140 protein-coding genes, 1 pseudogene, 2 riboswitches and 1 other annotated feature are annotated in these 165,790 nt (G+C 46.5%); of the genes and pseudogenes, 23 read left to right on the forward strand and 118 right to left on the reverse strand.

Going from position 1 to position 165,790, the window contains the following annotated elements; genetic code table 11:
• Positions 1 to 140 precede the first annotated feature (140 nt).
• From glnA to ACESLK_RS09165, 12 genes are all read right to left on the reverse strand, one after another.
• Positions 141 to 1,565, reverse strand: coding sequence for a type I glutamate--ammonia ligase (glnA, locus tag ACESLK_RS09110; protein ID WP_373229015.1), 1,425 nt, complete (start codon positions 1,563 to 1,565; stop codon positions 141 to 143).
• A 266-nt stretch (positions 1,566 to 1,831) separates the two neighbouring features.
• Positions 1,832 to 2,893, reverse strand: a complete 1,062-nt coding sequence (gene aroF, locus ACESLK_RS09115) for a 3-deoxy-7-phosphoheptulonate synthase (protein WP_373229017.1) — start codon at positions 2,891 to 2,893, stop codon at positions 1,832 to 1,834.
• A 121-nt stretch (positions 2,894 to 3,014) separates the two neighbouring features.
• Complete coding sequence (locus ACESLK_RS09120; protein WP_373229019.1) at positions 3,015 to 3,515, reverse strand: DUF2062 domain-containing protein; 501 nt, start codon at positions 3,513 to 3,515, stop codon at positions 3,015 to 3,017.
• 32 nt (positions 3,516 to 3,547) lie between these two features.
• A complete protein-coding gene (locus tag ACESLK_RS09125) occupies positions 3,548 to 4,507 on the reverse strand; it encodes a 4-hydroxy-3-methylbut-2-enyl diphosphate reductase (RefSeq protein WP_373229020.1) in 960 nt (319 codons plus the stop codon).
• 189 nt (positions 4,508 to 4,696) lie between these two features.
• Complete coding sequence (locus tag ACESLK_RS09130) at positions 4,697 to 6,178, reverse strand: sensor histidine kinase (protein ID WP_373229022.1); 1,482 nt, start codon at positions 6,176 to 6,178, stop codon at positions 4,697 to 4,699.
• A 4-nt stretch (positions 6,179 to 6,182) separates the two neighbouring features.
• Positions 6,183 to 6,869 carry a response regulator transcription factor gene (locus tag ACESLK_RS09135; protein ID WP_373229024.1) on the reverse strand — a complete coding sequence of 229 codons (687 nt, stop codon included), beginning with the start codon at positions 6,867 to 6,869 and terminating at the stop codon, positions 6,183 to 6,185.
• A 79-nt stretch (positions 6,870 to 6,948) separates the two neighbouring features.
• Positions 6,949 to 8,448, reverse strand: a complete 1,500-nt coding sequence (locus ACESLK_RS09140; RefSeq protein ID WP_373229025.1) for a S1C family serine protease — start codon at positions 8,446 to 8,448, stop codon at positions 6,949 to 6,951.
• A 171-nt stretch (positions 8,449 to 8,619) separates the two neighbouring features.
• The gene (locus ACESLK_RS09145) at positions 8,620 to 9,033 is read right to left on the reverse strand and encodes a YugN family protein (RefSeq protein WP_373229027.1); all 414 of its coding nucleotides are present in this window, start codon (positions 9,031 to 9,033) and stop codon (positions 8,620 to 8,622) included.
• A 49-nt stretch (positions 9,034 to 9,082) separates the two neighbouring features.
• Entirely contained in the window at positions 9,083 to 9,757 is a 675-nt protein-coding gene (locus ACESLK_RS09150; protein ID WP_373229029.1) for a response regulator, read from the reverse strand.
• A gap of 45 nt (positions 9,758 to 9,802) precedes the next feature.
• Entirely contained in the window at positions 9,803 to 10,831 is a 1,029-nt protein-coding gene (locus ACESLK_RS09155) for a sensor histidine kinase (protein ID WP_373229031.1), read from the reverse strand.
• A 1-nt stretch (position 10,832) separates the two neighbouring features.
• Positions 10,833 to 11,834: a cell wall-active antibiotics response protein LiaF gene (gene liaF, locus ACESLK_RS09160; RefSeq protein ID WP_373229033.1), complete on the reverse strand. Its 1,002-nt coding sequence runs from the start codon at positions 11,832 to 11,834 to the stop codon at positions 10,833 to 10,835.
• A 227-nt stretch (positions 11,835 to 12,061) separates the two neighbouring features.
• Complete coding sequence (locus ACESLK_RS09165; protein ID WP_373229035.1) at positions 12,062 to 13,081, reverse strand: ABC transporter substrate-binding protein; 1,020 nt, start codon at positions 13,079 to 13,081, stop codon at positions 12,062 to 12,064.
• Between the two features lie 261 nt (positions 13,082 to 13,342).
• Between ACESLK_RS09165 and ACESLK_RS09170 the strand changes: the two genes are divergently transcribed.
• On the forward strand, positions 13,343 to 14,626 hold the full coding sequence (locus tag ACESLK_RS09170; protein WP_373229036.1) for an ammonium transporter: 1,284 nt from the start codon (positions 13,343 to 13,345) through the stop codon (positions 14,624 to 14,626).
• Positions 14,627 to 14,682: 56 nt separating this feature from the next.
• Here ACESLK_RS09170 and ACESLK_RS09175 read toward each other — a convergent pair whose 3' ends face one another.
• The 6 genes from ACESLK_RS09175 to ytxC all read right to left on the reverse strand — a co-directional run bounded on the left by ACESLK_RS09175 (position 14,683) and on the right by ytxC (position 20,751).
• Positions 14,683 to 15,027, reverse strand: a complete 345-nt coding sequence (locus ACESLK_RS09175) for a hypothetical protein (protein ID WP_373229037.1) — start codon at positions 15,025 to 15,027, stop codon at positions 14,683 to 14,685.
• Between the two features lie 95 nt (positions 15,028 to 15,122).
• Positions 15,123 to 16,568 (reverse strand): methyl-accepting chemotaxis protein, encoded by a 1,446-nt coding sequence (locus ACESLK_RS09180; RefSeq protein ID WP_373229039.1) that lies wholly within the window; start codon positions 16,566 to 16,568, stop codon positions 15,123 to 15,125.
• A 108-nt stretch (positions 16,569 to 16,676) separates the two neighbouring features.
• The gene (locus tag ACESLK_RS09185) at positions 16,677 to 16,817 is read right to left on the reverse strand and encodes a hypothetical protein (protein ID WP_373229040.1); all 141 of its coding nucleotides are present in this window, start codon (positions 16,815 to 16,817) and stop codon (positions 16,677 to 16,679) included.
• A 46-nt stretch (positions 16,818 to 16,863) separates the two neighbouring features.
• Complete coding sequence (locus ACESLK_RS09190) at positions 16,864 to 17,385, reverse strand: RNA polymerase sigma factor (RefSeq protein ID WP_373229041.1); 522 nt, start codon at positions 17,383 to 17,385, stop codon at positions 16,864 to 16,866.
• Between the two features lie 175 nt (positions 17,386 to 17,560).
• Entirely contained in the window at positions 17,561 to 19,501 is a 1,941-nt protein-coding gene (gene thrS / locus ACESLK_RS09195) for a threonine--tRNA ligase (RefSeq protein ID WP_373229043.1), read from the reverse strand.
• 374 nt (positions 19,502 to 19,875) lie between these two features.
• The gene (gene ytxC, locus ACESLK_RS09200; protein WP_373229219.1) at positions 19,876 to 20,751 is read right to left on the reverse strand and encodes a sporulation protein YtxC; all 876 of its coding nucleotides are present in this window, start codon (positions 20,749 to 20,751) and stop codon (positions 19,876 to 19,878) included.
• Between the two features lie 225 nt (positions 20,752 to 20,976).
• On the opposite strand from ytxC, the gene ACESLK_RS09205 reads away from it, so the two are divergent.
• A complete protein-coding gene (locus tag ACESLK_RS09205; RefSeq protein WP_373229044.1) occupies positions 20,977 to 21,969 on the forward strand; it encodes a GGDEF domain-containing protein in 993 nt (330 codons plus the stop codon).
• A 76-nt stretch (positions 21,970 to 22,045) separates the two neighbouring features.
• On the opposite strand, the gene mqnC is transcribed toward ACESLK_RS09205, so the two are convergent.
• The 5 genes from mqnC to metA all read right to left on the reverse strand — a co-directional run bounded on the left by mqnC (position 22,046) and on the right by metA (position 27,986).
• The gene (gene mqnC, locus ACESLK_RS09210; RefSeq protein ID WP_373229046.1) at positions 22,046 to 23,182 is read right to left on the reverse strand and encodes a cyclic dehypoxanthinyl futalosine synthase; all 1,137 of its coding nucleotides are present in this window, start codon (positions 23,180 to 23,182) and stop codon (positions 22,046 to 22,048) included.
• An 81-nt stretch (positions 23,183 to 23,263) separates the two neighbouring features.
• Complete coding sequence (locus ACESLK_RS09215) at positions 23,264 to 24,637, reverse strand: EAL domain-containing protein (protein ID WP_373229047.1); 1,374 nt, start codon at positions 24,635 to 24,637, stop codon at positions 23,264 to 23,266.
• Positions 24,638 to 24,661: 24 nt separating this feature from the next.
• Positions 24,662 to 25,861: a MalY/PatB family protein gene (locus ACESLK_RS09220; RefSeq protein WP_373229049.1), complete on the reverse strand. Its 1,200-nt coding sequence runs from the start codon at positions 25,859 to 25,861 to the stop codon at positions 24,662 to 24,664.
• 18 nt (positions 25,862 to 25,879) lie between these two features.
• On the reverse strand, positions 25,880 to 27,037 hold the full coding sequence (locus ACESLK_RS09225; RefSeq protein WP_373229050.1) for a PLP-dependent transferase: 1,158 nt from the start codon (positions 27,035 to 27,037) through the stop codon (positions 25,880 to 25,882).
• Positions 27,038 to 27,053: 16 nt separating this feature from the next.
• Positions 27,054 to 27,986, reverse strand: coding sequence for a homoserine O-acetyltransferase MetA (metA, locus tag ACESLK_RS09230; RefSeq protein ID WP_373229052.1), 933 nt, complete (start codon positions 27,984 to 27,986; stop codon positions 27,054 to 27,056).
• Between the two features lie 87 nt (positions 27,987 to 28,073).
• Positions 28,074 to 28,188: riboswitch (SAM riboswitch) on the reverse strand.
• Positions 28,189 to 28,540: 352 nt separating this feature from the next.
• On the opposite strand from metA, the gene corA reads away from it, so the two are divergent.
• Positions 28,541 to 29,476, forward strand: a complete 936-nt coding sequence (gene corA, locus ACESLK_RS09235) for a magnesium/cobalt transporter CorA (protein ID WP_373229054.1) — start codon at positions 28,541 to 28,543, stop codon at positions 29,474 to 29,476.
• Between the two features lie 64 nt (positions 29,477 to 29,540).
• On the opposite strand, the gene ACESLK_RS09240 is transcribed toward corA, so the two are convergent.
• On the reverse strand, positions 29,541 to 30,926 hold the full coding sequence (locus tag ACESLK_RS09240) for an MATE family efflux transporter (RefSeq protein ID WP_373229056.1): 1,386 nt from the start codon (positions 30,924 to 30,926) through the stop codon (positions 29,541 to 29,543).
• A gap of 113 nt (positions 30,927 to 31,039) precedes the next feature.
• Positions 31,040 to 32,230 (reverse strand): HRDC domain-containing protein, encoded by a 1,191-nt coding sequence (locus tag ACESLK_RS09245; RefSeq protein WP_373229058.1) that lies wholly within the window; start codon positions 32,228 to 32,230, stop codon positions 31,040 to 31,042.
• 48 nt (positions 32,231 to 32,278) lie between these two features.
• Between ACESLK_RS09245 and ACESLK_RS09250 the strand changes: the two genes are divergently transcribed.
• Positions 32,279 to 32,569, forward strand: coding sequence for a DUF3055 domain-containing protein (locus ACESLK_RS09250; protein WP_373229220.1), 291 nt, complete (start codon positions 32,279 to 32,281; stop codon positions 32,567 to 32,569).
• A gap of 396 nt (positions 32,570 to 32,965) precedes the next feature.
• On the opposite strand, the gene uxaC is transcribed toward ACESLK_RS09250, so the two are convergent.
• Positions 32,966 to 34,372: a glucuronate isomerase gene (uxaC, locus tag ACESLK_RS09255; protein ID WP_373229060.1), complete on the reverse strand. Its 1,407-nt coding sequence runs from the start codon at positions 34,370 to 34,372 to the stop codon at positions 32,966 to 32,968.
• Positions 34,373 to 34,389: 17 nt separating this feature from the next.
• A complete protein-coding gene (locus tag ACESLK_RS09260) occupies positions 34,390 to 35,682 on the reverse strand; it encodes a Gfo/Idh/MocA family protein (protein WP_373229062.1) in 1,293 nt (430 codons plus the stop codon).
• 141 nt (positions 35,683 to 35,823) lie between these two features.
• Here ACESLK_RS09260 and ACESLK_RS09265 point away from each other — a divergent pair, with 141 nt between their 5' ends.
• The gene (locus ACESLK_RS09265) at positions 35,824 to 36,693 is read left to right on the forward strand and encodes a helix-turn-helix domain-containing protein (protein ID WP_373229063.1); all 870 of its coding nucleotides are present in this window, start codon (positions 35,824 to 35,826) and stop codon (positions 36,691 to 36,693) included.
• On the opposite strand, the gene ACESLK_RS09270 is transcribed toward ACESLK_RS09265, so the two are convergent.
• The 13 genes from ACESLK_RS09270 to ACESLK_RS09330 all read right to left on the reverse strand — a co-directional run bounded on the left by ACESLK_RS09270 (position 36,690) and on the right by ACESLK_RS09330 (position 47,998).
• A complete protein-coding gene (locus ACESLK_RS09270) occupies positions 36,690 to 37,571 on the reverse strand; it encodes a 5'-3' exonuclease (RefSeq protein ID WP_373229065.1) in 882 nt (293 codons plus the stop codon). The genes ACESLK_RS09265 and ACESLK_RS09270 overlap by 4 nt on opposite strands.
• Complete coding sequence (locus tag ACESLK_RS09275) at positions 37,564 to 38,778, reverse strand: aminotransferase class I/II-fold pyridoxal phosphate-dependent enzyme (protein WP_373229066.1); 1,215 nt, start codon at positions 38,776 to 38,778, stop codon at positions 37,564 to 37,566. Before ACESLK_RS09275 ends, ACESLK_RS09270 begins: the two co-directional genes overlap by 8 nt.
• Positions 38,775 to 39,143: an arsenate reductase family protein gene (locus ACESLK_RS09280; protein WP_373229067.1), complete on the reverse strand. Its 369-nt coding sequence runs from the start codon at positions 39,141 to 39,143 to the stop codon at positions 38,775 to 38,777. The genes ACESLK_RS09275 and ACESLK_RS09280 overlap by 4 nt, the downstream gene beginning before the upstream one ends.
• A gap of 4 nt (positions 39,144 to 39,147) precedes the next feature.
• A complete protein-coding gene (locus tag ACESLK_RS09285; protein ID WP_373229068.1) occupies positions 39,148 to 40,158 on the reverse strand; it encodes an RluA family pseudouridine synthase in 1,011 nt (336 codons plus the stop codon).
• A 3-nt stretch (positions 40,159 to 40,161) separates the two neighbouring features.
• Positions 40,162 to 40,740, reverse strand: coding sequence for a cob(I)yrinic acid a,c-diamide adenosyltransferase (locus ACESLK_RS09290; RefSeq protein ID WP_373229070.1), 579 nt, complete (start codon positions 40,738 to 40,740; stop codon positions 40,162 to 40,164).
• Positions 40,737 to 41,315, reverse strand: a complete 579-nt coding sequence (locus ACESLK_RS09295; RefSeq protein ID WP_373229072.1) for a bifunctional adenosylcobinamide kinase/adenosylcobinamide-phosphate guanylyltransferase — start codon at positions 41,313 to 41,315, stop codon at positions 40,737 to 40,739. Before ACESLK_RS09295 ends, ACESLK_RS09290 begins: the two co-directional genes overlap by 4 nt.
• Before the next feature lie 108 nt (positions 41,316 to 41,423).
• Positions 41,424 to 41,669, reverse strand: coding sequence for a Spo0E family sporulation regulatory protein-aspartic acid phosphatase (locus ACESLK_RS09300; RefSeq protein ID WP_373229074.1), 246 nt, complete (start codon positions 41,667 to 41,669; stop codon positions 41,424 to 41,426).
• A gap of 113 nt (positions 41,670 to 41,782) precedes the next feature.
• Positions 41,783 to 43,012, reverse strand: a complete 1,230-nt coding sequence (locus tag ACESLK_RS09305; RefSeq protein WP_373229076.1) for an aminotransferase class I/II-fold pyridoxal phosphate-dependent enzyme — start codon at positions 43,010 to 43,012, stop codon at positions 41,783 to 41,785.
• A gap of 31 nt (positions 43,013 to 43,043) precedes the next feature.
• Positions 43,044 to 43,535, reverse strand: coding sequence for an Lrp/AsnC family transcriptional regulator (locus ACESLK_RS09310; RefSeq protein ID WP_373229222.1), 492 nt, complete (start codon positions 43,533 to 43,535; stop codon positions 43,044 to 43,046).
• Between the two features lie 81 nt (positions 43,536 to 43,616).
• On the reverse strand, positions 43,617 to 44,534 hold the full coding sequence (gene cysK, locus ACESLK_RS09315) for a cysteine synthase A (protein WP_373229077.1): 918 nt from the start codon (positions 44,532 to 44,534) through the stop codon (positions 43,617 to 43,619).
• The gene (locus ACESLK_RS09320) at positions 44,531 to 45,097 is read right to left on the reverse strand and encodes a hypothetical protein (RefSeq protein ID WP_373229078.1); all 567 of its coding nucleotides are present in this window, start codon (positions 45,095 to 45,097) and stop codon (positions 44,531 to 44,533) included. The genes cysK and ACESLK_RS09320 overlap by 4 nt, the downstream gene beginning before the upstream one ends.
• Before the next feature lie 106 nt (positions 45,098 to 45,203).
• On the reverse strand, positions 45,204 to 45,599 hold the full coding sequence (locus ACESLK_RS09325; protein ID WP_373229223.1) for a DUF350 domain-containing protein: 396 nt from the start codon (positions 45,597 to 45,599) through the stop codon (positions 45,204 to 45,206).
• A gap of 41 nt (positions 45,600 to 45,640) precedes the next feature.
• On the reverse strand, positions 45,641 to 47,998 hold the full coding sequence (locus ACESLK_RS09330; protein WP_373229224.1) for an endonuclease MutS2: 2,358 nt from the start codon (positions 47,996 to 47,998) through the stop codon (positions 45,641 to 45,643).
• Between the two features lie 113 nt (positions 47,999 to 48,111).
• On the opposite strand from ACESLK_RS09330, the gene ACESLK_RS09335 reads away from it, so the two are divergent.
• Together ACESLK_RS09335 and ACESLK_RS09340 are read left to right on the forward strand one after the other, a co-directional pair.
• Positions 48,112 to 48,474 (forward strand): phage holin family protein, encoded by a 363-nt coding sequence (locus ACESLK_RS09335; RefSeq protein ID WP_373229080.1) that lies wholly within the window; start codon positions 48,112 to 48,114, stop codon positions 48,472 to 48,474.
• Between the two features lie 203 nt (positions 48,475 to 48,677).
• Positions 48,678 to 49,055, forward strand: a complete 378-nt coding sequence (locus ACESLK_RS09340) for a cupredoxin domain-containing protein (RefSeq protein ID WP_373229081.1) — start codon at positions 48,678 to 48,680, stop codon at positions 49,053 to 49,055.
• 583 nt (positions 49,056 to 49,638) lie between these two features.
• Here the strand turns inward: ACESLK_RS09340 and zapA are convergent.
• The 13 genes and pseudogenes from zapA to ACESLK_RS09405 all read right to left on the reverse strand — a co-directional run bounded on the left by zapA (position 49,639) and on the right by ACESLK_RS09405 (position 65,639).
• Positions 49,639 to 51,486 (reverse strand): cell division protein ZapA, encoded by a 1,848-nt coding sequence (gene zapA / locus ACESLK_RS09345; protein ID WP_373229082.1) that lies wholly within the window; start codon positions 51,484 to 51,486, stop codon positions 49,639 to 49,641.
• Between the two features lie 123 nt (positions 51,487 to 51,609).
• Positions 51,610 to 54,057 (reverse strand): phenylalanine--tRNA ligase subunit beta, encoded by a 2,448-nt coding sequence (pheT, locus tag ACESLK_RS09350; RefSeq protein ID WP_373229084.1) that lies wholly within the window; start codon positions 54,055 to 54,057, stop codon positions 51,610 to 51,612.
• A gap of 59 nt (positions 54,058 to 54,116) precedes the next feature.
• A complete protein-coding gene (pheS, locus tag ACESLK_RS09355) occupies positions 54,117 to 55,151 on the reverse strand; it encodes a phenylalanine--tRNA ligase subunit alpha (protein ID WP_373229085.1) in 1,035 nt (344 codons plus the stop codon).
• Between the two features lie 48 nt (positions 55,152 to 55,199).
• Positions 55,200 to 55,476 (reverse strand) — a binding site (T-box leader).
• Positions 55,477 to 55,769: 293 nt separating this feature from the next.
• Positions 55,770 to 55,979: a hypothetical protein gene (locus ACESLK_RS09360; protein WP_373229087.1), complete on the reverse strand. Its 210-nt coding sequence runs from the start codon at positions 55,977 to 55,979 to the stop codon at positions 55,770 to 55,772.
• Complete coding sequence (locus ACESLK_RS09365; protein WP_373229089.1) at positions 55,976 to 56,977, reverse strand: hypothetical protein; 1,002 nt, start codon at positions 56,975 to 56,977, stop codon at positions 55,976 to 55,978. Before ACESLK_RS09365 ends, ACESLK_RS09360 begins: the two co-directional genes overlap by 4 nt.
• 120 nt (positions 56,978 to 57,097) lie before the next feature.
• A complete protein-coding gene (locus ACESLK_RS09370) occupies positions 57,098 to 58,339 on the reverse strand; it encodes a peptidoglycan-binding protein (protein WP_373229090.1) in 1,242 nt (413 codons plus the stop codon).
• Positions 58,340 to 58,407: 68 nt separating this feature from the next.
• Positions 58,408 to 58,677, reverse strand: a pseudogene (locus tag ACESLK_RS09375) (prolyl hydroxylase family protein); the annotation flags it as partial.
• A 52-nt stretch (positions 58,678 to 58,729) separates the two neighbouring features.
• The gene (locus ACESLK_RS09380) at positions 58,730 to 59,248 is read right to left on the reverse strand and encodes a prolyl 4-hydroxylase family protein (RefSeq protein WP_373229091.1); all 519 of its coding nucleotides are present in this window, start codon (positions 59,246 to 59,248) and stop codon (positions 58,730 to 58,732) included.
• Between the two features lie 328 nt (positions 59,249 to 59,576).
• Complete coding sequence (thiC, locus tag ACESLK_RS09385) at positions 59,577 to 61,340, reverse strand: phosphomethylpyrimidine synthase ThiC (protein ID WP_373229092.1); 1,764 nt, start codon at positions 61,338 to 61,340, stop codon at positions 59,577 to 59,579.
• Positions 61,341 to 61,528: 188 nt separating this feature from the next.
• Positions 61,529 to 61,635: riboswitch (TPP riboswitch) on the reverse strand.
• Between the two features lie 33 nt (positions 61,636 to 61,668).
• The gene (locus ACESLK_RS09390) at positions 61,669 to 62,292 is read right to left on the reverse strand and encodes a YcnI family copper-binding membrane protein (protein ID WP_373229093.1); all 624 of its coding nucleotides are present in this window, start codon (positions 62,290 to 62,292) and stop codon (positions 61,669 to 61,671) included.
• A 125-nt stretch (positions 62,293 to 62,417) separates the two neighbouring features.
• Entirely contained in the window at positions 62,418 to 63,095 is a 678-nt protein-coding gene (locus ACESLK_RS09395; protein ID WP_373229095.1) for a response regulator, read from the reverse strand.
• Positions 63,092 to 63,946 (reverse strand): sensor histidine kinase, encoded by an 855-nt coding sequence (locus tag ACESLK_RS09400; RefSeq protein WP_373229096.1) that lies wholly within the window; start codon positions 63,944 to 63,946, stop codon positions 63,092 to 63,094. Before ACESLK_RS09400 ends, ACESLK_RS09395 begins: the two co-directional genes overlap by 4 nt.
• A gap of 16 nt (positions 63,947 to 63,962) precedes the next feature.
• Positions 63,963 to 65,639 carry a copper resistance CopC/CopD family protein gene (locus ACESLK_RS09405; RefSeq protein ID WP_373229098.1) on the reverse strand — a complete coding sequence of 559 codons (1,677 nt, stop codon included), beginning with the start codon at positions 65,637 to 65,639 and terminating at the stop codon, positions 63,963 to 63,965.
• 156 nt (positions 65,640 to 65,795) lie between these two features.
• Between ACESLK_RS09405 and ACESLK_RS09410 the strand changes: the two genes are divergently transcribed.
• The 4 genes from ACESLK_RS09410 to ACESLK_RS09425 all read left to right on the forward strand — a co-directional run bounded on the left by ACESLK_RS09410 (position 65,796) and on the right by ACESLK_RS09425 (position 70,581).
• Positions 65,796 to 68,021 (forward strand): ribonucleoside-diphosphate reductase subunit alpha, encoded by a 2,226-nt coding sequence (locus ACESLK_RS09410; protein ID WP_373229100.1) that lies wholly within the window; start codon positions 65,796 to 65,798, stop codon positions 68,019 to 68,021.
• A gap of 325 nt (positions 68,022 to 68,346) precedes the next feature.
• Complete coding sequence (locus ACESLK_RS09415; protein WP_373229102.1) at positions 68,347 to 69,390, forward strand: ribonucleotide-diphosphate reductase subunit beta; 1,044 nt, start codon at positions 68,347 to 68,349, stop codon at positions 69,388 to 69,390.
• A 185-nt stretch (positions 69,391 to 69,575) separates the two neighbouring features.
• Positions 69,576 to 70,058, forward strand: coding sequence for a hypothetical protein (locus tag ACESLK_RS09420; RefSeq protein WP_373229103.1), 483 nt, complete (start codon positions 69,576 to 69,578; stop codon positions 70,056 to 70,058).
• A gap of 73 nt (positions 70,059 to 70,131) precedes the next feature.
• On the forward strand, positions 70,132 to 70,581 hold the full coding sequence (locus ACESLK_RS09425) for a hypothetical protein (RefSeq protein ID WP_373229104.1): 450 nt from the start codon (positions 70,132 to 70,134) through the stop codon (positions 70,579 to 70,581).
• A gap of 54 nt (positions 70,582 to 70,635) precedes the next feature.
• Here ACESLK_RS09425 and ACESLK_RS09430 read toward each other — a convergent pair whose 3' ends face one another.
• The 3 genes from ACESLK_RS09430 to pxpB form a co-directional block, all read right to left on the reverse strand.
• Entirely contained in the window at positions 70,636 to 72,759 is a 2,124-nt protein-coding gene (locus tag ACESLK_RS09430; RefSeq protein ID WP_373229105.1) for a putative bifunctional diguanylate cyclase/phosphodiesterase, read from the reverse strand.
• 133 nt (positions 72,760 to 72,892) lie between these two features.
• The gene (locus tag ACESLK_RS09435) at positions 72,893 to 73,615 is read right to left on the reverse strand and encodes a LamB/YcsF family protein (protein WP_373229107.1); all 723 of its coding nucleotides are present in this window, start codon (positions 73,613 to 73,615) and stop codon (positions 72,893 to 72,895) included.
• A complete protein-coding gene (pxpB, locus tag ACESLK_RS09440) occupies positions 73,612 to 75,369 on the reverse strand; it encodes a 5-oxoprolinase subunit PxpB (RefSeq protein ID WP_373229108.1) in 1,758 nt (585 codons plus the stop codon). The genes ACESLK_RS09435 and pxpB overlap by 4 nt, the downstream gene beginning before the upstream one ends.
• A gap of 89 nt (positions 75,370 to 75,458) precedes the next feature.
• Here pxpB and ACESLK_RS09445 point away from each other — a divergent pair, with 89 nt between their 5' ends.
• Both ACESLK_RS09445 and ACESLK_RS09450 read left to right on the forward strand, forming a co-directional pair.
• On the forward strand, positions 75,459 to 75,776 hold the full coding sequence (locus ACESLK_RS09445) for a hypothetical protein (RefSeq protein WP_373229109.1): 318 nt from the start codon (positions 75,459 to 75,461) through the stop codon (positions 75,774 to 75,776).
• 39 nt (positions 75,777 to 75,815) lie between these two features.
• Positions 75,816 to 78,272, forward strand: a complete 2,457-nt coding sequence (locus ACESLK_RS09450; protein ID WP_373229111.1) for an MMPL family transporter — start codon at positions 75,816 to 75,818, stop codon at positions 78,270 to 78,272.
• 16 nt (positions 78,273 to 78,288) lie between these two features.
• Here the strand turns inward: ACESLK_RS09450 and ACESLK_RS09455 are convergent, their stop codons facing one another.
• From ACESLK_RS09455 to ACESLK_RS09515, 13 genes are all read right to left on the reverse strand, one after another.
• Complete coding sequence (locus ACESLK_RS09455) at positions 78,289 to 78,660, reverse strand: hypothetical protein (RefSeq protein ID WP_373229113.1); 372 nt, start codon at positions 78,658 to 78,660, stop codon at positions 78,289 to 78,291.
• Positions 78,602 to 78,880 carry a hypothetical protein gene (locus ACESLK_RS09460; RefSeq protein WP_373229114.1) on the reverse strand — a complete coding sequence of 93 codons (279 nt, stop codon included), beginning with the start codon at positions 78,878 to 78,880 and terminating at the stop codon, positions 78,602 to 78,604. The genes ACESLK_RS09455 and ACESLK_RS09460 overlap by 59 nt, the downstream gene beginning before the upstream one ends.
• 117 nt (positions 78,881 to 78,997) lie before the next feature.
• A complete protein-coding gene (locus ACESLK_RS09465; protein ID WP_373229115.1) occupies positions 78,998 to 79,972 on the reverse strand; it encodes an aldolase catalytic domain-containing protein in 975 nt (324 codons plus the stop codon).
• A gap of 102 nt (positions 79,973 to 80,074) precedes the next feature.
• A complete protein-coding gene (locus tag ACESLK_RS09470; protein ID WP_373229116.1) occupies positions 80,075 to 80,371 on the reverse strand; it encodes a HesB/YadR/YfhF family protein in 297 nt (98 codons plus the stop codon).
• Between the two features lie 28 nt (positions 80,372 to 80,399).
• Positions 80,400 to 81,377, reverse strand: coding sequence for an aldo/keto reductase (locus ACESLK_RS09475; protein WP_373229118.1), 978 nt, complete (start codon positions 81,375 to 81,377; stop codon positions 80,400 to 80,402).
• Between the two features lie 196 nt (positions 81,378 to 81,573).
• Complete coding sequence (locus tag ACESLK_RS09480; RefSeq protein WP_373229120.1) at positions 81,574 to 81,942, reverse strand: hypothetical protein; 369 nt, start codon at positions 81,940 to 81,942, stop codon at positions 81,574 to 81,576.
• A 162-nt stretch (positions 81,943 to 82,104) separates the two neighbouring features.
• The gene (gene glpK / locus ACESLK_RS09485) at positions 82,105 to 83,604 is read right to left on the reverse strand and encodes a glycerol kinase GlpK (RefSeq protein ID WP_373229122.1); all 1,500 of its coding nucleotides are present in this window, start codon (positions 83,602 to 83,604) and stop codon (positions 82,105 to 82,107) included.
• Between the two features lie 158 nt (positions 83,605 to 83,762).
• Entirely contained in the window at positions 83,763 to 84,008 is a 246-nt protein-coding gene (locus ACESLK_RS09490; RefSeq protein WP_373229124.1) for an HPr family phosphocarrier protein, read from the reverse strand.
• A gap of 42 nt (positions 84,009 to 84,050) precedes the next feature.
• The gene (locus ACESLK_RS09495; RefSeq protein WP_373229126.1) at positions 84,051 to 84,974 is read right to left on the reverse strand and encodes an AEC family transporter; all 924 of its coding nucleotides are present in this window, start codon (positions 84,972 to 84,974) and stop codon (positions 84,051 to 84,053) included.
• Positions 84,974 to 86,380 (reverse strand): NAD-dependent malic enzyme, encoded by a 1,407-nt coding sequence (locus ACESLK_RS09500; protein WP_373229128.1) that lies wholly within the window; start codon positions 86,378 to 86,380, stop codon positions 84,974 to 84,976. Before ACESLK_RS09500 ends, ACESLK_RS09495 begins: the two co-directional genes overlap by 1 nt.
• A gap of 39 nt (positions 86,381 to 86,419) precedes the next feature.
• Positions 86,420 to 87,946, reverse strand: coding sequence for a tripartite tricarboxylate transporter permease (locus ACESLK_RS09505; RefSeq protein WP_373229130.1), 1,527 nt, complete (start codon positions 87,944 to 87,946; stop codon positions 86,420 to 86,422).
• Between the two features lie 14 nt (positions 87,947 to 87,960).
• Positions 87,961 to 88,425: a tripartite tricarboxylate transporter TctB family protein gene (locus ACESLK_RS09510; RefSeq protein WP_373229132.1), complete on the reverse strand. Its 465-nt coding sequence runs from the start codon at positions 88,423 to 88,425 to the stop codon at positions 87,961 to 87,963.
• A 97-nt stretch (positions 88,426 to 88,522) separates the two neighbouring features.
• Positions 88,523 to 89,548, reverse strand: coding sequence for a Bug family tripartite tricarboxylate transporter substrate binding protein (locus ACESLK_RS09515; protein WP_373229225.1), 1,026 nt, complete (start codon positions 89,546 to 89,548; stop codon positions 88,523 to 88,525).
• Positions 89,549 to 89,771: 223 nt separating this feature from the next.
• Here ACESLK_RS09515 and ACESLK_RS09520 point away from each other — a divergent pair, with 223 nt between their 5' ends.
• Both ACESLK_RS09520 and ACESLK_RS09525 read left to right on the forward strand, forming a co-directional pair.
• The gene (locus ACESLK_RS09520; protein ID WP_373229226.1) at positions 89,772 to 91,361 is read left to right on the forward strand and encodes an ATP-binding protein; all 1,590 of its coding nucleotides are present in this window, start codon (positions 89,772 to 89,774) and stop codon (positions 91,359 to 91,361) included.
• A gap of 5 nt (positions 91,362 to 91,366) precedes the next feature.
• Complete coding sequence (locus ACESLK_RS09525) at positions 91,367 to 92,053, forward strand: response regulator (protein ID WP_373229227.1); 687 nt, start codon at positions 91,367 to 91,369, stop codon at positions 92,051 to 92,053.
• Positions 92,054 to 92,444: 391 nt separating this feature from the next.
• On the opposite strand, the gene ACESLK_RS09530 is transcribed toward ACESLK_RS09525, so the two are convergent.
• The 10 genes from ACESLK_RS09530 to ACESLK_RS09575 all read right to left on the reverse strand — a co-directional run bounded on the left by ACESLK_RS09530 (position 92,445) and on the right by ACESLK_RS09575 (position 103,589).
• Positions 92,445 to 93,029: a sulfite oxidase-like oxidoreductase gene (locus ACESLK_RS09530; RefSeq protein WP_373229133.1), complete on the reverse strand. Its 585-nt coding sequence runs from the start codon at positions 93,027 to 93,029 to the stop codon at positions 92,445 to 92,447.
• 18 nt (positions 93,030 to 93,047) lie between these two features.
• Complete coding sequence (locus ACESLK_RS09535; RefSeq protein ID WP_373229135.1) at positions 93,048 to 94,352, reverse strand: MFS transporter; 1,305 nt, start codon at positions 94,350 to 94,352, stop codon at positions 93,048 to 93,050.
• 33 nt (positions 94,353 to 94,385) lie between these two features.
• Positions 94,386 to 95,918 carry a leucyl aminopeptidase gene (locus ACESLK_RS09540; RefSeq protein ID WP_373229137.1) on the reverse strand — a complete coding sequence of 511 codons (1,533 nt, stop codon included), beginning with the start codon at positions 95,916 to 95,918 and terminating at the stop codon, positions 94,386 to 94,388.
• 51 nt (positions 95,919 to 95,969) lie between these two features.
• Entirely contained in the window at positions 95,970 to 97,343 is a 1,374-nt protein-coding gene (locus ACESLK_RS09545) for an ATP-binding protein (RefSeq protein ID WP_373229139.1), read from the reverse strand.
• A gap of 96 nt (positions 97,344 to 97,439) precedes the next feature.
• Positions 97,440 to 98,720, reverse strand: coding sequence for an anti-sigma factor domain-containing protein (locus ACESLK_RS09550; RefSeq protein WP_373229140.1), 1,281 nt, complete (start codon positions 98,718 to 98,720; stop codon positions 97,440 to 97,442).
• The gene (sigI, locus tag ACESLK_RS09555; RefSeq protein WP_373229142.1) at positions 98,717 to 99,535 is read right to left on the reverse strand and encodes an RNA polymerase sigma-I factor; all 819 of its coding nucleotides are present in this window, start codon (positions 99,533 to 99,535) and stop codon (positions 98,717 to 98,719) included. Before sigI ends, ACESLK_RS09550 begins: the two co-directional genes overlap by 4 nt.
• A 143-nt stretch (positions 99,536 to 99,678) precedes the next feature.
• Entirely contained in the window at positions 99,679 to 100,104 is a 426-nt protein-coding gene (locus ACESLK_RS09560; protein ID WP_373229143.1) for a hypothetical protein, read from the reverse strand.
• 165 nt (positions 100,105 to 100,269) lie between these two features.
• A complete protein-coding gene (locus tag ACESLK_RS09565; protein ID WP_373229145.1) occupies positions 100,270 to 100,818 on the reverse strand; it encodes a peroxiredoxin in 549 nt (182 codons plus the stop codon).
• 128 nt (positions 100,819 to 100,946) lie between these two features.
• Positions 100,947 to 102,026, reverse strand: a complete 1,080-nt coding sequence (gene leuB / locus ACESLK_RS09570) for a 3-isopropylmalate dehydrogenase (RefSeq protein WP_373229147.1) — start codon at positions 102,024 to 102,026, stop codon at positions 100,947 to 100,949.
• A 201-nt stretch (positions 102,027 to 102,227) separates the two neighbouring features.
• Positions 102,228 to 103,589 (reverse strand): ABC transporter substrate-binding protein, encoded by a 1,362-nt coding sequence (locus ACESLK_RS09575; RefSeq protein ID WP_373229148.1) that lies wholly within the window; start codon positions 103,587 to 103,589, stop codon positions 102,228 to 102,230.
• 255 nt (positions 103,590 to 103,844) lie between these two features.
• Between ACESLK_RS09575 and ACESLK_RS09580 the strand changes: the two genes are divergently transcribed.
• Positions 103,845 to 105,539: a histidine kinase gene (locus ACESLK_RS09580; protein WP_373229150.1), complete on the forward strand. Its 1,695-nt coding sequence runs from the start codon at positions 103,845 to 103,847 to the stop codon at positions 105,537 to 105,539.
• 114 nt (positions 105,540 to 105,653) lie between these two features.
• On the opposite strand, the gene ACESLK_RS09585 is transcribed toward ACESLK_RS09580, so the two are convergent.
• The 33 genes from ACESLK_RS09585 to ACESLK_RS09745 form a co-directional block, all read right to left on the reverse strand.
• Positions 105,654 to 106,013, reverse strand: coding sequence for a response regulator (locus ACESLK_RS09585; RefSeq protein WP_373229152.1), 360 nt, complete (start codon positions 106,011 to 106,013; stop codon positions 105,654 to 105,656).
• Positions 106,014 to 106,016: 3 nt separating this feature from the next.
• Positions 106,017 to 106,487, reverse strand: a complete 471-nt coding sequence (locus tag ACESLK_RS09590; protein WP_373229154.1) for a chemotaxis protein CheX — start codon at positions 106,485 to 106,487, stop codon at positions 106,017 to 106,019.
• Positions 106,488 to 106,537: 50 nt separating this feature from the next.
• Positions 106,538 to 108,565, reverse strand: a complete 2,028-nt coding sequence (locus ACESLK_RS09595) for a methyl-accepting chemotaxis protein (protein WP_373229156.1) — start codon at positions 108,563 to 108,565, stop codon at positions 106,538 to 106,540.
• Positions 108,566 to 108,656: 91 nt separating this feature from the next.
• The gene (locus ACESLK_RS09600) at positions 108,657 to 109,109 is read right to left on the reverse strand and encodes a chemotaxis protein CheW (RefSeq protein ID WP_373229158.1); all 453 of its coding nucleotides are present in this window, start codon (positions 109,107 to 109,109) and stop codon (positions 108,657 to 108,659) included.
• Positions 109,110 to 109,156: 47 nt separating this feature from the next.
• The gene (locus tag ACESLK_RS09605) at positions 109,157 to 111,202 is read right to left on the reverse strand and encodes a chemotaxis protein CheW (protein WP_373229159.1); all 2,046 of its coding nucleotides are present in this window, start codon (positions 111,200 to 111,202) and stop codon (positions 109,157 to 109,159) included.
• A 367-nt stretch (positions 111,203 to 111,569) separates the two neighbouring features.
• On the reverse strand, positions 111,570 to 113,567 hold the full coding sequence (locus ACESLK_RS09610; protein ID WP_373229160.1) for a methyl-accepting chemotaxis protein: 1,998 nt from the start codon (positions 113,565 to 113,567) through the stop codon (positions 111,570 to 111,572).
• A gap of 46 nt (positions 113,568 to 113,613) precedes the next feature.
• A complete protein-coding gene (locus tag ACESLK_RS09615; RefSeq protein ID WP_373229162.1) occupies positions 113,614 to 115,335 on the reverse strand; it encodes a methyl-accepting chemotaxis protein in 1,722 nt (573 codons plus the stop codon).
• 35 nt (positions 115,336 to 115,370) lie between these two features.
• Positions 115,371 to 117,353 carry a methyl-accepting chemotaxis protein gene (locus tag ACESLK_RS09620; RefSeq protein WP_373229164.1) on the reverse strand — a complete coding sequence of 661 codons (1,983 nt, stop codon included), beginning with the start codon at positions 117,351 to 117,353 and terminating at the stop codon, positions 115,371 to 115,373.
• Positions 117,354 to 117,368: 15 nt separating this feature from the next.
• Positions 117,369 to 118,976, reverse strand: coding sequence for a methyl-accepting chemotaxis protein (locus tag ACESLK_RS09625; RefSeq protein ID WP_373229166.1), 1,608 nt, complete (start codon positions 118,974 to 118,976; stop codon positions 117,369 to 117,371).
• 29 nt (positions 118,977 to 119,005) lie between these two features.
• Complete coding sequence (locus ACESLK_RS09630; RefSeq protein ID WP_373229168.1) at positions 119,006 to 120,010, reverse strand: GGDEF domain-containing protein; 1,005 nt, start codon at positions 120,008 to 120,010, stop codon at positions 119,006 to 119,008.
• Between the two features lie 120 nt (positions 120,011 to 120,130).
• On the reverse strand, positions 120,131 to 122,266 hold the full coding sequence (locus tag ACESLK_RS09635; RefSeq protein WP_373229169.1) for a putative bifunctional diguanylate cyclase/phosphodiesterase: 2,136 nt from the start codon (positions 122,264 to 122,266) through the stop codon (positions 120,131 to 120,133).
• A gap of 50 nt (positions 122,267 to 122,316) precedes the next feature.
• Complete coding sequence (locus tag ACESLK_RS09640) at positions 122,317 to 124,917, reverse strand: bifunctional diguanylate cyclase/phosphodiesterase (RefSeq protein ID WP_373229171.1); 2,601 nt, start codon at positions 124,915 to 124,917, stop codon at positions 122,317 to 122,319.
• Positions 124,918 to 124,950: 33 nt separating this feature from the next.
• Complete coding sequence (locus tag ACESLK_RS09645) at positions 124,951 to 125,922, reverse strand: HD-GYP domain-containing protein (protein ID WP_373229173.1); 972 nt, start codon at positions 125,920 to 125,922, stop codon at positions 124,951 to 124,953.
• Entirely contained in the window at positions 125,903 to 126,274 is a 372-nt protein-coding gene (locus ACESLK_RS09650; protein WP_373229175.1) for a response regulator transcription factor, read from the reverse strand. Before ACESLK_RS09650 ends, ACESLK_RS09645 begins: the two co-directional genes overlap by 20 nt.
• Before the next feature lie 86 nt (positions 126,275 to 126,360).
• Positions 126,361 to 126,720, reverse strand: a complete 360-nt coding sequence (locus tag ACESLK_RS09655; RefSeq protein ID WP_373229176.1) for a response regulator — start codon at positions 126,718 to 126,720, stop codon at positions 126,361 to 126,363.
• A gap of 49 nt (positions 126,721 to 126,769) precedes the next feature.
• Positions 126,770 to 128,893 (reverse strand): methyl-accepting chemotaxis protein, encoded by a 2,124-nt coding sequence (locus tag ACESLK_RS09660; RefSeq protein ID WP_373229178.1) that lies wholly within the window; start codon positions 128,891 to 128,893, stop codon positions 126,770 to 126,772.
• A 46-nt stretch (positions 128,894 to 128,939) separates the two neighbouring features.
• On the reverse strand, positions 128,940 to 131,324 hold the full coding sequence (locus ACESLK_RS09665) for an EAL domain-containing protein (protein ID WP_373229180.1): 2,385 nt from the start codon (positions 131,322 to 131,324) through the stop codon (positions 128,940 to 128,942).
• 49 nt (positions 131,325 to 131,373) lie between these two features.
• Positions 131,374 to 132,420 carry a protein-glutamate methylesterase/protein-glutamine glutaminase gene (locus ACESLK_RS09670; RefSeq protein ID WP_373229182.1) on the reverse strand — a complete coding sequence of 349 codons (1,047 nt, stop codon included), beginning with the start codon at positions 132,418 to 132,420 and terminating at the stop codon, positions 131,374 to 131,376.
• A 21-nt stretch (positions 132,421 to 132,441) separates the two neighbouring features.
• Positions 132,442 to 133,323: a CheR family methyltransferase gene (locus ACESLK_RS09675; RefSeq protein ID WP_373229183.1), complete on the reverse strand. Its 882-nt coding sequence runs from the start codon at positions 133,321 to 133,323 to the stop codon at positions 132,442 to 132,444.
• On the reverse strand, positions 133,324 to 135,105 hold the full coding sequence (locus ACESLK_RS09680) for a methyl-accepting chemotaxis protein (RefSeq protein ID WP_373229184.1): 1,782 nt from the start codon (positions 135,103 to 135,105) through the stop codon (positions 133,324 to 133,326).
• 40 nt (positions 135,106 to 135,145) lie between these two features.
• Positions 135,146 to 135,637 (reverse strand): chemotaxis protein CheW, encoded by a 492-nt coding sequence (locus tag ACESLK_RS09685; protein WP_373229186.1) that lies wholly within the window; start codon positions 135,635 to 135,637, stop codon positions 135,146 to 135,148.
• A gap of 55 nt (positions 135,638 to 135,692) precedes the next feature.
• Positions 135,693 to 137,753, reverse strand: coding sequence for a methyl-accepting chemotaxis protein (locus ACESLK_RS09690; protein ID WP_373229188.1), 2,061 nt, complete (start codon positions 137,751 to 137,753; stop codon positions 135,693 to 135,695).
• Positions 137,754 to 137,794: 41 nt separating this feature from the next.
• Positions 137,795 to 139,879, reverse strand: coding sequence for a chemotaxis protein CheW (locus tag ACESLK_RS09695; RefSeq protein WP_373229190.1), 2,085 nt, complete (start codon positions 139,877 to 139,879; stop codon positions 137,795 to 137,797).
• Positions 139,880 to 140,019: 140 nt separating this feature from the next.
• Entirely contained in the window at positions 140,020 to 140,376 is a 357-nt protein-coding gene (locus tag ACESLK_RS09700; RefSeq protein WP_373229192.1) for a response regulator, read from the reverse strand.
• A 35-nt stretch (positions 140,377 to 140,411) separates the two neighbouring features.
• Positions 140,412 to 140,909 (reverse strand): chemotaxis protein CheX, encoded by a 498-nt coding sequence (locus tag ACESLK_RS09705; RefSeq protein ID WP_373229194.1) that lies wholly within the window; start codon positions 140,907 to 140,909, stop codon positions 140,412 to 140,414.
• Between the two features lie 38 nt (positions 140,910 to 140,947).
• On the reverse strand, positions 140,948 to 142,519 hold the full coding sequence (locus ACESLK_RS09710; RefSeq protein ID WP_373229195.1) for a methyl-accepting chemotaxis protein: 1,572 nt from the start codon (positions 142,517 to 142,519) through the stop codon (positions 140,948 to 140,950).
• 24 nt (positions 142,520 to 142,543) lie between these two features.
• On the reverse strand, positions 142,544 to 144,133 hold the full coding sequence (locus ACESLK_RS09715) for a methyl-accepting chemotaxis protein (protein WP_373229196.1): 1,590 nt from the start codon (positions 144,131 to 144,133) through the stop codon (positions 142,544 to 142,546).
• Positions 144,134 to 144,199: 66 nt separating this feature from the next.
• Positions 144,200 to 146,224, reverse strand: coding sequence for a chemotaxis protein CheW (locus tag ACESLK_RS09720; RefSeq protein ID WP_373229197.1), 2,025 nt, complete (start codon positions 146,222 to 146,224; stop codon positions 144,200 to 144,202).
• A gap of 13 nt (positions 146,225 to 146,237) precedes the next feature.
• Complete coding sequence (locus tag ACESLK_RS09725) at positions 146,238 to 146,666, reverse strand: chemotaxis protein CheW (protein WP_373229198.1); 429 nt, start codon at positions 146,664 to 146,666, stop codon at positions 146,238 to 146,240.
• Positions 146,667 to 146,918: 252 nt separating this feature from the next.
• On the reverse strand, positions 146,919 to 147,137 hold the full coding sequence (locus tag ACESLK_RS09730; protein ID WP_373229228.1) for a YolD-like family protein: 219 nt from the start codon (positions 147,135 to 147,137) through the stop codon (positions 146,919 to 146,921).
• 40 nt (positions 147,138 to 147,177) lie between these two features.
• The gene (locus tag ACESLK_RS09735; protein WP_373229199.1) at positions 147,178 to 148,482 is read right to left on the reverse strand and encodes an ABC transporter substrate-binding protein; all 1,305 of its coding nucleotides are present in this window, start codon (positions 148,480 to 148,482) and stop codon (positions 147,178 to 147,180) included.
• 182 nt (positions 148,483 to 148,664) lie between these two features.
• Positions 148,665 to 149,264, reverse strand: coding sequence for an HD-GYP domain-containing protein (locus ACESLK_RS09740; protein ID WP_373229200.1), 600 nt, complete (start codon positions 149,262 to 149,264; stop codon positions 148,665 to 148,667).
• A gap of 106 nt (positions 149,265 to 149,370) precedes the next feature.
• Positions 149,371 to 149,955, reverse strand: a complete 585-nt coding sequence (locus tag ACESLK_RS09745) for a sensor histidine kinase (RefSeq protein WP_373229229.1) — start codon at positions 149,953 to 149,955, stop codon at positions 149,371 to 149,373.
• A gap of 32 nt (positions 149,956 to 149,987) precedes the next feature.
• Here ACESLK_RS09745 and ACESLK_RS09750 point away from each other — a divergent pair, with 32 nt between their 5' ends.
• Positions 149,988 to 150,569, forward strand: coding sequence for an extracellular solute-binding protein (locus ACESLK_RS09750; protein ID WP_373229202.1), 582 nt, complete (start codon positions 149,988 to 149,990; stop codon positions 150,567 to 150,569).
• A gap of 9 nt (positions 150,570 to 150,578) precedes the next feature.
• On the opposite strand, the gene ACESLK_RS09755 is transcribed toward ACESLK_RS09750, so the two are convergent.
• The 5 genes from ACESLK_RS09755 to ACESLK_RS09775 form a co-directional block, all read right to left on the reverse strand.
• Positions 150,579 to 151,901: an ABC transporter substrate-binding protein gene (locus ACESLK_RS09755; protein WP_373229204.1), complete on the reverse strand. Its 1,323-nt coding sequence runs from the start codon at positions 151,899 to 151,901 to the stop codon at positions 150,579 to 150,581.
• Positions 151,902 to 151,999: 98 nt separating this feature from the next.
• Positions 152,000 to 153,577, reverse strand: coding sequence for a response regulator transcription factor (locus tag ACESLK_RS09760; RefSeq protein ID WP_373229205.1), 1,578 nt, complete (start codon positions 153,575 to 153,577; stop codon positions 152,000 to 152,002).
• A complete protein-coding gene (locus tag ACESLK_RS09765) occupies positions 153,574 to 155,394 on the reverse strand; it encodes a sensor histidine kinase (RefSeq protein ID WP_373229206.1) in 1,821 nt (606 codons plus the stop codon). Before ACESLK_RS09765 ends, ACESLK_RS09760 begins: the two co-directional genes overlap by 4 nt.
• Before the next feature lie 278 nt (positions 155,395 to 155,672).
• Positions 155,673 to 156,656: a tyrosine-type recombinase/integrase gene (locus tag ACESLK_RS09770; RefSeq protein ID WP_373229208.1), complete on the reverse strand. Its 984-nt coding sequence runs from the start codon at positions 156,654 to 156,656 to the stop codon at positions 155,673 to 155,675.
• 189 nt (positions 156,657 to 156,845) lie between these two features.
• Complete coding sequence (locus tag ACESLK_RS09775) at positions 156,846 to 157,901, reverse strand: HD-GYP domain-containing protein (protein WP_373229209.1); 1,056 nt, start codon at positions 157,899 to 157,901, stop codon at positions 156,846 to 156,848.
• Positions 157,902 to 158,204: 303 nt separating this feature from the next.
• On the opposite strand from ACESLK_RS09775, the gene ACESLK_RS09780 reads away from it, so the two are divergent.
• Positions 158,205 to 158,597: a hypothetical protein gene (locus ACESLK_RS09780; RefSeq protein WP_373229210.1), complete on the forward strand. Its 393-nt coding sequence runs from the start codon at positions 158,205 to 158,207 to the stop codon at positions 158,595 to 158,597.
• A gap of 239 nt (positions 158,598 to 158,836) precedes the next feature.
• Here ACESLK_RS09780 and ACESLK_RS09785 read toward each other — a convergent pair whose 3' ends face one another.
• Positions 158,837 to 159,037, reverse strand: a complete 201-nt coding sequence (locus ACESLK_RS09785; RefSeq protein ID WP_373229212.1) for a hypothetical protein — start codon at positions 159,035 to 159,037, stop codon at positions 158,837 to 158,839.
• Between the two features lie 144 nt (positions 159,038 to 159,181).
• On the opposite strand from ACESLK_RS09785, the gene ACESLK_RS09790 reads away from it, so the two are divergent.
• From ACESLK_RS09790 to ACESLK_RS09810, 5 genes are all read left to right on the forward strand, one after another.
• The gene (locus tag ACESLK_RS09790) at positions 159,182 to 160,480 is read left to right on the forward strand and encodes an ABC transporter substrate-binding protein (protein WP_373229213.1); all 1,299 of its coding nucleotides are present in this window, start codon (positions 159,182 to 159,184) and stop codon (positions 160,478 to 160,480) included.
• A 77-nt stretch (positions 160,481 to 160,557) separates the two neighbouring features.
• The gene (locus ACESLK_RS09795; protein WP_373229215.1) at positions 160,558 to 160,851 is read left to right on the forward strand and encodes a carbohydrate ABC transporter permease; all 294 of its coding nucleotides are present in this window, start codon (positions 160,558 to 160,560) and stop codon (positions 160,849 to 160,851) included.
• Positions 160,851 to 161,507, forward strand: coding sequence for a carbohydrate ABC transporter permease (locus ACESLK_RS09800; protein ID WP_373229231.1), 657 nt, complete (start codon positions 160,851 to 160,853; stop codon positions 161,505 to 161,507). The genes ACESLK_RS09795 and ACESLK_RS09800 overlap by 1 nt, the downstream gene beginning before the upstream one ends.
• A gap of 16 nt (positions 161,508 to 161,523) precedes the next feature.
• A complete protein-coding gene (locus ACESLK_RS09805) occupies positions 161,524 to 162,345 on the forward strand; it encodes a carbohydrate ABC transporter permease (RefSeq protein WP_373229216.1) in 822 nt (273 codons plus the stop codon).
• Between the two features lie 19 nt (positions 162,346 to 162,364).
• Positions 162,365 to 165,388, forward strand: coding sequence for an EAL domain-containing protein (locus ACESLK_RS09810; protein WP_373229217.1), 3,024 nt, complete (start codon positions 162,365 to 162,367; stop codon positions 165,386 to 165,388).
• The last annotated feature ends 402 nt before the right edge of the window (positions 165,389 to 165,790 follow it).

Here is a 165,790-nt window from a genome sequence, read left to right on the forward strand (position 1 = left end):
TTCGGTATAAGTTTAGTTATATTATACCATATTAACGCGGTGTCGCATTAAATTAATTGGACATAATAAAAGCTGTCGAGACTTTCTCGACAGCCTGAAAGCTCCCATAAAGGGAGCTTTGGCTTTTTACGATTTTGAGATTAGCAATCGAAGTAGAGGCCATACTCATGCGGATGAATACGGATTGCTACAGCTTTCGCTTCGGAGCGTTTCACATTAACATAGTTCTCGATGAACTCTTTCGTGAACACGCCGCCTTCAGTCAAGAACTCGGAATCAGCCTCAAGAGCATCAAGCGCTTCGTCCAATGTTCCTGGAACGCTGCGGATTTCTTTCTTCTGATCATCGGAAAGCTCGTAGATGTTAGTGTCGAAAGGTCCATAACCCAATGCGGACGGATCGATTTTGCGTTTAATTCCATCCAAGCCTGCCATCAGCATTGCTGCGAAAGCAAGGTAAGGGTTAGCCGTGGAATCCGGTGTGCGGAACTCGATGCGGCAGCCTTTAGGAGTAACTGCAGCAACTGGAATACGTACAGCTGCAGAGCGGTTACCTTTGGAGTAAACCAAGTTAACTGGTGCTTCATAACCCGGAACAAGACGTTTGAACGAGTTTGTCGATGGGTTAGTGATTGCAATCAGCGCTGGAGCATGGTGGAGGATACCACCGATGTAGTGCAACGCCATTTGGCTAAGGTTAGCATATGCGCCCTTTTCGTAGAACAAAGGCTCTCCGCCGTTAAAGATGGATGAATGTACGTGCATTCCGCTGCCGTTGTCACCGAAAAGCGGCTTCGGCATGAATGTTGCGACTTTGCCATATTGGCGAGCCACGTTATGAACGATATATTTATATTTCATAAGGTTATCGGCAGTAGTCGTTAGCGTATCGAAACGGAAGTTGATTTCCGCTTGGCCTGCAGTCGCCACCTCGTGGTGATGACGCTCAACGCGTAAGCCTGTTTCTTGCATCAAGCGAACCATTTCACTGCGAATGTCCTGTTGGGAATCAACTGGAGCAACCGGCACATATCCGCCTTTAACTCCAACTTTGAAGCCTAGGTTTCCGCCTTCTTCTTTGCGGTTCGTGTTCCAAGCCGCTTCTTCTGAATCTACGAAGAAGGAAGAAGAATTCATTGTCGATTCATAACGAACGTCATCGAAGATGAAGAATTCGGATTCTGGCGCGAAGTAAGCAGTCGTGCCTACACCGGACTTCTGAAGGAACTCTTCAGCTTTGTGAGCGATCGAACGAGGATCACGCTCGTAACGCGCACCGTCTGGCGTGTGGATATTACAGATTACGATTAGAGTTGAATGGGCTGTGAAAGGATCCACATATACGGAAGCCGTATCTGGCATCATGACCATATCGGATTCTTCAATACCACGGAAACCCGTGATGGATGAACCGTCGAATGCTACTCCGTTAACGAATGTATCAGAGTCAACTTCGGTAGCTGGCAAAGTAATGTGATGAGCGCGACCCGCTAGGTCGATAAAACGGAAATCAACGAACTCAATGTTTTTTTCCTTGATCAAATCCAGAACTTGTTGTGCAGACATTAGAATTTCCTCCCCATTTCCGAACATTAAGTGTGTGAAACCGATCTATTGTTCAAGTTTTCACCGAACTTATGAAATTATTATAAAACTCACCCACAATAGCGTCAATACTTATGTAAGGTATTTTTTGCGCAGGTGTCAGCATTGCTCACACCCTGGGCAAAAAGTTCATAAAATGTTCAAAAGAACTATTAATTCTCTTAAATCCAGCAAAAAGCGACCTGCATCACATAGGCCGCTGGCGAACGATTCAATTTCGTTATCATTTATTTAATCCAAGTTGAGAAAGCTTCTGCCGGCGCTTTCTCCGTGTTAAATTTCTTGCCAAGTAATGGAGCGAGCTGCTCTAGCTCTTTCAGTAAATTCGCAAATTGATCAGGGAAGAGCGATTGTACACCATCACCGGTAGCCGAGTTGTCCGGATCCGTGTGCATCTCAATAATCAATCCGTTAGCCCCGGCAGCGACGGATGCTTTCGTCATCGCCTCTACGAGCTCACGACGTCCTGTAGCATGGCTGGGATCTGCGATTACCGGGAGATGGGAAAGCTGTTGAATAACTGGAATCGCAGCCAAGTCGAACGTATTACGCGTATACGTTTCAAAGGTGCGGATACCGCGCTCACATAACATGACATTCGGATTTCCGCCTGCGAGGATATACTCTGCGGCATTCAACCATTCATCATAAGTGGAGCTGAATCCGCGTTTAAGCAATACTGGATTCTGTATTGTTCCTAGCTTGCGAAGCAGATCGAAGTTCTGCATGTTACGCGTACCCACCTGCATGATATCCGCGTATTCGGCGCAAACATCAACGAACTCAGGGGCCATAACCTCGGTAATCGTCAGCAAGCCATATTTCTCGCCTGCATCCTTCATCCACTTTAACCCTTCCACGCCAATACCTTGGAAGCTATAAGGACCTGTACGCGGCTTGAACGCACCTCCACGAAGAACCTGTCCTCCTGCTGCCTTGACCAAGCGGGCAATCTCATCGATTTGCTCTGGAGTTTCCACCGCGCAAGGTCCGCCCATAACAACCAGATTGTCCCCGCCAATCTTGACGCCTTTTACTTCAATAATGGTATCATCCGGGTGAAAATCACGGCTCGCTAGCTTATAAGATTTCGAAATCTTAATTACATTCTCAACGCCTTGCATAGAACGAATATGTTCCGCCAACGTTGGCTCCGCTTTGCCGATTATTCCGATGACGGTGCGGTCTGTGCCGCGGGAAACGTGCGCTTGCACGCCGGTTTGTTCAATATGACGGACAATTTCCGTAATGCGTTGTTCCGCGATATGCGGGGAAGTAATAACGATCATGACCTTCACGCTCCTGATTGGTTTAACGCGTATACGCTTCAACGCTTATACGCTTTTAAGCACTAAAGTAAATATAAATGAAAAAATCGTCCCTGTCAACAGCAATAGGACGATTCCTCACTTAATCCAGTACCGTTCTCGACTCTACCCGCGCACGATTGATTTTCTTCTTATCCTTACGCTTCGCTTTATAGGCATTAATACTATATTTAATTGGAAAATAGAGCAGAAAGCCCAGAATCGCCCCATCAACCATTCCCCCTACAATCAGCTTTAGGTTGGTGAGCAGCAGATGATTGAACCATTCTGGAACGACCGGCAGATGAAAGCTCAGGTCATTCGGCAGTATCCATCCCCCTACTTTGGAATTCGGATACATCATGGGAATGTATATCACTTTACCCACAACAAAACCAATTAGAGCAGCGGGGATATTACCTCTAAGCAGATAACATAATGGAAAGATTAGGACAAAGGCAAAACCCAAGGTTGGCAACGTAAACATCTCTATTGCAAGTCCAATCGCAAATCCCATTGCAACTATAGAGGCTCCGCCTTTAGCCCGGATGAGCATCATCTGTTTATACTTCAGCCAGCGGCGTATCAAAAGAAGTCGATGCATGGGTTGCTCCCTTCATTGGATGAATCAAACAATTACATCATCGCATCTGCGGATTTTATTTTTACGTTTGGGAGCAGCTTGTTCGGATTTACAGTACGTACAATCGGCCATGTCTCAGGAATATCCGAATCATATTGCTCCAAATAAGCGATAACTTCCTTCGTGAGGGCTGTAGGCGTTGATGCACCAGAGGTAATAGCCACGCGTTGCAAGCCTTGCAGCCACTCTTGTTTGATCTCAGAAACATCCGCTACGCGATAGGCTGGAACACCAGCTATTTCCTGCGACACCTGAGCCAACCGATTCGAATTGTTGCTGCGCGGATCTCCTACGACGATACATAGCTGTGCTTCACCTGCTTGATCGGCAACCGCTTCTTGACGGACTTGAGTCGCCAAACAAATCTCGTTGTGAATCTCAGCGGTAGGAAAGGCCGTCAACAACAAAGACATCAAATGCTTAATGTCCCATTGGGACATTGTGGTTTGATTCGTAATAATGATACGGTCAGTCATTAGCTGAAGCTTCGCTATATCTTCTTCCCGTTCAACGAGATGAACATGACCGGTAGCGATACCGATGGCACCTTCCGGCTCGGGGTGGTTCTTCTTGCCGATATAGATAACCTCGTAGCCTTCGTTAACCTTCTCCCGAATAAGATCGTGGGTCTTAGTCACGTCTGGGCAAGTCGCATCGACTAAAGTCAAGCCTTTCTCCTTCGCTCTTCTCCGAACTTCCGGCGAGACGCCGTGCGCGGTAAAAATAACCGTTCCATTTTCAATCTGCTCCAGAATCTCCAAACGGTCGTTGCCGTCCAAGGTTATGATTCCTTCTTCCTTGAAAGCTTCCGTTACATGGCTATTATGAACAATCATGCCCAATATATAAATGGGACGCGGTAAATCCAGGTTACGCGCCGTTTGCAGAGCAAGCACCATTGCATCCACCACGCCGTAGCAATAACCGCGTGGAGATATTTTGACGACTTCCATTTTAAAAGCCTTCTTTCCCGCCTGAGCTAATTTCCATTCTCCATGCTGGAGAGGAAATGGGCGTATCGATACTATCTATTATAACTGATTACGGATAGCGGATAAAGTCGATAAAAACAAAGGATGGCGATCGATTCGGCTTTTACGCCGGTGCTCGATCGCCATTTTCTCCGTTCCCCCCAAGGGACGCTAATTTGTCACGATTGGAAACCACACGGTAAGTTTTGTACCCTCGCCTTGATGGGTTCTAACTTCAAACCTAGCATGATGTATATCGGCTATCCATTTCGCAATAGAGAGACCTAGTCCGGTTCCCGCAGTTTCGCCTCGCGAGACATCCGCACGGTAGAATCTTTCGAAGATATGAGGTACTTCCTCCGGGCTCATGCCGATACCTGTATCGGATACCGTCAACCCGACGTACTTATCCGACTGTACACCATACAGCCTTACGACTCCGCTCGGAGTGTACTTAAATCCATTCTCAATGAGAATAAACAATAATTGCAGCAGGTAGTCGCGATTCCCTTTTACCTGGACCCCTTCAAGGGCATCTAGCGGACCTACCACCCATTCCGCACTTCGGGGCAGGAACGAGGCACGACGAGCCGCCTCCTCCGTCAATGCTCGGAGCGACATATTTTCCATCTCGATGGAATAACCCGCATCTGCTCTCGCCAGGGATAACAAATCGTTGACCAATCGACTCATCCGACGCGCTTCATCAGCGATATCCCGAATCGACTCCAATGACATTTGTTTCCTTTCCATTACAGACCTCTCTGCCGCACCTTCTTCCTCAACCTCCGCACGGTTGCTCCTTTTCTCGTCCTCAAGCCATATTTTCTCCAGCAGATCCACGTTTCCCCGAATAGTTGTCAACGGCGTCCGAAGCTCATGCGAAGCATCCGATACGAATCTTCTCTGGGCTATATTAGTGTCCTCCAAGTTCTTATACGCATGCTCTAATCCGGAGAGCATACCGTTCAAGGTGTCAGTCAACCGCCCAATTTCATCGTTAGGCTTCTCTCGAGGAATTCTTAATCCCAGCCCAGAGCCGCTCTGAATCCTCTCTGCCGCTTCTGTTACGCGATTGATAGGCATTAACGCTTTGCGAGAAAAGAACATGCCTAGAAAGAAAGCAGCAACGATTCCGGCAATACCAGAAATCCAAAGAATCGTACGCAGCTGTGAGAAGAGATGCTCTTCGCGTCCGGTGTAAGTCCCCACTTGAAGGAGTCCTACTACGTTACCTTTGTATGGAACAGGCGCTTCAAGGATTAGAAACGGGGCCCCGTTTACTTGCTTAGAGGCAAACCTGAATTCCATAGGAACCGTGTCTTGCTTAGGAATCTCTAACGTAATTTCCTCTGTACGAGGACCGGCCAACATATTTTCCGTTTTATATTGCACCATGCCTGTAATGGATTGCCTATAACTCACGAGCTGAAGAAACATATTGTTCCCATCGAATCCTTGGGGCAATCTTCCACGCAAATCAACATCGTGATTGAGGATAACTTCTGTATCTACTGCAATACGAGATAGTTGACTTCTCAGCTCTGACATCGTGTTATTGTATACGAAGCTATATACGAGAATGCTAAAAACGGCCAGCGCCACTGTAAGCAATCCAGAGTACCACAAAGTCAGCCTTAGCCGGATGGACATTTTCTTAGCTGTCCCCTTTCAGAACGTAACCGGCTCCTCTTACAGTCTGGATCACCCGCTTCTCTCCGCCGTCCTCCAGCTTCTGCCGGAGCATGGCGATATAAACCTCAAGCACATTGGATTCACCACTGTAATCATAACCCCAAATACGCTCCATGATGAGATCCCTTGACAGCACCCGCTTCGGATTCTGCATGAAAAGATGAAGAAGGTCGAACTCTTTGGCCGTAAGATCTATGCGCCGGTCTGCACGCATTGTCTCACGCCCATCCACATCGAGAAGCAAATCGTCATAGCGGAAGTGACCTTCGTCGTCAGATTTATCAGGCCGTCTTCTGAGCAGCGCTCTGACGCGAGCCATCAGCTCTTCGAGCGCGAAGGGTTTAACCAAATAATCATCAGCGCCTAGATCCAACCCTTTTACCCGATCCGTCACCTCATCCTTAGCGGTAAGGAGAAGAACGGGAGAGGAAATCCCCGCTTCCCTTAGGCGTCTGCACACTTCCCAGCCATCCATCTTAGGCATCATAACATCCAGTATGACCAAATCAGCCTGTCGCTTGCTCAGCAGGTTCAATCCTTCCGCTCCATCTGAAGCGGTCGAAATCTCATACCCTTCGAACGCCAAGCTGCGACGCAGCAACGAAGTTATTTTTTCATCATCATCAATGACCGCGATATGGGGTCTCACAGTGAACGCCCTCCTCTGTCGACAAAGAGCGGGAGAACCTCTATTACCGGTTTCCCGCTCTATCTTTTACAAATTACTATTACTGCGTTTCGAACTCATTACGATCACCGATCTCGACGGTTATTTCAATCTTCTTATCCCCGCGTATAACGCTTAAGTTGACTTTATCGCCAACCGCCATCGTCTGAATCGCGGCTATGAGATCCTCTATCGTTTTATAATCCTTACCGTCCATACCTGTAATGACGTCATATTGACGCAGGTCAGCTTTATAAGCCGGGGTATTGAACAACACTTCTCTTACGAAAGCTCCTTTAACTGACTCATCGATACCCAAGCGCTGTGAGATATCCTCAGTCACATTCATTAAATTTGCACCAATGAAGGGAACCGGCTTTTGGGGAATCTTGGTATTGCTCTTCAAGTTCTCAAGCACCTCTGTAATCGTACTGGTCGGAATGGCAAACCCAATTCCTTGTGCTTGAGAGCTGACCGCGGTATTGATCCCAATGACTTCACCCTGCAGGTTCAAGAGCGGTCCACCCGAGTTGCCTGGGTTAATGGAAGCGTCAGTTTGCAGCAGATGCTTATAATTACGCGTTCCGTTCGCATCTGGAATGCTGATCTCGCGTTCATTGGAGCTCAGTACGCCTACTGTTATGGTATGGTCAAAGCCATAAGGGTTACCGATCGCAACAACCCAATCCCCCATGTTCAAATGGCTTGAATCCCCAAGCTTCAACGTCGGGAAGTTGCTGCCTTCGATTTTGAGTACAGCCAAATCCAACTCATAGCTTGAACCGAGCAGCTTAGCAGTTAGAGGTTTTTCGTAGCCGTCAACCATAACTTTAATTTCGCTTGCGCCGCCAACCACATGCTGATTGGTCAGAATATATCCCGTTGAGTCGAAGATAAACCCGGAGCCCATACCGCTTGGCTGCAGCTCTCCCCCGGCATTACCGTCATTACCATTGCCGCCGTTTCCATAATCATCACCAAAAAACTGACGAAAAAAGTCATCATCCATAATACCGCCGCCGTTGTTTTGCTGAGCGCTCGCATAGGTTTCAATCTTAACGACGGCAGGAGATGATTGCTCGAAAATCTTGGCGATATTATTAGGACGAATAACATCGCCGGTATTGACAACGGGATCACTTGCAGCCTTCACTGCAGTATCTTGAACCTGTGTGGTTCCGCCGAGCAGCTCCGATGAGAACCAGTCTCCCCGATCAGCAGCGAACATCAACCCGCCAACTGCAACTACGCCCACCAGGAAAGCTGCGAATACCGCACGCAATGAGCTGCGACGAGGCGGTTTAGCTCCCCAGTCACTGCGAACCGCACCGCCGGATACAGTGAAAGGACGATACTCACGAGAAGCAGATGACGGCAACAACTCCGTATGGGTTTGCTCCGAAAGAGTTTGCTCCTGGGGACCGTAAGCTTGATTCGGTCCAAAAGGTCCAAAGGTATAGGGTTCTGATTCCCTTCGAACATTAGCGTAGGGATCATCGCTCTTCTCCGAATCATATGTGAATCCTTGCAGCTCTTCTGGTTTTTTGTTCTTATCTTCCATAGTAGAAGCCTCCTCGCGTCGCTTTGAGCTGACGCCGTTCTGTATTTCTTATTTATATATTAAACCCGAAACCTTAAAACTATCTTAAATGGAAATGAATACGAAGTAAAAGCTTAAAAAAAATCCTCTCTTAACAAAGAGAGACGGCACTCTCGTGCCGCTCGCCTTAACTTAAGCCGGATATAACGATTCCACTATTTTCAGCTTCCTGCTGGCAAGATTTATCCAGTGACTCTCAATTTCGTCATCGGGATCAATCGGATCGGAGAATTGGTCTACCATCGCACCGAATGCTCGGGGCTGTGCCTCTCGATCTGATCCTTCATTGTATACGTGCTTTAATACAAATGGCTGTCCGAAGCGGATAGCAGTGTGATTTTCTTGCGATTCACTGTCCAAACTTCCGACGGTTACGTCAAAGGGCAAACGAAGCCAAACCTTGTTCGCGTCGTCTAATGCACAATCGAATGAGCCGTGATCATAGTCCCAGTTGCCGCCAAGTCCGAATCCATGTGTCGAAAGGGTGCTCCTTACATGATCATAATCCTGTACCTGTAAAGTTAAAGAGGAGGGAATGGCATACACTTTGGGGAAGCCCCCTTTTTTCTTACTAGCGTATCCAGTGTCCGATAAATTATTCCGCTTTTACCCATCCTTTGCGGTGAGCATAGATGGCTAGCTGCGTACGGTCCTCCAGATCACATTTCATTAGAAGGTTGCTTACGTGCGTTTTTACCGTTTTGATGCTGATGTGCAGCTCGTTCCCAATGTCCTTGTTAGATCTGCCCTCCGCTATTAACAAGAGAACTTCACGCTCCCGCTCGGTCAAGCCTTCGACCTCATAGCTCACGGATCGCTTGCGCAGGCCCCGGGTCAATGCTTGTGAAACATCACCGCTCATGACGGGCATGTGCTTGATCGCCCCTTGCATCGCATAGATAAGCTCATCCGCCGAAACAGTCTTAAGAACATAACTAACAGCTCCCGCTTCTATTGCTTCTACTACCTTTTCATCTTCTAAAAAACTAGTGAGAATAATAATCTTTAACTCCGGGTGTTTGGCGAGAAGCGCCTGTGTCGTCTCAACTCCGTTCATTTCCGGCATTATGAGGTCCATAAGAACAAGCTGCGGTATTGTCCCTTGATAGCCCCCCTTAGAGAGTGACTCAATCGCCTCTTTCCCGCTTGCCGCTTCTCCAATGACTTCAAACCTTGAATCTAGCATTAAATAAGTGCGCAAACCCATGCGGACCATTTCATGGTCATCTACGATTAATACTTTCCACGGGGAAACTGCAGGCTCTATCATCTTCATCTGCTCCTAGAATCTATTAATCTTTCTACAATCCGAATTTCATTCTGCATCGGAATCGAAGTTTGGGAACCATACCCGCACACGAGTGCCCGATCCCGGTTTTGTCACAATTTCCGCTTCGCCGCCCAGCTTCTGAGCTCGCTCGCGCATCGTAGATAAGCCATATGCACCCGTTCTTACCTGATCACCGCTGAACCCGGAGCCATTGTCTTCAATAAACAAGGAAATTTGACGATCGGTTTCTCCTAGAAAGAGACGCACGCTCTTAGCTTCGGCATGCTTGACTACGTTAGCCATCGCCTCTTGAATAATGAGGAATAACTGATGTTCCTTCGCCTCGGATAGAATACCTCTAATTTGAATCTCAAGCGTTCCCTGCAGGCCATTCTGCCGGCAATAATCCGGAAACCAGCGCTCCAGCGCCTCCTCGAGCGTTCTTCCCTGCAATTCCATCGGGCGCAGCTGAACGATCAATCCACGCATCTGACGCTGGGCAGTGGAAGACATAGCAATCAACTGCTCCATCACCTTCTGTGCATGCTCAGCATCACGTTCTAATAACTTAGGCAACGAGGACGCAGACATATGCAGGGCGAATAACTGCTGACTAACGGTATCGTGCAGATCGCGAGCTAGCCGTCTTCTTTCCTCTAATACTGCTGCCTCCTGCGAAGAGGCTTCCTCCATTACATCTCGTTCACCCAATTGTTGAAGCAGCTTTAGCCTGGCTTCCAATTGTCCGAGCATGACATTAAACTCCCGGTGAACCCCTGAGAAGGCATCTCTCTCCACCTCGGATAATCTTGAATTCCAATTTCCTGCGGAAGCTTGCTTCATGACGACCTGTAATTGATCAAGCTTACGTTGCATGCGTTGACCAAACCTGTAAGAAATGACCATCTGTCCGAGCACCACAATACTTGTCCAGCTTAACCACGACTCCAGCGTCGGATGACTTTCCGACATTACAACCCAGCCGAAGTACAGCAATATCATTAAGGCAAGGGTTGATAATCCAGCAACAACCGAAGATTCCCACTTACTCATACGCACAAATCTTATCATCATATTAGCCTACCTTCGTTACTCGAACATCACCGATAAAGCTGCTGACGACAAGTACAACACGTTTATCTGTATCCGCATAGCTGGGCGTTTCCACTGACATCTGGTTAAACACGCCGCCGCGTTTTTGATCGAGTACCTTCACATCGCCAATTAAACAGCTAGATACCACCTGAATTCCCACTCCGAAATCATTGGGTACAAACACCTTTACATCGCCGATAAAAGAAGAAACATAAACTCTTGTCTCACCGATCGGGATTTGCGCTTTCGTTAAATCCAATGTTGTATCCCCTATAAAATGTGAGATACTCATCGGACGTAATTCCCAATAATCGTTGCCTAAATGTACGTCTCCAATGAATCGGCTGTGATTAATCCGATTAGGATTACTCCAATTATGCTCTTTCCACCTGTCCGCATGCTCATGCCTTTGCTTCCAACTATTATTATGCTGGGAATTCGATTTTGGAGGCTGATCATTGTCCTTGAATGGCAATTTAGATAAGTTCGGACCTATAGGCGGTACGTTTGCATTACTGTTCGGTACAGGCCGCTCGAATTCATCCAACTCTGGCGGTGCAGGCGGCGGCCCCGGGGGCATAGGTGGAATCGGCGGATTAATAGGGTTCCACTGTTCGCTTTTCCCTAGCTTATCCGCCTTACGAGGACGCTTACCTTGGAAAATCATGCCTATTCCAAATAGGATAAGCGCGATCGGCCAAATGAAGTGTATTAATTCCCCTATACCCCAGTTAATCCAATTTAGATTCCGGCCAAGAAAGAAAAAACCAAGCAGGATAACCAGCGGGTTCCACCAGAAACCGCCAGCACGTTGCATAAGTAAGCCCTGCAAACCAAATATGATCATGATTATTGGCCAAAAAGTCGAGAAGAGTTCACCTATATCCATCGTGATAACACCCATTTGATTTAACAAAAATATGACTCCAACTGCCACAATTGTCATTCCCCAACACAATCGATGCACGATCGATGATTGCATAGCGCTGTCCTCCGTTTATCGCGATCAAGTCCTTCTGTTTACAGTATAGCGAACCTATGGCTTTGAACAACAGCGGCGCGGGTAGTATGTTTTCCTCAGTCTACAGACCGAGTAGATACTGGATACCATGCAAAAATCCCTTTTCTATGGTTATTATAAAGAAAAAAGCTGTGCTAGAAGGCCGAAGCGGCCGATTAGCACAGCTCTTATTATTTTATGGCTTCAAATTACTTAACAACACTCTCAAGAACGTCATCAATAATTTGGCTGTTGGCGATTGTACCTGTATACAACCAGCTGGTTGTATTGCTGTATTCGTATAAGTTCCCATTCTTCACAGCAGGAATCCCTTGCCAAACCGGATCCTTAAGCGATTCCGATCCCGTTGATACATCACTGTTGATCAGGAATAGATGATCCGCATCTAATAGCGCTAATTGCTCCAGTGATATGGGATTCCAGTTACTTTCGCTTGTTTTTGATATTTCCTCCACAATTTTGGGTATTGCCATCCCCAAATCCTTGTACAACACTGCACCGCTGGAAAGCTTTTCACTAACGATAAAGAAATTTTTCTGCACAAGCCAGACCGCTGCAGCGGATTGCGTACCGACAGCATTAGTCAATTTTTCTTTTGCGGCAGCGGCTTTCACTTCATAATCATTTAATACCTTCTGCGCTTCCTCGCTCTTGTTAAGCACTTCACCGATCTTCAGCAGCGCTTGCCGCCAATCATTATTAATTTGGTCCCCGATCGTATAAGTTGGAGCAATCTGCGAATACTGCTTGTACTTATCACCCTCAACATTAGCTCCCGATCCCATAATGATCAGATCCGGTTCAAAGCTGGTAACCGCTTCGAAAGGCAGATCATAAGGAATGTTTGGTACGCCATTTAGACCCTCTATCAAATAATCCTGCACACCATTGGCTACGGACCACTGCGCAACCGGCTTTATGCCCAAAGCAATTAAATGATCTTCTAAGTATGCAGCGATAATCCGCTGAGGATTCGCTGGAATTTTCACTTCATTACCGACGCCATCCGTTAACGTTTTTTCAACCGCAGCCTCTGAAGAGGCTGAAGCACTTGCAGATGGACTTACGGTTTCTTCTGCCGGTTTTGCTGCAGACGTTGCTGCCGGAGTAATATTCGCTTCGTTATTGCCGCAAGCCCCTAACCATAAAGACATGACCACTAAACCAACGAGAATAAGGACAGATTTTCTAGCACTACCTAAAAACACAGTGGTTCCCCCTTAATTATCTCTATTGTTTCCATTGGAAACAGCAGTTCACTTTATGCTCCACTATTCCAAAGATGTTACAATGATAACAATTATCATTCTCACTGTCAAAAGATTTTTAAGAAACCAGAATTCCTCTATCTGTTGCCTTTAGTGTTACTTTTCATTACATTATTCGTTGACTATAGTCATTCTCCACTATATAATGAGGTCGGATTTCTACTTTTTTTGTAGAGAATACCTAACACAAGGGGAATTAGAATGGATATTTCTACGCTTTCTAGAGGATTAGACACCATCTGGGTCGTATTAACTGCCGCAATGATTTTATTAATGGAAGGCGGCTTCGCTCTGCTAGAGGCTGGATTCGTTCGCCAGAAGAACGCTGTCAGCATTATTATGAAAGTGTTCGTCGACATAGCATTCGGGGCACTCGTATTCTATGCAATTGGCTTCGCATTGATGTACGGTAAAGATACAGGGGGATGGATCGGCTTATCGGGCTTTTTTATGGGGGGCGATCTTTCACACCTTGTGCTGAACATCTCTCACGATACCTACTGGTTGTTTCAATGTGCATTCGTAATTGCGGTAATCTCAATTGTATCCGGTGCCGTCGCCGAGCGAATACACTTTCGCGCTTATATCATCTATACAATCTTTATGACTGGACTTATTTATCCAATATCGGGACACTGGATCTGGTCACCCAACGGTTGGTTGGCCCAATTAGGTATGATTGATTTTGCCGGATCTGCAGCCATTCATGCTCTGGGTGGATTCGCAGCACTCGCCGCGGCGATCTTTATCGGACCTCGTATTGGCCGATTTGGACCTGCTGGCAAGATTAACGTAGTATCTCCCTCTAACCTGCCGCTTGCATCTGTCGGAGCTTTCATTCTATGGTTCGGGTGGTTTGGCTTTAACTCTGGAAGCACCTTGAGCGCAACAAATGACAGCATCGGGCATATTGCAGTAACCACCATGCTAGCATCGGCTGCCGGCTGTGCAGCATGTATCTTGTTCACTATGCTGCGTTACCAGAAAGCGGACCCCCCAATGGTTATTAACGGTGCATTAGCGGGACTTGTTGGAATTACCGCAGGCTGCGCCTTTGTATCTGATGCCGCTGCCATTCTTATTGGAGCGGTATCCGGAATTACGATGGTGCTAGCAAGCGAATGGCTCGAAAAACGCAAAGTAGATGACCCTGTCGGCGCTTTCGCTGTGCATGGTATCAGCGGCAGCATAGGAACGCTGGCAGTCGGGCTATTCGCTATGCCAGACACATCATCGCATAGCGGCTTATTTTATGGCGGTGGATGGTACCTTCTTGGCATTCAGGCACTTGGACTAATTGTGGTAGCGATATGGGGCTTCTCTCTGACTTGGCTTGTATTAAAGCTCATTCAACAATTCAAACCGGTACGCGTATCTCGCGATGAAGAGCTCATCGGCCTTGATGTGGGAATCCACGGCGTTCCCGCCTACAGTCAAGATCACGACTTCCTCGATGTCGATCGGCTGCGCTCCGAATCAGAATAATAAAAGTACCGGAAATAAAAATGAGGCTGCCCACTAGGGACAGCCTCATTTAACTATTACACCAGCTCTGCAGGTATAGAACCACTGAGCATATCTTGATAATTCGAAACCTCGAGACGAAGCAATCGCGCTTTCTCCATAGGCTTCTTAACATAATGGATGTATTCAACGGCTAAATGATGATCAGGCTTCTTGCCCGTTAACATGCGACGAAACGTTGACATCGACCGATAAGCTTGCTCTTCTAATCTTAACCGTCGTTCATATCGCTCTACCAATTGTTCGATTTCCAATATTTCCTGCTCCCGTTTAACAATTAACGCTTGAAGCAAGGAATGTACCTCTGCAGTTTTCCGGCGCGGAACGGATTGTGCCGTAATGGATATAACCGGCTCAGTCATCTTAGATCACCACCTGAACTTGTTAACTTTGTTCACATTAAATATATCATAACGGATTATCATTGATTTGGGAACTATTTGTGGCAAATAATATGTCACGAGACAACAATATCAATGCCAACTACACCAAAAGCTGTGCCATCGATTCGCCGAATAGGCATTGAAACGGTTAAACAAGGTCGTTTCGTAATTGCAGAAATATATATTTCAGACACAAAAGTTTGTCCGTTCATTGCATTCTTCCACCACTCACGGCCTCTGGCATTTAACAACCCCGCCTCAGGCTCGGAGTATACGAAAGAACCGTCACTCCGATTGGACCATATCGCTTCCATCCCATTCGTTCGATTTAACCAACCGCTTAAAACTTCTCTGTGAGTTTCTTCCGCCATCCCTGCAAGCGCGGGATCGGATACAAGTGTGCGCAATAAATCTGTCCACCGTGCCGTATCTGAAGCGATTGAACCTTCCCAAACACGACCCCCGGCTTGCTGAACCGCAGCAACCAATTCATCTGCTGATTCCTTCAACTCTACAGATACTCGGCCTAAATTATTAATTTCCGTTCGCTGACGCTTGTTCTGAGCTAACGTGTCATCTACACTGCTAATGGTTTGCCCAACAGAATCCACGACGTCCTGAAGCATATGATTGGTTTCTATCGTTCTATCGGCTTGCTCTACAGCATAATCCAACGTTTTACTGACATGTCGCTCAACCTTCAAAAACGAGTTAAAGATAATGTCCATCTTTTCTCTTGTTATGCTCATTTCTTCTAAACCAAGGGATACGGATTGTTTCTCGCGTTCCACTGAGCTCACAACTTGGCGAATACCAGTCTCAATGTTCTGAACGATGCTTGTCGAGCGTTTGATGGCCTGTCCACTTTGCTCGGCAAGCTTCCTTATTTCTTGTGCTACAATAGAAAACCCTCGCCCATGTTCACCTGCGTGAGCTGCCTCGATGGCCGCATTCAAAGCCAGAAGGGAAGTTTGAGCAACGATTTCTTGGATCAGCTCATTTATTTCACTAATCTTGGATGCTTGTGCGATTAATCCATTCACACGTTCTTCCATAGTGCCGTGATTATTGGATAGTTCGCTCATTACTTCATCCGTATGATTCAGCGAACGACATACATCAACAACAACCTCTTTCGTCTCTTGGCTGTGCGCGGTTAATTCCTCTGCAACACTGCGAATTTCCTGTGATGCTGCTGCTACCTCCTGCAACGAAGAAAATGCTTCCTCTAAACGACTCATGGCTGTTTGGCTATGCTGGCGCAGCTTATCTTCTTGTTCCGCAGCTCTGTCTGCAATAGAATCCAGTTGGCTCATACTCGAGTCTACTTCAGATACCGCTGCTTGGAGACGATCCGAAATAACGACAGCTTCTTCTACCATATGACGAAGAGCTTCTGGATTTGCATCTGCGGGCGAGAATTCATCTAGTATTTGTGCACTATTATTACCTGTTCCAGAAAGTTGAGTTTTCTTAAACCTTATGCCAATACTCTGCTGCCAACGTTGCCATCTCGTCATCTCTAATCACTCCAACAAACATCGATTGTCGATACATGTTACTTTTTCTAACATTATATATGGTAAAATGACAAAAGAAAAGAGGATCACTGGGATCCTCTAATATAACTAGCGATTCGATTGGTTTGAATTTTTCTGTGCGATTTTGTTGGCAGCAGAATTATTCACATTGGATTCCGATGCAAACTCTGTTTGGAAGGCATTGTTTTGATTCTGGTTACCAAGCTTTTGTTTCTTGTTTTTAGCCACTGTGTACCTCACCTCCATTATATAGCATGGACAGCGAGGTTTTGGATTATGTATGCCGATCTCCGCTGTTAACTTGCGTTTTTAATCTCGCTTTTCCACGATGAATTCGTGCCTTTACGGTACCCACGGGCAGTTGTAGAGCTGCAGCGATCTCCGCATCCTTTAAGCCATAATAAAATTTATACAACAGCAGAGTTCTTGTAACCGGGTCCAGTTGCCCTAATAGATCAGACAGCTCCATCATTGATTCAGGTTCTATTACAGATCCAATTCCAACAAGCTCGAGTTCTTGGTGGTCATCAATTCGCTCATGTCTCCTTACACGATTTGCGTTAGATGCTAGATTGGCTGCAATAGCCTTCGCCCACGGAATAAGCTTCTCTTTGTGTCTTAATGTGGACTGCTTCTCCAGTATACGTACCCATGCTTCTTGTACAACATCACCTGCATCGTTCTTATGCCAAAGCTTATGGCGAACAACTTTAAGCATTTGAGTATAAAGCTCACAAAGTACTTCATCTTCAGCCCGGAAAACTTCCGGGAAACCAGATTCGCGGTGGATATCCATGGATCCGATCTCTCCTAAAAATGCTTATTTGAAGTAATCTCATTCTAGCATAACCGCGAGGAAAAGAGAATAATTTCCATTAAATAGGAAAATTACGACAATACTTTAAAAGGGAAGGGCTGCCCCTCAAGTTTACACTAGTGGACAGCCCCTATAGCAAATCGATGATTCCGCCTTAATCAATTCGCTTATTCACGATCTCTCCTGTAATCCGAGCAATAAACTCCTCAACAGGCTCGGCGCCTAGATCCCCTTCGCCACGCCGTCTAACGGACACCGTACCGTTCAATGACTCATTCTCGCCCATGACAAGCATATATGGAATTTTCTCAAGCTGCGCTTCACGGATTTTGTAGCCGAGCTTTTCATTCCGCATATCTGATTCCACACGAACACCTGCACGTTGGAGCTTCTCTGCAACTTCATTTACATAAGCTTCAAAAGCAGGATTTACCGGTATAAGCTTAGCTTGAACAGGAGACAACCAGATCGGCAGAGCACCTGCGAAGTTCTCGAGCAAGAAAGCCGTCATGCGCTCCATTGTGCTGATGATCCCGCGGTGGATTACGACAGGCCGATGCTTCTTGCCATCATCCCCAACATATTCGAGCTGAAACCTTTCTGGCAGCAGAACATCGATTTGGGCTGTGGATAATGTCTCTTCTTTTCCCAAAGCGGTTTTGATCTGAACGTCAAGTTTTGGACCATAGAATGCGGCCTCTCCCTCTGCCTCGAAGTACTCTAGCTTGAGCTCCTCAGCTACTTCGCGCAGCATCCTTTGGGAGGTTTCCCACATTTCATCGTCAGGCCAGTATTTCTCTGTATCGTTAGGGTCCCGATAAGAAAGTCGGAAACGGTATTCTTTGATGCCGAAGTCTTCATAAACCTGGCGAATCAAGTTAACGACTCTTGTGAATTCTTCCTTGATCTGATCCATTCTGCAGAAAATATGAGCATCGTTTAGGGTCATGGCCCGTACGCGGTGAAGTCCTGTTAGAGCACCTGACATTTCATAACGATGCATCGTACCGAGTTCAGCAATACGAACTGGCAGATCTCGATAGCTGCGCATTTCGCTTTTGTATACCATCATATGATGCGGACAATTCATTGGGCGCAGAACCAGCTCTTCATTATCCAATGCCATCTTAGGGAACATGTCTTCTTGGTAATGTTCCCAGTGACCGGAGGTTTTATATAATTCAACATTGGCCAGCACTGGAGTGTATACATGGGAATAACCAAGTCTTTCCTCCAGATCAACGATATAGCGCTCTAAGGTTTGGCGAACCTTAGCACCATACGGCAGCCATAGCGGCAACCCTTGACCAACCTCTTTGGAGAAAGTGAACATTTTCAGCTCACGGCCAAGCTTTCTGTGATCCCGCTTTTTCGCTTCCTCTAGGAAGTGAAGGTGCTCATCTAATTGAGCTTTCTTCGCGAATGCTGTTCCATAAATTCGTTGCAGCATCTTGTTCTTGCTATCACCACGCCAATAAGCACCAGCCACGCTCAGCAGCTTAAACGATTTAATTTTTCCTGTAGATGGAAGGTGGGGGCCGCGGCAAAGATCAAAGAACTCACCCTGATCATATATCGTAATGGCTACGCCGTCCGGCAAATCCCGAATAAGCTCCAGCTTCAGAGGATCTCCCGCCTCTTCAAAAATACGCAGCGCTTCTTCCCGGCTAACTTCCCTTCTAACGATTGAAAGATCTTCTTTAACGATCTTCTCCATTTCTTTCTCGATAATAACTAAATCTTCAGGTGTTATAGACTGCTCCATGTCGATGTCATAATAGAAGCCATCTTCGATGACAGGACCGATGCCAAGCTTCACCCCGTCTCCGCCATATATACGTTTAATGGCTTGTGCCATAAGATGAGCTGTACTGTGGCGCATCACTTCCAACCCGTCAGCATTGTCCAAAGTAATAATTTCCAATGAAACATCCGATACGATAGCCGTATTTATATCCACTACTTTACCGTCAACCTTGCCGGCAACAGCGACTTTCTTAAGTCCTGGACTGATTGAGAAAGCTATGTCTTCGATAGTAACATTCGCATCGTACGTTCTAACTGCACCATCCGGCAATTTCACATGAACAGACATTCCAACAACCTCCTTAAGTTTTTTTTGACACAAAAAAACACCTCGTCCCGAAAGGGACGGGTGCTCTGAATGCGGCCCGTGGTTCCACCCTCCTTCAACCGGTCATTAAAGCACCAGTTCTCAGGCATGAATAACGGTCATGACCCGGCAAAGCATACTAACGCAGTCGTCTCGGCAATAGATAACGAAAAACGTATTCAGCTCGGCAGCTCAAAAGGGGTAAATGCTAATCGGTATCGGAAGGAACTTACAGCCTTGGTTCCTCTCTCTGTGCCGTCCAGCTTTAGCATCGCTGTCTTTCTCATCGCTTTAAAATGTGGATTGATATCGCACATTATACCTGTCTTTCGCTCATTCAGTCAAGAGACACATTATCATTGACTGGGTAAATCGGGATATAGAGCAGCACGCTCCCCAAAAATACCGATAATTGTACGGATTACTTGAGATTCCGGTTCCGGAGTGTGAATGAATAGCTGACGAGGACAGGCCGCAAGCAATCGACTGACTACCCGGCTTTCCTCCTGTTCCTCTATTTTAGCCTGAGTAGACCCTTGCTCAGCACCATCTAATTCCACTATCTCCTGCTCGAGAGGACGCATCTCTTCATCCAATAAACGAAACGAATGGCCTCCGGAATGTAAAACATGAACGGCAGACGTTCTTATCTCCTGCCACTCCACCATTGATTTAAGCAAGGTCATGAACTCTTGATATTGACGCTCCATTAACCTCTCCTCAATTGCTGTTTCCGCAGCTTCCTGAACCTCGATTCGGTATTCGCTTAACCGGAAACGAAAAAACCCATCCAAATGTAAACGTTCATGATCCTCCAGATATAAGGAGAAACGCGATGTCAGTTTTTGCAACCGTCGCTCTCTGCCACGCCCCATCCAGCTTTCGCCAATGTCTGGCTCACCATCCAGCAAGGATACCGCTTCTGCGATAAGCGAATCCGTCTCCATTGTGTCCTTAAGCCCGTAACGAATTTGGAATAAATGCCGGAGCAATGAAGGCTCCTGGTCTGATAGTGTATATTCAGCAAGAACTCGACCCACTCTGTCACAATAGATTTTTTTGTCCTGAGGCCCAGGTCCAAGAGGAAATTGACAGCGGATAAACCCATCCTCTCTCGATAATTCCCACTGAACGCTATCTACTGGGTTCTCAGTTCCCAACAGCGTACGATTCAACATACCGGCCAATCGCTCCAGCGAAGGATCCTGCTTGGATTCTACAACGAATTCCACCTTCTTCAAATCCTCACCTCCATACTCCAAGCTTGATACTTACTATATGGTAGCCCAAAAAGGGATATACGATAGCTTATTGAATATGGTATATTTTATAAAGTTTGATTGAGAAAGGAAGTCACTATGTCTTTACCTTCATTGGAATTTAACCAACAACGTTGGAATCGCCTGCTCCTTCAGAGTTTTTGGCTTATATTGGTCTTATCCATTATTATAGAATGCATGTTCTTAACCATTACTGAGTTACCGATGAACGATTTCGTTATTTCCTATATATTAAGGCCAACCATCATTATGGCATTTGTTATTTTATTAGCCGAAAGCGGCGTGCGTTGGTTGCCTAAGCAACATGATTATGTACTCATTTCCTCTTCAACTTTGATTGTCATAACGATAGTTGCCATTCACTCCTCATTGGAGTATCTCCTATTCTTTCTGTTTTTCCCCATTATGATCAGCATCTTTTATTTCCAATATAAAAAGCTTTTGTATTCTTTCCTAAATACAGGAATCGCATTGTTTGCCCTTTATACATATGACTCAGACCTTTATGACAACGTATCTATTATTAGCCTGCTTACATTGATTAGTGTTCTGCTGATTTATAGCTGCATTGCATTCGGCATATTGGCACGCGGCAGAGAGATCCTTATACATTTGCGCACATCATATGAATCGAATCAGGAGCTCCTGGTTCGTACCATTCTGATGGACAAGTTAGCTAAGACAGACGCATTAACGGATACTTATAATCACATGGCGTATCATGAATTCAAGGATAATTTAGTGGAGCAAGCTGAGAACGGCCGAATGGCACTTCACTTAGCCGTGTTGGACATCGATAATTTCAAATCGGTTAACGATACTTACGGCCATCGTGCTGGAGATGCGGTTCTGCGAAAGGTTGCGGAACTTACTCGTTCAAAGACGGGGAGCAACGATATTGTCGCACGATACGGCGGGGAAGAATTCGCTCTGTTGTTTACTGAAAAAAGCTATCAGGAAGTTTACGATCTTGTAGAGGATATCCGCAAGACGATCGCCTCCACAACGCATGAAGCCTTACAAGGGCTGAACGTAACGGTAAGTATCGGACTTAATCAATACATCCCGGGTATGGGCAAAGAGGCCTTCTTCCAAGGCGCTGATGCCGCATTGTACGAAGCTAAACATTCCGGTAAAAATCGTACGGCTCTGGCCAAATCTATAAACTAAAAGCACACCGATTAATCGCTCGCATCAATAAAAGCTACCCCTTAGACATCATTGGGGTAGCTTTTATAAGTTTCGCTTAATTCTGCATCACGTAATCCTTCGTTACCGTATCGTTCTCATGGTATACCCTTATCGTCTGATACTTCGTATTGCGCTGTGCAGGGATTTTACCCGCTTCTCGAATCAATTTAAGGATAAGTTCAATATTTACTTTATGTGTTGTTCCCGCAGCCGATACTACGTTCTCTTCAATCATCGTACTGCCGAAGTCATTACATCCGTAAGACAGAGAAAGCTTGCCGACCTCTGGCCCCATTGTAACCCATGAAGATTGGAAATTCGGTATGTTGTCTAGCGTAATACGTCCGATCGCTAAGGTTTTCAGGTACTCTTCAGGTGTCGCTTTAACACGCTTCATGTTCGTATTGTCCGGCTGGAACGTCCACGGAATAAACGCCAGGAATCCAGGAGAAGGATACGCGTTGTTTATACATTCATCCTGCGCATCTCGGACCCGAAGCATATGCAGGGCTCTTTCCTCCATCGATTCACCAAATCCAATAACCATCGTAGCCGTCGTATTCATACCCGCTTTATGCGCTGTTGTCATAACGTCCATCCAATCGCGCCAAGTGCCCTTTAGCTTGCTAATTTTCTTTCGCGTCCGATCATCCAATATTTCTGCTCCGCCGCCAGGCAATGAATCAAGTCCAGCTTCATAAAGCTGACGAACGACATCCTCCAGAGGGATATTCCCTGCAACAACCTGCATTTTACGAATTTCTGCGGGAGAGAAGGAATGCATTGTGATTTCAGGAAATCTTTGTTTAATTCCCCGCAGCAAGTCTAAATAATAGCTGAAAGGTAAATCTGGGTTTGTTCCACCTTGCATAAGAATCTCAGTTCCGCCAACATCTATCGTTTCCTTGATCTTCTGGAAAATGACTTCGTCTGGGAGAACATAACCTTCACTTGAGCCTGGTGCGCGGTAAAAGGCACAAAACCGGCAATAAACATCACACACATTCGTATAATTAACGTTACGTCCTACTACGAACGTTGTAATCGGATCGGGATGTTTCCTAAGCATGATTTGATTAGCTGTATCGCCCATTTTCTCGATTTCATCGCTCTCGAATAAGGTAACGATATCTTCCAGCTGCAGTCGTTTCCCTTGCAGTGCTCCTTGTAAAATCTGGTCCACTTGATTCATCTACGGACCCTCCTAATTACGGGACTATAATTCATTAGTATCGCTTATCCCATCCTAACACAAAAACACCGCGATCGTCACCTAATAGGCAACTAGACCGCGGCGATTCTGGATCCGTACTTTCGTTTCTTGGAACATCTGTCTTTCGTGTTCATGAAGAAGAACATTAGGTCTTGCGAAATAAAATCCCTGTCCCATCTCCACATCAAGTCGGAACAGTACATCAGCCTCTTCTTCTCTCTCGACGCCTTCCGCGATCACAACGCACTTCATCTCTCTCGCCGCTGTAACAATTGCCCGCAGCAAGGTTTCCTTGATAGCGATTTGATCCACATGCTGGATGACCGAGCGGTCGATCTTAATAAGCTCTGGAACCAGCTCCCCAATCCATTGCAGACTGGAGTAGCCTGAACCCGTATCATCCACAGCAAACCGAAAACCATGCCCGCGATAATTTCTAAGGATTTCTATCATAGCGCCTATATTAGATATTTGGTGACGCTCTGTAATTTCGAAATAGATCTGCTGAGGACAAAGCGGCGGATGCCGCTCTAAGCACTGTAGAACATGCGATAAAAATAGCGGGTGAGTTAGAGTTACGGCGGTGACGTTCAGGAACACAGGCTCTTTAACTTTTCTTGAGGCGATTTCTTCTAAAGCACGTTTAACAACAAGGAATTCTAAGCGGCTTAACATCCCGGACTGCGATGCAAATTGAAAGAGCTCATCCGGCAAATGCAGTACACTGTCCTCCGGGCCTCTGGTCAGAATTTCCCAACCATATACATCGCCGCTTGTCAGGTTCATGATGGGCTGTGCTAGAACGGTTATAGAGCCTTTATCCAATAGAGTCTCCAGCTGGCTGCGCAAAGCTTCCATATTCGGTGTAATGACTCCCGTTGCCATGGCTAACGCGGATTGATAGCCTTCCGTCAGCAATTTCTCCACATTATAGTCATCCATAGATGTTTGAACGGACACACACGCGGATAACACTTTTAGACAAGTTCTCCACTCTGGCATACTGCCAGCTAAACCTATTTCTAAATCCGTACGGATACTCTCCAACCTTTGCTTGAGTTCTCCGGGAATCATAGCCCCTTTTTCTTTCGCATACTGTCCATCAATCAAAAGCACGAAATCCATCTTCGCAAATTGATCTATAGCGATAATCCGCTGATCTCCAAGCACATTAACCGTGCTCATACGCAGATGTCTTCGGCTGCATTCCTCCAATTCCTTCCACACTTCATCCGGAACCTCTTGCTCAAGATTGGCGAAGTCCAAACGAAAAAGGGTTAAATATATATCCCCGCCCTGTCTCATCCGTTTGTTTAACAAAGATGTTATAGGCCGTCGAAAGGTGAAATCCGGAGGGAAATATTTCAAAGAACGATCAGGTAAGACAAGTTTCAATGCCAAAAAGAACCGATCGATCAACGTTTGGATATTCACGAGATTCCATCTTCCTTTTCTTGGCTAAGCTTCATTCATTGTAGCATGACTATCTCGTAGATGAACAGCAGAACTGAATTTCTCCAATGCTTCAACCAACAGGGAGCGCGAACACGCAATATTTACCCGCAAATATCCGGCACCTTGTTTCCCGAAAACTGAACCTTCACTAAAGGCAACTCCTGCTTTCTCAAACATAAGCTGCTTCAGAACTCGGGGGTTGCTCGAGATGTTCGTGCAATCCATCCACACTAAATAGGTGCCTTCCGGCTTAATAACCTTCACCTGCGGGAGATGCGTCTGAACAAAATCCATTAGAACGTTTAGATTGCCCTCCAGGTAATCAAGCAGTTGGTCCAGCCATTCATCACCGTGAGTATAGCTGCTCTCTATCGCCGTCAACCCGAAGAAGCTTTCCATATGAATGGATAGTGTTTTCAGCAATGTATTATACTTATACCGCAATTGTTCATTCGGAATAATGATCGAGGCAGCTTGCAAGCCAGCGAGATTAAAGGTTTTGCTAGGTGCGATACAGGTTATCGAGTTGTTAGAGAAGGATTCAGACAGCGAAGCGAAAGGCACATGCTTATAACCAGAGAAAACAAGGTCATGATGGATTTCATCCACCACTACAAGCACATTGTATTTCAAGCAAATTTCGCCGATTCGCTGGAGTTCTTCTTTCTTCCATACACGTCCACCCGGATTATGAGGTGAACAGAGGAGCAGCATTTTGGCGCCAGCCTGTGCTTGTTTTTCAAGCAATTCAAAGTCGATCGTATAATAACCGTCCTTGAGGATAAGGGGATTGTCTATTACGACCCGCCCGTTCATCTTAATCACGTCATAGAAAGGATAATAAACAGGCGATTGCAGAATAATGCCATCGCCCGGCTCCGTATAAGCCAGAACCATTAAGCTTAGTGCCGGAACAATACCTGGACTGGAGCTAATCCAATCCTGGGGGATGCTCCACCCATGACGTCTGGACAGCCATCCCGTAATGGCATCATAATAAGCTTGGGTTCGAATCGTATAGCCGTATATCCCCTGTTCAGCCCTTCGGGTAATAGCATCTACAACCTCCTTAGGTGCTTCAAAGTCCATATCCGCAACCCACAAAGGCAATATATCCTCGCGACCGAATAATTTCTCTGATTGATCCCATTTATAAGATGCTTTGTTCGTTCGATCGACCCGCTTATCGAAATCATACCTCATAAGTGAATTCTCCTCCGATCAATCGCTTATTTCCCGTTCTGCTGCCGCGATTGCTTGTGCTAGATCATTCTTAATGTCGTCGATATGCTCAATTCCAACAGAGAATCGCAGCAGCCTGTCGTCAACCCCAATTGCACGGCGGATCTCCTCAGGAATATCGGCATGGGTTTGGACTGCTGGGTAAGTCATCAAGGATTCTACGCCCCCTAAGCTCTCCGCGAAGGCGATTAGCCGGATATGGCGCAGGATCGGCTCAATCATCCTAGCATCCTTCATCTTAAAGGAAAAGATACCCGTATTGCCGGACGACTGCGAGCTTTGAATCTCATGTCCCGGATGATGCGGCAACGCTGGGTAATATACCTCTTCAATTGAAGGGTGCGTTTTCAACCATTGCGCAAGCTGTGTAGCATTATATTGGTGACGCTCCATACGCAGCGCTAAAGTTTTCATTCCACGCATCAGAAGCCAGGAATCCTGAGGTCCCAGAACAGCGCCGATCGAGTTATGCAAAAAAGCGATTTCAGCAGACAGCTCATTGCCCTTTGTCACGATTAATCCTGCAAGAACATCGTTATGCCCGCCTAAGTATTTGGTCGCACTGTGAATAATGATATCCGCTCCAAGCTCAATTGGCCGTTGGAAGAACGGTGTAAGAAGCGTGTTGTCCACAATGGTAAGAAGCCCTTTCGACTTCGCCCAGGCAGATACCTTCGCCAAGTCAGTTATCATCATAAGCGGATTTGTCGGCGTCTCAATAAGTACCGCTTTGGTGCTCTCAGTCCTGTGGGATTCTAATGCGTCCAGATCGTTCGTGTCCACATAGGAAGCTGTGATACCGAAGCGTGACATAATTTTTTCTAACAATCGATACGTACCCCCGTAGAGATCAAGAGAAACCAGTAGATGATCCCCTTGGCGGAATAGGGAGAAGATGATTTGCAGGGCGGCCATGCCCGAGCTGCAAGCAAAACCTGCATCGCCGCTCTCTAGATCCGCTGCAGCTGCTTCAAGTACTGCTCTTGTGGGACTTTTTGTTCGTGCGTAATCAAATCCTGTGCTCTGGCCCAATCGCGGATGCCGGAACGCTGTCGATTGATACACAGGAAAACTAACTGCTCCGGTTTGAGGATCATTCTGAGACCCGATCTGGGCCAAACGGCTTTCAATGTTCATTTTCTCAATTGCCTCCCTATCGCAACGAGTACTCGTTTGCTTTGCCAAGCTCAAATGGTGTTGCTTGATACACATAGTAGTTCAACCAATTAGAGAACAACAAATTTGCGTGCGCTCGCCAAGTGGAAACCGGGAATCTTGATGGATCATTATTCGGATAATAGTTCTTTGGCACATCGATCCGCAGACCCTTCGCTTTATCTCGGTCATATTCCCACTTAAGTGATTGCGGATCGTATTCGGAATGCCCGGTAACAAAAATCTGTTTGCCATCGGAAGAAGCAGCAATGTAAACGCCGGATTCCTCGGATTCGGATAAAATGTCCAGCTCGCCGACGTTTTCAATATCTTTCCCTAACACTTCTGTATGTCGGGATTGAGGGACGTAAAACATTTCATCGAATCCCCTAAGCAGCTTCGTGTTCGGCTTGGATATTCCATGGGGAAAAACACCGAACATTTTCTCCTTTAGCGAATATTTCGGTACACCGTAATGATGATACAAGCCTGCTTGTGCTCCCCAACAGATATGCATCGTCGAGGTTACGTTGCTAACCGTCCAGTCCATGATTTCCTTTAATTCCTCCCAGTAGGTTACTTCCTCAAATGGGAGATGCTCAACTGGGGCGCCCGTAATGATGAAACCGTCATATTTCTGATCCTTAATATCATCGAATGTTTTATAGAAGCTTTCCAGATGCTCAGCGGAAGTGTTTTTGGACAAATGTGTTTTCGGATGGAGCAGGACGGCCTCTAATTGTAAGGGCGTGTTCCCGATTAGACGAAGCAGCTGTGTTTCCGTTGTTTCTTTCGTTGGCATTAAGTTTAAGATCGCAATACGAAGCGGTCGAATATCCTGATGATAAGCGACGCTTTCATCCATTACGAAGATGTTCTCTCCTGCAAGTACTTCCTTTGCTGGTAAATGGTCAGGCACTTTAATCGGCATGTTGACTCCTCCTCTGTCGCAACAAATTAGGCAAATAAAAAACGACCCAAATGAGATAGGGTCGTGTAATAGATCGTACGCGCGCCCCTCTCATCTGTCAGAAACGCATAACGTTTCCGCAAGATTTAGCACCGTGCGTCTAATGACTACGTCGGTTGCCGGGCTTCATAGGGCTAGTCCCTCCGCCTGCTCTTGATAAGATGGCAAAAACTATTTGGTTGTGGGTTAAACTAATCTTAATGTACTCTAAATTTCAGGGTCAGTCAAGGTGCAGGTTATCGACTTGTTATTGACCTATTTTCTCCTTGAAAGGTACGGAGGTGAGGATTATACTTAACACGTTAACAGCCTTATCGGCATCCTGACTATTCGACAATAAGGGGGAATCCGGACATGGAAGGCGATACACCCAGGCCCAACGGCTATCGCAATTATACAGCAGGATCGTTTTCCGCAATGGGTATTCATTCTTCGTCCGGATTCTTCGGATAAGATTTCTCATTCAAGAGCGCATCCTGCATGAACCTGATCGGACATGCAAAGGAGCGAATCCCATGAAAATTAGATTGGTAAATAATGGTGTCTTTACGCCAATTGAGAATATCCACGACACTCTCAAACCACCATCGAACGGCTTTTATTGGATTGATGCCGACGTCGATGATCTTATCGTGCTTCAGCCTCTTTTCGGTCTCCATGATTTAGCCGTGGAAGATTGCTTAACAGAAGAAGAGCAGCGTCCGAAGCTAGAAATTTACGAAGATCAGTACTTTCTTGTTATTAACAGCATTCGCTTCGATGACGAGGAAATCTTTCTTCGTGCATTAAACATATTTCTTGGCCGCCATTATTTGATAACTGTTACACGACAGAAAATCAACGAGCTTCGAAGCGTCAAGCCCGTTCTGTGGGAGCAAGAGGTTAACACTGCAGACCGTTTCCTCTATCACCTTGTCGATATCGTTGTCGATAACTATTTCACTGTCGGTGATCGTATCGAAGCACGTATTGAGAGCCTCGAGGAAGATATCCTCATGCATACGAAGAAAACGCATCTCACCGAAATAATAGGATTACGAAGCGAAATTCTTTGGCTTAAAAAAGCTCTAGGTCCACAGCGCGAGCTTATTGCGACCTTGAACAAGAAGGATTTACGCCTCATTGATAATGATCTGCAGAAGTATTTCGGAGATATTCATGAGAACGCCGTTAAAGTTTATGAAACGTTCGAAACTTACCGCGATCTAATGGGCAACTTAAGAGAGGCTTATCAGTCCAGTCTAGCGAATCGCGCGAATGAAATCATGCGAGTATTTACTGCACTTACGACAATCTTCATGCCATTGACATTCATCACTGGCATTTATGGGATGAACTTCGATTATATTCCCGGTATGCACTATGATATTGGATCGGTTGTGTTACTCGCGTTAATGACATTTATTGGGTTTGGGATGTTTTACTTTTTCCGAAGGAAAGATTGGCTGTAACACGATGACTTCGGCGGAATAGCGACCTCACAGGGCGTTATTCCCCGCCCTGCTAGGCAAATGGCTAGAGTGTAGTATTAGCCGCTTTGACCTTACGAAGCTCAGTCGAATGGCTAAAGTCAATAGCGAAAATGCCAACTTTGCGGTGGCGTCTCCACCGCAGCCACATAATAACCCCTCGCACATACTCATCCATGATCATACCCGCATAAACACCGTAAAGCCCCCATTCCAAAGAAAGACCCAATGCATAGGTAAGCCCTACTGATAACACCCACATACTGGGTATGCTTACAAGCATAGAAAAGCGGCCATCGCCGATCGCATTAATGGATTGACCAAGCGCCATATTCAACATTTTCCCTGGCTGAAGGATCAAGTTCAACCAGAGCAGCGTTACCGCCATATCTATGATCCAAGGGTCTCCAGTGAAATAGGTTAGGATCTGTTCGCGGAAAAGGAGCATTAACCCTGTATTAACGCTGACCAAAATCATACCGATTCCCATGGCCTTATAACAGGTGTAGTACGCGTCCTTGTAATTGCCAGAACCGAACAAGTACGATATTCGAATCTGAGCAGCCAACGCAAGCGACCAACCCACCATAAAGGCGAATGATTCCATCGTATTCATGTAAGTTCTCGCGGCTAACTCTTGAGCACCCATTACTCCTACAAGACTCATAATTGCAAGCTGGGAAATATTATACGAACCTCCGCTTACGCTCATCGGCCAACCGATGCGGAAGATTTCCTTAAACAGCTTGAGATCGAAACGGAAAAACTCAGCCCAGGCGATCTTGGAGCCATAAGCATGCCGGAATAGTCTAAATAACAAGATGATTGCAAGAAAACGGCAGATTACTGTTGACAGAGCAACGCCAAACAACCCCCACTTTGGAAATCCCAGCAACCCGAATATGAATAATGCATTCAAGATCACATGTGCGATGTTCATTCCAAACGCTATGTACATAGGTGAGCGGGTATCCCCCGTATTACGGACGCATGTGCTTAGAGCTATATTTAATGCCGTCAGTACCATGCCCCCGCCGACAATGCTCATATACGTTCCGGCGAGCGCCCTAATTTCAACAGGTACTTGCAGCACCGCGGCAAACCAGTTCGCACCGAGAAATAGTCCAATACTAACGACAAGCCCTATCCCGCCCGTTATGACGATTGCCATCGTCGCGAGTGTGCGTGCATCCTGCTGCTTGCCCGCTCCGAGCCTTTGAGCAATAAGTATACCCGCGCCACTTGCAACTAACATAAATACAATCATAACCGCATTAAAAAATTGGTTTGAGAATCCCACAACGGCGACCGCATCATCGGATATCCGGCTCACCATCAGAGTATCCGTCGTGCCAATTGCAAATTGCAGGAACATCTCTATCATTACGGGCCACGACAACGCCCATAAAGTCATGTTCTTCTCTGCTTTCATACTCTTCCTCCTGCTAGTCATCCCTGTAACACTTCCTGCATGATACCATGGCACTACAGCAGGAGGAAGGCGTATGAATCCCTATAATAGCACCTGTCGACTCAAATCCAGTCTTATACTGCCGCTTTGCTCACTCGGCGGAATCGTATCCGCATCATTCGCAGTTTCTCATACTGTCTCTCCACTTCTTGATCATTGTTATTAGAATCCCCATATACTTTTCGGAGCAATGGCTTTAAGTAACGGTCACCTAGTTGAGCAATTGCCGCCTCGATCTGTAAGGATTCCTCCGAAGACAGCTCTTGCAGCTCCTTATCCACCACCGGAAGCACGTCGTATCCTTCTTCATCGAGTCGTTCGATTCTCTCAAGGAGCTTACGCCTTGGACAATTCAGCTCATCTTCTAATTGTTCGAGCGTTCGTCCTTCACGGATACCGTGCAATAAAGACCGCTTTTCTTGGACAACTCCCAAAGCTTTACCGTATTTCTCCTGCTTCACTTGGAATATCCAGGAGGAAAGCTGCTCCTCATTCACTGCCGAAGAAACCCATGCATCTAACGGAAAGGTATGGTTTCTATCTACGCCCTTCAACATTTCGATAAGATCCTTACCGTATTTCTCTATTTTAATTTTCCCGAAGCCCGGAATTTGCTCCAGCTCTGCCAACGTCTGCGGAACATATACTGCAAGCATCTGAAGCTCCCGATTAGTCGCGATTAAGTACGCCGACTTCTTCTCTTCCAGTGACTTGGCTCTTCTCCAAATCCGTAAGCTTGTCGCAGCCTCCTCTGCATCCTGCATATCTGCATAACATTGCAGCAATAGCTGCGGCCCTGCTCGGCGCTCCCAGAATGGCGTTTCCTCCAGCATGCCGTCAATGAGCGGTCGAAAGCCCTCTCTCATCTTGCCTGCGACTCCATGGCGGAATGCAGCCAGCAGCTCCTCCCAGCTCATTCCTTCATACCAAACCTCTTCTATCGAGGACATTTCTGCTTCCTGCTTGATCAATCGCCATCCTGTGCTCCAAACTCCTTGCAGCTCCCCGATAAACACCTGTGCCCGTTCTTCTACTTGCCCGGCAATCCGTTCAAACTGATTCAAAAACACAACCTGCATCCTAAATCCTCCCAAGGCCGCTTCTGCGGCGTTATTATGGAACTGTTCCAGCAAGCAGATCCGGGCAAGGAACGCAAAAAAAGCACCCCCCGCCAGACGGCGAATGAGGTGCTTCCTCTCTCCTGCAAACATGAACAGCTTCAGGTTACCAAATTTATCAAGGTTAGGCAAGATCCTTCTATTCATTTATAATGGAGATAGCAGCAACATCAAGGAGGACTATTACCGATGAATATGAAGGATTTTGACTTCTTATCCGACTCAACCGAACAAACGACGACCCGCTTCGTGACTTTCGTAACACCGGGTCTAAAGCGCTTCGATCTTGCGATATTGTCAACTAACCGATTTTACGGGAAGAAGCTCGTAACCGATATGATGTTCGGGCGAAGCGCTGTTCTCGGGCCCGATGACCTAGAAGCAGAAGGTGTTCTTGAATCAGTATTCAAAATCAATGAGGAAGAAGCAGCCGAGCTTGCCCAATTCCTTACGCTTGTACTCGGTGCCGTTAACTTCACTGATTAGCAGCAGATTAAGTTTGGACTCTAAAATGAAATGAGCTGGTGAGGTGTCTCTAGATTCAGAAACTGTACCTACATCTCTGAATTGTGCTGCTTTAGCGCCTCTAGGTTCAGATTCTGTACCTACAGCTCTGAATTGTGTGTTTGAGCGCCTCTAGGTTCAGAATTGAGGCTGTCGATTAACAGTTCATAACTTCGGAAATCTGCGGGAGACCACAAAATGTGATGTGAGCCCGGATTCTGTAAATGTATGCGAAAAATCATATACATCTCTGCATGTGTAAATTCACGTTAAAACTATCCACAATTAATCGACAGCCTCGAATCTGTCCCTACAGCTCTGAATTGTGCTGCTTGAGCGTCTAAGGTTAAACCCGTATGTTTATGCTTTCTTATTTTTTTAGAATTCAAAGTAATTTTTAGCGTTAAAATATGAAATATTTTCCACCATCCCGCCTAACAGCTGGAGATCGTATGGAGCTTCGCCCCGCTCGACCCATTCCCCTAGCATATTGCATAGAATTCTGCGGAAGTATTCGTGTCTCGGATAGGATAGGAAGCTGCGGGAATCCGTGAGCATCCCCACAAAACGGCTAAGCAATCCCATATTCGCCAGAACGTTCATCTGGTGGAGCATGCCATCCTTCGTATCGTTGAACCACCAAGCGGAGCCAAGCTGGATTTTCCCCGGCACCTCTCCGTCCTGAAAGCTCCCCATGACAGTCCCGAGTACGTCATAGTCCTTCGGATTCAACGAGTAGAGAATCGTCTTAGGCAGAGTGCCTGCAGCCTCAATCGCATCTAGAAGCTTCATAAGCGGATTGGCAAGCTGGCCGTCGTGGATGGAATCATATCCCGTATCTGGACCGAGCACCTTAAACATGCGACTATTGTTATTGCGAGAGGCGTGAATGTGCAGCTGCATCGTCCAACCCAGCCTCGTGTACTGCTTGCCTAGATGAATCAAAGTATAGGTTTTGTGTTTCTGCTCTTCCTCCAAGCTGAGCGTTTCCCCATTTAGTGCCTTGGCGAAAATGGCGGATACCTCCTGCAAGTCGGCTTCCGCATAATATACCTGGTCAAGTGCATGATCGGACACCTTACAACCGACCTTCGCGAAATAATCAATTCGGCCGTCCAGAGCCGTTAGGAATTGTTCATAGCTGTTAATCTGCGAGCCTGCAGCTTCTTCCAGTTTCTTCAACCATGGACTGAACGTCGGTCTGCGAATTTCCAAACCTTTATCCGGCCTGAAGGAAGGCAGTACCAAGCAATCAAAATCCTCGAGACCTTTAATACCCACATGATATTCTAATCTATCTGCAGGATCATCAGTCGTGCAAATAACGCGAACCTGCTGCTCCTTAATCAAATGCCTAACGGAGAAGCTCTCGGATTGAAGAATGGCATTCGCCTTTTCCCATATCACTGGCGCGTTCGCTTCGTTAATTATCTCTTCGATACCGAAATATCTCCGCAGCTCTAAGTGCGACCAATGATAAAGAGGATTTCCCAATGTCATAGGCACCGTCTTTACCCATGCCATGAATCGGTCATAATCGGTTACTCCAGGCCCGCCTGTAACAAGGGCTTCTGGTATGCCATTTGCACGCATTGCCCGCCATTTGTAATGATCTCCATAAAGCCAGATTTCTGCTAAATTACTAAAGCGCTTGTCTTCGTAGATCTCTTGAGGGCTTAGGTGGCAGTGATAATCGATAATCGGCTGACGCGAGGCATAGTCATGATATAAACGTTCCGACACTTCATTCTGCAGCAAAAAGTTATCATCCAAAAATGACTTCATTGAATTCCCCAGCTCCCTTAGTGAAATTTCACCAGATCATCGACACGAACAGCTTGACCCGTCCGGATAGAACGATTCGCGGCAATGCCTGTCAGTATCGACCGAGCCCCATCGATATGATTCGCTGCGCGGTTATAGCGATCTTCCTTCGGCGTACCGAAAATATCATTAAGCAGTACAGGATCACCTCCGCCATGTCCGCCTATTCCTTCTTCTACCATGACTTCATAGGGGGCAGCGAACATCGGAAACACTGTGATGGTCTTACCCTTCAAAGCGCCCTCCTGAGACTTCTCCCCGCCGGAGTTGACGTACGATTGCTCTACCACCGTCATTTCAATACGGCCCTTCGTTCCGTTGAAAGCAATCCGATAGCCCTCCCAAGGTAAATAGGCATTTAGGGAATAAGTCATAATCGCGTTATTCTTGTATTTTACCATGACTCCCATCGTGTCTTCGATATTGATCCCATCACCGAATACGCTTTGGTCACGCCGATAGCCGTCCTCATGCTCAGCATCCAGGTATAACCCCTTCAGATTCTCGTTCTTATCCATATGCAACGCGAAATGATCATCCTCCGCATTGGGATTTCCCGTTGCCCGATCATAGAACTTCGTCACTCCCCGCTGCTCCGCGTTTTCTTTGCCATAGAACAGCAAGTCTCCGAAGGCAAAAACGGTATCCGGCTCCGATCCGATCCAGAAGTTAACAAGGTCGAAGTGATGCGTCGATTTATGGACTAGCAGACCTCCGCTGTTTCTCTTGTCCCGATGCCATCTACGGAAATAATCCGCACCATGCTGAGTATTCAGAAGCCACTCAAAGTGAACGGAGGTGATCTTGCCGATTGTGCCATCCTCGATAAGCTCGCGAGCTTTTGTATGGTGAGGCGCATACCGGTAGTTAAAGGTCACTCGAACATTGCGTCCGGTCCGCTTTACGGCATCCAGGATATCCTGGCATTTGCTCTCGTCTACCGTCATTGGCTTTTCCGTAATGACATCGCAGCCTTGCTCCAGAGCACGGATAATGTAAGTATGATGGGTGCGATCTACGCTCGTAACGATTACAGCATCCGGCTTCTGCTGCTTGATCATCTCTTCGAATTGCTCAGCTTTATAAGTATGAACCTCGTGATAGCCATATTTGTTTACCAGACGTCGATTAGAAAAATTCATGCGGGTCTGATTCGTATCGCAGAACGCTAGAAGCTCAGATGTTTCCTGATATGACGTAGCGATAGCTGAATAAAAAAACTCAGCTCTTCCACCGGAACCGACAAGTACATACTTTTTTTTCGAACTCATGTCACTCACCCTTTGCTTTTAATAGATAGGATATATCCCTAACTTAACGCAAATGAGTATTTATTTCTCCTTTTTTCCTGCTAAAGTTGCTCTAAACCCCGCTTATTTTGCTATAATAAACAATATATCGGAGGAGATATTATGGAAATCCCAGATTTCATGAAGCTAGGCTCGTATTCCGCCCCCTTCTATATTGAATACGTGAAACGAGCCTCTCCATATAACATGCAGAGCAATCACTTCCACCCCTACTATGAAGTTTATCTCCTCTTATCCGGCAAAAGGGTTTACTTCATTAAGGACTCCACGTATTCTGTTGAGGCTGGCGACCTAGTATTCATCAATAAACACGAGGTTCATAAGACGCTGAATGCAGGTGAGTCCGGGCATGAGAGAATCGTCATTCATTTCGACGATCGTTTTATTAGTGATGTTTTTAAGCAGCATGCCTCACTATTACTTAGTCCCTTCGATCATCAAAGTCCCATTGTCCGATTGCCCCCTGATAACCGGGAGCAGCTTAATAGCTTAATCAAGAGGATGCTGAGGGAGCTTCGCGACAAACCTGCAGGATACGAACTATTCTTCAGTCAAGCCATTACGGATCTATTGCTGATGTGCTCCCGCTATGTTGTATCCAGCATCCCGCCGGAGTCCGTCTACGTAACCCCTATACATCGGAAAATCTCTGAGGTCGTCCGTTACCTTAACGCGAATTTCGGGGAGTCTACTCAAATTCAACAGCTAGCTGCACGATTTTTCATCAGCCCTTATTACTTAAGCCGCATTTTCAAGGAAGTGACCGGTTTCACCTTGATTGATTACTTAAATTTAACGCGTGTTAAGGAAGCACAACGATTGCTAAGAGAAACAAGCTTGTCCGTCACCGCTATTGCGACTCGCGTAGGCTTCGATAACTTCTCCCACTTCGGTAAAATGTTTAAAAGAATAACCCGGACGTCGGCCCGGGATTATCGTAAAGAATATAGCGTTAAACGTGAGCTCTCTTAAGCCACAATAAACCGATTGACTTCCTTAATAAGACTGTTGAATTCAAGCTCCTCGAACATTGCGAATATCTTCGCTTGATCCGGCTGCCACAGACATTCATCAGGCATACAGGTTACAGGTGCGTCACAGCTAATCGTTGCCAGCTCGCGGCAAAGATGGAGCATTTCAAGGTCATTTTCGATTTTGACTTTCACACTTTTGGCTAGAAGCGGCAAGTTCTCGATGATTCCATCAATGGAGAGATATTCAATCAGCAGCTTCGTCGCTGTTTTCTCGCCGATACCGCGTACGCCTGGATAGTTATCCGATGTATCGCCGATTAGTCCTTTCAAATCTATAAATTGCATCGGAGTTAACTGCTTTTCCTCAAGCAGCTTTTCACTATCATAAACCGCATAATTGGAAGGTCCCTTTTTCATAATGATGACCTTAACCCGTTCATCAACGAGCTGAAGCATATCATGGTCGCCAGTCAGCACCAGAACGTCCATATGCGCGCTTAGCTGCCTGGATAATGTACCGATGCAATCATCCGCTTCGTAGCCAGGGAAGCTGATATTCGGTATATTAAAGCCGCTCACCACTTCTTTAACCAAATCAAATTGGGGGATTAGATCTATCGGCGCTTCAGGGCGATTCGCTTTGTAACCGACAAACTTCTCCGTGCGGAAGGTTTTGCTGCCCAAATCCCAGCAGCACACGATGTGTGTCGGGTTGAAGGTTTTGCAGGCGTCCAGCAAATACTTTACGAAGCCGTACACCGCGTTCGTTGGCAGGCCAGCTTTTGTTTTACGAATATATCCTCCATAGGAGTTTGCATAATATCCCCGGAATAGCAGAGCCATCCCGTCAACGAGCATTACTTTCTGTTCAGCCATTACTTATATCCTCCTTCTGATTCGCGGGTTGTGCGGTCTTAATAAAATCGCCTATGTGCTTAGCGGCTTCCAAGAGCCGATCTTCTTGTTCGACTAAAGCTAGTCTTACATAGCCTTCTCCACGCACCCCGAAGGCGTTCCCAGGAATAGATGCGACCCCCGTAGAAGCGAGCAGTCTCTGTGAGAACTCTCTCGACGACCAACCTTCGGGTACGGCTGCCCAGAGAAACATCGTCGCCTGAGGGGCAGGAACATTCCAGCCTGCTTCCCGCAACGCCTTAACGAATACATCTCTCCGACTCTCATATAGAACGGCAACAGGCTGAGGTGTATGCATATCCATCTCAAGAGCGGCAATTCCAGCCTCCTGAGTCCCTTGGAATACACCGAAGTCAATATTGTTCTTCAACGCACGTAAGGAGGATAGCACCTCTCTGTTACCAACAGCAAACCCAAGACGTGTCCCTGCTAGATAAAAGGATTTCGAGAGCGAATGAAATTCTATCGCTACATCACAAGCGCCAGGGATTTCCAGCACGCTTGGCGGCCGTATTCCATCGAAGGCCATCTCGCTGTATGCATTATCGTGTACGAGTAACACGCCATGACGACGAGCAGTATCAACCGCCCGTTCGAAGAACGCCAAATCTGCTGTAACAGATAACGGATTGCTCGGATAATTCAATATCATGAACTTCACTTTGTCCCACACAGCTTGCGGGATCGCCTCGAAGTCAGGCAAGTAGTTATTCTCGGCCAACAAGGGAAGCGGGATTGCCTCAACACCCGCTACTGCTAGTCCCGCTCCATAAACAGGGTATCCCGGGTCTGGCAGCAGCGCGGCATCTCCTGGATCACTGATTGCCAGCGGCAGATGCGCAAGGCCATCCTGTGTTCCCATAAGCGCCAGTATCTCACTTATTGGATCAAGCTCAACTTGGAAGCGATGATGGAACCACCTAGCAATCGCTTCTCTGAATGGAACCGTGCCTTCTGTTCCGGGGTAACGAAAAGAATCGGCCCGTAAGCTTGCTGCCGCCAGAGCAGAGCGTACCTGTTCAGCCGGAGGCTGATCCGGACTGCCAATATCCAAATGAAAGACAGTCAATCCTTTATTCTGAGCATCGCGCTTCCAAGCCGCCACTTCAGCGAAGATAGCGGAACCGAGCCGATCAAGTCTCTGCGAACGCAGATTTAAGCTCTTCATGAATTGTACCACATGCGGCTGAATTCCTCTGCCCGAAAACCGACGGATACTTGGCTGTCGCTAATCACAATCGGGCGTTTAATCAGCATTCCATGAGCAGAAAGCAGCTTGATTTTCTCATTATCTGACATAGCGGAAAGCTTATCCTTAAGCCCTAGCTCTCTATAGACCTCTCCGGAGACGTTAAACCATTTCGCGATCGGCAATCCACTCAGAGGTATTAGCTTGCTTAATTCTTCCGCAGAGGGCGGAGTAACCTTGATATCATGCAGCTCCAATTCATAGCCCTGTTCCTTTAACGCTTTATTCGAACTCCGACAGGTGCTGCATGTCGGGTAATGGTACACCTTAAGTACTTGTGCCACGTTATTAAACTCCTTCCGTCGCCATGGATATTAGCTGATGCTCTAGCTGCTTCATATCGGCAGGCAAAGCGGCTTCGAGCTTCATTGGCTCACCCGTAATCGGATGATTAAAGCCAAGTCTCGCGGCATGCAGCGCCTGTCGCTCCATAACCATGGAGAGCTTGCCAGCAAGCTCGCTTATACTCCACTTAGGATCCGTATAATAGCTGTCGCCGATGATCGGACAACCGATCGAGGTTAGATGCACCCGAATTTGGTGCGTTCTCCCCGTGCCGAGTCGGATATTCAGCGCACTTGCCTGACCCGCATAACTAGCAGTCACTTCATAGAAGGTTTGCGATGGAGCGCCGTCCTCTCGAACGACTCGACGATGAGGATCCTCTGTTTGCCTCCCGATAGGAGCATTAATCTCCCCGTCAAGCACTGGGGGACATCCATATACAAATGTCCGGTATTCCTTCAATACAGTGCCTTCCTGCATTTGGGCAGACAACTGTTGTTGTGCAAGAGGATGCTTGGCGATGATAACTAAGCCCGATGTATTCTCGTCCAAGCGATGTACCGGCCGGAAACGAATTCGCTCCCCGCGCTCTTGCCAATAATGCATAACGCCATTAGCAAGCGTATTCAGATAATGACCCGTTGTTGGATGTACGATCAGCCCTGCCGGTTTGTTCAATACAAGCAGATGGCCATCTTCAAATACAATGTCCAAATCCATCGGCTGAGGCAATATCGTCTCCGAAATCTCTGTCTCCATTCGCAGACTTATTACGTCACCCTCGGATACCTTATGATTCGACCATACCTTCTCGCCATTAACGGATAAACCTTCATCGGACATCTTCAGCCGGACCATAAGTCGCCTTGATATACCGATCCGTTTACGCAGTACATCCCTTAAACCTCTTCCTTCGTCGGAAGCATTCGCGATAAATTGAATCGGGGCATAGTATCCGGGATCTGAATTGAGATTAGTATTATTGCCTGGCTCTGTGTTGTCTTCGTTCATCATCGATCAAGACCTCCGCCGAAACACATGCGCGCCCCGTTCATATTCCACATCTAAAAGCTGAAGCCGGCTATTGGCCATCCGTGCAACCGTAAAGAAGAAATCGGAAAGACGGTTTAGATATTTACGAACCTCATCCGGACAAGGCTGTTCTGTCGCAAGTGTCACCACTCTTCGCTCCGCACGCCTGCACACGGTTCGACAAACGTGTAATATAGCTGCAGGCTCACTGCCCCCGGGCAAAATAAATCTTGTGATCGGAGGGGTTTGCGCCTCGTACAAATCGATCCAATCCTCCAAACGCTGTGTCATCTCATGTGTAACCTTCATTTTCGCAGGATCAGGTATCGCATAAGAAAGGTCGGAGCCGCAATCGAACAGCTCATGTTGAATAAGGGTTAAATGCTCTAGGAGATCATCCCAATTCGCTTTATCTTCCCGGGCCAATACAGATGCTGCTTGTCCAACAAAGCTATTTAATTCATCGATTGTTCCGTAAGCCTCTACTCGGACATCGTCCTTATTCACTCGACCGCCAATGACCGATGTTTTTCCTTCATCACCGGTTCGGGTATATATTTTCATGAATTACGCTCCCCCCGTTTCACTCGGTAACCTTTCACTTCCGTTGCCACCCCAGCCGTTAGACGGTACTGGCTGCTGCTTGCTTCCGATAAAATCCGATTTACTGCCGCTAGCTTGAAGGTATACCATTGCTCCCGTGAGTTCAGAAATAATCCGGCCGAAGTTTCCTCCGTTACAACGATGATTTTGCCTTGGAATGAGAGAATCGATGTAAGCACTTCCTGCCATAAAGCATCTATACGAGCTTCACCATCCACAATATCCAAAGCCGTATCCTGTATGATAAGACGCAACATTCCGGATAGACTGTCAACAACCAGAACCCGTCGATCTGCCCGGAAAACATTGGATTCCAAATTAATCGCATTTAGCTTATCAGCCAAAAACGCATCGGCGTCCGAATAAGTCCAGGTGAAATCCGCTCGGAGCTCACTGCCCTTAAGTGGATCCAAGATATTTAACGCAGGAAATGGAGGACAAAACAGCTTGATTCCCTCGCGACCAAGGGTAAAGGCTAATTCCTCGGCGAACGCCGACTTCCCGCAGCCGACTCCCCCGGTAACTAACCAAAGCATGTCCTGTCCCCTCCCCTTTTGTTGATTATCATTACTATAGCATAAACACATTTTTCTCCCAAAACAAAAAAAGAGGCCGGTGAATGGAATCATCACCGAACCTCGAACCTATTCTCGATTCAGAATAACCTGCTTCATATATTCGATAATCTTAATGTCCAACTGTCGGCTAAGCTCCATAACTCTATCAGCGGTAAAGGAATCTTCTTGAAGAAAGGTTTCTGTCATCGTTTTACGCAATGTGTCGATTTCTTCCGCTAAGTCCTGTGTCGCTCGGTTTGAATAATGAGACATTAGAGGAACAGCGGCATGCAAAGATGTTAAGTTCGTAGAATCATGTTCTGCCGAAGCCATGTAAATTCCCCCTTCTCATGACGTATAAAAAAACACTATCAGTGGGTTGAAAACCATGGTAATTATAGCAGAACATTATACGGATGAATATCTTTTTTGAAAAAAATGAATTTTTATCCTATTCTCCTAAGGAATAGGCTGATACGTTCCATTGCTTCCATTAATTGAGGAACGGATGTCGCATAGCAGCAGCGCAAGAAGCCTTCTCCACCTTTACCAAACACATGGCCGGGAACCGCGGCAACCTTCGCCTCTTGAAGCAATCTCTCCGCGAATTGCTCAGAGGTTAATCCGGTCGATTGAATAGAAGGGAATGCATAGAATGCACCTTGCGGCTCGTGGCATTCGAGTCCCATATCACGGAAGCCCTGCACAACAAGCCGACGTCTTTGGTTGTATGACTCCATCATGCGGTCTTTCTCTTCAAGCCCGCCCTTGGTCAGAGCCTCCAATGCTGCGATCTGCCCCATAATTGGCGCACACATGACAGTGTATTGATGGATCTTAAGCATTGCGCTAATCAGCTCAGGATGCCCGCAAGCATAACCCATACGCCAGCCTGTCATGGCAAAAGCTTTAGAGAAACCGCTGACGAGAATCGTGCGATCCTTCATCCCAGGTAATGAAGCGAAGCTCACATGCTTATCCTTGAAAGTCAGTTCTGCATAAATCTCATCGGAAATGACAATTAGATCATTCTCTTCTACAAGCTTGGCGATCGGCAGCATCTCTTCGTAAGTCATAATGGCACCGGTCGGATTGCTTGGGTAGCAAAGTACAAGCAGTTTGGATTTAGGCGTTATAGCTGCCTTGAGGCTTTCTGCCGTTAGCTTGAATTGATCTTCAGCAAAGGTCTCGATTCCCACTGCGATACCCCCGCTCAGGGAAGTGATAGGCGAGTAGGAAATGTAGCAAGGCTCAGGAACAAGAATCTCGTCACCCGGTTCAATCAAGGCACGAAGCGCGAGATCGATGCCCTCGCTTCCTCCGACTGTAACGATCATTTCCTTAGCTGGATCATAGGTCAAATGGAATTGATTATATAAATATTGTCCAATGGCTTCACGCAGCTCTGGCATCCCCGCGTTGGAAGTGTACTGTGTCTTGCCTTTCTCCAGCGCATATACCGCAGCATCCCTAACCCGCCAAGGGGTTACGAAATCAGGCTCGCCGACACCAAGAGTAATGATATCTTTATCTTTGTTGGCACTGACCAAGTCAAAGAAGCGCCGAATTCCCGATGGAGGGATCGCGCGCGCGTTCGCGGCTAGGTAGTGTTGCATTCCGCCGCTTTGTGGCCGATCCACTTTGTGAATTCGCGGCTTTTCCTCATCTTTTATCATGGCTCATTCATCCTTTGCTATGGTCTGGCGTTTAGGGGGATACGAGTAAGCGATGATCGTCCTCGAACTCCTCGAATATAATCCCATCTTGTTTATATTTTTTTAAGATGAAGAAGCTTTTCGTTGAAATAACGGATTCGATGGTGGACAGCTTATTGGAAACGAAGGAGGCAACCTCTTTCAAATTTTTTCCTTCAATCTCCACAAGCAAATCATAAGCGCCAGACATCAGATAAACCGATTTCACTTCCGGATACAAATAAACTCGCTCGGCTATGTTCTCAAAGCCGCGCCCTCTCTCGGGCGTACACTCCACCTCGATAAGCGCCGTTACTTTCTCATCATCAACCTTGCTCCAATTCACAATCGTTGCGTACTTTACGATAACATGGTCCCGCTCCATCTCCGCGATCGCGGCGGAAACGTCCTCTTGCTCTGCGCCAAGCATTGTAGCGATTGTAGCAGCAGACAATCGGGCGTCTTCCTTGAGCAGATCCAAGATGCTTAGCTTGAATTCGTTCATCATGATCCCTCCTGAATTACTCTTCATAATACATCAAATACAGGCTGCATGAAAAGCTAAAAAAGCGCCTTAAGGCGAAGCTTAGAATATGTCCATGCTCAAGTAACGTTCACCTGTGTCTGGAGCTATGCACAGCACTCTTTTTCCCGGACCAAGGCGCCGTGCCAGCTCTATTGCCGCCCAGACGGATGCGCCGGAGGAAGGCCCAACCAGAAGTCCTTCCAGGCGGGCCAGCCGCTTGGTCGTCTCGATCGCATCCTCATCCGTTACCCGCACAATCTCATCGTATATGGAAGTGTTAAGTATCGATGGTACAAACCCCGGGCTTGTCCCCACAAGCTTATGAGAGCCGGGTTGACCACCGGACAAAACAGGGGAGCCTGCGGGCTCGACAACGGCAATATAGAGCTGTGGCAGCTTTTCCTTTAGCGCTTCGCCAGTTCCTGTAATCGTGCCTCCAGTACCGGCAGTGGCAACGAACGCGTCCAGCTTCCCTTCCGTCTGTTCGATGATTTCTAATGCCGTAGTGATTCGATGAATATTCGGATTCGCCGGATTCTCGAACTGGTTGGGCATATAGCTTCCTGGATGCTCTAAAAGCAACTGCCTAGCCTTAGCAATGGCACCGGGCATGCGCTCCGCTGCTGGAGTGAGCACGACCTCTGCTCCATAAGCCCGCAATAAGGAAATACGCTCCGGAGTCATATTGTCCGGCATCACTAGAATAAGGCGGTACCCTTTGGCTGCGGCATACATAGCTAAACCGATGCCCGTATTCCCGCTTGTCGGTTCGATAATAACAGACTCGGAATCGATTAATCCCCGTGCTTCAGCATCCATCAGCAGCCCTGAAGCCGCTCGATCCTTAACGCTGCCGCTAGGATTCATTTTCTCCAGCTTAACAAGCACTTGAGCATGTTCGGAACCGATCATTCGCTGTAAGGCTACGGCAGGAGTATCCCCGATTAAGTCGATGACCGATCGGACCATGCGGGTCATATATTATGCTCCCCGCCGCTGCGGCTCGCTGGATCTTGACTTAATCTGCGCACAACCTGATGACGATGAGAATCACCTAGGAAAGAATGTGCAGTAAAGCATGAAGGGCAGATATATAAGGCCAGTGTAAAAGGGGCTTCGATTACAGCCTCGCCCAATACTTCAGTTACCCTGGGCCGGAACTGGTTAGCGGATAATAATTGTTCTCCAGCTTCGAGCATATATTCATGACAGAGCGGGCATTCTGGAACGAGTTCTTGTTCATTCAGCAGCTGCTCAACCGTTTCTTCGAATTGCTGAAGCTCATCGTTCGTATCCTCGGTGAATTCGTCATCATCTACCCAGCTCAAATCCTCGTCAATAGAAACTATAGCTGGAGACTCATTATCAGCTGCGCCCTCGTCCTCGTCCTCATAGTCTTCTTCGTCCGTATCACCGATATTGAGCTTTAGCGTTCGATATCCTGCAAGCTCATTATCGCATACGGGACACATTTTATCGGGCTCCTGCCCTTCCTCCTGCATAATTTCGCTCTGACACCATGGACAAATGATTACAGCCATATCGGACTTAAGCCTCCTTCATCATATAAATCACGCCAATAATGATAAAAACAACTGCTAATGCGAATAAGGTTCCCCATAGATATTTCATGCCATAACCCTCCGTTTAAATGACAGCTGCGCCAATGATATACGATAAGGACACGGGTAGAATCATCGCGAGTAATCCAACTGCTTTGTTATCCTTCGCGATTTCTTCGTCAATCCGGAATACAGGCGTCAGAAATTCAAATAGAAAGTAAGCGATAAGAAGCAGCACAAAGCCAACTGCAGCCCATACTAGACTTTGGTATATTGTCTCGTTCGCTTCAATTGAAAATCGGAAAATATTACAAATCCCGAATATTTTGCCGCTTGTCGCCATGGCGACCGACATATTTCCTTTGCGAATCTCGTTCCAGCCATCGTATTTGGTCACCCATTCAAAGCAAGAGAGAAACACGATTAATGCCAATATCCCTACTGAAAAATAAGCCAAAACCGCCGCAAACGGATGCGACATTAAGGAATCAACCAAATTCTGCACGACTTATCTGCCTCCCGTCAATGGAGCTCGGCTACGGACACACCCGCGCCGCCTTCCCCGAATTGGCCTAACCGGTAGCTCTTTACGTGTTTATGACGACGCAGAAATTCCTGTACGCCGGTACGCAGAGCACCAGTGCCCTTGCCATGAATAATGTAAACCTGCCCTAGATTAGATAAAAAAGCTTCATCCAGGAATCTGTCCACTTCCATAATAGCTTCATCCAGCATCATTCCTCGCAGATCCAGCTCTGTTCGAATATTCTCATCTCGTGAACGTTTAACGATCGTCGCTTGGGCTTGAGGTTTGTTCGTACTGGTTTTGCGGATCGGCTCCAGATCAACAAGCGCTACCTTCATCTTCATAATTCCTAGCTGAACGAGAGCTTCCGTGCTGCCGAGCTCAATGACATTTCCTTTTTGACCGCCAAGGCTATGCACTTTAACCTCATCGCCAGCTTCAATTTTAGCTTGTTTGTTACCTGATGAACGATTAGGCTTTGCGACCGGTGAAGGTACGGCATCTTCTAGTCGACGACGCGCTTCGATCAGCTTATGCTCCTTAACCGAGGCACCTTCTTCCAGGGCTAGGCGCCTCAAATCCGAGATGATTTCCTCCGCTTCTCTCTTTGCCTTGGCAATGGTGAGGCGTGAGCTTTCACGCGCTTCCTCCATTACCTTTACCTTCTGCTCCTGCAGCTTGAAACGTTCCTCTTGGATTTGCTGCTGAAGCGTTTCTACCTCTCGACGAAGACGTTCTGCCGTTTGCCGTTCCGATTGCGCAGCAAGACGGTCTTGCTCCAAAGAAGCAATCATCGAATCCACCTTCAGCTCATCCTCGCTGACTTCACCCCGTGCATGATCAATAATACTGCGCGGAAGGCCTAAACGTTCCGCAATTGCAAATGCATTACTGCGGCCAGGCACGCCAACAAGAAGACGATAGGTAGGACGCAAGGTTGCGACATCGAATTCCATGCTCGCATTGATGATCCCTTCCCGATTGTATGCATAAGCTTTTAATTCACTATAATGCGTCGTAGCGATCAGACGGCAGCCCAGCTTCTGCAAATGCTCGAGAATGGCTATCGCAAGCGCGGAGCCCTCGGCAGGGTCCGTACCCGCACCGAGCTCATCGAGGAGGACGAGACTTTGCCGTGTCACCTGACCGAGCATGGAGATCAGATTGGTCATATGGCTTGAAAAGGTGCTCAAGTTCTGCTCAATGCTTTGCTCATCTCCGATATCCGCATAAATCCCGTCAAAGACGCATAACCGGCTTCCATCCTCCGCTGGAATGAATAACCCGGACATAGCCATCAGACTAAGCAAGCCAATCGTCTTTAAAGATACCGTCTTACCACCCGTATTAGGTCCTGTGACAATAATGGAGGTATAAGCATTGCCAAGCTCAATATCGATGGGAACAGCATGCTTGATAGCAATGAGCGGGTGACGGGCTTTCCGCAAATGGAGATTTCCTTCCGCATTCATCGCAGGAAGCGTAGCCTCCATTGCATTAGCGAGTGTTGCTTTGGCAAAAATAAAATCGATCATGCCCAGGATTTCAGCATCACCTGTTAACAGATCTGCGCGTTCACCTGTTTGTTCGCTTAATCTGCGTAAGATGCGCTCCACTTCGTTTTGTTCTTTTATTTTCAGTTCGCGGAGCTTGTTATTCATTTGCACGACCGCTTCCGGCTCAATAAACAAAGTTGCGCCGCTGCCCGATTGATCATGTACGATACCGCCGAAATGCGCTCGATACTCCTGTTTAACTGGGATAACATAGCGATCGTTGCGCATTGTGATGAGTGCATCCTGCAGCATTTTCTGAACGGAAGTTGAGCGAATAAGGCTTTCCAGCTTCTCTCTTGCTCTGCCTGCATTAATCCGGATGTCACGGCGGGCCGTTGCAAGCTCAGGGCTGGCAGAATCCAATACGTCACCTTGCTCGTCGATGCATCTTCGTATTTCATCCTCAAGCGGCTTATAGTCAGTTAATGGCTCACAGTGGTCGCTTAACAATGGAAGAGCAGTCTCTTCGCCGGCTAAAGAAATATGTCGGACTAAGCGACGGGAGCCCATAATAAATTGTGCGACATCCATTAGCTCGGGCGGCTGTAGAATGCCGCCCAGTTTCGCGCGGTATAGGGAAGCACGTATATCCGTTATCCCGCCAAAGGGCGGAGTTCCTTTAAGCATGATAGTCCGCACCGCTTCATCCGTTGCAGCTAAACGACGCTCGACAATGGGAAGCTCGCGTGAAGGAATAAGCTTCTCCGCTGCTTCCCTGCCCAAGCTCGTGAAAGTCACGGCTGTCAATTGGCGAATAATTTTGTCGTATTCTAATGTATGTAAGGCCTTGTCGTTCACGGCGGTATTCATCTCCTTCACTGTATATTATATCCGAATGGACAGAGCTTGCGAAACCTTCCACTCATACAGATTAAAACTAAGGATACACTAACAACAAGGAGGTCGATAAGATGCTTTTTCTTGGAACCGTTGTTCGCTTTGTCGTATCGGCTATTGTGTTGATGGTGGTAGGCTTTCTTGTTCCTCAATTTTCGATTGGAGGATTTTGGAGCGCCCTGCTGCTTGCAGTAGTGATAGCCGTGCTGGGATGGGTCATTGAAGGGATTTTCGGCAAAAAGGTTACGCCCTTTGGCAGAGGGATCGTAGGCTTTCTGTCAAGCGCACTGGTCATTTGGTTAGCTCAGTTTGTGGTCGGTGACATGAGGATTACAATGATTGGCGCCGTGTTGGCTGCATTAGTAATCGGGATTATCGATTTGTTTATCCCTATTGCTTCTCCTTATGAAGCCACACGCTCAAGACGTCGGGATTAAGTAAAAGGGATTAGGAACAGCTGAACAAAGCAATCCCCTCGCCCCGCGGCGAGGGGATTATTTGTATGCAAAATGTCATTTATCTGCCACGTGTGATTTGGGTAAATATAGATGTCGTATGATAAAATTATTTGTGAGCAAGAGCTGGAATAGCCATTTTACTCACCTATTCTTGCATCAGAATGAGTACGGAGGGAATTTGTATGCATAAGAAATTCGCATATTTTTTAACTACAGTCGCATTAACTCTGGCGATATCTGCTTGCGGCAGCGGTAATGAAAAGGAATCCGAGAATAGTGCAGCTTCACCTGCTGTATCGGCATCCCAAGAAGTGCTCATCAAAGCATCCAACTGGGAGTTCGATCAGCAAGTATACACCATACCTAAGGACACGCCAGTTAAACTGATTTTGGAAAATTTGGAAGGGGCTCATGGTTTTGAGGTTGTGGGCACGGATATCAAAATAAGAGGAAACAACTCCGAAATCGTTACTTTAGCAGCGGGGACATATGAAATCAAATGTAATATCATGTGTGGAAATGGGCATTCTCAAATGGTCACGAAGTTAGAAGTTAAATAACAAAAATGTCTTATCAAGAATCCTATTCGCTACTCTTGACGGTGTATACGAGAATTTGAGGTAAAAGTGCTACTAATATCATGGGTTCAACCGATAATTCTTGATTACTAGTTGATCCATAATTGAGATATTGGAAATGATATAGTAGTAGTTTTGGCGTTATTATCAGTAAATAAGGGACTGTTCCATAAGATCGACTTATGGGACAGTCCTCTATTTTTGCTGATTTATTGGCATAAATTTTTGTTTTTTACTGCCTGGTTATCCAAAAAAAAGACATCGTAAAAGCGGTATTAGAGGCGGGAAGGTAGTCAGTTTTGATGGTTTAAGACGCTGGGAGCATGTTAGAGGCGGGAAGGTAGTCAGTTTTGATGGTTTAAGACGCTGGGAGCATGTTAGAGGCGGGATGTTAGTCTACAGCCTCCGAAATTCATGGCTTTGTATTCAACAAGAAAGACCGTCAATTCACCCTGACGGTCTTAGTATGGCTAAAGGCATCTAACTCACCGTTGCCGATGATTGGGTTCAGCAGTCCTGCTTTTGGCAGTTTACTAGGGATCTTTATCTTTTGTTCGACAGTCGATCAAGTGTGCTCGAGCAGGTCGATCCATTCATTGTATTCGTTCTGAAGCTTGGAGTATTCTTTGCTCAACGAGGCATGCTCCTGCTTTAACGCATCCAGCTCCGCTTGCAAGCTGTCGCTGCGCGTTGCCTGCTCGCGCAGCTCATCTTGCGAGGCGGTCCATTCCGCCGCGCGCGTACCATTGGCGGCGGCCTCTTCCCGCGCCGCCTCCAGTTCGCGCGAAGCCCGCTGCGCGGCTTCACGCAAGCCCTCCTCCGCCTCGCTCAACTCGGCGAGGCGTTTCTCTAAAGCCGCCGCACGCTCGGTGGCGGCTTGTTGCTCTAGCTGCGCAGCTGCCAGCTGATCTTGCAGCTGCTGCAATTCCTCCCGCGACGATTTCTCCCATTCGTCGCGCTCGTTTAGCTGGCGAGCCAAATCGGCCAGCTCACGTTCTGCTTTCTCGCGTGCTGAGAGATGCGAGCGGAGCTGCTCCGTTGTCTCCGCTTCCACTGCTTGCAGCATTTCCTGCTGCTCCACTACAGTGAGCCGCTGATCCTCAGCTTCCCTTACCCAGTGCTCAAGATCGCTTGCCAGCTGATCTTTTACCTTATGCCATTCCTGTTCCTTAGCCTGCCAATCATCCCGCTCACTCACTAAAGCCACACGCTCTGCCTTTACAGATTTTACCTCGGCTTTTACCGATTCCAGCTCTGCTTTTACCGTTTCCAGCTCGGCTGAGTACAATCCTTCAATATCCTGCAGCTCCGTGATGAGCTTTCTCTCCTGGGCTTGCAACTCAGCTTCCTTACTCGCTTTCACTGCTTCCATCTCAGCGTTCTTCTTGCTCTCTAACGACTGAAGATCAGCTAATCTTCTGTTCTCAAGTGACTGAACCTCCGCATTCCTTCTACTCTCGAGCGCTTTAATTTCATCAACTCTGAGGTTCTCTAATGCTTCTAATTCAGCAGAATGCTGTCTCAACTGTTCGGTGCATTCCTTCTCGTGGCTGCTCAATAGCTTATTGATCTCTTCAGCGTTTGCAAGCTTAACCGATTCCAGCTCGGCATCAAAACCAGCCTTTAGCTCCGCTTGCTTGTTAAACCAAGCAGCCTTCTCTTCAGCCAATTGTACAGCAATTGTCTTCGCTTCGGATTTAGCGGACACAAGTTCCTGCTGCACATCAGATTTAGCGTTCATTATATCTTGCTCTGCTTTGGATTTAACACCCTCTAGCTCCAACTTTGCAGCTAACTTTACCTTCTCTAGCTCCGCAGCAGCGGCTGCTTTCGTGCGTTCGAGCTCCTCGGATGTGTGAGCCTTGACGAATACAATTTCTTCTGTCAGTTCAGCTCGCACGAGATCAAGCTCATCTCTCGATTGAGCTCTTGCGCCTTCAAGCTCTTCAGTCAACTGAGCCCGCACGCTTTCAAGCTCATCTGTCAGCTGAGCTCTAACGCTCTCCAGCTTTTCTCTCGCCTGCGCCTTAACCCGGTCAAGCTCCTCTGCTGCTATAGCTTTCGCGAAATCCAGCTCTTCCGCAGCTTGAGCCTTCAAGCTTTCGATTGCCCGCACAGCGTCTGACTCTAATGCAGTGAATTCCTCCGTAAGAAGCTTATGCTCCTCTTCTAATTTCCGAAGTCTTTCGCTGTCCTTACGGGTACGTATTAACTCATCGCCCATATTCACTGCGGCAAGCACCGCTAAACGCGGTAAATCCAATCGTGTATTGCTTGTGTAAACCTTATTCATCTGTTCACTTACTAGAGCAGCGACGTTCTTCATGTAATCCGAGCTTGAGTGACCCGTTAGCGTATATTGCGTCCCATATATGTCAACGGTCACACGCGTTTTGTCATTGTTGGCATTCACAGCGTGATCCTCCCATTGTGTCCATTTGTAAGTTATTGTAAGTCGGTTGAAATAATAAAGCAGCGAATCATCTGCGCCAGTCGGCGTCTCAATGTATTCGCTGCTCCCCTAAGCGTTTCCTGCCTATTTCCGAAGTTCCGCGCCGAAAGTTTGTTCCAATTGTGTCAAAACCCGGGCATGGGCTTCCGTAACTTCCTCGTCGGTCAAAGTACGTTCCCCGTGCCGGTAGACAAGTGCCAAAGCCACGCTCTTCTTATCTAAGCCTATTCTGTCTCCCATGTAAACATCGAAAACCTTAACGGATTCCAACAGCTCTCCAGCAGAGGCTATAATCGTGTCTGTCAGAGCTCCGCCAGCTATACCGCGATCAACAACGACAGCGATATCTCTCTCCATTGCCGGATAACGAGGCAAAGAACGATATTCAATGTTACGATCCGTATATTCATAAATCAAGTCTAGCTCAATCTCAGCAATATAAGTGTTTGACAGATCGAACTCACGCTGCAGCTCGGGATGGAGCTGGCCCACATATCCGGCCGTTTCCGTTCCCCGCTCCGTTTGAATCATGATCGCAGCCGTTCTGCCTGGATGGAAGCCTTCGGGTTGAGCAGGCTTATAGGTTACTTTTTCTTGCAGGCCTAGACGCTCGAACATCTTCTCAAGAATTCCTTTGGCATCGTAGAAATCAACAGCTTCTGCTGCACGGTTCCAGCTCGAAGTCCGGCGATTCCCGCTCAAGAGGATAGCCGCACGCGGTTTTTCCTGGGGCAGGCGTGTAAGAACGGCCTCATTGGAATGATATACATTACCGATTTCCAGCAAAGCCAAATCATTGTTTTTACGAGTAAGATTATACGCTGCCGCCTCCAGCAAGCTTGGAAGAAGAGCCGTGCGCAATACGCTTCTTTCCTCGCTCATAGGCATTGCCAGTGCAATTGGAATCGTCTCGCCAGCGAGTTCCTTGAACAATTTCGTCCGTTGCAAAGAGGTCACCGAATAGCAGACCGCTTCCTGCAAACCGGCGCTTGTTAGAATCGCTCTGACTTCACGGCGTACAGCTTGCGGCTTCGTTAATGCCCCCGTTGTCGTTGGACCTTCGATAAGCGTAGTTGGAATTTCGTCATAGCCATGCAGTCTTGCAACTTCCTCTACAAGATCAACATCACGTGTAATATCCCCTCTTCTCGAGGGAACCGTCACACTCCAGATACCATCTCCGCTTATCTCCGCCTTGAACTGTAAACGAGACAGTATCGTCTTGATTTCTAAGGTGGATAAGTCTGTCCCCAGCATCCCGTTAATCCGGTTCAGAGACAATTCAACCGTAACAGGCTCCAGCGAGGAAACCTCTACCTCCGCAATCCCTTCCGTAACAAGCCCTTCCGCATAACGCGCGATCAATCCGGCTGCACGATCCAACGCTTTGCGAACCCGTGATTGATCGACTTCCTTCTCGAACCTGGCCGACGCTTCCGAACGAAGTCCTAATTGGCGAGAGGTACGACGCACGGAGCCGCCGTCGAACTTAGCAGATTCGACGATAATATCCGTCGTATCCCCCGTAACCTCGGAATTCGCTCCACCCATTACTCCAGCAAGAGCAATAGCTTTGTCCGCATCTGCGATAACAAGCATATGCGGCTCCAGCTTACGTTCTTGATCGTCTAGTGTCACAAGTACTTCGCCAGCTTTAGCCAGACGAACGTCAATACGTCCGCCAGCTACCTTTGCAGCGTCAAAAGCATGAAGCGGCTGTCCATATTCCAGCATGACATAGTTCGTAATATCTACAATGTTGTTTATTGGACGGATTCCTGCAGCGATAAGGCGATTCTGAATCCATTGCGGCGACGTACCGATTTTCACACCTTTAACGTATCTTGCCGAATACAGGGAGCAGAGCTCAGGAACACTAATGGATACCCTCACAAGATCCGTTGTTTTTTCTGCAGTGGCATACAAATCCTTGCTTGGATCTGGAAGCTCCAGCGGATGCCCAGTTAATGCCGCAACTTCGTAAGCAACTCCCAGCATACTTAAGCAATCCGAACGGTTAGGCGTCAGATCCAGCTCAAGAATGGAATCGTTAAGTGCAAGCACATCAAGGATATCGCGTCCGATTGCCGTATCCGCGGGCAACACTAGAATTCCCTCCTGCTGCTCCTTAGGCAATAACTTATCGTTAATACCCAGCTCACGCGCAGAACAGATCATCCCTTGAGATTCAACGCCGCGCAGTTTTGCTCGTTTAATATCCAGGCCTCCTGGCAGCTTCGCCCCGACCATTGCTACCGGCACCTTCATGTTTGCTCCGATATTCGAAGCTCCGCAGACGATTTGCAGATCCTCGCCTGTACCTGCATCAATTACGCAGACACTCAGTTTATCCGCATCTGGATGCTTCTCGCGCGATTTCACATATCCAACAACAACGCCGCTGACGCCTGCATTTCTGGAGGGTACGGAATCAATCTCGATACCTCCGCGCGTCATCATTTCCGCTAATTCTTGCGGCGTAATATCGCCTAGGTCAATATAATCGGATAACCACCGATAAGATACGTTCATGGGAAGCTCCCCTCTTTTGTCCGAAAATAAAATGCTGTCTTCATACCGTTCTTATACGATTACATCTTGGCGAATTGACGGAGGAATTTCGTATCGTTCGCATAGAAATGACGGATATCATCAATGTCGTACTTGAGCAGCGCTATCCGTTCAACCCCCATGCCAAATGCGAAGCCGGTCACCTCTTTCGGGTCATACCCGCCATGCTCCAGCACTTTGGGATGAACCATTCCGCAGCCGAGAATTTCTATCCAGCCGGTATGCTTACACATCCTGCAGCCTTTGCCTCCACACTGAGCGCAAGTCACATCCACTTCAGCGCTAGGCTCGGTGAATGGGAAGAAACTCGGTCGTAAGCGAATTTGCATTTGCGAGCCATACATTTCCTGAACGAACTGCAGCAACGTCCCTTTCAGATCGCTCATCCGGATGTTCGGCCCGATGACAAGCCCTTCAATCTGGTTGAACATGAAGGAATGCGTGGCGTCATCGTCGTCGCGGCGGTAAACCTTGCCCGGGCAAATTACCTTTACTGGTGTTTTGCCGTTCATGGCTTTCATTGTACGGATTTGAACCGGTGATGTATGGGTCCGAAGCAAAATCTCATCTGTAATATAGAACGAATCCTGCATATCCCGAGCAGGGTGGTTCTTAGGCAGGTTCAGCGCTTCGAAGTTGAAGAAATCCGTCTCTACCTCTGGCCCTTCTGCTATGGAATATCCCATCCCGATAAAAATATCTTCAATCTCCTGCGCAACCTTATTCAGCGGATGTATAGAACCGATATTTACAGCTTTGCCCGGCAAAGTAACATCTATCGTCTCTGCCTGCAGGCGATGGGCTGTAGCCGCACGATCGAAAGCCTCTTGCTTCTCAGCAATGACCGCTTCGATTGCGGCGCGTACTTCATTTCCCACTTGGCCAATGACCGGACGCTCCTCTGCGCTTAGCGCCCCCATGCCGCGCAAAATCTCGGTTAGCTGTCCCTTCTTGCCCAAATATTGAACACGAAGGTCATTTAAATGGGCCGCATCCGCCACCCCATGAAGCTGCTCCAACGCTTCGTGTCGCAGTGCTTCTAATCGCTCTTTCATCCTCACTATCTCCTTATCATATTGGAATAGAAAAAGGCCTTCTCTCCCGTAAGGGACGAAAAGACCGTGGTACCACCCTTTGTTGAAATGTCCATTCGGCTTGTTAGAGCCCTATAAAGCACAACTGCGCTTTAGACATTCCCGCTTAATACGGCGTAACGGGCCGTCAACCGGTTCCTTCTACATGGCTAAGTTACACCCTAGCTGTTCAAAGGACTGCTCCGGAGTGAACTTCAGCAGCCTGATTTCTTAGGAACGCTCTCAGTCTAAGGCGCTCCTTCCCTGAAAGAAGGCACTGCTTACTTTTCTCCATCATTGCATTTTCACATTTACAGATCATTATAGGTGATATGGAGTTTGCTCGCAAGTTTATTCATGATGTATATATGGACGGGACAAATCGATCTTTTTCTGTACGAAACAATAAGAGCACCTGAACTGCCGATTACGGCATTATTCAAGTGCTCAAGAGTTCTGTGAAATACAAAATCCTTAATTTCTGACATAAGACCATTTGTTGAATTGTTGTAGACCTTTAAGGAGAAATTATCAGCTTCTCTTAGTTCTAGTTCAAGTGCTACTTTAATACTAACTTACTTGTAATTAAGTTAGGAATCATTAGATAGGGCGCTTTAGTCTTAAGACATTACGTGCATTACAAACTGGACAATGCATACTTCTTTCTAACTCATTTGGATTCGATTCATTTCTAATATCCTGTACTTCCAGATTATTTTGTTCGCATTCTGGGCATTGAACCTTTTCGTTAGGGTCTTCAGCTAGAATTTTCCCCACTTCAATCCATTTCATTGTTTTGTTTGAGCTCACTTTGATAACTCCTTTAATGCCTTTTCGGCAAAATTAAATGCTGCTTGTGTTTCCTTAGTGGCTAAACCAGCTGAAACGCCCTCTGCTGACGCACTCGTAGTTAGTCTATAAAGCTCATGCAAAACTGTTTTCGCCAACTCTGCTTCTGAAGAAAAAGCTTCATTACCAATTAAGAATCCATTATCCCCAAACATTGTCATACCTGATGCAGGTAACCCCGGCTCATACTGTATAACTTTACCTCCAATGTTCACCGTCACACTCTTACCAGCCTCATTTGCTGCTTTTATTTGAACAAAAGCTGGAGAATTAATTACTTCCTTGGCTTCATTGATTATTTTAGATTCTGTTCCAGTGAATCCTTTAATAACTTGTCCCGTCCCCTGAATAACATTTTCTGTTTCCTTACCGACTTTGGTAAGTGCTGCAGCTCCGTTAGCAGAAGCATTAACGATTCCCGACCCTCCGATAGGAGCAAAGAATCCCATTACAGTCCCTGCTACTGTAGCAGTCTTGTCTGCTGTTGGGTTGCCTGTAGAAGTTTTTGTCCCTGTAACACCTGCGGATGTTTCGGATGTTCTGTTAATAAACTGACCGACCGGCGTTTTGGTTAAAAAACTGTTCATCGCGTTTGCATAAGGCTGTACCACGTTATCGAAAATAGTTGAACTTACGGAACCTTCTTTCCACCATTGTTCGGATTGCATTTTAGAAATCGCTTTTTGGTCTTCGGCGCTGAGCTTTCCAACCATCTTTTTCAGTTCGGCCGCCGAATAACGATCGGATTTACCTGTTACCAATTCCTCAAGGCTTACTGATTTGGCAGGATCATAAGCTTTAATTGCGGGTCCCAGAGCAGGTGCCGGTTTTTTAATTTCAGGTGGTTTTTGTGTGATTCCTGTTATAACTGGCTTGTTATCTACTACTGCAATATTAACATAAGCATTCGGCCCAGCTTGCTTGGCGGTTTTCTCAACCTCAGCTAGGACCTTCTTCATTGCCGCTTCAGATAGTATAAGCGTTTCTCCTGAGATATCGCCAGACTTGGACTGCTTGGCACTTTGGATCGCATTGTTTTTGATAGTATCATTATTGCTTTCGCGTGTTGTGTATACAGCTCACAGTACGTTCAAAGTCTGGTTGCCAACGACGCCGTCAGCCTTGAGTCCATGGTTCTTCTGGAATTGAGCAACGGCCGCTTGTGTCTGTGCGCCGAATTTGCCATCCGCAGATATATTATAACCCATGGCTTTCAATTTTTCTTGAATAGCTATAACGGATTCCCCTTGATCGCCAAGGTCGATCATTTTATTCTGGGCATTTCGAGACAATAACGCTGCATGCGCCTGTGCCTTTGCTTCCTGATCTCGGCGGTTCAACTCGGTTCTGGCCAATTGTCCTGAAGCATCCGAGTTCTTGGCAAGTGCGGCCAAACTATCCTTGCTCTCTGCTCTGTACATATTGTTCAGCTCTTGTTTGGCTGCAGTGCTTCCTCTCTGTGCTTTCTCAAGAAGCTCGTCCCTCTTGACTCCCTTTTCAAGCTTCTGCAGCTCTGCTTTCGCCCAAGCCCCGGTCCCGCTGCCGCTTTTGGAAAGTGTAGTCAGATATTCTCGTTGATTGTTGATAGCAGCTTGCTTGTCCATCTCGGCAAGCTCGTTCTTGGCCCAAGAAGAAGCTCCGCCGCCTTGTTTGATTAAATGATTAAGGTAGTCTCTTTGTTTCGAATCCGCCGATGCATTGGACGATGTGCTGGATGCGGTGATTTTGGTGTCGCTTACTTTGATATCGATGGAATTACCGGTGTTTTGCACGGCAGAGGTGTTCGTTTTCGTATTATTACCGACTGCAACATTCACATAGGTTCCTTTGGCTGCGATCTGTGCAGAAGCTGGAGCAGGTGCGGGGGTTGCTACAGTAGTCCCCTTAAGCTGAGCGCTAGCCCATGCAGCAGCGCCTCCACCCTCTTTAACCAAATTAGTCAGGTACGTATGTTGGTTTTGTGAGATTACAGTAGAAGCGGGAACTGGAGTCGGCGATGGCTTTGGCGCAGGTACGGATACTGGAGCCGGTGCTGGCGATGGAATTGGCGCAGGTGCGGCTACTGGAGCCGGTGCTGGTTTCGGTGCAGGAGATGCTACTGTTGTTCCTTTTAGCTGAGCGCTAGCCCATGCTGCAGCGCCCCCGCCTTCCTTCACCAAGTTATTCAAGTATGTAGATTGATTTTGTGAAATTACGGTAGGTGCAGGAGCCGGCGTCGGCTTCGGAGCAGGTGCCGGAGCTGGTTTCGGTGCAGGAGCAGGCGCTGGTTTCGGTGCAGGAGCAGGCGCTGGTTTCGGCGTTGACACTTTACTGATAGCCATTATTCATTCTACCTCCATGTAGGGATAAATATCTTCCATGATCAATACCTCGGCTATCTAATCTTTCATCATACGGGCTGCTCATATTTACTTTCTCTCATCCATTTGGTAACAATCCACTTTTCACCTTGCAAGACAGGGGCACCACCGTGAAGCGATAACGGGACTACTTGTCCAAGGCTATTGCAATATTCAAAGTAGACGGCGGATCCTGATTTCGGCTTGACTGTTAAGCCAATCGTCGGGAACGTTGTTTCACCTCCATTCTCAACATCATTTAGATACACGACCAGGGTACTGACGCGCTGACCTCCTTTCTCCAGATGCGGCAGACTCCCATTCTCTTCTTCTGAGAAATAGTCGAAATGAGGCTGGTATTCTGCTCCAGTCTTATAATTTTAAGATCTGAAGCCCTTCTCCGTTCTCGATCGGCCAATTCATGACCTCGGAAATACGCCGATCCAGCTTGGATATGAAATCATTTTCATTCAGTTCAAAGAAAGTTCCCCAGCTCGTGCGTTCCTCGATAACTGCTTCTTCCCCCGTATTCGGATCTATCGTAGTTGAGCGTTTTAATTTATCTAGGGACATGTTTATTAACTCTGCACATTCCTCCCCAGTAAACAAATCGTCCAATATAACTACACATGGTCGATCGAAGCGAGCTGCAATTCGCACTTTCCGATCCGTAGTTTCTATGAAGTTCCCTTGGTGAAGAAATCTGGGGTTTTCGTATATAAAGCTTTGTCTTTGATCAATATCAAGTACTTGAACGACCGCTTCTGCAAACGTAGATTCAAAGTCATTCTCAATCATCACTTCCACAATAGATTCTGATGAGCAGCCGCTTCTTATATTTCGAGCAACCCATTCTTTCCATTCGGGGGTTATCGTACTTATAGCAGCCATCGTTACACACGACACCTATCTTTATCAACGATTTTAAAAAAATTATTATTATACCATATAAATATAAATATATTCAACAACAATTAACTTTTTTTAATGCCTTCTTGACAACTAAATATTACCATTTTGTGATAAGTATGGTGTAGGTCTTTTGGACTATTTAATGTAATATTTTAGATAAAATTGATTTTCTATACCGAAAGAAAGAACGTTCAGGAGGCTGCATAAAAAAAACAAAAAGACCACCCCGCTCGAACAGAAAGTTCTAATAGGGTGATCTAACATATTTTTTGGGCTTACCTGGAATAAGCGTTCCATCCCATCAGCTTTATTCCGTATAAATCCGGCTTCCGGCAGCGATGAATCCTTCCGCTTTCTCCTTCATCCCCGCCGCAATGGCTTCTTCGGTTTCCAGCCCCTTCTGCGCCGCATAATCCCGAATATCCTGTGTAATGCGCATGCTGCAGAACTTAGGACCGCACATAGAGCAGAAATGCGCGGATTTCGCCGCTTCCGCTGGCAGCGTTTCGTCGTGATAAGCCATCGCCCGCTCGGGGTCTAAGGACAAATGGAATTGGTCGCGCCAACGGAATTCGAACCGAGCCTTGGACAGAGCGTCGTCCCTAAGCCGCGCTTGGGGGTGCCCTTTTGCAAGGTCGGCGGCATGTGCAGCAATTTTGTAGGCGATAACACCGTCCTTGACATCCTCTTTGTTAGGCAGTCCCAGATGCTCCTTGGGTGTCACATAACAGAGCATCGCCGTGCCGAACCATCCGATCATCGCCGCTCCAATCGCGGATGTGATATGGTCGTAACCCGGGGCAATGTCCGTTGTCAGCGGCCCCAGCGTATAGAATGGCGCTTCTTTGCAAACTTCCATTTGCCGGTCAACGTTTTCCTTGATCAGGTGCATCGGAACATGACCAGGTCCTTCGATCATCACCTGGACATCGTGCTTCCAAGCAATGTCCGTCAATTCACCCAAAGTATCGAGCTCGGCGAACTGAGCTTCGTCATTAGCGTCTGCGATAGAACCCGGACGGAGGCCATCCCCCAGGGAAAAAGCCACATCGTATGCTTTCATGATCTCGCAAATCTCTTCGAAATGGGTGTACAGGAAGTTCTCCTTGTGGTGTGCGAGACACCAGGCCGCCATGATGGATCCGCCCCTGGAGACGATTCCGGTCACGCGTTTGGCGGTCATCGGAACGTATCTCAGCAGCACGCCGGCATGAATCGTAAAATAATCTACGCCTTGCTCAGCCTGCTCGATGAGCGTGTCACGGAACACTTCCCAATTGAGATCCTCCGCTTTGCCGTCGACTTTTTCGAGCGCCTGATAAATCGGGACTGTACCCACAGGAACCGGGGAGTTGCGGATAATCCACTCTCTCGTCGTATGGATGTTTCTTCCTGTGGACAGATCCATAATGGTGTCTGCTCCCCAGCGGGTCGCCCAGGTCATCTTCTCCACTTCTTCCTCAATGGATGAAGCAACCGCGGAGTTCCCGATATTGGCATTTATTTTCACATGGAAATTTCGCCCGATGATCATGGGCTCGCTTTCCGGATGATTGATGTTCGCGGGTATGACCGCACGCCCGGCAGCAACCTCAGAGCGGACAAACTCGGGTTTCATGCCTTCGCGGATTGCAATAAACTCCATCTCCGGCGTAATACGTCCTTGTCGTGCGTAGTGAAGCTGTGTCACATTATGTCCGTCTTTCGAACGAAGCGGGCCGCGCCCATGGATCGGAAACACTTCCGCCCCCTTTTCTTCGGCAGTGCGGGCCGAAGTGAACCCATTATCTTTCGGCAACACCTGACGACCCTCATACTTTACGACATCCCCACGCTCTGCTATCCAATTACCTCGCAAGGAAGGCAGCCCTTTCCGTACATCTGCATCAAAGCTTTCTTCGGTGTATGGACCGCTGGCATCATAAACCCGTACAGGAGCATTAAACTCTTCTCCGTTCCTTCCGTTGCTTGACTCCAACGCAATTTCACGCATAGGCACCCTAATATCTTCCCTTGATCCGGTAACATAGACTTTGCGGCTGCCCGGCAGCGGTGTCGTCAAAATCGGCATAATAAAAACCTCCTAGAGAATGATTTCGAAATTCCCCTAGGAGGCCGCAAAGCAAGAAAGCCGCCCCGGCGGGAGCGGCTGAAATGTGTCAAGTTCGTATGCGATGGATAAGGAAGGATATTACAATCCTCTCAACCAACCAAACGGCTCCCCAATACGAGTGCCAAGGCAGCTACCGCACAAGTCTGACGTACATTTGCCCACTTTCCTACGCTGGCATAACCCAGATCAGGTTCAGAGGGACCAAGGCGAACTCGCCTTATCTCAGCCCTTGCGGGCGCCCCTAGTGGAATATCTAAATAAACTGTATAGAGTTTCGTAAATTGTGTCAAGCTCGGCGACGAAACAGAGCGATGAACAGTGCCGAGGCTCCCGCTGCCAAGCCGGCTATGGCAAGGCACAGCGTCAGCGTATCGCGGCCTCCATCTTCATGATCTTCGCCAGCTGTTGCTGCATCCGCAGCACCATGACTGTCACCATGTCCATCGCCAGTCGCTGCAGTAACCGCAGTCACCGAGGCCGGTTTATCCGCATCTGCAGCGCCCGTCCATTCCACGATTTCGCCATCCGCGTAAGTTTGGTAAGCTTTCCACACCAATTCTTTGGCATCTTCTGCCACTTTGCCCTGCATACGGAATTCACCGAATTCCGTTGCTCCAAGTCCCGCTCCGGAAGCTTTCCAAGTAACGGCCGTCAGCTTGCCGTCGGCATTCTTCTCGATCTCATAAGTCCATTCCGGCTTCGGCTCGAAGCGCTTAATATCCACACCGTCAGGAATAGCGACTTTAACTTGCGTTGTCGCGGTTTCTTTCTCTGTTGGAACACGAACCGTAAACACCTGATAAGATCCTGCTGGCACTTCTTTAGGCTGCACAGTGACGTGCGCGCTAGCTAAGCTAGCAAATCCGAGCGTTAGAAACGTCACAAGAACAATCATAAACCTTTTTTTCATGGGGGTTATTCCGACCTTTCTTTTCCATAGGTTGATTATATCCCCCAGTATAGCCTGTTCGATGTCCTCGCACATGACTCGAAAGAGTTATATCCCTGTTACACTTTGTGACGGTTTGAAGGCAATCATTCCGGCTCTACCATCCCGCGCTCATACGCATACCGAGTTAATTGAACACGATTGTCCAGATGCAGCTTCTGCAAAATGTTTTTCATGTGGTTTTTCACCGTATGCTCAGATAACCCTAAAGAAACAGCCACCTCGCGGTTGGTTTGGCCTCTGGCAACCTCCTGCAGGATTTCCTTCTCCCTAGGAGTTACCCCTCCTTCGCTAATTGGCTCCATTTCCCTTAATCGTTCGGGGTTATCCGTCTTACGGTTGGCAAACTCACGCAAAATAGATAAGGCGATCTCCGGGTTTAGCGGAGCCTCGTCAAGCGCTACTGCCCGTAAGTAATCCCGCCAGGCGGATGGATTCAAGTTTTTGAGAAGATAGCCTTGAGCACCTTTTTTCAGCGCTTCGAACAAATGCGATGCATCATCGGATACGGTGACCATGATGATTTTTACTGAAGGGTATGCGCTCTTGATTACCTTCACCGCTTCCAACCCACCCATTCCCGGCATGTTAATGTCCATTAGAATGAGGTCTGGATGCAGCTTCTCCATCAAGCCCAGAGCTTCCTCACCGCTAGTCGCTTCCCCTACGACAAGAAATTCAGGAATAGCAGACACGATAGTCCGCATTCCTTCCCTCGCATGCTTATGATCATCTGCTAACAGAATTCGTATCGGCTCGCTCATCCCAGTCTGCCCCCTGCCTTCAACCATTCCACGACCGTCCGATCCCCTCGCCGCTCCACGTTAAGGGTCCAGCCCATCCTGTTTGCGCGGTCACGTACCATGCGAAGCCCGAAACGTCCCGGTGCCTGCCAAGGATCTAAGGCGAAACCAGTCCCATTATCCTCCACCGCACAGCGGAAACCATTTTCTCCGTCTGTTTGACCAACCACGAATACCTTGGAAGCTTTGGCATGCTTGCGGACATTCATCAGCGCTTCGCGCATACAAGCGTGCAGCTCCACCTTTTCCTTATCCGTTAAGCTGCTATCGGGTATGGTCCAAGTAAACTCGGCTTCCGCCTCTGTCGCATTGGCTGTTTCACCGAGCAGCTCCCTCAGCGGCACCACCCATGCCGCAGTTTCCGGAGAAAGCGGCAACCGCAGATTAGCAATCGCTTGACGAACATCCTCGTGCATGACCCGTACGGTTTCTCTCAGCCTCACTCCCCATTCACGCACCGGTCCCTCGGAAGCCATTCCGTCCAGTTGGTCCAGCTTAACCGCGAGCAGGAATAGAGATTGGGCAATACCATCATGAAGCTCCCTAGCTAACCGTTCTCTTTCCTCCAGCGCTGCGTTTGCCGACTTCTCCTGCTGCAAAGCCCGTTGGGATTGCTCTAAGCGTGAGAATAAGCCTCTCACCAATGTCAACGTGACAGCCAATACGATAAACGGAGCTAAGAGATTTCCAAGCTCCATTGAGAAGTAGGGCAGCAAGAAGGCATGCCGCACATATTCCCACAGCCCGATCGTTAAGGTCGGAATGAGCAAAATCATCCATTTGATCCGCCGGTCTTTCCTTTGATTCTCCAAGCCTCTGGCCTCCCTTCTAATAAATCCGCGTGGTCGTTTCCACAACCCGTTCATTATCTAAGGAATCCGTCACTCGAATTTGGAGCTTCCATTGCCCGGCGAAAGGTAGAAACGGCCCTTTGGCCCCGTAGGTAGATTTCGCGAAGTCCGGAAAGCCATCGAGCTCCTGATCCTCGGAGGCAATTAGCGGCACATCGATAAATCCCATGCCCTCTCGATCCAGCGGCAATAGCCGGAGCTGAACCTTTTTCGGGACACCCTTGTTTATCGCATCGGGCAGCCATATTTTTAAAGTGAATTGATTTTCCCCTGGCGAATTAGGTGTCACCCGCAGTGTAACATGCATTTCTGTTCCCATCTTGTGAAAATTAATCGGTTCATTAGCAGGCAAAGGGCTCTGATAAGTCAAAACCCCAACCGTGACCACGATAGCTGCCAGTAATCCCACATCAATCCTCAAAAGGTTTCCATGTGGAAGATTGCCTTTCCTTAACCGCAGTCGGATCAAAAATGCTGTTGCCGCGACCAGCAGGGACAATGCCGCTTTGGCAATAAGCCATTTCCCCCAAGAGGTATACAGGAGGTAGTCTAGCGTTGGAAGATACTCCAAGGTCGCCAGCACTCCCGTGACCCATAGAACGAGAAATGAGATAAGAGCCCACTTCGAGAAAAGCAAGGCGAACCTCCCAGCCTCCGGACGTTCTTTAAGCCATATGGCGAGGAGGAGTACCAAGCCGGCACTCCATAGAGAAGCCGCCGCTAGATGCAGCCAATCCAAAGCTATCGAATACGCGATCGGATCAAGCGCTGCGGCATGACCCGACCACGCCTCCACAGATAGCGCTATTGCCGCCCATAATAGCCTTATAATCAAGCCCAGCTTAGGCAAGACAACAGCGATCAGCGCGAGCAGCAGCATCGCTATATATAGCTTGCCAATTGTTGTGCTCGATAATATTCTTCCCCACTCAGAAAGCGGCTCTCCCTGGCCCAAATCCTGTAAGCTGAAGAATACATAAGCCAGCGTGGCAATAAGCGCGAACTTCCCTGCAAGCCCAAGGCATTGAACGTGCACCTCTTGGATAAGCGTTGACGCTTGGCGCTTCTGCAATAGACTCCAAAAGGCAAGGCCCGCGACCGCAAGAAGGCCCGCATAATACATAATCCTTGAGGTATAGAGAAGGAAGGATTGAGAGGACAGCCCCCCCGCCCCATGATTCGAATGGCCAACCTGCTGATGCGGATCTAATTCGCTCGCACCTGTAATCGGAGCGGGATTACCAACCGTGAAAATGTAAGCACCCGAAATCGGATGGCCGTCCGCAGAAATGACAGAATAAGAAACGGTATAATGTCCTTCTCCCAGCTTCGGCAACTTGACCGTCAAACCCTTGCCTTCATTGGTGCTCTTTGGTTCATCCTTCGCGACGTTTCGCGATAACTCGTTTAAGACAAGTAGCTTAGCCCCTCCGCTGTCTAATCTCTCGTTAAATACAATATCAACCGATTGCGGACTAATGTCCAACCGGGCATTCGCTGATGGCGTTGTTTGCTCCAGAACGGCATGAGCTTCAGCTTGTCCTAACATACTAAATAGGGAGATACCCGCTATCATTAAAACGGTTGCTGCGCGAAAAAAAATTAAATAAAATTTAGGTTGCAAATAACGATGAATCCTAGCGGATAATGTCATAAAAACGCCCTCCTGCTTCCTCTTTCAGCCAATTGCTTCACGATCGGGACTCTGGAACCAGACCCTGATCTCCCCTTGACACACGCTACATATTGTTATAACTTCATCATACGGAAACAATATCTTGTGTTATCCATGGATGGAGGATGTATACGGTTGAACATAATTAAGCGTAATGGTCAAGTGGAAGAGCTTATTTTCTCTAAAATGAAAAAGGTAATAGATTTCGCTTGTGTAGGGTATCCGCAATGCGATTCCCTAGAGCTGGAAACGGCGCTCTTGCCTCATTTCCGCAACAATATCGCAACGAAAGAAATCCAATCCACGCTCATCCGCGTCGCAGTCGAGAAGACAACCGCAGAAGAGCCGGACTGGCAGTTCGTTGCAGCTAAGCTGCATGTCTACGATTTATACAAGGAAGCAGCTGTCCATCGGAAATATGGATACTTCGGATACGGCGACTTCTACTCCTTGATTACCTACTTAACAGACAAAGGCCTTTACGGTAAATACATACTCGAGCATTACACCCGCGAGGAAATTCGCGAGCTGGGTAACTCCATCGTACCTGAACGGGATTACCTCTTCAACTATATCGGAATAAAGACTTTATCGGATCGTTATATTATTCGCGGTTTACAAGGAGAAACGCTGGAGCTTCCGCAGGAATTGTTCATGGGAGTGGCTATGCACCTAGCCATGAAAGAGAAGGATAAGATGTTCTGGGCTCGCAAGTTCTACGATGCGCTCAGCACTCTGCGAATGACTGTGGCCACACCAACGTTAGCTAACGCGCGCAAGCCATTTCACCAGTTATCCAGCTGCTTCATTGACACTGTTCCCGACAATTTGTGGGGCATATACAATACGGACATGAATTTCGCGCAAGTATCCAAGTTCGGCGGCGGCATGGGAATCTATGTCGGCAAGGTTAGATCCCGCGGTTCTGCCATTCGTGGATATAAAGGCGCTGCAGGCGGAGTCATTCCTTGGATCAAGAACTACAATAATACTGCAATTGCCGTCGACCAGCTCGGAGTGCGCTCGGGTGCCGTCGCCGTTTACTTAGATGTATGGCATAAGGATATTTTCGACTTCCTTAACTTAAAAACAAACAACGGGGACGACCGCATGAAAGCACATGATATTTTCCCCGGCGTCTGCATACCTGATTTGTTCATGAAAACCGTTCAAGAACGCGGTACCTGGCATCTGTTCGATCCTCATGAGATCCGTACGACGATGGGCTACTCTATCGAAGATTCATACGGTGAGGAATTCGAGCGCCGTTACGAGGAATGCGTTAATAATACCAATCTATCCAGAGATGAAGTGCCGGCTATTGATATCATGAAGAAGCTTCTTGCAAGCAGCTTCGAGACAGGAACTCCTTTCGTGTTCTACCGCGATACCGTTAATCGGGCCAATCCGAACAAACACAAAGGTACAATCTATTGCTCTAACCTCTGTACGGAAATTTGCCAGAACATGAGTGCAGCCGAGCTGATCTCGGTAACCTCAGACGATGGCATTATTACCTCTCAGGTAAAAGCGGGGGATTTTGTCGTATGCAACCTTTCTTCTATTAACCTGGGCCGCAACCTGACTAAAGAAGAAATCGCTGATACGGTAGCCGTACAAATGCGGATGATGGATAACGTTATTGACCTTAATCATTATCCTACCGCTCAAGCGAAAATCACGAACACTAAATACCGCGCCGTCGGACTCGGTTCCAGCGGATATCACCAATGGTTAGCGCATAATAGAATTGCTTGGGAAACCGATGAGCATCTTAAAGCAGCAGACGAGCTGTATGAATGGATTAACTATTGCGCAATCAAAGCCAGCATGGAATTGGCTGCAGAGAAAGGCTCCTACTCGCAATTCGAAGGCAGCGAATGGCAGACTGGCGAATATTTCTCCCGCCGGGATTATACGAGCTCTGAATGGAAAGAGCTTCAAGCCGATGTGGCTTCCAAAGGCCTTCGCAATGCCTGGTTGTTCGCGATCGCTCCAACGGGTTCAACTTCCCTGATCAGCGGATCCACAGCGGGTATCGATCCGATCTTCGCCAAATTCTGGGTTGAAGAGAAGAAGAATGCGGTTATACCGCAAACGGCACCCAATCTGACACCTGAGAATATGTGGTTCTACAAGGAAGCTCATCACATCGACCAATTATGGAGCATTCGTGCAGCTGGTGTTCGTCAACGCCATATCGACCAATCGCAATCGTTTAACCTATACGTCACACCAACTATCAGCGCCAAAGAATTCCTCGATCTCTATATGGCCGCATGGGAAAACGGACTCAAAACCGTCTACTACTGCCGTAATAAAAGCTTAGAAGTCGAAGACTGCGTAAGCTGCTCAGCTTAATCTTTATCTCTAATATAAAATAGCGAGTAGAACCGTTGTTTTGAAGGTTTGATCTGGCCATAGGGTTTGATCATGCTGGAGTGGGTTTGGCCATGCGGGAGCGTGAGATTAAACAGCTCCGAAAAGGGCCAGTGAAGAGAATCGTTTCTCCTGGAGAGTCTACGTGCCGCCTTAGAACACCACTTGTTTCCTTGTAGAGGAATCAGAACAAGTGGTGTTCTACAGCGGCCGGAAGGAGAAATGATTATCGTAACGGTCTTACTCCCACAACGGTCTTATTCTCACACGGTCTTACTCACAAAGCTCTTACTAGGAGGAAAACAAAATGGATGAACAATTAACAAGGAAAAAACTGTTTAACGAGCACGGTGAACAGGACTGGGGAAAACGCCGAATCATCGGAGGAAACACAACCAACCTGATCGAGCTCAATAACGTCAAATACGAATGGGCTACCAAGATGTACCGTACGATGATGAACAACTTCTGGATTCCCGAGGAGATTCCACTCGCTCAAGACGCGAAGGATTATAAGCTGCTATCGGAATCGGAACGCAAAAGCTACGACCGCATCATCAGCTTCCTGATCTTCCTCGATTCCTTGCAAACGGCTAACCTGCCGAACGTTAACGAGTACGTTACCGCGCCAGAGGTCAACCTGTGCCTGACAGTTCAGACGTTCCAGGAAGCTGTTCACAGCCAAAGCTACAGCTACATTCTAGACAGTGTTTGCTCCGCTGAAGCGCGTGACGAAATATACAACCTATGGCGTAATGACGAAAGACTGCTTGCCCGTAACCGGTTTATTACCGACCTATACGAGAATTTCATTGCAGATTCTTCCCATAAGAATCTTCTTAAGACAATTATGGCGAACTACATTCTCGAAGGCATCTATTTCTACAGCGGGTTCAGCTTCTTCTATGCGCTCGGCCGCCAAGGCAAGATGCTCGGCACTGTATCCGAGATCAAGTACATTCAAAGGGATGAACTCACTCACTTGGCGTTATTCCAGAACATTTTCCGCGAAATCCGTAAAGAAAATCCAGAGCTATTCACACCGGAGCTCATCGAGGAGCTGCGTCAAATGATGAAAACAGCCGTCGAAACGGAAATATCGTGGGGCCAGTCCATCACCAACAATGAAATTCCCGGACTTTCAACGGAAATTATCGATAGCTACATCAAATACTTATCCAATGAACGCTTGAAGATGCTTAATCTTGATATCCTCTATCCAGAAATCACCGAGCATCCGATGCGTTGGGTGGAAAGCTTCAGCAACATGAACAGTATGAAAACAGACTTTTTCGAGCAGAAAGTCACGAATTATAGCAAATCGTCCAACCTTAACTGGGGCGACCTTTAAAACAATGAGTTGTTAATGAATAAAATCTCCATGACCTCGATTACCTTCGAGACCATGGAGATTTTTCAATTAAGGCGATTATTTCTTCAAGTTTTATCGAGTTATGGTGGTATAGAATCTAATCAGGTGTACAAGATAATTGAGGTGTTCAGAACAACCCCAATCTTAAAGGAGGAATCACGCTCGTGACCGAAATCAAAAAAAGTGTTATTACAGCTATTGATAATGATCAATTAGCCGATCAAATTGCGAAAAATGTGAAAATGGAAGTTGCCGAGGAGCTACACCCGCTAGAGAACCAACTAAGTCAAATGCAGCAACTTTTTTCCAAAGTACAATCTAGTCAGCAAGCTGCTTCATCCACTGCCACTTCAGGAGCTGCTCAGAACCAACAACAACAGGTTGGAGAGCTTGTGAAACAAATGAACCAATTTAGCACTCAAATCCAAAATCAACAGAAACAAACCATGCAACAACTTCAGCAATCCATTCAACAAGCAACTCAAACTTTGACACAAGCTTCACAGGGACTTCAATCTTTCCAAATGCTTAACCAAATGCAACAGCTAGTTCAACAATCTCAACAGCAAGCAAACCAAATGAGTCAACAGGCCCAGCAACAAGCAAAACAAAATAGTCAACAATCAAATAATAATCCGATTCAATAAATGGTGGAGGGGTTCTTTCTATAGGCCCCTCCTCTGACTTTCCTATTAACACCTAAGAAAGGAATTCAGGCCAATGCTATGGGGAATAATTATAACCATCACGATCATCGGATTATTATTCTGGTGGGGATTATCCCGCGCAGTGCAAATATTCCGTTCATATGTAAAAAAGCCTATCCATTACGTACTAAAGCCTACCCCTAATGTAATAAAGCCTTCCCCTAGGGAATTCATAATTGAGTTTAGCGAGGAAGTATCTTCCATCAATTCAGATGCCGTTACTGAAAATTCTTTACCAGAGCCAGAGCCAGAGCCGGAAATTTCTTTTCAACAGTATTTAGATGAAATTAAACAAACAGAAATGCAATACCAAGAAGAAATATTAAACAGTTTATCAAATAATCTCTCTCATGCAAGCACTGAATTGGCAAATATCCAAATACAAATGCAAGATCTGCAAATATTATGTGCTATCCTTGATGACTTTCAACAAATTGAACTTTCCTATCAACAAATTGAATAGAGTAGGACCGTCAGGGATATTGCCTCCCGTGACGGTCCTGTTCGTGCTTTGTACTCAAGATGATATTCCCTCGAGCTTTCGTTTGCCCTTATCTAATTCGAATAAATCCATGAACTTCTCCGGTGGGACCGGACGCGAAAAGAAGTAACCTTGTGCCTCCTGACATTTCTGCTCCTTCAGGAAAGCGACCTGTCCAGCGCTCTCGACTCCTTCAGCCGTAACTTTCAAATTCAGATTATGCGCCATCGCGGAAATTCCGGATACGATGGCCGCATCATTACGATCTGTAAGCACATCATTCACGAAGGAACGGTCGATCTTCAGCTTGTCGATCGGAAATCTCTTCAAATAATAAAGGGAGCTATAACCCGTTCCGAAATCATCGATACTTATCCTTACACCAAGCTTTTTGAGCCGTTCCAGCATTTCCGTGGCGAAGGTGACGTCGGCCATTATGCTTTCGGTAATCTCAAGCTCCAGCCATTGCGGCTCCAGCTCTGTTTCTTCAAGCACTCTGGAAATACGCTCGCATAGATCGTGTTGACGAAATTGGCGAATCGATAGATTCACGGACATCACAATCGGCGGGTAACCTTTATCCTGCCAAATCTTCATTTGCCAGCACGCGTTGCGTAGAACCCATTCTCCTAACTGCAGAATGAAGCCATTCTCTTCGCATAACGGAATGAATTCCGAAGGTGGAATTTCACCTTTTTGTGGATGGCTCCATCTTAACAAGGCTTCAGCTCCCACCAGATACTCATGCTGCAAATCAACGAGCGGCTGATAGGCGAGGTGGAATTGGCCAAGCTCTAGAGCGATACGCAGATCATTTTCTAACAGCAGCTTTTCTTTTGCTTTCAAGTTCATCGGTATGGCATATCTCTTCCAGCTGTTCCGAGTTCCCTTGGCGCTGTACATTGCTATATCCGCATTCTGCAGCAAGAGATCAACCGATATCCCGTCATCCGGAAATATTGCCATTCCAACACTGCTTGTAATGTGGAAGGAGGAGGGTCCGATTTTAAACGGCTGCTCGAATAAGTCAACTAACTTTTGTGCAGCTGCTTCGGCTTCTTTCTCTTCGTTAATTATTCTCATGAGAACTGTGAATTCGTCCCCGCCCATGCGGAAGACATTCTCAGGCTTATCACTAAACCTGCTTAACCGCTCGGCTACGGCAACTAATAATCGATCTCCGAAAGCATGACCCATCGAGTCACTAATCGTTTTAAATCGGTCTAAATCCAGCCATAATAACGCGAATCGGTTTCTTTCATGCTGCGAACGCCCCATCTCTGCGCTTACCCGCTCAGTGAACAACCTTCGGTTAGGCAACCCGGTCAATTCATCGTGATAGGCTAAGTAATTAATTCGCGCAAGCGTTTCCTTATGTCGTTTGTATGGTTCTTCAATCAGAACGAAGTATATTCCCTTCAAAAGAAAATAGTAACCTATGAGTTTTAGGCATTCTCCGAAAAGCCCTTCCAGTGATCCTGTCCCTGAACCAAAGGATTCCTCGACCTTGGCCAGAAACAGCCAGATCAATGCTTGCACAATTGTCAGGATGGACTCCGGTCTCTCTGCCCTGTTACGTAATAGAATGTTGCAAATTCCCGCTGCATAGAGGAGTAAAGTTGATACTTGCTGGTAAGGGGCTATCCAGTCAATTGTCGCTTGGTTCCAATGAACTTGCTGGAAGACAAGCAATGAAATAATTGTAACGGCAATAATAACGGGAATAATCGCATATAGACGGGCTCTTGGATTTACAGTTGACTTCTGAAGAGTGAACACGATGAGCAAACCAAGCGCTCCAACTAGCTGAGAAATCCAATTTAGCACTATACTAGGTGTTTCACCGATCGAGGGATCATATAACGGCATTCCCGGCACACTTATCGCATGTAATAAATTCAACAATCCAACTCCAGCGAACAAGGCCGAGATCACTAAGCGTTGCCTGCACAGAGTCGGAACAAAAATCATCCAGCCCAGAATTAAAATGGCGAAGCAAATCGCGAATGCGGTAACTTCTAATACGACATGAGCGGCTTGCAGGTTTATATGAATAAGGACTTGTTCATAAAATTGATTTCCCCATTGTATGAGGCTAAAAACAGTTACGGCAGCTACAACCATCCATATGGTTTTGATCTCAGCTCGACTAATCGACATTCCACTGCCTCCGACAAATTACCTGCTCTTGTTAGAATAACCTAATCTACAACTCTATATTTTCCACATTCATCCTCGGTTTCCTGCTATTCCGCCAATTTTTCGACAATTTTTCGACAAAATACGATTTTTTTCATCCCTGTGTTTGAATGTTTACTCCTGCTAATTGTAAGCTCTGAAGAATTCGCTTAGCGTGTTCTTGTGCTTTTTGTGTATCACCGTGTAAACAGAGTGTTTGGATTTTTCCCCCTAGTGCTAGAGAAACTGCCTGATGAGCGATAGCTTCCGTTTCCTCTAGAACAGCTCCCGGTAAATGCCTAGGCGCTAAGCTTCCATCCGGCATATAAGCTCTGTCTGCAAATCCTTCTGATATAAAACGAATCCCCTTGTTATTAGCCGCTAAGTGCAGTTGGCTTCCTGACAGCCCGTAAAGCAACAAATCAGGCTCAAATTGATGAATTGACTTTACGATAGCCTGTGCCATTTCCGCTTGCTTGGATGCCATATGATACAGTGCGCCATGCAGCTTAATATGGTGAAGCTTCACTCCTGCAGCTTTGACAAACGAATGTAATGCTCCTATCTGATAGAGGACGAAATCACCTGCTTCTTCAGGTGTTACCGCAAGCTCCCGACGTCCGAAGCCAAGACGGTCCGGCAAACCAGGATGAGCGCCCATCGCCACTCCTTCCTTCAGACAGCCCTCAACGGTTTTGCGCATGATATGAGGATCTCCCGCATGAAACCCGCATGCAATATTCGCAGATGTAATGTATTTCAACAAGTACTCATCTGCTCCGCATTCATAAGCCCCGAAGCCTTCACCTATATCTGCATTCAAATCGATGGTTGTCATCGTAACACTCCCTCTGCATGTATTTCCCTAGCATGTGCCAGTTGGATACCTGCTCTTAATACAGCAAGCTTTCGATCCCGGTCCAACAGCGCTTGATGGGCGGTCCAGCTATCGGTAAGTTCGAAGCTAACCCAATCGCCCGGGACTGCAAGCGCTAGCAGCGGCATATCCGCACTGATAACATGAGCGATCTTGGGGTAACCTCCGGTAGGCTGGCAGCCTGCACATAGAATGATCGGCTGACCATTCGGCGGAACTTGTATCGTACCGGGTGTTACGCCATGGGACTCCAATTCTTCGTCGTTAACTATTCTCATTAATATAGTCCCGGCTAGCCTAAGCCCCATTCGGTCAGAGGATACCTCCAAGCGGTACTTATCCTTGAATAGGCTTTTCTGTGAGTCGCTTATGAACGTATCCCACTCAGCACCTAACAAAACTCTAACTTTAATGTCACGAGGGGACTTCGCAGCTTCTGCATTCCAACTCACAGAGCTCCATACGGCATGACTTGCTAGTGCTTTCCTATGGAGAGTCTCCTGTAACTCACTTGTTCGCAATGCAGGCGTTAAGCACATAATCCTATCTCCTTCTATAAGCGCTCTTCCGGTTCCTCCACCTATTCGAGCCCTAGGATCCGTACTCCGGCTGCCGAGCATGTATGGCACATCAATTCCGCCAGCAACAGCCATATAACAACGGCTGCCGGAGATCGCACGCCCGAAAGACAATAATGTTCCCGCTTGCAGCCAAACCGGCCTGTTCATAGGTAATCTCTTGCCATTAAGCGATGCCTCAAGATCGGCTCCGCACAAAGCAATCAGTAAATTCGCTTCTACACTATAACTTCCTCCCAATAGAGTGAACTCTAGAACTGCGGAATCCTCATCATTACCGATCAGAAGATTGGCCTTACGCATCGAGCCTTCATCCATCGCCCCTCCGGCTGATACTCCAAACGCCTGCCACCCCTTGCGTCCAAGATCTTGGATTGTCGTCAATAGTCCAGGCTTAAGGACCGATAGAGATGCTGTCGCAGTGTCGCTAAATTTCACTTTTGCCGGAATATTAGCTGCTCCATCATGAAATATACAATCTTCGAATTTCTCAATAGGTACGAATTTGACAACATCTCCAGGCCCGAGCAGGAATGGATCAACCTCCTCTGGCCGAAAAAGCGGCTTAGCCGTTCTTCCTATAATCTGCCATCCTCCCGGAGAATCGATCGGATATACGCCTGTCTGATTCCCCGCAATTCCTACTGAACCGGCAGGCACCTTCAAGCGAGGGCTAGCACGGCGCGGCTGTGCCAATGAATTATCCATGCCGCTCAAGTAGGGAAATCCAGGCGCGAAGCCGATCAACGCGACTTGATAAATGAGCTCTGCATGTCTCTCTATAAATTGTTGCTCACTTAAGCCGCTTCTCAAGGCGCTCTCTGTCAGATCAGGTCCATATTCGCCTCCATAAACAACCGGCAGTTCCACTTGTCGAGGGATTGATGATTGTTCATTGGCGATTCCATCTAATATATTTAGAAGCATTTGCGCTGCTAGCCGAGGAATATAAGTATGGTCCCGCAAATGAAAAGTCAATGTGCGGTAAGCCGGCACTACCTCCTGGAGCCAAGGCAAATCATGACTCCCAATAGCTTGAGCTTTAGCTGCCAGATCGAGAATGGATGTAGATTCTCTCCACTTAAATGTAAATGCACGATCACCGAGCGGCAGAAAAGTAACCTCGTCTCTGTCCATTCAACTGCCCCTTTCAAAAACAACCATTTGCAACCCTTTCGGATAAAACGTTACAATTATAATATCGGCAAGGAAGGAATGGTTCAAAAGTGGAAACATACGACTTGGCGGATCTCGCCATTATCCAAGGCTCACACATTCGTTCGTTAAGCTTCACACGTGCCAAGCTCATGATCGTATCCGATCACGGAACTCGTCTCTGGTTTATCGATATCGAAGGAATGTCTGACGAAGAACTATTAAAGCAGTTTGCGGAATCCCATGAAATCGGGGTAGAGGTAAAAACGACGACAATCGGGGGACGTCAGCTGGCAGGTAAAGGATTCTTCCATCCTAACCCCCAGCATCTCGCCGCCGCGATCCGCGGAGATGGACAATTGGAAGGTTATAGGCAATCCAACGGATAAGCCATATGATTGTTAAATGAAAGAAGCTGAGGGTACATCATGGAAAAATGGGTTTCTTGGATATCTAAGCTTAGATATGCCATATTAGCAGCTTGGATTGTCATGGCTTCCCTCTCCCTCTTCGTATTACCTGATCTTCATACGATCGTTCGCAACACCGAACAGAAGTTTCTGCCCGCACATGCAGAATCCATTCGAGCAACAAAGCTATTACAGCAAATCAACCCCTCCGCTCGTTCGCTTTCCAATGCAGTTCTAGTCCTTTCGCGTAAGGAGGGGCTGATGGAGAGCGATAAAAATTGGATGCAGCATCTTCTATCGCAAATCGAGACTCGCAAAGCTGAGCTGGGAATTACAAGCATTTTATCCTCCCAATCACAGCCGGAGTTGTCTGAAAGGTTGCATAGTAAAGACGGCTCCACTCTCTTAGCCATTGTCAGCTTACCTGAGGCTGATTTCGAGGACAGTACGCAAAATACATTAATTAAGCTCAAGGAGCTGCTCGAAGCTGCACCCGAAGGGACATTAGCCACACTTACGGGGAGTGCGCCACTTGCTCAAGATTTCCAACAGACTTCACAGGATGGTTTACATAGGACTGAGCTATTGACCATTGGCATTGTACTCATCATCTTGCTGCTTGTGTTCCGCTCTCCAATCACACCGATTATTCCTTTGCTTACAATAGGATTGAGCCTTCTGATCTCACGCGGTTTAATCGCTGTTGCTGCTGCCATCGGAATGCCGGTATCCCATTTTACGGAGTCATTCCTTATAGCCGTACTTTTCGGTGCGGGCACTGACTACTGCATCCTTATGATACAGCGTTATCGGGAAGAGCTAGCTTCGGCTGCAGATAAGAACCGAGTCACAGCATTGTCCCGAATGATGGCTGGCGTGTGGAAAACATTGATCTATTCCGCCAGTACCGTGTTCACCGCTTTTTTTCTCATTGGTTTCGCTCATTTCGGCTTATATCGTTCTGCTGTTGGCGTAGCCATCGGCATGCTCGTAACTGTCGCAGCGAGTATGACGCTCGCCCCGGCAATGCTTTTGGTATTCGGCAAAGCGATATTCTGGCCGCTTCGTCAGAGCAGCGGCAACGGATATGGGGAATCCAAACTTTGGGGAGCAATGGCAAAGCTAACCGCGAAGCGCCCAGGTATCGTCTTATTAGCCGCTATTCTTTTTCTCTCCCCGCTGACATTGCTTTACCAAGGCCAACGATCCTTCGACGACATTTCAGATATTCATGAATCGGCTTCATCTATCGTCGGCTTTCGTCAGGTAGAAAGAGCCTTTGGCACCGGTGAATTATTCCCGGTTACGTTAGCCGTTACCTCAAAGCAATCAATGCGGACACGATCCGGTCTTGCCGCACTCGAGCAAGCAAGCTCAGAGCTTACACGAGCAGACGGTGTTCGCGAGGTACGCAGCGCCGTTCGTCCGCTTGGCCGCAAGCCGGAGGAGTTAACCATTCCCGATCAGCTTGATAAGCCCAATGCCGGATCAATTATCCACACCATCATGAATCAACAGCAGGCGCTTGTCAGGGGTCTCGAAGCCTTAGCCCTTTCTGCACCCTCCCTCAGCCAAGGATTAATAGGTATATGGCCGGCACTCCGACAATTCGAAGCTGGTTTTAGCCAACTGATCGCCTCTCAGCTAGAGAAATTGAAGCGGCCATCGGATTCGGAGGAAACTTCCGAAATACCGCAAGCAAACAAACCTAAAGATGAAGACAATAAAACTACGGAACAAGCGCTCAACTACTATATTTCTCCAGACGGCATGACAACTAAGTTTGAGGTTATTCTTGATGTAAATCCCTACTCCACCGCTGCTATGAATATGATTGAGCCTCTAACGGAGAAGCTTCGTGAAAGCTTAAATTCGACTGCTCTTGCCGCTCCTGAAGTGTTTACAACCGGAGTTTCCGCGAAATACAATGAGCTTCGAGCCATCTCATTTCGAGATTTTGTCAGCACGGGATTACTTGTTCTCGTTGGCATTTCCATTGTTCTTATGCTATTGCTTCGTTCTATTGCAGCACCCTTATACATACTGCTGTCACTCGGCTTCAATTACTTGATAACAATGGGATTAACAGAGTTTCTGTTCGTGAAGGTACTGGGGTATGAGGGACTTTCCTGGACGGTATCCTTCTTTATTTTCCTTATTATTGTGGCACTTGGAGTGGATTACAGCATTTTCTTAATGGCTAGGTTCAAGGAGGAACATAGACCCGGGGGAACCGCCTCCGCCATGACGAAGGCAATGAGAACAACGGGAGGTGTTATTGCTTCGGCCGCTGTGATAATGGCAGGAACCTTCGGAGCGCTAAGCTTCTCGGGCATGGATACACTCGTACAAATTGGGGTAGGCACACTCATTGGGTTACTTCTATATGCAACACTTTTCATGGCATTGATCATACCTGCGTTTTCTTTCTTATTAGGAGAAGCCAATTGGCGGTCTTTTCGAAGAAGAAAATAAAGTAAAGTAAGCGAGCTTAAATAACGGTATCTATCGTTATTCTTCCTTCTAGAAAGCGTATAAAGGCTTCCAGCTCTAATTGCTGGAGCTGTTCAAGAAGGGCACGAACTTCATCATCGCCGATTCGATTTTCTTGAATGGCTACAGCATTGATGAACAGATAGGGATTCCAGCTCCCTTGCATAGCGATTTGGTCAAACACATCCTTTAGAGGACCATGCGGGAGGGATTGCTCCTGAATGAAGCTCGCTGCTCTTAACTGCAAACTATGGAAAGCTGGATGATCACCCGCACGATGAAACCAATATTTCGCGTTGTCAAAGTCACCCTCACGTCGGTGCATAATTCCATGCAGCGCCGAGCCCGTAGACGTCTCCAAATAGCTCATGGGCAGCGTCCAGGCTGTCATTCCATAGATGCAGAGCTGCCTTCCATGCTTGCGCGGATTGTACGCCATCAGGTCTTCCATCCGCAAGCAGTATCTCTGAGAAGGATGCGATCTCTTCATCAAGGCTAGGATGCCATACGTGATTAGGTGTTAATGGCGATAAGCTATTACGATTCATTAGCTGCTCTATCAAGGTTGGCTGAACTTTTTCATTACTCATTAACGTTCTCTCCCCATGTACCTTCATTTGAAAAAACAATAGCCCTAAGTAAGAGCTTTGTCTAAAAAAGGAGCAAGCCTCAAGTCAAACGACTTGGCAGCGTGCTCCTTTTTTAGCCTATTCCTTCTTGCCGAGAAATATTTCTGGAGTCGTCATCTTATCATAGAACTCCGTGAATTGGTCACGCTTCTCTGAAGCGCGCCAACCCATAGCAGACCGTGGATGCTCGTCCAATGTACCCGTGACCATGTCGGGAATAAGGTAGCCCCATTCTTCCTTCTCTCGCAGCTTAATCATATGCTTCTCAATCATACCAAGAACTGGACGCAAGCTATATTCCGGACGGGTAAGCTTAGCAAGCAACAGTTCAGTCGGCGTATTTCCAGCAGCTCGGCCCATCCCGTATACCGAAGCATCAAGGAATTCTACGCCCAATTGCGCTGCAGTTAAAGTGTTTGCGAAAGCGAGCTGCAGGTTATTATGCGTGTGGACACCCAGACGTTTGTTCTTCAGGGCACGGCGGAATTTCTCCACCAAAAATCTCATGTCATCAGGATCCAAGCTTCCGAAGGAATCGACGATATATACAACGTCGATTGGACTCTGTTTGATCATCGCCAGTGCTTCATTCAGCTCGTTATCCATTACACCGGACAATGCCATGATATTGATCGTAGTCTCATAACCGCGGTCGTGAAATAAAGTCGCCAGCTCGATCGCTTTGGCTGTATCACGCGCATAACAGGCCACTCGAATCAAATCGAGCATGGAATCGCTTCGAAGCAGCACATCTGCCTCGTCTACCCGGCCAACATCAACTAACGCGGACAGCTTAGTTTTTTTCTTTTCTTTAATTACCGTACGAAGGAAATCGTCGTCAAGGAATCTCCATGGTCCTTCATTGCCTTCACTCTTCAGCAACTTAGAAGAATTCTTGTAGCCAATCTCCATGTATTCGACACCTGCTGCATTTAACGATTCATACAAATCCTGTACGAACTCCACGCTAAAATCCCAATTGTTGACGAGTCCACCGTCGCGTATCGTACAATCCACGATTTTACAATGATTAGTCTTACTGTGTACCGTCATGATTGTTAAAGCTCCTTTTCTGCGGTTGCAATGTCTTTAATCCGAAGATAATGATTTCTAGTTTACATCAAACTTGGTTTCATTACTACCACCAAGAGTTGATCATTCAAATTGAAATACAATAATCTCACCTTGATAATCGATTTTCAGGCTCTTACCTTCCATGAACCAAACGTCCTTTCGCTCCATAAAGAAGGTAACTCGATCCAAAACAGTCGTCACAGCAGCATCAAGCGGCGAGTCTCTGGTAATACCGAATGCGAATGGCACTTCTCCCCCACTAACATAACGGACAAAGATACGGATCACTTCACCATCGACGAAGCCCCATTCCCCTTTAAAACATGATAGCGCGGAAGGCGTTATGACTAGCTCCACTTCCATCACCTCTAATTTCATTTTGGGTACTAGTCTATTATATATTTGATTATGGCATTACGCGACCACGAGATGTCACATATAGATCATACCATTCCTCGCGGGTTAAGATTACTTTGTCCGCATCGCGGCAAGCAAGAATACGCTGTGGATTTACTGTCCCGATGATCGGCTGAATGTGAGCGGGATGACGCATTAAGAACGCGAGCACGATCGCTTCTTGAGTAACATTCTTCTCTTCAGCCATGCGAGCAACCAGGGAAGCCGTCATTTGTACGGCAGGCGCTTCTTTTGTGAGATCCTTGCCGCTGTACAACCCGCGGGCAAGAGGGCTCCAAGCCTGTAATTGAACGTTCTCCAGGCGACAATATTCAATTGTTCCTTCAGGGAAAGAGGAAAGCTTACCATCCTCCTGATTCACATGAACAGTTGAATCCAGCCAATCCGTTCTCAGCAAGCTTAGCTCCAACTGATTAGCGACAAGCGGCTCATCCAGATAAGCCTGGAGAAGCCTCATTTGACCCTCGCTCATATTAGAGACGCCAAAGCTCCCAACTTTGCCTGATTCCTTCAGTAGTTGGAAAGCCTCCGCCACCTCTTCCGGCTCGACCAATGGATCGGGACGGTGCAAGAGAAGAATCTCAATTTTCTCTACCCCTAATCGAGTTAAAATTTCGTCCACGCTAGATAAAATATGCTCCTTCGAGAAATCGAATCTTGTCCTCGGAAGCTTCTCATCCGGGAATCGTATGCCGCATTTGGATTGAAGGAGGATTGAGCCCCGAACCTCAGGGCGTTCCTTCAATACTTGTCCGAAAATTTGCTCCGCTTTTCCCATTGTATATATATTCGCATGATCGAACATATTAATGCCAATTGCTAAGGCTGCATCTACCGCTTGATGCGCTTGTTTAAGATTTTCCTCTGTTAGGGGATCCCGATTCCAACCGCCGCCCAGCCCCATACATCCGAGTACCAGCTGGCTTGCCGTAAATCCGCGTTTATTCAAAGGTAACTTTTTGCTCATTCAATAGCGCCTCCTAGTATGGTGAATCAGGTACACTCCTTTATTATATCTAACCCGCAGGAGCTGCAAAAGAAGTATACTTCACTGTACTAAGTAAACTATGCTCTCCAACGCTTGCGATTCCATATCCGGTTATAAGAAAAGGCGCCCTACGAGGGGCGCCACTTACGTTAAACGTTGGAATTTCAAATATATCTCAGACCGGAAAGCTAAACCGATTTGTATAGGATGGATATGCGGCCGAATTGTATACCTTTTTAACTTCGTTATTTTGAACGAGTGTTAATTTGCCAGAAAGCTCATTAAACCATTGTTCATCCCAAGTCGATAATGCGATATCGATTAGGCTCTCTAATTCTACAGCCGTATCGAAAGTCATTTCCGGCAGCTTTTTCATATCGTTCTTACGCACAACAACAGGATTTCCCACCAAATCTTCGTTATCCGATCTAACAACAAAGATCCTTGCGATAGCCTGCACCTGATTGATCGTCTCAATAAAGCCATGGATCAACTCGCCGTTGTCCCCTCTTGCCTGTACCCAGTCGCTTATTTCGAATTTCATCTTCCTACACCTCCATCAAGAGATCGTATAACACCACAAACTGTAACAACATTCATTACATTTTGGTTAAAAAAACAGACGCTTCGCGGTAAATAAACGGCTAGTCGTCTTAATGTTGTACTGTAATATTATATGTTACAGTTGGAATTGTCAAGCTTCGATTTATTTCTCCGTAAAAGCCATTGCAGCACGCACCGCTCGTTGCCAACCATTGTAGAGAGACTTGCTTTTTTCCGTCGGCATAGCAGGGACGAAACACTTATCAACCCGCCAATTCTCTTTGATCTCTTCTCTGTCCTTCCAGTATCCAATCGCCAAACCTGCCAGATAAGCCGCACCAAGCACTGTAGTCTCAATAACAACCGGTCTTTCCACAGGGACACCTAGGATATCGCTCTGGAATTGCATCAACAGACCGTTCGTGACCGCCCCTCCGTCAACGCGAAGCGTTTGCAGAATAATACCTGAATCCTCTTCCATCGCATTTAACACATCCTTGGTCTGATAAGCCAAGGATTCAAGCACCGCCCGAATAAAATGCTCCTTGCTTGTGCCTCTCGTCAATCCGAAAACAGCACCGCGCATATCGCTGTTCCAGTAAGGCGTGCCCAGTCCCACAAAAGCAGGCACCACATAGACGCCATCAGTAGACTCTACCTTCTCGGCGTAATTTTCACTGTCCGCTGTCTTCTTGATCATCCTCATACCGTCACGCAGCCATTGGATTGCTGAACCGGCAACAAAGACGCTTCCCTCAAGCCCATATTCCACCCGCTCCTTCGAGCCGCAAGTAATGGTGGTCAGAAGTCCGTGCTTCGAGGGAATGGCTTCTTCTCCTGTGTTCATTAGCATGAAACAGCCAGTACCATAGGTGTTCTTGACAGAGCCTCGTTCAAAGCAGGCTTGACCAAATAAGGCTGCCTGTTGGTCACCTGCGGCGCCGGCAATAGGAATGCTTTGACCAAAAAAGTGGTGTTCGACTGTGTGTCCGTATACTTCCGATGATGAACGTACCTCGGGCAGCATTGTCATCGGGATGTTTAGGATCCGGAGCAGCTCATCATCCCATTTCAGCTCATGGATATTGAACATCAAGGTTCTGGAAGCGTTCGTATAATCCGTTACATGCACCCGACCACCTGTTAGTTTCCAGATCAACCAAGTATCGATCGTTCCGAACAGCAACTCTCCTTGTTCTGCTCTCAGCCGTGCACCCTCTACTTGATCTAGCAGCCATTGTACCTTCGTTCCCGAAAAATAGGCATCAATTAACAAGCCCGTTTTCTGCTGAAAGGCTTCAGAGTGCCCCTCACTCTTGAGCGCTTCGCATATATCAACGGTTTGCCTGGATTGCCAAACGATCGCGTTATAAATGGGGATACCCGTATGACGATCCCATACAACTGCGGTTTCCCGTTGATTCGTAATCCCTATGGCAGCAATCTGATCGGGCCTAATGTCTTTCGAGGACAATGCCGAGGCCATCACTCCGAGAACGGAAAGCCATATTTCCGATGCATCATGCTCAACCCAGCCCGGGTTAGGATAATATTGCTTAATTTCCTGCTGCGCAGAGGAGACAATCTCGCCTTGTTTATTGAACACAACCGCCCGGGAACTCGTCGTTCCCTGGTCAATGGATAGAATATAAGTTTGGGACATACGTCATACATACCTCCTATTTGCTTTAATATTTCCATGTTTATCCTCAAAAAAATCCACATCAAATTGCTTTCCTCGCGGATAGCAACTCATGTGGATCTCCAATTCTCCGTCACATTATTAACTTGTGATATTTATAACATGTCATGAAAGCGATGTCAATCAATCATTGTCACCTGAAGGCCATGCTTTTTGAAAATTTCCTTCATCGTTACCTCCGCATAAGCCTCATCAGGTCCATGGATTTCAAGACGATATTCATAATCTTTAGCTAATGTAACCGTTAATCCCAGAATGCTTTTCACGTCGATGCATTTATTACCCACATGAAGCACGATACTGGATTTGAATAAGTTGGCGTTCCGGTTAATCTCAACGATCGCTCTTATTTCAATTCCGCCCATGAGACATCCCCCTCAAAAATTAGATTGCATGACACGTCAGAATCAAAAAATTACCTTTGACATGTAAACGACGGCAGTCACAGTAATCCCGCTAAGCAGAGTCGTAATCAATACCGTCTCAGCCGCATAATCCGGGTCATTGTCGTATTCCAAAGCAAAAAGGGCAGTATTTCTCGAAGAGGGATAGGAGCTGGCGATCAATAGAGCCTGTGCCGTTATCCCTTGGAGTCCCATCGTATAAATAATAAGAAACGCAAGCAGCGGCGAAACAATCAGTCTGCCGAATATACTCAGAAAAAGAGGCAATGATGGTCGTCGAAGTTTCAAATAGGCCACTTGTGCCCCAAGCGTAAACAGTGCGATAGCCAGAAATGCATTCGAGACATTCTCGATCGGCTTCCATATAAACCCCGGTATAGCTATATCCGAAGCCTTAAGTATAAATCCCAGCACGATTGCGTGTATGATGGGAAGTTTCAATAACTCCGGCAAGATTTTCGAGCCCTTTACATTAACCGAAACCGAATTAAACAGCCCGTACGTATGGGTAAGCAGATTCTGAAATATCGTTACGATGACTTGAATGGATAAACCTAGCGCATTATTCTGGAATACAAGCTGACTGACAGATAAACCGTAGTTGCCCGAATTATTCAGCACAATACTATTCTTAAACGTCGCGGCAACACGTCTTTCCAACCTCATCGCTCTAGCTAGTACCCCGCTAAAGATCATTAAGCCTAGATTTTGGGTAACCAAAAATAGGACAATAGTAAGCAGCAAGTCTCCCGTAAAGCTGCTTTGATAGATATTAACAAATCCGACAGTCGGCATTAATACGAATGTAGTCATCTTGGATAACGTATTCATGTCGAAATGATATTTCCGATGCAGAAACACGCCTGCCCCAAGAAGGAGGAACACTGGAAATATCACTTGCAGAAAAATGCGAAGGATGATATCCATTAACGAAAATCCCTCGGTATTCTCCTTGCTTCTCCCGTCTCAATCGCTGCTTTAATAACCGCCGCACGCACTTTTTTCACGACTTCTTCGTTAAAAACGCTCGGAACGATATACTGCTCGTTTAACTCCTCACTGCTGACAACTGACGCAATTGCTATCGCTGCGGCCAATTTCATTTTCTCGTTGATCGTGCGGGCGCGGCATTCAAGCGCACCGCGGAAGATTCCCGGAAAACAGAGGACATTGTTGATTTGATTCGGATAATCGCTGCGGCCGGTAGCTATGACGCGTACATATGGCTCGACCGTATCAGGGTCAATTTCCGGCTCCGGATTTGCCATAGCGAATACAATAGGCTCCCTAGCCATTTTCTTCACATCTTCGACCTTCAGTACGCCCGGACCTGACACACCAACAAATACATCAGCCCCTGCCAAGACGTCAGATAGAGCTCCTTTTACTTGGCCTGGATTAGAGTTCTCAGACAGCCAACTCCACATTGGATTCGAATAAGACTCTCCAGCCACTATAGCCCCATGTCGGTCAACGGCAATCAGATTCTTAACGCCTGCTGCAAGCAGCATCTTCGAACAAGCTACGCCAGCCGCGCCGATACCTGCCACAACCACTTTAATGGTTTCAAGATCTTTTCCCACGATTTTAAGAGCGTTAAGCAACCCAGCCAGCATAACGACTGCCGTTCCATGCTGATCATCGTGGAACACGGGAATATCCAATTCCTGTTTAAGCCGTTCTTCGATTTCAAAGCACCGGGGAGAGCTGATGTCCTCCAGATTAATTCCACCGAACGCAGGAGAAATATTCTTGATCGTACGAATGATGTCTTCGGTATCTTTCGTTTCCAAGCATATAGGTATGGCATCCACTCCTGCCAACTGCTTAAACAGCATGGCCTTGCCTTCCATGACAGGCATCGCTGCATAAGGACCAATGTCCCCGAGCCCCAATACCGCCGTCCCATCGCTAATAACTGCCACCATATTCCGTTTGATCGTTAGCGAGAATGCCTTTTTGGCGTCTTGATGAATAGCCATGCATACTTTAGCTACTCCCGGTGTGTACACATGAGATAAATCTTCCCGATTTTTAATGGGCATCTTCGGTTGGATTTCGATTTTACCGCCCAAATGGACCAAGAAAGTCCGGTCAGATACGTTAATGACGTTTACTCCATTCAAAGCTCGAATCCGTTGCATCAATTCGGCATTGTTTTGATCAGGGATGTGGACCGTAATATCCCGAATCGCGGACTCTTGACCAGAGTGGATCACGTCAGTTGCGATAATATCTCCGCCCGAATGCCCAATCGCCACGGCTACTTCTCCGAAAGTTACTTTTGATTTATCAATTTCTAGCCGAATAATGATGTTCGAGCTGGATGACATGGACACCCTCCCTTTCCCCTAGTTAACGAAAGTTAGCAGTTAAGCTTCTTCATTCACGAGCACTTTTTTTCCGCGAAGCTTCAATAACAGCGGTATGGCAAGCCATAGAAGAGCGCAGGCCAAAAACACGGCTGATGTAGGCTTGGTAATAAAAATCGAGAAATCTCCATTAGAAGCCGTTAACGCACGACGCATATTATTCTCGATCATTGGTCCCAATACCAGGCCTAATACAAGCGGCGCCAAAGGATAATCATTTTTGACCAGAAAATATCCGGCCACTCCGCATGCGATCAATAGCATCAGGTCGAACGTGTTGTATTGCACCGCATAAACGCCGAAGACGGAGATGGCTACGATAATAGGAAGCAGATATTTAGGCGGTGTTTCTATAATCTTGGCGAACACCTTTACTAATGGCATATTAAGCAATAGAAGCATCAGGTTCCCAATAAACATACTCGCAATGAGCCCCCATGCAACCTCAGGATGATCCTCAAACAACAACGGACCTGGCTGCACATTGTACATAATGAGTGCGCCCATTAAGATTGCCGTTGTCCCGGAACCCGGAATACCAAGGGTGAGCAGCGGAATCATGGCACCGCCGGAAGCCGCATTGTTCGCAGATTCAGGAGCGGCTACGCCCTCAATGGCTCCTTTTCCGAATTTCTCGGGATTTTTGCTTAGTTTCTTCTCCATGATGTAACTGAAGAACGATGCCAGCGTTGCACCCGCTCCCGGGAGAACCCCAATAAAGAAACCTAACACCGAGCCTCGTGCAATTGGGCCTGCGCTATCTTTCAGATCTTGTTTTGTAGGCATTATACGTCCAACACGTGCAACATCACCTGTCGAGTATTCCCGGTTTATAATCGTTTTGAACACTTCGCCGAGCGCGAACAATCCAACGGCAATCGTCAAAAACTCCAAGCCGCTATACAGGATAGGCTGACCGTAAGTAAACCTAGCCACGCCTGATACGTTGTCCATTCCGATCGTCGCCAGCAGAAGACCCATCACCATCATCAATAACGCCTTCGTCATTGATTTCCCTGCAAGTCCGCTCACGGCTGCAAGACCCAAAACCATGAGGGAGAAATACTCCGCCGGGCCGAATTTGATCGCGATATTAGACAGCGGTTCCGCTAGAAGTACCAATGCGAATAATGAAAAAATACCCGCCGCGAATGAACCGATTGCAGAAATGGACAATGCCGCTCCTGCGCGACCATTCCGAGCCATCTGATAACCGTCAAGCGTTGTGACAACAGAAGAGGATTCACCGGGCGTATTCAATAGAATGGACGTTGTTGAACCTCCGTACATCGCTCCGTAATATACACCAGCAAGCAGAATAATCGCGCTTGTCGCCGCTTCTTCCGGACCCAATCCTCCTGTCATCGTTGAGGTGACGGGAATCAACAGGGCGACTCCGCTCATCGGTCCGATTCCCGGCAGGACGCCAACGGCCGTCCCTATAAGAACTCCGACGAAAGCGAAAAGCAAGTTGTGCCACTGCAGTGCAGAGGTGAATCCATTGGCTAGAAAATTGAGAACATCCATATTTACATCCTCCTTTAACCTAGATTAAGCCAAGAAGGAAACCCAGGTAACGATCCTTCTAAGATATGAACGAACAAATAATATACACCGTAAGAGAAAACTGCGGAGATGACCAAGGACGCGAGCCATTGTCCTCTCTTGATGACCTGAAAAGCAAATAACAAAAAAACGAACGTTCCGATCACATAACCGATATCTGTTAAAAAAAAAGCATAGAGAACCGATGCACCCAATATAAGCAGAAACCGCGCATAATCCGGACGGGATTGCTCTCCGTTATTCCTATCCTTCGATTTAAGTACTTCATAAAACAATCGAATGCTAAGCAATATCAACAGACTGCCTAAACCCATTGGGAAAATATCAGGTCCGACATTGCTCCCATAAGAGCTCTCGCCGATTTTTTGGCTTTCCCATACAAATGCGATGCCGATCAGTAAAAATACAGCACTCGCATATCGGTCAAAAACCTTGTTCACAAACCATCACCCCGCATCAATCTTTGTGGAAAAAAAGTGACGAAGGGGCATCTCCCGCCGACCTTCGTCACTTTCCTATTATCTCTCACCCGCTGTTTTACTTGGACATATTCAGCGCGGTAAGCAGATCCTTAATCAGCAATTCCTGCTCTCCAAGAAACTTAACGAAATCAGTCGAAGACTTATACTGGCTTTCCCAAGCGTTTGCTTGAAGCTCTTTCTTCCACTCTTCCGTTTCGCTTAGCGCCTTAAGCGTTCTTTCCCAATATGCTAACTCGTCAGCGCTCATTTCTTTAGGTCCGAATATACCGCGCCAAATCGTAAATTCGGCATCTACACCCGATTCTTTCAAGGTCGGTACATCCTTCAGATCTCCGGATAATCGTTCCGTGGATGTAACAGCCAGCACTTTTACCTTTCCCGCTTTCAAATACTCGGATACGCTGGATACATCGGTTGCGATCACATCCGCGTTCCCGCCGAGCAATGCGGCAATGGCTTCTCCGCCGCCATCATACGAAACATACTTCAGCGCTTTCGGATCAATGCCGAATTTGTAAGCAGGCAATACGGCAATCAAGTGATCCATGGAACCCGGTGCAGAACCGCCCGCAATGGTAAGCTTCTTAGGATCGGCTTTCAAATCGTTCAGCAGCGAAGTCACGTCGTTGTATCCCGAATCCGCTTTAACTACAATAGCGCCGTAATCCTTCGTTAACTGCGCAAGCGGAGTCGTATCTTTGTAACCGAAAGGGCTGTTTCCTTCTTTTTTGAGATTGTTAATGACAATCGGCGGGGAACTTACGAACAATTTGTACGGATTCTTCGTCTCTTGCGTTGCATATTCCGCCATATATACGGCACCGCCGCCGCCCGGTTTATTCTCGACGGTCATCGTTTGATCTACAAGCTTAGTTTCAGCCAATACTTTGGTTAGGGAACGAGCCGTTTTATCCCAACCCCCGCCGGCACCGGATGGCGCAACGACAATGAACGGTTTTTCAGGATACTTAGATGCGGAGGCCTGCGTTTGTTTGGCTGGTTCGTTAGAAGCTTTCGCTGATTCACCCGCCGCCTTCGAAGGTTCATTTCCTCCGCCGCAAGCCGTTAAACCTACAGCCATTAGTACCGTAACAATTCCTATTTTCCAATTGACTTTTTTTAATGACACTTTGGTTCCCCCTAATGGTGTGATATATTACTTGTAACTTCCAATGTGTTGATAGCGCTTTCACACAACTAAATGTTATCATGCGTTCAAAAAACTGAATAGCTTGTGAACATTAATTGGATATTGGGCATAAAGGGAATATTGTTCATAAAATTCATGAAACGGTGTGAATCGATTGCGATTGCAAACGAAATTGATCTTGCTGATGTGTACCCTTACCTTCACTTTAATCATGGCTATGTCATTCACGTTTCAACACATGTGGTCATCTTCGTATAAAAACCAAATCGGATCGAAAGCACTTAATCTCGCTAAAACCGTCGCCTCCATACCGGAGATTAGAAAGGCATTTACCGAGGCCGAGCCCTGGCAAACCATTCAGCCGCTAGTCGAAGACATTCGCAAGCAAACGGATGCCGAATACATCGTGGTTGGTAATCGCGATGGCATTCGCTATTCCCACCCGGTAGCTTCCCGTATCGGCGAGACGATGGTAGGAGGAGATAATGAGCCCGTATTTCGCGGGGAATCGATTATTTCTGAGGCTACGGGTACCTTGGGTCTCGCCCTGCGGGGGAAAACGCCTATTTTTAACGAACGGGGAGAGGTCATCGGCGTCGTCTCTGTCGGATTCCTTATTGAGGATATCAACAAGCAGGCCTATCGGTTTCGAAATATTATCGTTGGAATCGCAATGGCTGCGCTTATTATGGGCGCAATGGGTGCCGTGTTCATCGCAAACAATTTAAAACGCTCCATTATGGGACTCGAGCCAGAAGAAATCGGCAGATTGTATCAGGAGAAGGAAGCCGTACTGGAATCGATCCATGAAGGAATTGTTGCCGTAAACAGGAAGGGGATCATTACCCTTATTAATCAAAATGCATTAAGTATGCTGGGAACAGAAAAGAAATCCGAGGTTACGGGAAAACCTATTTTGGAGGTTCTCCCCTATACGACTCTGCCGGAGGTTATCCGAACTGGAGTGGCAGAGACGGATAGCGAAGCCATCGTAGGCGACAATGTTGTAATCGTGAATCGACTGCCGGTAAAGGATAGGAATGGAATCGTAATCGGAGCCGTGTCGAGCTTCCGGAATAAATCCGAGCTCTACCTGCTTACGCAGCAGCTCTCTCAGCTTAAGCAGTATGCGGATGGATTACGCGCTCAAACCCATGAATTTTCCAATAAGCTTCATACGATCTCCGGGCTCATCCAGCTAGAGTCTTACCAAGAAGCCATTGATTTCATTACACGGGAATCGGATATCCAAAGCGACTTGCTAAAGCTGACTCTAAGGGAAATTCCCGACCCGATTATCGGTGGATTGCTGATCGGCAAAATTAACCGCGCACGAGAGTTGAAAGTCAATTTAAACATCGAGGAGGAGAGCACCTTTAAAGATGTGCCGCCTTCTATCGACCGAAATATGCTTGTGACCATCCTGGGTAATTTGCTCGACAATGCCATGGAGGCTGTTCTTGCCAATACCGAGGACAAACTCGTTTCTCTTTTGTTGACCGATTTGGGACAAGACTTAATACTGGAGATAGAAGATAACGGGCCTGGAATTCCGGCAGAATGGTCGGATCAAATATTCAAAGTAGGTTTCTCAACAAAAAAAGATGTGAAGCGCGGGATTGGGTTGGCATTGGTTAAGAGAGCCGTTGACGGACTTGGAGGAATTATTGAGCATCATCCTGGCCAGGCAGGCGGCACAAGGTTTTTCGTTGCCATTCCTAAGATAAGGAGGGATACAAATTGATACAGGTGTTAATTGTAGAGGACGATATTCGAAATGCAGAAATCAACAAACGGTTTGTCCAGAAAGTTGAAGGCTACGAAGCAGCGGGTATCGCAACGGATGGGCGCCAGGCCAAGGATTTGCTGGAAATCCTATCACCGGACCTGGTTCTTCTCGATTTGCACCTTCCCGATATCCAGGGATTCGATTTGCTCAGACATATTAAATTAAACCATACCCGAACAGACGTTATTATGATTACAGCGGCTAAGGAACTGAACAACATCCGGGAAGCCATTCACGGCGGCGTGTTCGACTATATTCTAAAGCCCGTTATATTTGAACGTCTTCGCGAAACGCTAGAGAAGTACAAAAGCTTCCGTAAAAAAATTACAGCATTGGAGCTGGAAGGCTCAAAAAGCATCGTTGACCAATATAAAATCGACGAGCTTCTTCGGATGAACGACGGGGACAAGCAGCGCTCTTCCCTCCCTAAAGGGATTGACCAGCTGACGCTGGATAAAGTAATCACCTATATTGGCCGTACAGAGAAGCCATTCACAGCTGAGCAAGCCAGCGGCGAACTTGGGATTAGCCGCTCCACATCCAGAAGATATCTAGAGTTTCTCGTCTCTTTGGAGAAAGTATCGGCCGACTTATCCTATGGATCCGTCGGCCGTCCTGAACGTGTATATGGAAAAAAGCCTACATGATGGATCAAAAAGCGGATTCCCGTGTACCCCCTAAAATGCATTACTTAGGATATGTAGGGGGTAAAGTGGGGTGTATGTCTGGGGTTTGTTGAACGTTATCTCTCTGTTGCGATCCTAGCAGCATTTGTGCCACTAATTGATTCCGAAAACCCATTGTTGATCGACTAGCGGCAAAAGTACATCTAATAATCTTCATTATCACTCAATCAGACGATTTTGGGTGTATTACAAGTATGAATGCTTCTAATTCTCAAAGAACGTTAAAATTTGGGAAAATTAGCAGTACATTTACTGTAAAGTTACTTATCATCTTCTATATTCAGCCTTATACCTGTTGATAAGGAAAGATGACTCCTGAGTGAACTCAGCTTTGGGGTCAGTTCTTATCTCATCAATCAAAATCATATCTCTGTTCTTCCCAAGGGTCCCCATACATATGGTATCCATTACGCTCCCAGAAGCCTGGCTTATCTTTAGCCATAAACTCAATGCCTCGCAGCCATTTCGCGCTCTTCCAGAAGTAAAGATGCGGTACAACCATTCGAACGGGATAACCATGCTCTGGGGTTAATGGCTCCCCGTTATGCTTAATGCCGATGAAAGTGGTATCTTGCATAAAATCTTCTAATGGCAGGTTTGTCGTATACCCATATTCACCATGCAGCATGACATATTTGGCTTCCGGCTTGAGCTTAATACGCTCCATAATCGTAGCTACCGCAATGCCTTCCCAAACGTTATCAAGCTTGGACCATGTCGTAACGCAATGGATGTCGTTGCCGAATTCACGTCTTGGAAGCTCCATAAAGTCGGTATACGGGATTATGAGCTCTTCCTCAACAAGACCGAAAACCTTCAAATCCCAATTACTAAGATCATCATAATAAGGCACTTCGCCATGGTGCAATACCGGGAATCCATCCGTTAGTCTCTGTCCCGGCGGCACCCGATCGTTCATTAATGTTTTAGTATCCATTATGCTGCTCATCCCTCTCTACATGGATAGTGTATTACGATTACGATTGCGCTTTTCCCTGAATACAAACGGAGCAACGGCAGTCGACAAGACAAGCAGCGCTCCTCCGGCAAAGGTCGTCATTCCGTAAGTTTGCAGCCATAGGGGTCCGTTCGCCGCTTGATCATATAACCATCCGCCTACAATCGGGCCGATAAAACCTGCCAAGCCCGTTAAGGCCGAGAATACCGCTACATACATCGGACGCTCCGATTTAGGTGAATCACCTATTAGAAAATTAAAGACGAGCAGATTATAACCCGCCAACCCAAAACCAAGAAACAAGTGCACAACAATCATGATTAGCATGACAGGTAAAATTGCGATTCCCGCCCACAAAGCACAGGATGCAGCTATAAGCGGAAATGTCCATAGGAGCAAGGTATTCGTCGAATACCTGCTGTTTAGCACGCCCCAATAATAGTAGCTGATCATCATCACCAAATTTTGCAGCATTATTATCATCGTCACTTTGCTCGTGCTAAGATCTAGGATTTCTAACATGACGTAGGAGAACAGCGGAATCACAACGTTCTGAAGCAGAATAAATACAGATATAAACAAAGTCGCCGATAGAAATCTCCGGTCAGCGAATGGTCTTATCATCATCCGCATGGATCTGCCGCTCACCGATGGCTGGAATGGCGGATTCGGATAGCGGGACAATGCCCAGCCATTCCATACGACACACAGCGCACTTACCGTGAACAATACCGTAAAACCTTGAGCGCCCGGCAACCATTCCATAATCTGCCCTCCTGCAAGCAAGGTGAAGCAGACAACTGCCCAGTGAGTGGTATTACGAATACCGAAATACTTACCCCTAATAGAAGGAGGTACTACGTCAGCCATCAAGGAAGTCCAGATTACGCCGGCCGCTTGTCCCGCAATCATTGAGATTAACCAAACTGCTATATAAATCGGAATCCAGGTATCCTGTGTGAAGGTGAGAGGAATGAGCCCTGTTCCGACCCATAACACTCGATGAATCACGCCGAACAAAGTGATGTAAAACCGTCGGTTCTGCCATGACTGCATAGCTATAGCAATGATGATTTGAATAAGCAACGCAAAAGGAGGAATCGCCAATACCAGTCCGACATGAAAAGCCGAAAATCCCAAATACGTTAAATATACCGTCTGAAGAGGTCCCCCCAGCAGATTACCTAAAATACTCGCAGGGATGCCCTCAACGATAGACATACGTAAGCCTCTTCGATTCTCCGATTCGCTCTGACGGATCGCCAATATTCTGTGAAACGCTTCAAAAATTCTATTTTTCATCCATGCTCCCCCGTGCTGCTTAAGGTGCTGATCTCATGAATTACCCGATTCACTCCGAACATATTCGAGTAATGTGCGCACCATGACACCGGTACCGCCTTTGCTCTCGAATCCTCTATCCTCCCACATCCAAGTTGTTCCGCCTATATCCAGATGAACCCATGGATGTCCTTCCGAGAACTCGCCTACAAACAAACCGCCCGCAATCGCGCCAGCCCACGTACCGCCATGGTTTTTAATGTCTGCTACATGACTTTTGAGAAGATTGCGATACTCTGGATGACTTGGAAGCGGCCATACGTATTCGCCTGCTCTACTCGCAGCTTGAAGGAAGGTTTGCATCAGTGATTCTTCATTTGTCAGCGCTCCCGTGGTCACATCTCCAAGCGCATGCATGACAGCACCGGTCAAGGTTGCTACGTCGATTAATTCCGTAGCCCCATGACGCAAAGCCGTCGTTAATCCATCTGCTAATACGATTCTGCCTTCGGCATCCGTATTGAGCACTTCCACTGTTTTCCCACTATAGGTTCGAATAACGTCACCTGGCTTAAAGGCGCTTCCTGAAGGCATATTCTCAGCTGCAGGGATTACCGCTACAATATTTATAGCAGGCTTCCCTTCCCCGATCGCTCTCATAACACCCATTACTGCAGCCGCGCCGCCCATGTCCGATATCATTTCTTCCATTCCTATAGCTTTCTTGATCGATATTCCGCCTGTATCGAAGGTAACTCCTTTTCCGATCAAGCCGAGAGTTCGTTTAGAATTCGGATCGCCTCTATGATGGATTACAATCATCCGCGGAGGATTGACGCTTCCCTGGCCAACAGCCAGCAGACCGCCCATTCCTTCTTGGACGATATCATCATCATTATAGATCCGGTAATCCATTCCATAATGCTCCGCGACTGATCTCGCTTCAGCCCCGAGCAGTTCGGGAGTTAGTTGATTAGCCGGTGTATTCGTCAGCTCACGCGCATAACAAACCGCATCCGCGACCTTGACACCCTGCTGCAAGCCTGCGGTCCATTCTTTCGCTCCCTCTTCTGAATCCAGCACAAAAGTCACCTCTTCGAGGGAAGCTTCTACTCTCCCTCGCTTAGAGGCGCTATTACGTCTGTACAGTCCGAGCAGAAGCCCTTCCATTAACGCAGAAGCAACCGCACGAAGATCACGTGCAACCATAGAGATGGATAGTCTAGCGGGTATTCTAACGACGGCCTTCTTGAACTGGTATTCAATTAGCTTTCCGCCCGCACTCCCTGCAGCTTCTCTTATCGCTTTTGACGTAAATGGCGTATCCTCACAACCAATGAATAATACATAAGACTCCGTTATCAACCCAAAGGTAGGTATTAATGCGGTCTCTCCAGACTTCCCATGGAAAGCTCCGCGGTTACCCATATCCCTCAGAGCTCTATCAAGCTCAGGGTGCAGAAGGTCTCTATTGTCCTTCATTGCTATCTCGCTTACGAATATAATCCTAAGTTCAGCAGAGCCATCCATGTCTTTAAGACCCGGCGAGATCGTTTTCCATTTCAAGGGCCATCCTGACCATAACATGCTGTTCCCACCCTAAGAGTAATCTCTTTCATAACCCAGATTCTACTCTTTTCACTCGGCATAAGGCAAATAAATAAGGAATTCCGTTCCTTCATTTAATTGGCTGTCCACGTGGATCGTACCGCCATGATTACAAATGATTCGGTAGCTTACGGATAACCCAAGACCTGTCCCTTCCTCCTTTGTTGTAAAAAAGGGATCGAATAGCCGATTTAATGTCGTTCGTTCCATTCCTTTTCCATTATCCCTAATCGATATGAGAGCGTATTTCCCCTCATGTCTTGCCGAAATATCGATACGTCCCTTACGTTCCTCCTTAACATCAACGATGGCATCCATTGCATTTTTCATAATATTTAGCAGCACTTGCTTGATTTGTTTAACATCTACAGCAACCGTTAGGTAAGGATCGAAGATTTCGCAGTTCAGCTCGCACCCCTTCATCAAGGCTTCGCTCTCCGATAGCAGAATCGATTCCTTTAATAGCAGACCCACCAAGACTTTCTGTTTCATAGGTGCAGAGGGCTTGGAGGAATTAAGAAATTCGTAAATAATATCATTGGCTCGGTCAATTTCGGAAAGAATGATCCTTCCATACTCTTGTTTCCCAACGTCCTTAAGCAGGGGGTTTAGAAGCTGTATGAAACCTCGAATTGAGGTTAATGGATTTCGAATTTCATGAGCAATTGCTGCAGCGATCTTACCTAGCATGGCAAGCTTATCGTTCTGAAACGCGGATTGTTCGATTTGCTTGTACTCTGAGACATCCTTTACGCTAATCAGATAATCCCCGTCCAGCTCTTCAATCTGAGAAATACTCACAAGCAGGAACCGTCCGTTCACATCTTGAAATTCACCGTGAAACCTGCGGTTAAGCACCATATCCTTGTACATCCGCAAGAAAATTTTCCGAATGGGCAGCTGAAGATTGGCATGAAAAAAAAGCTGGTTCAGCGTACACCCGATCAATGCTCTCCGGGGAGCTTGCAGCAATCGCGACATTTGGACATTAAGAAACCGCAAATTACCCGCACCATCGAACAAGGCAACCCCGCTGTCCATGTGCTGGAGAACGGTTTCGAATTTATTTGGTTTTTCCTTATTGATCGGGACGGTATGTATGGCATTTAGTAATAAACGGTCTGTATCCGCCTCTTCCCGAGTTGCGGCACCTTCAGGAAGACGCAAAGAGATAAGCAGCTCCGTTATAAACAAAAGAGACCGATGCACGTATGTCATTCGGTCTTCGGGTTCGGCGTAGGAAAGTAAAAACTTCACGCTCTCTTCGTGATGTTCTAAGATGTCGTCGGTGGGTAAATTACTAAGCCCTCGCCATAAATCCTTCGTTTCGGGACGATCAAATTGTCCTCCGTTTCGAACAAATTCAGCCAGAATCGGAAAATAACGAGTCCTCCACCCTTCCACGCGATCATTCCTCCCTTCAACAGAGCCACATTATGACAAAAATCAAATTAATCATAGTCATTAATGACAGGTACTGTCAACGGGAGATGTTGTCGATCAATCACGTTCTTTGTCGGAATTCCTTAATTTTACAGATGGCACTATTTTGTTGGATCGCTCCCTCGCTAGATCCAGGAGGTGCTTCCATTCTTCTTGATTGTCGGATTCCTCATCAATCTTACTATTATTTCTTTCATAGTTTTCATCATTTTCATCATTATATTCATTATCATTAATTTTGTTTTGATTGTTGTTGTCCTTCATATCCCCCTTCTGTTTATCGCTTTGTTTATCATCATCGTCCTTCTTATCGACTATTTTGCTGTCGTTGGGATTGTCCCTATTTTCATTATTTTTCTTCTCTGCGTCATTATTCATATTGCCGCTGACTGTCTTATCCTCATTTCCTGTCTTGATCTCGATTTTTACTTTTTCTTCGTTTTTTACTTTGTCTTCGCTTTTTGCTTTATCTTCGCTTTTTGCTTTGTCTTCATTTTCTTTCTTGTCATCGTTTACATCCTTGTCTTTCTTATCTTCATCTTTTACTACTTTATCATTTAGCTTCTTCTGATCGTATTGGCTCATGACCTTTTTGACGCCCCCCCATGAAGCAGCAATATCCTTTAACGATTGTTCCTTCAGGGTTTCTAACGACAATTCATGCCCTTGGCTTTCGGATACAAGCCAGAAGGCCATTTTACCGGATGACACGCCATTAACTTCCGCTTCTTCTCTTATTTCTATCGGCAGAGATACGGTTGTTACCTCAAGATGAACCAATTGCTCAGAATCCACCTGCTGAGTTGCCTCGTTAAGAATTCGTGTAATTTTCTGGGTAACCTTATTTTCCCATTGTTCGGCTAAAGCTTTAATAGGCACACTAGCTATAACCACTTCTGGATCGCCTATGGTGAGCACCTGCTCCTCTACCATCTTATGGGCAAGCTCGTACATTACCGACTCTAGCCCCTTGCCTCTAAACTTTAAGCCCTCGATGAGCGGTTCAGCATCCGCATTAACTGCCCGCAGCTCCCTGACTCGCTCCTTCGCATCCAGACCAAGCTCAATGCTTGGATTGATATCCATAGAGACATACGCAACAACCGGAGGCATTCGAATCATCCACAAACCTACTATGAGAACAAACAGCGCTGAAGCAAACACGCCTGCTTGCAGAAAACGTTGTCGAACACGGGGAACCGCTCGGAGAGTAACGGAGTCGGTTATTTGTTCACCAATCGCGAAATGAGCTTGTCTTCTAACCCGAACGAATTGTCCATCTGGCGTAAGCACGACAGCCGTTCTTTTGTCCAAAGCCATTACCATTCCTTGATTCATGAAGTCTCCCCCTTTCCATATCGATCCAAACCGATATACTCTTGTAAAAATGGATATGTACCAAAAGCAATCAAAGCGACTGCAATCAAATATTTACGATGGCGCTCTGCGGTTTTCCGCGAGACTGATTCTGCCTCACATAGCTCTTTAATCGGTAATTGGCGCTTTTCTCGGAGGAACTGGAACATATTCTCTTCAATCGCCAATCGCCTGCCCATTCTTAGCAGCATTTCCCGAGAATCTTTATGGCGCGGTGAATGCTGTACTAAATCCCCGAAAGTAATACCGAATATCGCTAATTCTTCAGTTAATGCTGCGATTTCCATCTTCCTTTCATCCGCAGTCCGCTCCTTGGTGTAAGCTTCCATAGCCTGAATAACTTCAACCCGATTAACCGTACTTTCTCCATCCTCACCTTCGGATTCGAATGCGCTGTAGGGAATATTAGAAGCATGTCTGCTTTCTTGCCTTGTGTAGTCAATCAGCCTTCGGTTTATAACCGTTTCAGCGAAGCCCAAAAACAGCCTGCCTCCCTGAGGTGAATACCCCGTAATCGCCTCGTCGAATGCAGCTAAAGCCACGCTGTAAGCGTCATCCTGCCGAGGGTCGATATACCGACGGAAAAAACGGCTGGCGGTTCTTAAAATATATGGATGATACTGACGAATCAGTTCATTTCGAAGCTCTTGCTCCCCATTCTGGATTCTATCTACCCATTGCTCAGGCACTGTAGCTTCATCCGGGGATTTGGCTGATTTAATCGATGAGTTTAACCATTTTTTCCAAAGTACGAGCAGCACTCGCTCACCCCTCACTTATAACATTCGGAGAACAATCCGTATTTCAGGGGGTATTCTCTAGAAATAAAAAAGGACCACCCTTTAGTAAATGAGATCTACTTTAGGGCAGTCCTCTATTCGATTATACTCTATACTTGCACCAGGAATGGACCTTATTTTTAGATCATCCCGCCCGGAGTCCGCTTCATTCTCAGTTTATGACGTCTTTGGCTTAAGACGATAAGACGTTTCTTTAGTTGCTGTTGCCATTCGCTATCGCTTATTCCCTTGGCAAAAGATAGCAAATCAAGCGAAATGTCGATTTGGCTCTGTACGATTTGCATAGGATCTTCTTCTTCATTGTTGACGCAATTTTCGTGAAGGTCTTTGTCAGACTCATCCACGTAGTCGTGGAAGTCGACTTCGGATGCTCCGTCGCCATGAGCATACTCGGCCAATATTTCATACTCGTTCTCCACCAAATAGTGCACTTCAATTCGATGACAAACTGGACAGAACAGAATCGGCACATTATGAATCCGCGTACGGTAATGCTTTAAGGTCCCCTTAGTTCCAATCATACTAGCTCCGCAGCAAAAGCTCATCGTCTTCCCCTCCTTCAAATCTGCATCATTTATTCTTCTCACTATATTCTCTGCCCATTAACACAATTCCTGCCGCCTTAGTGGAATTTCAACTCCAATTCTTGTATAAAGACCTCCCCGGAACAATTGTTCCGGGGAGGTCTTGTGATTAAGAGCTAGCTATTATTACTTCGATACCAGATGCTTGTCGCCAGCTTTCCAGTTCATTGGGCAAAGTCCGCCGGATTGCAGCGCTTGTAGAACACGGAGAGTTTCTTCAACGCTGCGGCCTACATCGTTGTGGTTAACAACTTGGTATTTCAATTCGCCTTCCGGATCGATGATGAACAAACCGCGCAAAGCGATTCCTTCTTCCTCAATTAGAACACCGTAATCGCGAGCGACTTGTTTCGTAAGATCAGAAGCAAGCGGGTGGTTCAATTGGCCAAGTCCGTTATCGTTCTTAGCCGTGTTGATCCATGCACGGTGGCTATGTTTGCTGTCTACACTCACACCTAGAACCTCTGTATTCAAACCAGAGAACACATCAGCCGCCTCGGATAGCGCAGTAATTTCAGTTGGGCATACAAAAGTGAAATCCAGTGGGTAGAAGTACAATACCAACCATTTACCACGGTAATCAGCAAGGGATGCTGTACCAAAATCTTTACCGTCTCCATTCGCTGTTTCCATAGAGAAGTTCGGAGCCGGACGACCTACTAAACGCTCTGCCATCTTACAATTACCTCCTATAAGCCCGACGGTTGTGCCGGTACTTTCTATTGTTACTCACTTTAAAAAGGTTACCATTGAAGGACAAGCCAGTCAAGATAATAACAATTCTTTTTTTAGAGTCATTATAATTAACGACTCATAGCTGCCACAATGAGATCACCCATAGCCGTTGTACCGATTGCTTTGCTCTTATCCACCGCAATGTCGCCTGTCCGATGTCCTGCATCAAGGACGTTCTTAACTGCTGCTTCAATGACCGCAGCCGCTTCTTCATAGCCTAAGGTTAGACGGAACATAAGCGCTACAGACAGAATCGTAGCAATAGGGTTAGCGATTCCTTGTCCAGCAATATCAGGCGCAGAACCATGCACTGGCTCATATAATCCGAAGCTGCCTTCGCCAAGCGATGCTGAAGATAACATCCCGATGGAGCCTGTCAGCATTGCCGCTTCGTCGCTCAGAATGTCTCCGAACATATTTTCCGTAACGATAACGTCAAAGCTTGAAGGACGACGGAGAAGCTGCATCGCACAGTTATCTACGAGTACGTGCTCCACTTCAACATCCGCATATTCAGCAGCAAGACGGTTTACTGTTTCTCTCCACAGACGGGAGGTTTCGAGTACGTTCGCTTTGTCGACGGAAGCCAATCTCTTGCTGCGCTTCTGGGCAACCTCGAACGCTTGGCGTACGATTCGTTCGATTTCTGTAACGTTATATACGCATGTATCTACAGCTTCTTCACCATATGGACCTTCGCGACGGAACTTCTCCCCGAAGTAGATTCCCCCGGTAAGCTCACGCACGACAATCAGATCAGTGCCCTCAAGCACCTCAGGCTTCAACGTGGAAGCATCCTTCAAGCAGTCAAAGACAACAGCCGGACGAATGTTAGAGAATAAACCAAGAGCCTTACGAATACCGAGTAAGCCTGTTTCCGGACGCAGCTCCTTGGAGTTATTGTCCCATTTCGGTCCGCCAACGGCGCCCAGAAGAACCGCGTCGGCATTGCGACACATATCTAGCGTATCCTGCGGCAAAGGCGTGCCTCTCTCATCGATCGCGATTCCGCCGAACAAGCCGTGCTCCAGCTCGAACTTATAGCCGAACAATTCCTCCGTACGCTTCAATACCTTTTCAGCTTCTGCTACAACTTCAGGCCCAATACCGTCTCCAGCGATGACGGCAATTTTTTTAACTTCTGACATAATTATGATTCACTCCCGCTATAGTTTGTCCATTGAGACTATCTCTCAATTGTAGTACATTTTACTACCAGAGGCAAAATAGATAAAAACTATGAATTCTATAGTTTTTACCTATTTACCGACATTCAAGCTTTATTGCTTTCCTGTTACTTCCCATCAATAAATGTACGTTTGTATTCTTCATCATTCTACTGCAATTCCTTATTCATCCTCCGCTGATTCCACTTTACGTATGGCTGCATCTGCTTTATACTTAATTGCTCTAATCGTATCGTCCAAAGAACGACTACCCCTGAGGTACAGATCGCTTTCCGATAAAATAATATTGCTGTACTCTGTTGCTGCAGGCCCTATGTTTTTTTCCTGAATATAACCTAAATTATTATCAAAGAACGCCTTTGATAATTCGTCCACGGTAACGCTGCCTTCGGAAGCATCAGCAATTTCCTTAAGCGACTGTTTTTGGGCAACCCGATCCGTTAATGCAGGTATGGCTCCTCCCATAATAGCCGAGTTCTCCGCTTTGAATTTCACATATTCCAAAGCTTCCTTGGGATGAGCCGAATGCTTATTCACAGCATATGTGTAAGTTACACCGAAATTGTACATTCCCTTGCCATCCGTTGGAATTTGTGTAATGCCCCACTTCCAATCCTTCGGGTAATCTTTCTCGTTAGTTAGCAGGGCAGTATACCAGGTACCAATAAGATGCATCCCGTATTTTCCGGACATAAACCCGTCCCATGGCAATTTTTTCGTTTTGAATTCATGCCAGCTGGGTTGAATCTTATAAACATTCCCTAAATCACCGAACAATTTCAAACTTTCCTTGAACAGCGGATCGTCGTAATTCGATGTTCCATCTGCCTTGTAAGCAGAAACGTTATGTTGTTTGGCCAGCATAAACAAGTAGATATCGTAATCCAGCATATACGATCCGTAGATTCCTTTTGCAGGATCAGTCAATTTTTTTGCCGTGTCAATGTATTGCTCCCATGTCCATTCCGATGGCGGATAAGGAATTTTGGCGTCATCAAATATTTTTTTGTTATAAAATACGGCCCAAGTAGACATTTGTTCAGGCAAAGAGTAAATCATTCCGTCATACTTTGTTAAATAATGGCCAAACATTTTATCCGCGTCGTATTGTTCTGTTTTCATCAAATCATTTAACGGCAACAAATAATTTTTTTTGACATATTTATCAAGAATTAAAGGTTGAATCAAAGGAATGACATCAACTGTACCTGCAGAAGCAAGATCCAAATCTATTTTCTTGTACATATCATTACCAGCACCGGGAACCAATTCCGACTCTACATGAATTCCAGTCTTGGCTGTGAACGCTTCATTCATTCTCTTGTAAAGGTCTTTAGATGAATAGTCCGTACCTAAATAAACTTTAATTGTGACTTGCGGCTTAGCAGCGCCGGATGAGGCTTTTGCTTCGATTGATCCTGAAGTTCCTTTCTTGTTGGCAGTTGAATTGCAAGCGGTTACAATCAAAAGCAGCAATACAATCACTGTAATTTTTTTATAGTTGTATTCGATTTTGTTTCTCATCTCTTATCCTCCATCCCACAGATTTGTTTATTTCAAAAGTCGTATTATTTACATTGATGTTGAATGATGTAATACTAAATACAAATTCTTCTGCTCACAGTTTACAAGGAGGGGCCTACGATTACAATAAGGATTGGCGTACGTGAAAAATTATTTTTGATCTTTTCGTTGTTGACCTTACTGCTTATCGTAATTTCATTTTCTTTTTTCTACTACTATATATCCAATCGTTTGGAGAAAGAAGCCATCGTTAACATGAAAGAATTAACGCTAAAAATGTCGAAACAAGTCACTTTAATCTATAGCGAGTTGAATCATACGTCATTTCAAATTATTAATACTTCCGATTTAAATGTTATTATGCAAAAAGCTAGCGAATCAGAGGAAAATGAGAATTACTTCGCACTCCACACTGATGCTGAACGAACGGTAATGAATTTCTTATCCATCTATAAAAGTCCAGGTCTGAATCTATCAAGAATCAGCATCTATAATAATCGCGGCGATTATGCAAGTTTGGGAGAGATTAGGGAGAATACAGATTCTATTCATTCCTACTTGCTAAGCAATTCATTTAAGGCATTATATAGTGATTTTACTGAAGACGATGAAATTAACTTTATCGGTCCCCATAACGATCCCTATTACACAGATACAAATCAACAATTGGTGTCTTTTTATCGTGTATTTCGCAGTGAGGTTGAAACGTTCGGCTTGATCGAGTTTCAGCAGAGCCTCTCGAAATTTGAAGAGACATTGGGTGTGCCGCATACCGCCAAAACAGAAGTGTATTTATTTGATAAGGATGGCCAGCCTGTATACATAAAGCGAACGCAATCAGGTCAGACGAATCCAAATGTGACGTTTAAGCAATTGCTTGGAACCGATGTCTTAGACAAATCTACCGATTCAAATCCCGAATATATGATCAAATCCGATTATATTTTGTCCTATGTACGATCGCCTTCAAACCAGTGGACTGTTGTCCTTGCAGAACCGAAGTCCGAATTTCTTTCGTCCATTAAATTAGCAGGAAGACTTATTGTCATCGTAAGCATATCTTTCATCATTCTTAGCTTCATCATGAATTATGTGATAGCCAAACAATTCACAAAAAATATACGTAAGACGGTCGACATGATTCGACGGGTTCGATTGGATAATCTAACGATACCGCTGGATAATACCGATGATGAAATGGTTCAAATACATAATGCCTTCAATAGTATAGCCGAACGCCTTAAGATTTCGATAGAACTGGAAGTAAACGCGCGTTCACGTGAAATGAAGGCGCGGCTAAACACTCTAGAATCGCAAGTAAATCCTCACTTTCTGTATAATGTTCTAGCTGTCATTGGATCAGTCGGGGAGGAAGCCGGCGTAGATAAGGTGGCTGAACTATGCGAAAAACTAGGTTCGATTTTCAGATATACATTACAATATCCGGACAAAGAAGTTACGATTCGTGATGAAATTATGTATGCGCAGCTCTATCTGGAACTTATGAAGGTCCGGTACGAGGATCACTTACAATATCGGGTGGAGATAGATGAAGCCGCACTTTCCTATCAGGTACCGCGCCTCATATTCCAGCCTCTTATCGAAAATTGTTTTCGTCATGCCTTTCAAACTTGCAATCCACCGTGGGAAATCCACGTATCTATTAAACAAACACACGATCATTGTTGGTTGTTCGAAGTGAAGGATTGGGGGGATGGCTTCAATCCGAAGGTTATTGCAAAACTCCAACAATCAAATGACCCCAATATTAATTCGGACGGCGATAACATAAGTATAAACGAAGAATCGTCCGGAAATTTAGGCGGCGTAGGTCTTTTCAATACATTAATGCGAATGAAGCTGACTTATGACAAGTTAGTTTTTTATGAAATTACACCCAACCATCCGAATGGATCAATAGTTCGTATAGGAGTGATGAAGGACAATTAACCCTGAATTTCGAAAGCTGATATTCGGCGGAATAATTTGCCCCCAATGGCGTAAGGCTGTCGAGGTTACTCGACAGCCAGAAAAACTCCTCTCATTCAAGAAAAATAGCCGGATTTAAGATAATGCCTTCTTTACCGCTTCAAGCACTCTTTCCCCTTGAAAGGGCTTCACGACAAAATCTTTTGCTCCCGCTTGTATGGCTTGAACGACCATCAATTGCTGCCCCATCGCCGAACACATGATGATATTTGCTTTCGGATCCTCTTGTTTAATTTGTTTTACAGCGTCAATCCCCTCCATAATCGGCATGGTGATATCCATCGTAACCAGTTCCGGTTTCAACTTCTGATATTGTTCAATGGCTTCAACGCCATTGGCCGCCTCGCCGACAACTTGATGGCCGCCCTTCGCAAGGATATCCTTCAACATCATTCTCATAAACGCCGCATCGTCAACAACCAGTATATTCGCCATCTTCTATGCCGCCTCTTCTACTTCTTGGAGTAATAGAACAATATGTAGTTTACCAACATTATCTATAGATAATGGAACGAAAATGACCTTCTCAAATCCGAACAACTTCATTTCGCCTTCAAGAACGGTTGGGGGGGTAATATCAACCTTCCGCCCAGTTTGCGATATCAATGTACATATGTTCCCTGCCACCATATTAGCAACTTCCCCTACGAAACTATGCAGCATCTCGCCTTCAAGAACCATGCCGAACATATTCTCGCCCAGCCTGCCAAAGGACTCTCTAGATCCATCTATTAGCATCCTTCCGGCAATTTCGCCGGCAAAGCCCACTAATACACACATTTCAGTTTGTAATGCTGTTTCGTTGCTTAAGTAATGAGCTTCAATTGTCATGGGTATGGGTATCACTTGCTTAATGGAATCAACGGCTTTCCCCAAAAATCCACTTACATTTTCGCTTAATGCAGACAATGTATATTTCCTCCTTTGTAAGTTACGAAGAGCTCAGATATACTTCTTTTTTACAGCTTGAATTTATCAACCAATACCTGCAGTTCCTCGGCCAAGTTTGTGAGCGCGGCGGAAGAGGCCGAGATTTCCTCCATAGAGGCTAGCTGCTCTTCTGCGGCCGCGGATACATTCTCGGTTCCGGATGCCGCCGATTGCGCTACCCCGGCTATTCCTTCGATAGATTGGACGACCTGCGAAGCTCCGGCAGAAATCTGCTGGGAAGCCGCTGAAACCTCTTGTACTTGGCTGCCTACCTCATCGACAATGCGTTCAATCTCGGAGAATAAGCTGCCTGCCGTATGAACGACTTCCATTCCCAAACTTACTTCCTTTGTTGCCGATTGCATCGAATTCTGAGCTTCGCCGATCTCGCTGCGGATCGCTTGGATCAGAGCTGCGATTTGTTCCGCCGATTCGGACGATTGCTCGGCTAGCTTCTTCACTTCACCCGCTACGACGGCAAAGCCGCGTCCGTGTTCGCCGGCTCTGGCCGCTTCAATGGCCGCGTTCAGAGAGAGCAAGTTCGTTTGTTGCGCGATTTCCGTAATCGTTTTCGTAATTTGGCCAATTTCCTTTGAAGTGTTTGCCAACCTGGCAATGACATGCCCCACCCCGTCGACAGAACCGTTAATGGAATGCATCTGTCCTGCAGCGGTCTGAATGGCGCGTCCGCCTTCCGAAGACATCTCCGCTGCCTTCGTCGCGGTGTTTGCAACCTCTTTGGCGCTCGCTGCAATTTCCTGGATTGTAGCCGAGACGTCACGGATCGTTCGGGCGCCTTCCTCTACCAAATGCACTTGCTGGTTGGCCCCTTCCGCCATCTCCCCGGCTAAGCTCGCGATATGTTCGGTCGCTATGGATGTTTGCTCGGCGCTTGCCGACAGCTGCTGCGCGGAAGCGGCCACCTGACTGGAGGATTGGCTGACTTCAAGCAAGACCGTTCTTAGCGAGTCCACCATGTGGTTAAAGGTCTCTCCAAGCTGGCCGAATTCATCTTTCTCCTTGACCTCCACCCGCCTGCTTAAATCCCCCTCGCTGATTTTCCGGGACGTTTCGGTTAACCTTCGCAACGGAGTTGTAATGACACGAACCATAAAGAAAACAATGACGGCCCCTCCAGCCAAGGCGACAGCAAGTACAAGCGTTGTTTTCCAGAAAATCGGGGCGGCTTCCTGCGTGACTTCATCGGCATACCAGGTTCCCGTCAACTTCCAGCTGGTTAATGGATTGGTTACAAAAACATCTTTCTTGAGCTTTCCATCAAACGCGTTAATGTACTCCTGCGCACCGGTATCGGAACCGAATCTTTTATCAACAGTTCCACCTGTTGCGACATCGCCTATTTTCGCCGTGGGATGAACCAAATATTTTCTTTGTGCGTCATAGAGAATTACATATCCTTCTTTACCTATATTGACTTTTGCAACGATGTCGCTCAGCGATTCCATTCTGAGATCAGCTCCTACGACGCCATAACCGTCAATCACTACCTTTGCAATGGTTACTTCTATTTTATTGGTTGTACTCGAGATGTCCGGATCGGAAACGACAACCTTACCTTTGTTCTCCATTGTCTTTATGTACCATGATCTTTTTCTGGGATCATAATCAGGGGGGAGCGGAGCACTATCTGACGGACGAATTATAGTCCCTGCTTCTGTTCCGACAAAGACATTTTTTATCTCGGGGTGAAGTTGTTTATACTTCTCCAGCATTTCTCTTACTTTCGCCTCTCCATTGCCCTGCTTCGAACTGATCGATCCGGCGGATATTTGTTGAGCGAGGAAATCAATATCCTTCATTTTGGCATCTATCATTTGAGTGATCGTTTGATTCAGGAGATCGATACTTTCAGAAGCAGCCTGCTTCATTTGATCGTCCACTTTATTTTTGGCCGTAATATAAGAAATCACTCCAATGGAAAGACTGGGCAGGAGCAAGATAACGGCAAAAGCCAGAATCAATTTGCTTTTGACCGAACGGAACCAGGTAATTAACGAGCGGATATTCAATCGGGGCAGACGCAGTTTAAGTTTCAACGAGGGAGCCTCCTAAAAAAGTTAGTGATACGGTTGTTTGGGGGTAACACTCTCATGACAATACGATCACCTTTTCGCAAGAACCCTTAATTTATGCTGTATGAGTAATGATTTCGCTCTCATTCAAGACCTCTTGAAGGTTCAACAAAACGATCAGGCGGTTGTCGCCGACTTTGGCAATACCTTGCAGATACTTCGCCTTAATGCCTCCGGCTGTTTCCGGCGGATCGTCCACATGATCCGAGTCGATGTCGATGACGTCGTTGGCGGAATCGACGATCAGTCCAATCTCGACATTCCCAACGGCAGCAATGATTATCCGCGAGTCAGACGTATACTCGTTTTCCGAAAAACCAAAACGCCCTCGCAAATCGATGACCGGGATCACCACGCCCCGCAGATTGATCACCCCTTTAACGAATACAGGCGATTTAGGCACACGTGTGATCGGCGGGATCCGCTCGATAGTTTTTATTTTTTCCACTTCCACTCCGTATTCATCGAGACCCAGAGTAAAAACGATCACTTTCCATTCTTGCCCCATGTTGAAAACCTCCTTCGATCATTCTTTTCGTTTGTTCTGCTGAAGCATTATTTCATTAAGGCGTTCGTATCCATGATCAAAGCGGCTTGCCCGTCTCCAAGAATCGTCGCTCCTGAAACAGCATAAGATCGGGCCAAATAATTCCCAAGCGATTTGAGAACAATTTCCTGCTGCCCGATAAATTCGTCGACAACCAGCCCCGCCAGCTTGTCCCCCTTGCGGATAATCACCATTTGCGTTTCCTCCGCAGCTTCATCCGCGGCTCCCGGAACATCGAAGAGCCGGCCTAACGGTATCAAAGGAATGACGCTGTCCCGATATTCGAACATTCGGTTGCCGTGTACAGTCCGGAGTTGATCCTTTCGTATAGCCGTCGTCTCCACAATCGACGATAACGGAATCGCATACTTCTCGGCTTTAAGTCCGATCATCATCGCTGTGATGATGGATAGCGTCAGCGGCAGCTGTAGGGTGAACTTGGAACCCCTTCCCCATCCGGATTCGACTTGAACACGGCCCCCCAGACTCTCGATCTTGGTTTTTACCACATCCAGACCGACTCCGCGGCCGGACAAGTCGGAAATCTTCTCCGCGGTACTGAATCCGGCAGCGAAGAGAAGCATATAAACTTCTTCGTCCGTCATGCGCGGAGCTAGTTCCGGGGTAACCAATCCATTCTGGATCGCCTTCTTCAGAATCCCTTCGCGGTTTATTCCCCGCCCATCCTCTTCTATCTCAATGAATACGTGATTGCCGCTGTGATATGCGCGAAGATGAATGGTTCCGGCTTCCGGTTTGCCTGCTGCCAAACGGTCTGCCGCAGGTTCAAGGCCATGGTCGACCGCATTGCGCAGAAGGTGCACGAGAGGGTCTCCGATTTCTTCAACAACCGTGCGGTCCAGCTCGGTTTCAGCGCCGGTAATAATCAGCTCAACTTTTTTGTCCAGCGATTTGGCCGCGTCGCGAATCATCCTGGGAAAACGGTTAAAGACGGTATCCACCTGTACCATCCTTAGCTTAAGGACGATATTTTGCAGATCACTGCTGACCCTGGCCATATGCTCCACTGTTTCAGTCAGCTCGCTCTTGCGGATTTCACTTGCCAGCTGCTCCAACCGAACCCGATCGATCAGCAATTCGCTGAACAAGTTCATCAAAGTATCCAATCGGCCGGTATCGACACGTATCGTCCGTGTTACTGACGGCGTCCCTTCTGGATTGCTTGGCTTCCGCGCTTCGGGTAAAGAGACTTTCTCCTTATCTCCTGCTGAATTTTCAGGAGAAACAACCGGGGCAGGATTCGCCGTCGGCTTGATCCATTCATCCAATTTGTCCTGATCTAATAAGGTAAAATCTACCCGTTCAATTTCAGAAATGACGGAAATTTGCTTATTCAGTTCTTCCTGCGAGGTTTGCGAGACATAAAAAACCGTAAAAGCCCTGTCAAACCGATCCTGCTCGATCTCTTCTACGGAAGGAGAAGATTGGATCACCTCTCCGTTATATTCAAACACACAAAACACCATGTACGCCCGGGCAGCTTTCAGGACGCAATCCTCGCGAACGCTGACCGTAATACGAAAAGCAGGTTTTCCCTCTTGGACGGCTTGCCGGAGAATCGCATGCTGATATTGATCCAGTCCGGCTCCTTGCCGGTCTGCGATGCTCCTTTCGGAAATCTCTGCGGAAGCCCCTTTTCCGTCCTGCCGGTAGTCGTCGGCCGCAATTATTTTTAAAGATTTGATATTTCCAGAAACATCCGCTTTGCCGGTTCCTCCTAGTATGATATCTTCCAACATGGATTCCAGGGCGTCCAAGCTTTTAAAAAAAGAATCGAAAATAAAAGGATCCATCTTTAACTTGCGATTGCGCACAAGATCCAGGACGTTCTCCATATCATGCGTCAACGACGCCAAATCCTCGAAACCCATCGTTGCGGACATGCCTTTCAGCGTATGGGCAGAGCGGAAAATATGCTGTACGATTTCGATATCTTCTGGGCTCCCCTCAAGAGCCAAGACATTTTCGTTCAGAGACTGCAAATGATCTCTGGATTCATCAATGAAGAGAGCAAGATATTGATTCACATCCATAAACACACCTCCGGCAAACGTTTGTTATAATCGCTTGAATCGTACGGTTTTGGATAAATTAAAAAAGCTGCTCCGAGATAGAGCAGCAGTTGCCACAAACACGGTAAATCCGCTACAAGTTATTGATCTTCGCCTGTCAAGAATGATATAGGTCTATAGCCATGATCCACTGAAACATATTGGTCCAAATTTATCATAATTTGTCGAAATTCAAAATGGATTTTTTTAAACTTCCTTAATGGATATTATTAAAGTCCAGGAATTCTTCCGACTTGCCGAAACTTCTTCCTTTACGATTTCATACCAATACAATCACCTTTACAGAGTAAACCGGTTGACGGGCCTGCCGATTCCATACATTAAGCTGCTAAATTGTAAATTTTTCTGTCGCCATCGTCAATTCTTCCGCCGCATGGTTAAGAGAAGCAGCAGAAGCGGCAATTTCCTGCATAGCTGCGAGCTGCTCCTCTGTCGTTGCTACTACGTTTTGCGTGGCAGCAGCTGATTCTCGGGCAATGGCCGCATTTTCCCGGACCATGCCGGCCACCTGCTCTGAAAGCTCAGATAGTTGATGGACGACCATAGTAACACCCTGAATCTGACCGGTCACACTCATCACAGAAGTTAATATATTCCGGAACGCTTCACCACTGTCGTTGACCGCGGCAAGCCCGGCCTGTACTTCCTCAGTACCTTCGTTCATAGCATCTACCGCCTGATGCGTATAGGACAATACTTCCTTCACCAATACCGAGATTTGTCTTGCGGAGTCTTCCGATTGCACCGCCAGTTTTCTCACTTCCCCTGCCACCACGGCAAACCCTCTACCTTCCTCGCCAGCCCTCGCCGCCTCAATTGCGGCATTTAGCGCCAATAAGTTCGTTTGTGCCGCCACTTGGGATATCATTTCGATAATTTTTCCGATTTCTTCGGAACGCTCCCCAAGCCTTTGAACAACGTCTGCCGAACGATTAACAGTTACGCTGATCTGGTTCATTTGGCGAATGGCTCGTTGAACAAGTTCGTTTCCTTGCTCCGCTTCGCTCGCAGCATGCTGCGAAGCTTCAGTCACGGCAAGAGATGTCTGTTCGATGCTGCGGACACCTGATGTCATCTCCGAAACGGCAACAACGCTTTCCTCTGAGCCTATCGCTTGCCGTTCTGCACCTTGAGCAACTCCATTAATGGCATCCGCAATGACATGAGACGCCTCAGAGGTTTCGCCGGAGCTGGCCGACAATTGTTCAGAAGAAGCCGAAACTAATGCTGCCGTATCGCCAATGTGCGAAATCAATTGGCGGAGCGTACGGATCATGACGTTTACGGATGAAGAAATTTCACCGATTTCATCTTTTCTGCGCCCGTATTTTTCCTCCACTTGCCCGGTAAGCTTGCCTTCCGACACTTTATTGAGTGTATCGGCCACACCATGCATAGGCACCAGAATCCGCTTATGGATCAACATGCTAAGAAGGGCCAAAAGCATCAGCAAAATTAGACCTACGGTCAAGCTTAAAGTGAATATGGAATTGGCGACATTCGTGCTGGCTTCGGATGGCATGGTCACGTACAGGACGCCGAGCGGCTTCCCGTCTATACCTTTCAAGGAGGCAAAGGCGTGCGAATATCGCCATTTATTCCGCTTGGATACTTCCGACTCCAAGTAGCCGCCGTCCGCCATAGCCGCTACGCTCCGAGCTTGTAATTGCGTTTCTAGGATCGTCTCGCTTGTTGACATTAGGGGGGCGTTCCGAGCCAAGACGGCAACATCCGCTTGCTGCTGCAGGATTAGCTTGATCGCTTTGATCGCTTGTACGTCAAGCAGCCTTCCGAATACAAGCACACCCGATGAAGGAGCGTCTCCTGCCTCGTTCGTAATTTTGGAAACGGCAATGGAAGCCAGACCTTTCGATGTAAGGACCAGTCCCGAGAAGTCGCTTTCTTGTTCAAGTCTCTTCAGGATTTCGGGATATGCCAGTTTCCCGGTAAACTCTTTCACATCGCCCTTTTGCGATAGAATTGAGCCGTCCGGGGATACGGTTGCGAGAAAATGTAAATTGGGGACAATATCTACCGCCACATCCACGTTTTCTTTCAGCCATTCGACATCATTGCTTTCTGCGGCAGCCCGGTTGTCTTCCCAATGGGAGTTCGTTTTCGTTACGTTTAGCAGGCTGTTGCCCATATCATCAAGCAATTTACTCGCGGCTAGGTTGGCGTTCTCGACATGTTCCTTTTCCACTTGAGTCAAATTGTTTAGCATGGAAGTATAGAAATAAGTGCCAATGGTAGCGACTGGAAGTATAAAAATGAGCGTAATGAACAAGATCAGTTGTACGGTTAAAGAAAACTTAAGTTTTCTCATTATGCAGCCTCTATTCTCGTTTTGGCGTGAGAGATACATTTTCTATTTAGACTTTGAAATTACCAACGAGCATGCGCAATTCTTCCGCCATTCCGGATAGTGAATGAGCAGCAGACGAGATATCCTCCATGGAAGCCATTTGTTCTTCTGTAAAAGCAGACACATTTTGTGTTGCCGATGCGGCTTCTGCTGCCGATTGTTCAATGAGATGGATCGAATGAACCATTTGTTCCGCACCAGCGGACATTTGTTGTACAGCCGCTGAAACTTCTCCAATCTGATCGGCCACATCTTGTACGGAGCTTCTAATTTCTTCAAATGATTCTCCTGCCGTATGTACGACACCGATTCCTTCCGTCACTTCTTTGGTGACAGTTTCCATCGTTTGGATGGCTTTCTTGGTCTCGTCTTGAATGCCGGCAATTAACTCGGATATTTGCTCCGCCGAATGGGCGGATTGTTCCGCCAGCTTGCGCACTTCATGGGCCACGACAGCAAATCCACTGCCATGTTCGCCCGCTCTGGCCGCTTCAATCGCCGCATTTAATGCTAATAGATTCGTTTGAGAAGCGATGCCTGTTATGACTGCTGTAATTTGTCCGATCTCGTTCGAACGATCTCCCAATGCTTTTACAGTTACCGCAAGACCGTGTGCGGTTTCACCTATTGATCTGATCTGTTTTCCAGCTGTTTGAATGGCCTTGTTCCCTTCGACCGCTTTCTCCGAAGCTCCAATGGAAGTTTGGGAAACCTGCCCTGCATTAACGGCGATTTGTTGGATGCCGACGGACATTTCCTTAATGGCTTTGGAGCTTGAGTCCGCATTATTCGCTTGATTTTCCGATCCGATTGCGACTTCTTGAATAGACTTGGCTATTTGTTCCGCGGCTTTTCCGGTCTGTTCCGCACTTGCGGTCAACTCTTCCGCAGAGGACGCTACTTGATCAGCGCTGACGTTCACTTGTTGAATCAAGTTATGGGTATTCCTTACCATTTGGTTAAAGGAACGAGCCAGGTCGCCGATTTCATCCCCTCTTTTCAATTTGAGTTCATTTACGGTCAAATCGCCGTCTGCCACTCTTCTTGTACTGTCGGAAATACGAATAAGAGGCCTGGTAATGTTGAGCGTAAGGAAGGTCCCGGTTGCAATTGCCGTAATAAAAATAACGATGAGTGAACCGACAACGACGGACTGGCCGAACTTCGCGTCTCTCTTGACAGCTTCCATATCACTTTTTACATGTTGTTGGAGAGATGTTTCCGATTTGTCCGCCGCTAGGACGATCATTTCGTACAATTTATCGAATTGGTCATCCAATGTTTGGGGATCGGTCGTACCGCTGTTAAAAGAATTGTCATACCGTTGTTGGGACAGATCCTTGAACTGCACCAGAAGCTTTCTGACATCCGCAATTTGGGTTCTTATCGTTTCGTCGGACACGGCGTAAAACGTTCCTTCGTCGTTTGTGCCCCCGTTAATAATCGCTTGCGCATACCAATCGGCTTCGTCAATCAATTCCATAACGACCTTTATTTCTTCCTTGGCCTCGGCTCCGCCTAGTATTTCCTCCAACCAAAGATGAGCTTTGGTGGACGAGTTTTTGACCTCCATAATCGCACCAATCAAAGGAGCCAACTTCTCTCCGGCTTCGATGCTCTCTTCTTTAAGGATATTGAATTCTTTAATTACAAACAGGCTTGACGCAAGGATCATGCAGCAAATGATGGAAAAGGCGATTAAAAATTTTCTTCTAATATTTAGTTTCAACAATTTTTACCCCTCTCACGGTCTATAAGCGGTTCTTACACCTTGAAGGCACCGACCGAATGATGCAGTTCTTCCGCCAATTTCGCCAGCGACTGCGAACTGCTTGCCATTTCCTCGCTGGCGGCCGCGGATTCCTGGCTGGCGGCTGCGATGGATTCGATTGCCATCAGCACTTCTGATGTTTGCGCTGATTGCTCAGCACTGGCAGAAGCAATTTCCGTAATCTGTTTAGAACTGCCTTCCACTTTCTCGCTGATATGCTTAAAGACTTCGTTGGTTTGTAATGATAGATTCGTTGCGTGATTCACGGCGTCCGTACTTTGCAGCGTGTTCTCCTGTATACCTTTAATAATCAGGGATATTTGTTTGGTCGCTTCGCTGCTCCGTTCGGCCAGCTTGCGAACCTCCTCGGCCACCACTGCAAAGCCTCTTCCCTCTTCTCCGGCACGAGCAGCTTCAATCGCAGCATTCAACGCGAGCAGGTTCGTTTGATCGGCAATTTCATCGATCACCTCGAGAATCTCACCGATTTTGTTGGAATCCTGCTGAAGCAGGGTCATTTGTTCGTTCAATTGATTCATCGAATCGATCGAAGATTGCGCAACTTCTCCACCGCGTTTGGATTCCTCTCTGGATTGATTGGACAATTCGGCGGCATGTACGGCATTCCGGCTGACCGAATGAACCGCTGCCGACAGTTCCTTAAATCTTTCATTCACCGTTTGGATAGAGTTTGCTTGAGACAAGCTGACGCCCGTTACCTCTTCGGTGACTAAGGAAATTTGCTCGGAGGACGCCGCCACAGTCTGAGCCGAGTCGAGAACTTTTCGGATAAATTCGCGGAGCTTACCGCTCATTAGATTGAATGAATCAATCACCAATTTCATTTCGTCTCTCGTTGCCACCCGAATTTCGGCCGTCATATCCCCCTGGGCCATCGAATGAGCAACCCGCTGAAGTTCTGCCGCCACTTCTTTTACCGATATATAGAAGCCAGAAAACAAATAAAAAACAATAAGCAGCATAACTACCATCAATGCAATCAAGACCAGAATCATGCGCGAAATCCGATCAATCCGTTCCTTGAGCAGTTGATCCAGTTTAGCGCTCTCCAAATCGAACAATTTCAACACTTCGTCGATCGCATTTGTAGCCAGCGCGAAATAGTCGTCCGGAGACAGCTTGATCTCCTCGGCATGGATGACTTCCTTATCCAGCTTTTCGAGAAATACATGAATGGAATTCGACGTATGATTAACGTCTTGTTCCAGTTCCGCTCTCACATCTGGGTAATTTACCCATATTTTCCGCATCCCCGTCTCATGCGCCCTGCTGGTGTCCGAGATGTGCTCGTGTAATATGATTAATGCGAGCTTTTGCGCGTCCGTCATCGTTTTGTTTTGGGCTACTGCCACTCCGTTAGCCCTGGACAAGCCCATTTTCTCAGATAAAAGCGGAAGCCGGTTGACCACGGAATCCATTAAATAGAAGGTTTCCAGCTCCGGATCCAACGTCAGATTGGAGGAATCGGCGATTTCGACGATTAAATCCAAAATACCGTCGACCAGTGCGGTATGTCTTTCCAGACTTTCCCCCGGTTGAAGAGTCATCACGATTTCTTCAAGCTCTATCCAGGCGGTTTTTTGCTTATTCCACGTATTCGTCGTGTTTAATTTCTTTCCGTATTTTTCATTGATGGCGTCGATGACCCCAATCTCATCTTTCAATTCCGCTTCTTTGGCCAGAAGCTTGTCCTTAGAGGCTGCGTTGCCGTTCAAATATGCGCTGGCGAGCCCCCGATGCCTCTGGATGTCTGCCATGAATGGTTTGACGGCATTGATGTATTCGACCCCTATTCGTTCATTCTTGGCATAATCTCTTTGGTCGTACAACGTTCCGAAATACTGGTACAGAGAGACGATGGCTGGCAATATCAAAAGGATGCCGATAAGAGCAAATTTTTGCGGATACCTCATGCGATTCATAAAGGCAACCGATGGTCTGAAAAATGATTTCATTTTACTTTCCTCCTGTCAGACATTGAATTTCCCAATAAGCATGCGTAATTTGTCCGCCATACCGGATAAGGAACTAGCCGAGGAGGAGATATCCTCCATGGTTGCCAATTGTTCTTCAGCGGAGGAGGACACGCTTTGCGATCCCGATGCCGTTTCTTCCGCCACTTGTGCAATAAGCCGGATCGATTGAACGACCTGTTCCGTACCAACGGACACTTTCTGAACGGACGATGAAACTTCTTCGATCCGAATAGCCATTTCATTTACAGAACGTTGAATCTCTTCGAAGGATTCTCCTGCCGAATTCACGACGCCAATTCCTTCCGCTACTTCTGTTGTGGCATTCTCCATCGTTTGAACGACCTTGCTTGTTTCCTCTTGAATATTGGCTATTAATTGTGCGATTTCTTGTGAAGCTCGGGCGGATAATTCTGCCAGCCTGCGTACTTCACCGGCAACAACAGCGAAGCCGCTGCCATGTTGACCTGCTCTGGCCGCTTCAATTGCGGCGTTTAAAGCCAGAATATTCGTTTGTTCTGCTATATCCGTTATCGCTTCCGTTATTTGTCCGATATCGTTCGAGCGTTCTCCCAAACCTTTCACGGTTACAGCAAGTCCATTTACGGTTAGACTAATTGAATTGATTTTTTGAACAGCCGTTTGGATTGCCGTATTCCCTTGAGCCGCTTTTGCCGAAGCAACAATAGAAGCATTGGAAACAAGCCCGGCGATGACTGCAATTTGTTGAACGCCGACGGACATTTCGTTTGTCGCTTTAGAGCTTTTTTCCACGCTGCGAACTTGTTTCTCAGTTCCGACGGCTACTTTATCAATAGTAGAAGCGATGTGTTCGGTTGCATCGCTGGTTATATCCGCGCTTGCTGTCAACTCAAACGCCGATGAAGCCAATTGATCAGCACTTGTATTTACCTGACGAATCAAGCTATGGATATTTCTCAGCATTTTCCAGAATAAGACACCCACTGCCAGTACAATAAAAAAGATCACGATAATCGAGGCAACGATAATGTAACGGCCTTGTTTCGCCTCTTTCTCAATAGCATCCATATTGGCGCTTATATGCTGAATAAGGAGAATTTTCGATTCATCCGCTGCTTTTATGAGTATTTCAAACATTTGGTCGAATTGGTCATCCAGTAATTGAGCATCAACCGTACCGCCGTTAAATTCGTTGTCATACCGTATTTGGGACATATCCTTGAATTGCGTCAGAAGTTGCTTGACTTCCGTAACGTTCCTTCTGACTATTTCATCCGAGACGGCATAGAATCTAATTTCATCTATCGTTCCTTCAGCTAATGCTCCGCCGACAAGAATTGCATCCGCATACCAGAGCGACTGATCGATCAAGCCCAAGACTTTAGTGTATGTTTCCTTCCCCTCGGCTCCGCTCAGCACTTCCTCCAGCCATAGATGTGCTTCGGTGGCAGATTGCTTGATTTCCAATCCTGCAAGGACTAAAGGAGCATTTTTATTGATCGCTTCAATACTCTCATCTTCAAGGAAATTAAATTCTTGAATGATAATAAGACTTGCAGCAAGTATCGTACAGCAAATGACAATAAAAGCAATCAAAACCTTGATTCGAATTTTCAGTTTCATATCACTCAGCTCCCCTTGAGATAGCTCTCTCACATTACAACCATCGCGTAGGAGACAACCTTGTTTCTCCCTGTTTTCTTCGCTCTGTATAAAGCGCTGTCCGCATATTCCAACAAATTTTCCTTGGTAACCTCGGGGAACGTTGCGACGCCAATTGAAGCTGTTATTGGGATGCTTGTCTTATCGGATAAACTAAACTTACATTCACGCGTTTTCTTACCTATTTTATCCGCAACCATCAAAGCTTGGCCGTGAGGGCATGCATCCAACAAAACCGCAAACTCTTCACCGCCTATTCTGAATACGTTATTGAAATAGCCTTTTGAATCCGTTAGAACAGCGGCAAACTGTTTCAAGACCTCGTCTCCCATTTTATGGCCATAAGAATCGTTAATCTGCTTGAAATAATCAATATCAATCAGTAAGACAGAAAAAGATTCCTGTTTATGCTCAGCTTGCTGAAGCATGCGGTTAAATTCGCTGTCAAATGTACGATAGTTTAACAGCCCGGTCAAATAATCTGTGCCCGCTTCCGCTTCATATTTCAAGTAAAGAGATTTTGATAAATCTAGATAATAAATGGCATAAGCAATAATCGCTCCACTGATCAAGTAAACGGGGAGAAAAGTGAAGATGACTAAGGGACTCTTTTCCTGCAACAACAAATACACAACGATAGCTGGTAATAGAGCCGAGTACGCCAAGAGGAAAATCCACTTTTTACGGTATTCCTCAAAATAATGGACGATGATACCGCATCCGATGCCGGTAGCAACCGCAGAAATGGAGCTTAATTCAGCTGCAGTTGTGAATCCTCCGAACAGCAGGACACGGCCTAAGGCAATGATCAAACTCGCCAATACCGATGAATGCCAGCCGCCTATTACCGCAGCGCTGACAATGGCAATTGAGCGCAAATCCATAATAACAGTCGGAGAAACTTCTATGCTGAACAGCATTTGAACAATACCAATCAATCCGAATATCACTCCGATGACCAGCGTTGTTTGGCCGGTATTTCGCGAAGTTATCAAATTTTTCTTAGAAAACTGTATAACGATAAAAATAGTTGTCGAGAGAAGGGAGAAGTTTGTAATTAAATCCCGTGCCAATGCCATAGTAGTCACAGCTTTCATTTATTATTCAAAGTCGTATTAAGCCAACTGTATGCTTTCCTCATCGCGATAGGTATCCAGCCATCTTTCGAATTCCTCTGGCGAAACCGGCCTGCTGTAATAGTACCCCTGGATCTCATCACATGCGCGATCCTTCAGAAATTCGAGCTGTTCCTTCGTTTCCACGCCTTCGCAAATGACCTTCAATCCCAGATTGTGGGCTAGGGTGATAATCGCGGTGACGATCGCAGCATTATCCGGATTACTCGTTACATCCTTTACGAATCCCCGGTCGATCTTAAGCACATCCAGCGGGAAACTGCGCAAGTAGCTTAGACTGGAATATCCGGTACCGAAATCGTCGAGCGCAATGCTCAGCCCGCTTTTCTTAAGCTGATACATCGTATGGTTAGACAATTCCGGCGTCTGCATGATGCAGCTTTCCGTCAATTCCAACTGCAGGAGGGCCGGATTGACCTGAAACTCTGCAATGATATCCCGTATTCGGACGATAAGATCCTTATTCTGAAACTGACGGCTGGATAGATTAACCGCAATCGGGATAGCTTGGAAGTCCTTTGCCTCCCAAACCTTTAACTGCCGGCAGGCCTCCGTAAGCACCCATTCGCCGAGCGGCACGATCAGTCCGGTATCCTCCGCAATCGGGATAAATTGGCCCGGCGGTATGAATCCTTTTTCCGGATGTCTCCAGCGGATCAATGCCTCCATCCCTACCACTTTTCCACTGCGTGCTCCGACCTTCGGCTGATAAAACAATACGAACTCGTCCCGTTCGATCCCCTTGCGTAAATCGTTCTCGATCGATAGCCGCTCCAGCAGCTTTCTGTTCATATCCTCTGTATAGATGTGGAACCTGCTGCCCTTCTCTTTGGCAAAGTACATGGCGGTATCGGCGTTTCGAATCATCGTATCGGCATTCGATCCGTCGGTCTGAGAAATGCTTGCCCCTATGCTCGCCGTCATATAAAGCTCGTGTTCGTCCACGGTGATCGGTTGATCGAAAGCGGCGAGGATCGCTTGCGCCTTATTCAGAACGTCCTCCATGCTCCGGGACATCTGAATCAGAATCATATATTCGTCTCCACCGGGTCGAGCCAATAAGTCGGCCTGATCCAAACAAGCTGAAAGCCGCTCGGCAAGCCGTCTCAGAAGCAGATCGCCAACGACATGACCGAGACTGTCGTTCACATTCTTAAAGCGATCAATATCAAGAAAGAGCACCGCCGTCGAATAGGATGAATCGGGCAGCCCGTTAAGCGCCTGTATCAATCTTTCCCGGAACATCTCACGGTTCGGCAGACCCGTCAACGAATCGTGATAGGCTTGGTGCCGCAGCTCATCCTGGTGGCGGCGGAATTGCCGCTCGACGACATAATATATTCCTACAACAAATACCGCATATAAGATCAGAAGGACAACAAAGACTATTCCGATCATGCTGAGCCGGGACAGCGCTACGTTCTTCACGAACAGCTTGCCGTCATAATCAAGCCCTAACACGCCATTCTGCTGTCCGTTCGCATCATAGATCGGGACGAAGGCGCTTATAGTCTGCCCCCACTGATCTTCAGTCACTTCAGCCTGGAATGTTAAATAGCCCCGAAAAGCTTCCTCCAGCTCTGGAATCCGTTCTTCGTAAATTTCGCCAATGGGCACCCTGGATTCCAGATCACCGCTAATGTACCCATCACCGTCATAATCCGTCTCCGGTCCAAGTATAAACACGTTATTGCCATCCTCTAGTTTGCGAAGGGTATAGAGGCTGGTAATCTGGCCGTTAAGTCCCATCCATTCCACCATGGTCTGGATCATCCTTAAGTATTGCGGATCATCCACCGAAGTGTTCAAGGAGATTGTCCCATAACCCAGCTTCTCCAGCTCATTAGCCAGAATGGGCGCATCTCCGACCATGATGTTTTTAGTCCGGACGTATTCCCGCTTCTCCGCATATTGGACAAGAAGCCATCCGCTGCACAACATAATTATCGTTACCGTCACCACCACTACGGAAATGAAACGTAATCTTCGGCTGTCGGCTGCCAGGAGCCAACGCTTATGGACAAATAGAATGATTCCAACCATAGTAACGGTCATGACGATTGCGAAGAGGATGTAGTCCCAATTGCCTTCTATAAAACCATTCAAAGATATCATGTTTGTCTTCCCTTTCTGCAAGGTCTTGTTAATGAGAGATCGAAATCCTCCTATTTCTTGATATTCCTAATTCGAGCGGCTTCTTTCATTTTTTGTTCCATCCTATTTGCTGTTAAAGGCTTGCAGTAAAGAAACCCCTGAGCATGCTCACATCCGTTAAGGAGCAAAAATTCATGCTGACGTTCTGTCTCAACGCCTTCTGCAACCACTTCCATCTGCAAATTGTGAGCCAACGAAATCATCATCTTCGTAATAGATGTATCCTTGCTGTCATTGAAGAGATCCCGTATGAAAGAACGATCGATCTTCAAAGCTTTAACTTCGAAGCTATTCAAATAACTTAACGAAGAATAGCCGGTACCAAAATCATCGACGGACACATAGACGCCTATTTGATTCAACAGCTGCAGCTTCGCAATCATTCTTACTTCATGATTCATCAAGGCGCTTTCGGTGATCTCAATTTCCAGCCACTCGGGAGCGAGCCCAGTCTCCGATAAAATCCCATTCACTGTCGAAACAAACGTATCTTGCTGGAACTGCTGCGCAGAAACATTAACGGCAATACGTATTTGCGATAAACCCAGATCCTGCCAAGCTTTATTTTGTCTGCAGGCTTCCCGCAACACCCATTCTCCCAGCGTCACAATAAATCCAGAATCTTCAGCCATTGAAATAAATTCGTCTGGCGGAACGAACCCCATGGTAGGATGATCCCATCGAATAAGTGCCTCAGCGCTTAGCATCTTCTCGGTTTTCATTTCGACTCTCGGTTGATAATGAAGAACGAATTGGTTCTCAGCGAGAGCTTGATGAAATTGTGTATACAGCACGAATCTCTCATACACGGTGTCATTGTAGGAAGAGACATATACCCTCATCTTATTTCTGCCTTCCGATTTCGCTTGATACATAGCCGTATCGGCGTGTTTCATCAATTCATTTGTCGTACTTCCATGATCCGGATACAGACTGATGCCTATGCTCAAGCTTACACGAATGTCATGTCCCAAAATCGAGAACGGAGCTTGAAAGCAATCCATCATTTTTTGGGCCGCTTTCAAAACCTCTTCTACCGATGCCACGTCCTTAAGCAATAAAGTAAATTCGTCCCCGCCAAGGCGGGCAACAAGCGGATCATCCCCGACACAACATCTCATGCGGCTTGCCACTTCGATTAATAGCTGATCCCCAGCGTCATGTCCAAGCGAATCGTTCACCCACTTGAATTTATCAAGATCGGTATAGAGCACTGCAAATCTCTGATTGGCCAGTTCAGCTTCTTTCATGTAGCCGTTTAGCTGATCGATAAAGTAACTCCGATTATGTAATCCTGTTAATGAATCATAAAATGCCAGTTTTCTTATTTTTCTTTCCGATTCTTTTCGTTCAATGGCAAGTGAAGTAAGATGGACAAAGGCTTCGATCATTTCGAGCTCAAAGGCTTTCGGTTCTCCGGCTTTTTGGGAAAAAAAGGTGTAGACAGCGACAACCTTGTTCTCAGTCGAAAAAACAGGAAAAGCCCAGCAAGACTTTAACCCAAAGGGTTCTGTGGCTTGTTTAAAAGCAGTCTGTTCCCACATGGGATCATTAGATATATCAATAACCATAACCGGTTTTTTCAAATCTAGAGCCCTGCGGCTCGGATTATTCATAGCGGAAACAGGCATATTGATCATAGCTTCAATATAGACGTCGGGGAAATAAGGAGAGGCTCCGTTCGTGAAAGCTTGACGTTCTTGATCTACTAACAGGATGGAACAACACCGTCCAGGCAGCATAGCGTTGGAAAGTTCCGCAATTTTCCCCAAGATTTCCGACAAAGGCTTTCCTATTGCAATAAGGCTTAGAACTTCATTCTGGGCTTTCATGCTTTCTTCAGGACGCTTACGCTCTGTTACATCGACGGAAATCCCGAAGATGGCGCTTATCTGACCATCCACGCCCTTTTCAGGTCGTACTTGCGTCTGAATCCAACGTATTTCGTTTGTTTGGGGGTGAACGATTCGGTACTCGACCGAACATTGGTCCCCGCTGTATACTTTCTCTTTCACCATATTTTCATCGTCTGGATACACAATATGACTGTAATCGCTCATGTTAAATGCATCAACTTGGGAAATACCAAAGACTTTCTCGGTGCCCTCTGTCATATACAACAATCGTCCAGATCTAAAATCTCTAGCCCAGAGGACGATGTCTAGGTGATTAATTGTTTCTTGCAGAAGGGTCCTAGTTTGATAAAGCTCCTGCTCCGTTGTCTTCCTTTCCGTTATATCTTGAACAACGCCAAACACATGCGTGCATTCATCCGCTTCGTTCACTAACCAGATTCCCATTGCCCAAACATACCGAAGCTCCTCATCAAAACGGATAATCCGGCCTTCAAATTTAAAAGGTCTCTTAGTATCCCGCGCATCCACCACTTCGGAGTAAAAGGGCTCTAAATCGTCCGGATGAATAACTTCGCACATGAGGGGCTCGGAAAGCTCTGTCTCCTCTCCAAATCCGAAAATCCGACAAAATTCCTTGGATCCCGTTATTTCTCGCGAACACAGCTCCATCTCCCAATTGCCGATATGGGCGATTTGCTGCGCAAGTTCGAGATCCCTTTGGTTTCTGCGCAATTGAACATTCTCTCTGACTTTCATGAAATTCTCCTTCCGACCTCAACTTTGCGAAAGTTAATTTGCCGTAATCATAAACGAAGGATGTTCGGTCAATGATATTTCATCACCTGTTGTCAATAAACGGATATTGGGTCTCTGCAGATGATCGACAATACGGGTTACAATCGCTTCACTCCCGTCAAACAAACGAACCTTCGTGCCTGGTGGATACGTAGGAATCGCATTCACGAAAGCAGCAACCACGTTTTCCGAATACGTCCGCCCGTTCTGTCCCATGATCACCTCTAATGCTTCATGCGGCGGCATCCGGTCGTCTGTAATCAAATGGTCATACAGATTGGCAACAGCGCATATTTGTGCATATTCATGAAATTCTTTTCCGGTTATTTGCCGTGGGAACCCTTTGCCGTCCAAGGTTTCATGATGCTGATACGCGATGTGTGCGGAGAGCAGATTGATTTCTTGTATGCTTCGAAGGATTTGAAAGCCTGCCTCCGGATGTGCGTTCTTCAGCTTGTCCTTGGCTTTCCCGATATCGTGAAGAAGGCATCCGACCACCAGATCCCTAAGCTGAAGCTGGTTGAATCCAAGCTGTTTACCCATTAGCAAGGACATAATAGCGACGTTAACGGCGTGCGCATACGGCACCAGCTCGCTTGCCACCGTGGAAGACGGGATGGAAATCAATATCGGACGCCGCTGCGCTTCATCCAAGAGCTTGCCCGCGCCATGGAAGATTTTACGCACCGGAATTGGCTTGTTCTCGCGGACCGCTTCCATACTCTCCTTGATACTGTCGACGATATCCATCCAGGTCGGCATATCCAGCAATTCTTCCATCGAAATGTCTTTGGATACGGCATCTTCCACAAATAAATAGGAAATCCCGATTTCAATTAATCGGTCAAGGTATTTGGGGTGGATGGTATTTCCCGCTGCCAACAGGATCCGGCGCTTTACATCGTATACCGGTTTGGCCAACTGCATGCTCTGTTCGTCATACTCCTTAATGGGAATCAATCTCATGTTCTACCCCTCCTGTCTTAAACGACGTTTTTTTACTAGCTTTACTTTTGGGTGCTCGACTATCTGCATAGTGACAGAAGAGTAATGAAAACAGCTTGCGAATGGATCCGATGCCGATTTTTTTCATCATATTCGAGATATGGATCTTGACTGTTTTTTCTGTAATCACACATCGCTCGGCAACTTCCTGATTGGTATACCCATGTGTCGCCATTAATGCCAGGATTTCCGACTCCCGTGGTGTAAGTCTATAATGCGTTGAAAAATCCTGTATAAACGGTCCTAAATCGGTTATTAAAATGTCTTTCATATTTTCTTTATTTTTTCTCGTAACAAAAATTAATGTATCCATGCCTCAATACCTCTCATAATTACTAGCGTCTCCGGAAATATCACCGATATCACCGATATCACTGCTTTGGATTTCAACCTCTTATACTAACCTAATACTTTCTGTATCGCCTCAAGTACCCTCTCAGCTTGAAACGGTTTAACAATAAAATCCTTCGCGCCCGCCTGTATGGCTTGAACAACCATCCCTTGCTGCCCCATCGCAGAACACATGATAACCTTAGCTTGAGGATCATTTTGCTTGATTATTTTCAAAGCTTCAATGCCTTCCATTATTGGCATCGTAATATCCATCGTCACCAGATCAGGCTTTACTTTGCTATATTGCTCAATGGCTTCTTCACCATTAGCTGCCTCGCCAATAACTTCATGTCCGCCCTTTGTAAGAATATCCTTCACCATCATTCTCATAAATGCAGCATCGTCTACAACCAATATTTTCGCCAACTTTTGTGCCCCCTCAAGGATACATAGCCAAGACAGTTGTTTCTGAAGGCTATATTTTAAATTTACCTACTACTGACTGTAATTCTTCTGCCATCTTAGCCAGCTCGCCTGCTGCACTGGATATTTCCCCCATTGAAGCGGTTTGTTCTTCCGCAGAAGCGGCAACATTTTGCGTGTGATAAACAGAATCTTGTGAAATCTGTTCAATGGAGGCAATACTACTCACCAAATTCGCGGTGCCCTGCGCAATAAGAGTAATTGCGCCGGATACTTCCTGCATTTCGGCGGCAATATTCTCAATCGATGAAAAAACATCATTAAATACTTCGCCCGATTTAGAAACTAACGACACTCCATCTTCGACTGCTGATTTTGCATCATGAATGGAGCTGATTGAACGATGGGATTCTTGCTGAATCTCGTCGATAATGAATTCAATTTGCTTAGCAAAATTGGCTGATTGATCTGCCAATTTACGAATTTCACCCGCTACTACCGCGAAGCCCCTCCCGGCTTCCCCCGCCCTGGCTGCTTCAATGGAAGCATTCAAAGATAATAAATTAGTTTGTGTCGCGATATCGGACATCGTTACTAGAATTTTGCTGATTTCTTTTGTTTTATAATTTAGCTGAACAACAACCTCTTGTGTTAGATTAGATTTCTCCTGAATAAACAGCATTTGGTTCATCGTTTCGGATGCAAGAACATTTCCGCTTTCAGCAGAAGCAGAAGTACTTTGAGCTAAACTTGCAGCACTTTCAATATGATTTGTAATGATTTCCACATGTTCGGCAATATCACCAACGGCTTCTTTTGATTTTTTGACAGAAGTAAATTGATTTTCAGCCCCCGCGGCAACTTCACTGGCAGATAAAGCAATGACCTCAGACGCTTTGCTTGATTCACTGGCGCCGGCAGTCAACTCCTCAGAAGAAGCAGCTACTTGAGATGAAGCATAATCAACATCCTGAATAATGGATTTTAGGCTGTTAACCATCAACGTTGCGCTTTGAAACAAGAGACCTATTTCATCTTTTGATTGATGTTTAATTGGTTTGGTTAAATCGCCATTTGCGATGTCATGTAATAAGCTTGCAATTTTTTTGATCGGATTGCTTATATTCTTGGATAAGAGATATGAAAAAAACAGACCAGCAATAAATAGAATGAATAAAATAACAAATCCGGTCTGCTGCAGCGAAGAGGTTTTTTCTTTGATCTCCTGCTGAGAAGCAACAAAACCGGGTATACGATTAAATAGAACGCCATTCACTTCCCCAGTGTCACTAAAGAGCGGAATTAGATAAGCCGCATAAGGTTTTTTGTTCAGTTCCACGATTTTGGTTAAAGGTTTTGCTGTTGTCTTGACTTCATCAAGCAAGAGCTTTAATTCACTGTAAACAGGCTTCTGTTTTATCAAATCGGAGAAACTTTTGGCCTCTGCCTTTAATTTCTCATGCGAATCTCCATATACGAGGGTGCCAAGATCATCTTTTTCAACATCTGTCATTACATAGTAGTCGTTGTTATTGATTAAAAATAAACTGTTCGCCGTATCAGTTGAGTCGGAAATGACTTTAAGCATACTTTTATAAGTTTGTTTACCAACTACAACAGCGCCAATCACTTTGCCGTTTTCTTCGATAGGAGCGGTAATTTGCAATTTGCCGTCTTCTTCGTTCACTTCCCATGAGGAAACCGTCGTGCCGGTATCCAGCGCTTTATTTGTAGAGCTATAATTTAATTGGTCAAAACCGTCAAATGCCGGATTAGACGGGCACGCAAGAATAGGCGTCTTTCCATCGGATGTACGGTCTTCCAGACTGGTAAGCCATATGAGGTCAATGCCAAGCTGCTGCTTGAACGTTTCGGCATTCCCGTCCAACAATTTGTGCAATGCATCTTTATCCTTTGATTTCAAAGCTTGAATAACCTGAGGATTAGAAGCGATTTGTTCCGCGACAAGAATTGATTGCTGGGTAATGTTGGAAACCTGTGCGTTTACTCCCCTTTCAATCAGAGCGACTTTTTCAGTTAATTGGCCTTTTAACAAATCGTTGGTATAGTTGGATGTCTTATCAAGAGTTAAATTAATAAGGATCAAATTGACGGACAAAATAGAAATAATAATCAACGCAACAAGAGACATAATTTTCCATTGTATAGATTTCATCTTTCTGCTCCTTTAGCTGCGAACAGCTCTGATTTAAGCATTGCTTTTAATAATGATTTGCGACTAGCAACTTGTCGAACTCCCTTGATGGCATCGGAAGCCCGCATAAGTAACCTTGCACCTGGTGGCATCCAATATCCTTGAGAATCGTCAACTGCGCTTCCGTCTCCACGCCCTCTGCCACAACATCCATCTTCAGATGGCTGGAAAGCCGCACAATGGTTTGAATGATGGCAGCATCCTTCGGATTCATTTCAATATCGCGAATGAGCGATTTATCGATTTTGACCGTTCGGAACGGAAATCGGCTAAGCATGCTGAGCGATGAGTAGCCAGTGCCGAAATCGTCGATTGAGAGCGTTACGCCAAGTCTGACTATTTCACTGCAGACGCTAAGCGTTTGCTCCAAATTGCCGATCGCGGTGCTTTCCGTAATCTCAAGGCAGAGATTGCCCGCCGGATAATCGTTCTCTCGAAGGAAGTCTGCCAAACGAAACGAAAGCTGTGGATCTTTGAGCTGCAAAGCGGATAAATTAACGGACATGACCAGATCGGGATGTCCCGATTCCATCCACTTCTTCCCTTGAATAATAGCTGTACGAAGCACCCAATCACCGATCGGCACGATCGCGCCTGTTTCTTCTGCAATCGGAATAAAATCAGCGGGGGATTGATGCCCCAGATCACTTGAATACCAGCGAAGGAGTGCTTCGACTCCAATCAACCGACCGGTGCTCAGATCGAGTTGAGGCTGATAGTGGAGAGTGAATTCGTCATTTTCCAATGCGTTCCGAAGCCCGTTGACTAGAACGAGCGCCTGTTCGGCAGCCACTCTCTGAATGGGCAAGTACTTCATGAACTGATCCCGCCCGGCCTTCTTCGCGGCATACATAGCCGTATCGGCGCACTTCACGATCGTTTCCGCATCTCTACCGTCCCGCGGCGCTATGCTAATACCGACGCTGGCTGTTATTTGGAAAGGACGGTTGTCTATCAGGAAGGGTTTTCTCAACTCATTGATAATTTCTCTAGCCAAATCTTCTATCTCATAATCCGAATGCAAGTCCGGCATCAGTACGACGAATTCGTCTCCGCCCATTCGGGCAACACAGCCGTTATCAGGAACCACTGCCTTTAGACGCTCTGCAACCAAGATCAACAGTTCGTCCCCGGCAAAGTGTCCTAACGTATCGTTGATCCACTTGAATTGATCCAGATCGATCAACATGACGGTAAGCATGCCGTCCGCAGCTTCCATACTGAGAAGTTCTCCCACCAGCTTCTCGTAGAATCGTCTGCGGTTATGGAGACGCGTTAAGGGGTCGTGATAGGCCAGATAGGCTAGCTTCTGTTCGTTTGCCTTCTGCTCTGTGATGTCCTTGATCATAAAGAAGGACCAGAGTTCGCCTTCAATCTCGAAAAAATCCACATTTACTTCGATTTCATACGATTCATTTAATGGGTTCGTCATTCGTATATCCGTAGAGAATGGTATCTTCTCCGAAAGTAACTGTTCAAAACGTTGTTCGCCATCTGAATCTTCTTTTAAGGACATTAATTCATGCGCATGCCTATTTCTCCAGCTATCATCGGACGGGTCCACAAGGCCCATCATACGCAAGCTTACCGGATTAGCATCTAAAATTTTATTTTCCTCGTTTAAAATCACAATTCCGTTTGAAAAATTATTAAATAGCTTCTTGTAGCGCATATCATACGTGGAAATAAAATCGTAGTTAACCATCGCATAGCGAAGCGCCCAGCAATAGATCAATAATCCGTAAGAAGAAATGATATCGAACTGCAGGTATGGATTGATCCACGGCAGCACCTCGAGAAGAATCTGGCAGAGCACGATCCACAACATCATCAAACCGACTGCCCACAGAAAGATATTAAATCGTTTCCTTTCATGGACGATCCACGGCTTCGATTTTACTCTTCGGAAGGCAAGCACAAGATGGATGAAAAAGCTGGCAGTTGTATATACGGTAAAAATAGACACTAAAAGGACGAGTCCGCCGTTATGTTCTTCCGACCGCCAGATCGGACCCTGATGTACCGAAGCTCCTAACCAGGATGCGTCCGATAGAACGTAAAAGAGACCAATAAGCGGCACCAGCGAGCTGATGTGGAAAAAGAAAGGACGAACGGGAGATTTACAGAAAATTTGAATGAAATACATCCCGACGGTCATGTTCGCGAAGAAGGCAACGAATTTAATATATCGAAGCGCAAACCAGGCGATTTCATACGGCATCGTTTGCATGAGGTAATCGCCCAAGAACGAACAAGCGTACAATAACACAATCAGCGCCGTCAGACGATTCAGAGCTCTCCCGGTATTTCGCAAATAGATTTCCACTGCCATATAAAATAAAAATAAGAAAGGAACGAATAAAAAAAGGTATGGCAGCAGATAATCGGTCACTCGAATCAACTCCAGCGAAAAGATCTTTCATAAAGCATTAAGTACAGTCTTAACCTGGCGAATCCTTCGCAAGAATCGACAACAGCGCATGTGGAATCTCGGAAAGCCCCGTCTGCTTCTCCACCGCTCCGATTTCGTAAGCCACTTTCGGCATCCCGTATACGACCGCGGATTTTTCATCCTGACCGATCGTCCTGGCCCCTCTGCGGCGCATCGCCAGAAGCCCTTTCGCGCCGTCATACCCCATTCCCGTCAATATCACGCCGATGGCGCGATTTCCCGCTTCTTTCGCCACTGACTCGAACAACACGTCGGCGGAAGGACAATGACCGTTTACTTTGTCTCCTTCAAAGCATTCCACCTTATAATAATCGCCGATCTTCTTCACCCGAATGTGTCGGTCTCCAGGAGCAATGAGCACGCGTCCCGGCTCCAACCTGTCGCCATGCTCGGCTTCCTTAACGGCAAGAGACACGGACTGATCGAGCCTCTCGGCGAACATACGCGAAAATAGGGGCGGGATATGCTGGACAATAACGATTCCCGGCATTTCTGCCGGCAAAGCTTTCAATACCCGGTAAATCGCTTCCGTACCTCCCGTGGAAGCGCCGATGGCGATTATCCTCCCAGAATCCTTCGCTTCGGCTACCTTGCCGGAAATCATTCGATCGTCGTGCATGATTTCGGTTCCCAACACTTTAGCCTGCGAAGCGATCTTGATTGTTCGGATCAATTCATGAATGAAACCTTCTACGCTCCTTACTGAGCTTACATCCGGTTTGGTCACGAAATCGACCGCTCCGGCTTTCATCGCGTCGAAGACTGCTTCGCTCACGGAACTGACCACAACAATCGGCAAAACGTATTGAGGCAGAAGTCTTCGGATAAATTCGATCCCATTCATTCTGGGCATTTCGACATCGCAGGTCATGACATCCGGCTTATATTGAAGGATTTTATCACTTGCGTCAAATGGGTCCACTGCGGTGGCAACGACTTGGATACCCGGATCTGAGGAAAGCCCGCGCAGGATTACTTCCCGGAACACAAGAGAATCGTCCACGATGAGCACTCTTATTTTTTTCGTTGCGGCCATGCCTGCACCTCCAATTATCCGTCATTCCTTGCGGTATACGGCGGGCATGATATATTTGTATCTGGTTTTGTCGCGGTCGAGCGATTCCGAATGACCGATAAACAAATAACCCCCGGGTTCCGTTAATTCGTAAAACTTGCTGACCAATTCCATTTTGGTCGGTGCGTCGAAATAAATCATGACGTTCCGGCAAAAGATGACGTGGAACTTCTTTTTGAACGGGAAGGCTTCCTCCATCAAGTTTAACTTACGGAAAATGACTTCTTGACGAATTTTGTCGATGATAACCGATTTATCTGCCGATATTTTCTTGAAATAGTTAAGCTTCCAATGGGAAGGAAGGGAATCTATCGCTTCATTCGGATAGACTCCCTTGCTCGCCATATCCAGCACTCGACCGGATATATCCGTTGCCAAGATCTTTGCATCCCAGAAAGCTTTCTGCGGTCCGAGAAATTCATCGATCAACATCGCTAACGTATAAGGCTCCTCCCCGGAGGAACAGCCCGCGCTCCATATGCGCAAATCTTTATCCTTTATGGTGTTCGCAAGGGAAAAAAGCACTTTTTCTTTCATAAGCTCAAAATGTTTCGTTTCCCGCATGAAAAACGTATGATTGGTTGTGATTTTATCGATAAGAGTTTCTACGGCATTCCCGCTGCGGTCCGACACGAGGTAATTGAAATATTCCGTAAAGGTATTAAAATTCATTTGATGCAGCACAAGATGAAGCCTTCCCGTGATCAAGGACTGTTTTTCGTCTTTTAAATGAATGCCGTAATTGGATTGGATGTAATCCGAAAGCTGTCTGAATTCCTTGTCCGTAATTGAAACCATAGCCCCACCTGCCCATAAGTAGCGGGAAGAGAGCCTTTCGACTCTCTTCGCTCGCGACCTATTCAATTAATATTTGCCAAACTCCTTGTCGCTAAGAACGATTTTTTTCGGAGCTGCCGCCGCAACCTCCGGATAGGCATCGTCGAATGTTCCACCAGAACGATTCTTCTCCGACATGTTTTCGAGCATTCTAATCACATCAGGGCTCAGCTGCTCCATGCTGCCCATGTATGAGGTGGAACGGCTAACCTTTCTTAATTTGAATCTTCCGACCTGCTCCTGCATCATCACAGCTTGGCTGGAAAGCTCCTCGCTTGCGGCCGCGCTTTCTTCGGAGGTCGCCGAGTTGGTCTGCACGACTTGGGCAACCTGATTGATTCCCTGGTTAACTTGAGCAACCCCCGTCGCTTGTTCATTGGAAGCCACGGCAATGTCGCTGACCAGGTTGGCCACCTTCGCCACGCCGTCCACGATTTTGTTGAGCGCGGTTGCCGTATCGTTGGCGATTTTGGTTCCGCCTTCCACCTTCTTGATCGAACCCTCGATCATGTCGGTTGTCTCCTTCGCGGCGTTGGCTGACCTTGCTGCCAAATTGCGGACTTCTTCCGCCACTACCGCAAAACCTTTCCCGTGCTGCCCCGCTCTTGCTGCCTCGACGGCCGCATTGAGCGCCAATATATTAGTCTGGAAGGCAATTTCGTCAATTACCTTAATGATTTTTGATATGTTGCTGGATGCGTCATTGATGTCATCCATCGCTTTGAGCATTTCTTTCATTCGCTCGTTTCCTTGAGCGGCGTTTTCTTTCGCTTCTTCGGCAAGCTCATTAGCCTGCGAGGCGCTCTCAGCGTTCTGTTTAGTCTGCGAGGAGATTTCCTCCAGGGATGCGGTCAATTGTTCGACGGAGCTTGCCTGCTCGGTTGCGCCTTGGGAGAGGGACATGCTCGATTCAGAAACCTGCTTCGATCCCGCAGCCACTTGCTCCGAAGCTGCTTGAATATTGCTCATGACTTCGTTCAAGTTGTCGGTCATTTGGCCGATTGCGGAGGCTAGAATGCCGATTTCGTCTTTAGTATTCAAATCGATGGCGACGTTCAAGTTGCCGTCGGCCACCCGGTTGGCTACATCGACCATCATCTTTAACGGTCTCGTAACTGAGCGGATAAGAAACCATGCGAAGCCAATAACGATCGCAAAAGAGATCAATACGCTGACGACCAAATACAGGATAAGGATTTTCTTCAGCTTTTGACCGTTATCGATCTCATCGTGGCCTCCCCTCTCGTTAATTCCCTGTAGCAAATCAAGATGAACTCTCGCATTCATGAATTCCGGATCCTCGGCATTCGCTTGTTCCACCCAAGCCTGCCTTTCGGTGGGTGACGCATTTTTATAACCGTTTATGATTTCTTCCGTTTTGACGATCCAATTGTTTAAATCCTTTTCGAAAATTGGCAGATGTTCAAAAGCAGTTTTTCCCGATTCCTCGTCCCGGATCTCTTCATAAAAGCTGCGGTTCGCTTCGAAGATAGCCGCCGCTTTTCCTACTCTTTCTTTAACTTGCGATACGTTCTCCTGATAATCTTTCAGCGCGTTCTCGCGTTCCTCCGCAGTGCCAGAATTGAAGTATGCCCGATAACCTACAAAAGACTGATACAGGTCCCGGTCGGCATTCAGCAAATACTCGGAACCAACAAAGGTTTCTTCAAATAAGGATTTGACCAGCTTATCCGTAATCACATTCAAATTATGAGAGGCAAAAGCAGCCATAAAAACAAGTGCCGCTAAGGGAACAGACAGCAACACAATAAGCCTTGTGCCTATCTTTCTGTTGTTCAAGAATTTCATAACATCTACTCCCTCGTTTTTATACAACCGACGTTGAAAACTACTGAATATGTAAGAGCTGGTCTGTTTCGCTGTCATTCAGAAGCTTGTCGCAGTCGAGCAGCAGCTTGACTGCGTTACCGACTTTGCCGATGCCCTTAATGTACCGGTTGGCGCCTTTGCTTACGTCTGGCGGAGGCACGATATCTTCGCTGGGTATGGACAACACTTCCGAGACAGAGTCCACGATCAGGCCGATGGAAACATCATGAATGTCGATTACGATAATGCAGGTTCTGTCGTTGTATTCCCAGAAAGGTTTTTTGAACCGCAGCCGTACATCCATGACTGGAATGATTTTCCCCCGTAAATTAACGATTCCTTTGATATAATCGGGAAGCTCTGGGACTCCCGTAATCGCCTGGATGCCGATAATTTCGGTAACCTGCTTGATCTCTATCCCGTAGTACTCGGTCCCGAGCGAAAAAGTCAGGAATTTGTCTTTCTGGGCGTCTTCCTCATACTCCGTTTCCTGAAGCAATGTTTTTGACATGCCTTCAACTCCTCAGCCGTTTGTTTTATGTCAAATACCGCCGCCCGCGCACTCATTAATATTTGCCGAACTCTTTATCGCTTAAGGCGATTTTTGTCGTGCCTGCAGTCGCAACTTCCGAATACGAGTCGTCGGCCCCTCCGCCTGTCCGATTCTTTTCTGACATGCTTTCAAGCATGCGAATCACATCCGGACTCAACTCCTCCAATCCGAGATACGATAAGGATTGAGCCGCTTTTCTCAGTTTGAACCTGCCGACCTGCGCCTGCATCATTTCGGCTTGGCTGGAAAGCTCTTCGCTAGCGGCCGCGCTTTCTTCGGAGGTAGCCGAGTTCGTCTGCACAACTTGAGCGACTTGAGTAATTCCTTGATTGATTTGTGCAACCCCGATCGCTTGTTCATTGGAAGCTACTGCAATGTCACTGACCAGATTGGCGACCTTTGCCACTCCGTCTACGATCTTCGTGAGGGCTGCAGCCGTATCGTTGGCGATTCTGCTACCTCCCTCGACTTTCTTGATCGAGCCTTCGATCAAATCGGTCGTCTCCTTAGCGGCCCCCGCGGATCTTGCCGCCAGATTGCGGACTTCTTCCGCTACAACTGCAAAGCCTTTCCCGTGCTGTCCCGCTCTCGCCGCCTCGACAGCCGCATTGAGCGCCAAAATATTCGTCTGGAAGGCGATCTCGTCAATCACTTTAATGATTTTGGAAATACTGCCCGAAGCGTCATTGATGTCGTCCATCGCTTTGAGCATTTCCTTCATGCGCTCGTTTCCTTGAACGGCGTTTTCTCTCGCTTCTTCTGCAAGCGTGTTGGCCTGGGTAGCATTGTCGGCATTCAGCTTGGTCTGGGAGGAGATTTCCTCCAGGGAAGCCGTCAATTGCTCGACGGCGCTTGCCTGCTCAGTTGCGCCCTGGGAGAGGGCCATGCTCGATGCTGACAACTGGTTCGATCCCGCAGCTACCTGTTCCGAGGCCGATTGAATGTTGCCCATGACTTCGTTCAAATTATCGCCCATTTGGCGGAAAGCGGACGCCAGCGTACCGATTTCATCTTTGGATTTAATATCAATCGTCACATCCAAATTTCCCGACGATAATTCCTGAAACAATTTGGTTAATCGGATTATCGGTTTTGTGATGTAACCTGATCCATACAAACCAACCAGAATGGTGACCGTCAAAGCGGCTACTGTCACAATGACAACATTCCAAAGCAGCTTTTGCAGAGGCTGCTTAATATCGGCGTAGTCGTCTTCGACCACGATGGTCCAGTTGGCGGAAGGAATCTTCGAGTACCGTAAATACTTTTCATCCAGATCAATCTCTCCTTGGAGAATCTCTTGTGCGGCTTTTTTTTCCGTTAGACCGACAATTTCCGCTTCTTCAATCTTGCTGCCGGAAAGCGACGGATCCCCGGTATGGAAGATAACGGTTCCTTTGCGGTCAACAATGTAGATTTTTCCTCTTTCGTTAATTTTGATATTTTCCAGTTTCCCAACGAAGAAAGAAGCGTCCACCGTGCTGATATAGACGCCCAGCACATTCCCGTCATCGTCTTTGACCGGATAGGCGAATACGACAATCAGCTTCCCCGTGCTTTTTGAAAAGATAGCATCGCTGATCACGGCGTCCCCTTTGAGGGCTTCCTGAAAATACTCGCGGTCCGAGCGGTCCGCTCCCACCGAATCCGCCGTGCTGCTTGCCACTATCGTTCCTTTTGCATCAATCAAGGTAAAAGAATTGTGTCCTTTTGTCCCGGTCAAGCTTGTCGCAAGAATTTGATTCGACTGATCCAACAATTGGTTTTGAGAAGAGAAAAATCGGTCATTGGACAAGGTATTTCCGTCTCTTACCTTCAATAAATCGCGAAATGTTTCATGAAGTGAGATCAGGTACGTGGATTGAAGCTCCAATTCCATCGACGAATAAATACCTTCTCCGATGCGGTCGGCATTGGCCTTCATTTCATCCTTGCTCTTATCGAGGAGCAAGTTTGAACCTACCCAATAAAAGGACACACTCGAACCCGCCAATGCCAGCATCACCAGCAGACTGATGAACATGGGAACTTTCACTTTCAAAGAAATACCGGACTCTTTTTTTCTTGACGCCATCTCAATCCCCTCCAGATGTCTCAATTCGCTTTTGTTGTCACTCAAGAACGGCTCGCCGGGATCGGCTCTAAGCTTCTCTTTCCCACCAGCTCCGCGACATCGAGAATCAAGCTGATACTTCCGTCTCCAAGCAAAGTGCAGCCTGCTAATCCGTCGATTTTTTTGTGTTGCTTGAAATAGCTCGGGAGTGTCTTGACCACGACCTGCTGCTGACCGAGCAGCTCGTCCGCCAGTAAACATATACTTTGGTCGCCGTCCTCCACCATGATGAGAATCCCTTTTGAGAAGTCGGTTACTTCCGTCTCCACACTGTAAAATTCATGGAGCCGCAGGATCGGATAACAACGTCCCCGAACCATAATCATTTCGTTCTCGTCCGGGTCTGTAATAATTTCCGATTGTTGGGGCCGGAACGATTCCTTAATGGAGATGGTAGGAAGCGTATAACACGATGTACCCACCCGAATGTTCATTCCGTCGATAATCGCGAGGGTAAGCGGGATTTTCATCGTTATACTTGCACCCTCTCCAGGGACGCTGTCTATAGTGATTGATCCACCCAAGTCTCTCAGTTTTTGGAAGACCACATCCATTCCAACGCCGCGGCCGCTATACTCGGTTACGGTTTCTTTGGTGGAGAATCCCGGAAGTACGGCCAGATTGTATATCTCCTTGTCTGTCATATCATTTTCGTTCTTGGAGAGCAGTCCGCGTTCCTTGGCAACCTTAAGAATGATCGATTTATTCAATCCCTTGCCATCGTCTCTCAACAGAATTAATACGTCGCTGCCCGAGTTTCTCGCTTCCATCGTGATTTTACCGTTGGGGCGTTTCCCTAGAGCCAGCCTTTCTTCCGGAGACTCGATTCCGTGGTCGATTGCATTCCGCACAATATGCATGATGGGGTCTGAAAGCTGCTCGATTACGTTCTTGTCCACTTCGGTCTCTTCACCGATGATCTCGACATCGACTTCCTTGCCCAGCTTCTTGCACATATCCCGGACGAGGCGTCGCATTTTATGGAATGTAGTCGCCACTGGGACCATTCGAATCGACATCACCATATCCTGAAGCTCTTCGGAGATTTTCCGCAGCTGGCGGGACGCCTTCTGAAAATTGTCCAGCTCGAGCCCCTTCAAATCGGGATTTTGCGTTACCATCGCTTCGGCTACCACGAGCTCCCCGACCATGTCTAGCAGCTTGTCCAATTTGGCGACATGGACGCTGATCATGCTCGATTGAACGGGTGCTCCTTGTGTCTCGTCGTTGGTTTTCGTTCTTCGGGAGTTCTCGGCCGATGCGCCGTCTGCAGCAAGATCGCCCATCGGAATAGAGGAGGTTTCACCCCCGATTCCGAGCAACTCCAAACTCATTAAATATAAAGTTCTCGAGAAATAATCGTGAACTTCTTGATACGATTTATCCGTGTCCATAAAGACTTGAAACCCGTGCTGCCTGATATAGTCGGCGCTATCGTGATTTTCGAGAATATCTCCGGGAAGAAACTTGAAATTCTCCGATATCTCCGAGAGGTTATGAATGATTTGATAAGCTCTAATGTTCTCCATTCCGCAGTCTTCCTCAAAATGGATGACGGCTCTGAACAATTGATTATGGGGACTGACCTGTATGTTTTTCATAGTCATCTCCGGCAGCAAATTTTCCGGAATCGTAAGCGTGGCAGCTTGTTTATTCTGCACTCCGTTCGATGAATCATTGCCCTTTAAATCTTTTAAATACACCTGAATACGATCCGTGAGGGTAGATGCGTCTCCATCGGCGCTTTCGCCGTTTTTGATTTTATGTATTTCTACTTTGATGAAATCCAGGCCATCAAGAATGAGCTCGCAAAGCGTCACAAAGTCGATTTGCCGCGGTTTCTCGTCCCGCAAGTAGGCAAACAAATCTTCTATCACGTGCGCCAGTGTGGAAATACCAGCGAATCCCATCATGGCCGAAGAACCTTTAATAGTATGCATGAACCGGAAAATTTCGTTGATCGCTTCCGAAGTAAAGGTGTGCACCTTCTCGCAGTCGAGGAATATCGTTTCCAGCTGTTCGATCAGTTGAGAAGATTCGAAAATGTACATCTCTAAGATCGGATCGTTAACATCATGCACTGACATCTTCCTCCCCCCCTCTGATCGATAATTTCCAACAAGCATACGAGACTATTGACTCAGGACATATTTACTCTTTTAAACATAATAAAACAAAATTCGACATTTTTTTGACATGCTTAAAGACTCAATTACAGCTGTTTGGTTTAACCCTTCGCATGGGATACGGCCTTTAAGAACCGTTCCTCGTCTACAGGTTTGACCACAAAATCATAAGCGCCGGACAGAATCGCATCCTTCACCATTCGCTCCTGCCCCATGGCGGAAGTCATCAGGATCTTCGCTTTGGGATGCTCGGTCCGTATCGCCTTGGTCGCTTCAATTCCATCTTTGTTAGGCATCGTGATATCCATCGTCACAAGATCCGGCTGAAGCTCAGCAAACTTGGCAACCGCATCGTTGCCGTCCACCGCTTCACCCACGACTACATGTCCTGCGGTTTCAAGAATTTTCCGAATCATCATCCGCATAAAAGCGGCGTCGTCTACGATCAATACTCTCATGTTCGCATCCATCCTCATCCTATTATTCTCTTTTTCTAGCTTTCCAGAGCAATGTTCATTTCCACCCCGTCCATCCCATCAAGATGAATCGGAACCGATAACACGCCCATCTTCACCGCCGCCACTTGCATCCCTTGCCCGACTATTAAATTGGGGGGAGTAATATCCAGCACGATCCCTTCCTGTGAGAACACGGTAAGGGCATTGCCGCAAATCATGTTGCTGAGCTCTGAGACGGCACTTTGAGCCATCGAATCGAATTCCGTCACGATGGCTCCGCCCATCATGACCGAGGCGATCTTCAATGCGCTTGCCAGCGACAAGCCCAGATAGATTTGTCCACGAATAACTCCCGTCACACCAACCATTGTCAAAATATCTTTTCCCGAAAAAGGGCTTTCCTGAAGGGAGGGGCTTCCGATTTGAACGGACATCTGGAACATTCCGAAGACGTTTCTTGTAGATTCTAAAAAAGGATTGATATGTTGAGCTTTCACCGGTGGTTTTCTTCCTTTCAAAAAAATAAGATTCATTGAAAAATCCTCCCTGATCAGGAGGAAAAATATTCAAATTAACGGATCTTGAAGACCGAAACGGTACTGTTCAAATCCTCCGCCAATCCGGCAAGTGATTGGGCGGCAGAAGCTGTCTCCTCGCTGCTTGCAGCGGATTCCTCCGTCGTCGCGGAGATGGTCTCGATCGTATGGAGAACTTTCGTCGTTTGGGCGGACTGCTGCTCGCTCGCAGCAGCGATCTCCGCTACTTTCAGTCCGGATTCGTTGACCATCGCTACAATGTTTTCGAACGCTTCCCCCGTCTTTTGCGATGTGGCGACGCCTTCCAAGGCCGCTTTCACGCTCTGCTGCGTATTCACTTGCATCCCTTTGATAATAGTCGTGATCTGTTTGGTTGCTTCGCTGCTTCGTTCGGCCAGCTTGCGGACCTCGTCCGACACCACGGCGAAACCGCGTCCTTGGTCACCGGCCCGCGCCGCTTCAATCGCGGCGTTCAGAGCCAGCAGGTTGGTCTGCTCGGCGATGTCGTCGATGACTTCGATAATTTCTCCGATTTTATTCGAATCTTCCTCCAACCGGGACATTTGCACATTCAAGCTGTCCATACCGCGAATCGAGGCATCGACGACCTTGGCGCCTTCCCGGGCCATGCCCATTGTCCGATTCGCCATATCGGAAGCTTGTTCCGCGTTTTGGGCCACCGAGTTAATGACCGTCGACAACTCTCCGAACAGCTCACTCATCATCTGTGCGGACCTGGCCTGATCGTTGCTGCCGCTAGCAATTTCCTCCGTACTGGAGGAAATCTCCTGCGACGCTGCGGACACGCTTTCCGCTGCGTTCAATATCTTACTCACAGTATCCTTAAATCCGGTCATCATCCCATTAAAGGAGCGGGTCAACTGGCCGATCTCGTCTTTCGCCCAGTAGTCCCCCTGCACGTTCAAATCTCCCGCTTCGGCTCGGCCCATCAGATCCCTTAATTTATTTATTGGAGCAATAATGCTGTGGTTCAAAAAGAAGTAACTAAGAAAAAAAATAAATAATCCGATTACTGCTGCAACAATAGAGTTGATAAGAGCCGACTTTTGGGCAATGTTTATATACGGTGCTTCCGGAACTCCTGTATACCAAATACCGATAACGCTCCCGCTTTCATCCATAATCGGATCATATGCCGTTTGGTTCCAGTTTCCTACTACGTTTGCTCTGCCGACAAACCGTTTTTTTTGGTTTAGAACAACTTCTTTTACTTCATTGGAAACTTTTGTGCCGACAGCTCGTTTGCCCTCCGCAGTTTGAACGTTTGTGGCGATTCGGGTATCAAATAAAAAAATCGTCACTGTGTTTCCATCCATCAGGTTTGCGATCTCATCGACTAGCTCAAAATTATCATTCATTTGTACATTCCCTTTGTACAGTACTCCATCCGACTCTGACCATACTCCGGGAATTTTCTTATCCAGGTACTGGTAACCTAATTGAATATCGGAAATCATCTTGTGCTTTGCGCTTTCAATCAAGTTGCTCTTTGTAGATTGATAACTGATTGCTGACAACACCACTGTGATGATAACTACAACAAGTAAAAGTCCGGTAATTAACTTTTTTCCTATCGTCCATTGCACTTGCGCCGCCCCCAAAATTTTAGGCTACCGAATCTTAAAGACCGATACGGTTCTATTCAAATCCTCAGCCAACTGGGCAAGGGATTGAGCGGCTGACGCAGTTTCCTCGCTGCTTGCCGCGGATTCCTCAGTGGCCGCTGAGATGGTCTCGATCGAATGGAGCACCTCCGTCGTCTGCGCGGCCTGCTGCTCACTCGCTGCCGCGATTTCCGATACCTTCAGGCCGGATTCGTTGACCATCGCCACAATATTTTCGAACGCTTCTCCCGTCTTCTGCGACGTGGATACGCCTTCTCCTACCGCTTTCACGCTCTGCTGTGTATTCACCTGCATGCCTTTAATAATGGACGTGATCTGTTTAGTTGCTTCGCCGCTGCGTTCGGCCAGCTTGCGGACCTCGTCCGCCACAACGGCAAACCCGCGTCCCTGATCGCCGGCTCGTGCCGCCTCGATTGCAGCGTTCAGAGCCAGCAGGTTCGTCTGCTCGGCGATGTCGTCGATGACTTCGATAATTTCTCCGATTTTATTCGAATCTTCCTCCAACCTGGACATTTGCACATTCAAGCTGTCCATACCGCGAATCGAGGCATCGACGACCTTGGCGCCTTCACGGGCTATGCCAGTTGTCCGGTTCGATAGTTCGGATGCCTGCTCGGCGCTATCGGCCACCGAGTTAATGGCTGAGGACAACTCTCCGAACAGCTCGCTCATCATTTGCGCGGACCTAGCCTGATCGTTGCTGCCGCTGGCAATTTCCTCCGTACTGGCGGAAATCTCCTGCGACGCTGCGGACACACTTTCGGCTGCGTCTAGAACCTTAGCCACCGTATTCTTGAACCCGGTCAGCATGCCATTAAAGGACTGATTCAATTGGCCGATCTCGTCCTTCGAATTGTAGTCCCCTTGCACGGTCAGATCGCCCTTCTCGGCTCTGCCCATCAGTTCTTGCAGCTTTTTCACGGGGCGAGTGATGAGATTCGTGATAGCGATACCGATGACGGTTAGCAGAAGAATGGCAATGACGGCGGCAACGATCATGATCGTAACGGCTGTTGCGGCTGCTTCCTTGTTATCTTCGTTGGTCTTTGCCGCAGACTCGATAGTGTAGTCCTGAAATTCCTGGGCAATGTCAAACGTCTCGGCCATAGCGCTGTCACCTTCGGTCAAGAACACTTCATAGGCTTCGTCGTTTTGATTTTCCAAAGCATGCTCGAGTATATTGTTTTGTGCGACTCTGTATTCTTTCAACTTTTCTTTGAATTTGTTGAGCAATTCCCTTTGTTTTTGATCAAGATCGGTATTTTCCAAAAGTTTAAGCTCTTCATCGTTTTTGGCTTTCGCATCAACGATTCGGTCATTCAGCAATTTTTTTCTTGCTTCGTCTGTGGTGATCATGAGCTCCATCAGTGATGTTGCAATTGCCTGAACATTGGTTCTGAACTTCGCTATCGATATAGCAGGCTTCATATTGTCCTCATACATTTTTTCCGAGCTATTCGCCATTTGGTTGATGTAAGAGTAACCGACTACAGCGACTGTAACCAGCATGACCAAAGCCAGCACAATAAGGGTAAAGACTTTGTAATACAACTTCAAATTCCGGAACAAGTTCACAATGTGATCCTCCATTTGTTCGTATATTTTTGAATTACGATTTATACGCGCGACGCTTCTATTCCACTACGCATACCCGCCGGCCATCTTCATAATGCCGCCGATTTCGAGAATAAGAGCCACGTGGCCGCTGCCCAATATGGTTGCTCCTGAAATCCCGTCTACTTTTCCTACATAGGTTCCGAGCGACTTGATGACGACTTCCTGATAACCAAGAAGATCATCCACCGCGATCGCCAAACGTTTCTCCGCGCGCCCAATAATGACGATGGGAATTTGCTTTCGTTTACCAGAAGCCCGTGGATAGCCGAAGGAATCGTGCAGCCACACGACAGGGATGATCTGATCGCGTAAAGTCACGACCGGGACCCCCTTGACGGTACGGATGGCTTTCTGTTCCATCCGGATAATCTCCGCCACATTGCTCATCGGCAAGATGTATATCCGCCCTCCGATATCTACCATCAATCCTGTAATGATGGCCAGCGTCAACGGCAGCCGGATTTTGAAGCGGGTTCCTTTTCCTTTCTCCGTCTCAACTTCGATCATCCCGTTGATCCGTTCGATTCCGGCTCGGACAATATCCATGCCAACGCCTCGTCCGGAAATATCGCTTACTTCGGAAGCCGTCGACAAGCCCGGATGAAATATCAATTGAACGGCTTCTCTCTCAGAGCATTGCTCTGCTTCGGCCGGAGTCATCAGCTTTTTGTCCACCGCTTTGGCGAGCAGCCTCTTTGCATCGATTCCCGCCCCGTCGTCTTCAACCGTAATGACGACCTGATTATCCTCGTGAATTGCGCTTAGCCGAAGTGTCCCTTCCTCGGATTTGCCTGACTGCTTGCGCTCTTCAGGCATTTCGAGGCCATGATCGACCGCATTGCGGATCAGGTGGATCAGAGGATCCCCGATTTCTTCAACGAGTGTCCGGTCCAGCTCGGTTTCTTTCCCTTCCAGCACAAGCTCTACTTTCTTGCCGAGCGTTTGCGATAAATCCCGAATCAAGCGTGGAAACCGGTTGAACAGCTGCTCAATCGGAAGCATCCGCACCTTCATAACGTTTTCCTGAAGCTCTCCGATGACGCGAGTCAAATGATCCGAAATATTTCCCATTTCCTGTACCGTATCGTCGGAACCGAATTTCTTGCCAAGCATGCCTTCGACTTCCCGGATTCGGGTTTGATCGATAACCAATTCACCCACCAAATTCATGAGCTGCTCCAGCCTGTCCACGTTAACTCGTATCGTCTGCGCTTTGGATCTTTCTCCCGATGCCGAATAAGCCGGTCCTTCCGGTCGATCGGTGTCATCCTCTCTCCTGTCGACCGATTGTACGGATAACCGTCTCAGCTCAGGCAGGCTGCAGGCCTTGACATTCGCAACTTCAACATCCACCCAGGACTGAACTTCTTGCTCCAATTGCCCGATACTCTCGTCGGTCGCGAACAGCCAACTGGGTGAATACCCCGAGTTTTCCAAGGCATCATCGTTCAAAGTATCGATTTCCGACCTTATGACTGTTGCTGTTTCCCTAATCAGGGCATCGATGACGTGAAGACGTGCGCTTTTCATTTCACATTGGGGCGACAGCTCTACTCGAAGCCAGAACAAGGTATTCCCAGCAGAGACTTGATGCTGTGCCAAGTCCCATTCGTCATCCTTCAACTGCATGGACTGAGTTAGAGGCTTTTCCCCCTGGTCCTGTACAGGCTTCCAATCAAACTGCATGAGATCATGAACCAAATCGTCGATTTCGGATAACTCGCCGCTGTCCGTCGCAATTTCCGACTGAAGCAATTTGATCCGGTCTACGCATCTTAAGAAGAGCGTGGTCAAATTCGAGCTGATGGAATATTCCCCATTACGTACTTTATCGAGAATAGACTCCATGGCATGGGTAAGGCCTTTCATCTTCTCATATCCCATGGCGGAAGAGGAACCTTTGAGCGTATGCGCCGCGCGAAATAACGACTGCACTCCTTCATCGGACTCTCCCTCCTGCTCCAATCGAAGAACTTCTTCTTCCATCAGATGAAGCTGATCGTCCAGCTCCTCCATGTACAACGCATGATATTCTATCATTTGAACCATCCGTTGTTCCTCCTTATTCCCGGAGCAGTACTTCATCCAGCTTCAGAATCCCCACCAAGCTGGCCGGGGTAATGCCGATTCCTACAAAATAAGCCCCGCTAATGCCGCCTACGCGCTCAGGGGGGGCTTGTATATCGCTAAAAGTGGCTACTTTATTCACCTTGTCGACAATGATACCTACAGATTCCTCTTGATGGTTAACGACGACAATCCGCGTCGATTTAGTCAGTACTTCCTTATCGAGCGAGAACAAGCTTCTCAAGCTGATGACGGGAACGATTCTCCCCCGCAAGTTGATTACGCCTTGAACATAGTGCTGACAATTGGGAATCTCTGTGATGTCTTGCATTCGAATAATTTCGTGAATGTCCGAGATGAGGATGGCATAATTCTCTTCGCCGACTCCAAATTCGACATATTGGTCTTGATCGGTGCGCTGCATTTCTGGTTCCTCCCGGTTAAACTTATTCGACTTACGCTTTTCGAAAGCTGTCGGCATACTGAATACGCCGTCAGATTCCTATAAGTCGGCGATTGTAACTAGCATTCTTTCTATTGAAACTTATCATAATCTGGAAAAAATTCGGATGGATTTTCTTCAACAATTTAGATGGATTTTTTTGAAATGGGGCGCTATTTTTTTTGAGAGGGGGATTTTTTTAATGGAGAAATCAAGCCATTCGTATTTGTCCGGTTAGTCAGAAAGAACCGTAATATGTAGTATATCGTCCAAATGGATCCAATCTGCTCCTTCTGTGTGGCTTAATTCGATCCTTCTGCTCTGCTGATCGATCTTGGTTACGATCCCCGTCAGCTCGCGATCTTGCATACTATCAAGATAACGTAATACTATGAAACGCTGATCTATTAACGATACCTCAATGCTTTTTGCATTTCCTTGGTCATTTTTCATTAACAAACACACACTTCCTCTTCGAACAACGGATGGATTTTTAGAAGCCAGGCTGTTTTTTGTGCTTCATATATTCGGTGTATTTTTTTTGCCAGGATTCAATGACTTGCTCCGGTGTTTTTTCACCTGCCGCCATATTGACATAAGGTCGCCACAGGTTTTCGTTGAAAAGTATGCTCGCGTAACTCATAGGCCCGTTCATTTCAGGAATGTATTTATTACCTTTAATATATTTCTGTTCCAGCGCCTTTACTGCAGGCGCCACTTCTCCGCCGTTCACGTCTATAAAACCAGGAGAGCCGGGATGCTCTGCAAAATAAGGGTTCATATAAGCCGGTTGTGAAAGAAGATCAAGCACTTTCTTTGCGCCATCTATGTTCTTCGCATCTTTCGGGATAAGCCAACCCTCTACAAAAGAGCCGGTCGCCATCAAATCCCTGTCTCCAAACGGGATCACAAAAGCGCCTATATCGTCTGGGTCCATATTGTACTTCGTTACCAAATCGCCGACTGTCCATTCTCCATTATATATTATTGCAGTCCTTCCTTCAGCCAATGCCGCTTTTGCATCATTAAACGTTGCAGCAGTGTGATCTTGATTTACATAACCTTTTTCGTACAAATCCAAATAGAGGTTCAAGACCGTTTCGAACTCTGGAACCTCGGTCCATTTCAGTTGATTTGTCAGCAGCTTGTCCCACGTTTCCTGTGCCTTATCTCCAAGCAGAACCGGCAGCCCGGCGGTCATAAAAACTTGCGTCGTCCATGTATCCTTATTCGACATGTAAATCGGCGTGATTCCATTTCCTTTCGTTTTAATCGTTTCCAATATCTCAAGGAACCCGGCATAGGTTGTCGGGTCGCTCAAGCCTAAATCGGCGAATATCTTTTTATTATAATAAGCGGCTGCATAAAAACTCGAAGACGATATCGGCCTGGCATAGATTTTTCCATCGGTGGCTTTGAGTAATTCGGGATTTGAAAGCCGTCTGACCCATGGTTCATTGCTGAGATCGACCATGTTTTTCATCGCATCTACTTCTTCGTATTGGGTAGGCGCATTTTCGGTTATTATATCCGGCACATCACTCGCAGCAATTTGGGTTTGTATCAGGTTGTAATATTGATCGTCAGGCACGATTTGAATGTCAAGGATAATGTTCTCTTCGGCTTTGAGCTTATCCTGAAGCTTCTTGTAAATATCGTAATATTTTCCTTGCGACATATGCATTTTGACGGTCTGGATCGCTGGAGCGGTCGTATCACCATTACCGCTGCGGCCGCAGGCAAAAAGAAACAATACAATAAGAAGTAAAGATGTGGTGACTTGCAAGGCATTTTTCAATCCATTTATTCTCCTTTTTACGAAGTTCACACCGTGTTGTTATTGATATTTTTCGTGATTGAAGTGAGATATGCGGCACAATGGCAGTAGGGGGCGAACCGGGCGGGGGGCAGCACAATTCCAAAATGAAGTAAAGGCTAAAGAAAGTATGGCAGCAAGTAGGTCGCTTGGTTCGTCTACAGTCACTTCAAACAATCGAGAATAGGAGGCACCAACCTGCTGTCAAACTGTGTGCCGCTGTTTCTGATTAGCTCGTTCTTCGCTTCTTCTGCGGACATAGCGCCTCTGTAGGGTTGATTGGAGATCATGCAGTCGAACGCATCGATTATGGCACAAATACGCGCCAAGAAAGGGATCTGCTCCCTTGACAATCCCTCCGGATATCCATTTCCGTCCCATCGTTCATGATGATAACGAACTACATCGATGATTTCCCTATCAATGTTCGGCATATGCTCTAACAGTTCGGCGCCCAACTGAGGATGCATCCTAACAAGGAACCACTGCTTGTAGTCGAGCGATCCTTTCTGCAGAAGCACATCGCTTGGAATCATGATTTTTCCTAGATCGTGCAAGAAACAACCTGTGATAAGATTATCTGAAACGTGAGGAGCGAGCTGGAAAACAGCCGCCACTTTCTTGGACATATTGGCTACTCTCAGGCAATGTCGATAGGTATCCAGATCTTTATTGCGTAAGAACCCCATCCACTTATTAGCGGCTAACGTCTCTACCATGGTTTGCGAGGATTGGAATGAAGTTAGAGCATTACTCACTTTCATTATCTTCACGCTCCGATCATTCTACAATCTGACTATCCTATTACAATTTTTATCATGATTCACCGACTTTTGGGATGGCTTTTTTTAATCAGTTGAATGGATTTTTTTAAAATCCGTTGCGTTTCACCCCGATTCGAACAATCGTTCCAGCTGATTCATTAGGTAAAATCTCATAAATAGCCTGTCTGTCATACATGAGTTTCATACGATTTAATGTATTGAAGAGACCGATCCCACCTTGATTCTCTGATGATTCTTCAATTTCACTTCTATATCCAACAATAGATTTATCATCTGAATTCATTTTTTGATGCAGCATTTCAAGGACTGTCGGATTAAAGCCGTCCCCCCAATCCTTTACTTCAAACAACCAGCAATGATCTATTGTCTGCTCAATCGAAAGATGGATTACCCACGGTGGACTAGTCTTTTGAAAAGCATGGTGAAAACAATTTTCGATTAAGGGCTGCAAGATTAGACGAGGTACTATTGAAGAAAGCGTTTCTTCTTCTATATCCAATCGATATTGGAAGTGGTTCTCGTATCTTTCTTTCATAAGGTCCAAATAATGCTGGGTGTAGATCAATTCATCACGAATCGTAACCTCTCTGTCTTGATTCTTCGAAGTATTCCTGAGCATGCCAGAAAGCTTTTCACACAAGTTCATTACTTTATCTACACCTGCTTGCAGATTTAGGGAACGTCCATAAGATTCAACCCACTTTGCTTGATTTTAGATCAAAAAAGCTGCAATGGGATGGATTTATGTCCGGGGAATATGGGATGCATCTTATTGGGAGCTGGTATACCGGTCTGCTTACCAACGAGAAGGATTTTCCAAAGGATTGGAAATGGGGCGTTACACAAATTCCAACGGATGGCAAGGGAACAAATAATTTTGGCGTAACTTTTACCCATGCTGTGAATAAACAATCGACTCATCCGAAGGAAGCTTTGGAATATGTGAAATTCAAAGCAGAGAACTCTGCTAAAATAGTTGGAATCATACCTGCATTAGCAGACACAACTGCTCAAAAAGATTCAATTAAGCAAATCGCAGAGATTTCCGATGGAAGCGTAACCGTAGATGAGCTTTCCAAAGCGTTCTTTGATAACAAATTAGGCTACGTTCAAGAAAAAAATATGGGGCCTGCGGCAGCGGAGTATAGCAATATTATTCTTCAGGAAAGCGAACGTTATCTCATTGGTACAAGTTCGTTAGACGATACTATTAAAGCAATTAAAAATAAAGCAGATGCAGCCATACTCAAAGAGATAAATAACAAAAGTGATCCGTCCCGATAAGCCTTCCCTCTAGAATCCGGGTCTATGTTTATCTTTCATATATTTCTCGTAGATGACTTGCCAGGCTTCGATGACTTGCTCCGGCGTTTTTTCACCTGTCGAGATATCAACATATGGTCCCCATAGGTTATCGATGAAAAGCGGATTCGCGAAGCTCATTGGGGCATTCATTTCACAAGTGTGTTTATTTCCATTAATATATTTTTCTGCCAGTTCCATCACTTCGGATGCCACTTCTCCGCCATTTACGTCCTTAAAGCCGGGGAAACCTGGGTACTTCGCAAAATAGAGGTTCATATACTCCGGTTGCGATAGAAGCTCCAACACTCTCTTGGCACCTGCTATGTTTTTCGCATCTTTCGGAATAAGCCAGCCCGTCACAAAACCGCCCATTGCCATAAGATCCCTGTCGCCAAACGGGATGATGAAAGCGCCGATATCATCCGATTTCATACCGTATGTTGCAACTAAATCGGCTGCCGTCCATTCGCCGTTATACACCATTGCAGCCATTCCTGCAGCCAGTGCCGCTTTCGCATCTTCAAAGGTTGTGGAAGCGTGATCTTCATTCACATAACCTTTCTTGTACAAATCCACATAGAGATTCAGAATGGTATTGAATTCCGGAACTTCGGTCCATTTCAATCGATTGTCCAGCAGCTTGTCCCATGTTTCCTTGGCTTTGTCTCCAAGCAGAACCGGAAGCCCCGCTGTAATAAAGATTTGTGTCGTCCACTTATCTTTATTGGACATGAAAATCGGAATAACTCCATTTCCACTTGTCTTAATCGCTTCCAATAAATTGAGGAATCCGGCGTACGTTGTCGGCTTAATTAATCCCAAATCGGCAAACACTTTCTTGTTATAATAGGCTGCTGCATAGAAAGTCGAAGACTCGATGGGCCAAGCGTAAATTTTGCCGTCGGGAGCTCTGAGCAAGTCAGGATTCGTAAGCCGGTTAACCCACCTTTCGCCACTCAGATCTACCATGTTTTTCGAAGCATCTAATTCCTCATATCTATCAGGTACATTTTTTACGATAATATCCGGTACTTCTCTTGCCGCAATTTTCAATTTAACAACATTGTCATATTGATCCACCGGAAGGGTTTGGAGGACTAGGGTGATATTCTCTTCCGCTTTGAGTTTATCCTGAAGCTCCTTGTAAGCATCGGAAAACTTGCCTTGCGCCATCATCAGCGTAATGATCTGAGCTTCTTTTTCCCTGGTTTCAGGCTTGTTCGGAGTCGCAATCGCTTTAGCATTACCGCAACTTGAAATTACCGACGTAATTAGAAGTAAGCATATGGTAACAAGAAGATCTTTTCTCATTCCGAATGCCTCCCGGTTACTCAATTAGAACTCGTTTTCATTATATAAGTTCTCGGGAATAGAACGAAAGTAATTTATTGGTAAAACTAGAAGCCGACTCAATGATTCTGTTTCATGTGGTCATCTGCTAAATTCACTCCGTTTTGTTCACGAAACTCTGACGGATATAGTCCAGTTTCGCGTTTGTATATCCGGCTGAAATAGCTTGGATCGTCGTAGCCGACAATTTCCGCAATTTCTTTGGTTAACCATCTTGGATCCAGCAGCAATTCCGTAGCTTTCTCGATTCGAAGCTGGATGATATATTTGGCAGGTGAAATCCCTTTGAACTTGGTGAAAATTTTGCTCAAATACGAAGGAACAAGACCAAATATATCGGATAACATCTGATGGTTAATCTGTTCCGCAAAGTGTTCTTTCAGATGCTTCTCGATTTTCATTGCGATTCTTTCGTTATCGTTATCGTTCTCGTCTCCATTTTCCGAATCGTTAAGGGTGAATAAGAAATCGATGATTCCACACGTATAGCGATATAATTCCTTATAATTTGCAGACTGCATAATCATTCGATTAACGTCAATTTCGAGCATCTCGCTGGAGTACAACCTGGAACCCGTTATATGCAGCAGGAGTTGCAGCATGCTCTTTAATCTCTTCTCAACATAGATTTGCCTCATCTGCATTTGCTTCCATTTTTCAAACAATCTATGCATTTCAATCTTGAAAAACTCAGGATTTTTTTGTCCCAAAGCCACGGTAAGCTTCCGCTTTAGAAGAGGATCGGTTTCCGGACCAGCAATTGAATCACCAATCCGGTCACTTATTGATAAACGGAGTGGAATACCGAATATCATCCGTTTATAAAGCTTGGAACGGCTGACTTGAGCAACAGCCGCCGTTTCCTGCAGATCGGAATAAAGCTCGCTGCAAACGATTGAAATAGGCATTTCGCTTCCCAAGCGATCCGCAATGATATCCGCCCATTCTCGCGGAGAACGAATGATCTCCTGATTTCGAAAAAAGGAAAGCATGATCACTTGTTCTGAAATGGATTTTCCATTCACGACAGCGAAATCACCATGCCCCTCCATTACATCAACCAAAATAGATTGTAGATCATTGTCTTCCCAGTACACTTTTCCGGGGATTTCATCGTCGAAGGAAAAAGTCGGTATCGGTCCTGCACAACATAAAATCAACAAATGCGACTTATAAGGATTTTGTTGCAAAAAGGGAAACATCGATAGAAGTTTTCCGTGAATAAGAGAAGCCACATACTGTCTATGCAACTCCCTTCTCTTACCTAATGTATCCAGAAGGACCGTCTCAAGCAGTTCTTTTATTTGCTTACGTGATACCGGTTTAAGCAGATAATGTACCACACCAAGCAGCATGGCTTTTCTCGCATAGTCAAATTCCTGATAGCCGCTTAGCAGAATGATTTGAATATGAGGATATAATTCCCGTACCTTCTCCGTTAAAGCAAGGCCGTCCATTACCGGCATACGGATGTCGGTTATAATAATATCCGGCTGCAGCTCTTGAACAAGCATCAACGCCTCTTGACCGTTATATGCCGTAGCAATGACTTCAAACCTGTCATCGGCGGACTCAACTGCCGATTTGATGCTGCGTTGAATCGGTGCTTCATCTTCGACAATCATGACTTTAATCATTTGCGCCTCACCCCCATTCGAACGATTGTTCCATTAGGATCGTTAGTCAATATTTCATAAAACGCCTTCTCGCCATAGGTAACCATCAATCGGATAAATGTATTGAAAAGACCGACTCCGCCATCATTTCCGGATGATTCTTCCGTTGTGTTGATGTAATCGGCATTGTATGTATAGCTCTCCATTCTTTGTTGCAGATTTTCAAGGACTGCCCGATCAAAGCCGTCCCCCCAATCCTTAACCTCAAACATCCACTCCAGATCAACGGTTTGTTTGATTGAAAGATGGATAGACCACGGTGGACCAACCTTTTGAAAGGCATGCCGAAAACAATTTTCGATAATAGGCTGAAAAATCAGTCGCGGCACCTCTAAAGTCAGCGTTTCCTCATCCATTTCTAATCTGTATTGGAAGTGTTCTTCATATCTCTCCCTCATAAGATCCAAATACTGCTGTGCATAGATCAACTCATCTCGAACGGTAACTTCTCCATCACGATTTCTTGAAGAATATCTGAGAATACCTGAAAGCTTTTCGCACAATTCCATCACTTTATCCACTCCGGCTTGCTCTCCGGTTGTACCTATGACTGTCAGCACATTATACAAAAAGTGAGGATTCATTTGCGATTCCAAGGCATTCATGCGAGCCTTCATTTCCCGCGAACGCGCTTGTACAACTTGCTCCATCGAATCCTTCAGTCTTTCGAACATGCTTTCGAAAGCATTGTTCATGAGAATGATTTCATTGGACGTATCGTCAATTTCAATCGATAGATTGTTATAACTAACATTTCGAATCGAATCGCGCATCTTGCGAAACGGTTTTGTCAATTGTTTCGTAATCACGAAATTCATAATTAGACTGAGAGCAACAATCGATAGACTCACGATGAATAATAATCTTCCTACGACCTTAATAGGCGAGAAAAACTCTGACTTGGGCTCTGCAAGAATAATATTCCATTGGCTCAAAGGAGACTGATGGCTGGCAAAGATATAATCGGCTTGATTAACTGTTGATTGGCCTCCAAGCAATTGCTGCATGGTAATATGATCTGACAATTCCGTATCATGACTTATGTATGCTGGCAAGCCGTCCTTATCAAATACGTATACTTTCATCTCTCTACTATTAGGAACACGCAGAATCTTTTCGAATGTCGAAACATTCTGCTGAATTTCGATAATACCGTACGAATCCGATACGTCGCGAATTTCTCTGTAGAACGAAATTAACTTTTGACTTCGATCCGCCGACCACATATCGGCATGAGGTCTGGAAAATTTAGTGCTATCGTTTCCAGCAGAAAAGGATGCTTTATATAAATCGCTTTGCATTTGGTACCGGATAACGCTTGCCTTATCAGGAATGATCCCCATGCTCACATAATCGCCTCGGTCATTATACATACTGATCCTCGATACCGTAAGGTCGGGGCCAATAAAGGAATCTAGGTATTTCCTTACGATGCGTTCCTTTTCTGTGTGCTCAGTAAAGTAGTTTTCACTATTGTTGGAATGGGCTGCTTTTCTCATTATCTCTATTAATTCGGGACTATAAAGGATTTGAAGCGAAATGTGATCCATCTCGTTGTAAAACGAGTCAATCTGTTCTGACATCTTCACTGTTAGCTGTTCCATATTCTCGATAGAATGCTTTTCCATATAATTCGACATATACAAATAGACACCCGAGAATGTTACGGTTACGCCTATCAGGGACAGAAGCGAAAAAATGAGAAACATCGTGCCCTGAAAACCTAGACGTACTTTGATCGGAATCTCCTCCTTTCCTCTTAATGATTTGATATTCATAAAAAATTGTTTCCGAAAAATTCAAACGCGCTCCTTTTAGAGAGCGCATCTTTTATCCTATATTATAGAATTAAAGACCTATCCTACTACAAAAGGATGACCCAATTACCCACTAAAGTTTAAATTTCATAAGAAATATTTACAATGATCGTTAATCGTAAAAATGTCGTACAATAATAGTTATTCGACATAAATCTGCAAAAAAACAAGTCTTTAGCACTATTATAGGGTATTCATGCCCATGCCACAATATGGGATTTAGGAATTTCTTAACTCCTTTATTCTTTCATCGGGTTTCCAATGTAGTCCGATAAAAATTCCTCGACAAAATCGGGAGCCGCTTTTTTCAATTGTTCAACCGTATGGAGATACCGTTGCGTTGTGTTAATGTGCGAATGACCTAATGTTTCTTGCACTTGTTGCAGCGAAGCGCCGCTCAGAAGAGCCATCGTGGCGTTGGTGTGACGCAGCCAGTGGGGTGTCACTTTCTTCTCCAAACCGCTTTCTTCACTTGCTTGACGGATGATCCGTTCAATTTGCCGCGATGTGAGAGGAAACAGCCTCCAATCCGACGCAGCCCCTTCGAGTTTACTTTCTAACTTGTAATAATCCAAATACATCTCCCATAGTTGCTGCGGCACTTTTACTTCTCGATATTTTCCTCCTTTTGCCCCTCTGATGGATAACCATACGGAAGCCTCGGAAACATCCTTATCAAAATCACGCCATTCAATACCAATCAATTCTGATACTCTGAGCCCCAGCATGACCAATGTTAAACCGATTAAATAGTTTCTAAGGCTTTTATTCAATAATTGTTTCAATAAATTCCCTACTTCTGTTTTAGTTAAAAAATGTTTTTTGCTGGTAATGGGTACCGCAGGTATTTTGACGCTTGTAGTCGGATTTTGCCTAAAAAAACCAATATTTGCATCGCTAGCCCATTTGTACAACGATTTAAGCGGTGCGATAAAGGAAGCAACAGAAGCGGGCGCAAGCGGTTTGAGAGCACACCCTTCAATTCCGTGCATAAGCCCGATTTTAAAGGCCTCCACCTCTTTCCAAGAAACCTTACCCAACGGCTGATAGGCGAGGAATGAACGAAACCGCTCTATCGCTCGATAATAATTCCTTATCGTGTTCGTTGAGTGAGTGCACGTTGCCAAAAACAGACGAATGATTTGATCATCACTGATAGGATGACCTTGTTCGCCTGATTCTCTAATATCTATCTGTTTCTGTTTGAAGGTTTCGTTTATCATCATTTCAACTCCTTATATGTCGAATAACTATTATTGTACGACATACAATTCTGTGCGTTGCTGAAGGCTTCACGATCTTTGATTATTTGAAAGGGCTACTCAAAAGGGTTTAACTTTTGAGTAGCCCTTTATTTGGGTTATCGATTGTTGCTTTTCCGTGATGGCTAATTTCTAAGCTAAAATTCCTGCTTACATTATCGCATCACACTCGGTAATCAAGAGTGTGAGGTTCTTCGATAAATCAAGATCGTAGGCTTTATCTAAATTTTTTCCATAAGAATCTTTGACTACGCGAACGATCGGTCGTCCCGGAGAATCGAACAAATATTGAGCAACTACCGCTGTTTCCCCCGTATTGAGCTTCACGGTTACGCCTATAGGATAGGAGGCTACGGAATGCCGAAAAGTTTGAATGATACTGGAGTCAAAATGGGTATTTGCTTCCGTAAACAGCACCTCTATTGCTTCATGAGGAAGCATGGCATTTCGATAAGACCTTGTGGACGTGAGAGCGTCAAACACATCAGCTACCGCCATAATCTTGGCATACGGATGAATTTCATCCCCTTTCAAACCTCTCGGATATCCTGAACCATCGAGTTTCTCGTGATGCTGATAAGCACAATGAGCGGAAAGCAGTGAAATGCTTGGCTGGTTTCTCAATATTTCAAACCCATATCCCGAATGGTTTTTGATCGTGGTGAATTCTTCATCGGACAGCCTTCCTTTTTTATTTAAGACATCCAAAGGAATTCTCGATTTACCAATATCATGAAACACTCCGCCTATTGCAAGGTCATTTAATTGTTTGTCGTTATATCCAAGCTTGATGGCCATCGCTAAGGTATAAATTGTAACGTTGACGGAGTGGGAAAATATGTAGTTATCATGAACAGTTACATTGGTCAATAGACTAATTACGTTTTTATTTGCTCGAAGCTCATATACAAGATCCTTAAAAACCTTTTGCAGTTTATCGACATTCAAGTGATTGATTGCTTTTAGCCATTTATTATTCGCGGCTTGTATTTGATTAAAGGTCTCATGAATTACGGTGGCCGCCTCGACTCGCAATTCCAATGGCACATCATCGACATTTTCCAAGTCTTCTGTGGCTTTGTCCTTGATATACAGATGAGAAACATTACGCCCCTTTAAACTCTCGATCATTCTTTCCGTCAGAGATACCCCGACCCCAATCAAAACCGCACCATTATCTGTATAAATGTTTTTTGCTATAGCCATTCCAGGATGACAATTAGCTGTTGAAATTAACCGCATGTGTACTCACCTCAGTGGTCATTCACGTCAAGATTTCCATGCAAATCCTATCACGTATTGCATTTGACTGAAATGGTCATTTTAAAACAGTTAAGATGGATTTTTATGCTATGCAGGAGTCTCAAAATATTTTTTCATTTCAATTACCAGATGTATGAAAAAATCCATCTCAGCTCTTTAAAATAATCCATTCAGCTTATCGACAAAAGTTGATACTCTAGTATGGGAATGTGTATATCTCAAGTTGATATGGAGTGTGAGAATAGCATGATTTATTATGAATCTCCTCAAGCAAAGGTTTCATGGAATGAAGCGGTTAAAGCAGTTATTTTCGAGTGGAAAAGTTTTGCCCAAGGCGAACAATATCGAACGCCTATAAACAAGATATTAGATTTAGCGGTTCAAAAACAGAGTAAAAAGGTTCTATACGATTGCCGCAAGATGTCTGCCATATCGCAGGATGATCAGAATTGGGTCGCCCAAGATTGGTATGCAAGGTCTATTGAAGCAGGAATTAATTATTCGGCGATTGTACTACCAGAAAAAGTAATAGCCAAATCAAGCGTAAACAGAGTCACTTCAGCGCTCGATAGTTCGAAAACATCGGAAGAGTTTGACAACCTGGAAGAAGCGGTTCAATGGCTTTCTAAAATCAACTGATTTTCATTCTTTGTGTACTGGATATCCCGAAAGTGTAAAACACTTAGGGAATCCTTTTTCTTTGCTTTTCGACCTCGTTGGCCCATATTAGCTTTGCTCTATCCTTCGCCCATTCGATCTTACCGCTTTCAAGAATATTATCGAGAATTCTTTTATCGCTTGGATGACATTCTCCTCAAGAGGGATCTTATTATGACGAGAAGCTTGAGCGAGTTTCCAGCTTTCTTGTAGCAATTCTTTCATTCGCTGCGCTCACTCGTGACCGTCATGCTCTGCGGTATGCAACGCGCAATAGATGCCATTACATATCGCATGGCCAAAAGAATAATGGTCTTAGAAATACGCCGCTGAGCAATCATGGACAACGTTTCCCTCATAGAAGGTACCTCGCGAACACGCTTCTCAAGTACTTCAATTCGCTTGGCTTGAACTGTGACCAATTCAGTCAGTTGCTGGTTTTGAAGGAGAAGGGCAGAGATGAATCCCGCAATCTCAGTATCCCCTTTGCTTATATGCAGTACCCTCCCCTAAATTTAGAGGAGACCAAGCTGTAACGAAAATAAATTATAAGGGTGAATCATAAGATGATGCGGTTAATTAGACTGGCATTGGTTTTTGTTATGGCTCTGACCTTGGCTGCTTGCAGCGGCAAGGAAGACAGCTCAAACATTCCAAGCGCCGCCAAGTCAAATGATGAATTAAGTGGGGAGAAAGTTACTCTTGATATGTGGCTTTTTACGGGAACCGGGATGGAACCGTTTATTGAGCAATACCAAAAGGATCATCCAAACATTAAAGTCAACATACAGCGGCAGGAATATGCGGACCATCACAATGGTTTGATGACGGCATTGGCGGCAGGCGGAGGCGTGCCAGATGTCGCGGTGGTTGAGATCAGTTACATAGACAAATTCAAATCCGACCCGAGCAAATTCAACAATTTGGCTGATATGGGAGCTAAGGATTTCATTGGCAACTTTCTGGACTGGAAACTCGTTCAAGCCTCTAGCCAGGATGGTCAATTCATTTATGGTATTCCGACCGATATCGGCCCTATGGCCATTATGTTTCGTACGGACTTGTTCCAACAGGCAGGTCTGCCGACGACCACAGAAGAAGTGTCTGCGCTGCTGCCAAGTTGGGAGAAATACTTGGAAATTGGCAAAACGATTAAGAGCAAAACTGGAAAGCCAATGACATACGCTGCGGAAGCTCTATTCTTCGTAATCCGGGGGCAAGGGAAGCTGCAATATTTCGACGATAAGGGGAACCTCATCGCCGATACAAATCCAGATATTAAGCGTGCCTGGGATATTTCGGTTAAAGCGGCTCAGGAAGGCTTGACTGCCGAAATATCGGCCTGGACGCCGGAATGGGGCGCGGGCATGAACAACGGCGATTTTGCAACCGTTCTTGCGCCTGCCTGGATGATGGGCTTTATGAAAGCTAACGCACCAGATTCAAGCGGGAAATGGAATATCGCACTGATGCCGGAAGGCTCGGGCAATTGGGGTGGCTCGTTCCTGACGATTCCCAAGGAGAGCAAGCACCCTAAAGAAGCATACGATTTAATCAAATATTTGACCTCTCCCGAAACACAGCTGGAGCTGTTCAAGAAAAACGGCAACTTCCCGTCCACACCCGACATTTATTCAGATCCGGCTATTGTGAACTTCAAAGATACGTTCTATGGCGACGCAGAGATCGGCAAAATTTATGCAGAAGCCGCCAAGAAAGTCCTCCCGGTCTACTACGGTCCGGATTACGACAAAGTAAATGCAGCCTTGATCCAAGCCCTATGGAATGTGGAGAAGAACGGCGTAAATCCGGAGGAAACGTTCAGAAAAGGAATAGAAACGGCAAAGCGCGACCTCGGACACTGATTGGTGTCAGGCTGGTTATCAGCCAAAAGTAAAGCTCAGCATTAGTATGCCAAGCGCCGGCAGAAAGGGGGTCAAGCGTGGATCATCCTGTAACGGGTATGTCCGACTCTCGCAAGAGCAAGCCGAAGACCCGCTGGTACGTTATCCATAAGCTCAGGGATAACGTCATTGGGTATCTTTTCATCTCGCCGATTTTTATCGTCTTCGGTGTGTTTTCGTTATTCCCCATTTTATGGTCGTTATATATCTCTTTTTTTAAGTGGAATATTATAGGAGGCAGGCAGTTTATTGGTTTGAAAAACTATGAAGGATTATTCACGAATGACCCGCTGTTCTGGAAGTCTGTCGGAATACTTGTTCTATTTGGGTGATGTCAACGCTTCCACAGTTATTTCTGGCGTTGTTGTTGGCTCATCTACTGAATTCCCGTTCTATTAAAGGGATCACTCTTTTCCGTATTTCAGCCATCGCTCCGAACATCACTTCGCTTGTAGCTGTAGCCGTGATCTTCAGCAGCATATTTGGATATAATTACGGCTTAATCAACTGGATTTTGGTGCAGTTCGGGTTTGAAAAATTCAATTGGAGCGCTAACTACTGGGGAGCACAAATTGCCGTTTCCGTTATGATCATATGGAGATGGACTGGCTACAATGCTTTGATTTATTTGGCAGCGCTTCAAGGCGTTCCAACAGCACTTTACGAGGCAGCCCGCATCGACGGCGCATCAAGGGTGCGACAGTTTATCTTTATCACAATTCCAATGATTAGGCCGGTTCTTCTATTTACTATAATTATGTCCACTATAGGCGGCATGCAGATCTTCACCGAGCCGCACATTTTTTCGGGACCAACTGGTGGACCGCAGAGTCAGACGCTGACCGTGGTCATGTATTTGTATAATCAGGCGTTTGTGAATCATTCGTTCGGTTACGCATCAGCCGTGTCGTGGATGCTGTTCTTGATTGTCATCGCCATTTCGCTGATCAATTCGCATATGACAAGAAAAATCCATTCAGCGGATTAAGCCAGCGGGAGGATGCATGAAAGCAATTGAATCTATTTCTGCTTATCTCTTTCTAATGTTGTTCTTTGCGATCTCACTCTTTCCTTTTTACTGGATGTTCGTTATAAGCTCGCACACAACCTCAGCGGTGAACCATTTTCCCCCGTTGTTTACCCCTGGCCATCTGTTCGGCGACAATTTCAGCAAGGTTATTAAGGAAATTGATTTCTTTAAGGCGCTTTGGAATACTGCAGCGGCATCGGGGATCGCGACGATACTCCAGCTTGTTTTCTGCTCTTTGGCCGCGTTCGCTTTTTCATACATCACGTTCAAAGGAAGCAAGTTATTGTATGTCTTCATCATTTCCACCATGATGATTCCAAGCCAACTGGGTCTAGTTCCCTCCTATTTCATTATGACTACATTTGGATGGATAAATTCGCTTAAAGCGATCATCGTTCCCGGGCTTGTATCCGCCTACGGCGTGTTCTGGCTGAAGCAGTACATGGAAGCAGCGGTTCATCCCCACATGCTGGAATCTGCAAAAATAGACGGCTGCTCCCATTTCCAGACGTATTATCGCATTGTGGTCCCTATCATTCTTCCGGCTCTTGCCGCCTTGGCTATTCTGACGTTTATGGGAATATGGAACGAATTCGTTTGGGCGTCCCTTGTTCTGAAATCATCGGATTCGCAGACGATCCAGATCGCATTGCGCAACCTGAGCAAGGTTTATTACAAAGATTATGCCATGATTATGGCAGGTACGTTTGCGGCTACGATCCCGCTCCTACTCATTCTCGCCGCATTCGGCCGATTTTTCATCACAGGTATAACAGCAGGTGCGGTCAAAGGATAATTCGGAAAGCAGGTAAATTATGCAGCAATTTTATCGAATCGGAGTAGTCGTTCCTTTTCTCGATGGAGAGTACTTTGGCCGATTGTTTGATTCCATGCGTCAAGCCGCTCGTACGCGGCAAGTACAGCTAATTGCCATTCAGACGGAAAACGAAAAAAGCCTTACTCCAATAGAGTCGGAGGTAGCTGTTGATCTGATCGATGGATGGGTGCTCATCGTGTCGACGGAGTTATCGTCTTTCTTCGAAGTGATCGCCCGCAAAGATAAACCCATAATCTGTGTCGGGTTCCGTTCTCCGATACCCAATGCCCGCACCGTCATTCCGGACAATCAGTCAGGCATGAAGGCAGCGGTTCTTCATCTGGCAGATCATGGGCACCGAAGGATTGCCTTTCTCGGAAAGACCGATCATTACGAAGTGCATCAGCGCTACCAGGGTTATCTGGAAGCCATTCATGAGCTTGAAATTCCTTATGACGAATCCCTAGTTGTAGAAACCGCTGATCATATGATGTACGGGGGAGCATTGGCTGCAGAGCAATTGCTTCGTTCGGGAGTTCCCTTCACGGCTGTTGCTGCCGGAACGGATTTGAACGCGATTGGCGCCATTGAAGCGCTCCAATGCCAAGGGTATTCGGTTCCACGCGATGTAGCGGTGATCGGGTTCGATGACATCGAACAGGCGGGAACCAACCAGCCACCATTAGCGACGATTAGACAACCATTCAATATATACGCCGAAACGATCATTGATAATTTAATAGATATGCTCGATGGAGCAGAACAGGAAAAAGAGAAGACAGTTCACGTCCCCGTTAGCTTGATTACACGCGAATCTTGCGGATGCGTCGGGCTGTCAGATTCCTCTAGGGAATCTGACAGCCTGTTTTCCTATTCGGAGCTTCGGAAGCTGCTTCACCGGCTTAATCTAAACCATTTCGAGGTCATCCAATCTCTCATTAACGCAACAAAGGATGAACAAATCCATATTTCCAACTTGTTCTGGAACCAAAATCATTGGGGCTGCCTTGCCTTATGGGAGACGGATAAATCAGGCGGCAAATATCTTGTCGTCAGACAGACGTTTAGCCATAAGGGGGATCCTCTTCCTCCAATTGGTGCAAAGTACAAGCCGGAACATTTCCCGCCTGTCGAATACTTGCCGAAGTCGGCTGATGCAGGCGGGGAAGATAGCGTCACCCTGCATATGATCAGCTCGGAGCTTCATGACTGGGGGTTCATGGCGCTCGTCGGTCCCGCCGACCCGCTTTCTCATTTGGCTGGCGGCGATTTAACCCGACAAAGCTTCAGAATATTGTTAGTAGCCTTGGAGCGTGAAATGTTGTTCCGTCAGGTCCGGGCTATTGCCGAGAAGCTGGAGATCGTGTCGCAGACGACAAATGACGGCATCTGGGATTGGGATATCCGAACAGGCTTAATCGAATGGAACCTCGGTGCCCACAAGGTGCTGCGCGGAACAATGGAGACGCTGACAAGCACGCCCCGTTCGTACTTTAGAAGGGTTCATCCAGATGATCAGTCACTTGTCTTTGAGGCGATTCGTCTCCTGTTCAAGGATCAGCCCTCCATCCAAATGGAATTCCGCTTTCGCGGATGGGATGCCAGTAACGTCTGGCTGCATGCGACAGGCAGCGTGATTCGGGATGAAGAAGGTACATTGATTCATATCGTCGGATCGGTTGCAGACATAACGGAGAGAAAGAATAGCGAGGAGCACATCATCCAGCTCGCTTATCACGATTCTTTGACAGGATTGCCGAACCGCCTGCTGTTTCAGGAGCGGCTTCAATCGGCTTTGAGAAATCATGCTAATGATTCTCACGCGGTACTGTTAATTGACCTAGATCGGTTCAAATTCGTTAACGATACGCTCGGTCACCAAGCAGGCGATTTGGTGATCCAGCAAGTTTCCGACAGGCTAAAACTATGTGTCAGAAGCAGTGACACGATTGCAAGACTGGGCGGGGATGAGTTTATCGTTCTGCTTCCATCGATTAAAGGGGAAAAAGATGCGTGCCAGACTGCCGACCGGATACTGCTTCTTTTATCAGCTCCTTTCTACCTGGAGGGTCATGAGCTATTCGTGACGGCGAGCGTTGGAATTAGCCTGTACCCTGATCATGGTCAAGATTCTGAAACACTGATCAAATTTGCCGATGTGGCGATGTATAGATCAAAAGAGACGGACGGCAATGCGGTCGAATCATACACGCCCGAGCTCGGATTTCGCGTCGTAGAGCGCTTCAACCTTGAGAAAGCAATGCGTAATGCACTGAAAAGGGACGAATTCCGGCTTTTTTTCCAGCCGCAAATTTCACTTGCGACTGGCAAAGTGTATGGAGCCGAAGCGCTCATTCGCTGGCAGTCGTCGGAAGGACGACTCATCTCCCCATCCGAATTCATTCCTCTTGCCGAAGAGACGGGATTGATTATTCCGATTGGACAATGGGTTCTGGAGCAGGCTTGTATGGCCTATAAACAGTGGATTCAAGAAGGGCTTCCATCGTTTGTTATGTCCGTGAACATTTCAGTGAAGCAGTTCCTTCAGGAACAATTCCCGGAATCGGTTCGGGAGGTGCTGCGTATGACCGGCATCGATCCGAGTCATTTGTGCCTGGAAATTACTGAATATACAGCGGTACAGGATCTGGAGCACAGCATTGTTATGCTGAGAAAGCTGGAGGAAATTGGCGTCCGAATTGCGATCGACGATTTTGGAATCGGCCAGTCGTCACTCGTATTGCTCAAGCATTTGCCAGTTCATATACTCAAAATCGATCCTTCCTTCATCTGCAATATGAGCAGTGGCTCCCAAGACGAAAAAATTGTCAGCGCGGTTCTTGCTTTGGCGCATAGTCTCGGTTTGACAGTAACAGCGGAAGGCGTGGAAACCAGAGAGCAGCTTAGCCGACTTCAGAGCCTGAAATGCGACCAAATACAAGGCTATTTCATTGGCAGGCCGATGCCGTTGGAGCAGTTGATAAGTTCTCTCAGCGAGATTGCTAGCAGCTTCGACTCATGACTTGAAGTTGCAAGGCTAGGAATCTATAAAATGTGTGGGAAAATGAACGTTAATCAACAGCTCACCAGATTACTTAAAAGCAACAAATATGTTGTCTTTAATACGGATATGGACGGCAAAAGTTTTGTCCCTTACTTACTATCTTAATTCTTTAACCTTTTTTAGTTACTACCCTGAACATGCCTTCTTTCGTTACTTTGGAGGTAGGCATGTTCAGGGTAGTAACCTTAGATATATAGCATAAAAAAATAATAAGGAGTATGCACAAAGGCATACTCCTTCAGGCTGTCGAGAAAGTCTCGACAGCTTTTATTATGTCCAATTAATTTAATGCGACACCGCGTTAATATGGTATAATATAACTAAACTTATACCGAACGGATGGTGTTTCCATGCTACGTT

This window comes from Cohnella sp. (assembly GCF_041640265.1).
Taxonomy (GTDB): domain Bacteria; phylum Bacillota; class Bacilli; order Paenibacillales; family Paenibacillaceae; genus Cohnella.

Bases quoted from the DNA above. Each gene is read 5' to 3' on its own strand.
- ACESLK_RS09495 (WP_373229126.1), bottom strand. From the start codon at position 84,974: ATGGATATCATCCTTCGCATTTTTCTGCAAGTGATATTTCCAGTGTTC.
- ACESLK_RS09310 (WP_373229222.1), bottom strand. From the start codon at position 43,535: ATGAACGAATTCAAGCTAAGCATCTTGGATCTGCTCAAGGAAGACGCC.
- ACESLK_RS09540 (WP_373229137.1), bottom strand. From the start codon at position 95,918: ATGTTATGGTCAGGATGGCCCTTGAAATGGAAAACGATCTCGCCGGGT.
- ACESLK_RS09150 (WP_373229029.1), bottom strand. From the start codon at position 9,757: ATGATAGAGCCTGCAGTTTCCCCGTGGAAAGTATTAATCGTAGATGAC.
- ACESLK_RS09805 (WP_373229216.1), top strand. From the start codon at position 161,524: ATGAAAGCAATTGAATCTATTTCTGCTTATCTCTTTCTAATGTTGTTC.
- ACESLK_RS09425 (WP_373229104.1), top strand. From the start codon at position 70,132: ATGCTATGGGGAATAATTATAACCATCACGATCATCGGATTATTATTC.
- liaF (WP_373229033.1), bottom strand. From the start codon at position 11,834: ATGCAATCATCGATCGTGCATCGATTGTGTTGGGGAATGACAATTGTG.
- ACESLK_RS09245 (WP_373229058.1), bottom strand. From the start codon at position 32,230: ATGAATAGAAGGATCTTGCCTAACCTTGATAAATTTGGTAACCTGAAG.
- ACESLK_RS09305 (WP_373229076.1), bottom strand. From the start codon at position 43,012: ATGATAAAAGATGAGGAAAAGCCGCGAATTCACAAAGTGGATCGGCCA.
- ACESLK_RS09610 (WP_373229160.1), bottom strand. From the start codon at position 113,567: ATGAGAAAACTTAAGTTTTCTTTAACCGTACAACTGATCTTGTTCATT.
- ACESLK_RS09130 (WP_373229022.1), bottom strand. From the start codon at position 6,178: ATGTCCATCCGGCTAAGGCTGACTTTGTGGTACTCTGGATTGCTTACA.
- ACESLK_RS09810 (WP_373229217.1), top strand. From the start codon at position 162,365: ATGCAGCAATTTTATCGAATCGGAGTAGTCGTTCCTTTTCTCGATGGA.
- ACESLK_RS09450 (WP_373229111.1), top strand. From the start codon at position 75,816: ATGGAAAAATGGGTTTCTTGGATATCTAAGCTTAGATATGCCATATTA.
- ACESLK_RS09320 (WP_373229078.1), bottom strand. From the start codon at position 45,097: ATGGCTGTAATCATTTGTCCATGGTGTCAGAGCGAAATTATGCAGGAG.
- ACESLK_RS09120 (WP_373229019.1), bottom strand. From the start codon at position 3,515: ATGCATCGACTTCTTTTGATACGCCGCTGGCTGAAGTATAAACAGATG.
- ACESLK_RS09505 (WP_373229130.1), bottom strand. From the start codon at position 87,946: ATGGATGTTCTCAATTTTCTAGCCAATGGATTCACCTCTGCACTGCAG.
- ACESLK_RS09325 (WP_373229223.1), bottom strand. From the start codon at position 45,599: ATGTCGCATCCGTTTGCGGCGGTTTTGGCTTATTTTTCAGTAGGGATA.
- ACESLK_RS09395 (WP_373229095.1), bottom strand. From the start codon at position 63,095: ATGAGCGAGCCGATACGAATTCTGTTAGCAGATGATCATAAGCATGCG.
- ACESLK_RS09755 (WP_373229204.1), bottom strand. From the start codon at position 151,901: ATGAGAAAAGATCTTCTTGTTACCATATGCTTACTTCTAATTACGTCG.
- ACESLK_RS09680 (WP_373229184.1), bottom strand. From the start codon at position 135,105: ATGAAATTCTTGAACAACAGAAAGATAGGCACAAGGCTTATTGTGTTG.
- ACESLK_RS09250 (WP_373229220.1), top strand. From the start codon at position 32,279: ATGAAGGATTTTGACTTCTTATCCGACTCAACCGAACAAACGACGACC.
- ACESLK_RS09635 (WP_373229169.1), bottom strand. From the start codon at position 122,266: ATGATATCTTTGAATGGTTTTATAGAAGGCAATTGGGACTACATCCTC.
- ACESLK_RS09465 (WP_373229115.1), bottom strand. From the start codon at position 79,972: ATGACGGTACACAGTAAGACTAATCATTGTAAAATCGTGGATTGTACG.
- ACESLK_RS09740 (WP_373229200.1), bottom strand. From the start codon at position 149,264: ATGAAAGTGAGTAATGCTCTAACTTCATTCCAATCCTCGCAAACCATG.
- glpK (WP_373229122.1), bottom strand. From the start codon at position 83,604: ATGTCCCAAACTTATATTCTATCCATTGACCAGGGAACGACGAGTTCC.
- metA (WP_373229052.1), bottom strand. From the start codon at position 27,986: ATGCCGATTAAAGTGCCTGACCATTTACCAGCAAAGGAAGTACTTGCA.
- ACESLK_RS09275 (WP_373229066.1), bottom strand. From the start codon at position 38,778: ATGAAGAGCTTAAATCTGCGTTCGCAGAGACTTGATCGGCTCGGTTCC.
- ACESLK_RS09690 (WP_373229188.1), bottom strand. From the start codon at position 137,753: ATGGCGTCAAGAAAAAAAGAGTCCGGTATTTCTTTGAAAGTGAAAGTT.
- ACESLK_RS09670 (WP_373229182.1), bottom strand. From the start codon at position 132,420: ATGGCCGCAACGAAAAAAATAAGAGTGCTCATCGTGGACGATTCTCTT.
- ACESLK_RS09335 (WP_373229080.1), top strand. From the start codon at position 48,112: ATGCTTTTTCTTGGAACCGTTGTTCGCTTTGTCGTATCGGCTATTGTG.
- ACESLK_RS09370 (WP_373229090.1), bottom strand. From the start codon at position 58,339: ATGGCTATCAGTAAAGTGTCAACGCCGAAACCAGCGCCTGCTCCTGCA.
- ACESLK_RS09790 (WP_373229213.1), top strand. From the start codon at position 159,182: ATGATGCGGTTAATTAGACTGGCATTGGTTTTTGTTATGGCTCTGACC.
- ACESLK_RS09470 (WP_373229116.1), bottom strand. From the start codon at position 80,371: ATGAAATTAGAGGTGATGGAAGTGGAGCTAGTCATAACGCCTTCCGCG.
- ACESLK_RS09140 (WP_373229025.1), bottom strand. From the start codon at position 8,448: ATGGAAGATAAGAACAAAAAACCAGAAGAGCTGCAAGGATTCACATAT.
- ACESLK_RS09480 (WP_373229120.1), bottom strand. From the start codon at position 81,942: ATGAAATTCGAAATAAGCGACTGGGTACAGGCAAGAGGGGACAACGGC.
- ACESLK_RS09180 (WP_373229039.1), bottom strand. From the start codon at position 16,568: ATGACGAGATGGCAACGTTGGCAGCAGAGTATTGGCATAAGGTTTAAG.
- ACESLK_RS09455 (WP_373229113.1), bottom strand. From the start codon at position 78,660: ATGAGCTATTTGGAGACGTCTACGGGCTCGGCGCTGCATGGAATTATG.
- ACESLK_RS09175 (WP_373229037.1), bottom strand. From the start codon at position 15,027: ATGACTGAGCCGGTTATATCCATTACGGCACAATCCGTTCCGCGCCGG.
- pxpB (WP_373229108.1), bottom strand. From the start codon at position 75,369: ATGGACAGAGACGAGGTTACTTTTCTGCCGCTCGGTGATCGTGCATTT.
- ACESLK_RS09125 (WP_373229020.1), bottom strand. From the start codon at position 4,507: ATGGAAGTCGTCAAAATATCTCCACGCGGTTATTGCTACGGCGTGGTG.
- ACESLK_RS09760 (WP_373229205.1), bottom strand. From the start codon at position 153,577: ATGATTAAAGTCATGATTGTCGAAGATGAAGCACCGATTCAACGCAGC.
- ACESLK_RS09685 (WP_373229186.1), bottom strand. From the start codon at position 135,637: ATGTCAAAAACATTGCTTCAGGAAACGGAGTATGAGGAAGACGCCCAG.
- ACESLK_RS09705 (WP_373229194.1), bottom strand. From the start codon at position 140,909: ATGAATCTTATTTTTTTGAAAGGAAGAAAACCACCGGTGAAAGCTCAA.
- pheT (WP_373229084.1), bottom strand. From the start codon at position 54,057: ATGAACGTATCTTATCGGTGGTTATCCGATTATATTGACCTAGGCGAT.
- ACESLK_RS09500 (WP_373229128.1), bottom strand. From the start codon at position 86,380: ATGTCATCCAGCTCGAACATCATTATTCGGCTAGAAATTGATAAATCA.
- glnA (WP_373229015.1), bottom strand. From the start codon at position 1,565: ATGTCTGCACAACAAGTTCTGGATTTGATCAAGGAAAAAAACATTGAG.
- ACESLK_RS09765 (WP_373229206.1), bottom strand. From the start codon at position 155,394: ATGAATATCAAATCATTAAGAGGAAAGGAGGAGATTCCGATCAAAGTA.
- ACESLK_RS09650 (WP_373229175.1), bottom strand. From the start codon at position 126,274: ATGGATACATTAATTTTTGTTACGAGAAAAAATAAAGAAAATATGAAA.
- ACESLK_RS09800 (WP_373229231.1), top strand. From the start codon at position 160,851: ATGTCAACGCTTCCACAGTTATTTCTGGCGTTGTTGTTGGCTCATCTA.
- ACESLK_RS09265 (WP_373229063.1), top strand. From the start codon at position 35,824: ATGGAAATCCCAGATTTCATGAAGCTAGGCTCGTATTCCGCCCCCTTC.
- corA (WP_373229054.1), top strand. From the start codon at position 28,541: ATGAAAATTAGATTGGTAAATAATGGTGTCTTTACGCCAATTGAGAAT.
- ACESLK_RS09475 (WP_373229118.1), bottom strand. From the start codon at position 81,377: ATGAGCAAAAAGTTACCTTTGAATAAACGCGGATTTACGGCAAGCCAG.
- ACESLK_RS09170 (WP_373229036.1), top strand. From the start codon at position 13,343: ATGGATATTTCTACGCTTTCTAGAGGATTAGACACCATCTGGGTCGTA.
- pheS (WP_373229085.1), bottom strand. From the start codon at position 55,151: ATGAAAGAGCGATTAGAAGCACTGCGACACGAAGCGTTGGAGCAGCTT.
- ACESLK_RS09605 (WP_373229159.1), bottom strand. From the start codon at position 111,202: ATGGATGTGAATCAATATCTTGCTCTCTTCATTGATGAATCCAGAGAT.
- ACESLK_RS09285 (WP_373229068.1), bottom strand. From the start codon at position 40,158: ATGATGAACGAAGACAACACAGAGCCAGGCAATAATACTAATCTCAAT.
- ACESLK_RS09430 (WP_373229105.1), bottom strand. From the start codon at position 72,759: ATGTCGATTAGTCGAGCTGAGATCAAAACCATATGGATGGTTGTAGCT.
- ACESLK_RS09770 (WP_373229208.1), bottom strand. From the start codon at position 156,656: ATGATAAACGAAACCTTCAAACAGAAACAGATAGATATTAGAGAATCA.
- thiC (WP_373229092.1), bottom strand. From the start codon at position 61,340: ATGCCGATTTTGACGACACCGCTGCCGGGCAGCCGCAAAGTCTATGTT.
- ACESLK_RS09405 (WP_373229098.1), bottom strand. From the start codon at position 65,639: ATGACATTATCCGCTAGGATTCATCGTTATTTGCAACCTAAATTTTAT.
- ACESLK_RS09290 (WP_373229070.1), bottom strand. From the start codon at position 40,740: ATGAAAATATATACCCGAACCGGTGATGAAGGAAAAACATCGGTCATT.
- ACESLK_RS09780 (WP_373229210.1), top strand. From the start codon at position 158,205: ATGATTTATTATGAATCTCCTCAAGCAAAGGTTTCATGGAATGAAGCG.
- ACESLK_RS09270 (WP_373229065.1), bottom strand. From the start codon at position 37,571: ATGGCTGAACAGAAAGTAATGCTCGTTGACGGGATGGCTCTGCTATTC.
- ACESLK_RS09220 (WP_373229049.1), bottom strand. From the start codon at position 25,861: ATGAGGTATGATTTCGATAAGCGGGTCGATCGAACGAACAAAGCATCT.
- ACESLK_RS09365 (WP_373229089.1), bottom strand. From the start codon at position 56,977: ATGAAGAAGGTCCTAGCTGAGGTTGAGAAAACCGCCAAGCAAGCTGGG.
- ACESLK_RS09155 (WP_373229031.1), bottom strand. From the start codon at position 10,831: ATGATGATAAGATTTGTGCGTATGAGTAAGTGGGAATCTTCGGTTGTT.
- ACESLK_RS09205 (WP_373229044.1), top strand. From the start codon at position 20,977: ATGTTCTTAACCATTACTGAGTTACCGATGAACGATTTCGTTATTTCC.
- ACESLK_RS09225 (WP_373229050.1), bottom strand. From the start codon at position 27,037: ATGAACATTGAAAGCCGTTTGGCCCAGATCGGGTCTCAGAATGATCCT.
- ACESLK_RS09700 (WP_373229192.1), bottom strand. From the start codon at position 140,376: ATGAGAGTATTGATCGTAGACGACGCCGCTTTTATGCGGATGATGATT.
- leuB (WP_373229147.1), bottom strand. From the start codon at position 102,026: ATGTCAGAAGTTAAAAAAATTGCCGTCATCGCTGGAGACGGTATTGGG.
- ACESLK_RS09530 (WP_373229133.1), bottom strand. From the start codon at position 93,029: ATGGATACTAAAACATTAATGAACGATCGGGTGCCGCCGGGACAGAGA.
- ACESLK_RS09640 (WP_373229171.1), bottom strand. From the start codon at position 124,917: ATGAAAGTCAGAGAGAATGTTCAATTGCGCAGAAACCAAAGGGATCTC.
- ACESLK_RS09560 (WP_373229143.1), bottom strand. From the start codon at position 100,104: ATGAGCTTTTGCTGCGGAGCTAGTATGATTGGAACTAAGGGGACCTTA.
- ACESLK_RS09515 (WP_373229225.1), bottom strand. From the start codon at position 89,548: ATGGCTGTAGGTTTAACGGCTTGCGGCGGAGGAAATGAACCTTCGAAG.
- ACESLK_RS09490 (WP_373229124.1), bottom strand. From the start codon at position 84,008: ATGGGCGGAATTGAAATAAGAGCGATCGTTGAGATTAACCGGAACGCC.
- thrS (WP_373229043.1), bottom strand. From the start codon at position 19,501: ATGTCTGTTCATGTGAAATTGCCGGATGGTGCAGTTAGAACGTACGAT.
- ACESLK_RS09695 (WP_373229190.1), bottom strand. From the start codon at position 139,879: ATGTCAGTGCATGATGTTAACGATCCGATCTTAGAGATGTACATTTTC.
- mqnC (WP_373229046.1), bottom strand. From the start codon at position 23,182: ATGAATCAAGTGGACCAGATTTTACAAGGAGCACTGCAAGGGAAACGA.
- ACESLK_RS09460 (WP_373229114.1), bottom strand. From the start codon at position 78,880: ATGAGTAATGAAAAAGTTCAGCCAACCTTGATAGAGCAGCTAATGAAT.
- ACESLK_RS09390 (WP_373229093.1), bottom strand. From the start codon at position 62,292: ATGAAAAAAAGGTTTATGATTGTTCTTGTGACGTTTCTAACGCTCGGA.
- ACESLK_RS09585 (WP_373229152.1), bottom strand. From the start codon at position 106,013: ATGGCGAATATACTGGTTGTTGACGATGCGGCGTTTATGAGAATGATG.
- ACESLK_RS09580 (WP_373229150.1), top strand. From the start codon at position 103,845: ATGAAAGAATTAACGCTAAAAATGTCGAAACAAGTCACTTTAATCTAT.
- ACESLK_RS09730 (WP_373229228.1), bottom strand. From the start codon at position 147,137: ATGAAAAATGACCAAGGAAATGCAAAAAGCATTGAGGTATCGTTAATA.
- ACESLK_RS09625 (WP_373229166.1), bottom strand. From the start codon at position 118,976: ATGAAACTGAAAATTCGAATCAAGGTTTTGATTGCTTTTATTGTCATT.
- uxaC (WP_373229060.1), bottom strand. From the start codon at position 34,372: ATGAAGTCATTTTTGGATGATAACTTTTTGCTGCAGAATGAAGTGTCG.
- ACESLK_RS09295 (WP_373229072.1), bottom strand. From the start codon at position 41,315: ATGCTTTGGTTAGTTACCGGGGGAGTCGGCTGCGGGAAGTCGGCGTTC.
- aroF (WP_373229017.1), bottom strand. From the start codon at position 2,893: ATGATCGTTATTACTTCCCCGCATATCGCGGAACAACGCATTACGGAA.
- ACESLK_RS09565 (WP_373229145.1), bottom strand. From the start codon at position 100,818: ATGGCAGAGCGTTTAGTAGGTCGTCCGGCTCCGAACTTCTCTATGGAA.
- ACESLK_RS09340 (WP_373229081.1), top strand. From the start codon at position 48,678: ATGCATAAGAAATTCGCATATTTTTTAACTACAGTCGCATTAACTCTG.
- ACESLK_RS09660 (WP_373229178.1), bottom strand. From the start codon at position 128,893: ATGAAATCTATACAATGGAAAATTATGTCTCTTGTTGCGTTGATTATT.
- ACESLK_RS09435 (WP_373229107.1), bottom strand. From the start codon at position 73,615: ATGACAACCATCGATTTGAATGCAGATATAGGTGAAGGCTTCGGGGCT.
- ACESLK_RS09575 (WP_373229148.1), bottom strand. From the start codon at position 103,589: ATGAGAAACAAAATCGAATACAACTATAAAAAAATTACAGTGATTGTA.
- ACESLK_RS09535 (WP_373229135.1), bottom strand. From the start codon at position 94,352: ATGAAAAATAGAATTTTTGAAGCGTTTCACAGAATATTGGCGATCCGT.
- ACESLK_RS09620 (WP_373229164.1), bottom strand. From the start codon at position 117,353: ATGAAATCATTTTTCAGACCATCGGTTGCCTTTATGAATCGCATGAGG.
- ACESLK_RS09720 (WP_373229197.1), bottom strand. From the start codon at position 146,224: ATGGTTCAAATGATAGAATATCATGCGTTGTACATGGAGGAGCTGGAC.
- ACESLK_RS09260 (WP_373229062.1), bottom strand. From the start codon at position 35,682: ATGAGTTCGAAAAAAAAGTATGTACTTGTCGGTTCCGGTGGAAGAGCT.
- ACESLK_RS09380 (WP_373229091.1), bottom strand. From the start codon at position 59,248: ATGGCTGCTATAAGTACGATAACCCCCGAATGGAAAGAATGGGTTGCT.
- ACESLK_RS09645 (WP_373229173.1), bottom strand. From the start codon at position 125,922: ATGAGATTGATTCCCATTAAGGAGTATGACGAACAGAGCATGCAGTTG.
- ACESLK_RS09550 (WP_373229140.1), bottom strand. From the start codon at position 98,720: ATGAATCAAGGAATGGTAATGGCTTTGGACAAAAGAACGGCTGTCGTG.
- ACESLK_RS09600 (WP_373229158.1), bottom strand. From the start codon at position 109,109: ATGGGGCAAGAATGGAAAGTGATCGTTTTTACTCTGGGTCTCGATGAA.
- ACESLK_RS09415 (WP_373229102.1), top strand. From the start codon at position 68,347: ATGGATGAACAATTAACAAGGAAAAAACTGTTTAACGAGCACGGTGAA.
- ACESLK_RS09775 (WP_373229209.1), bottom strand. From the start codon at position 157,901: ATGGCTATAGCAAAAAACATTTATACAGATAATGGTGCGGTTTTGATT.
- ACESLK_RS09300 (WP_373229074.1), bottom strand. From the start codon at position 41,669: ATGGCTTCGGCAGAACATGATTCTACGAACTTAACATCTTTGCATGCC.
- ACESLK_RS09190 (WP_373229041.1), bottom strand. From the start codon at position 17,385: ATGGATATCCACCGCGAATCTGGTTTCCCGGAAGTTTTCCGGGCTGAA.
- ACESLK_RS09725 (WP_373229198.1), bottom strand. From the start codon at position 146,666: ATGCAGCGCACCGATCAAGACCAATATGTCGAATTTGGAGTCGGCGAA.
- cysK (WP_373229077.1), bottom strand. From the start codon at position 44,534: ATGACCCGCATGGTCCGATCGGTCATCGACTTAATCGGGGATACTCCT.
- ACESLK_RS09240 (WP_373229056.1), bottom strand. From the start codon at position 30,926: ATGAAAGCAGAGAAGAACATGACTTTATGGGCGTTGTCGTGGCCCGTA.